Here is a 230,686-nt window from a genome sequence, read left to right as displayed (position 1 = left end):
TTTCATTTCCAGCCTCATTCTTGCTTTTTTGGTTGCACATTGCAAACAAAAAGACAAAAACAATCAAGACTATTGCCTTACTATATTTCAACATACTTATTCGTCCTTAGAATTAATTAATCTCAAAAATCGTATCCCTGAGTAAACAATCAGCAGAATGCCGAAAGCATATCTGTATTTTGGCTCCATGTTTAAAGGAAGCTTTTCCCAAAACATAATCATTAAACCGAGTACAAGATAAATCAAAAAAAAGAGTATTCCTAAAACAAGAAGAAATCGCTCTTTGAGCGATTTCTTCTGAATATTATTAAGCATATCTTTTAACATTATTCTGCAGATTGAATAGTAATAGGTAGAGAGTAAAGAACCCTAACTTTTTTACCATTTTGCTCGCCGGGAGTCCATTTTGGACATTTTTTAAGAACACGAATTGCTTCTGCTCCTGTACCGTAACCGATATCCCTTAAAACTTTAATGTCGGTTAATGAACCGTCTTTTTCAACTACAAACGTAACGTAAACTTTACCTTTTAAACCTTCTTCTTCTGGAGTTTTATAGTTATTCCCTACGAACTTGTAGAATTTTTCAATCCCTCCAGGGAAATCTGGTTTTACTTCGATACCAGCTGTGTTATAAACTTGGTTATCTTCTTCTACCACTTGAGAAACTGGCCCTGTACCTACTGGTTCATCTACAGTTAAAACTGCATCCGGGTCTCCTTTGATAGTTTGATCACCAACTTTTTTGTCTTTTAAATCCACAATTTTTGGTGGATCTTCAGTTACTTCCTCAGCCTTCGCAACCACAGGTTTTACGAATTTCACCTGATCCACTTTTGGTGGCGGTGGTGGCGGTGGTGGTTGGTTTGGTTTAACTTCCTCTTTTTTAGGAGGTAATTTTACCGTTGCAATCTTAATATCTTTATTTTCTTCTACTTCAGTAGATTCTGGTAAAAGACTTGCAATAAGAGGAGCTGCAATAGCGAAGCTGAAGATAATCGAACCGATAACTAATGCTTTCACAGTAGTTTTTCCGTTTGATTTTCTCAGTTCATATGCACCATATATCTTATTACGTCCTTCGAATACGATATCAAGCCACTGATTTTTTATAATATCTAATTTCATATCTCTTGATTTTTAAGTTGACAAATTAAGATTACTCTTAGTTTTTCTCTGCCAATTTTGTTTCCTCTGGTGTAAATTCAGGAACGATAGCATAAGTATCAACTTTAGTAATCGCCATTTCATCCAAAATATCAACCAAATTGCGGTAATTTGATTTTTTTGTTGGCTTGATGATTACAATTATACCTTTTCCTGGGTTGCCTTTAGCAGCAGAATAAGCCAAAACACTTTGTTTTTGTTTTAACAATTCTTTACGGATACCATCTTTACCATATGCAATATCTTTAGGCCCTACTTTCGGAGCTTCCAACAATCCCATATAATATGTCATCTTATTGTCAGCTTTAAGCATTACTGTCATGGTACGATTCTCATCTACCTTCGTTTCATCTTTTTTTGTCTCGTCAGGATTTTTATCTGGCAAAGACAAATCCATCGATTGAGGTTTTGACAACGAAGTAGTCAACATAAAGAACGTAATCAATAAGAAAGCCAAATCCACCATCGCCGTTAAATCGACTTTCGAGCTTTGCTTTTTACTTCTTACCTTACCACCTTTGCCACCACCACCGTCGCCGGTATTTAATTCAGCCATTTTAGTGTATTTTTTTTAGTTAAAAGTCTTTTCCTCTCATACCTGTAACTAAGTTAAAGGAATTGATTTTTTGATCTTGCAAAATATCCATAATTTTTTTAATTTTTGGATATTCCTCTTTAGCATCTCCTTTAATTGCAATCTGCAATTCTTTAGTTCCTCCGCTAAGGTCAATTGTCGCTCTTCTCGCTACCAAAAGCCAATCTTTTAATTGGTTATCTGTAGAATCGATTGGAACTCCACCTTGCTGTGCTTTGCTTCTGTCCGCTGCTTTCATTTCAATGATTGACTTTAGACCTGTAATTGGCACACCAAAATCATCCATCAATGCAAATTTGTCTTTTTCGTCCTCAGTAAAAGTCAGACCGTATTTAGCGCCCATTCCTTCAAGAGTCTTTTTACGAGTCTCTCTACCTTTGATGTCAAAAAACACTTTTCCTTTACCTACTGTAATAATTGCCAAATCAGAATCTGGTAATTTACTTTGTACAGTAGATGATGGCGTGTCTACAGGAAGTGCCTCAGGCACTTTAGCAGTAGCGGTCAAAATAAAGAACGTTAGCAAAAGGAATGCAACATCACACATCGCAGTCATATCTGTCGATGTCGACTTTTTTTTCATTTTTATTTTAGCCATTATCTTTTATTTTATTTTGATATAAAAATTGAATATCAAAAATTAATTATTGTCTTAAACTTCCTCTGAATTTTCTGTAAGTATTAACGATAGTTGTACCAGCCTCATCGATAGAGTAAGTTAAATCGTCAATTTTAGCAGTAAAGAAGTTGTAAGAGATAATTGCTAATACAGAAGTAGAGATACCTGTTGCAGTGTTGATAAGTGCCTCAGAGATACCTGTTGCAAGAGCAGCTTGGTCTGGAGTACCAGCAGAAGCTAACGCACCAAACGCTTTAATCATACCTGATACAGTTCCTAATAATCCTCCTAATGTACCTAAAGATACTAAAGTAGAGATAATAGTCATGTTTTTCTCTAACATTGGCATTTCTAATGAAGTTGCCTCTTCGATTTCTTTGTGGATTACTTCAGAAGCTTCTTCACTGTTGAATCCTTCTTTTTTAACATCCTGATATTTAATTAAAGCAGATTTAATTGCATTTGCAACAGAACCTTGTTGTTTGTCGCAAGAAGCGATAGCAGCTTCGATGTTTCCTTCTTTAATGCTTCCTTGAACATTTTTCATGAATGTATCTAAATTTGCTTTTCCAGCAGCTTTAGAGATAACGATAAATCTTTCAATAGAAAAAACAACAACCATTAAAAACATACCTAATAATGCTGGTACAATGAAACCTCCTTTATATACCATCCCTAAAGTATTGATTGGGTGACCTGTTTCAGGATTCCCACCTTCAAAGTTAGCAGGAGAACCCATCACGAATTTCCAAATTAAAAACCCAACTAAGATACACGCTACAATAATGATCCCTGTAATCATTCCTCCCCCATTTGAAGTGCTCTCTTTTTTAACTTTAACGTTTGCCATTTTTTTTAAATTTTAATAGTTTTAAATAATTTTTATTTTTTAGTTATATTTAACTTGTAGAGGAGCAAATTTATACGTTTAGTTTAAATAAAAAAACTTTTTTTAATTTAATTGACCGAAATTTAACTTCAATTTAAAAAATATCTCATTAAATTGCCGACATCATTTTTTAGATAAAACAAAAAACAGGACGATAATTAGAAAAATTACAACGTTTTAGTAAATATTCAAAGATTCCATTGATATCTTCTTAAAAAGCTGAGAATTTTTTTTTTATTAATTTTTCAATCAAAAAAGGCTTTTTCTTACTAAAAAAAACCACATAAAAACACCACTAAAATCAAGCAATAATCTTATAATCATCTAAATTACAAATAAAAAAATGAATAAAAAAGATAATTTTATCGAGCACATTAACAACGGATATACAGCTAAAGGCGACACTATAACCCTAGGCGGTGCGATTTTAGATGGTGAAGCCGTTGCTGAAGCTGCTGTAAGGATTCCGCTTAAAACACTAAACCGCCATGGCCTTATTGCCGGAGCAACCGGAACGGGAAAAACAAAAACAATTCAGGTTTTTTCTGAGCAATTGTCTAATGCTGGAATTCCGGTATTGATGATGGATATTAAAGGAGATTTCAGCGGTATTGCAAAAGAAGGAAAAGAAGAAGGTTTTATTACCGAGCGCCATGCTAAAATAAACATACCTTATAATGTATCTTCTTTTCCTGTCGAGCTCATGTCTCTGTCAAAACAGAGTGGCGTGCGCCTCCGTGCGACTGTTTCAGAATTTGGTCCTGTTTTATTTTCAAGAATCTTAGACCTTAATGATACACAGGCAGGCGTTGTTGCGGTTATCTTTAAATATTGTGATGATAAACAAATGCCTCTACTGGATTTGAAAGACATCAAAAAGGTTATCAATTATATTACCGAAGAAGGCAAAGAAGAAATCACTGCCGATTATGGTAAAATATCGACTTCTACAACGGGAACTATTTTAAGAAAGATTATTGAACTTGAACAACAGGGAGGTGATTTGTTTTTTGGTGAACTTTCTTTTGAAACCGATGACTTAATGCGTATTGATGAAAACGGAAAAGGTTACGTAAATATCATTCGCTTGACGGATATTCAGGACAAGCCTAAATTGTTCTCGACTTTTATGTTAAGCCTTCTTGCTGAGATTTATCAAAAAATGCCCGAGAAGGGCGATGCGGCTCAGCCTGAATTAGTGATTTTTATTGATGAAGCCCATTTGATTTTTAATGAAGCGAGCAAAGCTTTATTAGAACAAATTGAAACAATTGTAAAACTGATCCGCTCGAAAGGTGTTGGTGTTTATTTTGTGACACAAAACCCAATGGATGTTCCGAGTGGTGTTCTGGCTCAATTGGGACTAAAAATCCAACATGCTTTAAGAGCTTTTACTGCAAACGACCGTCAAGCAATTAAGAAAACGGCTGATAACTATCCAACTTCTGAATACTATAAAACGGACGAATTGCTAACCAGTCTCGGAATTGGTGAAGCTCTCGTGACTGCGCTTAATGAAAAAGGTGTACCCACTCCTCTTGTGGCGACCATGATGCGTGCTCCGCAAAGCCGAATGGACATTCTTACTAATTCTGAAATTGACGAAATAAACAATAAATCAAAACTGGTAAAAAAATACAGCGAAGAAATAGACCGCGAAAGTGCCTACGAAATGCTGACCAAAAAAATTGACGAAGCAACTCAAACGGCAGCAGAACAACAAGCACCAAGCAGATCATCTAAAGCTGAACCAAGCACCACAGAAGTAGTAACCAAATCGGTTTTAAAAGTCGTAACAAGTGCTACCTTTATAAGAGGAGTTTTTGGTGTTTTGTCAAAATTCATGAAAAGCAAATAAAAATGAACTATATAAGTTATATAAGCTCATTTAATCCTACCTATATATTTATAAACAAACAAACCCGACAGATTTTGAATCTGTCGGGTTTATTGTATGCGAAGTTTTATATTTACTTATATCACTTATATAGTTTAAAAAATTTTAAGCTTGTTCCAGCAATGCCAGAATTTTGTTTTCAACCTCTGGACCATTCCAGATATTTTCAATATTTTCCATTCTCAGAACTTCTTCCATAATTCCGTTTTGATAATCACCAATTGCTAAAGCTTCTGCGTAAGGTCTGTCGCTGAAAGTAACACGGCTATAAAGCGGAATCCATTTATCTGGATGTTTATCTGAGAAGATTTTTTCAATCTTTTTCTGCAGCAAGAATTTTTCATCTGCCGTTTTGGTACTCATTTCCATAAAATTGCGATACGAAAGTTCTGCAATTGCATCGGCATTTGGTTTGCGTGAAATCTGGTATTCTGTAAAGATTTTTTTCCAGTCGTCTCCGTATTTTTCGATCATTTCGTTTAGAACTGTAATATCTTCAAAGCCGGCATTCATTCCTTGTCCATAAAAAGGCACAATTGCGTGGCAGGCATCTCCAATCAAGGCAATCTTGTTTTCGTAAGTCCAAGGAAAACATTTCATCGTAACAAGCGTACTTGTTGGATTTTTAAAGAAATCATTTGCCAATTCCGGAATAACCTCAATTGAATCTGGAAAATTTTTCTCGAAGAAATTCTCGACCATTTTTCGGTCTGTCAAAGATTCAAAAGAATTTTCTCCTTCAAAAGGCATAAATAAAGTACACGTAAAACTTCCATCAAGATTTGGCAACGCAATAAGCATATATTCGCCTCTTGGCCAAATGTGGAAAGAGTTTTTATCTAATTTATGACTTCCATCTGCATTTGCCGGAATGTTTAATTCTTTGTAACCCATATTTAAAAATTCCTGCGAATAATTAAACATGCTCTGGCGCTGCATTCTGTGGCGAATTCTCGAAAAAGCTCCATCGGCGCCAAAAACCATATCGTATTTTCGTTCTTCCCACTCTCCTCTTTCGGTTTCTCCGATATGCAGTGTCGCATCACTTAGTGTTACATCCCAGATTTTTTGTTCAAAATGGAATTCAGCTCCAGCATTTTCTGCCAAGTCTATCATTTTTCGGTTCAGCTTTCCTCTAGAAATTGAATAAATAGATTCTCCTTCCTGACCGTAATTCTGAAAATTCAGCTTATCAACTAAATGAATAGCGCGTTTGTCCATCGGAATAGCGATTTCGCGAACCGCATCTCCCACTCCAACTCCGTCAAGCGCTTTCCAGCCACGGTTTGACATCGCTAAATTAATAGAGCGTCCCGAAAAATTTATTTTACGAATATCAGGGCTACGATCATAAACATGAACGGTATGGCCTGCTTTTTTAAGATAAATTGCCAAAAGCGATCCAACTAATCCAGAACCGACAACGGCAATTTTTAATGAAGTCTGCATCAACGAAAATATAATAATAAGATTGTAAAAATAAGTAATAAAACCACAAGACCTTAAAAATAAAGGAAATATTTGAATCTTCTCATTAGATTTATCAGGGCATGCCCCCGCTTTCCCGAAGCCTCGGGAGCGGGGTCGGGCTATCCGCTATATCTTTTGTGCCGAACCCCGGCACAAAAGGATACCGCTCCTATCCCTCATGCAGACTCGTTTTCAGTACAAGAATCATTTTTATAAGATTAAATATAACCTCTGAAATCAAAAACATTTTGATTATCGTTTTCACTATATGTTATATGAATATTAATTACTTTAGCTTGTAAATTAACCATCCAAAAATGATTATGAAACTAAGTACAGAAATAAAGTATTTGTCAAACAGAAAAAACATCTTTTTTACCGCCTTCTCACTACTGCTTATTATTTCTTGGATGTTGCTCTGCATAAAGATAGACCGAGAAAATGACCGCGGTTTATTGACATCTTTTGGGTACTGTTGTATTTTTCCGTTTATTCTAGTCCGCTTTTTTTCTAATAACAAGGTTGCTGATTTTTTTACATTATTTATTGCCTTATTTGTTTCCTGTTTTATTGTATTTTTAACTTTTATGCTGGCTATGCTACTTTCTGTTTTTATAGGCTGGTTCGCAATTGTAATTTCGTTGGCAGCAACAGGATTTCTTATATTTAACGCTATCAGGCTGGTAGTTTCTTTTCCCGACAATAAAATAGCTTTTTGGACAATAACTTTAATGTCTTTAATTGCGGCACTAATTTTTGTTGCTCTTTCAAAGCTTCTCGATAAGATAACCCAACATGAATTAGGAATTGGATTTCCTATTTCAATTTATCTTAGCCTACTTATAATAAGCATTGCCGTTCTTTGTAAAGACAATAGCAAAAACAAAGAAATCGAAAACCTGTAGACTTACACATGAGCCTTTATTCAGAATATTATGTTTCTCCAAAATCTGAAAGATTTGTCAGTAAGATATGGTGTCTGGACAACAGCGCGGGCGAAAATCTTATCGAAAACAAACTGGTTTTACCAAACGGCTGTTTTAATCTCGCTATTGTTTGCGGTAATGCGATTGAAGTACACACCAGCAAAAAGAAGTACGAGATGAACGAAGGTTTTTACTTTTGTTCTCAGATGACCAACAAGGTTCTGGTAAATATTCGACCTCAAACAAAAGTCACAATAATTCAGCTTCACGCTTGGACTCTTTCGATTTTTCCTCAATACGATTTAAGCAATTTTACCGATTCAATTATTGAAATTGCTGTTTCTGAATTACCTTTCAAAATCAACTTAAAAGATGCCGTTGAAACGATTTTAGAAAACCTAAACAGCTATTTTGAAAAAACAGTCGACTTAAATCCCGACCAAAATAGCATTGAAAAAGTCTGCGAAATAATCAAGTTAAGCGAGAATGAAATTTCGGTTTCTGAAATCGTAAAAACATTAAATTTTTCTCAGCGCCTAATTCAAATCAAATTTAAATCGGCTACCGGACTTACCATAAAAAAGTACATTCAGATTCTGCAATTCAGAAAATCGGTCGATCAGATGATCGATACAGATATTGAAAAAAGGAGTCTTACCGAAATTGCGCTTTACAATAAATACTTTGACCAGTCGCATTTTATTCGAAAATTCAAAGATGTGACCAAAACTACTCCCAAAACATTCAATCCCGACTCTTATTTTCTTTCAAAAAAAAGATGAAATTTCGTTTTTGTACAATTTTAAAAATGCAACCTACAGTATTTTTGTCGAACGTTTAATTTAGTTTTAACACATAGAAACAAGATTTTTGAAACACTTTTAAATGTGTTCCACCTATTACAAAATTCTATACGGTCGTGTTTAAAAAGAATGTATTTTTATATTCATTTTCACCAAAACACCACTTATGTTTCTATGTGTTAATTAATTACATTTAAAAATTCAATCAATCAATCAATCAATCAATCACAAATGAAATTCATCAATCAAATTTTAAAAATCAAGTTTCTGCTCTTGGCAGTTGTATTCTTTCAAACTCAAAACGGATTTTCGCAGGAAAACAAACAATCCGAATTGTACAAAACTATTATGGCGCAGGACAGTCTGCTGTTTAATATCAGTTTTAACACTTGCAACATCAAACAATTTGAAGACTTGACGTCTGACGATTTTGAGTTCTTTCACGACAAAGACAGTATTTCTGACAAAAAAAGATTTCTTAAAACCTTTAAAAAGGGATTATGTTCTTCGCCTGAAACGTATCAATCGCGAAGAGAACTAGTTGAAGGAAGCACAGAAATTTATCCGCTTTACAAAAACGGCATTTTATACGGCGCTGTACAAACTGGAATTCATCGTTTTTACGAAACTTCAAAAGGAAAACCTGAACGGTTTGCCAGCACCGCCAAATTTACCCATGTCTGGCTTTTAAAAAACAAGATTTGGAAATTATCACGAGTACTTAGTTATGACCACCAAACAGTAAATACGCTGGGAAAACAGAAAGGCGTTTTTGACAATGATGCTGAAACTGAAAAATGGCTTCAAAAAAATAATATTCCCGCGTTGGGAATCGGAATTATTTCTGAAGGAAAGCTTAAGCAAATTAAAGTTTTCGGCGAAATAAAGAAAGGAGTTACGGCACCCTATAATACGATTTGGAATGTAGCTTCGTTAACAAAACCGATTACCGCTTACGTTGCCTTAAAATTAGTCAGTCAGGGAAAATGGGATTTAGACGAACCTTTATATAAATACTGGACTGATCCAGACATCACAAACGATCCAAATCACAAACTATTGACTACAAGAATTGTTTTAAGCCATCAGACGGGATTTCCTAATTGGAGGTATATGAACGAATCTGGAAAACTAGATTTTAAGTTTAAACCCGGAACAAAATACCAATATTCTGGCGAAGGTTTTGAATATCTGCGAAAAGCTATCGAAAAGAAATTCAACAAAAAATTGGAACAACTGGCAGATGAATTGGTTTTTAAGCCTTTAAAAATGAACGATTCACAACTAGTTTGGAATGACAAAATAGATCTTTCGAGGTTTGCGATTGGTTATGATGCCAAAGGAAATGAATATGAACCCACCAAAAATAAAACCGCCAATGCTGCCGATGATTTGACGACGACACTTTCGGATTATGGAAATTTTTTATGCAGTGTAATGAATGGCGATGGCTTAAGTCCGAAAATAGTTCAGGAAATGAATTCGCATCAGATTCAGACAAAAAAAAATAAATATTTCGGTTTAGGTTTTGAAATTTATGATTTCGAAAATGGCGAATATGCTTTATCGCACAGCGGCGCAGACAAAGGTGTACAGACACTGGCTTTCATTCTTCCAAAAACAAAAGAAGGGCTACTTATTTTTACAAATGTCGATGACGGTTATAAAATTTATGAAAAGGTAATTATACATTATTTAGGAGAAAATGGAAAAAAAGTGATTGAGATTGAAACTAAATGATAAATGAGTCGTCTAAGATTTTAAGGAGGCAGAATATTATTCGGTAAAAAACCGTAATTTCGATTTAAATTACTGAATATCTTTTTGTTACACAGTTTCAATCATCAATCAAAAGACGAATCATTTATTAATCCTTAATCACGATTATCAATCATTATGAAAAAATCAATCAAACTCATTGCACTTTCCCTTTTTGTTTTCGTTTCAACCTCACTTGCTACAGCGCAGGATAAAGCGCAGCAAATCGAACAGCTTTTAAGCAAATACAACGAATACGTACAATTTAACGGTTCGGCTTTAGTAGCCGAAAACGGAAAAGTAATCTTTAAAAAAGGTTTTGGATCTGCCAACATGGAATGGAATATTCCAAACCAGCCGGATACTAAATTTAGATTAGGATCAATTTCTAAACAATTTACAGCGTTATTAATTGTAAAATTGGCAGAAGAAGGAAAATTAAAATTGGATGTTCCGATTAGAACTTATCTTCCTGATTATCCAAAAGAAAATGGAGATAAAATTACAATCCATCATTTATTGACTCATACATCTGGAATTCCAAATTACACCAATGCACCAAATTTCTTTAAAGACAAAGCGAGAAATCCATATACACCAGAAGCTTTTGTAAAAACTTTTTCGGCTTTAGCACTTGAGTTTACTCCTGGAGAAAAATTTAATTATAGTAATTCAGGTTATTTTCTTTTGGGTTATATTATTGAAAAAGTTACTGGAAAAACTTACGAGCAAAATTTACAGGAAGTTATATTTACACCTTTAAAAATGGTCAATTCTGGTTATGATCATAGCGATGTAATTCTAAAAAACAGAGCTGCAGGTTATGAAAAACAAGGTAAAAAAATAGTTAATGCAGCTTATATCGACATGAGCATTCCTTATGCTGCAGGATCTTTGTACTCTACAGTTGAAGATTTGTTTTTGTGGGATCAGGCGCTTTATACGAACAAACTGCTTTCTCAAAAATCTACTGAATTATTATTCAAACCTTACATTAAAGCATGGAATGGTTTTTATGGATATGGATGGTCTTCCTATGACACCGAAAACGGAGATAAGAAATTAAGCATAATTGAACATGGAGGCGGTATTAATGGTTTTAATACAATTATTTCCCGCATTCCAGAAAACAAAAATCTTGTCGTTTTATTAAACAATACGGGCGGTACTGTTTTAAGCGAAATGAATACCGCAATTCGCGCAATTTTATACAATCAGCCTTTCAATCAGCCTAAAAAATCATTGGCTTTGGATTTATTGGATATTTATGCCGATAAAGGCGCTCTAGCAGGTACAGAAGCCTATAAAAAATTAAAAAATAATCCAACTTACACTATCAAAGAAGGTGATATGAATCGAGTTGGCTATCAATTATTGCAAGACGGAAAAAAGAAGGAAGCTATAGAAGTTTTCAAAATTAATGTTGAAACTTTCCCAAAATCTGGAAATGTTTATGATAGTCTTGGCGAGGCTTATTTGGCCGATGGCGATAAAAAAATGGCAATCGCCAACTATAAAAAATCGGTTGAACTGGATCCAACAAACGAAGGCGGAAAAAAAATTCTACAAGAAATAATGACCAAATAAGAAACCAAAATATTTTTTAGCTTTTGTAAACAACTCCGATACTTCAAATTAGTAATTTGAAGTATCGGAGTTGTTTTTTTAATTCTTTACTCGACGATTTACTGCAAAAATTACTATTTTAGCGACACCCAAAAAAACAAATTTAACCTATGAAAAATCTAAAAAGACAATCCTTTTGGATCTTGTGCTGTTGTTTTTTATCTGCCTCAATCTGCTTTTCGCAAAATACTTCAAACACGGTAAAAATGCCTTCGCAGCAAAACAAAATCATAATTGACAAAATTATCGAAGCTGCCAATTACAAAAACTATGTAGTCGATTTCTGCATGACGACGATTAGTGAAGCGTCTCAAAAAGAAAAATGGAACGACCAAAAAGCTCTTGCAATTACCGAAAGCATCAATTTTAAGAATTTCAGAGATGCGGTTTACAATATGTTTGCTTATTATAATGAAATCGAACTCGAAGTAATTCTAAAAAAATACGAAAAAGACAAAGCATATCAGGTTGCCAACGTCATGGTCGTAAATGATGCGTTGGGTTACAATCTGGAAATATTTGCAAATGATATCGTAAGAGGAAAATATATCGCTAAGTAATATGCGAGTCTAAGCTTTGTCAAAATCTTTAAACTTTGACAAAGCTCTCTCTTATTTAAGCAGTTTTAGATACACTATTCCTGGATCATCAGTACTTGAAATTTTATAGACAAACTTTTTATTTGAGTTGTCGTTAACAGTAACTTTCAATTCATAATCTTCGAAATTCTTTCCTTTGCCCTGTAAAACTACAAATCCTGCTTCTGAAAACGCCTGCGGAAAAGTATTGTGTTTTTTCCAATCAATTTCTCCTTCTAATGTTTCTACCGAAATTACTTCTGCTGGCGAACCTTCGTTCTGCAATTGTATATGAAGGGATTCAGAATCTGTACTAACAGAAAGCACACTTAAAGCTGGAGAATAGATTTCGTAAACTTTCTCAATAAATTCTCCTCGAAGTTTAGGATTATGCTCCAGACCTTTAAATTCCTCTTTATCATCTCCATAATATTCTGACGTCTGCTTAAAAGATTGCTGAAGCATTTTTTTCAGGTCATTTCTAGAAATCTTTATTCGCTGCAAAGTATCTTTAGATAATTCATAAGCTTTCTCAATACTATAGTTTTTATAAAAGCTTGCCATTTCTAATTTCAAAAGAGAAAATTCGATTGTCGTATTTGAAATATTCTCGACTTTCAAAAACAGCGTTTTAGAAGCATAATCGGCGTGGCATAATTCTAAAACCGAATTCTGATTAAGTCTTTCCAATCCGTTATTTATTGCTTGTTGCTTTTCATCAAATTTTCTTTCTGCAAGTTCATACATCATATTTCTTTGTCGAATTTCATCAAAATATCTCAATCCATATACAGATGCAAAAAATAATGGAATTAGAAGAAAATACCAGCCTCCAGCGATTCCGGTTCTTTTTTCGTTGTAGACTTGTGTGCCAGAATAGTGATCGTGCCAATTTCCTTTGAACAAAAAAGAAGCGACATTAAAAGGAACACTTCTTAATAGACTTCGTTTCAAAATTGAATCACTTTCCAGTTTATCTCCTTCATAATCTACAACCCTTGTTTCTGTAAAAAATTTCGCAGGACTCCCCAAAAACAATCTTTCAAAAGAAAAATAGAACAGCGTCCTGAAAATAAGAGACAAAACAAAAATTATGGTACGTATGCTGTAACTTCCTTCGATTTGCTCAAACAGAGGACGTAAATGAGGTAATCTGGCTAAAAAGTATAATAACTGATAAGCAATAAGAAAATAGATTAAACTATCGAATATCAAATGGAACAAACGAATCCAATTGTTAGCTTCAAAATAAGAGATTTCTGTCGATTCTGTATACACAAATGTTTCGTAATCTAAAGTCTTCAATTTGTTTAAATAAATCATGCTTTGGTAAAAGAAGAACAATAAAAATAGGCGTACAGAAAATGACCAAAAGAAAAACAAATAGTCTTCTATATTTCCAGACGCCAGGATATAAATAAAAAAATAGTACAGATTTACAACTGCAAAAAGCGCACATTGTATAAAAAAGACCGAAAACAAAAAACGCAGAATTCTGGTTTCTTTTTCTTTTGTAAAATAGAATGCCAATGTCCCTATCAGCAGAATTAAGCCTGTAAATATCCCCCATGACTGAGCATTAACTCTTAAAACATCAATTCCTGCTGAGAAATTCATATTAAAAGCAGCGAGAATTCTCAAAAACACAGAACCAAAGCTTGTTGTTAAACCAAAAAACAAGCTGACAAAAGAAAGAAATAAAGAAAAAAAAGTAATTTTTTTATACATAGATTTTGGGGATTTAGGTCTTAATAATATAGAATTAATTCAATAATTGATAATTACTTTTTAGGTTTTAAAATTAGTTTTGTAGACGTTTTTATAATCTCTTTTTTATTCAGTTTCATTTTTCTGAATTTACCCGCATTGTACATTTCGGCCTGATCATCATAATGTTTACTGAACGGATTTCCGGATTGTCCCGTCGGAAGAATGCTCCAACTGTTTTCTATATCTGCAAAATCAACAATCCTTCTTGTAGAAGGACCTCCTTTTACATAATATTTTCCTTCTTCATTAAATCCGAAAAATAGATTATTGATTACCTCGTTGGATCCCGGAGATTCATAAGGTCCAACATTGAATATTCCTCTTAGCGCTGCCACTTTGCCCAGCGGATGCTCATGTTCAACCGTATGCACTTTCCCCCAGTTCCAATCTGCAATTTGGGTTCCTAATTGACTTTCTAATGCCAAAACTGCGTCATGAAAAGATTTTGAAACAATGTCTTTACGGGTTTCCTTTACATTTGTGGTTTTGATATCATCCCACCAAACCGAATTTTCGTTTTTAACCTGATTAGCAACTACTTGTTTACCTACAGAAATTCCTAAAAACAAATTAAAATTATCCTTCCCCATTTCGTCTTCAAATGTATTTTTCAAATACAGATAAATCCATTTATTGTAGATTGTTGGAGCAACGTCTTCTAGATTTGCAGTTCCTTTCCATGCTTTTAGAACCGTTATAACCTCTTTTTCTTCTTTGGAAAGACTTATTTCGTCTAAAATCGAAATCAAATTACGAACAGTCTCAACCGCAACATCAGAAGTATTATCATAAATCATTTTACTGATTGCTTCTTTATCCCAATCAGATTTTGAATCCATTAAAGTAGAAATTCTCTTAGCACGGTCTTCCGGAAGGTAATATCCGGGATATAAGTACCCATCAACCGCTTCTGGCTGATTATTGGCAGAATAAACGTAACCCCATTCTGGATTTTCGGCCGACGGATTTTTATCAAAATCCAAATATTCGATGATATCGTCTTTTCCTTTTGTTCCATCTAAAATCAAATGTGTGTTTACACCTTTATTAAATTTATACAATTTGCCGCTTGCCCACCAAGCTGTATTTCCTAAAGCATCGCCATACATTACATTAAGTCCTGGCGCCGCAATCAATTTTACGGCTTCTCTAAAATCATCTTTATTCTTTGCATGCGAAAGACCATAAGCTGCATCCAGAATACGGATTGGTTCTCTCGTATAAGTCCAAGACATCGCAATTGGTTTATTCTGGTCCAGATACTCTATAAAATCGTTCATAATTGGTCCGTGACGCGTTGCTTTTACTGTCAGTACCACATCTGAAGTATCTTTTACTTTTATCGTTTTTTTCCTAATTTCGTATTTCCCAAAACCTGTCGGCGTTTCGTATTGATTTGGATCCCCTTCTAAAGTTCGCTCTTGATAAAAATCGATATCATCATTTTCAAACATTGTTAATCCATAGGCATAATTTCGATTGTGTGCCAAGAGCGGAAATGGTGTTCCAGCAAGATAACATCCATATAATTCATATTTCGGAGTTACAATATGCGCTTCATACCAAGTACCCGGCTGCGAAAAGCCGATATGTGGATCATTCGCAAAAATAACTTTTCCGGTTTTAGATTTTTTAGGCCCTACAACCCAGCTATTACTCCCTACAAAAGGTGGAATCGGAGACTGATCCAGCATCGCAGCAACCGATTTTGAAATCGCTGTATAAGCTTCGGTTTTTTCTTTTGAAATTTTTATTCTCGTCGTATTAAATTCTCCTTCAATTCCTAAATCTTTCAAATAAGCTGCGCCGTATTTGTTTTTGATATCCGTCAAAAGCGGGTCGGTTTTTTGCGCCATCGCAAAACTGAAAGACATATAGCCAAAAATATTGTAAACGTCTTTGATGGTAAATTTTTGCTTTTTGACACCAACCAAAGTAAATTCTACAGGTGTTGGCCCTTCTTCTAAATACTGATTGATTCCGTCCAAATACGCCTGCGTCAGTTTATAGCTTTCACTGTTTTTGTCTAGTTTGGCAATCGCTTTCGCGGAAGCTTCCTCAATACCAATTCCAGCAAAGAATTTATCGTTCTGCAATGCCACAGTTCCAAAAAGCTCAGACAAACGGCCCGGAGCAATTCTTCGTAGAAGTTCCATTTGCCAGAGTCTTTCCTGCGCATGAACATAGCCTAGCGCAGTCATAGCATCTTTTTCAGAATCGGCATAAATATGCGGAACTCCGAAATCATCAAAATAAACCGTAGTTTCTTTTTCTAAATGTTGCAATCCCAGCTCTCCTTCATACTTGGGTTTTAGGTGAAAAATATAAGCCCACAAACCAATGGCGATTACAATAACAAAAACTAATAAGGCAAAGAAAATCTTTTTTACAATTCTCATATTCAAACAAAAAAATTAAACCGATTATAAGCAGAATGTAACTTAAAAATAAAATCTTATAAGAAACAACTTCCTTAAAAAGCCTAAATTTATGTAATTAAAATTAATAGCCTAAATGTCTGTATATAAAAAAATAGCGATTGTCATAGTTTCGGTCTTCACTTTTTTGATTTTAATCAATTTGGGACTGAATTATTGGATAAAAAAACAATTACCACTCATTATACACGAAAAAAACAATACAGCGTACAACATCAATTATGAAAAAATTGAGGTTTCACTTTTCTCGCAAAACATTTACGCACAAACACTATTGGTACATCCAAAAAATCAGCCCAAAGACAGTAAAAATGGATTATTTGCTAAAATTGAATCTATAACAATCAAGCATTTTAATATCTGGGATTTGGCTTTTCGCGATGTTATTCGCGCAGAAAGTATCATCGTCAACAAGCCTCGTTTGATTTTATATAAAAAAGGTGAAAAACTTCTGAACGACAGCAAAAGCATCAAAACAGAAATTATTGAACCTTTTAGAAAAATAATTGCAGTTTCAAATATCTATCTAAATGAAGGAAGCGTAGATGTGGTTTCTATAGACAGCGAAAAACCTATTCTAAGTGTCAAAAAAATCATTCTAAAACTAGAAGGCATTTTAATTACAGATGCCACCTTAAAAGAAAAAATCCCGATTCGATTTGAAAAATATGCTTTGGTAATGGATAGCTTATTCTATCGTTCGAGTATTTTTTATCATATGAATATTGGAAAAATCAGTACTGGAAATAATTTCCTGACGATTAACAATTTCACTTACTTACCTCAATTTAACAGACGCGAATTTATCCGTCGTTTAGACAAGGAAAAAGACATTTACACCTTAAAATTCGATTCTGCAAGCATTCAGAAAATGGTTTGGGGCTTTAAAAATGAGCGTTTTTTCTTTAAGACTAATTCGATTGTTATGAATCATTTTGACGCCAATATTTATCGAGGTAAAATGCCGAAAGATGATTTAAGCAAAAAATACCTTTACAATCATTTACTGCGCAACATCAAATTCCCGCTTCAGATTGATACACTTCAGGTTCTGAAATCGAAGCTGGTTTACGAAGAAGAAATAGATTTTTCTAAAGGACCTGGCGTTCTTAATTTCGATCAATTCAATTTACAAGCCACAAACCTTAGAAGCGGTTTCGGCCTAAAAAAAACAGCCGATGTAAAAATCAAAGTGAATTGCATTTTCATGAAAACTTCGCCTCTCGATGTCGACTGGAGTTTTAATGTTTTGGATAAAAAGGACAGTTTCCATATTCAGGGAATTATTTCAAATTTTGATGTTAGAGCGATGGAAAGATTCAGCAAACCGTATATGAATGCTTCGTTTACGGGCGTTTTTCACAAATACCGTTTTAACTTTTATGGAAATGACAATATTTCAAAAGGAAATGCTTCTTTGGATTATGATGACCTGAAAGTGAAATTATATAAAAAGAAACAACCTGAAAAAGAAGCCAAAATTAAAAGCGCAATAGCCAATTTATTGGTCAAAAATGATTCGAAAGATAAAACCAAAACCGCAGATGTCGAATTGGAACGCATTCAGGAGAAATCATTTTACAACTTTCTATGGCGAAGCATAGCGGAATCTTTGAAGAAAATTTTGATATGATTTTTTTGCCACAGATTATAAGGATTAAAATGATTTAATCTTATAAAATCAAAAAAAGAAATTAGTGTAAATTAGTACAATTCGTGGCAAACATTTTTATAGATATTGTTTGTCAACATAGCCTGCGGTTTCAACCGCAGGAACGCAACGAATTTCCTCAATACATTTTCGCAATACGTTCCCCACGGTTGAAACCGCGGGCTATGTTTATTTTGATTCGCAGTATTGCTTGAAAATTTTGATTTAATTCATTTGCCACGAATCGCACTAATTTTCACAAATTATGACTTTTTTGCCACAGATTATAAGGATTAAAATGATTTAATCCTTATAAAATCAGAAAAAGAAATTAGTGTAAATTAGTGCAATTCGTGGCAAACATTTTTATAGATATTGTTTGTCAACATAGCCTGCGGTTGAAACCGCAGGAACGCAACGAATTTCCTCAATACATTTTCGCAATACCTTCCCCACGGTTGAAACCGCGGGCTATGTTTATTTTGATTCGCTTAAAAAACAATTTACAAACCTGACAATTATCAGGTTTTAGAAAAATCCTTTTTTCAATATTTGTCTTTATTTTAATCTGAAAACAAATGACAAAACCGCCTTTACACACTTTTCATATTCCCGTTATGGGACTTGCGTACACGATTGACAGTCCGATTCGTGTAGCGCAATACGGGATTTCGTCTGTAATCGCGCTCGCCGATGATGATTTGATTGAGAAGATGCGTAATTTTTATAGCACTAAATTCAATATTCCGTACGAAGAAATCACACAGAAATTTCATGACTACCGCGCTGAAAGAATTACTTCTTATCTAAATCTGGTAGATAAAATCGTGAAAGAAAAATTCGAAAATTTTAAAATTGAATTAGCTGAAAGCAAAACAGCTTTAGAAAGTTTTATGTCGATGCTGCCAAACACTTCTGATATCAAAAAAGGGTTTCAGAATTTATTGGATGACGGAATCGCTTTCAAAGAAAACATTCAACAGTATATCGAGTCACACCTTTTTCCTGGTGAAATTGATGTGAATATCATGACGAAACTGGACAAAGACAATTTCGTTAAAAACGAACAACTTCCAATTGAATTTAATGACGCACATGCCGCTTTGAGAGGTTTTGCCAACAGCAATCTCGAATCTTCAGTTGTACTTTCGGCCGGAATGAATCCAAGATTGTTTGGTTACTTTGAAAATTTTAAAGACTTTTTTCCGAATGAGAAAAATGAACTCAAAAAGAAAATCATACTAAAAGTCAGCGATTTCAGATCGGCAATGATTCAGGGAAATTTCTTAGCCAAAAAAGGACTTTGGGTTTCAGAATACCGAATCGAATCGGGATTAAACTGTGGTGGCCACGCTTTTGCAACCGACGGACTTCTTTTGGGTACTATTTTAGAAGAATTTAAGCAGAAAAAAGAACAATTGGTACAATCTGCCCATGACTTAATGATTAAAGCTTTACAGCTAAAAAATCAAATTTTTCCTGAACAACCTTTAGAGTTAAAAATCACTGTTCAAGGTGGTGTTGGAACTGCCGAAGAACATGAATTTCTATTAGACGAATACAAAGTTGATTCGGTTGGTTGGGGTTCTCCTTTCTTATTGGTTCCAGAGGCAACATCTGTTGACCAGCAAACCCGAAATCTACTGATGAATGCTAAGGAAGATGATTTTTACCTAAGCAACATTTCGCCATTAGGAGTTCCGTTTAATACTTTGAAGGGCACAACTAATGAATTTGTAAAACAAAAAAGAATTCAAGAAAATAAAGCTGGAAGCTCTTGTCCAAAGAAATTTTTGGCTTTGAGCAAAGAATATGACCCACACGGAATCTGTACAGCATCAAAAAAATATCAGGACATAAAACTAGAGGAGCTAGAAAACAAAAAAGATACTTTATCTGTAGAAGAATTTGAAAAAAGCAGAATTAAAATCACTGAAAAATCCTGTCTGTGCGTCGGTCTTGCAAATGCTTCTTATCTTGAAAACAACATCACGATAAAAGGTCAGGAACAAGGCGTTGTAATCTGTCCGGGACCAAACTTGGCTTATTTTGATCAGGAAGTTTCGCTGAAAGAAATGATTCAACATATTTATCAAAGCAAATCTGTTTTAAGAACTGATCGTCCGAATTTATTCGTCAAAGAATTAAAAATGTATGTAGATTATTTCAGAAATGAAATCGAAACAATTTCAGGAGAAATAACAAACAATCAGCTCAAAAAATGGAATTCTTTCAAAGCAAATATTTTAGAAGGAATTGAGTACTATCAAAATTTACTTTTATCATCCACCTACTTTAATACTGAAAAAGAAAAAATCAAAAACCAGTTTGATTATTATCAATCAGAATTAAATGCCATTAAAATTCCAACAATGGAAATGGCTTAAAAACAAAACCCCGATTCGAAATTCCGAATCGGGGTTCTTTTTATAGATAGTGTTATTAATTTTCTACTCTTTTTTATTTTTACTGTCAATAACAGCACCTGTTCCAGTACCCAATGCAGCTCCAGCCAAACCACCAATAATGGCACCCTCACCTTTTTTCTTGCTTACGATTGCTCCTGTTGCAGCCCCGACTCCAGCGCCGATGACAGCACCTTTAGCAGTTGCGCTCCATCCTTTCTTTTTGGTAGTGGTCGTTGTAGTTGTGGCATTTCCATTTGCAGGCTGATGCACTACAACAACTTTTTGAGATTCTACTTTTTGAGATTCAACTTGTTGCTCTTCTTTTATCTTCGCCATTTCAGTCTTCATTGAATCGATAACACGTTGCTTGTTAATTTCAACTTTCATAGAATCAATACTGGCTTGCTTGGCTTTGTTTATATCTTCTTTACTTTGATGCTGACACGAAGTAAAAAATATTGCTGCTAATAAAATATATAAGCCTTTCATGATTGTAGTTTTTAAAATTATACACTACAAATTACTGAATATCTGCTATAATGATTATTACAGAATTTTTTTGAAAATTTATAAGATTAGAAGGTTTTTTGTTTTCGCCACAGATTAAATGGATTAAAACGATTTTTACAAAATGTGCTGATTTTTTTCTCGCAGATTATGCTTTAGATGGGAAAGTCTCGCAAAGTCGCGAAATCGCAAAGTTTTTTTTAAATTGAATAGCGTTCAGCTTTAGATGGATGAAAAAATAAATGCCATTAAAAAGGCTTTATCCAAACCTTTAAAGTTCGGCTAAAGCCTTTGCTTATTTTATAATGATACCTCCAGCTAAAGCTAGAGGCAATTCAAAAATCTTTTTAATCCATTTAATCTGTGGCTAAAAACTTTGCGACTCTGTACCTTTGCGAGATTATTTCTTTTTGAAACTTTACTTCCCTAAAATTCCTTTTTTCAAAATTTGTCCAAAATCGTACATATCTTCATAAGAACAATATAAAGGAACTGGTGCAAGGCGAATTACATTCGGTTCGCGCCAATCTGTAATCACTCCGTTTTTCATTAAATAATCAAAAAGACTTCTTCCTTCTCCGTGTAAAAAAACCGATAATTGCGAAGCTCTTTCTTCTGGGTTCGAAGGCGTGATAACTTCAAAATTTCCCGAAACCTCTTTATCAATTTCATGAAGAATAAATTCCAAATACGAAGTAATATGGTCGCGTTTTTTAATTAAAGCATCCATTCCAACCTCTGCAAACATTTCTACAGAGGCCAAATAAGGCGCCAATGAAAGAACCGGAAGATTACTAATCTGCCAACCGTCTGCTCCATGAACGGGATCAAAGTTGGGTTCCATCTTAAAACGTCGTTCTTTATTGTGTCCCCACCATCCGGCAAATCTTGGTAAATCTGAATTATGATGTCTTTCATGAACAAAGCAGCCTGAAGCATTTCCGGGACCTGAATTCATATATTTATAACTGCACCAAGCGGCAAAATCTACGTTCCAGTCATGCAGTTCCAACTTGATGTTTCCTGCTGCATGCGCTAAATCCCAACCTACTTTTGCTCCCGCTTTTTGCCCAGCAGCAGTAATCGTTTTTATATCGAAGACTTGCCCTGTGTAATAGTTTACACCACCAATTAAAACTAGAGCCAGCTCATCGCCAACTTCTTCAATTTTGGCTAAAACATCTTCCAAGCGAATGTTATGCTCGCCTTCTCTACGTTTAATTTCTACAATGGCATCTTCCGGTTTGTATCCGTGAAAATTCACTTGACTCTGAAACATATATTGGTCTGATGGAAATGCTTTTTCTTCGCAGATAATCTTATAACGTGTTTTAGTTGGCTGATAAAAGGAAACCATCAATAAATGAAGATTTACCGTCAAAGTATTCATAACCGTAACTTCTGACGGAATTGCACCAACAATTTTACTCAGCGGTTCTGAAAATCTTTCTTGATAATCCCACCAAGGCTTTTCCGCATAAAAATGACCTTCAACGGCTAGTTCTGCCCAATCATTCATTACTTCATCTATATAAGCTTTGGTACGTTTGGGTTGCAATCCTAAAGAGTTTCCTGTAAAATAAATTACTCGTTTATCATTTACTTTAGGAAAAATGAATTGTTCCTGATAATGGTTTAACGCATCTTGTGCATCAAGTTGCTTCGCAAATTCGCGTGTATTTTGAAAAGTCATTGTCTTTTTGTTTTGCTTGCTAAAATAACATTTTTTGTTTGTTTTGTTTCAGGTTTAAAGTTTCAAGTTGAAATGCTTTGCTTTTTTTAACCGCAATCCCGATAGCTATCGGGATTGCGGTTAAATTTCGCACTGAGGGCAAAACCTGAAACCTGAAACTTGAAACCTGAAACCTGAAACTTGAAACTTGAAACTTGAAACTTGAAACCATTAAAAACTAAAAAGACCCGACAAGTCTTAAAAACTTGCCGGGTCTTTTTTATAATATAAATTCCAATTAAAGAATTAACATCGCATCTCCGTAAGAATAGAATTTGTATCCTTCTTTGATTGCTTCTTCGTATGCTTTTTTCATTAAATCGTGACCACAGAAAGCAGAAATCATCATTAATAATGTTGATTTTGGTGTGTGGAAATTTGTAATCATACAGTTTGCAATACTGAAATCGTGAGGAGGGAAAATAAATTTATTAGTCCATCCTTCATAAGGATTCAATGTGTTTGCAGAAGAAACAGAACTTTCGATTGCACGCATAGACGTTGTTCCTACAGCACAGATACGTTTTTTCTTTGCTTTCCCTTCGTTTACAATATCACAAGCTTTTTGAGTAATGATTAATTCTTCCGAATCCATTTTGTGTTTAGACAAATCCTCAACCTCAACTGGGTTAAAAGTTCCTAAACCTACGTGTAACGTTACTTCAGCAAAATTCACTCCTTTGATTTCTAATTTTTTCAAAAGGTGTTTTGAGAAGTGTAAACCAGCAGTTGGTGCCGCTACAGCTCCTTCTTCTTTTGCATAAATCGTTTGGTATCTCTCAGCATCTTCTGGAGTAACATCTCTGTTGATGTATTTCGGAATCGGAGTTTCTCCAAGTTCGGTCAATTTGTTTCTAAATTCTTCGTAAGACCCATCGTATAAGAAACGTAAAGTTCTTCCACGAGAAGTTGTATTGTCAATTACCTCAGCAACTAATGAATCGTCATCACCAAAATAAAGCTTGTTACCAATACGGATTTTTCTAGCTGGATCTACTAAAACATCCCAAAGTCTTTGCTCAGAGTTTAATTCTCTCAATAAGAAAACTTCAATTCTCGCTCCTGTTTTTTCTTTATTTCCGTACAAACGGGCAGGAAAAACTTTTGTATTATTAAGAATCAAAACGTCTCCGTCATCAAAATAGTTGATAACGTCTTTAAACATTTTATGTTCGATAGTGTTTTTTTGACGGTCAATTACCATTAAGCGAGATTCGTCTCTGTTTTCTGCCGGAAATTCAGCTAAAAGTTCTTTTGGTAAATTGAAATTGAAGTGTGATAATTTCATATTTGAATTGTAGATTTTTAAATACCTATTTTAGATTTATTTATCCAAAATTTTAAATCGGATGCAAATATACGATTGTGAGGTAGGCGTTGTCAAGTGTTTTGGCGTTTATTTTTAAAACTCCTTGATTTTGTGACGTTTTCAGAACCATTTAAAATGTTTTTTTGAACCATATAAGTTCATATTAACTAGATTTTTTAAAAACTGGATTCTATATATTAAACCCGACAGGTTTTGAAAACCTGTTGGATTTGCCATTTGAAAACACATAAAAAAACCTCTGGTTTCAACCAGAGGCTATTTAATTAAGCTTTATTTTAAATGAACTTATATAACACTTATATGGTTCAAAAAATTTTACAATTCTGAGATTTGGAAATTCAATGTTTTTAAATCGTTCCAGAAATCTGGATATGATTTCGACACGACCTCTGCATCATCAATAATAATCGGCACTTTTAATGCCAAAGGAGCAAAAGCCATTGCCATACGATGATCATTGTATGTAGCAATTCTAATATTATGATTGATGTTTTCTGAAGCTACCAAAGTTAGACTGTCGTTGGTTACTGAAATAGTAGCACCCAATTTTGTCAATTCGATTCTCAAAGCTTCCAAACGATCTGTTTCTTTGATTTTTAAAGTATGAAGCCCTGTTAGGTGACATCCGATTCCGAGACCTAAACAAGTTACCACAATAGTCTGTGCAATGTCTGGAGTATTATTCAATTCAAAATTTACGGTTTCGTAGTTGAAATTCGGTTGTTTTACCAAAGTCATTTTATTGCCTTCGAAAGTCGTTTTTACTCCCAATTTTTCATAAAACGAAATTAATTCTGAATCTCCCTGAAGACTGTTTTCTTTGTAACTGCTCAATGTAACAGAAGCCGAATCTGCTAAAGCCACCAAACTGAAAAAATAAGAAGCAGAACTCCAATCTGACTCTACCACCATTTCTTTGGTTTCGACCGTTTCTTTTGGATACACTTTAATTACATTTCCTTCAAAACTTGTATGAATATCTAGATCTTTCAACAATGCCAAAGTCATTTTGATATAAGGAATCGAAGTAATTTCGCCTTCAAGAGTCAGTTCTAAACCATTATCCAATTTTGAAGCAACCAAAAGCAAAGCCGAAATATACTGACTGCTAACATTGGCTGCCAAAGTTACTTTTGAAGCCGTAACTTTTTTTCCTTTGATTCTGATCGGAGGATAACCTTCTTCTTTTTCATAAGTGATTTCAACTCCCAATTGTCCTAATGCCTCAACCAAAATTTTGATCGGACGTTCCTGCATTCTGCTTGAACCTGTCATTACTACTTCGCGTCCTTCATTAACCGCAAAAAAAGCCGTTAAAAAACGCATTGCTGTTCCTGCGTGGTGAATGTCTACAATTTCGTCATTTCCTGCCAATGCTTTTTGCATCACTTCGCTGTCATCAGAGTTTGATGTATTGGCTAAAGTAATATTCGGAAAAAGTGCTTTTAATAGCAATAAACGATTGGTTTCGCTTTTTGATCCAGTAACGGCAATCTGTCCTTGTAAATTTTTATGAGTAGTTTGAAGTAATAAATTCATTTTAGGAGTGTTGTTTTTTGTGCATTTTGGCAAATTTATTTTAAAAAAAGCATACGCCAAAACTTTGTCGGCACATATCACATTATTTTAATTTCTCGTTGTTTTTATGGCGGTCTTTATCACGTACCGATTTTAGGTCCATCTTCTTGTCAAAAGCGGCCTGCAAATCGATGCCTGTTTGGTTGGCAAGACATAAAACCACGAAAACCACATCGGCTAATTCTTCTCCTAAATCTTTGTTTTTATCACTTTCTTTTTCAGACTGCTCTCCATAACGTCTTGCAATAATTCGGGCTACTTCACCCACTTCTTCGGTAAGCTGCGCCATATTGGTCAATTCGTTAAAGTAACGAACCCCATGTTCTTTAATCCAAGTATCTACGTCTAATTGTGCATTTTTCAAATCCATTTTCTAAGCTTTTTTGAGAACTATTTTTTGATTTTGACTATCGATTATCTTCTGAAAAACATCTTTCAGACCTTGATAACCCTCTGCTGCAAAAATACTATTATTAATTTCCTTTAAGCTGCTAAACTGAATTTTGTTCCCATCACTGGAAACATTTAAAGTAAAAATTACAGACTTGTCTTCTAATGCGATTTTTACACGACCGGGCAACGATTCTATAACATAGCCTTCTGGAATCTCGAGGTTCATGGTAAATTTCTTCAAACTCGGATAGCCCAGATATACAGCCATCTGCCTATTTTCCTGATTAAAAGGATTCTTCGAATTAGCAAAAAACAGCATTGGATTTATAAAAATCTTACCTCCAATAATTTCAGACACATTATTAGATTCAAACGAAAAACCTTCAGAAATAGGTTCTCCCATATTTGTCTTTTTATTTTCGAGTTTGTATTCAGAGATTTTTAAATTACCGAGTTCTTGTTCCAGTTTTTCAAGATAATTCTCCTGATTTCGATCAGCATTACGAACCCTGAAATCATATGCGTCATAGTCTGTGCGCTGTATTCTTATTTTTCCTTTTAGAATTCCTCTTTCATCGATTGCAGCCGCAAGACTTGAAAATTCTTTTGACGGAATTTCGGGAACCAAATTAATTTCTTTTGAAGTTCCGTCCTTTTTTATCAGTCTTCCTTTCCAATTTAAAAGATTTAAAGGAAGAATATTCAACGCAGTATATTTATGAGAAGCATCTAAAAGAATTTGATTTCCGTCTATTTCCGCCGATGCAATTACATAATTAAAACCAATTCTGGTTGGATAAACAGGAACACCGTTTTCTAATGTGCTAACCAATACAGGGTTTGCCTCTATTCCTGCTTTCTGAAGCATTCTGATTAAAATAAGATTGATATCGCTAATATTTCCTGTCTTTTCAGCGTAGGCTTTTGTAACTCCCAAATCGGTCAAATAACCATTTTTTTCATTCCAGTTCATTTTTTCCTGCACAAATCTAAAAATGACCTCCAATCTTTCTTTTGGAGCTTTTACATTAGCCAGCAGTCGATTTATATCATCATCTAGAAAATCTCCTTTGTTTAATTCTTTTCCAAAATGGTCGTCCTTAAAAATGGTCGCGGCCACACCATCCCATGTCATGGTGTAATCTTTTACTGGTTGGTCGGGCATTCTTACACGCTCTAACTCAAACTGAAGCGATCCTTTAAAATTATCAATATTATTGATATAAGGTTCATCGTGCAACGCCGGAATATTTTTTCCGGTAAAAAGATTATTGATTTGCTTGTACCACATAACATTGGTACGTCCGTACGCATTATCAAAACTATTACTCGAGTTTACAATTTTAGAATCTGTTTCTATTGCCTGTTTGCCCGTTACTATATTTTTATAAATATAGAATTCGGGAATCTCAGTTTTACATTCAAAATAATTTACTGGGATTTCGTACTGAAAATCAAAATCAGGAAGTTTGACCAAATTTTCTGTTTTTAAAACATAACTGTATTCTAAGATCGAACCTTCTTTTACGTTTGGAAGCGTTATTGTTTTTTCTTTCCAATATTCATTTACTTTTTTCTTAAAAGTTCCTTGATTGTCTAGTTTAGTTTTTACAATCGATCCGTTCTCCAGATTATAGGTTACTGCATTTTTAAATTCGACTTGTTCCTCACTCAAGTTTTCGTAGCCAATGTAAAAACGCACTTTTTGATTGGCCCATTTAACGCCATCTTTTTTATAGATCTTAATTTTGAATTCATACACATGGTTTGCAGAAAAGCCCGTTTTCTGATTGTATGAGAAAAAAGTCCTTCCTTTTTTAAACAAAATTACTGCTGGAGCTGCAGTATCTGCAGGACAAAATTTCTCCTGCAGTTCTGCGACAGTTACTTTTCCGAGTTCATATTTTTGAGCATATGTTTTTGAAAAATTAAATAGGAAAAAAATAAGAACACGATTGGATGCAATTTCATACTTAAATCTTTTTTAATACTATTTTTTCAGTCTCCTTATCGACAATTCCTTTATAATAATCTTTCAGCATTTCATACTGTTCCGTGGTAATGATTGCTTCATTAATCTGGTTTACGACATTTAATTGAAGTACATTTTCTGTTGCTCCTAGGTGAAATTTAAAACTGCCCACATTGTTTTCCATGTTCATTGCAGAAGAGGCCGGAAGACTTTCTATAGCGTAACCGTCGGGAATTTTGATTGTAATATTAAACTTATCCATGAATGGAAAACCAAAATCAACTGGATATTCTCGTACATCTTGCTTAAAAGGATTTTTTTCGTTGGCAAAAAACAACATCGGATTAATGTATATTTTCCCTCCAATTACATCACACAAATCATTTCCTATAAAAGAATAAGATTCTACAGTAGGAAGCAAAACATCTTTTTCGTTTGTAAGCTTGTATTCGCTGATTTCTATTTTGCGGTTTTTATTTTCTAATTTCTCCAAATAATCTTCTTCTTTCACTCCATCTAAACCCGCTCTTGAACTAAAAGCTCTGTAATCTGTACATTGTTTTCTAATCTTACCGGTAACTTTTCCTTCTGGTGCAATATCATAAGACATAAAAACAATTTCATTTGAATTCTTTTTCGGAATCAAATCGATATCTTCTGAAGTTCCGTCTTTTCTAATCAGTCTTCCATGCCAGTTTAATGTTCTGAATGGAAGAATGTTCGGTGCTGAAAATTTATCAGAAGCATCTAAAAGAATTCTTCCGTTTGGTGTATCGGCAGCTGCTATGACATAATTGAAAGCTGTTCTGTTCGGAAAAATCGAAATTCCATTAGAACGCGTACTTACCAATACGGGATTGGCATTTAATCCTGCATGACGCAACATGGCAGTAAGCATCAAATTGATATCTCCAATATTTCCTGATTTTTCTTTATAGGCTTTCTTTACTCCTTTTTCACAGCCGAATCCCATAAAATCATTCCATTTTACTTTAGATTTCACAAAACTCAAAACCACCAGGATTTTTTCATCATCTGATTTTGCGTTTGCTAACAATGGTTTCAATTCATCCTCAAAATAACCTGATTTGTTTAATTCGGCACCAAAACTATCGTAATCATAAATTGTTTTTGCAACAGACTCCCAATCGTGAGAAAGTACTTTGACTGGAGCATTTGGATATTTTATCACAGATAACTCCTGCTCAAGACTCGATCTGTAGTTATTTATATTATTGACAAAATCTTCTGATTTCAGAGCTGGTATATTCTCTAAAAGATAGGTCGTTTTTGTCTCAACATAATCGACTTTGCTGGTATTGTATGAAGTTTGGATAATACGGCCTTCTGATCTTTCTTTCTCTGTAAATGAAAGGCTTTTATTATTTTTCTCCACCATAGTTTTTGGAAAAATGTACCCTTTCTGTCTTATATTAAAAACATAATATTCAGGAACATATGTTGCAAACTGTGAATAATTTACCGGTATTTCTTCCTGAAATTCCCAATCGGGCATCCAGCCGATATTTTTGGTTCTAACACTATATTTGTATTCTAAGATTGAACCCTCTTTTACATTAGAAAATGCCAGTTTTTTTCTTCCTCGGTATTTGTTTATTACTTCATCAAAAACACCGTCGCTTTTTACTTTTATCTTTTCAACTTTTCCACCTACAATGTTGTACGTGTAAGCGTCTGAGAAACTCACATTTTCTCGTACATTTCCGTCAAGATAATACGGAACAGTCTGATTGGCATATTCGTAGCCGTCATTCTTGTAAATCTTAATTCTGGTTTCTACTTCTGTGTTGATTACAAAACCCTCTAATTCATTGTACTCAATTTTGGAATAACCTCTTTTGTACAGGATTGCCGCCACTGCTGAAGAATCTTTCGGATGCGATTTCTGTTCCAGTTCTGCAATCGATACTTTTCCTAATTTAAATTCCTGAGCATTTACTTTAGAAATTATCAGCACAAGAACTATACAGCTGAATAGTTTAAAGTTTTTCATTTTTGACTTGGTTTGGTTGGTTTATTTTTATTGTTCTTTTTGTCTAAATCTTGGCTAGTATAACTTTTGCGTTGTCATTTCTAGAAATCTGTTCCATAAACAAACGGTATTCATCATATTCTGTATTTGAATATTTTCCTTTGGCAACAAACATCGATCTTTTGTAGGTTATTTTATTATTGGCATTTTTTATGACTTCGGTTTTATATTCTCCGAACTTTCCTTTTAATTCATAATTTGAAGGAAGAAATTCAACCGCATAACCAGCTGGAAGATTTACTTCGATTTCATCGGTATGCCAATATCCTCTTTGAATTTCAAAAGGGTTTTTCCTGTTTCTGATACGTTTTACATTTCCTTTTGTCTGATTAAATGAATTGATCACAAAAATCATCTTATTACCAGAAACTGAACCATAACCCGTAGCGTTCAACTGCAAATCTTCTGTAAAACGAATATTCTCTTTATCATTCGTCAAGCTGATTTTTCCTAATTTCAAGTTGTTGATGTTCTCCCAGTAATTTTTATAATGCTTTTCTTTTTCTGTAGGTTGCAAATGTTCGACTCTCGTTCTGTGGCTATACTGCAACCCTTCTGAAACGATAGAAAGCGAACCAGAAAAATTACCGTTTTCGTCTAGAGTGTATATCCCTTTGTCTTTTTGAACATTCCCTTTGTCTTCATAAATTTTGGTTCTAACAATTTCGCCTCCTTCTGGTTTTACTACCAAAACATCGCGATCATCTGTAAAAGTTCCTTGATAGCCAAAAGGATCGTCCTGACTGGTGCATTCAAGCCATACATAATCATTTCCGTTCGGAACAGCCAAAATCATATGATTTCCTTGCATCGAAACAAAGTCGGATTGTATACTTAATTTGTTATGAGAATCACCGTATAAAATTGTGTTGTACGAAGGCACATCTACAGCCTGCAAGAGCGCTTTAGTGTAATTGCTTAAAGCTTTACAGTCTCCATAACCCAATCGGTCAACATCTGAAGCAAGCATAGGTTTCCAACCTCCGATTCCAACCTGAATACTTACATATCTGGATTTCTTCTGTACAAAATCATAAATAATTTTTGCTTTTTTGATAGGATCTTTTTCATTTCCTACCAACTCTTTTATTTTAGTTTTTGTCTCATCGGGCAAAGTCGTAGTTCCGTTTAAGATTTTATCGCCATACCATTTTCCAAATGCTTCCCATGTTGAAGCATTTCCGTCTACACCTTCAAGATGAAATTTCTCCAATCCCATCATGACCGACGGAAACAAATCAATTGATGACGGGCTGTAATCTTCTCTTTTTTGCGCTACGATATTGGCTGCCGAATAACTGAGTTTTGTGTCCGAATCTTCTGTTTTTTGGATATTAAAGCCCGAAAAATGAAATTCTTTCTTTTTGAATCCTAAATTATTTGGAAAACTTACATTCAAGACACATTTTTCAACGCTTACATAATTACCGCCCAAAAAAGTCCATTGTGGCATAAATGCAGTATTCGACGTTTCTACTTCGCTATTATAAACAATGGTAAAAGGATATGTCGTTGGAGTATAGTTCAGAAAAAGAATTCGATTATCTGAAAAAAGAGTACTGCCACTTACAGCACTTTGGTCTCTAAAATCTTTTCGCTTAATTTTTTTGATTTCGTTACCGAAAGCATCGTAAACAATTGCCTCTATATTTTTAATGGAAGTAGATTTATCGTAATGCTGATAAGCATCTATATGATTTTGTCCGTTTTCGTTTAAAACAGTAACCACTCTCTGAATCTTCAAATTCATGCTTCGTTGAGAAGCAATTGTGATATCCATTTGATCTAAACGAACCACCGCATTCGCATTTTCCTTAAGACTGTCGGCAATGGTTAAAATAGTATAATTATTTTTCTGAGCGCTAGAAAACAGTACAGAAAACAAGAAAATAAGCGTAAAATAAAGGCTTTTCATTAGTAAGTAATTTCGTCAAATATATATTATTTTCAGAAATCCTTAACGGCTGTTTAATTTAATTTTACTCTTTATTTTTGCTGTCAATTAGAATGGTTACAGGACCATCATTTAACAGGCTGACTTTCATATCAGCACCAAAAATTCCGGTTTGTACTTTCTTTTGAAATTCATTTTCCAATGCCCTCACAAAATTTTCATACATGGGAATGGCAAAATCTGGTTTCGCTGCTTTTATGTAAGAAGGACGGTTTCCTTTCTTAGTCGAGGCATGAAGCGTAAACTGGCTTACCACAATTATATCGCCGTCAACATCCTGAACCGAGCAGTTCATGACATCGTTTTCGTCTCCAAAAATCCTCATTTTAATAATCTTTCCGGCAAGCCAATCAATATCTTCCTGAGTATCGGCATCTTCAATTCCAACTAAAACCAATAAGCCTTTTTGAATAGCTGCTGTTTTTTGACCATCAACTGTTACTGATGCTTGGGAAACTCTTTGGATAACTACTCTCATTATTATTTTGATCTAGTATAGTGTAATTTATTGGCCACAGATTACACGGATTAAACAGATTTAACTTCTAGGTTAGATGCACTGCAGTGCATCGCTACAGTATAAATATTCCATTTGTCAATTGGAATTTGGATTTTTTATAGACAACAGTTGAAATTGGAATTTTAACGATTTTATTTCCTTGTTTCATCACTCGCAGCTCGATCTTCGCCATAAGTATCTGTGCGGTAATGTTCTTCGTCACCTTCAAGGATTTTCACGTAACTGTTGTAACGCGACCAAGCTATTTCGTCTTTTTCTAAAGCGGCTTTAACAGCGCAATGTGGTTCTTCTTTGTGTAAGCAATTGTTAAACTTGCATTGATCTTGAAGCCTGAAGAATTCCGGAAAATAATGACTGATTTCTGATGGTTCCATATCGACGATTCCGAAACCTTTTATTCCTGGTGTATCGATAATTCGGGCATCAAATGACAAATCGTACATTTCTGCAAAAGTTGTAGTATGCTGACCTTGCTTGCTCTGTTCTGAAATTACCGAAGTTTTTAAGTGAAGACTTGGCTCTAATGCATTTACCAAAGTCGATTTTCCAACACCAGAGTGTCCAGAAAACATGCTGACTTTACCGATCATCATTTCTTTTAGTTTATCAATTCCTTTATTTTCTGTTGATGAAATACGCAGGCATTTATATCCAATTTCAGAATAAATATGCTGTAAATACAATTGATCGTCTAATGTCTGCTCTGTTAGTGTATCGATTTTATTGAATACAAGAATCGCTTCAATTCCGTACGCTTCGGCGGTAACTAGAAAACGATCTATAAAACTGGTCGTAGTCGGAGGATTATCAATTGTAATCAGTAAAAAAACCTGATCGATATTGGAAGCAATAATATGAATCTGTTTGGATAAATTAACCGATTTACGAACGATGTAGTTTTTTCTTTCGTGAATGTTGTGGATCATTCCGGTCACAATATCTGAATTCTGCTCCAATTCATAATCTACAATATCGCCAACAGCAATAGGATTGGTACTTTTGATACCTTTTATTCTGAATTTTCCCTTCATTCGGCATTCCATAAAATCCCCATTTTCAGATTTTACGGTGTACCAGCTTCCTGTAGATTTATAAACGGTTCCTGTCATTCAAATTCAAATTGTTGATTTTAGTTTTTAGATTGCTCTATAACTAAAAATTTTAAAAGGCAAAATTACGTTTTTTGAATTGAACAACGCAATTTCGCCTTTTAAATTTGAAAACAGAATCCTTAATTTACCGTCTTTACCAATTGATTTCGGCTAAAATTTCATTTTCTTTTATTTTTCCTAACTGAATTGTTTTTAAAGTTCTTGATACTTTTCCTCCTTTCGTGGTATAAATTTCAACCATAACTGTTGCTGGTCCGTTTTCAGTCAATTCGCTTTCGCCAAAATAGTTAGTCTTGATTTTATATTTTCCTTTCTTAGCATTTCTGATTAAATATTGCTCTGGTCCGTAACCACGTGTAAAATCTTTTGAAAATCTCGCGCCTGCATCTGTTGTTTTGTTGCCATAATAACATTCTTCGCCAGTTGGTTCAATCACATGCAAATCTAAATCTACATCCATCAAATTCCAGTTCATGATAATTCTAATATCAACGGGCATTTTTGCAAGATACTTTTTATCGAGCTTAGCTGCTTTTATTTCAGAACGCTCAGTCATTAAACGATTAACATCCATTAGAATAATATCTTCTACTCCTTCATATTGTCCATTCATTTCACCGTAATAATTTACTTCAAGCGATTTTATCAATTGGTCAAATGCTTCCTGATATTTTCCTGCATCTTCAAGTGCCAAAGCATAATCTCTTAAACTCTGTGGTTCATGAGCTCTCCATTTTGCAACTTGTTGCGCCGTAAACACAGCATCGTTATATGATTCCCATTGGCGTAAAGTATAAGTTAATGTTTTATAAAGCTGATGATTCTCTAAACCTAAATCGGCAATATTACTGATTACCTGCAATGCTTTTTTTACATCGCCTTGATTGTAGAAAAAATGTGCAACATCAAAATAAAAACTTGGATTTCTTTCATTTGATTTTCGCAGTTCAAAATACAAATCATACTGTTTTTCTTTTGGTGCTGATGCCAAAGCTTTTAAATACAATCTATCTGGATTCCAGGTTTTGGTTTCGGTTTGAGAAACATTATCATTTATAAAATCCTGAACTACGTTTAAAGTATCAGCCACAGCTTTATCTTTTACTTCGCTATTAACAACAACCTCACTACCTACTGCAAGTCCTGGAACTTGTGAAATAGCTGTGTTTTCTGAAATTTCCTTAGCCGAAATAGATTGAATGCTACCAGTAACAGTTGCTCTTTTAGCAGTTGCAGCATATGCCGTTACCACAACTTCTTCTAGCTTAGAAGACTGTTCCATTTTTCTTGCATCATCTTTTCTTTCTTCTACTGCTCTTGCTCGAGCAACGGGTTCATCAACCGTTAAAACCGCATTTGGATTAGCCCTGCGTGTTCTCGGACTCGAAACAACTACTTCTGCAAGCTGTGCACTCTGTTCTCGTAGTGCCACCCTAATCATATTGTTTCTTCCAACATTTACATGAGCGTTTTCTGCTCCAATATAAGAAATAACAAGTTCTGTATTTTCAGAAGCCTGAATGGTAAATTTTCCATCAAAATCTGTAGTTACTGAATTTCTTTGTCCTCTTATTGTTACGTTGGCTCCAGGCAGAGGAGCTCCGTAAGAATCTTCAACAATTCCTGAAATAAAACCTTCAGCTACGCTTGCGCTTCTTTCTAAAGCTGTTCTCGCAACATTACCAATGCCACTGCTACTACTGCTATTTCGTCTTCTCGAATTCTCTTTCTTAGATTTAACTGGTTTTGGCTTCACATATCTTATATTTTCTTTCCACCATTCATCCAATCCTGTAAAATAACGTTCAATATTTTCCCAGTTGTTTTTTTGTTGTGCAAGTCGGCTGTCTTGTTCCAGTTTTTTAATGCGGTCAAATTCGGCAAGAAGTTCTGCTGGCGGTACAATATCATACGAAATATAATCGCGAATATCTTCTAAAACAATCAAAGAAGTATTTTTGGTTACGATTCCGAATTTCTTTCCTAAAAGTTCAATTTCATCAGCATTTTTAGTGTACTGCAATTCAAGATTAGCTATCTTTTTTTGCGCCCAAAGTTTTTCTACATTAATATCAGTCGTATTTTGAGCAGCTGCATCTAAAGCTATTTTTCTTTCTAAAACTGTCCCGTTTCCGTAACCAAAAAGCAACGTAATTTCATTTTTTGGATTCAAAGAAATTCCAGAAAAACTAAGGTTTCCTGAAACAGGAGTTCCTTCCATCGGAAACAAATCTGTTATCGTAAGATTTTCTTTTATGCCCAAAAACTTCAAACTGACATTGGTCAATTTATCTAAAGCCGTTACAGTATTTATTTGATTTAAGTTGATGAAATTTCCTCCAGTATTTATTGAAGTATAATTCAAAAAAGCAAAATCAGCAGAAACTGAAGACGTAATTGCATAAAGAGGCTTTTTTGTTTTTGGCAGAACACTTTCACTTAAAGAAGATAATCCGTCAGAAAAAAATAAATACTCATCCTGATTTTCAAAGTTTATTTGTGAAAAACGAGTACCTCCATCGTATTTTGTTTTTTCTAAAACCGCTTTTAAGTCAGACCAATTTCCATTAGAAATCACAAATTCTTTTTGTTTTTCGAAAGTATAATTTAAAAAGTACAACGTCACTTTTGTGTTTTTTATCTTTTGAAAATAAGCGTCAAGCAAATTCATTTCTTTTTTTAAATCACGGTTTTTACAACTCAAAGAATTATCCCAAATCAACCCAATTGAGTTTGGTGTTTTTTTGAGCGTCTTTCCCCCGTCAACAAAAGCATTTCCATAGAAATAATATTGTCCACCAACATTCTGTACAACAACACTCGGAATATTTTGCTGCATCGGAATCTTAAAAAGTAATTTTTCTGAAGGCTGATAGTTTTCTTTTTTTATGGATGCTTCAAAAGACTGGTTCCATTTAGAAAAAACAATTTCTTTTTCAGAATCTCCAGTTACAAATGGCTGTGCAGATGCTCCCAAAACCGAAATATTAATTTCAAATTTATCCAACTTTTTAGGATAACGACTCAAAAACTGATACGCCAGATTATCTTTGTCTGAAGCCAAAAGCTCTTCTTCATAACCGATAACTACAATTCGTTCGCCGTTTGGCATTAACGGATAAATTCTCGTCTTAAAATTATTCCCATCAACTTTTTCTAATAAACCTGGATCTACTCGGCGATGTTCGATTGCTTCAAAAACCTGTTTTCCTTTGTTTTTGTTTACCGGAACGGCTTCTCTCAATTTTCCATTAATATCAATTGCATATCTTGAAACCGAAACATTTTCCGGTAGCGGAAAAATAAGCTCGCCTTCCATTTGTCTTGTCCCTGAATTAAAAAAATGCATTTCGGCAGTAGTATAGGCAATGTTCCCTACGACTTTTACATTTACTTTTAACTGACTCATTCGCACTTTTTCTGCTTCTTCCCCTTTAACGGTAAGTTCGGGACTTTGAGCAAAAACCTTCGTTCCTAAAAAGAATATGAAACAAAGAAGAAAATTGAACCTTGTTTGAGAAAACAACGTTATTAGTGAAAGCAATTTTGGTCTCATGGCATAGATATTTAAAGTTGTATAATGATATAGAGCATAAAAAATTTCAAAAGGTTGGGAAGGAGTAAAAAAATTAATCATATAAGTGATATAAGAAAACTTTAGTCCCCTTTGAAAATATAGCCCAAGGTTTCAACCTTGGGAGGCAAATATTAGAATTTAATGCTTGAAAAATTGGATATGGATTGCGTTCCCAAGGATGAAACCTTGGGCTATGTTTAAAAACAAAAATCCCCGCCACTTCTCTCAAAGCGACGGAGATTTTAAAAAAACAATCTATTTTCAATTAATGCTATAAGAAAACTTTAAAATGCAGTTTGCAAAAACTTAAATTACCTTATATCACTTATATGTTTTGAGAAAATTATGCGTTGAAAATTTTCTCTTGGTGACCAATACTTTCTTGGTGAATTGCTTTGAATAATTTCAAAACAAACTCTTCTGTAAGACCTTTTTTCTCACCTTCCAAAATCATTTTTCCTAAGATTTCGTTCCAACGGTTGTTTTGAAGAATCGCAACGTTTGCGTCTTTTTTCACTTGACCAATTTCGTCAGCCACTTTCATACGTTTTCCTAACAACTCTAATAAATTAGCATCCAAAACATCGATATTAGCTCTTAGTTTTGTCATTTTTTGGCTGTATTCATCTGTAGTATCATCCGTTTTTCTGATAGTCAAATCTTTAATGATTTGTTTCAAAGTGTCTGGAGTAACTTGCTGTGCAGCATCAGACCAAGCATTGTCTGGATCGATATGCGTTTCGATAATCATACCATCGTAATTCAAGTCTAAAGCTTCTTGCGTTACTTCGAAAATCATTTTACGATCTCCAGTAATGTGAGAAGGGTCAATGATCAATGGTAAATCAGGGAATTTATTTTGCAATTCGATAGCAATTTGCCACTCTGGAATGTTTCTGTATTTTGTTTTTTCGTAAGTTGAGAAACCTCTGTGGATAACTCCTAATTTCTCGATTCCAGCCATGTGTAAACGCTCAACACCACCTAACCATAAAGCTAAATCTGGGTTTACTGGGTTTTTAACCAAAACAATTTTATCAGTTCCTTTTAAAGTATCAGCAATTTCTTGAACCGCAAAAGGGTTTGCTGTTGTACGAGCTCCAACCCATAAAACGTCGATATCGTATTCTAAAGCTAGTTTACAGTGAGCTGCAGTCGCAACTTCAGTTCCCATTAATAAACCAGTTTCAGCTTTTGCTTTTTGCAACCATTTTAATCCAATTTCTCCAATACCCTCAAATCCTCCTGGACGAGTTCTTGGTTTCCAGATTCCAGCTCTGAAAACGCTTACTTTTGAATCTTTCAATTCGTGAGCGATTTTCAAAACCTGTTCTTCAGTTTCTGCACTACAAGGTCCAGCTATCACAAGTGGGTGATTTAAATTGAAATCTTCTAACCACTTTCTCATTTCTTTCTTATTTTCCATCGTTTTTATAGTTTACTTTTTTATTGTTATTCCGTTTAATATTTCTCTAATTTTATTTACACTTTCCATTTCTTCAAAAATGGCGTTGTAATTGTCGTCTGCCAGCAAATCTCTAAACTGAGTTAAATTTGCAATATAACCTTCTAAGGTTTCCAGAACGTATTCTTTGTTTTGTTTAAAAATTGGTGTCCACATTGCGGGTGAACTTTTCGCTAGACGAACGGTGCTTTCAAATCCGCTACCCGCCATGTCAAAAATGTCCTGTTCGTCTTTTTCTTTTATCATTACTGTTTTTCCGAGCATAAACGAACTAATGTGCGATAAATGCGAAACGTAAGCAATGTGTTTGTCGTGCGAAATTGGATCCATGTATCGGATTCGCATTCCGATCGAGCTGAAAAGATTCAATGCCTTTTCCTGCAGTTTAAATGCCGTTTTTTCGACTTCGCAGATGATGTTTGTTTTTCCTTGAAACAAACCTCTTATTGCTGCCGAAGGTCCCGAAAACTCTGTTCCGGCAATTGGGTGCGTGGCAATAAAGTTTCTTCTTTTCGGATGATTGGCTACTGCTTCACAAATTGGCTTTTTAGTTGATCCTACTTCAAAAACAATTGTTTTATCTCCTACTGCGTCCAAAACTTTAGGTAAAACCGTCAGCGCTACATCTACCGGAACCGAAACCACTACAAAATCGGCTTTTTGTAAATCTTCAAAACTTCCTGCTTCGTCAATAACTCCTAAATCAATTGCCTGCTGCAAATGTTGTTCGTTACTGTCGATTCCTAAAATAGTCGCATCAGGATAACGCCCTTTGATATCTAGCACCATCGAACCGCCTATTAACCCTATTCCTATTACGTATACTTTCATATTTATTTTTATTTGAAGCTATTTCCTGCTATCCATTTCAATCTTTTCCGCCGAACCCCGGCGTAAAAGGATTTTCACTTCTATCAGGGCTAGGGCTTCTCGTTTTTAAGACCTTTTATTTTTTTCCGTCCTTTTTGTCATTTCGACTGAAAGGAGAAATCACACTAGAAATTACGTATGCTATTTCTCCAATCTTTGTCGATAAGCGAGTGTGATTTCTCCTTTCAGTCGAAATGACAAACTGTAGCGAAAAAATCTAAAATCTACATTCTGAAATCTAAAATCGATCTATCGCTTCTTGTACTTTTTCTTCTTTTACACAAAGTGAGAATCTGATATATCCTTCGCCGTTGCTTCCAAAAATGGTTCCCGGTGTAATGAAAATATGTTTCTCATATAATATTTCGTCAATGAACTTTTCCGAAGATTCGATTCCTTCTGGCAATTTTGCCCAAACGAAAAGCCCAACTCCTTCTTTATACACTTTACAGTTTAACTTTTCTGCTAACTTCTCCGTTAATTCTCTACGGCGTCTGTAGATTTTGTTTTGGTCTTCGAACCAAGATTTATCACATTTCAAAGCTGCAATTGCACCTTTCTGGATTCCGTAGAACATGCCGCTGTCCATATTGCTTTTTACTTTCAAAACTGCGTCGATAATTTCAGGATTTCCTAAAACCATCCCAACTCTCCAGCCTGCCATGTTGAATGTTTTACTTAGTGAATTCAATTCTAAAGCCACTTCTTTCGCTCCTTCAACTTGCAATAAACTCATCGGATTATCATTCAAAACAAAACTATACGGATTGTCGTTGATCAATAATATATTGTGTTTTTTAGCAAAAGCAACCAATTTTTCAAATAACGCTAAACTTCCTCTCGCTCCTGTTGGCATGTGCGGATAACCCAGCCACATAATTTTCACTTTCGAAAGGTCTAGCTTTTCTAAAGCTTCAAAATCTGGTTCCCAGCCATTTTCTTCTTTCAAATCGTAATAAACCGGAACTGCCTGAACCAAATTGGTTACCGAAGTATAAGTTGGATAACCTGGATTCGGAATCAAAACGTGGTCGCCTTCATTTAAAAATGCTAACGAAATGTGCATAATTCCTTCTTTTGAACCCATCAGAGGTAAAATCTCATTATTCGGATTCACTTCAACACCAAACTGATCTCGATAAAAATCCGCCATCGCCTGTCTCATTTCTGGTAATCCCTGATAGCTTTGATAACCATGCCCGTTTTCGTCTTGAATTGCCGCAGCGACTGCTTCAATTACTGCTTTTGACGGACTCAAATCAGGGCTTCCAATTCCCATGTTGATGATCGGTTTTCCTTCAGACATCAACTGACGAACTTCTCTTAGTTTTGATGAGAAGTAGTATTCTTCAACTGTGTCTAATCGTTTTGCTGTTGTAATCATTTTTTTTATTGCTTTAGGCTTTCTTTTTTAACTTCTAACTTTTAACTAATAACTCTTAACTTCCTTAAGGTCTAGTATTCTTATATTCTCCCAAAACTTTAAAATACTCTGCCATAATATTTAATAATGCTTTGGCTTTTGCAAAATCTTCGTATTTCTCGAATGTCACGTCTACGAAGAATGAATATTTCCAAGGCGTTTCGATTTTTGGAAGCGACTGGATTTTTGTCAAATTCAGTTTGCAGTCGCTCATTACATTTAAAACCGCCGCCAAACTTCCTCTTTTATGATCTAATTCAAATTTGATTGACGCCCTGTTGATTTCGTTTTCTGGCAAAAATGAATTTTGCTTTTTGATGATTACGAAACGAGTCATATTGTTTTTAATCGTTTGAATCGATGATGCAATAATATCCAGATTGTACATTTCAGAAGCTGTTACACTTGCAATTGCTGCAATTCCTGTTAACTGTTTTTCCTGAATTCTTCTGGCTGTTTCAGCTGTATCTTTATCCTCAATCAATTTGATATTTGGATATTGTTTCAGGAAATCCATACACTGCAAAAGTGCCATTGGATGCGAATGAACCTCTCTTATATCTTCAATTTTCTGACCATTTAAAGCCATTAAATTCTGTTGAATGTTTAAATAATGTTCTCCAATAATGTGCAGATTGTTCTTGTCAATCAAAGCATAATTTGGAATAATCGGACCTGCAATCGAATTTTCAATTGCCATTACGGCCTGATCAGATTTTCCGGCAATAAGGCTGTCGATCAATTCTTCAAAAGACAAACACTCATCAATATCCACATTTTCAGAGAAATACTCTTTCACAACTTGATGATGAAATGATCCTTTTATACCTTGTATTGCAATTTTCGTTGTCATATAGTCAAAAAAAAATCCTGATTTGCATCAGGATTGTATATTAGTTTTATTTGTCTTAATTTTTATCTCAAATAACCATAGCACAATCCTGACTTCTACTAAAGAAGAAATAAAAATTGTTGCTAAAATAAAAACGGTTAGTTGCCATTTTGTTTGTGTTATTTTTTAAATTCTCTGCGAATGTATAAATTATTTTTACCGCACCAAAAAAAATATTGCATTTTATGAAACAAAAAAGGATTTCTTAACAAATTTATGATGTTTTGTATGATAATATAAAAATATCGGCTTAAAATGAGATATTTACAATGGCTTTTTCTCAGTTATAAGATTCTGAGATGCTAAGGTTCTAAGTTTTTTTCGCCACGAATTCACGAATTAGCGCAAATATTTTCGGTTAATTAATTCACATTACACAGATTACTCGGTGTTTTTGTCATTTCGACCGAAGGGAGAAATCACACTCGCTTATCGACAAAGATTGGCGATATACTGTGTGGAATTTCTAGTGTGATTTCTCCCTTCGGTCGAAATGACAAAAATTGCGATTATCCAAATAATCCTGTAACCGGTTTACTAGTAATCCCAATTTTAGCATAATCAAAGTTCATTTTTTCTTTTAATAAAGAGGCATACACACTTCTAAAATCAATTTCATATTTTAAATCACCGTTATCTAAGTCCGCTAAATTTGGATTGCTTCCTAAAATTGTTCCTTTGTTATTCCCTCCAATGATGAACATTGGCGCCGCAGTTCCATGATCGGTTCCGTTTCCGTTGTCTTTTACTCTTCGTCCGAATTCTGAGAAAACTACTATTGTAACATTCTGCAATAATTGGGATTGTTTTAAATCAGAATAAAAACTATATAAAGAATCATTTAAATCGGTTAATTTTCTTTCGTGGATCGAAAGCTGATTGTCGTGTGTATCAAATCCGTTAAGAGACGTATAATATACTTTTGAGTTTAAATTCCCTTTTATTAAACGCGCAATCCATTCTAGGTTTTTAGATAATTCTGTTTTTGAATAATTGATTTCTGTTTTAGATTTTGCCAAAGCTTTTTGGATTTCATCTGAACCTTCTGTTACAGAATTGGCAATTTTTCGAACAAAATCTAAATGCGGATTTTTAGACAATGTCACATTTTCTTCTTTTGATTTAACTTTAAATCGATCCGGATCTTTTACAGTTATAAAATTAGGTTCAACACCTTTTAAAGCCAAATTATCAATCGAATCTAAATTGATTCCCGCTGTCGCCTGATGTCCGTTGCATTGCAAATCGAGAAATCTTCCGAGCCAGCCTTCGTTTATATATTTATTAGAATCGGTTGCCGTTTGCCAGATTTCCTGACTTCTAAAGTGCGAACGAATAGGTTCCGGATAACCAACATTCTGAATTACGGCTAAATCTCCATTTTGCTGCATTTGGGCAAAATCTTTTAACGAAGGATGAAATGCCATTCCTTTGTTCTTTCCAACAACCAAATCTTTATTTAAGGCAATTTTTGTTCGAAAATCATAATACAGCGGATTGTCGTATGGAATAAAAGTATTCAATCCGTCGTTTCCTCCATTCAATTGCACAAAAACAATACACTGCTCTCCAACCACCAAATTATTCTGCGAACCAAAAGCATGTAAAAAATCAGGAAGCACAAGTAATCCGCCTGTAAAAGTTCCTGTCAGTGTTAGAAAATTTCTTCTGTTCATGATTAGTGCTTTTTAGATTAATTGATATTCCGGAAGTTTTGTAATGTAATTAAAAAGTCTGACCACTGCAAAATCAGCATGCGGATCCTTAGGGTCAAAATCATATTTTAAAAGGTTTTCCATGTCTTTTTGAGCCGAATCGCTAACGGTAAATAATAATCGGTCTGACAATTCAGAAATGATGGTTTTGTTATTTCCTTCTGAATCAAAATTGACTTTTACCGCAACTTTTTCATATTCCGATTTTTCTTTTTCTACTCCGTTCATCATCGTTTTCAAAACCTTTCGATTCAGGCTTTTTCCACTGCATAATAAATCAGCTGTATTGTTTCTTTGGAGATAAACTTGTGAGGTCAGCCAGGAATTTCCGCCGTCCCAACCTTTTACATTTACCTGATTGTACAAATCCATTCCCTGCTGTTTTACAAATGCCATAATCGCTGCGTCATCAACATTCCCCATCTGCAGTTCATCACAGAGTTGTAAAATATAAACCAGCGGATTTTTGATTTTATTTCCAGAATTCTCTTTTTTAAATTCTTCCGTAAAGATTTTAGTCAATAAAGGTTCGATTTCAAACTTTTGCTTTCGGAAATAATCTCCATAATACAACACTAAATCTTCTGGCGGGTTGTCATATACAAACCATTTCAAAATTTTCCTTGTAATGAGATACGGAATATTTTTCTGTTCGAAAATAATATCGACCAAATCATCTGCTTTCCAGTTTCCTGTTTTACCGAAATAAGTTTTATTACTGTTGTCTTCGATATTTTTTCTGTAAACAGCACCTTCATCGCCAATATTCAATCCAGCCAAAGCTTTTGCACCGTTTTTAATATCGTCTTCGGTATAATTCCCAATTCCGATTGTGAACAATTCAAGCAATTCACGGCTTAAATTTTCGTTGACTTTCCCCTTTTTATTATCTCCGTTATCCAGATACCGAACCATGGCATTTGATTTCAGAATCTGTTTGGTTAATTCTTTAAAATTCCCAAAGGCATTTTCTCTTAAAATCATATTGTGCTGATAAATCCAGTAATTGATTTTCACTTTTTGCGAAGTAGAAACAAAATGATTGTGCCAGAAACAAACCATATTTTCACGCAATGGAAATTCATCGTTTCGCATTTTAGCAATCCACCATTTTTTGAATTCGGCAGTTGCTTGATTTTCTTTTTTCTGAATTTCCTTTTTGGTTTCGGAATCTGAAGTTTTGATGACTTCCCGAACTTGTTTCAACTCTAAAGTGGTTTTAGGTTGATCTTGCAGAAAGTCCGGAAGTGCTGTATCAAATTTTGAATTATAAGATTGCTTTAGAAATTTTTCTAAGCCGAGTTTTTCAATTTTTGAAGCTTGTTTTCCTGAAAAACCTAATCGTAAAGACCAAAGATTGCTTTTTTTCATCGTTCAGAAATTATTACAATAAGACTCAACTTTCTTTTAAAGGTTTAAAAGAAAAGATTCTGAGTCACTTAGTTACTAAGATGCTAAGTTTTAAAAGTCTTTGGTAATAATTAGAACGGGGAATTTTTGAGGATATTGTTTACAAAATATTTGACAATCATAATCAAATATAGCCCGTGGTTTCAACCACGGGAACACAACGGATTATCCCAATTCGTTTCCCGTGGTTGAAACCACGGGCTATATCCACAAAAGCTCTTAAACCTCCTTAGTACAAAAACTCATCCACGAATTCTTTATTTTCATTTAGATATAGAAAATAATTACCTGACTTTATCTGATTCTTATAAAGTTCTAATTTGATTTCAATACATGGAGTTGGAATAAAATCATGGTCGATTAAAATCGAAATAGATTTTGGAAGAATAGAATCAAACTCGACATCATGATATTGTGCTGGATCCATATTCTGAAAATATTTCAAAGCAAGACTATAAAGCTCTTTTGTATTGTGAATTGTTTTTTCTAATAAATCCATCTGTTTCAATTTATAATAATGAAGCCAAATATTCTAGCCCCGATTGAAGTGGAAATCCTTTTTATTTTTTCTTTAAAAATAAAAAGATTGAAACGAAAAGCGGGAATAGCTCCTAAAAAATAAAAGCAGCTATCAAAACGATAACTGCTTTTCATATATCAAATTAAAAATCTAAAATCTCAGATCTACATTCTAAAATCATTTAAGACCCACACATCTCACAATCTTCAGGATCTGCCGCTTGTGCTTTTAAAAGCATTGCTTTGTAATCCTCAACACTGATTGCTTCAGTTTCCTGAACTAGAGACGGAGCTGTTTCTTCTTTTTTATCGTTGTTTAATGTGAACTTAATCGCATCTACCGCTGCTTTTGTTCTTAGATAATACATTCCTGTTTTTAAACCAGACTGCCAAGCATAAAAGTGCATTGACGTTAGTTTAGAATAGTTGGCATCCTGCATGAACAAGTTCAACGATTGAGACTGGTCAATGAAATATCCTCTTTGGCGAGACATATCGATAATATCTTTCATCGACATTTCCCAAACTGTTTTATACAGCTCTTTTAAGTCTTGCGGAATGATATTGATGTTTTGAACAGAACCATTATGACGCATAATTTCTTGTTTCAAATCTTCGTTCCATAAACCTAGTTTTACTAAGTCTTCCAGTAAATGTTTGTTTACTACGATAAATTCTCCAGACAATACACGACGTGTGTAAATGTTTGATGTATACGGTTCAAAAGCTTCGTTGTTTCCAAGAATTTGAGAAGTCGATGCAGTTGGCATTGGTGCCACTAACAATGAGTTACGAACTCCGTGCTCAACAACTTCTTTTCTTAAGGATGCCCAATCCCAACGGCCTGATAATTCTTCATCTTTCATTCCCCACATATTGTATTGGAATTCTCCTTGTGACATTGGCGAACCTTCAAAAGTTGAGTATGGTCCTTCTTCTTTTGCCATTTCCATAGAAGCGGTTACAGCAGCGAAGTATAAAGTTTCAAAAATCTCCTGGTTTAATTTTTTAGCTTCATCGCTTGTAAACGGCATACGCAACATGATGAAAGCATCTGCTAAACCTTGAACACCTAATCCAACTGGACGGTGACGCATGTTTGAGTTTTCAGCTTCTTGAACTGGATAATAGTTTCTGTCGATTACTTTATTCAGGTTACGAGTTACACGTTTGGTAACATTGTAAAGCGCATGGTGATCGAATTGTCCGTTTTCAATGAACATCGGAAGAGAAATAGAAGCTAAGTTACAAACTGCAATTTCGTCTTTCGATGTAAACTCCATAATCTCTGTACACAAGTTTGACGAACGGATTGTTCCTAAATTCTTGTGGTTCGATTTACGGTTTGCTGCATCTTTGTACAACATATATGGCGTTCCAGTCTCGATTTGAGATTCAAGGATTTTCTCCCATAATTCACGTGCACGGATCGTTTTTCTTCCTTTTCCTCTAAATTCATAATCTGTATATAATGCTTCGAATTCATCTCCGTAAACATCATATAATCCTGGACACTCATTTGGACACATCAAAGTCCAAGTTGAATCTTCCTGAACACGTTTCATGAATAAATCTGAAGTCCACATGGCGAAGAATAAATCTCTAGCACGCATTTCTTCTTTTCCTGTATTTTTCTTTAAATCTAAGAAATCAAAGATATCAGCATGCCAGGTTTCGATGTAAATTGCAAAACTTCCTTTACGTTTTCCACCACCTTGATCTACGTAACGAGCGGTATCATTGAAAACTCTCAACATCGGAACAATTCCGTTTGAAGTTCCGTTTGTACCACGAATATAAGATCCAGTTGCACGAACGTTATGAATAGAAAGTCCGATTCCTCCCGCTGACTGCGAGATTTTTGCTGTTTGTTTTAGGGTGTCGTAAATACCGTCAATACTATCATCTTGCATTGCCAAAAGGAAACAAGAAGACATTTGCGGTTTTGGAGTTCCCGCGTTGAACAACGTTGGCGTTGCATGCGTAAAGAATTTTTTAGACATTAAATCGTAAGTTTCAATTACCGATTTTAAGTCATCTAAGTGAATACCAACAGAAACACGCATCAACATATGTTGTGGTCTTTCTACGATTTTTCCGTTTATTTTAAGAAGATAAGAACGTTCTAAAGTTTTGAAACCAAAGTAATCGTAATTAAAATCTCTTGTATAAATAATGTGAGAATCTAAAAAAGCAGCATTTTCCGTAATCACTTTAAATACGTCATCTGCAATTAACGGGGCATCTTGACCGTTTCTTGGATTCACGTAGTGATACATGTCTTTCATCGTTTCTGAGAAAGATTTTTTTGTATTAGAATGTAAATTTGAGATTGCTATACGAGCTGCCAATTGTGCATAATCCGGATGAGCAATAGTCATAGATGCCGCAGTTTCTGCTGCAAGATTATCCAATTCAGAAGTCGAAACTCCGTCATACAATCCTTCGATAACTCTCATCGCTACCTTTACCGGATCTACAAGCTCATTCAAGCCGTAGCACAATTTTTTGATTCTTTCTGTAATCTTATCAAACATTACGGGCTCTCTGTGGCCATCTCTTTTTACTACATACATAAGCTTACCTTTTATAGTTATTGAAAAAATGAAAGTAACTAGAGAACGAACTCCAGCACTTAAACATTGCGTGTTTTTAAATTAATTTTAGAGAATTACCAAATTCTCAATAGTTACTCGTTTCAAATTCGAAAATCGAATTTAAATGTGTCTAAAATTGTTATTGAACCTGCGACTTGGGGAAAGTGATCCAACCTTAAAATAATGTTCTTTAATCTTTTTTTAACGCCTCTTGAAGAGCAGACGCTAAAAGTATTTTTGTTGTCTAAAAATCTGCATCAAATGAAATTTTCTGAGCATCGCTATCTGTGTTCATCACACCTGATTTTTGATACTCTGCAACACGTTTTTCAAAGAAATTGGTTTTTCCTTGAAGCGAAATCATGTCCATGAAATCGAATGGATTTGCTGAACCGTAAACACGCTCGCATCCTAATTCTACCAAAAGTCTATCGGCAACAAACTCTAAATACTGTGTCATTAAACCAGCATTCATACCAATTAAACTTACTGGAAGAGATTCAGTCACAAACTGTCTTTCGATATCTAAAGCGTCAACAATAATTTCTTTGATTCTGTCTTTTGGCACTTTGTTTACCAAATGGTGATTGTGCAAATGAACCGCAAAATCACAATGTACGCCTTCGTCACGAGAAATCAACTCATTAGAGAATGTTAAACCTGGCATTAATCCACGTTTTTTCAACCAATAAATAGAACAGAAAGCACCAGAGAAAAAGATTCCTTCAACAGCTGCAAAAGCAATAAGTCTCTCAGCAAACGAATCTGACTCGATCCATTTTAAAGCCCATTCTGCTTTTTTGGCAATTGCAGGGAATACTTCCAAAGCGTTAAACAACTCTGCTTTTTCGGCATCATCTTTTACATAAGTATCAATCAATAAAGAATACGTTTCACTGTGAATATTCTCCATCATGATTTGAAATCCATAAAAAAACTTCGCTTCTGGATATTGCACTTCGTTTACAAAATTCTCCGCTAAGTTTTCGTTTACGATTCCGTCTGAAGCAGCAAAAAATGCCAAAATATGTTTGATGAAATACCTTTCATCATCATTCAACTTATTATTCCAGTCTGTCAAATCTTGGTGCAAATCGATTTCTTCTGCAGTCCAAAAACTCGCTTCCATCTTTTTGTACCATTCCCAAATATCATGATGTTTAATCGGAAAAATAACGAAGCGGTTTTTATTTTCTTGTAATATTGGTTCGATTTGTGACATGACAGATTCTGTTAATTTTTTAGTGTTTTTTTACCGTTAAAATAGGCACTACAAAGATTGTCATTTCACGCCAAAAATAAAAGCCAAACTTATTCACAATTGATCGTAGTTTTTAACAAAGCCTAAAAACTGCTGTATTTTTCAGACAACAATTAAATACCTGAAAACAAGTATTTTAAAATCCAAAAAAAAGGTTATGGGGACTGTGAAATATAGAATTTTTAATGTAAAATGCAAGAATTTTTAAATACTTTTAGAAAGTTTTTTTTGAGTCAAAATTTATTTTTTTTGAGTCAAAAAAGGTGTAGAAAAAACATTAATTATCTGCTTCTATTTTTTATGAATTTTTAAGTTCTTGAGCCACTTTTTCAAGTTCTTGATACCAGTCTTCTCCGAAACGGCGAATGAGTGCTTCCTTCACAAATTTATAAACCGGAACTTCCAATTCTTTTCCAAGAGAACAAGCATCGTCGCAAATATCCCAACGATCATAATTTACGGCAGCGAATTCTGTAAAGTCTTTTACACGGATTGGATACAAATGACAAGAAACCGGTTTTTTCCAATCTACTATTCCTTGATTATAGGCTTGCTCGATTCCACAAAGCGCGGTTTGACCATCAAAAATCACATAGGCACAGTCTTTATCGTCAATCAGCGGCGTTTCAAGATCACCGTCGGTTCCTTTTACCCAAGCACCTTGCGCTTCGATTGCTTCAATTCCTTCTTTGCGCAAAAAAGGTTTAACTTTTGGATAGATTTCTTCTAAGATTTTAGTTTCAGCCTCATTCAAAGGCGCACCCGCATCTCCATCAACGCAACAAGCTCCTTTACAAGCAGACAAATTGCACACAAATTCTTTTTCCAGAATATCTTCTGAAATAATAGTTTTACCTAACTGAAACATGACATTATTTTTAGAGTGCAAAGATAGTCAAAGAAAGCAGATAAAAAATGCACGACAAGGATTCACAAAGTCATACACAGAGTTCCTCAAAGATTCCTGCTGAATATTGTCATTTTAAAAAATATTACTTCGCGACTCATTGCAAAAAATCTTTGCGAAACTCTGCGGCAAAAATCATAATTGTTACAAATATCACTTTTTAAAACATCAAAACGTGTTTTTATAACAAAAATGCATTGTATCGGAAAAACACTTAACTTTATTATTTATTTTTGCAGCAGTTTTTAAACCCTAAAAATCAAAGCGATATGTTAGAAATTAGTCTAAAAGAAATCATTACTGTAAGTATGGTGCTTTTTGCCGTAATCGATATTGTTGGTTCTATTCCGATTATTGTGAATTTAAGAGCCAAAGTAGGGCACATCGAATCTGAAAAAGCTTCCATTGTTGCCGGAACCATTATGATCGTCTTTCTTTTTATCGGAGAAGGTTTACTGACCTTAATCGGCATCGATGTACATTCGTTTGCCGTAGCGGGTTCGTTTGTTTTATTCTTTCTTGCTTTAGAAATGATTTTAGGAATCCGAATTTATCGTGACGAAGAACCAGGATCTGCCTCCATCGTGCCTTTAGCCTTTCCTCTGATTGCCGGAGCAGGAACTATGACGACTTTATTGTCTCTTCGTTCTCAATTTCACACCATTAATATTATCATCGCAATTTTGCTCAATATTATACTGGTTTATATCGTTTTAAAATCTTCTAAAAAAATCGAAAATTTACTAGGAGAAAATGGACTTGGAGTGGTTCGCAAGACCTTTGGAGTGATACTTTTAGCGATTGCTGTTAAATTATTTGCCGCTAATGTTAAAGGTTTGTTCGTCTAAAATTAATTTTTATACTTTTACCCCATAAAATTTCTAAAATACAACTCCACGGCATTTTCCCGCAGAGTCTTACTTTATTATTTTAGACAAACAAGAACAATCTTATGAAAATTTTCACTTCAATTTTGGTGCTTCTAGCATTGGCTTTAATTGTTTTCAATGTTACGCAACTAGACTTCAATAGTCCTTTACAAGGAGATAGTGGTGTTGCCCTTATTGGAATTGCAGCTTCTTTTTGTGCCGTTTTGATTCTTTTGATTTTTAGAATTTCGAAAAGAATCGAAGAAAAAATGAACGACAACAGATAATATGTTTGACGTTTTAATTATCGGCGGAGGAGTTTCAGGCATGTCTTGTGCCTTAGTTTTAGGATCTGCAAAAAACAAAGCTTTTGTTGCAGACAAAAAAATCGGAATTTTTACACACCAAAAAAGCTCTTCTTTACAGGAAGCTATTTTTTATAATGCATACGGAATAAGCCCAGGAAAACTGGGTTCTGAACTCCTTACAGAAAGCACTCAGGATTTGGAAACGACTTATCCGCATATTGCTCAGATTCCAAATGAAAAAGTAATCAAAGTAGAAGGTGTTTTTCCATCCTTTACCATAACGACCAACAAGAATACTTATCAGGCAAAAAACATTGTGGTCGGAATTGGTTCTGCCAATACTTTTGACATTGAAGGCTTAACACAATATATCGAACCGCATAAAAAAGCGCTACCAGAAAAACAACGAATTCAGCTTAAAAATGAAGACCATAAAGTCGCTGACGGCATTTATGTTATTGGAACTTTAGCCGGCTGGAGAAGCCAGTTAGCCATTGCCGCCGGAAGTGGAGCTGCTGTCGCAACAGATATTCTTACTTTATGGAATAATGGCGTGCAAACTCATGCCCACGATAGTATTCGATAAAATTTTTAAACCATATAAGTTATATAAGTTCATTTAATCTATGCACAAAGCATACATGAACTTATATAACTTATATGGTTTATTTTTTTTAATCTTTGACTATTTAACTGAAACAATTTCCGTCACTTTGATGTGATTTTCATCATCGGTTTTCCAGATTTCTCCTTTTAACGAAACCTGATCTCCAATTTTTATTTTTTTGTAATGCTCCGGCCCACCCAAATTTACAATACTGATGGTTGCAAAATAGACTTCTTTTGCATCGGTTGTAATTTTTGCGGTGTAACCATCTTTTCCAGACTCAATAGCATCTACTTTTCCGGTAACTGCGTTATTTGTTTTCATATTTGCGCAAGAAAACACAAAAGCCATAATAAATGCAAGAAAACTTATTTTTTTTAGATTTTTCATAGGTATATTTTGATACAAATCTCGCAAGATTTACACTGGTTACGTTACATTTTCTTTTAAAAAATTATTATTATTCCTAATTCAATGGCACACAGCTACCTGCAATAACTTTTAATTGTCCTTCAAATTTCTTCCAGACACGAATATATCTAAAAACTCCACTTATGGGATTAGCATCAAAATTTCCTTTTAATGAAATTGTAACCGCAACTACAGCTGTATCATCGATTATAGCAATCGATTGATCTGCCGCTTCTAAAAAATCGATTTTCATTTTCCCTGATTTGTAGCTTTCTAAATCAAGCTCTTTGGTAATCGTATTTCCGTCGGGAAGATTAAAAAGAAGATTGTCATGAAGCAATCTTTCCAAAACCCGAACATCAGCACTTTTAACAGCGGTAAGAAGCTCGATTTCTGCATTTACGACCACAGTGATATCCATAAATTATTTTTTTTGATTTAGAACCGTTTTAATCATGGTGTCTTCTTTTAGAATAACATCATAATAATACAATTCGCCATACAACTGTCTTGCAAATTCTGCAGTAATATGTCGATTTACCAATTCTTTGGTTTTATCCAATTTCAAATCTAAACCAGTTTGAAGTATATAAGTTTTGAACTTCTTAAAGTACACATCTGAATTTTGCATTTTAACCAAAAACTCCTTAAAAAGCAATCCGTCAAAAGCATGTCTGTTTTTATCCAGCTCTTCAAAAACGAAATGTCCGACAATACCCGTCTGAAGCAGATAAGCGACATTTTCATTTCCGTGCTCCGCTTCTATCGGAACAAAAACATCAGGAACAATACCGCCACCACCATAAACAATCTTGCCTTTTGGCGTTTTAAACTTTAACGAATCAGCCACTTTTATACTGTCTTTCGCATACAATTCGCCCGTTTTTACACGTGCTTCGGATTCTTTAAAATATTCTTCGTTTCCTTTTTTATAAGGTTTCTGAATTGATCTTCCGGTTGGAGTATAATAACGTGCAACTGTTAAACGCACAGCTGAGCCGTCGTTGAAATCCATTTCGCGTTGCACCAAGCCTTTTCCAAAAGAACGGCGTCCGACAATAGTACCGCGGTCATTATCTTGCAAAGCACCAGCTAGAATTTCGCTTGCCGAAGCACTGTTTTCATTAATTAAAACATATACTTTTCCAGTTTCAAAGCTTCCTGCTTTGGTTGCATAGGTTTTTTCGGTAGAGCCATTTTTGTTTTTTGTAAAAACAATCAGCTGTTTATCTTTCAGGAGTTCATCTGCAATTGCTACAGCTTCTTCCATATAACCGCCTCCATTGTCGCGAAGATCAATTACAAGCGACTCAATTCCTTTTTTCTTCAATCGCGCGAGTCCCGTTTTGAATTCGTTAAAAGTGGTTTCCGCAAAACGATTGATTTTAATATAACCCACCTTATCTCCGATTAGAATTGAAGCATCTACGCTTTTTATCGGAATAACATCTCTTCTGATTTTAAACTTCAGTTTCTTTTGTTCCGATTTTCTAAAAACAGTTACTTCAATTTCGCTGCCCTGTTTCCCTTTCAGTTTAGAAAAAAGACTGTCTGACGGAAGTCCTCTTCCAAATAATTTTGTTTTTCCTGCAAATAAAATCCTATCGCCCGATTTCAATCCAGCTTTCGCCGAAGGACCATTTTCAATCGGTTTAATAATGGCAACAGAATCTTTGTACATGTAGAAATTGATTCCGATTCCGACAAAATCGCCTTTCATGCTTTCGGCAACTTCGGCTTGTTCGCTTGGCGGAATATAAACGGAATGTGGATCTAGTTTTGCCAGAATATTATCAACGGTAAGATTTACGATTGAGTCGGTATTGATATCGTCGACATATTCGTTGTTGATAAAATCAATAAGTTTATTGAGTTTGGTTTTCGAATAATTTTTGGCCAAAAGCTGATCGTCTACTGGAGCGTTCATAAGGCTTCCGAGTACAGTTCCGAGAGCAAAAGTTGCCCCGATTACGATTGGTAAATATTTCGAATTAAATTTCATTCTTCTTCTAAAACAGGAATATGTTCTACCTCAACACCCGCTTTTATTAAAAACTGAATTCCAGAATCATCGCGATATCCGTTTTGATATACCACTCTTTTTATTCCGGACTGGTGAATTAATTTACTGCATTCTTTACAAGGCGAAAGCGTAATATACAAAGTTGCTCCTTCACATGATTGCGTAGAGCGCGCCACTTTCAAAATTGCATTTGCCTCGGCATGCAACACATCCCAACGGGTTAATCCGTCTTCATCTTCACAACAATTTTCAAATCCAGATGGAGTTCCGTTGTAACCATCAGAAATGATCATTCTGTCTTTTACGATAATCGCTCCTACTTTCTTGCGCTGACAGTATGAAAGCAAACTCCATTCTTTGGCAATACGCAGATAAGCTTTATCGTATTTATTCAATTTTTTTATTTCCATTTATATTATCTGTTCCAAATTGGGCTTTCTATAATCATCGGAATCACTACCCCAATTACAAAAGCCGACATAACCAGCGCCCAGTCACGTTTAGAAAAACGAAATACGGTCTGAACGATACTTGATATAACCAAAACCACAAAAACCACTATAAGCTGCGCGGCTTCGATTCCTAAAGCAAACTCTCCCAAAGGTAATAATTTTGAAGACGGTGAACCTCCTAAAATTGTTTTGAAATAGTTTGAAAAACCAAGACCATGAATAATTCCAAAGAATAAAGTTATAAAAAATACCAGATTTATACTATCATTCTTAGAAGTCTTTCCTGCAGTAAACAAATGATAAACTGCGGTAATCAAAATCGTAATCGGAATCAGGAATTCTACCAGATTTACCTTTATAGCAACAATTCCATAAACCGACAACAATAAAGCTAAAGTATGCCCAACTGTAAAAACAGAAACCAATATTAAAATTCGTTTCCAATCTTTAAACAAATACGGAACTGTTAGTGCGATTAAAAAAAGAACATGGTCGTAAGCATTAATATCTAAGACGTGTTTTAATCCTATTTGAAAATAAATCCAAAATTGTGACATAGGTATGTTTAAATTAAATAATTAGGGGTTGTAAACTTACAATTAATTTTCAGAATTTAATATTTACACCCATCAAATCGCACAATAAAAATAAGTTAAATTTTATGAGAAAATTAAATTTGTCAAATTAAAATAAGATTTATCTTTGCTCGATAAAAACCGATTAATTATGTCATTTTCAGATTTATTTGATAACGAATTCAAACAAAGAAACAAGGGTCATTTCTCTGCAATTGTACGTGTAGCTTTTGCTGACGGAAGAATAAATGAAGAAGAACAAGCCTTTTTGGATAAACTAGCTTCAAGATTAGAAATTTCAGATGAAGAATATAAAGAGATTTTATCTGATCCATGGAAACACCCGATAAATCCGCCTTACTTGTACGCACAACGTGTAGAGCGTTTGTATGATTTGGCAAGAATGGTACATATTGACCATCATTTAGGTGACCAACAGGAAATAATGTTGAAGCGTATGGCATTGGCATTAGGTTTTACGCCTGGAAATGTTGACTACATTGTTTCTAAAGCTTTATCTCTAGTAGACAAAAAAGTAGATTCAGATACTTTTTCATTCGAAATGGAAAACATGAACAAATAGTATTCAGTGGTCAGTTTTTTTAGTGGTCAGTACAACTTATAATCACTAAATCAACTTACATGATATTTTAAACCCGACAGATTTCAAAATCTGTCGGGTTTATTTTTTAGATTCAGAATCAACTTTTAATAAAATTCAACTTGAAACCTGAAACTTGAAACAAAAAACATGACAACTGACCACTTTTAATCAGCTGCCATAAATTCTTCAGCTTTTTCTACCATATTATAGCTTCCGCAGAAAAACGGAACTCTTTGATGCAGTTCTGTCGGCTGGATTTCCATGATTCTACCGAAACCATCTGTTGCTTTTCCGCCTGCCTGTTCAGCGATAAAAGCCATTGGATTGCATTCGTACAACAAACGCAGTTTCCCTTTCGGCGCTTTTGAACTTGTCGGATAAATGTAGATGCCGCCTTTTATCATGTTTCGATGAAAATCCGAAACCAGACTTCCAATATATCTCGAAGTGTAAGGCCTGTCGCCTTCTTCGCGCTGACAATATTTAATATAATTTTTTACTCCTTGCGGAAAATGAACATAATTCCCTTCGTTTACCGAATAAATATGCCCATCTTTTGGAAATTGCATATTCGGATGTGAAAGATAAAAAGTACCAATCGCCGGATTGAGTGTAAATCCGTTTACGCCATGTCCGGTTGTGTACACCAACATAGTCGAAGTTCCATAAATTACATAACCTGCGGCAACTTGACTTGTACCCGGTTGCAGAAAATCTTCAATCGTTACCGGCGTTCCGATTGGGGTAATTCTTCTAAAAACAGAAAAAACAGTTCCCACCGAAACATTAACATCAATGTTTGAAGATCCGTCAAGCGGATCCATTAAGATCACGTACTTATTATTATGACAGTTGTCGCTCCCCTTAACTGTAATAAAATCGTCGTTTTCTTCTGAAGCAATACCACAGACAATCTCACGGTTTATTAACGTCTGGATAAATACTTCGTTGGCATAGACATCTAACTTTTGCTGATCTTCACCTTGAATGTTTTGTTCTCCGGCTGCTCCGATAATATCGACAAGTCCGGCTTTGTTTACTTTATAGTTGACAACCTTTGCCGCCAAACGTATAGAGTTGATAATTCGCGAGAGCTCTCCCGACGAATACTGAAATGCTTTCTGGTTCTCAATAATAAACTCTCCCAGTGTTTTATTGCGTTCTTCCATTGCTAAATCGTTGTAGTTTTAAATTTAAGTCACAAATATCGTTTTTTTTGTGAGAATGATTTAAAAATTATTTTGTTAGTTTGCTGCTATTGTATATTTGCTAATTAACAGCAAAAAGTACCGCTTAAAAAAATATTTTTTTAGCCTAGAATCGATTAATAATAAGAATATGAAAATTAGAAAAGGAAATCCTGAAGACATGAAATCGGTGTTGGAGCTTATTCAGGAACTGGCAATATTCGAAAAAGAACCTGAAGCGGTAGTAATCACCGAAGAGGATTTGATTCGTGACGGTTTTGGCGAAAAACCGCTGTTTCATGTTTTTGTTGCAGAAATTGAAGAGGAAATAGTGGGCATCGCGTTATACTATTACCGCTATTCTACCTGGAAAGGAAAAACCATACATCTTGAAGATTTAGATTGTGAAAGAAAAAATGCGCGGCACTGGGCTGGGTTCTGCACTTTATACTGAAATCATGAAACAAGGAAAAAGAGACAACGTAAGAAGAGTTGAATGGAATGTTCTGGCATGGAATACGCCGGCTGTCAATTTCTACAAGAACTCAGGCGCTAAAATTCTGGACGATTGGCAGGTCGTTCAGATGGATGAAGCTGGAGTTAATGCGTTCTTAGAAAAATTATAAAAAATTAGTTCGCCACAGATTATTAGGATTAAATTGATTTTATAATCTGTGTCAGTTTTGCCACGACCCGAGCGATAGCGAACAGGCGAAGCAATTTCACGAATTTGCACAAGCTAATTTGTGTTAATTAGTGAAATTCGTGGCAAAAAAAATCTGTGAAAATCATTTTAATCTGTGGCCAATAAAAAAATACTAGATTTCCTCAAATCTAAAATCTAAAATCTAAAAAATCTAAAATTAAAAATGAGAGTATTTAAATTTGGTGGTGCGTCGGTGAAAGATGCAGATGGAATTAAAAACGTATACGACGTTTTACAAAAAGTGGGGTATGAAGATGTGATATTGGTTGTTTCTGCTATGGGAAAAACAACAAATGCTCTTGAAGTTGTTATCAAGAACTACTTTGAAAAATCGACAGAATTAAGTTCTTCTGTACAGGAAATCAAAAAATATCATAATCAAATTTTATTGGATTTATTTGAAGATGAAAATCACGCAGTATTCGCAGCTGTAAAAGCGCAGTTTGACGAATTGGAATATTTCCTAGCACATAACAAATCTCCGAATTACAATTTCGTTTACGATCAGATTGTAAGTTTTGGTGAATTGATTTCTACTAATATCTTAAGCTATTATATGAATTTCAGAGGGATTCAGACACAATGGCTTGATGTTCGTAATTTCATTAAAACAGATGCCAATTACAGAGATGCAGGCGTTGATTGGGAAATTACACAAGAAAACATCAGCAAAAATGTACCTAGAAAAGTGCTGAATATTACTCAAGGATTTTTAGGTGCTGATGAAAATAATTTCACCACTACTTTAGGTCGTGAAGGTTCTGATTATACTGCCGGAATTTTTGCTTATTGCCTAAATGCCGAAAGCGTAACCATCTGGAAAGACGTTCCTGGAGTGATGAATGCCGATCCGCGTTATTTTGAAGATGCGAGTCTGTTAAACCAGATTTCGTATCGTGAAGCTATCGAATTGGCATTTTACGGTGCGACTGTTATTCACCCAAAAACATTGCAACCGTTACAGAAAAAAGAGATTCCGTTATACGTAAAATCATTTATCAATCCGTTATTAAAAGGGACTTGCGTTTCTAAAGGCGTAGATTTGGAACCACAATATCCGTGTTTTATTGTAAAAAGAGAGCAACTTTTAATTTCACTTTCTTCAATTGATTTTTCATTCATTATGGAAGAAAATATCAGTGAGATTTTTGGTTTATTCCACCAATTTAAAATCAAAGTAAACTTGATTCAGAATTCTGCGATCAGTTTCTCTGTTTGCGTAGAAGATAAATTTGGAAATTTCCCAGAATTGAATGCTATTCTTTCGAAAAAATTCAAAGTAGAATACAGCGAAAATGTGACTTTATATACTATTCGCCACTTTACCGAAGAAGCTGCCGAAATTGTTGAGACAAACAAAGCAGTTTTATTGAAACAAGTGAGCCGCGAAACCATGCAGATTGTCACAAAAGAATTAAGATAATATTGCTTTATAAAAGGTAATTATTCAATTCAAATAATAGTAAAAAGGTTTCACTCTTGTGAAGCCTTTTTTTTGTTTTTAGTTTTTTCCTTTATTCAAATGTTTGATTATCGTTTTTAAATCTTTTATTTGAAGTTCGTATTTCCTGATGATTTTTCGGTAGACTCCAAGCATAGTAATGTCAGTTATTCGTTCTGTATTCATTAATTCCCCATAGGTTACATTTCCTAATTCCTTTTTAACTAATTCTTCTGGATTTATTTCAAAGACTTCACAAATCTTATTAAAATGAATTGCCCACGAGGTACTCTCTCCTCTTTCCATTCTAGCATAAGCTGATTGAGAAATATGCAGAAAATCAGCTATTTGCTCTTGTGACATGTTTTTTGATTTTCTTAAGGCCTTTAGATTATCCCCTACAATTTTATTCATAATTACCAATTCAAAAAACAAATATAAACATAAGAATTATTTTACAATTAATCGAAATTAGGTTTTAAAAAACCGTTTTTCGGGTAAGACTTTTTCGTAGTCTACTCTAAATTTGAAAAATATTAACCATAAATCTAAATCATTATGAAAAAACTAGAACTAAATCAAATGGAGAATTTAACTGGAGAAAGCTGTCTATGGTCTGCTGTTGGTTTGGGATTAACATTTGCAGGTGCATTTTTAGTTACTGGACCTATCGGAGCGGGACTTTTTGCGGCATCATTTATTCATGGTAGTATTGGATTAGCTCAAGATTGTAGTGGTGGTGGTCGCCAAGAAGCAGTTGATCGTTAAAACTATAGTCTATAACATTAACCTAAATCTCTCTCACACTGAGAGAGATTAAATATAAATAACTACATGAGTTTTATTAAAAAAAATCGAAAATTAATCTTGATTTTTATACTTTTTTTTGCACTATTCACAATAGGTCAGAAATTATATGAAATCTTGACTTATGGCTTAGATAAATCAAAAAGTACATACGTACAATTATCAGGTCTACTTGCTTCTATTTTACTTTCATTAGGCTGTTTTTGGGAGTTATATTTTTCTAATCAAAATAAAAAATAATTATTATTGTTTTGAGAATGAAAGTTAATTCACTCAATCATTTATATAATTCATTTCAAATTAATACAAATATGAATAGTACTGTTTTTAAGTACTTATTACTTTCTATCTCTACAATATTAATAAATGAATTATTTAAAGAAGCGCTACATTTTGATGAATTATTATATAATTCACTCACTGAACAATTTACCTCAAAACAAATTGAGAAACTTTTTGAATTTCAAAAAAAATGGCAATGGGTAAGTTATACATTTATACCTATTTTATTACTAATCAAAACTTCAATCATTGCAACAATCTTATATGTTGGTTTGTTTTTTTATAGTAAAGATTTAAATTTTAAAAGTCTATTTAACGTTGCTCTAAAAGCCGAATTTATTTTCTTGTTGGTTCCTATTTGTAAAATTATATGGTTTTGCTTTTTTCAAACTCACTTTTCTTTGGAAGACATTCAATATTTTTATCCACTATCTGCTTTAAACATTGTTGGTTATAAAGGTTTAGAAACTTGGTTTATATATCCGTTTCAAGTACTCAATCTGTTTGAACTGTTTTATATAATTTATTTAGGAGTTCAGATAGGCAAACTGACAAATACAAATACTGATTATGGATTGACTATCATAAGTTATAGTTATTTGCCAAGCTTACTTATATGGATTAGCGCAGTAATGTTTTTCACTCTTAATTTTTCGTAATTTTTTTAAAATGAAAAAATATTACTCGTTGCAGCTATTATTTTACTTATTACCCATATTGTTAGATATTTCTTTTACAATGAAGATATTATCTCATCTATCACTGGAATCATTGCAATGATTTTTGTTATTATTTCACAGATTATCAAGAAAAATCCTAAAACATGAAAAAATATCTAAAAATCATCTTTCTTGTATTAATAATTGGCTCTCTAGTTTTTCTTATCACTGAGATTATTACTAAAATAAACTATAAAAAAGAAATAGCAGAAAAAATAAATACTATTCCTATATTTTGTTATCAGGATATAAATGGTAAGAATTTCACAAATGATAATTTAAGCAAATCAACTCCCGTCATTTTTATTTACTTCAATACTGAATGTGAATATTGCAATGAAGAAGCTCAAATGATAAGTGAAAACATCAATAAATTTAAAAACTTTCAGATAGTTTTTATTTCAATTGAAGAAATAGAACTAATTAAAAAATTTGTTTTATTCCATAAACTTAACAATTATGATAACCTTTATTTTTTACGTGACAGCAAAGTCTCTTTTGCTTCTACATTTGATGTAAATACGTTGCCTTGTATTGTTCTCTACAATAAAAACCGAAAACTGATTGAAAAAATTAAAGGACAAACAAAACCTGAATTATTGTTTAAAAAATTAAAAATCGAATAAGTGTCTATATTAGATTTAAAACATATTTCAAAATCGCATACCTTACAGTTAGATCAATCAGATTGTGGTCCTTCTTGTTTATTATCTATTATAAAATTATATAAAGGAAATAGCTCCCTAGAAAAAATCAGAGAATTGAGCGGCACTACGAAACAAGGCACTACTATGCTTGGGCTATATCAAGCAGCAAATCAATTAGGATTTAATACAGATGGATGCGAAGCTGATATTCAATCTTTAATTGATCACAAAGAACCTGTTATCTTACATACATTGAATGAAAATAAATTAGAACATTATATAGTGTGTTATAGATACGATGAAAAAGAAGGTTTTTTAATTGGCGATCCTGCAAAAGGAATTTACAGTTTATCAAAAAACAACTTAGAGAAATTATGGATTTCAAAAACATGTCTCACGCTTAAACCAAACGAAAATTTCATAACTAAAAAAAAGGAACAAAATAAACAAAGAAAATGGTTTATAAATTTGTTAAAGGATGATTATAAATTAATTTGGATTTCTATTTTGTTGGGCATTTTTGTTGCTGGGTTAGGGTTGGCGATGGCACTTTTTTCTCAAAAATTAATTGATAACATCTTACCTTCAAACAATATCAATAAATTAATTTCTGGAATTATCCTGTTAACTATTTTACTTTTTGCACGTGTTGGAATCTCTGTACTTAGACAATATTTTCTACTTAGACAATCAAAAGATTTTAATAATAGAATAAATCTTTTTTTCTTTTCTTCTCTGTTACACCTACCTAAATCTTTTTTTGACAATAGAAAAACAGGAGAACTTGTTTCTCGATTAAATGACACGCAACGCATACAAAATGTTATTAAACTACTCACAAGTTCATTAATAATTGACGTCTTGACAAGTATTATATCAACAATTTTCTTATTTACATATTCTTGGAAACTGGGATTAATTTGTCTCATAAGTATTCCTTTCTATTTTTTTTTAATTTATAGGAACAATAAAAAAATCTTGTGTTCACAAAAAGAAATTATGCAAAGCTCTGCATTGAACGAAAGTAACTTCATCAATACCATTCAGGGAATTTCTACAATTAAAATTGATAATAAACAACCTCTCTTCAGTAAACTAAACCAACATACTTTTGCCAATTATCAAGAAAAGATATTTAATCTAGGAAAAATCAATATTAGTTTGTCTTGGCAATCTGGATTAGCAAACGTAGTATTTGTCATTGGTATTTTAATTTACACTTCTATTCTGGTTTTTGAAAAAGAAATCAAAATTGGAGAGCTAATGGCAATTTTAGCAGTCGTTGGCTCATTACTACCATCAATCGCAAATCTGGCTTTAATTACAATTCCAATAAACGAAGCTAAAATTGCATTTAACAGAATGTACGAATTTGCCTCTATCGAAAAGGAAAATGAACAAGGAGTTGAAATTTTTGAAATTAATTCAATTTCTATTCAAAATCTATCCTTTAGATTTGCTGGGAAAAGTGAACTTTTTCATAATGTAAATGTTAAAATCAAAAAAGAAAAATTAACCGCCATTGTTGGTGAAAGCGGGAATGGAAAAAGTACCTTAGGACAAATTCTACAGCGTTTTTACGATTATGAAAATGGAAACATTATTATCAATAATCAATACGATTTAAGAGAAATTCAACTTGAAAGTTATAGAAATATATTAGCGGTCATTCCTCAAGAAATTACAATATTTAACGGAACTGTAATTGACAATATTCTTGTTGGAACTGAAAGTAAACCTGAAGAAATATTAAATTTTGTTCGTGAATATGGTTTTGAATTCTATTTTAATCAATTACCTCAAGGTTTAACAACTATTGTCGGTGAAGAGGGAATAAATCTAAGCGGCGGACAAAAACAAATCATTGCATTGGCAAGAGCTTTATATAAAAAACCACAATTTTTAATTCTTGATGAAGCAACTTCTGCTATGGATCGAAATACTGAAAATTTCACTATACACTTACTTCAAAAAGTAAAATCAGAGTGCGCTGTTTTATTCATTTCTCATCGTTTAAATAAATTAAAAAACATTGCAGACATTATTTATATACTAGAAAACAAAACTATAGCAAAATCTGGAAATCACGAAGAGTTAATGTTAACAAACAATTTTTATAGTAACTACTGGGAAGAAACAATTAGAGGGAAATGAAACTAAGTAATGAAGTTTTTTAATATAAATTTATAAGCAAAATATTGTAAAAAAAATATTTTTTACTCAGATGTCTGGATAATCTGTTGTCGCATTCTCTCTCTTTTCACTTCATAGATTTTAATCTAGATATTTCCCACAATTTTGTTTATAATTTGTTATTTTTACAAATACAATTGAAAAAAGTACGTTTCTAAAATCAATCTATTATGTATAAAAGTGTAAAAATCATGATAGGCATTGTTGTCGCATTTATGATGCTTAATGCGAGTCAACATTTTCTCTCAGACAAAATGTTTGCCAATATGATGCTTTTATTATTAGTCGCCATGATTGTCAATATAGTCGGTCTAGCTTTTAAAAAAGACTAGCTTAAAAAATGAGAACTTACCGTACCTACAGTCGTTTCTATTTTTTAAATTATAAACTCAAACTTAATCAATTTAAAAACCATGAATAATGTTTCTATAACAATGTCTCTGCTTGTAATTATAATTGCATTAGGTTATAGATATTCTAGAAACCAAAAGTAAGTTCAATGAGCTACAAAAGCGAACCTTCAGAAGAAGAAAAAAACAATTGGCATAACAATCCTGAAAACTGGGTTTGGGGCATCTTTTATTACAATCCAAAAGATGAAAGAATGTTTCCTCCAAAGAAAATAAAAGAATTTGGATGGACTATAAATTTTGCTAATCCTAATTCGGTTTTTCTTTGCATTATTATGATTTTGATTTTAATGATTTTATCAGAAAGTGTCAAATAATTACCTCGCTCTAGTATTCTCCGATTGCTCAACCTCCGATTTTTTATAAGTTGTCTTCGAATTTCCAAAATTATAAGTCGCAATCAATTTGAAATAATTTGAAGTGTATGTTCTATGGTAATAAATCTGGGTTTGTCCGACATTATAAGCTCCAGAAACCATAAACTTATGAAAGATGTCATTTGCCGAAAAATTAATTTTCAGCGCTTCTTTAAAAAAATTCTTTTCAATTCCCAACGTTACGGTTGAGCGACTATTGTCGGTTCCCAATCCGTAACTTCTGTCTCCTAAATACCACGCCAAAAGTTGCAGCTTAAAAAGCTTCTGGATGGTAAACGTGTTATTCGAATAAAAATAAAACTGTGGTTTTACAGGACTAAACACATACGAATAATTATAATCTACCTGTTTGGTTAAGTTCATACTGACGGTATTGGTCGAGTTCCACCATTTGACAGTAAAAGATCTGGAAAGTGAACTAAAAAAAACATGTCCTTCTTCAAGATTTATAGCTTTTAAAACATAACTGTTTGGTGTATCGCCTCGTAACGCGGCGCCCGAAATGGGATCAATTTTATAAGTATAACCTATTTTAAAATCGAACTTTTTGTACATCATTCCGATTTCGAAAGCATGTGTTTTTTCAGGAACTAAATTCGGATTTCCTTCAATCGTCGTAAACGGATCCTGATAAATGACATACGGATTTAAAGCTTGATATCTTGGCCTAGTAATTCTCGAAACATACGAAAAATGTCCTTTCCAATTTTCTGAAAAGTTAAAATTCAAAAGCAGATTTGGAAAAAAATTACTGTAGCTTTTATCAAATTTCTGAATTGCGTTTGCGTTGGTGTACAAATCATATTTTGTTTTTTCTGCTCGTGTTCCAATCGAAAAATTGATTTTTTCGTTTAATGAACTTCCGTAATTAAAATAGGCGGCGATAATTTTTTCATTGTATTCAAAATCACTCGAGCGCTGTTCGTCTAAATCATAATTTCCATATTCCTCATCAGAAGTTAAGAAATGGGTACCCGATTTTATCGTTGCAGAACTGTACTTTGCTCCGATTTCCAGTTTTGTTTTTTCGCTTATTTTTTTCGAATAATCGGTCTGAATCGCCATAATATTGATTTGGCTTCCTAAATTGTTTTTTAGATATCTTTCAGAAGCCATTTCGTCAATCTGGCTATTTTCTTCAATAAAATCTCCTATTGTCTGATTGTAATTAGAAAACTGCGATCCAATAAACAATGTTGATCCTTTTGCGGTTGTCAAATTGTAATTCAGATTGATAAACTGATTCAGCAAAACATCATTCCTATCTACATTTGTGGCATAAAAACTGTTTCCAGAATTGTTTGCAATAGCGTTTCTGCTTTCTGTCATTCCGCCTAAATCATTCACATTTCCACTATAAGCCAATGAGATATAATCTTTTGGAGACAGATTGTATTGAAGTCCGAAACCAAAATTCGAATAATTATTAAATCTTCTTTTCCAGTCTGTTGCCAATTCAGATTTCAAATATTCATCAGGATTTGGACGCGTTCTTGTGGTGTATAATAATTCGCGGTTTCTTCCCAACTGCAAACCATAGTTAGTTATAAACGAAAATTTTCCTTTAGAATAACTGAAATCAATAAGCGAATTATAACTTGTTCCTCCAAATTTTGAAACAGTTGTATGCTGATTTGCAGTTCCCATTATCCCGCTTTCTATATTTTGTTTGGTTATGATGTTGATTACGGCTTTTCCTTCGGCATCATATCTTGAAGACGGATTGGCAATTACCTCGATTTTTTGGATTTGCGAAACCGGAATCGAGGCAAAACGGTCATAATTAATCAAGACGCCGTTTAAATAAATGATGGCTTCGCCTTTTCCCAAAACACTGATTTCTCCTTCGGTAATCACAACATTCGGAACTCTTCCTAACAATTCGTTTACCGAGCTGCTTGATGCCAAAACAGTTCCGTTGACGTTAACAACACTATTTCCGTTTGGTCCATATTTTATTAATGAAGCTTGACTTTTAACAACAACTTCATTTAACTCATTGTCTTTTTTCTCTTTAGTAATTATAGTATCTTGAGCAGGCTTTAATACCTTTCCGAACAGTACATCATCACTATAAAAACTTTTATCTGTAACTTTTTTTATACGTTGCGCTTTTATTTCTATTGATGAAAAAATCAGAAAAAAAACATAAAGGATAACCAATTTTAGAAATCTCATAAACTTTAATCATTAACCGTTTGACTTTTATTTGAAACAAAAGTCATCCGAAAATCAATAAATGAGATTGCAAAAAGAGAAATCAGGAGTACGGTTTTATAAATCGATACTCTTTTTTAAGACTGCAAAGCCTGAATTTGATAGTTTAAAGGCGTAGTTCCGGTATGTTTTTTAAACGCCGCAAAAAATGTTGATTTGGAATTAAAACCGACATCATAACCAACCGATTCTAAAGTAAGCTTATCATTTGAAGTAATGATTTTACAAGCTTCGTTTATTCTAAATTCATTCACAAAACTGGTAAAATTCTTTCCGAGATTATTGTTTAAAAACTGTGATAATTGATGGCTTGAAATGTTGATTTCCTGTGATAGATCCTGAAGTGTCAAATTTGGATTTTTATACAACTCTTTTTCATTCATTGTATTTTCGAGTTTTTCAGAAATAATGCCCGCTTCTGCAACATCGATTTTTTTTACAGAATTCTTTTGACCATTCAATAAAAACAAATCTTCTGTTTTTTTTCTGTATAAAAGAATAGAAATCACCAGATACAAAATGAAAGAAAAAACAACCGCACCACTTATGTAAGTCGCTCCTGGAGCTCCCATAATCGCTAAAAAGTAAAATAAAAAGAGTAAAAAAATACCGAGGTAAAGCATTCCGAACCACATTTCGGACGGACTAGTTTTTTCTTTTCTGTTGAAGATTTTTTTCAAAACCCTGTGAATTGTAATTCCAGAAAACACAATATACACAAACCATTGAAAGTAAATTATCCTTATAAAATAAAAGCTCCAGAGTTTTGGATATTCTTGGTATGGATACAAAATTCCTGCGGTTACAATTAACGTTCCCCAAAATGCCAGTATGAGTTTCCATGAATTGGGCATTACATTTATTTCTTCAACTGCCGACTTAAGAAAATAATAGAGACACGGACCGATAAAAAAACAAGCCGTGAGTCCAAATTGAAGATATAACTTTGGCAGTTCGGGATGAAAATAAACAAAGACCGATTTAGCAATTCGGATACTCAACGCAAATAAAAGAGCGCCTAAAAAATAATTCGTGAGATACTTTTTCTTTGTAAAAAAGAAAAAATACACACCCAGAATAAGTCCGTTAAAAGCTCCCAAAGCACTAAAGAAGAATAAAAGTTCTTTGCCTGTGTCCATAATTTAAGTTCGCTATATCTAAACAAAGCTAAAAAGATTATTTTAAATGGAAATCAATTAACTTTATAATAACCAAATAAATGTACAGTGATCATGAAAAGATTAAATGAACCGACTGAAGAAACAAAGAATGAATGGGAAAATGATCCGAATAATTGGATTTGGGGAATGTTTTATTACAATCCGAAAGATAAAAGATCCTATTTTCCAAAAAGAATAAAAGAATTCGGCTGGCATGCTAATTATGCAAATCCTATTTTTATTATAATTATCGCATTTTTTGTTTTGATTGTTTTAGCTGCAATCAGAAACGGAAAATAACACATGATACTGCTTTATTACTTATCAGCAAAACTAAAAGTCCGCCGATACATTTCCCAATTTTAAATACTACTTTTGGCTTTTTAGAGTTAAAGTCTTTATGTTGAAAAAATTGCTGTTTTTGGCGTTGCTGATTTGGTGTTCCGGGCTTAAAGCTCAGGAAACTCAATCGCTGTACAAAACAAAAAAAATAACAGCATCAAAAGATACGATTCGACTTGAGGAAGTGAGTATCAATCCGGGATTTTTTCAAATTTTAAACACCCGAAATCAACCCATCGATTCTTCCTTTTACAAAATCAATTTCAAAAAAGGTTTTCTTGTTTTAAACGAAAAAATTGCAATAGATACTTTAGTCGTAAATTATTTAAAATATCCCGATTTCTTGACCAAAGAATACAGCCTTTACAAACCAGATCAGGTTGTAAGCAGTGATTTGGGTGCTGAAAAATTATACCGCATAGAGAATTCGAACGCAAAAAAAGCAACGCCTTTTGATGGACTGAATACTTCCGGAAGCATCACGCGTGGCGTTACAGTAGGAAACAATCAAAATACGGTCTTAAACTCCAACCTGGATCTGCAGATTACCGGAAAAATTTCAGACAAAGTTAGTCTGCGTGCATCGCTTCAGGACAATAATATTCCGCTTCAAGATGGCGGTTATTCGCAGAAATTGGATCAGTTTGATAATATTTTTATGGAACTTTTCAGCGATGACTGGAACATTCGGGCGGGAGACGTTTTTCTTGAAAACAGGAAAACCCAATTTCTTAATTTCAACAAAAAAGTACAGGGACTTGCCGCCAGTTTTGATTTTGGCGATGAAGAAAGCAAAACCAATATTTTTGCTTCGGTTTCTTTTGTCAAAGGCCAATATGCACGAAGTACTTTTACTGGTCAAGAAGGAAATCAGGGTCCTTATAAATTAAAAGGCCAAAATGGCGAATTGTATGTTTTGGTTATTTCGGGCTCAGAACGTGTGTACGTAAATGGTGTTCTGCTCAAAAGAGGTGAAAATAACGATTATGTAATTGACTATAATGCTGGAGAAATTGTTTTTACATCACTTTTTCCCATTACTTCTGAAATGCGAATCAATGTTGAATACCAATATTCTGAACGAAATTACAATCGAATGGTTACTTACGCTGGAGCGATGCACGAAAACAAGAAATGGAGCTTTGGAGGTTATTTGTATTCTGAAAATGATTTAAAAAATCAGCCTTTACAGCAAAATCTTTCGACAGAACAAGTTCAGATTCTGAGTGAATCGGGCGATGACACCAATTTAATGAAAGCGCCTTCTGCTTACCAAGACACTTATTCTGATAATAAAATCCTGTACAAAAAAACAATAGTAAACACTGTTGAAGTTTATGAATATTCTAATAATCCTGATGACGTTTTGTACAATGTGAGATTCAGTCAAGTTGGTGCAAATGGGGGAAATTATACTATTCAGAACAACAATTCGGTTGAACGAATTTACCAATATGCGCCTCCGATAAATGGAGTTCTTCAGGGAAATTACGAGCCAATTGTACAACTTGTTGCGCCAATGAAACTACAAGTCGCGACTTTTTTAGGAAAATACAATCCGAATGAGAAAACTTTGGTCGATTTTGAATTGGCTGTAAGCAATAATGATCAAAACTTATTTTCAGGAATTGATGATAATGACAATAAAGGAATTGCATTTAAGACCAATCTTAAAAAACGTCTTTTCTCAAGAAGCTGGACTTTGGATGCTTTTGCCAATTATCAATATGTGCAGCAGGATTTTAAATCGGTTGAGCGTTTGTATAACATTGAATTTAATCGTGACTGGAACTTGACTGGAACACTTTTAGGAAACCAAAGCCTTTTGGTTACAGGTCTGAATTTTGATTTATTCAAAGAAAAGAAAACCACAAACTTGGGGTTGTTTACCTATCAATTTGAAAAATTAGATTTCAGCGAAAGCTATTCAGGAGTTCGACATACGACTTTGGCATTATTCAAATTAAAAAACTGGACTATCGAAAATAATGGAAGTTTCCTAAATTCGGATGCGACGACTTCGACCTCAAAATTCATTCGAAACCAAACCCGAACAAAATATCATTTTGGTAAAAACTGGGCTGGAGGAAGTTTGCAGATTGAAGATAATCAGGAAAAAGACAAAACAACAAATCAGTTTTCGGCTTTAAGCCAAAGATTCTCAGAATACGGAATTTTTACCGGTCGTGGCGACAGCACCAAGGTTTTTGTCGAAATAGGATTTTTGAGAAGACGAAACGACAGTTTGCAAAACGGATTATTACAACACGTTAACAATTCGCAGACGTATTATTTAAAATCAAAACTGATTCAGAATAAAACAACAGATTTGGCCGTTTATGCCAGTTACCGAAATTTGGATTTCATTGATGAGACCCGAAAAAACGAGCCATCGTTAAATTCGAGAATTATTTACAACGACCGTTTTTTTAATCAATTAATGCAAATCGGGACGACTTATGAAAACAGTTCGGGAACAATTGCACAACAAGAATTTACTTATGTCGAAGTGCCGACAGGACAAGGAGTTTATACCTGGAACGATTATAACGGAAACGGAATTCAGGAATTAGAAGAGTTTGAAATTGCCGCTTTTCCGGATCAGGCGCGCTATGTGAGAATCTTTCTGCCCAATCAGGTTTACATCAAAACCAATCAGAATAAGTTTTCGCAGTCTTTAATTTTAAATCCGCTGCAATGGCAGAACGAAAAAGGTTTTAAAAAACTGCTTTCCTATTTTTACAATCAGACTTCTTTTTTAATGGATCGAAAAATAAAAAGCGAGGGAGAAAAACTTGAACTCAATCCGTTTGATTCGTCTGAAGAAAACATTCTAGGACTCAACTCCAGTTTCAGAAACAGTTTATTTTATAACCGTGGAAGACAAAATCATTCTGTAACCTATTCTTATTTGGTCAACAAAGGAAAAAGTTTGCTATCTGTAGGCTCGCAAAATGTTCGTACCACTTCGCATCAATTGCAGTACACGCATTTGTACCAAAAAAGCTGGCTGTTTAATTTCTTTAGCAAAACCATCAAAAACGATTTGGTTTCTGAAGATTTTATCGAAAAAAACTATGACATTAACGGCTGGCAACTAGCGCCAAAAATCAGTTATCTATTTTCTAAAAACACCAAACTGGACTTCTTTTACGAACTGCAACACAAAAAAAATCAGATTGGAAATTTTGAAACTTTAGAACAAAGCAGACTTGGAACTTCGTTTTCTTTCGCCGGAGAAAAAAAAGTAACCATGAATGGAGAGTTTTCATTTTATGAAAATAAATTTGACGGAAATGAATTTTCTTCGGTAGGATTTCAAATGCTTGAAGGACTGCAGGCAGGATCAAATCTGGTTTGGAAACTGCTTCTGCAAAAAAACATCACCTCTTTTCTTGACGTCAATGTAAACTATCAAGGACGCAAAAGCGAGAGCGGACCTGCAATTCATACGGGAAATATTCAGCTGCGTGCATATTTTTAATAGGCTCCGAAAAAGATGAGAATAAATTGTTTACTTTTAATAGAAATTTAAACACCTAACCTTATGAAAAAATTTGTATTAATCTGTTTATTAGTAGCTTTCTCTACTAATTTCTATGCTCAGGAAACCACTGCAAAAGCTACAAAAACCAAAACAGAAGCTTCTGCAAAAAAAGCAAAATCAAGTGCAGATAAGGCTTCGGCAGATGCCAAAAAAGAAACAGCAAAATCAAAAAAAGCAGCCGACAAGGCAAGCGATGCTGCAACGAAAGCTAAAAAAGAAAGCACTGAAACAGCAAAAAAAACAGCTGATAAAGATGCGGCAAAAGCCAAAAGCGAAGCGAAAAAAGCTACGGCAGCAAAAGATGACGCAAAAAAAGCGGCAGACAAAGCTGATGCAGCAGCCAAAACCGCTAAAAAAGATGCAGCAACCGCTAAAAAATCATCTACAAAAACGTTGAAGGAAACCAATGAAAAAGCGCCAAAAGTTGCCGATAAAGTAACGGGAGAATACAACGGAAAGAAAGTGTATACTGGTCCAAAAGGAGGAAAATATTACATTAATAAAAATGGAAATAAAACCTATATTCAGGACTAAAAAAGATTCTGAGATTCTAAGTCGCTAAGATTCTGAGATTTCTAAGCGTTCTTAGAAAAACAATTAAAAGGAGCTGTCTGGAAAAGTCAGTTCCTTTTTTTATAGATTGCAATTAAACTCATAAATTCCCTTATTAAAATCATTCAGAAAAATAGAAAATTACTTAACATAGAGATAATCTTATTTAGTAAAATGTAATTATTTTTTAAATATCTCTTCAAATTCCTAGTGTTTTTAAAAATATAGAGTTAATAATTTAGTAATACGTCCGAAATAAGCTCCAAAACATATTTCTTTATCTTCGTTTTTTTAAAGCGTTACACTATGAGCATTGATTATTCTGCGAATAAAACTATATTGGTAGCTCCGTTAAACTGGGGGCTTGGCCACGCCACAAGATGTATCCCTATTATAAAAGCGCTTCAGGAAAACAATTACATTCCGATAATAGCTTCAGATGGTGTTGCGCTTGCCCTTCTTCGAAAAGAATTTCCTTATATACAAACATTGGAACTTCCGTCTTATCATATTGAATATGCTAAGAATGGCAAAAATTTCAAATGGAAACTGATTAAAAATCTTCCGAAAATGATAACGGCCATTTTGGATGAAAAGAAAATGGTCAACAGCTGGATTAAAAAGCATGGTATTGACGGAATCATTTCAGACAACCGACTGGGTGTTTTCAGCAGAAGAGTGCCCTCTGTTTTTATGACGCATCAGTTGAATGTAATGACCGGAAACACAACTTGGTTTACCAGTAAATGTCATCAGTATTTTATAAAAAAATATAAGGAATGCTGGGTTCCCGATACTAATGGAGAAGTAAACCTTACGGGAGATTTAGGACATTTGAAGACGGACGAACTTAACCTGAAATACATTGGTCCGCTCAGCCGTATGCGCAAAAAAGAAACTCCAAAATTGTACGACCTTATGGTTATACTTTCTGGACCTGAGCCTCAGCGTACTTTTCTAGACGAAAAACTTCAAAAAGAAACGGCTAAATATCCTGGAAAAGTAGTTTTTGTACAGGGAATTGTAGAAAAAATGCAATCAAAATGGCAGGCAGGAAATGTTACCTATTACAATTTCATGAATTCGAAACAGTTGGAACAGACTTTTAACGAAAGTGAATTTGTTCTTTGTCGTTCGGGTTATACAACGGTTATGGATTTGGCGAAATTAGGCAAAAAAGCCTTTTTTATTCCAACTCCTGGACAATATGAACAAGAATATCTTGCGATAAAACTTCAGGACGAAAATTTGGTGCCTTATGCCATGCAGGATGATTTTATGATAGAAGATCTTTCTAAAGTACAAACTTTTAAAGGCTTATCTCAGTTTGAAAATACGATAGACTGGGATTCTCTATTTACTGTTTTTGAAGATAAAACCGCTTAAATTGCACGCTGATTAAACTGATTTGTTAAAAAAAAACGCAGAAAAAGCGGATTTTTTTTAATTAAACTTGTGCGTTTTTTGTTTTAGAAAAATCCGTTTTTATCTGCGTTTTCGCGTAAGCGAATCTGTTTATCTGTGTGCATTTTTTTAGAAGTTAAACTGCGCTTGAAGCCTTAAAACATTTCCTTGTTGTCTGTTTATCGGAAGTGCGCTGTCTTCAAAAGTTCTGTCAGCAATTACATATTGCGCCGTTAACTCAAAAGCTTTGATTGGCTGCCATTCGATACCAAATTCAAAATCTCTTACTACATAACTTTTGGCGTCTTTTTCATATTTCTTTCCTCCGTCGTAATATTGAAATTTGGCGAAAGGATAAATACGCTGTTTTTTAATATCCCATTTATAGTTTATTAAAACGTACCCCCCGTTTAGATCTGTTTCGTCTACTGTCTTAGTTGCCGTGTTGTAACGAGGTCCTTTTCCGATATTATATTCTGTTTGAATTCCGAAAGGCCTTGGATACAAAACGAATGTTGCTCCTACTCTCTGATCCTTGATGTACTGCGGATCATTTACCGTAACACCCGATGAAATTTCTCCTGTAAAAGCCCATTTGCCAGTGTAAGCCTGAATTCCTGGTTCGATAATCTGGCTTCCGATTACAAATGGATATGTTACTCTTGTTACCACATTCAAATCTCTGTTTCCGTCCATTTTATTAGCAATTTGTCCGTTGTAAACTCCAAGAGCAAACACTCCAAAATCGCCAGAACCTTTAAATCCATCCCTAACCAACATCTCAAAACGCTTTCTAATTTCGGCAGGAGCCCAATAAAAAAAGATTCCTAAATCGCGCTCATTTGCTATGGAACTGTTTATACCATCGGCACGGTCTAAACTAAGTCGTTGTGAACTGGATTGCATATTTTCGAAACCATATGGAATTTTACTTTGCCCGACACGAACTCTGTATTCTTTTAACTTATCGAAAGAAAGATCAAAATACAAGTCACGAATCTGTACGAAGTTCTGAATTCCAGTACTTGGCGAACTAGCAAAGTCAGGCTGGAAATAGAAAAAAACATTTGGATGAACTTGCCCTGAAAACACTAAACGTGCACGGCGAATAAAAAGTCCGTTGTTTGCTTTTGCATCTGGAGCCGTAGAAGTTGTTCCCCAAGATTTATCGCATTGGTCGCAAGAAACTTTATCATTTGTAGAAAGCAGACCATTGTATCTAATTTGAGCATAACCTCTCAAAGAGATTCTGTCGTACCAATGCTCTTCAATTCCACCTCCAGATTTAGTATCGGGAAGTTTTGCTTTGTTGATAGAATCTAAAATACGCATTACTTCGTTTTTTACATCCTGTTTGTTTAATTCTTGCTTATTTGTTTCTTGCGCATTAGATGCCCAAGTCAGCAGTAATAAAACTGCTAGTAATTTTCTTTTTATCATTAGTTCTCTAAATCCCTTAAATTCAGGATGCAAAGATGGAGCACCTATGTTAAGAAATCATTAACCAGATGTTACTATAATAAAAATTTAATGTTACGCCCCGAAACCAAATGTTTATTTACTGTTAAACACCTTTGTTTTAGGGCTTTTAGCAAAAAATGCGTTACAATTTTTTAACGTCGTTTTTTTGTGATTTGAATGCTTTTTCGAGCGTAAAAGAGAATTCCGAACCAATTCCGAACTCGCTTTCCACATAAACTTTCTCTTTATGCGCTTCAATAATATGCTTTACAATCGCCAAACCTAAACCAGAACCTCCTTCAGAACGCGTTCCGCTTTTGTCAACACGATAGAAACGTTCAAAAAGTCTTGGAATGTTTTGTTTTTCAACGCCTTCTCCGTTATCGCTGATACGAATAAGCACTTTTTTCTTCGTTAAGTTTACCACACCAACTTCTGTTAAACCGCCTTCTTTTCCATATTTAATTGAGTTTACAATCAAATTCTCTAAAACCTGTTGGATTCGGTCCTGATCGCCGCGAATAATAACCGACTGAACATTCTTGCTTTCAAAAGCCAATTTGATTTTCTTTTTGTCTGCTTTCATTTCCAGCAGTTCAAAGACATTCTGAATCAGTTCGACTATATCAAAATCGGTCATATTCAAATCTAAATCGCCCGATTCTAATTTGGTAATCATGTCGAGATCCTCGACAATATAAATAAGGCGCTCTACTCCTTTTTCAGCACGCTTTAAATATTTTTTTCTGATATTTTTGTCGTCCATCGCTCCGTCAAGCAAAGTCGAAACATAACCTTGAACGGTAAACAAAGGTGTTTTTAATTCGTGCGAAACGTTTCCTAAAAACTCTCTTCGGTATTGTTCACGAATTTCGAGCATTTCGATTTCGAGTTTTTTATCAGTGGCAAACTTTTTCACTTCACGTGAAAGCGTTTCCATATCTGTATTAATCGGCTGATTAATAAGTGTAGTTGATTCTAAAAGCGAAACCTCATCGTAAATCTTCTTTACTCTTCGATAAATAAATCGCTCTACACGATATTGCAAAACCAGAAACGAGAATATATAGATGATGATGATGAAAACGATTCCAAAAGCGACTTGATGTTTTAATTCTTGATTTTTGTAAAATAAAGACAGGAGCATCAGCACAAATCCTGTTGCAAAGAGACTTATATACAACGCCGATTTAATAGCAAATTTGTATGTTTTTTTAAAATTGATTTTCATTGAAATATTTAAAATAATAAACCATTAAAACTTTTTCTCACCATATAAGTGATGTAAGTTCATTTAAAAGTAACTTTTTTTAGGAACAAATAATAATTTTCAAAAGCCCATCTTTATCAAAGTTAAAACTTTGACAAAAATGAGCTTTTCTATTTTAAAAGTAAACTACATTAAATGAACTTACATCACTTATATGGTTTAAATTTTTAGAGGGTGTTAGACTTCAAATTTGTAGCCAACTCCTTTTATGGTTTTAAAAAGGTCTTCGCCTATTTTTTCACGCAGTTTTCTAATATGAACATCGATTGTTCTTCCTCCAACTACTACTTCATTGCCCCAAACTTTATCCAAGATTTCGTCTCTTTTAAAAACCTTTCCTGGTTTAGAAGCCAACAAATAAAACAATTCGAATTCTTTTCTTGGCAACGCAATTTCCACATTGCCTTTTATTATTTTGTATTCTTCGCGGTTAATCTCGATTCCGCCAACATTTAAAGTATCTGTCGTAACTTCTTGTTCTTTTAATCTTCTTAACAAAGCCTTTACTTTAGAAACCAATAATTTTGGTTTAATTGGCTTTGTAATATAATCATCAGCACCAGCATCAAAACCAGCTACTTGCGAATAATCTTCACTTCTTGCTGTAAGGAATGTTATGATAACATTATTTAGTTCAGGAATTTTTCTAATGTGCTCGCATGCCTCCATTCCATCCATTTCTGCCATCATCACGTCCATAATAATTAATTCCGGCAATTCTTTCTGAGCTTTAGCTATAGCATCTTTTCCGTTAGAAGCAGTAACAATCTGGTAGCCTTCTTGAGCAAGGTTATAGCCAACGATTTCTAAGATATCTGGTTCGTCGTCAACTAATAAAATCTTAGTTTGTGTTTTTTTCATAAATAGCAAAAATTGAGATTTTTACATCAAATCTTTTTAATTATTTATCCGATGTTTTTTATTTCACGGGGTAAATATAGTAACAAAAGAACCTTAAAAAATTGGTGTTAACGGTAATTTAATCTGGTAACAATTTGATAATCTTAAGCACACAAAAACATAACAAGTTGGTAACATCGACTTCACGGTGCAGTTCTTTCTTTGCAGCGAAATAAACTAAACACAACACTGAAAATGAAATTCAATTTAAAATTTCTATTAATTGCATTATTTATCTGTACGATTTCGATCGCGCAAAACAAAGGTACAATTTCGGGAGTTCTTACCGACAAAGAAATGAACAATGAAGTTTTACCTTTTGCTAATGTTTTAATTAAAGGTACGAATATTAGCGTAAATACCGACGTCGACGGAAAATATTCGTTGAACGTAAATCCAGGAAGTTATACACTTATTTTTAGCTTTTTAGGATATGAATCTAAAGAAGCTCCAGTTACTGTAAAAGCAAATGAAACTGTAGTGGTTAATCAAGCACTTTCTTCTGGAAGTTTTACTCTTAAAGATGTAGTGGTAAAAGGTGCGACTGCAAGCAAACAAAAAGAAACTGCTTTGCTTTTAGAACAAAAAAACGCTGTAGATATCAAACAATCTATCGGCGCGCAAGAACTTTCTAGAAAAGGTGTGGGAGACGTGGCTGCTGCTGTTGTAAAAACATCAGGAGTTTCCAAACAAGAAGGAAGTAACAACATTTATGTAAGAGGTTTAGGAGACCGTTACAATACTACTTCTATGAACGGATTACCAATTCCATCTAATGACCCACAAAAAAAGAACATTGCTCTTGATCTTTTTTCAACTGATATTGTAGAATACATTTCAATTGACAAATCGTATGGCGCAAAAATGTATGGTGATTTTGGTGGAGGAAATGTAGATATCGTATCTAAAGATTACCGTGGAAAAGGAATGTTTGAAATTTCTTTAGGATCTAAAGTTAACACTAACGCAGTACAAAAATCAAGTGACTTTTTACTTCAGCAAGGACCTGCGAAAACTGGTTTTGTTTCATACGGAGTTCCTAACAACCCTTTAACTAGTTATAGTTTCGAAAATAGTTTAAACCCTAAAAGAGAAGCTCCTTTTGGAGGAAACTTTAACCTAAAAGCAGGTAAAACATTCAGCATTGGTGAAGAAGGAAAATTAAGTCTTTTTGCTACTGCAGGTTTTGGAAACGGTTACGAATTTAGAGAAGGAATTACTCGAGCTTTGAATACTCAAGGTGCTTCATTAAAATCTTTCGAACAAGAAAAATTCACTTATAACACTAACACAACTGGAATGTTCAACGCTAACTATCGCTTGAACAAAAACCATAAAATTGGATATAATTTTTTATTTGTTAATACATCTGAACAAACAAGGGACACTTATTATGGAAGTGATCGTGATTTTGATAATGAAAATGCTAATCTTTACACTGTAAGAGGAACTTTTACACAAAACACAGTGTATATCAATCAGCTTTTAGGGAATGACAAACTAACAGATAAGATTGATTTAGATTGGGGCGTTTCATACAATACCGTAAAAGGTAATATGCCAGACAGAACTCAAAACAAGATGTTCCATAACCCTACTACTAACGAGTACATTCCTGCGCAAAGAACTCCTTCTGATAACCAAAGATATTTTCAAGATCTTACGGAAAATGAAACAGCAGCTAACCTTGCTTTCTCATACAAGTTAGGCGATAACGAAAATGGCGACTCAAAAGGAAAAATTACAGCAGGTTATAACGGAAGATTCAAAAGTCGTGAATTCGAGGCTATTCAATTTAACTTCAGCATCAGTCAAACTGGTCAAAACACAACCATAGACCCTAATAACTTAGATGCATTCTTCAATCAGACAAACTTTAACAACGGTTTATTCTCTACTAGTGCTTTTGCAGGAATGACTCCTCAAACTTATGAAGGCAAGCAGGACATCCATGCTGGATTTGGTAATATCGAATACAGATTTCCTAATAAATTAAGCTTAGTTGCAGGTATCAGATATGAAAGAATTTCTCAAACAGTTAACTGGAGAACACAATATGATGCAGCCGGAGGAACAAATACCTTTGAAAGAAATGAGTTTTTACCAAGTATTATCTTAAAATATGAGTTAAATGAAAAACAAAACCTTCGTTTAGCTGCAAGTAAAACTTACACATTACCACAATTTAAAGAACGTGCTTTGTTTATTTACGAAGATGTAATGGAATCTGAAATTGGTAATCCAAACTTATATCCTTCACAAAATTACAATTTAGACTTAAAATGGGAAATGTTCCCGAAAAGTGATGAGTTATTCTCTGTGACTGCTTTTGGAAAATACATTCTGGACCCTATTAACAAAATCATTATTGCTTCTGCCACAAATGACATCTCTTTTGTTAACATTGGAGATAGTGGTTACGCTTATGGAGTGGAATTGGAAGCAAGAAAAAATATTTTCGAAATTGAAGGAGAATATACGAACAAATTATCTTTCGGATTTAATGCTTCTTTAATGAAAACACATCAGGATTTTGATCGTGACAAAGTGAGCAGGGAAACAGATGGACAATTATCTATTAACACTACAGATAAAAGTTCAGGTTTTACTGGAGCTTCTGATTTGATTCTGAATGCCGACTTATCGTATACTAAAAATTTCATAAACGATTCTGGAATTACGGCAACATTAGCTTACAACCATTATTCTGACAAACTTTATGCTATCGGAAACGAAGGAAAAGGAAATTTAGTTGATAAAGCTATGGGATCTTTAGATTTTATTTTAAAAACAAAATTGACCAAAAACTTTGGAATTGATTTTGGCGCAAGAAACTTATTGAATCCAGAATTTAAAAGAGTTCAGGAAAATGCAAGTGGAGATGTTCTAGTATTCAATTACAAAAAAGGGTTAACATTTGGACTTGGAATGAATTACCAATTCTAGTAACACAAAACAAATACTGTGTTAGCAATTAATTAACATTACAGTAAAAAACACATAACAAACAGTTGACAACGGCTTAACGTTGATTAATACTTAAGTTTTAATCTTTGCATAAACACAAACTAATTAAAAAAGTAATGAAAAAAGCAATTTCAACAATTTTCGGCTTAGCAGCTTTATCGCTAGTAACACTAACAACGTCTTGCTCAAGCGACGACAACAAAAAGGACGAGCCAAAATCAGATTTCGTAGTAGTTAGAAACAATTTACAAGGAGAAATCAACAGTGGAGAGGTTATATTAGAATCTGGAACTTACAAACTTACAGGAAAATTAGTAGTTAAAAACACTGCAAAACTTACAATTAAACCTGGAGTTATCATTGAAGCTACAGCATTAGGAGCAAATCAATTTGAGGCTGTAAGATATATTGCAGTTGCACAAGGAGGAAAAATCGACGTTCAAGGAACTGCCACTAGTCCAGTTGTTATGACTTGTGAAACAAAAATACCAGGTGCTTGGGGAGGATTAGTACTTTGTGGAAAAGCACCAATCAACAAAAACATAGGTAGTACTGCTACTGCTGAAGTTTCTGAGTTAGCATATGGAGGAACTGATGCTGCTGACAACTCAGGTTCAATCAAATATTTAAGAATTGAATACCCAGGTTATACATACAGCAGTGATAAAGAATTCAATGGAGTTTCTTTCTTCGGAGTTGGAAATGGAACTGTTGTAGATTACGTTCAAGTTTTCGAAAGCTCTGATGACGGATTCGAGTGGTTTGGTGGAACTGTAAGCGCAAAACACTTAGTAGTTTCTAACAAACACGCAGAAAAAGTTGGTGATGATTTATTCGACTGGACTGAAGGATGGGTTGGAAATGGTGAAAACTGGTACGGAATCAGAACTAACGCTGGTAACAGAGGTATCGAAGCTGATAACAATGGTAACAACAACTTAGCTGCACCAATTGCGTTCCCAAATATCAAAGGTTTAACTTTAATCGGCGCTGGAGTTAATGATACAAGCGGAGAATCACAAGCTTTCAAATTAAGATTTGGTACTAAAGGTAAATTTGACAACGTCGTAATAAAAGGTTGGAAAACTGGATTTGATGTTCAACACGACGAAAGCGTTGGATATGCTGGAACTGATTTATTAGCTACTAATGTTAAATTCGAAGATGTAACGCTTAAATCTAAAGGTACAACTACTGCTGGAGCAGCTGCTGATGTAGCGAAAGTTTTCACAGAATCTACAACTGCAACTGGAGCAGGAAACGGATCAGGAGTTCCTACTTGGACTGCTGGATGGACATTAGGTCTATAATCTCGTAAGACAAACAATATTCAAAAACACCCTATTTATTAGGGTGTTTTTTTTTGAAGACAGCACTTATCTGTAACTATACAAAGCTAATAACTTCGAATACAAAATGTTAAAAACATCCTAAATTATTAGGATGTTTTTTTTTGGCGCACTTTTTGTCATTTTTTTTGTATATTTACTTATCCAAAAAAATGCGATGGCAAAAAACTACTTTTATATTACATTCTTATTGGCTTTTTTCTTTACTGTAAACGTTTCGGCGCAGGACAGTAAACAATTACCAAAACCTCAAGACGCCGCAGTCATTGAGGGACTGAGCTTGTATCCTAACCCAGTGACAAACGGAAAAGTTTACATCTCTTCAAAAAATGATTTGGAAAAAGAAATCATCGTTTTTGATATCCTCGGAAAAAAAGTACTTCAGGCACATCTCACAACAAGAGAATTAAATGTATCAGAACTACCTCCAGGTGTTTATATCATCAAGATAAGCGAACAAAATGCCTCGGCCACACGAAAACTGATCATCAGATAATATTAAAAAGCTTCTTTGGGAGCTTTTTTTATTTTTAGGCAAAACCTGAAAAAACTGGACACTTAAAACCCAGCACTGAACACTAAAATCAATTATCTTTGCAAAAAAAAGTTTTGATTACAGCCAGCGATATATTTACCATTTCGAGTCAGAAACAATTTGAAAAAACAGCACTAAAAGTGTTTCGTTTTCAGCACGAAAACAATAAAGTTTACCGCGATTTCTGTGATTTTCTAAATATCAATCCACAACAGGTAAAAACCATCCAGCAAATACCGTTTCTGCCTATTCAGTTCTTCAAAAGCCATGAGGTGGTATCAAATACAAATCCCGTTCAGGTTACTTTTACCAGCAGTGGCACAACTGGCGCAATTACCAGCAGGCATCTAGTAACTGATGTTTCCTTATACGAAGAAAGTTACCAGAAAGGGTTTTCTCAATTCTACGGTAACATCGAAGATTATGTTGTTTTGGCACTTTTGCCGTCTTATTTAGAAAGAGAAGGCTCTTCGCTTATTTATATGGTAGAAGATTTAATAAAACGCTCCAATCAGTCGGAAAGCGGGTTCTATCTACACAATCACGACGACCTGATAAAGAAATTGACAGAATTAGACGAATCTGGTCAAAACGTAATCTTAATCGGAGTAACCTATGCGTTATTGGATTTAATCGAAAAACATCAGTTCAACCTTCAAAACACCATCATTATGGAAACTGGAGGAATGAAAGGAAAACGCAAGGAAATGATTCGCGAAGAATTGCACGAAATACTTTGCAAAGGTTTCGGCGTTTCTTCTATCCATTCAGAATATGGCATGACTGAACTTTTAGCTCAAGCTTATTCTTTAGGCGAAGGTGTATTTGAATGCCCTTCTTGGATGAATATTTTAGTCCGCGATCCTGAAGATGCCCTCACTTACGTGAAAGATGGAAAAACTGGTGGCATCAACGTTATTGATTTGGCCAACATCAACTCCTGCTCTTTTATTGCAACACAAGATTTAGGAAAAAAAAATCCCAACAACTCTTTCGAAGTATTGGGACGTTTTGATAATTCTGATATTCGTGGGTGTAATTTGATGGTATTGTAAAATTTGATTTCGATTAAAAATCAGTCAAGCCATTAAACAACACGAATCACAAAATAATTCTTTTTACCGCTTTGAAGCAGAACAAACTGATTATTAATCAAATCATTTGCTGTCAAAACAAAATCTTCTTTGATTTTTTCTCTATTTACCGAAATAGAATTGGCAGTCAATGCTCTTCTAGCTTCTCCGTTTGATTTAAAGAAACCCGTTTTTTCGTTTAAAACTGTAATAATATCCAGTCCGTTTTCTAAATCTGTTTTTGCGATTTCTGCTTGAGGAACTCCATCGAAAACTTCTAAGAAAGTTTTTTCATCCAATTTCTTTAAATCTTCGGCTGTAGAATTTCCAAACAAAATGTTCGAAGCCTGAATCGCTTTTTCTAATTCCTCACGACTATGCACAAAAACTGTAATTTCTTCTGCTAGTTTCTTTTGCAAAACCCTTAAATGCGGTGCTGTTTGATGTTCTTCAATTAAGGTATCAATTGTTTCTTTATCTAAGAAAGTAAAGATTTTTACATACTTTTCAGCATCCACATCTGTAGCATTAACCCAAAACTGATAAAATTTGTAAACCGAAGTCTTATCAGCATCTAGCCAAACATTTCCACCTTCCGATTTTCCGAATTTAGATCCGTCTGCTTTTGTAATCAATGGTGTTGTCAATGCAAAAGCTTTTGCATTTTCTCCACCCATTCTGCGTACTAATTCTGTACCAGTAGTAATATTTCCCCACTGATCTGAACCTCCCATTTGCAAAAGGCAGTTGTTGTTTTTATATAAATGATAAAAATCGTATCCCTGAATTAACTGGTATGTAAATTCTGTGAAAGACATTCCTTCTCCTTCTCCGTTAATTCTCTTTTTAACAGAATCCTTTGCCATCATGTAGTTTACCGTGATACGTTTTCCAACTTCACGTGCAAAATCGATAAACGAAAACTCTTTCATCCAATCATAGTTATTTACCATAATTGGTGCATTTGGTTCTTTCGAATTAAAATCTAAGAAGCGCGACAAAACACTTTTTATTCCGGCAACGTTTTTAGCTAGCGTTTCTTCGTTCAACAGATTTCTTTCATCTGATTTTCCTGACGGATCCCCAATCATTCCGGTTGCTCCTCCTACAAGTGCAATTGGCTGGTGACCGAAATTCTTTAAATGAACCAGTAAAATAATCTGAACCATACTGCCAATATGCAGTGAATCAGCCGTTGGATCAAAACCAATATAGGCCGATGTTACCTCTTTTAGCAATTGTTCTTCCGTTCCTGGCATGCTATCATGGTATAAACCGCGCCACTTTAATTCTTCAACTAGATTCTTCATTTTTAAAAATATTTTGCGCAAATATAATCAATGGCAATCGCAATGTCAAAAAAGTTGCCACGAAGACTCTAAGCCACAAAGTTTTTTTATTTCTATGTGATTTTCATTTAGTGATAAAAATGAAGGCTTTGCATATTAGCGCCTTTGTTAAAAGAAATCAAAAAACCTAAACAACTATCTACCAAAACATTGCAAAACAGCTCTGAAAAAAAATCATAAATTCTGTAAAACCGTAAGAAAGAGACCTACTTTTTTTCTAGTTTCGCCGCAATCAAAACCATCAACTATGAAAAAATTTTTACTCTTAACTTTTTTATTTTGTTATTCACTCATGAATGCTCAAATTTCTTTTGAAAAAGGCTATTTCATTTCTAATGATAACAAAAAAACAGAATGTTATATAAAGAATGTAGATTGGAATTACAATCCAATCGAATTTAAATACAAAATCAACATTGAAGATAGTAACGTAAAAACTGAGACTATTGCGAATGTTAAGGAATTTGGAATCAACGACAACAACACTTATCAAAGAGCAAAAGTTAATATTGACATTTCGAGCAGTGAATTGGAAAGACTATCAGTTAATAAAAATCCGGATTGGAAAGAAGATCTCATTTTTTTAAAAGTTTTAGTTAAGGGAGATACGTCTTTATACCAATATGTCAATCCAGAAATGACCCGATTTTTTTATGAAACCAAAAACAGCCAACTAGAACAATTGGTTTATAAAGAATACTTTGACCAAGAAAGTACTCCTAGAACTGCAATAGAAAACAATTACTATAGACAGCAATTACTTAATAATGTCAAATCCGAAAACATAACCGACAATGACATCAAAAGAGTAATCTATAAAAGAGAGTCATTAATGAAATATTTTCTAAAATATAACAATGTTTCAACAAAAGAAATAGAAAACACAATTACATCAGCGAATAAGAGTATTTATCTTTTAAAAGTGACTGCAGGAGTTGGCTTCTCTTCTATTTCAATTGATGCAACAGGAGGATATAGTGACGTGCAATACGACAAAAAGACCATATTGAGAATGGGCCTTGAAGGAGAACTTATATTGCCTTTCAACAAAAACAAATGGAGTCTTTTTGTAAATCCAACCTACGAGCAGTATGAGGACCAACAGGATTTTGGGTTAGCAAATAACCGAAACAATGGAGGAAAAACAGACTATTCTTCAGAAGTGAAATATTCAAGCATAGTAGTTCCAGTTGGAGCGCGGTATTATTTTTTCTTAAACAATACTTCTAAAATCTTTATCAATGCAGGATATACATTAAACATTGGGGGGAAATTCAAATACACGGCTGTATTGTTAAATTTTGACAGCAATCCAACCGGAAGTTTCTTTACTGGACTTGGTTACAATTTTAAAAACAAACTAAGTGCAGAAGTAAGAGCAAATGTCAGAAAAGATTTAATTAACGGACACTCTAGCTTTGTTGGAAATTACAAATCATTAGATGTAGTACTTGCCTATACTATTTTTTAAACAAAAACCGTTTAAAAATACCAAGAGTCAAGGCGCAACGTTTTAAGGTTACAAAATCCACAGAAACTTTGCGCTTTGACCATTTTGTGTCAAAATCAAAAAAAACCTTTGCAACTTTGTCCCTCTGTGACTTTGCACCTTAAAAGCAAAAACTTACCTTTACAGAATGGTATTAATAACTGGAGGAACAGGTTTAGTCGGCGCACATTTATTGCTTCATTTGATTGAAAATGGAGAAAATGTACGAGCAATTTACCGCAACCAAAATAACATCCTAAAAACAAAACAGCTTTTTCTGCTTTATAAAAAAGCTACTTTATTCGAAAAGATAGAATGGATTGAAGCTGATATTTTAGACATCCCGTCACTTGAGGAAGCGTTTATTGGTATCGAATATGTTTATCATTGTGCTGCACTGATTTCTTTTGACCCAAAAGACGAGGAAAAACTCCGAAAAACCAATATTGAAGGTACTGCTAATATCGTCAATTTCTGCATTGCCAAAGAAATCAAAAAATTCTGCTTTGTAAGCTCAATTGCCGCCTTGGGCGATTTAGCATCTCATGAAACTCATATTACAGAAGAAACCGAATGGAATCCTGAAAAACCGCATAGCGATTATGCTATTTCTAAATACGGAGCCGAAATGGAGGTTTGGCGCGCACAACAGGAAGGTCTGGATGTAATTATACTAAATCCGGGCGTAATTCTGGGACCTATTGCGGCTAAAGAAATTTTTAAACAAGGAAGCGGCGAAATTTACCAAAAAATTGCAAACGGACTTCCGTTTTATACACTTGGAAACACTGGATTTGTCGCCATAGACGATGTAACAAGAATCGCTTTTGAATTGATGAGAGGCAGCATTAAAAACGAACGCTTTACACTAATTGCAGAAAATATCGTTTTTCGCGATTTAATCAATACCATTGCAGATGTTCTAAAAGTAAAAAGACCTTCAATACACGCCACTCCTTTTTTGATGAACATGCTCTGGATGGCCGACAGTCTTTTTTCTACTTTATTTTTCAGAAAAAGAACTATTACCAAACCCTCTGCAAAAGCATCTTATTCTAAAAATTTATATGCTAATGAAAAAATAAAAACCGCTCTAGGAACGGTTTTTTTAGATATTCATCAATATATTAAAGACACTTCAAAAAGCTTAAATTAATTATTGATCCATGGGTTGGTCATTGCTGTTTATTTCTGGTTTCTTTACAGAATCTTTAGGCGTTTCTTTTGACTTACCTTTGTTTTTCAATGCTTTTTTTTCTTCAATCTTTACAAGAGAATCGGTTATTTTCTGATTTTGAGCCAATCTTTTATTGACCTCGTCAAACATATCTTTGTAAGTTTCGTAATCTGTTGCATAGTAGATATTGTTCTGCGCAAACTGAAGACTGTCAATTTTGTATTTCTTCAAAATAAATTTTGTTGTACTGCTTTCTAGAGAATCCAAAGATAAAGGTCTTTGGTACCTTATCGCATCCAAAATCGACAAATCGTACATAATATCAATCATTTTTTCTCTTTCAATAAGTTTTGCAGGCTCTTTTACGAGCTCTTTTTTACAACTTACAGAAAGAAACAAAACCAGCAGTATTAGCAAATAATTTTTCATTACAGCAATTTATCTATCAAACAATAATCGTTTTCCGGCGCGACTGTCTTTTACTTTAAAATTATTGTAAACCAATTCGCCATTTACAAAAGTATGCGTAATTCTCGATTTAAAAGCCATATTTTCAAAAGGAGACCAACCACATTTGTATAAAATGTTATCGGCATTTACACTCCATGGAAGGCTTGGATTTACAATAACCAAATCGGCAAAATAACCTTCTTTGATAAAGCCTCTTTTCTCTATTTTGAAAATTTTGGCCGGATTGTGGCACATTTTCTCGACGATTTTCTCTACACTGATTTTTCCTTGGTGATGCGCTTCAAACATTGCCACAACTGCGTGCTGTACAAGCGGCCCTCCAGAAGGAGCATTCAGGTAAGATTGCATTTTTTCTTCTTTGGTATGAGGTGCGTGGTCTGTTGCAATTACATCAATTCGGCCGTCGTTTAAAGCTTCCCAAAGTGCTTTTCTGTCTGTAGCTGTTTTGACAGCAGGATTCCATTTAATGAAATTCCCTTTTGTTTTGTAATCTTCATCGGTAAACCAAAGATGGTGAACACACACTTCTGCCGTAATTTTTTTATCTTCTAACGGAATTTTATTCGTAAACAACTCCATTTCCTTTGCTGTCGAAAGATGAAAAATATGAAGTCTTGCACCCGTTCTTTTTGCAAGCGCTACTGCTTTTGAAGACGAAATATAGCAAGCCTCAGCACTTCTGATTAAATTGTGTGCCGTTACAGGAACATCATCTCCGTATTTTTCTTTAAACTCTGCAAGATTATTTCTAATAGTAGTTTCATCTTCGCAATGCACTGCAATCAACATTGGAGTACTCGAAAAAATCTTTTCTAAAACAGCCTCATTGTCAACCAACATATTTCCTGTTGAAGAACCTAAGAATATCTTGATTCCAGCAACATTTTTTGGATTCGTCTTTAAAACTTCTTCCAAGTTATCATTGGTTGCCCCCATCATAAACGAATAATTCGCAAATGATTTTTGAGAAGCAATCTGGTATTTTTCTTCTAAAATTTCTTGAGTTACTGCATTCGGAACTGTGTTAGGTTGTTCGATAAAAGAGGTAATTCCTCCCGCAACAGCCGCTCTAGACTCCGATTCAATATCACCTTTATGCGTCAGACCCGGTTCTCTAAAGTGAACTTGATCGTCTATCGCACCAGGAATCAGATAATTCCCTTCTGCATCAACCACAACACAGTCAGAAGTTTTCAAACTGATACTATCTGCAACTTCTGCAATGATATCATTTTCAATTAATACATCTCCTTCAAAAATTCTCCCTTCGTTTACAATTTTGGCATTTTTTATTAAAATCCTATTCATTGTTTTTTTGTTTTATAATGAATTGACTAATTTTCTTAATCGCAGTGAAATTACACCTAATATAGCTTCCTTAATAATCGCATTACTCATTTTAGACACTCCTTTTGTACGGTCAGTAAAAATAATCGGCACTTCTTTAATCTCAAAACCAGCGCAATAGGTTCTGTATTTCATTTCGATTTGAAACGCATAACCCACAAATTTTATTTTGTTAAGATTGATTTTCTCTAAAACCTCTCTTTTGTAACAAACAAAGCCAGCTGTAGCGTCATGAATTTTCATTCCAGTAATAAACTTAACATATACAGATGCAAAGTAAGACATTAAAACACGACTCAAAGGCCAGTTTACTACATTTACACCTGTTACATAACGGGAACCAATTGCTAGATCGGCTCCTCCAAAATGACAAGCATCATATAATTTTTCAAGATCGTTTGGATTATGCGAAAAATCAGCATCCATTTCGAAAATAAAACTATAATTACGTTCCAGAGCCCATTTAAAACCGTGAACATAAGCAGTTCCCAAACCTGATTTTTTGGTTCTCTGTTCTAAAAAAAGCTTTCCGGGAAATTCTTCCTGCAAGGCAATAACTTTTTTTGCTGTATGGTCTGGAGAATTATCATCGATAATCAGAAGATCAAAAGTTTTATGTTGCGAAAGTACTGCTCTTACTATACTTTCTATATTCTCAATCTCGTTATAAGTGGGAATTATGACAATACTATCATTCATTTTTTCTGGGTAATTTCACCGCAAAAGTAAACTTTTTATAGCATTTGATTCATAATAAATATATAATAAAAGCATTGCATTAAAAAATTACTAATTTTGTATTATTATGATTGAACAACTTCATCCTCGAATTATAGAAAACAAAGACTGGGCGACACTTTTATTTGTAGTAGCCTTTGCCGTTGTAGCGATGACAAAATCTGCTTACGAAACCCGATTCAGCGAATTCAGCAGACTTATTTTTTCTGACAAATACGCAAAAATATACCGCGACAACAACCACCTTAAAAGCAGTTTTACGGTAGGTTTGTTTTTTGTTCAGATTGTTTCGTTTGCTTTTTTTATTCTATTGACGATGAATATCTACGATGAAAAAATCCTAAAAACCGACTGGGTTTTGTTTATTCGGATTGCAACCTTTCTATTGTATTTCATCCTCGGAAAATATTTAATAGAAAAAATTGTAGGAGCCGCCTTTAATATTGACGAATTTGTAGAGCTTTTTAACCTTCAGAAAGTAACTTACAGAACTTATATCGGTGTTTTTATCCTTCCTATCAACGCTGTTTTGTTCTATTACAACAATATTCCAGAAGCAATACCGCTTGCAATTATAGTCATTTCGCTCTGTATCAGCCTATACTCGTACTTTATTTCAATTAAAACATATCAAAATGCAATAATCGGCAAGTTATTTTATTTTATTTTATATCTTTGCGCTCTTGAAATAGCCCCTTATTATTTTATGTATTATTGGATACTAAAAGGGAGTGCTTAGAAAATGTTTATAATATGAAAGTGAAAACAATTTTGGTGTCACAGCCTGAACCTAAAGTGGAGAATTCTCCTTACTTTGAGCTCCAACAAAAACACAAAATAAAAATTGATTTCAGACCATTTATTCATGTGGAAGGGGTTAGCGCAAAAGAGATTCGATTACAAAAAATCGATCTTAATCATTACACTGCGATCATTTTAACAAGTCGAAATGCTGTAGATCATTTTTTTAGAGTGGCCGATGAAATGCGTTACAAAGTTCCTGAAGGATTGAAATATTTTTGTCAATCTGAAGCTGTAGCTTTTTATCTTCAAAAGTATGTTGTTTACAGAAAACGTAAAATTTACGTTGGAGCAAAAGATTTCGCAGATTTATCTCCTCTTATCAAAAAGTACAAAGACGAGAAATTCTTACTGCCTGCATCGGATCAATTAAATGCAGATGCTCCTGTTACATTAAACGGTCTTAAAGTAGATTGGGCTCAAGCAATTTTTTACAGAACTGTAATGAGCGACCTATCTGATCTTGCAGATGTTTATTATGACGTTCTTGCTTTTTTCAGTCCGACTGGAATTAAATCTTTGTTTAAAAACTTCCCTGATTTTAAACAAAACGACACCAGAATCGCTGTATTTGGAAGCACAACTCAAAAAGAAGCTCTTGACCACGGTTTAAGAATAGACATTCTTGCTCCGACTCCTGAAACGCCTTCTATGACAATGGCTTTAGAAAAATATATCGCCGAAGCAAACAAAGCTAAATAAACCGTTCAAACCGAAAAATATTTAAATTCCAAATTCCAACTTAATCACTTGGGATTTGGAATTTTTCTTTTTAACCAATTCTTGATCTGTTTGGCTCCCGTGGTTAAAACTACAGACTATATGTAGAACATTCGTGAAAGAAAACATAACCTGCGGTTTCAACCGCAGGAACGCAATGAACATCTGCAACTATTACACATCTTGCAATTGAATCTGAAATACCCAATGATACATTTCCCATTGGTAGAAACCACAAGCTATGTTCATTTGGAATTTGGGATTTAAAAATTGTAATTTTATTTTTCCTTCATTTTAACTACATTTGATTTCTATTCAAAACCCAAATCACAAGAAATAGTTTCAAATTTTAAGTTATGAAAATTAATTCCCTTTTAATTGAAATTGACGGAATCGACAAAGAAATCCTTCGATACTTAATGGACGATGCCAGAAAACCGATCTTACAAATTGCCAACAAAATAGGAATTTCTGGAGCAGCCATTCATCAGCGATTAAAAAAACTCGAACAATCCGGTGTCATTTCGGGTTCTAAGTTTACTGTAAATCCAAAAGTATTAGGTTATAACACTATGGCATTTATTGGAGTTTATCTCGACAAAGCTTCTAGAAACTCGGAAGCCGTAAAGGAACTGCGAAAAATACCCGAAGTTTTAGAATGTCATTATACAACCGGAAACTGGTCTGTATTAATCAAAATCATCTGTCGCGACAACGAACATTTGATGCAACTCTTAAATACCAAAATTCAGGCAATTGAAGGCGTTTCTAGAACCGAAACCTTTATTTCGCTTGACCAGCAGATTGATAGGCAGATTCAGCTTTAGAATTAGAATTAGAAAATTTGTCAATTTGATAATTTGATAATTAGATAATTTCATGCAAAATCTAAATGAAAAACATTAGACCTGAACTAAAAACTTTATTCTTTTTTATTTCATATTTCACGGTAGCTTTCATCTGCAATAAAATTGATCATGGAGGACCGTGCGTACCAGGCTTAGGAGGCTTTTTATTTATAATGTCTATCCCAATAAGCTTGATATATTCCTTTATTCTTACCATCAAGATATACAGATATAAAAACAAAAGACACTTAAACTGTCTTTATATAATAATCGGAATATGGATTTTGTTTTATTTCCTAACAAAATACAAAATCGTATAAAACAAAACCCGACAGATTTTGAAATGTGTCGGGTTTACTATAATTATCTAATTGACTAATTATCTCAATTATCAAATTAGTTTCTCCTGCTTCCAGAATAAATCGAAATATAATACAGTAAAGTCGCAATAGAACCAATTGCAGCTACCAGATAAGTTCTCGCCGCCCATTTTAAGGCATCTTTTGCTCCCGCTTGCTCCTGCTGTGTGAGCATACGTTTGTTTTCAAGCCATGCGAGTGCACGATTGCTGGCATCATATTCAACAGGAAGTGTGATTACCGAAAATAAAGTTGTTGCAGCAAAAATGACAATTCCGATTAACAATAACTGCGGAAAAACTCTGATCATCAAAATTCCAGCAATCAAAATCCATTGTACATAATTTGAAGCAATACTTACAATAGGTACCAATTTAGATCGCATTGTCAGCCATTCGTAGCCAATTGCATGCTGAACAGCGTGACCGCATTCGTGTGCTGCAACCGCCGCTGCCGCCGCATTTCGGTGATTGTAAACTGCTTCGCTCAAATTTACCGTTTTATCAGACGGATTATAATGATCTGTTAACTGACCATCAGTCGAAATTACACGAACATCTGTAATTCCGTTATCTGCGAGCATTTTTTCGGCGATTTCACGGCCGCTCATTCCGTTTTGAAGCTGTAATTTAGAGTATAATTCGAATTTGCTTTTTAATTTAGAACTCACTAGCCAGCTTACAAGCATAATGGCTCCAGCAAGAATAATATATGGACCTCCCATGTTTTTAATTATTTAGTTTGAATTTAAAGTTACAAAACAAACAGCAAAATGCGAACCATTTTAACAAAATGCCATTTTGACATTTTTCAAGTCATTTTTTCTTAATTCAAAAGATTATTTTTTAAAAGAAAAGCGATTAATTCGGCTACGTTTTTCATTTTGTATTTCTGAAGAATGTTGCGTCGGTGGGTTTGTACCGTTAAAAAACTCAGAAACAAATCGTCTGCAATTTCCTGAGTCGATTTTCCCTGCGAAAGCAGCAAAGCAATATCACGCTCTCTTCGGCTTAGGCTCGGAATTCTTTCTAAATCTTCGGACAAAGGCTGGCTGATTATCATTTTTACTTCTTCGCTAAAAACGATTTCACCGTCTATTGCTCTGTTGATGCATTCTTTAAATTCACCAAAAGAAGCATTTTTAAGAACATAACCATTCCCACCGTTCTGAATGAACTGCATCACTAAACTCCTTTCGGACTGGCTGCTCATACCGATAATTATCAGTTTTGGATATTTCTGCTTGATGGTTTTACACAAATCAACACCATTAATAACGGGAAGGAAAATATCCATCAAAATTAAGTCGACAGTATTTTCTTCAATATAATTTAGAAGCGCAACACCCGATTCAAATTTTTCTACAATTTCAATGTTATCCAAATCAGACAGCAAGCCTGCTATTCCTGAAATTACAATCGGATGGTCGTCTACAATTACGGTTTTATATCTCATTTTAAACTAGTTTTGTACTTTTAACTCAACATAAGTCGAGGTTCCTTTATTAATTTCAGAATCGATTTCGATTTTTCCGTTTAAAAAAGCCACACGGTTTCTAATGTTTTTAAGGCCCATTCCCTCTTTAGATTCAGTCTCTCGGATATCAAAACCTTTTCCGTTATCTTCTACCGTAATAAAAAACACGTCTTTGTTTTGCGAACAGGAAACCAGAATCTCTGAAGCCGCGGCATATTTTAAAGCATTGTTTAGAAGCTCTTGAACAATCCTGTAAATCACAACTTCAAAATGCGGATCTAAACTTGATTTTTTCTTGACGAGGTACTGAAATTCTATTTGGGTTTCTGAACTGGAGTTTGCTGCACACAAATCTTTCAAAGCATGCTCAAGTCCTAATTTTGACAAGCTTTCGGGCATCAAATTCTGAGAGATATTCCGCAGCTCTTTAATGGAGTCGTTGAGCATTGAATTAATATTTGAAGTAGAAACCGCACCTTCTTTATCTGCAAGATTCAAATGGATTTTCAAACCCGAAAGCATACTTCCGAGTCCGTCGTGCAAATCTCTTGCAATTCTTTTCCTTTCAATTTCTTCTCCCTCAATTAATGCATTTGAAACCGATAGTTTTTGTTCATTTTCTAATGCTTCGACTTCCTGTCTATGGTTTAGTTCTTTTTGAAAACCCAATTTCTTTTGATTGTTATTCCAAATCCAGAGAAACAAAACTGTGAGGAAAAGCAGAAACGAAAGCACCGCAAAAAGCATAGAATTTAGGCGGTTATTATTGGCCTGCAAAACGGTCTTTTCGTTCTCTGACTGAAGCAATGAAATCTTCTTCTCACTTTCGGCTTTTCGATATTTGGCTTCAAGTTCTACAATTTCATTTCTTAAAGAAACATCATTTATACTATCGTTGGTTACATTGTATTTATTCGAATAAAAATAAGCTTTTGAATAATCTTTTGTTGCATTGTAAAGCTTAGACAATTCTTTATAATAATTCTTTTTGTCAATTATAAACGGCGTATTTTCAATCAAATATTCAAGATTGCTTTTACATTTTTCAAAATCTTTAAGTTTAAAAAGTACTTCGTATTCTGCAAATTTTAATCGGTTTAAGGCGATAGCATTTTTATGCTTTTCTGAAGAAATGATTCCTTTATTATAACTCACCAACGCTTCCTTATGTTTATTCTGTTTGGCAAAATAGAGTCCTTCCGAATAAAAATAAGAATCGTTTAGGTTTGAATCAGGGTAATTTTTTAAAGTCGAATAGGCTTTTTCGAGTACTTTTTCGGCATCATAAAAATGTTTAAGTTCTATCAGATTTTCAGCATTCATAATATAAGTCTCCATCTTTGACTCTGCCAGCGTTGGAGATTTCATATTGGCATTTTCAATATATTTTTGTGCCTGATCCAGATATTCTGCGGCTTTTTCGCGCTCGTTATTATTCATAAAAATAATAGCAACGGCCTTACTCAATCCGCTAATCAACTCATAATCGCCACTTTTTTTGGCAATCGGAATCGCTTCGTTTACCAATAATCTCATATAAGCGTTTTCGTTGTTTTTGCGTTGCAGCATTATACCGTAGTTTTGAAGTATAATGGCACGCAAACGATATGCTTCTTTAGTGTAATATTTCTTAAGTTTTGAATTGGCATCCAATAATGCCTTTTCGAAGCCTTCAAAATCTCCTTTTTCTATAAAATCATAAGCATTGTAAAAAACAGCAGCATCTCTAAGAAAAGGATAATTGGCTTTTAATTTATTGCCTTGAGCGAGATATTTTTTGGAGTTCTGAATATCCTGAACCATCAAAAACATTTTTGATAGCTTAAAACTATAAAGACTTCGCACACTATCAGATTGTGTGTTTTTTGTAATCTTGACGATGCTGTCAATATAAACCGAATCATCGTCAAGCGAAAGGATAACTTGTGAGTGAGAAAGGGCAGAAAAAAATAAAAATAGTAAAAAGGCGTATAGTTTCTTCATAAGCGGTATTTCTTCAAAGTTATTAAAACTAAATTCCTTACAAAATAAATCGGTCCTTTTTTACCTGAAATCAGGTAAAAGAAAATACACTTTATCAGGTATTGTACTCACTTTATTAAGGCTCTACTTTTGTTGAGTAGAATATTTAAATGTATAACAGATAAAAACAATGCACATGAGAACATATTTTAAACAAATCATGCTGGTTTTGACACTTGCATTCACATTTGCTTCATGCAGCAGTGATAACGACGATAACAACAGCTCATCATCAAGAGACGTCAAATATGAAGTAACAGGAAATTTTACTGGAAAAATGGATGTTTCTTATATGGAAAAAAGTGGCGCCCCACTTATTGAAGACATCAATGTACTGCCTTGGACAAAAGAGTTCACAGCTAATGCAGACAGTGACGGCGCATTATTACACACAAGCGGTTACGGAGGACTTGCAGGACAAACCCTTACGGCTAAAATTTATGTTGGCGGAAAAGTGGTTTCAGAGTTAACTGGCACAGCAAACAATGAAGGAATTATTGTAGTTCACACAAAAACTTACATATTTCCTAGATAGTATAAAATTAGAATTTAATTTTTGTTTTTGGTAAAAGAGAGCTTCGTAGATTTTTACGAAGCTTCTTTTTTTTATCATTATTCCAACTGATTGCAGACATCCTCAAACTTTTCGATCAGACTGTTTATTTTATGCTGTTGTTTTCTAATTTGTTTTGGACGAAGGTAAAACCAGTTGAACAAAATCCAGATTAGCGTTATTCCGTAAGTAAGACTGCTCGCAAAAAAACTCATTCGGCTTGCATATTCATACATATAAAGGCCAATTCCAAGTGTCAGTACGATAAAATAAAAGCTCATCATTTTGGTCTGCAGGAATTGTTGCTTTTTTTTGATTAGAATCAGTTTTTGAAGATATTCCTGATTGGTCTGCGTCGAATCTATTATTTTATACTCCGCCAATAATTTATTGTGTACAAACATATAAACCACCATGGCTAAAATGGTCAAAATAATTCCGATTTTAGTCGAAATAAACTGTGGTTGATAGTAAACCCAGACAAAAATGATAAATGCCGAAGTTGCAAAAAGTGAAATATTCATAATCCATAAACTTCTCAAAGCCAATTTTTTGAACTGTTTCAGCCTGTTTTTTAAATCTTCTATATCGGGTTGATTTACGGTTTGCATTTTCCATAAATCTTTGAAATCTATATTATCCATTTTGTTTGAATTTTTGAGTCAGTTTTTCTTTTATCCTGTGAATTTTCACTCTTACATTGGCCTCAGAAAGACCGACGATTTTAGCTATTTCGGCTTGTTTTATTTCTTCCAGCTCAAGCGAAATAATGATACGATCTGTTTCTGGAAGTTCGGCAATGCACTTATACAAAAACTGAATCTGAGGTTCGAGAGATTTTTGTTTTTCTTCGCTTAAATGCATCGGAAGTTCTGATTTTGGAAAACGTTTTTCTTTTTCAATCTGCCTCAAGCAATTATTTGATGCAATTTTAAAAATCCAAGTTCCAATACTTGATTCGTTTCTAAATGTGCCCAATTTCTGCCAGACAATAATAAAAGTTTCCTGAGCCAAATCTTGTGCTGCACTGTGATTGTTGACAAAACCCATACAGAGCCTGAAAATTCTGTCCCAGTATGTGCTGTAAATTTCTTCGAATTCCATTTTACGATTTTATGAAATTAGTTAACTGAGCCATAAACCAAGACGGGTCATCGTACATAATAAAATGCATTCCTTTGCTAGCATATTCAAACTGTGCTGTCTTTAAATTTTGATACTGCGATTCGATTGCGGGTTTTAAATTTATGAAATAGGATTCTAATAAGATTAACGAAGGACATTTTACAGCTGCAATTTTGGCTCTCAAGTCAGTATTATAAAAATCACAATATAGCTGCCCGAAGGTTTTTCGGTCTGATTTGACACTCCAATCTACCACCATTTCAAGTTTTGACTCATTTTCGAGAAGTCTTGGCATGGATTTTTTCTGCATTTCATAAAATTCTTCATTCGACATAGCAAGCATCTGATTGGTCATAGCCGTACAATCATTATTTACTTTGGATTTAAAAGACGGATCTGTGAGTGCCGCCAGACAAGGCAACGCATCTACCACAACAATACTTCCGATCAAATCTGGATAATCTGTAGCAAGAGCAAGAGCCAAACCGCCGCCCATACTGTGCCCGACAATTATCGGTTTTTCTATTTTTTGATTTTTGATGAAAGTAGCAATGCTGTTCTTCCAATTGTCAAAAGAAGCGTCTCCAGATGGTTTTGTACCTGCGAATCCAGACATCGTTAAAGTATAACAACTGAAATCTTTTTCGAAAACAGCTCTGGTTTCTTTCCAAACATCTCCAGACGAGGCAAATCCTGGAATAAAAATAATCGATTTTTTCCCGTTTCCAGTTTTCAAAACTTCAAATGAATACGATTTTTGTGCAAAAACATTGAAACACAATGCAGAAAATAAGAATGCAATAACTACTGTACTATATTTTTTCATTTTAATTGATTTAAGTTTTTAAATAATCGGATCCAGTGTTTGGATACGGCAATTATTAAAATGTTACAAAACCATTTAAATTTTCAATGAAAAAAACCAAAATCCCAATGTTGATGCGGAATTACAAGTCTAAAAAAATCATTTTCATGAATAGAAAAAACAAAAAATCCAAATCCCAATCAGTAAAAATTGGAATTTGGATTTTAAAAATTGAGATTTAAACTATTTATGGTTTCAAAATCAAAACCGAAGGTGTATTATTCAACCAGATACTTTGAGATTCGATAAGTTTTTTCCAGCTGTCTAAACTTATAATCATTAGATTCTGATTTTCTAAAAATTCTTTTTTAATCGTTCTGTCGTTCATAATCATAATGTGATTTGGGGCAATCTGCTCAATAGAACGAATATTTTCTTGAATTTCTCTGGTGTTTTTTATTTCTGCGCCAGCATTCAGAACCGTAATCTGAGAACCATTATTATTAATTAGTTTTTTCGCATAATCAATCAAGAAAGCATCTTCTTTATCAAAAATAGGCATGAAAATCTGGTTGACGTCTTTGAAATCTTTATCAATAAAAATTCCGACCGGCATTTTGCTTTTTGCGATAATATGGCGTGTTCTTTCGTCAAAAGGATTATTCTCGAATAAACCTTCTTTTCCCGTAAACTTATCAATCAAACGATCAGGGTTGACGATTCGAGTTGTAAAACCAAGGATTTTTCCAAGAAGCGTTCCATCAAAAATCGATTGTCCTAAACCGATCAACAACAAATCATAATCTCCATTATTTGCAGAATCGATAATATCGGTATCAATATCGTTAGAAACTTTAAAAAGACTAACAATATTCTGATTCAAACGATTCGATTCTTCTATAACTGGAACCAGCATCTTCTTTTCATGATCTTTCACATCAAAAGAGTGAATTTCTGTGCTTAACGACAAATGCATCGCCGTTACAATCGAATTGTCTGGCTGTTTTTTGACCAAACTATTTGCTATTTTGAGTAATTTTTTACCTCTTTCAGGAGTCGCAAACGAAAGCAATATTTTGTATTTGCTTTTATTTCCTATTTCTTCTGGCACAGCTGTTTCTTTATCTTTAAAAATAAATCCGATAAAATCTAAAGCCGGACCTGTCATAAAAGTCGTAACCAAAGCCATAATTACCATCATGGTAAAAATTTCTGTAGAAAGAACACCAAGATCATAACCAATATTCAATACTACAAGTTCCATCAAACCGCGTGTGTTCATCAAAGCTCCAATAGACAAACTATCTTTCCAATTCTGTCCGACAAATTTCGCTGCCAAAGCGCTTCCGAAGAATTTACCTACTACGGCAACTGCGATAATTAATCCTGTAATTTTCCATAATCCAGGATCGTTCAACAATCCGATTTGTGTACGCAAACCTGTAAACACGAAGAATAATGGCAATAAAACGATAATGGCAACATCTTCTACTTTTTCAATAAATATGTTTCTGAATTTATTGTTTTCTGGCATAATTGCTCCCGCTAAGAAAGCTCCGAATAAAGCGTGAATTCCAATTAATTCAGCTGCATAAGCAGAAATCAAAAGCGTAATAAAGAAAATAGCTACAACTGGTTTATTTAAACTTTCGCGAGTTGCATTTAAATCTCCGACACGTTTCAAGAACGGACGAACGATTTTCAACATAATGATTACATACAAAATCGCTAAACCAATTACGTATAACGAACTTGTAAATGAACCTGCTTTTACAATCGCAATTACAACTGCCAGAATACACCAAGCTGTAATATCATCGGCTGCGGCGCAAGTAATTGCAATGGTACCGAGTTTTGTTTTCTGCATGCCACGTTCCTGAACTATCCTTGCTAAAACGGGGAAGGCCGTAATACTCATGGCGATTCCCATAAACAATCCGAAAGAAGAAAACTCAACACCAATTGGGGCAAAAGTGTGGTATATAAAATACGCTAGAGTTAATCCTAAAGCAAACGGAATTACAATACTCGCGTGACTGATTACAACCGCATCGTGGGCTTTGTTTTTTAGCACTTTCAAGTCCAATTCCATTCCGATTACAAACATGAAAAGAATTAAACCGATCTGGCTTAAAAACTGTAGATTTCCTAAAGATTCTTTTGGAAACAAAGCGGCCGAAAATTCAGGAAAATACATTCCGACCAAAGATGGCCCGAGCACAATTCCTGCAATCATTTCTCCGATTACAGACGGCTGGCCAATTTTTCTGAAAAACCATCCGAACAAACGTGCTACTAAAATAATAGTCACAATCTGAGCCAGTAAAATAGCTAGTGGATGTTGTAAATTATGAACCATAGAATCTAGGAAATCATTCCAATGGTTGCTTTCGATTTGTTTTTTTACGATGTTGCGCCCCACTTCTAATGCGGCACCTTTTGAAATTACCCAATAAATCAGCGCCGTAAAACCGCCAATAATTGTAATGTAAAATACAGAGTTTTTAATGTTATTCATAACTCGTTCTTTAGATTTATTGCCGCAAATATCAGAACTGAGTTTTAAGCGAAAAAGCAAATTACAAGCTAATTTTCAATGTATGTAACAAGTCGGAAAAACTTTGTAATAAGTTATATTTTTACCTTTTTCAAAAAATCAGAACGATACGTTTCACTTAAAATTAAGGCCGTATTTTTATTGTTTTCTTCTAAATGATGCAATACAATTTCGTTGTGATTGAAGAACTTTATCGCTTTTACAGCCACAATTTCTTTTTTGTTAATTCTACAAAAATCGGCATCAGGCAATTCATTTAAAAGGGTGTCGAATTTTACGTTTTTCAGATTCAGAAAACTTCCATCTGCCAACAAAACTGTTTTATCGCGACTGTCACTTGCAGCTGTTGTGATGTATTGAATTTTATTAAAATACAAAAGTGTTTTCCCTTTATCAGTATTCAGTTGCATGAACTTTCTGGAATTATCCGATTTCTCAAAACGTTCAAAAGCTTTTGTAATGGCTTTTTGAAGACGTTCCAGTTTTACCGGTTTTGTGATATAATCTACTGCATCGATATTAAAAGCATCGGCTGCGTAATCTTTATAAGCTGTACAGAAAATCACCAATTTATTTTCGAGCATTTCGGCCAGATGCAAGCCATCCATTCCCGGCATTTCGATATCAGAAATCAAGAGATCAAAATCCAGATCTGGAATATCAGACAAAAGTTTCTCAGGATTATTAAATGTTTTGACTATTTCCAGTTCCGGAATTTGTTCGCAAAGCATTTTCAAATAAGTCAATCCCGGAAGCTCATCGTCCAGAAGCAAGCATTTCAGTTTTGTATTCAAGTAAATCTATTTTTAGATGAGCAATATAAATGTCGTTTTCTATAAACTTATCGAGTTTGAAATTATTCTTGTAAATAATTCGAAGGCGATGTTCTAAAGTCGCATGTCCAAAACCGCTTCGCTCCTTTTTCAGCACTTTTTTGTCGGAGATTTTATTGGAAACCGTCATAAAAAAAGCATTGTCTTTAAATTCAAAAACAACCGAAATAAAAGCATCGGCACTTTGAAGATCGGCGTGTTTAAATGCATTTTCGATTAAATCAATAGAAATCAAAGGCGCCAACAACGGCTGATCGTACAATTTATCGTCTTCGTTGATATTCGTTTTAATCTTCAATTCGAAAAGCGGACTGATTTTAATTTTATTGATTTCGATTAGATTCAGTGCAAAATTGATTTCTTCTTTTGCCGTCACGAATTTCTTTTTGCTTTCGTATAAAATATAATCCAAAACATTGGCTAATTTGTCTAAAGCGAAATAAGTCTGATAAGCATGCGACTGAATCGAATTTAAAATATTCTTAAACAAATGCGGATTCAGTTTGGACTCCAAATTTTCTAATTGTAGATCATTTACTTTTACTTCAAGCGCATAAAAACTTTTTTCGGCATCTTCTTTTGCTTTTTTGGCCTGCATCAATTGGTAAATCATAAAACAAATGATGACAATCAGCAAAAAAAGAATCGCTAAAAAAATAAACGTTGTGGTATTGTTGTTCTCCATATTTTTAAGATTGTAAACTTCCCTTTACTGTCATTTTATAATGAATTAAAATTCCAATTGTCAAAATTAAAATACTAGAAATCCAAAGATAATATCCTAACTCAAAAGAAATAATTTTAGCCATTGCTCCGCTTTCGGCTCCTAAAATTTCACTCCAAAAAGAAAAAGAAACTGCCAAAGCTGATGCTAATAAACTCAGAGAAATAGCTCTTGGGTCATTTTTCCAGAAATATATAATTGCACATAAACACAATGGATTTGCAAGCCAAATAATTTCTTCAAACAATCCACCGCCCATAAAAGCGATTGCTCCCATAAAAAAATAGTCAAACGACGCACCTGTTTTTGTTTCTCCTCCGTAATTTACAATTAATGCATTTTGAGTTAATGAAAATAAAAGCAACAATAAACTCAAGACAATCGTTACAAACTTAATCTGTTTGGAATACATCATTTTTAATTCTCTTGTATTAATAAATTAATTGCAAATATGAGAAAACCTTGCGAGTAAAATATAAAAAGCACACATTTTCTCTTTTTTAAACATTATGCTTTTTTGTGTTAACGTTAAGTAAAATACAATGGTTTATTTATGATTTCTAGCACTTTTCACTACATTTGCATCCATTTTTAAAGATTTTATGAAAAACACAGTTCAAGTTGGATTTTGGGAAAAATTGGCCCGAATCATACTTAAAAACAGAATAACAATTCTAGTTATCCTTTCCGCTTTAACTATTTTCTTTGGTTATCAATGGAAAAACCTTTCTATGACCTATACTGAAGCAAACCTGCTTCCGAAAGATCATATTGCGAATAAGGATTATCAAAAATTCTTAGATAAATTTGGGGAAGAAGGAAATCTTATCGTAATCGGATTTCAGGATAAAAACTTTTTTACGCCGAAAAATTATGCTGCCTGGACAGAATTAATGAACGGCTTGAAAAAAGCTAAAGAAGTAGATTTGGTTATTTCTTTAAATGACTTAAAGAAACTGGAAAAAGATACTGTAAACCAAAAATTTGTTTTAGCACCATTTATTGAACAAAGCAAAGCGCTTGATCCGGCTTACTTAAAAACGGTTCAGTACGATTTGTTTCACAATTTGCCTTTTTACGAAGGTTTATTGTTTAATAAAGAAAGTGGTAGCGTTCGTTCTGCGATTTATATGAACAAAGCGTTGGTAAATACAGCTGAGAGAAAGACTTTTATCTTAAATGATTTAGTTCCAAAAATCGATAAATTCGAAAAAACAACAGGAATCGATCTTAAAGTTTCGGGAATGCCGTACATCCGTACGATTAATGCGGACAATATGAAAGGCGAAATCGGACTTTTCATTGGAGCGTCTTTATTGACGGTTTCGTTGATTTTCTTTTTCTTTTTCCGTTCGTTCAGAGCTACTTTTATTTCGATCTGTATTTTAATTGTCGGCGTAACCTGGTCGTTTGGAACACTTGGGTTATTTGGTTATAAAATCACGATTTTAACGGCTATTATTCCACCGCTGATTATTGTAATCGGAATTACCAACTGCATTTTCCTGATTAATAAATACCAGCAGGAAATTAAGTTGCACAACAATCAGGCAAAAGCATTACAGCGTGTGATTTCAAAAATTGGTTCTTCGACTTTGATGACCAATTTAACAGCTGCGATTGGTTTTGCAACCTTGATGATTACAGGAAACGAATTGCTTTTTGAATTTGGTTTGGTTACGTCAATCAACGTCCTTTCTGTTTATACTTTGACACTTTTTATCGTGCCAATTATCTACAGTTTTATGCCATTGCCAAAAGCAAAACACTTATACCATTTAGATAAAACGTACATTTCGACTTTGTTGAATACTGTTGCCACTATTGTGAAAGGTAAAAAAACAATCGTTTACATTATTTACGCAGTACTTTTTGTAATCAGTTTGAATGGAGTGAGACAAATGAAAGTGTCGGGAAGTTTGATTGGCGAAATGCCGAAAAGTGCTTCTTTTTTTAAAGATATTTTATTTTACGAAAAAGAATTCAATGGTGTAATGCCACTGGAAATCATGATTGACACCAAAAAGAAAAAAGGTGTTATGAAGCCGGCTACTATTCGTAAAATGGATGAATTACAGAATACTATTTCTGAAATTCCAGAATTGGCAAAACCGGTTTCGGTTGTCAATTTGGTCAAATATGCCAAACAGGCTTTCTACAACGGAAACCCTGAATATTACCAATTGCCAACTTCACAGGAACAGACTTTTATTTTGGGTTATGCTAAAAATGCAACCAAAAACAGCAAAGAAAACTTAATGAAAGCCTATGTTGATTCAACTGGACAATATGCCCGAATCACGACTTTCATGAAAGATATCGGAACGGATGAAATGGCGAAAGTAGAAGGGAAATTGCGTAAAAAAATTAACGAAATTTTCCCTAACGACCGTTACGAAGTTACGATTACTGGAAAAGCATTGGTTTTCCAAAAAGGAACAACCTACCTAGCGCACAACTTAATCGAATCTTTGCTTTTTGCGATTGCAACTATAGCAATTTTGATGCTGTATTTATTCCGTTCGTTCAAAATGGTAATGGCTTCTTTGATCACGAATATATTACCGCTTTGCATTACTTCCGGACTAATGGGTTATTTCGGGATTCCGTTAAAACCTTCAACGATTCTGGTATTCAGTATCGCTTTCGGAATCTCGGTGGATAATGCGATTCAGTTTATGGCAAAATACAAACACGACTTAATTCAAAATAAAGGAAAAGTGAAGAAATCGGTTTTCAGTGCCTTGAGAGAAACGGGAGTGAGTACGTTCTATACTTCTGTAGTTCTGATTTTAGGTTTTGCTACTTTTACACTTTCAAGTTTTAGCGGCACAATCGCTTTAGGAGGATTAATTTCTTGTACTTTGGTTTTTGCAATGTTTGCTAACTTGGTTGTTTTACCTTCGCTGGTTTTGACTTTCGAGAAGAAGAAAACGAAGAAAGAGGAATTGGAGAGTTTGGAGAAATAAGGTTTTGTTTGCTACAAATTTCACGAATTGACACGAATTAAAATGCCAAAAAAAAGAATTACAGCAATTGCATTACTCTTTTTATATAGTAGCAATTGTTTAGCCGAAGGACAATATGGATTAGCGCGATTTTTAACGCTTATCCATATTCTATTCCTTTGTTTGTCTATTTTGACTTATACAATTATTGGAGGAGCTATACTAAAATTCATTTTACTAAAATCCAATCTTTTGGTAAAAAATCAAACCCGTAAAGCATTTATTATTTCATTTTCAATAACAATTTTAGCAGTGATTTTTTTTGAAGATGATTTTATATATTACTTATGGCATAACATGTAATGGCCGAACAGTCTGTTATTTCGACGAAGGAGACCCAGGCAAAGCAAATAAAACTCGAAATCTGACAAAAATTGGCGACTTTCTTTGCCAAATTACTAGTATGATTCCTCGTTCCTCGGAATGACAAAAACAAGAGAAATTGCTTCTTTTGAAACCGATTGCCCTAGCCCTGATAGAAGCGGTATCCTTTTTCTTGCTCCTTTAGCAAGAAAAAGATATAGCGGATTGCTTCGCCAATTCGCACATTTGTGCTCGGGTGCAGAAAAACAGCTTCAAAAATTAATTAATATCGATTATATTTGCAGTTGTTCAAAATGAATATTACTTAATATCAATTATATATAAAAATGAAACACACAAAGGTTAGAGACTTATTAAACAGTACGACGACGTTACAGGAAGTGAATGCAAAAGGATGGGTGAGAACTTTTAGAAATAATCAGTTCATCGCTTTAAATGACGGTTCTACCATTAATAATATTCAATGTGTTGTTGATTTTGAAAATACTCCAGAAGAAACTTTAAAAAGAATCACGACTGGAGCTGCAGTTTCTGTAATTGGAACTTTGGTTGAAAGTAAAGGTGCTGGTCAGAAATATGAAATTCAGGTTACAAAATTGGAAATTCTTGGAGATTCTGATCCTGAAAAATTCCCAATGCAACCTAAAAAACATACTTTAGAGTTTTTACGTACAAATGCACATTTACGTGTACGTACTAATGCTTTTGGAGCGATTATGCGTGTGCGTTCGGTATTGTCATTTGCGGTTCACAAATATTTTCAGGAAAAAGGATTTGTGTATGTAAACACGCCAATTATTACTGGAGCTGACGCTGAAGGTGCTGGTGAGATGTTTCAAGTGACTTCTTTGCCTTTGGATAATCTTCCAAAAACTGAAGAAGGAAACATCGATTTCAAACAAGATTTCTTTGGAAAACATACAAACTTAACCGTTTCTGGGCAGTTAGAAGGGGAAACTTTTGCAATGGCTTTGGGCCAGATTTATACGTTTGGACCAACGTTTAGAGCGGAGAATTCAAACACTTCTCGCCACTTGGCAGAATTCTGGATGATCGAGCCAGAAGTTGCTTTCAACAATCTTGATGACAACATGGACTTGGCTGAAGATTTTATTCAGTACGTTATTAAATATGCTTTAGACAATTGTGGAGATGATTTGAAATTCTTGGAAGGAAGGCTTTTAGAAGAAGAAAAATCAAAACCACAAGCTGAAAGAAGCGAAATGAGTTTGTTAGAGAAATTGAATTTCGTTTTGGAGAACAACTTCAAACGTGTTTCTTATACAGAAGCAATTGACATTTTAAGAGATTCAACTCCAAATAAAAAGAAGAAATTCCAATATATCATCAACGAATGGGGAGCTGATTTACAATCAGAACACGAACGTTATTTAGTAGAAAAACACTTTAAATGTCCGGTAATTTTATTCGATTACCCAGCAAACATCAAAGCGTTTTACATGCGTTTGAACGACAATACAGAACCAGGAAGAGAAACTGTTCGTGCAATGGACATCCTTTTCCCTGGAATCGGAGAAATCGTTGGTGGTTCTGAAAGAGAAGAGCGTTACGATGTTTTGGTTGAAAAAATGAAAGCCTTAGAAATCGACGAAGAAGAATTATACTGGTATTTAGACACCAGAAGATTTGGTTCTGCAACTCACGCAGGTTTCGGCTTAGGATTTGAGCGTTTGGTATTGTTTGTAACTGGAATGACAAACATTAGAGACGTAATTCCTTTCCCAAGAACTCCGGGTAGCGCGGAATTCTAGGAAGTTTTGCCACGAAGGCACAAAGACGCTAAGTTTATTTTTAAACTAACTGAGTTAAAGACTCAAAAAAATTAAAATAATACCACGAAGACACAAATTCACAAGTATTATTTTAATTTTTTAGTGAAGATTTAAAAACTTAAAAAAACTTTGTGCCTTAGCGTCTTCGTGGCAAAAAAAACACAAAATGCTCTCAGAAAGAACGGAAGAAATTGGAAAAATAATTGTAAACTCAGCCTTTAAGGTTCACAAACAACTTGGACCTGGACTATTAGAAAGAGTTTATGAAGTTTGTTTAGCTCATGAAATCGCTAAAGCTGGTCTTGAAGTAAAACGCCAAGTTGATATTCCCATCTTTTATGACGGAATTGAATTCAGCGAAGGATTAAGATTAGATTTACTGATTGAAGATTCTATAATTATAGAAATAAAAGCCGTTGAACAAATAAATCCGGTTTGGGAAGCACAAATTATAAGTCAGCTAAAATTACTGAATAAAGATTTAGGCTTTTTAATTAATTTCAACGTTCCGTTAATAAAGAGTGGCATCAAAAGATTTATAAATACAAAAAGAGTATTTTAAAAACTTTAAAAACAAGCCTTTTAAGGCAAATAAAAAATAAAAAAACTTTGCGCCTTTGTGTCTTAGTGGCAGAAATAGCGCCTTAGTGGCAAAAAAATAGCGCCTTAACTATGCTAAAGCAATTTTTAAATTTAAAATTATCCCAAAAATTATCTCCACAGCAAATCCAGCTGATGAAGTTAATTCAATTGCCTACGCAAGCTTTTGAACAGCGTTTATTAGAAGAAATGAACGAAAATCCGGCTTTGGAAGCTGGTAAAGAAGACGAATACGAAGCTGACGAATATGCTAACGACGAATACGACGATTATGATGATGGAGAATCAGATAGAATCGAAGCAGACGACATTAACATTGACGAATATCTAAGCGACGACGACACACCTGATTACAAAACTCAGGTTAATAATTATAGTGAAGACGAAGAACGTGAAACGCCTTTTGCCTCCCCAATTAGTTTTCATCAGGATTTAATCAATCAGTTGAATACTTTTATTCTGAACGATGAAGAGCGAGAAATCGCTGAATTCCTTGTTGGAAGTATTGACGATATGGGTTACATCCGTAGAAGCATTCCGGATATTGTAGACGATATGGCTTTTACTCAGGGAATTTATACTGATGAAGCAATGGTCGAAAAAATGCTGCATGTCATTCATGAATTGGAACCTTCGGGAGTTGGTGCACGCGATTTGCAGGAATGTTTATTGTTGCAATTAAAACACAAAACACCAACCGAATATGTTGATTTAGCCATTGACATTATCGAAAACCAGTTTGATGCTTTTACGAAGAAACATTACGACAAACTTTTACAAAAATACAGCGTTTCTAATGAACAGCTTAAAAAAGCAATTCACGAAATTGAAAGATTAAACCCGAAACCGGGAGGGTCTTTTGCAGGAAACAATAAAGTTACAGAAAATGTAGTTCCAGATTTTGCTATCCGAATTGTTGATGGTGAATTGGAATTGACTTTAAATGGACGAAATGCTCCTTCGCTGCACGTTTCTAAAGATTATCAGGAAATGATGCAAACGTATAAAGAATCTAAAGATAAATCGACGGCACAGAAAGATGCGGTTCAGTTTATCAAACAAAAATTAGATTCGGCTAAATGGTTTATCGATGCGATTAGACAGCGTCAGGAAACGCTTTTTGTAACGATGAATGCGATTATGCATTATCAAGAAGAATATTTCTTAGATGGCGACGAAACCAAGCTAAAACCAATGATCTTAAAAGATATTGCAGATATGGTTGGTTTGGATATTTCGACGATTTCGCGTGTAGCCAACAGTAAATATGTTGAAACGCCATATGGAACAAAGCTTATTAAAGAATTCTTCTCTGAAGCCATGAAAAATGATCAAGGAGAAGATGTTTCGACTTTAGAAATTAAAAAAATCCTTCAAAACACAATTGAAGATGAAGATAAAAGAAAACCGCTTCCAGACGATCAATTGGCTGAAATCTTAAAAGAAAAAGGGTATCCGATTGCAAGAAGAACGATTGCTAAATATAGAGAACAACTGGATATTCCGGTAGCGAGAATGAGAAAGAAGATTTAATTCTTCTCAAACTATATAAGAAATATAAATCCATTAAAAAACCGACAGATTTCAAGTATTTGTCGGTTTTTTTTATCGATGCCTTATTTTTATTTGTATTGATCTGGAAGCACTTTCACATCAAACAAAAAAGCTTTCTTTTTATCACGGTACTGATAAATTAGCGTAAAATCATTCTCACGAAAAACTTCAAGTCCCGAATTTGCTTTGGCAGTATTTATTATGCTTTCTCCAATTTCTTTACCTATCAAGTCTAATTCTGCTGTTTCTTTTTCGACATTTATTAATGTCAAATTATAACGAACAACTTGTTTTTCGGGCAGACTCACACTATCCAAACGAATTCCTGGCTGAATCGTCAATGGACAATTTTTATTATATTTTGAAACAAGTTGTGTTATTTCAGTATTTACTTCATCGGCATTCTCAGAAAGATAAAACTGAAAAAAAACGGCCAGTGCCGCTGCAATTCCGATTACGGTAAAGAGTATTATATTCTGCTTTTTTCTGCTCTGCTTTTCTGTCATTGTTTGTTAAAACTTTAGATTTATTTTTCCTGACTTTTCTTCATTGCCTTAAAATAGGCAGCACGGCTAAGCGGCTCATATTCTTCGGTTTCACCCAGCATTACCAATTTATCGTTATCCGTTTTTCTGAAACTGTAATTGGCCAAATTTCCTGTTCGTGTACACACCGCATGTACTTTGGTAACATATTCTGCTGTTGCCATAAGCCCCGGCATAGGTCCAAACGGATTTCCTTTAAAATCCATGTCAAGTCCAGCTACTACTACACGAATTCCTTGATTGGCAAGATCGTTGCAAACCGTGACAATTTCATCATCAAAAAACTGCGCTTCATCAATTCCGATTACGTCACATCCTTGTGCTAAAATTAGAATATTAGCAGCTGCGGGAACGGGTGTCGAACGGATTTCATTGGCATCGTGTGACACCACCATTTCATCATGATAACGGGTGTCAATAGCTGGTTTGAAGATTTCGACTCTTTGTTTGGCAAACTGCGCGCGCTTTAATCTGCGAATCAGTTCTTCGGTTTTACCCGAAAACATTGATCCACAAATAACTTCAATCCACCCAAATTGTTCTTTGTGATTTACTGTATTTTCGAGAAACATTTTGTATTTTTCTGCCTTTAAAAATGAATAGTTTTTATTACTTTGTACTGGTAATAAATCTGTGTAAAATTTTACTGTTTTTACACTTTTTCAAAAGTAGAAAATTTTTATCAAATCGAAGATTCGTCGACGTCTTATTAACAGAAATAAAAAATAAGATTTAGAATTCAACGACGAATAAAGAAAATCATTTAGAGAATATACTAAAAATACCCTATTTACTATAATTTCAATAGTCATGAAAAAAAAATTGGAAGCCGATTTAATCAGCATTGCACATCGAATTTTAAAACTTAAGAACAAATCCGATATCAATCAATTGTATCTGGAAACGCAGAAATTATATGAGAAATTAGCGGTATTAAAATTTATAGATGAGAACTTTGAAGGTGTGAAACCTACAATTGGACAAAGCGAAATTGAATCGCAGATTGAGACTATTTTCGAAAAAGAAGAAATAATTCCAGTTGCGATTGAAACTGAAACTCCTGAGCCAGCTAAAGAAATTGTTCCCGAAATCGTTTCGGAACCAGAAATTACAGCAACAGAAATTGAAGAAATTACGGTTGAAAAAACCGAAACTGAAGATACCGCTGAAGAAGAAGTTTCTGAAATTGAAGCCGAAAGCAAAGAAGAACCGATTATTCATGTTTTAGAAGATGAATCTTTAGACGAAGAAGCTGAAGAAACTGAAATCGACCTAAAAGAAGAAGTCGTTAAAGAAGACGAAAATTCATTTAGGACTTTCAGTGATTTAAAACCGATTCCGGATTTCAAACCTGCATTTGAACTCACAGAAGAGCCAAAACAGGTAGAAGAAGAAAAAAAGGAATCAGAATCTAAGGCCACACCAATCCCGATTATGTTTGAGGATTTAGGAGTAAATTATGCTGATGCTCAATTTGTAAAAGTTGAAAATGTGCAAAATGTTCCGCCTATCCCAACCATTGCCGAGTGGAAAGAACAAAAAGCTGCAGAAACTGCGGCCGCTAAAATCCAGACCGAATCAAAACCGGCTACTTTAAACGAAAAATTATCGCGAGGTTTTCATATCGATTTGAACGACAGAATCGCTTTTACCAAAAATCTTTTCGGAAACAGCACCGAAGATTACAGCCGAGTTTTAAATCAGTTACTGACATTTGATTCGTTCGCAGAAGTAAAAGATTTTATCGAAAATATGGTAAAACCCGATTACAACAATTGGGTAGGAAAAGATGATTACGCAGAGCGTTTTATGGGAATTATCGAGAAAAAATTCCTTTAATTCGGTTCAACTTACCTTTTACATTTCACAAAAATTATGTCAAAATTATATATCGTTCCCACGCCAATCGGCAATCTTGAAGACATGACTTTTAGAGCCATTCGGGTTTTAAAAGAAGTCGATTTGATTTTGGCTGAGGACACCCGCACCAGCGGAAAATTGTTGAAGCATTTTGAAATCGGCACGCACATGCACAGCCATCATATGCACAATGAACATAAAACGACCGAAAATCTGATTGCAAGATTAAAAGCTGGAGAAACGATCGCTTTAATTTCGGATGCAGGAACCCCAGCAATTTCGGATCCAGGTTTTTTATTGACTCGTGCCTGCGTTGAAAATAAAATCGAAGTAGAATGCCTTCCAGGTGCTACTGCCTTTGTTCCGGCCTTAGTAAACAGCGGACTTCCAAATGACAAATTTGTTTTTGAAGGTTTTCTTCCTGACAAAAAAGGACGTCAGACCCGTTTTTTGGCTTTGGCCGAAGAAACCAGAACTATGATTTTATACGTTTCCCCACATAAGCTCGTTAAAACTTTAAGCGAGTTTGTTCAGTATTTTGGAGAAGACCGACAAGTCTGCGTTTCGAGAGAATTATCAAAATTACATGAAGAAAATGTACGCGGAACCGCCAAAGAAGTTTTAGCGCATTTCGAAAAAACAGCGCCGCGTGGCGAAATCGTCGTAGTTGTTGCTGGAAAAACAATAACAAAAGAACCTAAGAAAAGTAAGTTTTCTAAGGATGAAGAAGAATAAATAATCATTTCAGCCACAGATTAAAATGAATATCCCGATTTAAAAAAAATGAACCACAAATTTCACAAATTTCCACAAATTGAATTAGCGGGAATTTGTGACTCGAGCGATAGCGAACAGGCGAAGCAAATTTGCGGTTAAAAAAATCATTTTAATCCTTTTAATCTGTGTCAAAAAACTAAACCATAATCATGAGCGTACAAGCCTTTTTAGAAAAAGTAAAACAAACTCCAACACAAATCACATTTCCTGAAACTATTGCCGTAATCGAAGAAAATTACAACTTTACTCCAACTGCTTTTCAAAACGGAACACAGCACAATGCTGCTGGAGAAAATTCAGGTTCTTGTAAATTATTCTCTTTCGCAAAACTGCAAAACTTAAGCAAAGACGAAACTTTAGCTTGTTTTGGTGCTTTTTATTTTGAAGAAGTTTTAGGCGATCCAAACGGAACCAATCACCAAAATATTAGAAATTTCATCAACTTAGGCTGGGACGGAATTCAGTTTGAAGGAAATGCTTTAGAAGCAAAGTAATATATTTTAGAATTCAGATTGTAGATTTTAGATTTTACTAGGCCTGCAATCTAACGCTTAAAAACTTTGTCAAAGTTTAAAACGAATATTCTGCCACAGATTAAAAAGATTAACACAGATTAACATAAAAGTTGCCACGACCCGAGCGAAATCGAACAGGCGAAGCAATTCCACCAATTAGCACGAATTAAATTCGTGTAATTCGTGGCAAAAAAATAATCTTTTAAATCCTTTTAATCTGTGGCTAAAAATTGCCAACCAGATTAAACGATTTCCACAATCTGAAATCTAAGATCTAAAATCTACAATTAAAAAATGCGCTGGACCTTAAAACAAAAACCTTCTGAAGATAAAATCAAACATTTGGCGCAAGCCCTTAATGTAGAAGATTTTGTAGCCTCACTTTTGATTCAGCGTGGTATTGAAACCTTTGAAGATGCCAGGAATTTCTTTCGTCCGTCTTTAGATCATCTTCATGATCCATATTTGATGAAAGATATGGACAAAGCCGTTGCAAGAATCGAATCGGCAATTGAAAATCAGGAAAACATTTTGGTTTTTGGTGATTATGACGTCGACGGTACGACAGCCGTTTCTCTGGTTTCATCTTATCTAAAATCATACTATCCAAACGTCGCCACCTACATTCCAGATCGTTATGACGAAGGTTACGGAATTTCGTATAAAGGAATCGATTATGCAGATGATAACGGAATTGCCTTAATCATCGCTTTGGACTGTGGCATTAAATCAATCGATCATATCGCCTACGCGAAAGCGAAAAACATCGATTTTATCATCTGCGACCACCACAGACCTGGAGAAAAACTTCCTGATGCGGTTGCTGTTTTAGACCCGAAAAGAGAAGATTGTTCTTATCCTTATGATGAATTGTGCGGTTGCGGTGTTGGTTTTAAACTGATTCAGGCTTTAGCACAAAATAAAAACGAAACCGTAGAAGATTTAGTTCCGTATCTGGATTTGGTCGCTACGGCGATTGCGGCCGATATTGTACCGATTACAGGAGAAAATCGCGTTCTGGCCTACTTCGGATTAAAAGTAATCAATACCGAACCACGCCCGGGAATCAAGGCTCTTGTACATCAGGTAAAAAAGAAAGTTTTAGACATTACCGATGTTGTTTTTATTATTTCGCCAAGAATCAATGCGGCCGGAAGAATCAAACACGGTAATCATGCAGTCGAATTGCTGAGCGAATTTGATTTTGAGCAAGCGCAACAATTTGCTTCAGAAATTGAACAGTACAACGCTGACCGAAAAGATCTGGACAAAAAAATTACCAAAGAAGCTTTTCAGCAGATTCTCGATAATAACGAACATGATCGTTTTAGTACCGTGGTTTTTCAGGAAGACTGGCACAAAGGCGTAATCGGAATTGTAGCTTCGAGATTAATAGAAACCTATTACCGCCCGACTTTGGTTTTTACCAAAAGCGGCGATAAATATGCAGCGTCTGCCCGATCCGTAAAAGGATTTGATGTTTACAATGCCCTTGATGCTTGTTCTCAACATTTAGAACAATTTGGAGGACATATGTATGCTGCCGGAATGACATTAAAAGCCGAAAATTATGAAGCTTTTAAAGATGCTTTCGAAAAATGCGTGGAAAGCACCATTCTGCCCGAAATGCGAATACCAGAAATCGAAATTGATGCCGAAATTGATTTTACGGACATCTCTCCAAAACTTATTCGGATTCTGAAACAATTTGAGCCTTTTGGCCCACAGAACATGACACCTGTTTTTATGACTTCAAATGTAAAAGATACTGGTTACGCCAAAACACTAGGTTCAGAAGACGAACACTTAAGACTCTTTGTGAAACAAAACAATTCAGAAGGAATTTCTTCGATTGGTTTTGGTCTCGGAAAAAAATTAGGTTTAGCACAAAATCAAAATTCGTTTCAAATTGCTTATTGCATTTCTGAAAATGAATGGAATGGAAATATTACAACACAGCTTATGCTGAAAGACATTAGAACAAATGACAACTAAATCCAACAAACCGGATCCCTATCAGGCACTCCGCTATCGAGAGTTCAACGTTTTTTTATTATTGCGTTTTGCAATGGTTTTTGCCTGGTCCATGCAGTTTATTGTAATTGAATGGGAAGTCTACAGCTTAACAAAAGACCCTCTTTCTTTAGGTTTTATTGGTTTGATGGAAGTAATCCCGGCAATTCTAATGGCTCTTTTCGCAGGCCACATTGTAGACCAGAGAGAGAAAAAAGGAATGTTGGTAAAATGTATTCTTGGGTTTTCAGTAATCAGTCTTGGATTGTTTTTATTGACCTGGCCGAAATTTTCTGGGGGACTTTCTAAATCAGGCGTATTGGGCTTGATTTATTTTCTTGTTTTTCTTGGCGGTATTGTAAGAGCCTTTTTAGGTCCTACTATTTTCTCGCTTTTATCTTTAATCATTCCTAAAAAAGTATATCCAAATGCGGCGACCTGGAGCAGTTCTGTTTGGCAGATTGGCGCTGTAATGGGACCTGCTTTGGCTGGTTTTTCTATCAACTGGATTGGTGTTCACTGGTCAATGTGCCTTGTTTTCGGATGTTCCATTCTTTCTTTAATTGCCTTATCGCAGATCAGTAAAAAACCCATCTTAAACCCTAAAATAGGCGAATCAATATCTGACAGTCTTACCGAAGGTTTGACTTTTGTATTTAAAAACAAAACGGTATTAGGCGCTTTAACATTAGATATGGTTGCAGTTCTTTTTGGAGGAGCAGTGGCACTGCTTCCGGTTTTTGCGCAAGACATTTTAAAAGTCGGTTCCGAAGGTTTTGGTATTTTAAGAGCTGCTCCTGCTGTGGGCGCTTTTATTACAATGTTTGTTTCTGCTTATGTCCCATTATATAAAAATGCAGGAAAGAAGCTTTTGGTAGCCATCTTTATTTTTGGTTTATCAATTATTTTATTTGGACTTTCGATTTCTTTCTGGCTTTCTGTTTTTGCATTATTCCTAAGCGGATTGGCGGATGGAATTTCTGTTGTAATCCGTCAGACGATTTTGCAGCTTAAAACTCCTGATCATATGCGCGGACGTGTTGGTGCCGTAAATTCGATTTTTGTTGGATCCTCAAATGAATTAGGTGCTTTCGAAAGCGGTTTAACAGCCCGTTTGATGGGAGCAGTAGTTTCGGTCGTTTTTGGAGGAAGTGTTACGTTGTTTACCGTGATTGTAACGGCATTAAAATCACCAACCTTTAGAAATCTTGACCTTCAAAGAGATATGGACGACCATCATAAACTGGAATAGATGAAATCATTTTTTCTTTCAATATGCTGCATCTTTTCTCTTTTCGTAAAGGCGCAAGATCTCTACATCAAAACTTATGGAAATGCAAAAAACAAAGCTATCATTTTCATCCATGGCGGTCCAAGCGGTAATGCTACATTGTTTGAAGGAACTACGGCACAAAATCTAGCATCTCTAGGATTTCATGTAATTGCTTACGATCGTCGAGGCGAAGGAAGATCGGCTGATCCTAACGCCACTTTCACTTACGAAGAAGCTTTTCGGGATTTAAATCTTATCTATTCAAAATATCATTTAAAAAAAGCTGTTTTACTTAGTCATAGTTTCGGCGGTTTGGTTGCCACACTTTATGCTCATAAATATCCACAAAATGTAAGTGCTTTGGTTTTGGCTGGCGCTTTGTTTTCACAACAGGAAACATATGACCATATTTTAAATTCCATTAAAAAAATACACGACGGCGATTCTAAAACGCTTAATAAAATAGCTTACATAGAAAAACTGGATAAAAACTCTGCAGGATATAGAAAACATTGTTTTGATTTGGCAAGTGATGAAAATTACTTTAAAATGCCAAATCCAACAACTGAATCTAAAAAATTATATGCCGCTTACGAATCTGGAGAATTTTATAAAACCAATATCCGAAACAAAAATGCTCCCCTTCTTTTCTATCAAAATGAAAAGCAAAACAATATTGACAGCAGACCTTTTTTAAAGGAAATTAAAGCCTCAAAAGTTCCAATTTTTGCCATTTACGGAAAACAAGACGGTATTTTTTCATCAAAACAAATAAAATCAATTAGAGAATTAACTGGCGCTAACAATTTTGCTCTTCTAGATAACTGTTCACACTATTTGTTTGTGGACCAGCAGAATAAATTTCTTCTGAATTTAAAAAAATGGCTTAAATAGCTTTTTTATCGCTTTAATGATATAAGTTAGTTTTACCAAAAAATTCCGTCAAGCTTTAATTAACTTATATCACTCATATGATTTTATTTTTTCACATTTTAAGATTTTTTTATTTAGAATTAATATAAATAATATTTATATTTGTTGCAATAAAAGTATTTACGATGAGAGAAATTGAGCAGATATATCATAATAACTTTGGAATCGCCTTTTACTGGAAACAAAACAGTCAGCCGATTTTAGATAAAATTCAGTTGGTTTTTAAAGAAACAGGATTTTATTTCACGGTATCAGAATTAAATCAGTTTTGTGATTTAATTGAAGACAGTATGATTGAAAATACTTGTTGTGAAGCTTGTGAAATGAAATATTCTTGTCATAAATTCTTACTGAAAACGCCATGCAATTCAATAGATTTAGCCGTTTCGATGACCGAATTAAAATCGATTAAGGATTTGGTTGAAGGTTCTTTGTTTAAAATCGAATTGGGAGAATATATTTATGGTGTTGGAATGAATTAATACCGACTATGCCAAAGCGCATCGGAATAAAACATAATTTGGTTAGCACAAGAAACATTCTAACATTTTAACAACATTTTTTCATTATTGAAATATATTTTGATTCAAATCAAAAAAAAGTATATTTACAACAATGAAAAAATTTGCATCTCTACTTGTTTCTCTGTTTGCAGTTTTTATTTCAAGCTGCAATTCCAAATCAGAAGAATATATTGATCCGCGTGGCACCGATTATGCGGGTTCAGAAAGTTGCATTCAATGTCATAAAACACAATATGACATGGCAATCAAAAGTTCCCATTTTAAAGCAACAGCTCCTGCCGTTTTAGGAAATGTTTCCGGCAATTTTGATTCTGGCGACCATACCTTTATCTACGACAAAAACACCAAACTGGTCATGGAAAAAGACGGTGACAGCTTGTATCAGGTTTTATACCAAAACGGCAAAGAAACTTCGAGATATAAATTTGACATTGTTTTTGGCATCAAACACGCCCAAACTTCTGTTTATTGGAAAAACAATAACACTTACGAACTTCCCGTTTCTTTTTATCATTCTATAAACAATTGGGGCACAAGTCCGGGATTTCCGGCAGACAAACCTTATTTTGACCGAATGGTTGTAAAAGATTGTTATACCTGTCACAGTTCAAACGCAAGCAGCAGAATCGTAAACCAAAATTCTGCAGAGAAAAATTTCATGGCAATGGATGTCGAAGATATAATTGACAAAAAAACCATTGTTTACGGAATTGATTGTGAGCGTTGCCATGGTCCAGCAAAACAACATACTGAATTTCATCTAAAAAATCCAAATGTAAAAATAGCCAACAGCATTACAAGCTTTAAAACATTAAACCGCCAGCAAAAACTAGATGCCTGCGCGTTGTGCCATGCAGGAAATGACGGAATGAAACTCAAATCGCGCTTTGATTTTAAACCCGGAAATAATCTATCTGATTTTTACCGCGAAACCAGAAGTATAAACGATACGGCACAATTTGATGTTCATGGAAATCAATTTCGTTTAATGGCACAGAGCAAATGTTTTATAAGCAGTGAAAAAATGGATTGCATTACATGTCATAATCCACACGATAATGCTTCAAAAAATATGACTTCGTATTCGAAAATCTGCATGAGCTGTCATCAGACAATGAAACATTCTGACAAAACACTCAAATCTATGCCTAGAAATTTATTGACCGATAACTGCGTAGAATGCCATATGCCGAAAAAAGCCTCAAATGCAATAAATTTTCAGCTTTCAAACAACAAAAAGTTATCAAATTATATTCTGAGAACACATAAAATCGGAATTTATGCGAATACTAAAAAGTAATTATTTTTCGAATTTTTTAAGTTCAAATTTCTCCCCATCAAAAACACCATAGGTAAAATATCCAATCCAGTCGCCCAGATTTACGTATTCTGAATTTTCACCTACAGGGTGAATCATCGGAAGATGACGATGTCCGAAAACAAAATAATTGTAATGTTTGGTTTCTAGCTTTCGCTTGGCATACAGAATAAGCCATTCGTTTTCTTCACCTAAAAACGTAACGTCTTCTGCTCCCGAAATTAATTTGTTTTTAACCGACAAATACTGTGCAAGACTCACACCCACATCGGGATGAAGCCAACGGAAAAGCCATTTTGAAAACGGATTTGTAAAAACCTTTTTCATTCTTTTGTATCCCTTGTCACCGGGACCTTTTCCGTCTCCGTGACCGATTAAAAAGGTTTTTCCGTTAAAAGTAAATTCTTTGTTGTCGTGATAAACTGGAATATTCAATTCGGTTTCAAAATAATCGCTCATCCATAAATCATGGTTTCCGACGAAGAAGTAAATCGGAATTCCGCTGTCGCGAATTTCAGCCAGTTTGCCCAAAATACGTACAAAACCTTTCGGCACGACCTTTTTATACTCAAACCAAAAATCAAACAAATCTCCCAAAAGAAAAATAGCTTCTGCATCTTCTTTTACCTCATCCAGCCAAGCAACGAATTTTTTTTCTCGCGGAAGACTTAATTCCGGAGTCGGCGCACCAAAATGCTGATCGGAAGCAAAATATATTTTTTTCATTGAGGGAAGTTGGAAGTTATAAGTTAAGGGTTATGTGTTAGGCTTTCGAAGTTATATGAATTTCATTTCGACTTTAACGTCTCACTTATAAAATTTAACTTCTAACTTTTTTATAAATTATCCGATGCATACCATTCTGCAAATGAAGATTCTGTTTCCTGAAGTTTCAATGAGAAAAGAGAGATTCCTTCTGGCAGGCGCGCAACGATTCTGCTAGCAAAATCAATCACCATATTTTCGCTTGTCGGCTGATAATCTACCAAAATAACATGATGTCCGCGATTTTTCAATTCATTTGCCAATTCGACATGCGGCGTTGTTTCATTAAAAACTGTTGCATGATCAAATTGATCAACGATTTCCTCTTTTACAATTTTCTTTAAATCAGAAAAATCGATTACCATACCGAATTTTACATTCGACCGGTCAGTGATCGGCGAACCAATAACGGTTACTGATAATTTGTAACTGTGTCCGTGAACGTTTTTACATTTTCCGTCGTAACCATACAAAGCATGACCGGTTTCGAAGTTAAATTGTTTTGTAATTCTGATTTTACTCATCGATTTTTAATTTTAAGGTTGCAAAATTACAAATTAATTGCCGTTTTTAGCTCTTTTTTTAGCTCTAAGATACATCAATAAAGCAATACCGCCCAAAACCAGAAACGGAATGAAAGATCCAATGACTACACCAATTTGATAACCACTATCTGGAGCATCTTTAATTTTTTCTGCAATATCTACTTTTTGAAATAAGGAAATAATTGTCATGTTCAATAATTTATTTAAGTGAAAAATGATTTTAAAACATTTTTCAAAACTATGTCACTATTTGTCTAAAATCAATGACTTATATCATACCTATTTCTTAAACTGAAGCAAAGCATTTCGACTAAAATCTGACAATACAAGTTTTCCCGTAATTGCAGCGCGTTCAAACAAAATCGATTCCCATTGTTCTGTTCCTTCCCAGATAATTTTCTTCATTTGAAACAAAGCCTCTGGGTTGTATGAACTTAATCGTTTGGCGAAATTTTCTACTGCTTCATCCAATTTATCACTGCTGTGAATTTCAGAATACAATTTATGCTGCAACGCCCATTCTGCCGATTTCCATTCGTGTGCTGAAAGCGTCATTTCTGTCATAGCCGCTTTTCCTATTTTTCTCGAAACCGCTGGCTCAATCACAAATGGACCAATTCCGATTGCTAATTCTGAAAGTTTCACAGCACTTTCTGGTGTCGCAAAAACATAATCACAGGCAGAAATAATTCCGACCCCTCCACCAACAGCCCTGCCCTGCACTCTTCCGATAATCAATTTATTGCAATTGCGCATAGCGTTGATTAGATGTGCAAATCCTGAAAAAAACTCCGTCCCCTGTTCTTCATCCTGAACTTGCAAAAGTTCATCAAATGAAGCACCTGAACAAAATGTTCTTTCGCCTTGACTTTTTAAGATAATAACCGAAATATTCTCGTTTCTGCTGAGCGAATTAATTTCTGTCGTCAGCTGATCGAGCAGTGTACGAGGAAAAGAATTACTTGCTGGGTGTCCAAATTCAACAACCGCAATTGTATTTTGAAAAGAAGTTTCTAAGCTTCCGTTTGATTTTTCTGAACTCATAAAAATAGTTTTAAACGTAAAGTTACGCTTTTGAAAAATAATTCGGCTTAAGCTATTTGAAATTTGTTTTTTGAAAAATATTTGACTTTATTTGCTAACACATTTGGGGGATTAGCTCATTTGGCTAGAGCGCTACGCTGGCAGCGTAGAGGTGATCGGTTCGAATCCGATATTCTCCACTAATAATTCAAAAAAATACCCAAACAAATTCAATTTCTGTTTGGGTATTTTTTTTTAGCATCCTACCTTATGTTTTACATTTATATCATATTTTCTAAAACACTCAATAAATACTATGTTGGCTCTTGTCAAGATATTGAAAAACGCTTGCTAGATCATTTAAACAGCAGAAGCACTTTTACAAAATCGGTCAAAGACTGGGAACTTAAGTATTTTGAAACTTTTTCTACAAGAAGCGAAGCTTGCAAAAGAGAATTGCAAATCAAGAAAATGAAAAGCCGAAAATATATTGAAGACCTTATTAAAACAAAAGCCTAGAGTATCCCGATGCATCGGGAAGGTGATCGGTTCGAATCCGATATTCTCCACAAAAATTAAAACCCTTGTAAATTCCGTTTCACAAGGGTTATTTTTTTCCTATGGTTTCGCAATTTTGTCATTTCGAGGAACGAGAAATCACACTCGGGATTCGACAAAGATTGGCGATTTACTTTGTAGAATTTCTAGTGTGATTTCTCGTTCCTCGAAATGACAAATCTATCGTTACTTTTCATTAGCCGAATCATCAGCATCAACATCGACTTTTTCTGCTTTTTTGAAATCGTTATTCAGCAGATTTTCCAATTTCTTTTTCTCTTTGAGATTTTTTCTCACGGTCAGAACAACTAAAATAATGACCAGTACAACAACTATTGCTATTACATTCCAATTGACATCCATAACTTAAATTTTAAATAAAAGTAAAAATTTAAACTACTTATCATATTATCAAAAGGTTAAGAATAAAATTTCGGAAAGGTTCTTTAGAATTATACAATTTGAAAGATATTTCTCTAAAAAGGTTTCTTATTTTTGTTAAAGCACTAATCATTCTAAAACCAAAGTATTTAATGATATCGCATGCGGAGATTAAATTATAAACTCATATCTATGAAAAAAGAAATATTAGATCGCATCCAGCAACTGGGTGGAAATATCGATAAAGTAAAAGGAAATTCATTACAAGAAGACTTACAGTCAATTGAATTCAGTCACCCTTTATATACAGATTATTATGAAGATGAGTTATACGGAATTGATGAATTTTATGCCAATAACCGTGAATTGTATCTGGATAATAAAAAGGAATTTTATGACCGATTATTAAATCATTTTTTCTCTGATCATGAACTACCTTACGGACAGGATTTTTATAGAAATTTTCTTTTCACCCCTTTTAAAGAAGGTACAAAAGATTTTGAAGAACTTGACGGTTTAGTAGAAGAAAGTGAAATAAGAGAAGTTGTCAAAGGCGGAGATTTAGATTTTATCTGTATTTGTTATTCATACGGATATCCTGATCACTTCTTTATATGTCTAACAGATCCAAATCCTGAAAATCCGACAGTTTACTCTACCGATCACGAAGTATTTTTTAGTGAGATTGAAAATGAAGGAACTTTTGAAGAATATCTTAAACGTTATTTAACCAAAGAGGAATTTTTAGAGATTGTTAAAAATTATATCGAGAATGAAAAAACGGATAAATAATTTTTTTTATAAAAAATCATGAATGAGAGAATTTCAAAAATAAAAAATGATGTACAAGACAGAAACTCCGAAGCATGGATTAAGTTGTGTCAATACATTGATCAAGTTTACGATGAAAACATCGAAGAATTTTCTCCACTTGAAGCACTAGGATATGAGCTTTATTCTCAAATACATACCTTACCAGAAAGTATTGCGAAACTTAAAAAAGTAAAAAAAATATGGCTGTACGGAAGCAAATTGAAACGCATTCCGCCTGAAATTGGAGAAATGGAATCGCTCGAATATTTTGATCCTTATACTTCATATGACTTGTTTTGGTTTCCATATGAAATAATAAATTGTAAAAACCTAAAAGACAGCAGGGTGAGCACAAGAGTTTTATATGGAAACTACAAAAACAGAAAAGGATTTCCGTTACTTGACCATAATCCTGTACGATATGAAGGGAATTCATTAAAATGCAGTATCTGCAAGAAAGAAATCAGCTATGAAGAAACAAATCAGTTATGGATTACGCTGCGAATCGGGACAGATAATTTACCATTACTTGCCAATTTATGCTCAGAAGAATGCAAAGAAAAACTTCCTGAACCTCCAAAAGGATATGTAGATCATGCTCATAAAGGAGGTGCAAATCTAAAACAACCATCCTATGAAGAATGGGAAAAAGCACATGTCACTAAAATATCGTGGGATGAAATAAAAAAACAAGTTGCAGAAACAAAAGAAGAAGAATCACCAAAACTATTAAAACTAGTACGTAAAATATGGGAACAATAGATTTCTTCAGTTGTAAATCTCTTCGATTTTTATCGCTTTCTCTATATTAGCACGTACTAAAACAGAACTTAGTCTAAATGCCAAAATTAAACAAATACACAATCTGCAGTATAATCTTTGCTCTTATAACTTGGCTTTTTGTCGGGCTTTTCCGCGATGACGAATTTTACGAGCCTAATCTCTTTGTAAAATACCGCCCTACTTTCAAAGTCAATTTTTATTCCCCAATTGGCATGCAGGATTTATCCTTAAATGAATTATCTCCAGAGCGCAGAGAAGAAGAAATTGCATTTCAGAATTTTATAATCAATCAACAAAATCGAAACAACCACAATCTAGAACTTGGTGATCTTCCTTACATTTTGATACAACTTACTTTGACGTTTTTTTGTTTTGGTATTTTAAAAACAAAAAAAGGTCTCATTTATAAAAAATGGCAGTGGATTATTCATTTCGGACTTGGTTTCTTACTTACTGGATTCGCAATTATAATGATGATGCTTATTGACATTTGGTTTACATTGATTGCCGGAAGCCTTCTAATAGTTGCCGTTAATTACTTTTTACTACTGCTGCTGACCTTGAAAAACCGAAAAGTCCCTGTTTCTGGAAACCATAACTTCGTCTAAAAATATTTCATCATTTTAATTACGTTCCAAATTCTGACAAAAAAAAGCTATTTTTATCACACAAAAGAAAAAACACCTTTGTAGAAAAAAAAATTAAACGCCATAATTACAAAGTAAAATCCCAAATCTATGAACTTAAAAATTCAAACTTTTTTCGTTGTCGCAACATTGCTCTTAATTTCCTGCGGCGATAAAAAATCAGAAAACAACAATACTGTCAGCCCAGTTCAAAATGCTTCGGTTGAAACCGATACTATACAAACCACAGAAGAAGACGGACCTCGAAAAGAAAGCATTAACTTGTTCAATCTTACATACAGAGACAGTAGCAGTGTTTCTTTTGTTTCTCTTTCAGACATTTATCCGCTGGACGGAACCGATTCTGATTCGCTTGTTTTACCAGACCCGAAGAAAATAGAAAAAAAGGCTTCGCAATATTTTACATTCGATAAATCTTACCGCGAAAGATTTTTATCAAAAACAGGAATTTCAGAAAGCGATTCGATTTTTATCTATGATTATGCTAAAAACAAACTGATTGCTTTGCCTATAAAAAACCTCAAAACAGCCGCTTGGATAAATGGTTATGCCTCCGAAGAAGATTGGCCGTACAACCGCTATGATTACATGATTGGATTTGAAATCAGCAACAAATATTTAAGTGGCTTAAGCGACTATTATACAGATGTTCTCGTATATGCTGGCAAAGAAAATCCATTTGTTCGCGGACAGCTAAAACCAATACAATGGAAAAAAACAACTGCAAATTCTTTTCCGTCAAAAACAATGACCAAAAAAGGCAAAGAATATGTCAAAGACTTAAAAACAGGAGAAACTCACTCCTATACCGCAAATGGTTATGACTATTTCCTCCAAGATTATCTAGACGAAAGAAAATTTGTAGCCGCAAGACGATTGCTGGTTATCGATTCTAAAACCAAGGAAGCCTATATCGAAAAGTTTTATGGAAGAGGCGAAGGAACATCGGTTTCACCTTTAAATCATGAAGCCGAGAATGGAGTCATTCAATGGACAGGAATACTCTTTAAAAACAAACCGCTGGTAGTATTTGGTTTTCAATACGAATCATTTGGCTGTCCTGGCATTTCGTTTATAGACAAATCAAACGAAGACGTTTACCTCCAATGCGACAATAGGCATTAATTTTTTTTTTCCGAAGCAGTACGTTTGGTTTTCAAAACGCGTCTTGTCCCGCTGTCCGCTTTATCTTTTATGGCGAACCCCGCCATAAAAGGATACCGCTTCCATCGGGGCTAAAAAAGAACGGTTGCTTTTTACAAAAACGCAAAAACTGTTTCATAAATAATTATTCCAATCATAAAAGCCACTTACTTTTTATTTCACAACATGGAACAAATAAAAACACTTATAGCAGAATGCGAACTTGAATTCGACGAAATCCAAGAATTAGTACCAGCATCAGACGAAACAATACAAACTTTATCCTCATTTTTTTCGCAGCCGCTTCCACAAGAATTGATCACTTTTTACAAAACTATCGGCGGTATCCAATCAGAAGAAATATTCGCTATTCTGCCTCCCGAAAAACTTCTAGAAAAGCTTTCTGATGATTCTTCTTTCCGATATAAATCGACCGGAATTATCGATATGATTATTGCTTTTTGGGGCAATGACAGACCCGAATTGCAGCAAAACGAACTGCTGACTGAAGAAGAAATCGAAAAAATCAACAAAACATTCCCTTGCATCGGATGGATTACGTCTGAAGAAGACAATTATGAGAGCGGCGAATATATCATTTTCGATAAAAACGGAAATTTCATGAATTTGTACTGCCATCAAGATAATCTCCTAAAAACTAGAAATCAATTACTTAAACTTTTAGAATCTGGCCTTTCTAAAAGATCTCTTGAAAATGTTCTCGAAGAACTTTTTGAAAGAGCCGAAGGAAACTTAAGTCGTTGGGATTAAAATGATATAAAAAAAACATCATCAAAATTATTTCTGAAATAAAAATAACAACCAACAAAGCCTCAAATCATGTCCGAATTAAGCTCCTTATACTGCAAAGTCAAAATCACAAAACCACAACTCAAAAAATTTCTAAGCACTCCACTCGAAGAACCAGAATTAAACAAAAACTGGCTCGATTTCTGGGAAAGTCGAAAGATGTATTCTAAATCTGTTTTGACACAAGAACTGCTTCGCACTTACAACGACGACACCAATCAAGAAGTTATTGACGGTTGGATTGATTACCCCGAAGCAATGGCTTTTTCTGATTACAATGAAACGACAGATGAATGGCATTGGGGAATGATGTTTTTCAGCGAAAACTACGTCGAGATGATTCCGATGTTTGCATTTATCGCCAGTTTAGAAAAATACGTAACCGAAAGTCCAGAAAATCAAGCGATAATTTTTCCTTTCTTTTGGGGCGATAATGGTGTCAATGCTTATGTTTATTTTGAAAATGGCAAAGCGGTTTTAAGTCCGAAAGTTCAAACATTAGAAGATGTAGCATCTAATTTTGTAGAAGAAACCAAAGATTTTCTAGACAAAAAATGGGACCAACTGTCCAAAGAAATGGATTTAGATTAAAAACTCGATTATGAATATTATCCATTCTTTTACCGATTCTGCTTTTAAACAATATGTTCTAGAGAATTTCTCTCAGGATAAAAAAACAATCCAAACAAGTGATATCGAAAAGATTCTTTCACTGGATTTAAGTGCAAAAAAGTTAAAAAATCTAAACGGATTGAAATATTTCACCTCCTTAAGAAGTTTGAACTGTTCTTATAATAAACTTCAATCTATTGATGTCAGCCATAATTTGCAGTTGGAAGAATTAATTTGTAATGAGAATGAGATACTTTCACTTGATTTATCTAACAATACAAAATTAAAACATCTAAATTGTGGTTTCAATCGGTTAAAAAAATTAAAACTAAAAAACAATACACTCTTAAAAGAGCTTATTTGTCATTGGAACTTATTGACTGATCTTTCCACAGAAAGCAATCCACTTTTAGAAGAACTCGACTTTTCTTACAATCATATTTTCGGAATAGAATTGAATAAAAAACCTTATCTGAAACATTTAGAATGCAGTCAAAATGGTTTATTGGATCTCGATTTGAGTGGATGTATTTCATTACAAACATTACGATGTAGTAATAACGTACTCAAGCAACTTGATCTTCAAAACAACAAACAACTCGAAGATTTACGTTGTTTTTATAATCATATTTCAGTTTTAGATATCCATCAAAATAGGCTGCTCAAAAAGCTGTACTGCTCAGACAATAAAATAGCAATATTAGACACCAGCAATAATCCTAAATTAGAATCTTTAGATTACGCTAATAATCTCATAAAAGAAGAAGATCATATCATTGATGGAATTGCGGTTTTTAAATATGATATCTCGTCCTCTATTTATGCAGCTTCTTTTGTTTTTGAAGATTCAGAACTTTACGTTTCAACAGAAGCCAGAACCAAAAAGGAAATCGAAAAATTAAGTTCAATCATTACAAAACTGTGTAAAAATTTTGTTCAGCTTAACCAGAAAGCTTTGGCATTTATTCAGCAAAAACACCCAGATGAAAACATTAAAGTTCTAAAACCTTCGGATATTATTTTTGATGATGAAGAATCATTCAGAATAGGTTACGATGCTGGCGATTCTCCTGCTGGAAGGTTATTTATATATATTTCTTTTGATGCAAAACTCAAAATGAATGATGATATAATTTATGAGACGTATTGATTTTCTTTTATTACAAGACAAACAAAGCCACTTCTGATTGAAGTGGCTTTGTTTTTTTAGTTGCTTACTATTAGCGTATTATAATACAATTATAACTTTTGCTAGCTCACTTTTAATAATTCCGTTTTTAGTTTTGTTTTTTGCGACTTATGGTGAACACATACATGAGAATAGGCTTTCGCCCTTTCAGGGCTTGATTGACTCTACTCTTCAGTTCAATAGTGCGGTGCACTATTTTAGTGGTTATGCTCTTTCAGAACTGTTTTACCTGATGGCGCAAAGGATAAAGAACAATTCATAAATAAAATAGGCTGAAAGCCTAATAGACCTCAACATAGTGCAACGCACTATGGAATAACAAACCAAAATAGGCTGAAAGCCTAATAGACCTCAACATAGCACAACGCACTATGGAATAACAAACCAAAATAGGCTGAAAGCCTAATAGAACTCAACATAGTGCAACGCACTATGGAATAACAAACCAAAATAGGCTGAAAGCCTAACAGACATCAGCGTAGCGCAACACGCTATCAACAAAAAGAAAATTATGCCACAATCATTATACAAAGTATACGTACATCTAGTATTCAGTACAAAAAAGCGTTATCCATATATTGATGATGCTATAAAAGAAAAATTATGGGCATATCTTGGAGGAATCTGCAAGGGGCTAGAATGCAATCCTATTCAAGTAGGAGGATACAATGACCATGTTCATATACTATGTCTATTATCCAAAAAAATTACACAAATGAAATTGGTTGAAGAAGTAAAAAAACAATCATCAAAATGGATAAAAACGGTAGACAGACGTTATGCAAATTTTTACTGGCAGGATGGTTATGGTGTTTTTTCTGTTAATCCTTCGCAATTAGAGATAGTGGTTAAATACATCAAAAATCAAGAAGAACATCATAAAAAAAAGACTTTTAAAAAAGAGCTCTTAGCCTTTTTAAATAAATATAATGTTGACTATGACGAACGATACCTTTGGGATTAATTATTATTACGGCATATTAAACTCCATCCTTTATATACTTTTTATAATAATTCAAAAAATACAAAGGAAAAAATGCTCCAGCGATAGGTAGATAAATTGTAACCCAAGCATGAGAATAATCAATTGTTTGTTTTTCTATGATTATTAATACCAGATAAACAAGAATGGGAAATATATAGTAAGCTCTTTTTTCGTTTTCTTTATCAAAATAAATGAATAAAGACGAAATAAACAAAGGGATGTAAGAAATGAGATTAAACAGAACGAGCAGCGTTTCTTCTTTACCGTTTTCATTACCTTTAAAATTAATACTGGTAAAAACTAGTAATAGGACAAAACCACATATTAAATCTGAAATCACAAACGATCCCCATTTGTAAGTGCTGTAAACAAAAAAGACTAAAAAAACAATCAAGAAAAAATATCCCCACATATTTATCGTAAACTTTATACCTTAAAAATTTGAATTCAGTAAATAAACCAAAACCTTCCGCCCGAAAGGATTCTAATGGGATTTTTATTTTTAGAATTGTTTTTACTTATAAATCTTATAAATCTGAGCTACTCTATTTCATTCTAAATAATACACAGCATATCCACTAAACTTTCTACCATTTACAAAATATGATTTTGTAATGAAATGTTTTGTTTCCCCGTTTTTTATCGAATCGTAATCGATTTTCTGAATAAAATATTCATGCTTTTTATTTTTAATATTAAATATCAACTTATAATCATGCTTCTGAATAAAATTTTCTTTTAACTGAAAATTAAATTTAGCTAGTTTAAAGACTGTATAAGCAGTATCAGCTTTAATTTTATATCTAAATCCAACCCTTTTCGAATATTTTTTTTCATTTTTATAATAATCTTCAAGGACTATACTGTCAGTATCTGATAAATCCAACCTCGTAATGAAATGTGGGGTGAATTCAATCAAACTATTCTTTTCTGATTCAAGATTTGAAATTTTATTTTCTATTTTTTTTTGATCTTTATTACAAGAAATAAAAAACAACACTAAGCAAACATATCTACAAATTGTTTTCATTTGTTTAATTTTTAAGAAGCATCCCTTGTACATAGCTAAAATGAACCATTTTACATTCATTCTTCAGAAATACCATATTGTTGCTATAAATATTAAAGCATGAATACTTGTTTTGATTTATGATTAAATCTTCTAAAAAAACTTTTCGCCTTAGTGCTTAGTGGCAAAAACCTTAACGAAGCAAGAACCCCATTCGTATCGAACCATAAAAATAGCCTGAATTCGTATCGATTCCCGGATCGTTTAATTCTCTACCTCGATAAATAAAAGAATACGAAATATTAAAGTTATTGCGGCGGTATTTTAAACCGGCTTCGGCATTAAAGCGAAGCGGTTCTAATTCGAAAGTAATCGGACTTGTATCGTTAAACATGCTTCCTTCAATAGTGGCGTCATAAAACTGATAATTAACACTCGACATTGCATAGAAATAAAACTCCCGAATATCTGGTTGCGCATTTACACTCACTGAAGCATCATGAAGATTAGAATCGTAAATAGGAAGCAATTTCTTAAACCCAAATCTCGCCATAAAACCTGTTGAAAGTCCTGTAAAAATTGTCCCCAAATTGGCCTCTGACTGAAAATGAAAATCTATAAAATCATTGTGTTTTGACGGAAACATTTTTTTAGAATACAGAACATGAGCTTGTAATCCAAATGCATTATGAATCTGGTTTTCCCAGCCAAAAACTTTTTTGTAACCTATAATTTCATGAAATCCTTCCTGAAGTTCTTTCCCCATTGCATTCGGTCCCACAAAACCAACCTGAACATCTGTTTTTAAAACCGATTGGCTTTGGTAAAAAAAACTTTTGCCCATTTCTGCAAAAAGATAAGCCGCAAAAGGACGATCGTTTATTTCAACCGCAGCTTCATTAATAAATCTCGGATTATAGAGATATTGCCCAATTCTAAATTCCGTAATTTCTTTATTGATTTTCTCGTTTTTGTTTTTGCTCAAAAACCGGTAAAAAATTTCGAGACCGTTGGTATAATACATATCATTTTTGGATGAAGTGTATAAATCATTATCAGTTATAAAACCGATTTCTGTTGTTTTTCCTTGTCCAAAAGTCAACGTTGCGGTCAAGATCAGAAAAGCAAAAAGCGCTTTTTTACTTTTCCTTACCATTATAATTGACTTTTTTTCCAATGTAACGCATTTCGCGTACGATTCGTTCTTTTCTTCTGTTAATGTAGCTTGAAGAACCTGTCGCTTTAAATTTTCTCGGATTTGGCAGAATAGCTGCAATTCCGGCCGCCTGCATTGGAGTCAAACTCGAAGCATCACGTCGGTACCAATGTTCTGTCGCAGCATAAGCTCCGTAAACACCGTCACCCATTTCGATGCTGTTCAGATACACTTCCATGATACGTTCTTTGCCCCAGATAATTTCGATGAGAACGGTGAAATACGCTTCAAGACCTTTACGGAAATAACTTTTCCCCTGCCATAAAAAGACATTTTTTGCAGTTTGTTGCGAAATCGTGCTTCCGCCTCTAATACGGCGTCCGCGTTCGTTGCTTTTATAAGCTTTTTGAAGTGCTTTAAAATCGAAACCGTTGTGAGTCAAAAAAGTTGCGTCTTCGCTGGCAATAACCGCTTTTTGCAAATTCATTGATATTTTATCAAGCGGTTCCCAATCGTGATCAAAATAGACTTCTTTTCCTGCCCATTTATTTTCGATGGCACGAATAACCATCAAAGGCGTAAACGGAACCGGAACATATTTGAAGAAAATTACCGAAGCAATTGAAACTCCAAAAAACCACAAAGCTGCTTTTATAAAAAACCATTTTATTTTTTCGCCCCAAGATCGATTTCCTTTCTTTGATGCCGTTTTTGGTTTAGGTTTACTTGCGGTTGTTGTTTTTTTTATCGGTCTTTTGGTTACTCCCATTATATTAAATCTGCTAATTCGGTTCCTATTAAACTGCCTATTGCGACTCCCATTCCGCCTAAACGCACTCCGCAGAACACGTTTTCAGAAAGTTGCGTCACAACAGAATTCTTACTATTTCCGACTCCCATTATCCCGCTCCATCGGTGCGCAATCTGAAAATCCTGATTTGGTAAAATTACATTTTTCAGTAAATCTTCCAATTTATTTTGAATAATTTTCGTCTGCCCAAATTCAGTTGTCGTTTCGCCTTCAAAATCAAGGTTTCTGCCACCACCCAACAAAATACGATCATTAATATTTCTGAAATAATAATAACCGCAATCTAAATGAAACGTTCCTTTAATGTCTAAATTCCGAATAGGCTCTGTAATAAGCACTTGTGCTCTTGCTGGTTTTACGGCGCCCTTTGTTAATTCGCCAGCAAAACCGTTTGTAGCAAAAAGCAGTTTTTGGGTTTTAAAGCTAAAATCATTCAAAACAACTTCGACATGATTTCCAGCATCTGCATAAGAAGTTACTATTTGCTGATTGAGAATTAAAATGTTTTCAGAAACTGCTTGTCTTAGCAATTCCTGCATCATATTTCCAGTATCAATTTGTGCTTCAAACGGATTAAAAATTAAATAATCCTGAACATTTCCAAATCCGAATCGGTCGGTTTCTTTGGCGAAAACCTCTGCTTTAAAAAGTGGTTTCAGGATTTCGTTGACAAAAGGCATTCTCGAAATACCTTCATTAAACCCGAATTCATCTTCTTTCAAAAACAATTCATAGCCACCGTGAGGTTTAAAATCTATTGCAGAATCTCCAAGTTTTTTTCGAAGCAACTGCAAACCTTTCCAACGTTTTTCAATCAGAGCCACCACATCATCTTCCGAATGTGTTTTTAAATCTTCCAAAATTTCAGAAAGACTTCCGAAACAAGCAAAACCGGCATTTTTGGTACTCGCACCTTGCGGTAACATACCTCTTTCTAAAACCAGAATTTTAGCAGCCGGAAATCTTTCGCGTAAGCGTAAAGCAGTATGCAGACCAACAATGCCACTTCCTACGATGGTGTAATCTACATTCGTGAACCAGTTTTTTAATTCCCAATAACTTAATTCCATAACTTTATTAAATTCCAAATTTTAAAAATCCAAATTCCAATCTTGGGTTAAATTACAAAACTAAATGGAATTACAAATTCCAAAAACTAAATTACAAATTCCAAAACTTCATAAATTAGAAAACTTATATTGTCTGGCTGAGCGAAGTCGAAGCCTCTTACGTTGAGCCCTTCGACTTCGCTCAGGGCAACAATTGGAATTTGGAATTTTTCCACATTGGAATTTTAACAATTTATTGGAATATAAATGTTGTATTTTTAGCGCCACAAAAAATAGAATAATTGATTATGAAAAAAGTAGTATTAACAACCTTAATAATGATGAGTTTAAACGCTATCGGACAGAATGTGATGTCGCCGGAATTGTTATGGAAATTAGGAAGAGTAACGCCTCTTGGCATTTCTAAAGATGCAAAAAATGTGGTTTTTAAAGTTTCTACACCTTCTGTAGAAGAAAATAAATCGTCTTCAAAATTGTATACGATTCCTGTAACTGGAGGGAATGCAACAGAAATTAAAGACACCAAAGATATTTTAGCAGACAAAAACATTTCTCCTGATGGAAAATATGTTGTTTATAACGAAGAAGTAAAAATCGATAAAGTTTTAGGTAAAGATTTTTATCCAAACCTGACAAAATCGGATGCGCAAATCTACGACGGATTAGATTACCGTCATTGGGATACTTGGAACGAAGGGAAATTCAATCATGTTTTTTATAAAGAAAACAAAGACGGCGCAAAAGGAATCGATATCTTAAAAGGTGAAACTTTTGATTCTCCACAAAAACCTTTCGGCGGTGACGAAGATTATATCTGGTCGCCAGACAGCAAAAGCATTTTATACGTTTGCAAGAAAAAAGCAGGAACGGCTTATGCAATTTCTACCAATACCGATATTTATGAGTACAATCTGGAAACTCAAAAAACGGTTAATAAAACAGATGGTAATTTAGGTTACGATACAGCGCCACAATTTTCTCCAACAGGAAATTTAACTTGGTTGCAAATGAAACGTGACGGTTATGAGTCTGATAAAAATGATATTATTGTTGAGTTTAAAGGAATGAAACAAAACTTAACAGCAAACTGGGACGGAACTGTAGATAATTTTATCTGGAGTAAAGACGGAAAAACAGTGTTTTTTGTAGCGCCAATTGATGGTACAAAACAAATTTTCTCTGTTAATTTTCCTGGCTTGACAAAAATCGCTATTAACGTTCGTCAATTGACAAAAGGAGATTTTGACGTAAATGATTTAGTTGGATTTGCTGGTGATGATATTATTGTGACAAGAACCGACATGAATCATGCTGGCGAAATCTTTTCTTTCAATTTGAAGAAAAACACTTGGAAACAACTTTCTAATGTAAATACAGAAACTTATAAATCATTAACGTTAAGCAAAACCGAAAGACGTTATGTTACAACAACCGACGGTAAAAAAATGTTGGTTTGGGTAATTCTTCCTCCAAATTTTGATGCTTCAAAAAAATATCCAACTTTATTATACTGCCAAGGCGGACCACAGAGCGCTTTGACACAATCGTATTCTTTCCGTTGGAATTTCTCATTAATGGCTGCTAAAGGTTATGTAGTGGTTGCGCCAAATCGCCGCGGAATGCCTGGACATGGCGTTGAATGGAACGAACAAATCAGTAAAGATTGGGGCGGACAAGTTATGGACGATTACCTTTCTGCAATTGATGATGTTGCTAAAGAAAGTTATGTTGACAAAAGCCGTTTAGGATGTGTTGGTGCTAGTTATGGTGGCTACTCTGTATTCTATTTAGCTGGAATTCATAAAAACCGTTTCAAAACTTTCATTGCTCATGATGGAGTTTTCAATACCGTTTCGATGTTAGGAACAACTGAAGAGGTTTTCTTTAACAATTGGGATTTTGGAGGCGCATATTGGGAAAAAGATAATGCTGTTGCTCAAAAGGCATACACTACTTTTAACCCTGCAACTTTGGTTCAAAACTGGAACCGACCAATTTTGATTTTCCAAGGTGGAAAAGATTTCCGTGTACCAATCGGACAAGGACAAGAAGCTTTTCAGGCTGCGCAGTTAAGAGGAATCAAAAGCCGATTTGTATATTTCCCAGAAGAAAATCACTGGGTTCTAAAACCTCAAAATGCTCAGGTTTGGCAAGGAGAGTTTTTCAAATGGTTAAGCGAAACTTTATAGTCGCTACTATATAATTTAGCAAAGCAAATAAAGACGCGGATAAAACAGATTTACTTCGTAAAAACACGGATTAAAACGGATTTAGCATTTAATTTTCAGACACCGTTTAATAAAAATCCGTTTTAATCTGCGTCTTCGCGTTAGCGAATCTGTATGATCCGTGTGCTATTTTTAAAATTAACACGAGTAAAATCCAGTCACAAAACCATAAATAATAGCCGTAGATTTTACATAATCTACGGCTGTTTTATTTTGTTAACATAGCAATTATATAACATATTGATAGTGCATTCTGTTTATAAAACAGAATTTTTTAAATAAATTGCAGATGAATTTTAAGAACAAATACCTCGTCAACCCCAGATAAATATTATGGAGAGCAAAAAAAGTTATACCGCACTCAAAGTGTTATTCAGTTATGTTGCGTTACTCGCTCTCGTAGTTACGGTTGGATGGTTTTTATATTCTGAAAATGTAGTTTACAACAATCTTGAAGATAAAATTGCCTTTGAAAAAACCAAAATACTTCGCGTTAGTAAATTATTCTCCAATGTTTATAAAACCGAAGGTTTAGCCAGACAAACCATTCAGACCAATTCTGAAAAAGATTTCAAGAATTATTTGATTGAAAGTGACTCGCTTCGTCTTCGTATCGATACTTTAAGACAAATTGTTAGAACAGAATATCAGAAAACGTTGCTCGACAGTGTTACGTATCTTTTATCTGAAAAAATAAAAAACATCCGACAACTCAGGGAAATTAAAAATAAAGCAGACGACGAAACCTCTGTAAACAATGCGATAGACGAAATCACGAAAATGGAGTTCAACCTTAGAAAACTAGAACTTCAGGATTTTAGCAAAAACCCAAATCAGCTGGGAAGTTATCAGCGAAGTGTTTTACAGAAATATGTCGATTACTTGAATCAGAATATTCCAGATGACAGTACCAATACATTAAGTAAAAAAGCATCCGATTCTATTTTAGCCAATTCTAAAAAGCTGTTGAGTTCGGTTAAAATGAAAGCCGAAAAAAAGAAAGAATCCTTAAATTTTGAAGAAAACAAACTGCTTCAGAATGAAATTGCTATTTCGGACCAACTGCGAAAAGTGCTTCGAATTATCGAAAGAGAAATCATTATCAACTCCATCAAAAACAATTCATTAAAAGAAAAATCATTAAAGAGAGTCAACGAGATTGTAACAGCTTCGGCGGTGATCGGTTTATTGCTGACGATTTTCTTTTCTATATTGATTGTCAGCGATTATTCGAAATCACAACTTTATAAAAAACAGCTTGAAATTGCTAATTTCAAAACCAAAAACCTTCTCAAAAGCCGTGAACAGCTTATTTCGACCGTAAGCCATGATTTAAAAACACCTTTGAGTACGATTGTGGGTTATTCTGAACTTTTAGGAAATTCAGATGTCAATACCAAGCAATCGTATTTCATCAAAAACATTAAAAATTCGAGCGAATATATCACACAGCTTGTTCAGGACTTATTAGACTTTTCACAGATTGAAGCCGGAAAAATCACAATAGAAAAAGTTCCGTTTTTTCTGCCAGAAATCATAGACGATGTTGCCAAAAACATACAGACAGTTTACAAGCAGAAAAATATCGACCTCATTATCAATGTTGACGAAAAACTGCATAAACGCATTGTAGGCGATTCATTCCGCTTAAAACAAATCCTGACCAATATTGTCGGAAACGCCTATAAATTTACAGAAGAAGGATATATCAAAATTGCCGCTTACGCGAATAACAATCAGTCCTTCACCATTACGATTGAAGATACCGGAATCGGAATTGAAAAAGAAAATCAGAAACTTGTTTTTGAAGAATTTGCACAAGCCGATGAAAACATCGAAAAAAAATATGGTGGCACTGGTTTAGGATTATCAATCTGCCAAAAGATAATTTCTATTTTAGGAGGCAAATTAAGTCTGGAAAGTACTTTCGGAAAAGGAAGCACATTTACCATAGAGCTCCCATTATTGTTCGACAACAGCGCGAATCAAATTGATGAAGTTAAAAGACCGACATTTACAAACAATAAAAAACAGATTTTTGTTGTCGTTGACGACGATATAAATCTTCTGAATTTGACAAGCGGTGTTTTGAAACAAGAAAAACACGAAGTCCTGTCGTTCAACAGTGCATCAAAAGCGCTGGAAAGTATTCAGAACAAATCTTTTGATTTTGTCATAACCGATATTCAGATGCCAGAAACAGATGGATTCATGTTTTTAGAAAAATTAAAAAACACTCCTGATATTGATTTTCGCAATCAGCCCGTAATCGCACTTACGGGAAGAACAGACCTTGACCTTTCTGTTTATATTGAAGCCGGTTTTACGACTGTGGTAAAAAAACCGTATTCGCCAAAAATACTTTTGGAAACCATTCAGCATATTTTGGATAACAAAGAAATTCCGAATACCGAAAATGCAGAAATTCAACAGAACAACAATACGCAATTTTACACTCTTGAAACCTTAAAAGACTTTTTAGGGCAAGACGAAAATGCTTTAAAAGAAGTAATTCGATCTTTTATAGAAAGCAGTGTCGAAAATCTAGAATTATTGGAAACTGCCATTAAGGAGAAAAACACCGAAGAGATTAAATCTATCGCGCATCGTATCGCGCCGATGTTCAAACAAATTCAAGCTAATGAAATAGGCGAAATCTTGAAACATATCGAAAAAGACGAGTTTAAAACCGATGTCTTTAAAAACAGTTATAAGGATTTAATAACCAAAACCGCCGTTTTATTTGAATCGTTAAAACAAGAATTATTATAAAGCAGTAAATTACTGCTCTATATTATATTGCTTCAATTTGTTGTAAAGTGTTTTTCTGGTGATTTTTAGAAGTTTTGCCGCTTCCGATTTGTTATTCTGCGCTTTAGACAAAGCATGAATAATCGCTTCTTTTTCGTTTTCTGATAATGAAAAAACAGTATTCGACGGCTGTTTCTGAATCTGAAAAAATTCTGCTGGCAATACTTCGCTTTCTATAAAATCACCTCTCGTTAAAAGAGCGGCACGTTTTACACAGTTCTGCAATTCACGTAAATTTCCTGGCCAGTTGTAATTCTGAAAAATAGAAACCACTTCTGGCGAAAAACCGATAACTTCTTTATGCAATTGCTGATTGGCTTTTTCTAAAAAATAATCGGCAAAAACCATCAAATCTTCCCCTCTGTCTTTTAATGATGGAGACTGAATTGAAAACTCGTTGATTCTATGGTATAAATCTTCTCTAAAATCGCCGTTTTTTACTGCCTCGCGTAAATCTTCATTTGTGGCCGTAACAATGCGGATATCGACGTTTATTTCTTTATTGCTTCCAACGGGTTTGATTTTTCTTTCCTGAAGCGCTCTCAATAGCTGAATTTGATTTTCGTATGAAAGATTTCCAATCTCATCTAAAAAAAGTGTACCGCCATTTGCAGCTTCAAAATAACCTTTTTTATCGTTGATGGCTCCAGTAAATGACCCTTTTAAGTGCCCAAAAAATTCGCTGGCCGCCAACTCTTTCGGAATTGCACCGCAGTCAACTGCAATAAAGTTATTGTCTTTTCTTCTGCTTTGCTGATGAATGCTTTTGGCAATAATTTCTTTTCCTGTTCCGCTTTCACCGATAATTAAAACAGACATATCCGTCGGACTAACCAGTTGTATGTGGTCGAGCAGTTTTTTTGAAGCTGGAGAAATTCCTTTTACAAAATCATTTTCCGCAGAAGATTGTTTTTTAGGCTTCTTTTCCTTTGCCGGAGCTGCTTCTTTTAATTCGGGAACTTGCAAGGCGTTTGTAATCACCAAAAGAACCTCATCTGGATTGAAAGGTTTAGAAATATAATCTGCTGCGCCATTTTTGATGGCTTTTACAGCAGTATTTACATCAGAGTAACCTGTCATGAGAATAACAGGAATATGAGGGTATTCGTTTTTAAATTCAGACATAAGTCCGATTCCGTCAGAATCAGGCAGACGAAGGTCGGTCAAAATCAAATCAAAAGATTCTTTTTTGACTGCTGTTCGTGCTTCTGCAGCAGAGAATGCAACGGTTACATCGTATGCTTTTTTAACTAGGAATTTTTCGAGTAATTTACAAAAAGCGATGTCATCTTCTATCAGTAAAATCTTTTGCATTTGCTTGGAGGGACTTTTTTGCTAAAATAATACTAATAAAATTGTCTTTTCATAAAATTTTGCAAAAAAAAGAGATTGCGTTGTCGCAATCTCTTTTTCACCAAAAACATAAATCTAAATTCACCTAATTATATCTTCAACCAGTTACCATTGACATCTGAGTACACAGTAGCCTTTTGGTCTTTTACTGATATTTCTAGTTTGTATTCTTTTTTATCGTTTACAAATGCTTTGTCCAGTTTTGCCCCCGGATAAGCGGTCTGCAAAGCTGTTTTTACAGCTGCAGGTACAGCATCTGCAGTAACTTCAGTATATTCTGCTTGAACAGAAATAACTGTTTTAATATCTTGAGAAACTGTCAATGCATGAGCTGACATTGTTCCTATTAAAATTGCTGCTGATAAGATTAGTTTTTTCATAATGCTGTATTTAATTATTTTTTGATGATATTACCTGAAGCATCTGTAAAAACAGTGTACTTTTTGTCACCACTTGAAATCTCCAGTTTATACTGGTTTTTCTCATTTTTATACGCTTTTTCAAGCTTTGTGTTCGGAAAAGATTTTTCAAGAGTAGATTTTACGGCTGCAGGAACAGCGTCTGCTCCAATTTCAGTAAATTCATCCTGAATAAGTACCGATTGAGTAGTCGAAACCATTGGGTTTATTACTGCGGCATTAGCCGATAAACCACCTAAAACAATCGCTGCTGATAACATTAACTTCTTCATAATAACAGTATATTTAAATTAATATTACTTTTTAAGAATTTTACCAGTAGCGTCTGTGTACACGATTGACTTTTCGCCTCGCACCGTTACTTCGATTTTATATTCTTTTTGTTCATTTACCCATGCTTTTTCAAGCACTACACCAGGATAAGCATCATCTAAAGATTTTTTAACTGCTGCTGGAACACCGTCTACTTCTTTGTATCCATCCTGATCATTTACTGTAATTATTGCTTGATTAGCATTTACAGTGGTTTCTGCATGCATCGACAAACTGCCTAAAACAATTGCTGCCGATAAGATCAACTTTTTCATAGTAATAGTTTTTAAGGGTTAGTGTTGATTTATTGTTTAATCCAAGTACCGTCTGCATTTGCAAACAGATTTCCTGTTTTGTCGCCTACAGTAACTTCAAGTTTATACTCTGATTTTGCATTTTTAAATGCTTTAGTAAGTACTGCGTCTGGATATGCTTTTTTAAGAGCATCTGTTACGGCAACAGGAACTTCAGCAATTTTAACTTCAGTGTAGTCATCCTGAATAGAAATTGTTTTTACGATTGTATTTGAAATTGGAGAAGTTGAAGCAAATGATGTTAAACCTCCCAAAACGATTGCGGCTGATAGAAATAAATTTTTCATGATAGCTATATTTTAATATTGTTAATTTTATCTTAGTATTCTTAATCTGGATTTTCACCGGAACAGATTATTTTTGAATCCAAGTTCCGTCTGCATTAGCAAAAAGGTTTCCTACCTTGTCGCCAACAGTAACGTCTAATTTGTATTCTGATTTTTCGTTTTTGTATGCTTTAGTAATTACTGCACTTGGATATGCTTTTTTCAAAGACTCAGAAATCGCTGCTGGTAATTCTTCTAATTTGATTTCTGTGTACTCATCTGCAACAGTAATCGTTTTTACGATTGTGTTTGATACTGGTGAAGTTGAAGCGAATGAAGTTAAACTTCCTAAAACAATTGCGGCTGATAAAAATAAATTTTTCATAGTGTATATATTTAAATTATTAATAGTTGTTTACGCTTTAGATAATGAAATTATTATGCCGAAACAAAATACAGCTATGCCAAACTTGCTTAACCCTTGTTTTTAAAGGAGTTTAGATAAAATATGCCAAAATGAACAAAATGTAAAAAGTGTGTAACCTAAAGAAAAAGTGTGTAATAAGTAAACACTTACGGTGTTACCTTGAGGATAAATTCCAAATTTTGAAATTCCAAATTCCAGCATTGAAGTATAAAATTCCAGATTTGGGATTTGGAATTTTTATGAATTGGAATTTTCTTTAGTGCTTATAAACGAAAAAAGGCTGTCAAAATATTGACAGCCTTTACTAATTATTCTGGAGTATTCATTTTAAATGTATCCATAAATGCAGTTGTATAATCTCCTGCAATATATTTTGGATCATCCATTAATTGTCTGTGGAAAGGTATTGTAGTTTTCACGCCTTCGATTACGAATTCATCCAAAGCTCTTCGCATTTTGCTGATAGCTTCTTCACGAGATTGTGCTGTTGTAATTAACTTAGCAATCATAGAATCGTAGTTTGGCGGAATGCTGTAACCAGAATATACGTGAGTATCTAAACGTACTCCGTGACCTCCTGGCATGTGAAGCGTAGTAATTTTTCCTGGAGAAGGACGAAAATCATTATAAGGATCTTCAGCATTAATACGACATTCGATAGCATGTAATTCTGGAAGGTAGTTTTTACCTGAAATCGGAATCCCGGCAGCCACCATAATTTGCTCACGGATCAAATCATAATCAATAACTTGTTCTGTAATTGGGTGCTCAACTTGAATACGAGTATTCATTTCCATGAAATAGAAATTTCTGTGTTTGTCAACCAAAAACTCTACAGTTCCAGCTCCTTCATATTTAATGAACTCAGCAGCTTTTACAGCAGCCTCACCCATTCTAGCACGAAGTTCGTCTGTCATAAACGGAGAAGGAGTTTCTTCCGTTAATTTTTGGTGACGACGTTGTACCGAACAATCTCTTTCAGAAAGGTGACAAGCTTTACCATAAGCATCACCAACAACTTGAATTTCGATGTGACGTGGTTCTTCAATAAGTTTCTCCATGTACATACCGTCATTTCCAAATGCTGCAGCAGCTTCTTGGCGCGCGCTTTCCCAAGCTTTTAAAAGCTCTTCTTCTTTCCAGATAGCACGCATTCCTTTTCCACCACCACCAGCGGTAGCTTTCATCATAACTGGATAGCCAATTTCTTTAGCTGTTTTTTGTGCATGTTCGTAAGATTCTAACAATCCGTCTGAACCTGGCACACAAGGAACTCCTGCCGCTTTCATTGTAGCTTTTGCAGAAGCTTTATCTCCCATACGGTCGATCATTTCAGGAGCCGCACCAATAAATTTGATTCCGTGCTCTTGACAAATTTTTGAGAATTTAGCGTTCTCAGAAAGAAATCCATAACCTGGATGAATTGCATCTGCGTTTGTAATTTCTGCAGCTGCAATGATATTTGACATTTTCAAATACGATAAGTTACTCGGAGGAGGGCCAATACAAACCGCTTCGTCAGCAAATTTAACGTGTAAACTTTCTGCATCGGCTGTAGAGTAAACTGCAACAGTTTTGATTCCCATTTCCTTACATGTACGAATTACACGAAGTGCAATTTCCCCTCTATTCGCAATTAATATTTTTTTAAACATCTTATTTTAATTAGATAATTAGACAATTTGATAATTAGATAATTTTAGATGTCTGTATTAATTCTGTCAGATCAATCTAAAATCTAAAATCTAAAATCTAAATTTATTTATGATGGATCAACTAAGAATAAAGGTTGGTCAAATTCTACAGGAGACATATCGTCAACAAGAATTTTTACAATTTTACCAGAAATTTCAGATTCGATTTCGTTGAATAATTTCATTGCTTCAATTACACAAAGAACATCTCCTTTAGACACAGTGCTTCCCACTTCTGTGAAAACTGGTTTGTCTGGAGACGGTTTTCTATAGAATGTTCCAATGATTGGAGATTTTATAGTAACATATTTAGAATCGTTAGCAGCTGGCGCTTCTGGAGTTACATTTACAACTGTTGGAGCTGTAACTTGTGGAACTGTCGCTTGTGGCAAAGCAGCCTGTGCTGGTAATTGCTGTACATAAGTTGCCTCAGTTACATTTGTTTCTAAAGTTGTTCTGATTGTGATTTTTACATCATCCATTTCTAACTTCACTTCTGCAACTCCCGAATTTGCAACAAATTTGATTAGGTTTTGAATTTCTTTTAAATCCATAATGATTCGTTTTTAGTTTTAATTTATTTCTTATCGTAAGCCCATTTCAGGTAAATAGATCCCCAAGTGAATCCACCACCAAAAGCGGCAAAAATAACATTATCTCCCTTTTTTAACTTATCTTCAAAGTCAGCCAATACCAACGGAAGAGTTCCCGAAGTTGTATTACCATATCTTTCGATATTTACCAATACTTTAGACTCTTCAAGTTCTAATCTTCCTGCAGTAGCATCAATGATACGTTTGTTGGCCTGATGAGGCACTAACCAATCTACATCCTGATTTGTTAAATTATTTCTTTGCAAAATCAACTCGCTTGCATCGGCCATATTTGTCACAGCATATTTGAAAACAGTTTTACCGTCCTGCATAATATTGTGCTGTCTGTTTCTAACGGTTTCTTCGGTTGGCGGAATCAAAGATCCACCAGCAGGAATTTTAAGGAAGTCTCTTCCTACTCCGTCACTTCTTAAATATTCATCCTGCAATCCTAAACCTTCGTAATTTGGTTCAAAAAGAACTGCTCCAGCTCCATCACCAAAAATAATACAAGTTGCTCTGTCTTTATAATCTACGATAGAAGACATTTTATCTGCTCCAATCAAAAGTACTTTTTTGTAACGTCCTGACTGTACATAAGCCGCAGCGGTTGACATACCATATAAGAAACTTGAACAGGCTGCTTGCAAATCGTATGCAAATGCATTTACCGCTCCAATTTCTGTTGCAACATATACTCCTGTAGAAGCCACCATCATATCTGGTGTTGCAGTTGCCATTATCACCATATCAATCTCAAGAGGATCAATATTAGCTTTTTGGATTAAATCCTGTGCTGCTTTTATAGCAAGGTACGATGTTCCTTTATCAGCATCTTTAAGAATTCTTCTTTCTTTAATACCTGTACGAGTGGTAATCCACTCATCGTTGGTATCGACCATTGTTTCTAAAACTTTGTTGGAAAGAACAAAGTCCGGAACGTAACCTCCGACAGCGGTAATTGCGGCTGTGATTGTATTCATTATATTCTATTATTTCCTTCCAAATTATGATTAATTTGAAAAATTTTTAAAAGACTTGAAAATTACAAAAAAAAACGAAGCGAATTTGCCTGTATTTTCTTAAAAAACAAAAATTATAACCAACAAAAAAAACTCTCACGAAGTGAGAGTTCTAGTATAATTTAGAAAAACGTATTAAGCAACCGCTTCAGATTTATCGATCACAACTTGCCCTCTGTAGTACATTTTACCTTCATGCCAGTAAGCTCTGTGGTATAAATGTGCCTCACCAGTAATAGGACATGTAGCAATCTGAGCTACAGTAGCCTTATAGTGTGTTCTTCTCTTGTCTCTTCTTGTTTTCGAGGTCTTTCTCTTAGGATGTGCCATTTTACTATATTATTTATCCGTTAATAGTTTCTTTAATTTTTCCCAACGCGGGTCAATATCTTCTTCTTTATTCTCAACTTTTTCTTCTTTGACTTTTAGTTCATTCAGTTTATTTAAAGCTTCTGTCTGAAGACTTCCGTCTTTAACTCCTGGATGAACTCTTTTTAGCGGCACAGAGAGAACAATCATTTCGTAAATGTATTGTGCAACATCTACTTCAAATTCTCCGTGTGGTAAAATCAGCAATTCTTCGTTGTCGTTATTGAATTCTTCTCCAAAACGAACAATCAGCTTCATTTTGCCCTTAATTGGAAGGTCAAAATCTTCGCCGGTCAAATCACAAGGCACATTTACGGTTCCTTTATGCTTAAAATCCAGCTCCAGCATATTGCTTTTCTTATCTAACACTAAATTTACTTTGATATCTGAATTTTGAAATTCTTCATACTCAAAGTTCTCAAAGAACGCATTATTTATCTGATACTCAAAATGGTGTTTTCCTAGTTTTAATCCTACGAAAGGAATTAAAAATTCTTTTGTTTTGCTCATTTCAACATCAATTTGAACAATTCAATTCTAAAAATAGATATCTGAATTGGGGTGCAAAGATATAAAATAATTGTAAATCTAATAATCTTATGCACCTTTTTTTGTTTATAACTGTTTTTCTTTTATTTTAAGAGGTTTTTGGCTAATCTCCTCATACTGATTACGCGAGCGAAAAATATCAATCGCAAGATATACTGCTTCTTTAAATGAATTGTAATCTGCCATATCTTTTCCAGCAATATCATAGGCTGTTCCATGATCTGGAGAAGTTCTTACCTTATTTAATCCCGCTGTATAGTTTACTCCTTTTCCAAATGATAAGGTTTTAAACGGAATCAGTCCTTGATCGTGATACATTGCTACGATAGCGTCATATTTTTCATATTGACCGCTTCCAAAAAAGCCGTCTGCAGGAAACGGACCGAATGCCATTGTTCCCGAATCAAATATTTTTTTAAGAACTGGTCTTAAAAGAGCATCATCTTCTTTTCCAATCACGCCACCATCACCAGCATGCGGATTCAATCCTAAAACTGCGATTTTAGGTTTTACTATACTAAAGTCTTCCACCAAAGATTTTCTGATTGTTTCGATTTTCTTTACGATTAGCTCTTCTGTCAAATGAGCAGAAACCTCACTTAACGGAACGTGATCTGTAATCAAACCTACACGCAGATTATCCTGCACCATCATCATTAACGCATTTCCTTCAAGTTCCTGATTTAAGTAATCGGTATGCCCCGGAAATTTAAAATCCTCCGACTGAATGTTGTATTTATTGATTGGAGCTGTTACCAGAACGTCTATATCTCCTTCTTTTAACGCTTTAGTGGCCGCAGCAAATGATTTTATTGCGTACGTGCCTATCTTTTCGTCATTTTTTCCAAAATTAATGTCTACTCCTTCTCTCCAAAGATTATAAACATTTACTTTCCCAGGCAAAACCTGATCAAGCTTATCTACTCCATGAAACTGAACTGTCGACGTAAAGCTTTTTCTAACAAATGAAAGTATTTTAGCATTTGCGAAAATAACAGGCGTACACAATTCTAACATTCGGCTGTCTTCAAATGTTTTTAATATTACTTCGCTTCCAATACCGTTTAAATCTCCTACTGAAATTCCAACAATTATATTTTCTGCTTTTTTATTCATGAGCTCAGCTTATTTATTAGTAATTTTGATCTGCAAATTTAGTAAAATAAAACCACAATGTTTACAGGAATTATAGAAACCCTCGGAAGGATTCACGAAATACAAAAAGAAAAAAACAATCTTCATCTTACAATTGAAGCTTCTATTACAAACGAATTAAAAATCGATCAAAGCGTTTCGCACAACGGAATCTGCCTTACCGTTGTCGCCATAAAGGATTCTTTCTACACCGTTACCGCAATTGACGAAACTATTCTAAAAACCAATATTGGAGATTGGCAGGTTAATGACATTGTAAATTTGGAAAGAGGAATGAAACTTGGCGACCGTCTTGACGGACACATTGTACAAGGCCATGTTGACCAAACCGGAACCTGCGTCAAAATTGAAGAAGCAAACGGAAGTTGGAATTATACGTTTGAATATGACAAGAACTTAAACAATATTACAATCGAAAAAGGCTCTATAACGGTTAATGGAGTAAGCTTGACAGTCGTAAATTCGAAAACCAACGAATTCAACGTTTCAATTATCCCTTACACTTTTGAGAACACCAACTTCAAGAACTTTAAAGTCGGCACAAAAATCAATTTAGAGTTTGATGTAGTCGGAAAATACATCTCGAGACTTTACGCAATAAACAAATAACTGCAGACTGATAATCACAAAAAAAGCTTCAATTAAACTGAAGCTTTTTTTATTTTATTCTTATAGTGAAACCAACCTCCTAATGCAAGACCGCTGGCCATTAGGGCAACAATATTTTGATCAATAGGCGTACCATCTGGTGGCGGCGTATTCATAGCTCTGGCCGTCTGTGGCGCCGGCGGATGTGTTTCATCAGCTAATGCTGTCGAAATGCTCAAAACTATTAATGCAATAGATAATAAAGGGGCTTTTATTGTTTTCATAAATTCAGGCAGTTAATAACATGCTATATTATTAATAATTTTCCTCAATAGAAATTTCTCACAAAACCAAGTTCCAAAGAAAAAATCTTTGACAAAAGTATAAGATTTTTGCACAATTACAACTTTTAAATCAAAAAAGCTTGTCTAAATTAGCCAGTAAAAACCACACAGTCTACCGTTTTGCTTTAAGAAAACGATATAGTTGACCAAAAAGCAAATTGATTGCTTTTTTTATCGCATCAGAATTTACTGATTTTAAAGTTTATAGATTAAAAAATTGCGTCAAACGTCTAATTTCTTCGCCTCTGGCCAGCTTTCATTTAAATTAGACACTATTACCATTTTAAAACAAGCATTTCTTACAACTGTCTTATTGAATTAATATATTTGCATTGCACAACCGCCACTTAAAAGCCGAAACCTATAACCCCAAAAACAGTATCGAAACAGAAAAATGAAAAATAATTTTACAGTAGGAAGTTTATATGCGGGTGTCGGCGGAATATGTTTAGGTTTTGAAAATGCTGGCTTTAAACTCGAATGGGCAAATGAATTTGACAAAAATGCCTGTATCACCTACAAAAAAAACTTCAAACATACTTTAATCGAAGGCGATGTAATGCAGCTCAATGCAAAGGATCTCAAAAAAATTGACATTCTCACGGCAGGTTTTCCATGTCAGCCGTTTTCTGTTGCGGGCTATCGAAAAGGATTTGAGGACAGCCGAGGCAATCATTTTTTTAAAATTCTAGATTTCATAGACGAAATGCGCCCTAAAGTTGTCTTTTTGGAAAATGTAAAAAACCTAAAAGGTCACGATAACGGAAATACCATGAAAGTGATTGAAAATGAAATCAAAAAGAGAAATTACACTTTTGACCATGCCGTTTTAAACACCAAAAATTTCGGAAATATTCCGCACAACAGGGAACGTATTTTTATCATTGCCTTTGATAAAGATTTTATTCAGAACAACGACTTCGAATTTATTTTTCCTGAAAAGGAGACTTTATCTAAAACCATTAATGATTTAATTTTAAAGGAAAAAGTCGAAGATAAATTCTACTACAGCGAAGACAAATATATGTTTGGAATGCTCAAAGAATCCGTAACAAACAAAGACAGAATTTATCAGTTTAGAAGACAATATGTTCGTGAAAACAAATCAAATGTTTGCCCGACACTTACTGCCAACATGGGTACGGGAGGTCATAACGTACCTATTATTACAACCAAATTTGGATTCAGGAAACTAACTCCCAGAGAATGTTTTAGATTTCAGGGTTTTCCCGATGATTACAAACTTCCAAAAATTTCAAATTCACATTTATACAAACAGGCTGGAAATTCGGTAAGCATGCCTGTTATCCAAAGACTGGCTTCAGAAATATTGAAGAATCTGGAAACTGCCGCCTCTCAAAAGATGAAAAAGGAAAAGTCTATATAATCAAATGTTCCAAATTCAAAAAACAATACAGGCAGTATGACAAAAAAAAGACTCTCAAATAGTTTAACTCTACCATTTTGTTCTCTCCTTTTATGCTTAGCTTCTAGCTGCAATCAAACCGTTGAAGAAAACAAATACAACGGAAAATGGGTTTTGCAAGAACAAAATTACAATGAAGACCTTATTTTAAAGGACGGAAATTACACTAAAAAATACAGCAGTGACGACCTAAGAGTCAACTCAAGTGGAAAATTCTATTTCAATAGGAATAAAAACAGAACTGGAATTACATTATCATTAATTCCCAACAAAATAATCAGCGAGAAGGATACTATTTTTCAAGAATGCGAAAACTTAGATGTTATTGAAATTAATGACAGCACTCTGATTATTCAAAAAGCAACTCAATGGATTGAAGAGACAAATGATAAATTTGCTAGAGTGAATGAAATTCTTGTTTACAAAAAACAGTAAAATAAGATATGAACGAAAACATCTTGGAAACATTAAACAGAATAATTAATGATATTGAGCTAAAGCCTAAAATGTTTTTTGCAAATCCTGATTACGCTCAATTACCTTCTTATTTATTTGGTTATTTGACCTGCATCGATGACATTCATGCAACTTCTCTTAATCGTTCTTTTTCCGAATGGCTAAATAACAGAGGCAAAAAAACTTCATTATTTTGGACAGAATATATTTTAAAAATAAGCTCAAACAACGATCAAGTTGCTGCAAATAAAATAGTAATCAAAGAATTTAAATTATTCCTATCCGATATAGCTCTTGAAAAAAAATCAGAAAATAGCACATCAAATGAATAAATTGAAAATAGCACTTTTATACACCTTACTTACTTTGTCTTCAAAAGTGTTTTCTCAGAACTACACAGATGCAAAATATTATGCCGACGAATCAAAAAAGTTACTGATAGAAAAAGAACACACAAAGTCTATCGAAATGATTGACAAAGCTATCAAGATTGATTCATTAAATGAGGACTACTATATTCAAAAGGCAGAAATCTATTATGAAGATTCTAAATGCGAAAAAGGATTAGAAGTATTACTTAAACATATTGACATCACAGGCGGTATTAGCGAAAAAGGAATGGTGTACATTTCAGAACTGGTTGAATGCTCCTTCTCCAAAGAGAAATCTCTAAAAACCCTAATTACAGCCGCTAATAGCAATTATGGCGATTCAAAATTAATTTTAACACAAATTATTTCAAAATCCCTAGACTTAAAGGACTATGACAATGCTATTCTTTACTATAACAAATACATCAATCTGACTCCTAACGATGTTGATAGCATAAACAGCTTATATACTCTTCTTTATGGCTTAAATAAATTTGACGAGGCAGAAAAACTGCTTTTGTCTGGCTTGAACAATAATCCCGACAACCCAATTCTTTTGTCAAATTTGACTGGTTTCTATTTTGCTCGAAACGATTACGCATCATGCATTTCTATTATCAACAAAATTCTTAAGCAAAATTATACAATAGAGAATATTAAATATAGAGCTATCGTTTATGAGAAGAATAACCAAATGGAGTTAGCCTATAATGATTATAAAAAAATCATTGAAATTGACAATTGCAATGAGGAGGCTTACAGAAAGATATTGCAATATGAGTATGACAACAGGAATTATGAAAACGTAATAAGCAATAGCCTAAATTTTATAAATTGCAATGCAAAAGCTGAAAATGATTTAATTGATGGATTATACACCTCAATGTTCTTTTTAAATGAAAACAAAAAAGGAGTTAAATTATTAGATAAAAGATTATCTCAAAAACCAGACGTTTTTTTACCCTATTACACAAAGGCTATAATTTTAATCAAGCAAAAAGAATACGAAAAAGCATTACAATATATAGAACTAGCCTTAAAGAGCAACAACATAGACAAATCTGATTACTTAACCATTAATCTTTTGAAATTGGGAATCTACTTAGTTCTTGAAGATTATAAAAGTTTGTCTTCTTTTGCAACAGTATACGACCTTACAAAAGTTATTTCCGAAAATAATGCTAGCATTTCAAGAAGTAAAGAAGCAAAAAAAGTCGAATTAAATGTTTCTTTTGACAAACAAAAAGGAATAATAAACAATACTCTTGTCATTCCTTCTAAAACAATGAACCTTTTGATTGATAAGTATGGCGTTTCATTTTAAAAAATTTCACAAGATGGCTCAGCTATCTCTTCCCAGCTGTAGCTATTGACAGCAAGTATTATTTCTTAATTCATATTTTACAGAATCTGCAACAAAAAAATATCCTTTTTGTCCAGACTTTTTTAATTCTCCTTTAAAATAAAAATCATAGCAAATGACGCATTGACTTGTTTCTTTTAGCAATTTTTGATAGATTTCTTCATTTTTAAATTCGATTAATAAATCTGTATTTACTATTTTTTCAGTTTCTGCACTTTTACCCATTACTATTTTTTGCACGTGATATTGCGGGTAACAATCTCCACACGCATATGCCATGTAATTACATTTTATTTCTATTGTTTGGTCAGAAATGTTCTGCGGGATAAAATAATAAGCCAAGCTAATAAAAAACGAAATTGCACCTATAGAATACCTTTTTCTCATTTTACTTCTTTTTATGATTTTGATTAAACAGGTTTCCCCAGTTCTGTCAACTATTTACTCAAGACTAATGTTTATGATAAGAAAAACAAAAAAGCCTCTACATTTCTGTAAAGGCTTTCAATTCTTAAAGTGTGGTCCCACCTGGGCTCGAACCAGGGACCACCTGATTATGAGTCAGGTGCTCTAACCAGCTGAGCTATAGGACCGGTTAAGAGGATGCAATATTACTACTATTTTCCGTCCACTCCAAATATTTTAAGACATGATTTGTATTTAATTTCAAAAAAACTTTGTCAATCTAAAAATGAAATTGATTTTCAACATCTTATTTAAATAAAAAAACAATATTTTTTTATCGTATTTCTTGGCAAAGCTCCACCAAAACGCCATTTGTGTTCTTCGGATGCAGAAAAACAACCAATTTATTGTCGGCTCCTTTCTTCGGAACTTCATTAATCAAAACAAAACCTTCGTTTTTTAGACGAGAAATCTCCGCTTCGATATCATCAACATCGAAAGCAATGTGATGGATTCCCTCTCCTTTTTTCTCCAAAAATTTGGCAATCGGACTTTCAGGATTGGTTGCGACCAAAAGTTCAATCTTATTATTTCCCGTTTGAAAAAAAGAAGTCAGCACACCTTCGCTTTCTACAGCTTCCATTTTATAGGAAGGAACACCAAGCATTTTTTCGAACAACACATTTGCATCGTCCATATTTTTAACCGCAATTCCGATATGTTCTATCTTGTTTACCATTTTTCAAATTTATTGATTCACATAAGTGTTAAAATAGCCACATTCTGCAATTACGTCTTGATAATATTTCGTATCCGAATAGTCTTTTCGCAAAGCTTTGAACGAGTTCCAAGCAATAAAATTAATTTTATCGTCCTGAATTTCCCAATAGCTGTTTATACCGTTGTATTTTTTATTGTAATAATCGTTTCGTTCGCATTTCGAAATCAGATACAAACATTTTGCTTTTTGTTCTTTGTTTGATGCTGCCTCAAACGCTTTTTGGTAATACATTTTAGAAACCGAATTATTGGTAATCATTTCTTTCATCGGATTTCTAAATGAATACGGACTCGATCCATAACCTACAATACTAATTTCGTAGAACGTTCTTCCGTTTCCGAAATGAGAAATATTATAAAAAGCATTTCCTAACAAAAGACTATTATTGTAAACATCTTCTTTCTGCGCCAATTTATCCTGCATCTCTTTTATCGTCGTCAGGAAATCCATAAAAGTGTACTTTCTTTTTTGGTACGCCACATGATCACAATCGTGACAATCTTTTATACTTCCGTTAAACGGATTTCCTAAAAACTTATAGTACTGAACCGAATCGGCTTGTTTCATAAATTCGATTGCCTCTGGAATCTTATTTTTGAATGTCGCCTGAACTGCCTGGAAATTATTAATGTCTTTTAATTTCAAACTATAAATTCCAGCACCAATTTTTTCGATTTCTGTTTTATTCGTTTTTTCCAAAAATGTTTTAATCCCTAGCAAATTTTTCTCATTATCGTAAAAAGCATTTCCTTCGTTCCAATAACTGTAACGCGATTCGCCAAAAATTTCGGTCATTACCGAGTTTCCTTTTTCTCTGTAAAGAGTCGACAAATAACTTCTACTCCATGAAGAAGCATTCTGATAACGAAACTCCTGTCCTCTATACGTTTTTGGCAATTCAAAATACAGCCAGTTCAAATCGGCTAGAATTGTTTTTTCATTCTTGTCCGTAAGTTTATCTATTTTGCTCAAGTTATTTATAAAACGCAATAAACGAAGTTGCATTCCTGCCAATTCAGTTTTAGGTAGCGTTTTTATTGCTTTATCAAAACTCTTATCGGCATTGGCATAATCTCCTTTTAAAGTCTGCAGATATCCCAGAGACAAATCCCATAAATAAGGGCGATCTGTATTTCCTGCCGCAGCAATTTTAGCAATTAAATCCAACGCGCTTTTATCAACAAAAACTTGGTTCTGTGTTTTGTTTTCTGCAACCGTAAGCTGTTTTCTCGGTTGATTTGCTCCTCCGCTCTGCTGAAAAGAATTATTGATTTTTTGTTCTAATGAATTTACCAATCGAGTCGCCAGATAATTCAAATGTTCACTTTTCGGGTCCAGTTCATAAACCTTTTCAATTGCTTGTTTTTCATCTTTATAATAACCGTGAATTGCCCAAAGTGCCGCTTTTTCTTTATTGCTTTTTGCCATTGCCAAAGCTTTGGTCCAATCCGCATCGTTTTTCGGACGGAAACTATAAGCCGTAACTACACGCAATTCTGGACATTTATCAAAAACCTGAGCATACTGATAATTCGAAATCGCATACTTTTTCTGCTTAAAATTGATTCCCGCAACATAACCCAAAGCGCGGTAGTACAAAGTATTTTTGGCCACAGCACTTTCTGTTTTATTAAAAAAATCAATTGCTTTTTGTTTATCATTACTGTAAAAACGGGCTTTCATGGTTAAGAACCAATACCTGTTTTTTAAGAAAGGATCCGACAAAGTATTATATACATTTTCGATTGACTGAATCATTTTAGCATCGTCAAACGTTTTTGCCACAACTGGATCATAACTCCAATAATCTTCGCCAACAGAAACTGTTTCTATTTTTTGAGCCAAATACAAGAACTCGACAAAATTTTTAATTTTATCGTCTTTCAGACTGATCTTTTTTCCCCATTTCTGTGAACTCTTATTTTCTTTTTTGGTTTTATAAAAAACATGAAGGTCTTCTATTTCTTCTTTGTTTTTGATAGCATTTTTATCATCAGAATAATAACTTGGACGTTCGTCACCAATCAAAAAATAATTTACCGTCGTTGTGTCTGCCTTTCCTTTAAGATAATCTGCCCAATCTGATTTTATGTTTTTGTTAAAACGCGAATTGTGTTGGGTATCAAAACCAATTCCGTAAAAGACTCCGCCCGACAAAAAAAGAGGCGAGTACGATTTGTCTGCAAAAGTTTCTGGCGTAAAATTAGAATTGTAGCCAAAGAAATCCCAATCGTCTCCTCCGGCGCAGGCATAAATGATTCCGTATATCGAAAGTAAGGCAAGGCTAAAACTCAGAAATAACTTGTTCAAAAATATTCTTTTCATAATGGTTTAAATTGAATTCGTCTAAATCGTAAAATATAATTTCGTTTGGTTTTTGAGGCAGATTTTCATCCAAATCTTCTGCCATTTCTTTTAAATCTTTTGGGCTAATTTCTTCTATTTTCAAAAGATCGTTTTCTTCATAGAAAACGCCGTTTTTATAATTAGATTTTCTAACCCTAAAAAAAATTGGACTTGTTTTTTCAAAATTCGAATCTTTCTCCAATTCGCTGCTGTCTATTTTAGATCGAAGTCCGATTACTTTATTGTTTCTGATATGAATTCCCCAAGAATAAATCGGCAAAGCCAAGTCGAGACGCAACGGATATTTTTTTAGACTGCTCAGATATTTGGAAGCGATTTTTCGACCATAAATAGAATTTAGAGAATCCGGCGCAATCGACCCCATATTGTAATACATTAAAACGCCAGAATCTGCATTTGGAATTTTAGTCTTTTTAAAATACTTAACCTGATGAAGCCTTATGGTAACCGACAATTTTTGCTTTGAAAGTTTTTTAAAAATTTCGATAAACTTCAGATAATTGTCTTTGCTTTTTAAGGACCAATCACAGTCAATCTGGATTTCGCTGCAGCTGATTTTGTTTTTGCTGTTTATTTCAGAAATCAAATGAAATGTTTTTGTTGCCAGATCTTCAAGATCAAGATTGGTCTGTAGCATTACTTTGTTTTGGACAAAAACTACAGGCACAACCTGAAAAGACTGCATATTTTCCTGAAAGTGAATAGGGCTTATCGGAATCGGATTTTGGGTTTCTGGATGAAGTCCGATATCAAAATAACGAATGTAAAGTTTTTTAATTTCGTTATATTGTAAAACCTCTTTTTCTGTTTTTGAAAATTTCACATTCGTTTTCCAAAAATAAAATGCCATTGAAGGCTGTTCTTTTTTACTGCAAGAAACGAGCAATAAAAGCATCAAAACCAATAAAAATCTCTTAAACAAAACGCGGCAAATTATATTGAATATCAAAAGTAAGAAATTATACCGCAGCAAAGCTTTAAAAAAAGTAAAAACTATAGCAGAACGAAGAGCATGAAATCCTAATAAATGGCCAAAAAATTTCAATTAAAGCAAATATAATTGTTATTTTGTGCAATCAAATTTAAAAACCGCTATGTTCAAAAGCAAACTTAAATATATTCCATTTTTATTAGCATTATTAATGATGAGCTGCGCCAAAAGAGGCAGCATCACAGGCGGACTAAAAGACACGCTTGCTCCAGTTCTGGTTTCAAGCAGTCCAAAAAATTTCACTACCGATTTTAAAGGGAATGAAATCACTTTGACTTTTGATGAATACATAAAACTTAAAAACACCAATAAGCAACTTATTATTTCGCCTCCGCTGAAATACGAACCGCTTATTACGCCTTCGACTGTAAGTAAGTTTATCAAAATTCAGATTCGCGATACCTTACAGCCAAACACGACTTATAGCATGAACTTTGGCCAAAGTATTACCGACAACAATGAAGGTAATGCCTTAAACCAGTTCAAATATATTTTTTCGACTGGATCACATATTGATTCCCTTACCTTAAATGGAAAAATTAAAGATGCCTACGAAAAACATGTCGACAATTTTGTTTCGGTAATGCTTTATGAAATAAACGACAAATACAACGATTCTGTTATTTACAAAGAATTTCCTCGTTACATCACCAATACTTTAGACAGTATGCGTACTTTTAAATTTGAGAATTTAAAGGCGGGCAAATATCTATTGTTGGCATTAAAAGATAAAGGAAGCAATAACAAATTTAATCCGAAAGATGATAAAATCGGATTTTTGAAAAGTTACGTGACAGTTCCATCGGATTCTGTGTACGAATTAGAATTATTTAAAGAAAAGCTGCCAGTAAAAGTCTTTAAACCAATTCAGGCCTCTGGAAATCGTTTGTTGCTGCCATATGACGGAAAACAAAACTTCAAAACCAATGCCCCAAAAATTGTCTTAAAAAACAATAATGAAGTTCTCGAAACCATAATTACACAGTTTCCTAAAAAGGATTCACTGCAGATTTGGCACAAACCGTTAAAAACGGATTCTTTATCAATTGAAATCGAAAAAGAAAAATATAAAAAACAGTTTACTTTTAAGTTTAAAGACCAGAAAAAAGACACACTTAATATTACAGCTGTGCAAAACGGAGTCATCAATTTCAGAGAACGATTTACGTTAGAAAGCGCTACTCCATTGGTTAAGTTTGACAAAAGCAAAATCAGACTTGTCAACAAAGACTCTTCTGCAGTAGATTTTACGACAGAATACGATGTTTTTGACCAAAAGCTATATGTCGATTTCAAAAAAGAACCGCAAGAAAAATACAACTTTACATTTCTCCCAGGTGCTCTGACCGATTTTTTTGAAAAATCAAATGATACTTTATCGTATAAATTAACCACTAAGGAATTATCAGATTACGGAAATTTGATTTTGAATTTAAGGAATGTCAAACGCTATCCGATAATTGTCGAAATCACCAATAAAAAAGGCGATGTTGTCTTGGCAAGCGCTTATTCTGAATCTAGTCCTACGGTTGAATTCAATCTCGTTCAGCCAGATGTTTTTACTGTTCGCGTCATTTACGACGACAATAAAAACAAAATGTACGACACCGGAAGTTTCTTAGAACATCGCTATTCTGAAGAAGTCTTTTACAATCAGGAAGAATTTGATGTGCGTGCCAATTGGGACCGAAACGAAACCATAGACCTCAGCATTCCGTTCAATCCTGAAGTTGAAAAGAAAACGGACGAAAAAAAGAAAAAAGATGCCGAAAGGAAACGAAAAGCCTTTTAAGTTTTCAAACCAAAAGTAATGGATAACGATTTAATACTTAAAAAAAGTTGGCTAAAAAAGAACTGGATCTGGGTAGTTTTCAGCCTTTTTTCGACTATGCTTCTTTTCTGTATTTTATTAAACTCCAATTCAAAAAATGGAGTAACGGATACTTTTACAGCACTTAATGAAAATTCTCTTTATGAAAAAGCAATAGAGAGCGCCAATATAAATTCGGCTGTTTTAAAAACGTTTGGAAAAATTGATCCAATTGATAAATTGGCAATTTTAGAAGGAAATACTTCGTACAGCAACAACAATAATTCTGTCGTTTTATCAGTTAGAATTAAAGGCCTCAAAAACCAGGGAAAATTAGAAGTTCATGCTAATAAAACAGACTCAGAATGGATTTATAAAAAAATATACGTCCATACAAAAAATCCAAAAGGAAAAATTATTGTTTTAGATCAACCTTGAGATTTTAGGAAAGCTTAACCTCAAACAGATCTCTATCACTTAAAAAATCGAGTTTCTTTCTAGTTTCGAGCATTTGGTTCTTATCCAATTCAACTATAAAAACATTTTCGATTTCCTGAGGCTCCAAGATGTAATTTCCTAAAAAGTCTACAACCTGCGAATGTCCGCTATGTTCGTAATTGTGGGCATCAAAACCAATACGGTTTACACCAACCGTATAACTCAAGTTTTCAATTGCCCGCGCCTTTAGCAAAGCATCCCAAGCGTTGGTGCGTACTTTTGGCCAATTTGCGACATAAAGCAGTAAATCATAATTTTCGACATTTCTGACAAAAACTGGAAATCTCAAATCGTAACAAACCTGAAGACAGATTTTCCAATCCAAATACTCCACAATAACTTTTTTGTTTCCTGCTTTATAGAATTTGTCTTCTCCTGCCAGCGAAAACAAATGTCTTTTATCGTAAAACTGAATTTCTCCTGACGGAAAAACAAACAGCATTCGGTTATAAAACTGATTATTCTCTGTAATAATGAGACTTCCTGCGACGGCTGCATTTTGTTGTTTTGCTTTTGATTTTAACCATGCAACTGTTTCTCCGTTCATCGTTTCGGCAACTGCGGCAGGATTCATGGTAAAACCAGTTGAAAACATTTCTGGAAGCACAATTAAATCGACTTCTTCCTTAATAGAATCCATTTTTAAATCAAAGTTCTCACGGTTTTTTTGTGGGGCTTCCCAAAAAAGATCAGATTGTATTAAGGCGATTTTCATACTCAAAACATTATTTCATCTTTTAGCTTAAAAAAGATATTTGAAATTAAATAAGCACCAAATGAGAAGCCGATGCTTTATAAGGCTCTAATTTATCATTTTCAGGCTCTAACTCGGTAATTATATAATCGATTTCAGAAAGGCCCGCAATTTTCATTTTAAGCACTGTATTCAACTTTTCTGAGATAGTTAAAACTGCTGTTTTTTTTGCAGCCTGAACCATTGCTTTTTTAACCTGAACTGTTTCCCAGTCAGAATCTGAATATCCTCCGATTACGTCAAGCGCATTCGTACCAAAAACCAAAAGATCGGCTTTGATATTGGCCAACTGCTGAAAAACTTCTCCGCTCACACACATCTGACTGTACGACGAGATGCTGCCTCCAATCATTATGGTTTTAATATTCGGCTTATCCAAAAGCTGTACTGCCGAAAAAGCTGTAATGGTAAAAACGGTAAGATTAAGATCGTTCGGAATCAAACGGATAAATTCTCTTATTGTAGTTCCTCCATCGACAATCAGAACCATACCATCGTGCAGTAAACTCACCGCCTTCTGCGCAATGACCTGTTTTGATTCGACTGCATAAGTTTGATTGGAAGAAGAATAATGATATCCTTTTGTCATTGCCCCGCCTTTTACTTTAATCAAAAGTGAATCGGCATCAAGCTCGTTAATATCACGACGAACGGTATCTTCTGAAACACCCAGCTTAGCAGATAAGGTTTCAAAACTCACACGTGAGTGAAGATTAATTTCTTTTAAAATATGGTTTTTTCGTTCTTCTTTAGAGTAGTTTAAAACTTCATTGTCATTATTCATGCGAATTCATTTTAGTCTAAACAAAGGTAATCAATTCAGACAGATTATAATATTTAACGTATTAAACACTTTTAAAAAACAAACTCTGATAAAATCATTTACAAAAAAAGCATCCGCTGTAAAGGGATGCTTTTTTCTATATCAGTTTGGATTTTATTTATCCTTTTAAACTTGCTGCTAAATACTCACGGTTCATACGTGCGATATTTTCAAGAGAAATTCCTTTTGGACATTCTACTTCACAAGCTCCAGTATTGGTACAGTTTCCAAAACCTTCCAAATCCATTTGGTGAACCATGTTCAATACACGATCCGTTGCTTCAACTCTACCTTGTGGCAATAATGCATATTGAGAAACTTTTGCAGAAACGAATAACATTGCTGAAGAGTTTTTACAAGTTGCAACACAAGCTCCACAACCAATACAAGCTGCAGCATCAAATGATTTATCTGCATCGTCTTTTGGAACTGGAATAGTATTCGCGTCGATTGTATTTCCTGAAGTATTTACAGAGATAAATCCTCCTGCGTGTTGGATTCTGTCAAAAGAACTTCTGTCAACAACTAAATCTTTAATTACTGGGAACGCTTTTGCTCTAAATGGCTCGATGAAAATCGTATCACCATCTTTAAACATACGCATGTGCAACTGACAAGTTGTAACGCCTCTGTCTGGTCCGTGCGCTTCACCGTTGATGAATAAAGAACACATTCCGCAGATTCCCTCACGACAATCGTGGTCAAATGCTACAGGCTCTTCTCCTTTGTTGATTAGATCTTCGTTAAGAACGTCTAACATTTCAAGGAAAGACATGTCTGGTTCGATTCCATCGATAGGATATTCTACAATCCCTCCTTTATCTTGAGCGTTTTTCTGACGCCATATTTTTAATGTAAGTTTCATATTTATGTTATGTGTTATAAGTTAAGAGTTAAACGTCATAGGGCTACTACTCCATTTTCGTCTTAGCTAAATAATTTATGTATCCATTTAATATTGCTTTGGTTCTTTCGAACCTTTCTCTAAATTGTTGCAACAAATCTTCTTCAATATAATCCTCATCTAAAGCAGTTATTACTTGATTTAAAGCTTCCGTTAAAGAACCTCTCGCAATTCTGCAGAATTGAATATTTTCTTGATAATGATATCTGCCAAACCCTTCGGCAATATTATCACTAACAGATCTAGAAGATCGTTTTAGCTGACTTGTCAAGGCATATTTTTCGTCAATTGGAAATTTCGGAAGAATATTTCTAGAGACAAAGATTCTCAATTCTCTTGCTGCTTTCCAGCACTCCAAATCTTCGAACGACTTTAAACTCATAACCCTTAACTCTTAACTAGTTTTATTTATAACTACGCTGTACTAATTTAATGTTTTCGTAATTAAGAGGTTCTTTGTGTAATACCGCATCACTTGGTTTTCCTTTGTATTCCCAAGCTGCAACGTATGCAAAATTATCATCATCACGAAGTGCTTCTCCTTCTTCTGTTTGGTATTCCTCACGGAAGTGACCTCCACAAGATTCGTTACGGTGTAAAGCATCTTTTGCGAACAATTCTCCTAATTCTAAGAAATCGGCAACACGAGTCGCTTTTTCTAATTCCTGATTAAATTCGTTAGCGCTTCCAGGAACTTTTACATCTTTATAAAACTCTTCACGTAAAGCAGCAATTTCTTCGATAGCTTCAGTTAAACCTTTAGCGTTACGAGCCATACCTACTTTATTCCACATAATTTTTCCTAATTTTTTGTGGAAATAATCTACAGAATGTTTACCGTTGTTATTGATGAATTTATTAATTTGATCTACAACTGCTTTTTCAGCTTCAATGAATTCTGGTAAATCTGTAGAAATTTCACCCATTTTAATATCTGGAGCTAAATAATCTCCGATAGTATATGGCAATACGAAATATCCATCAGCTAAACCTTGCATTAGAGCAGAAGCTCCAAGTCTATTTGCTCCGTGATCAGAGAAGTTAGATTCTCCAATTGAGAAACATCCAGGAATTGTAGTCATTAAGTTATAATCAACCCAAGTTCCACCCATTGTGTAGTGAACCGCTGGGTAAATCATCATTGGTGTTGTATAAGGATCTTCATCGACGATTTTGTAATACATCTGGAATAAGTTTCCGTATTTACTTTTCACGATTGCAGCTCCTAATTTAGTTACCAAAGCAGCATCTTTATCATCTAATCCTTTTACATAAGCATCTTCAGTTCCGTAACGTTTAATTGCCGCTGCGAAATCCAAGTAAACTGCCTCACCCGTTTTGTTAACTCCAAAACCAGCATCACATCTTTCTTTAGCCGCACGAGACGCAACGTCACGAGGAACCAAGTTACCAAATGCAGGGTATCTTCTTTCTAAGAAATAATCTCTTTCTTCTTCAGATAAATCTGTCGCTTTTTTTCTTCCTTCACGAATTGCCTGAGCATCTTCTAATTTTGCAGGAACCCAAATACGACCGTCATTACGCAATGACTCAGACATCAACGTCAGTTTAGACTGGTGATCTCCTGAAACCGGAATACATGTTGGGTGAATTTGCGTGTAACAAGGATTTGCGAAAAACGCTCCTTTTTTATGAATTTTCCAAGCTGCTGTTGCGTTACTTCCCATAGCATTTGTAGAAAGGAAAAACACGTTTCCGTATCCTCCAGAACCAATTACTACCGCGTGAGCAGAATGTCTTTCGATTTCTCCAGTGATTAAGTTACGAGCGATAATACCTCTCGCTTTTCCGTTTACGATTACTAAGTCTAGCATTTCGTGACGGTTGTACATTTTGATTTTTCCACGACCAATCTGACGGTTCATTGCAGAATAAGCTCCTAACAATAATTGCTGTCCTGTTTGTCCTTGTGCGTAGAATGTACGAGAAACCAAAGTTCCTCCAAATGAACGGTTATCTAAAAGTCCGCCATATTCACGAGCCAATGGCACCCCTTGAGCCACACATTGGTCAATAATATTTGCAGAAACTTCAGCCAAACGGTGAACGTTTGCCTCACGTGCACGGTAGTCACCTCCTTTTACAGTATCGTAGAACAATCTGTAAACTGAGTCACCGTCACCTTTATAGTTTTTTGCTGCGTTGATACCTCCTTGTGCTGCAATAGAGTGCGCACGACGTGGAGAATCTTGGAAGCAGAATGCTTTTACGTTATATCCTAACTCAGCAAGAGTAGCCGCAGCCGAACCTCCAGCTAAACCTGTACCAACAACGATAATATCTAAATTACGTTTGTTTGCAGGGTTTACTAAATTAATATGATCTTTATAATTTGTCCATTTGTCCGCTATAGGACCATTTGGAATTTTTGAATCTAATGCCATTATAATTGATATTAATTATTGGTTGAAATGATGAAATAAAGCGATAATTACAAAAGCTGCCGGAACAACAACTGCGAACCAGTAACCTACTTTTGCCAAAAATCTTGAGTATTTGTTGTGCATCCCTACAGATTGAAGAGAAGATGCAAACCCATGCCATAAGTGGAATCCTAAAAGGATGAAAGAAATACAGTATAATCCTGTACGAACAGGGCTGTGAAATTTGTGAACTAACTCACCATAATATCTTGTAGCATCTGGCGCCGTTCCTGCTATATATTTGTAGCTAACTTCAGGAAACCAGAAATCATAAAAGTGCAATCCTAGGAAAGCCAAAATAACCAATCCAGAAATAATCATATTTCTAGAACTCCAAGAAGCGTTTGCAGCTCCGTTGTATTTAGCGTATGCAATTGGTCGTGCCGCGCTGTTTTGTGCCGTAAGTACAAATCCCATTACGAAATGGAAAATTACCCCGAATGCCAAAACTGGCTGCATTACATACTGAATCAGCGGATTGTATCCCATAAAGTGAGAAGCTTCGTTGAAAACGTCTTCACTTAAAATAGAAATGAAATTTAAGGAAACATGCAGCGCTAAAAACGTGATTAAGAATATTCCCGAAAGAGCCATAGCCACTTTCTTTAAGATGGAAGCATTCAATAGTGCAGATTGTGCCATAAGTGTTTAAGTAGTTTGTTTTAAAAAATTAGACAAAAATAACTCAATTACAAAAGAACTACAACCATTTCGCTGTTATTTATAATGATTTTAAAATAGCCTTTGTCTACGTATTTTTACGTACACAACAGCAGATGCTAAGGAATAATTCATTATAGAAAAATCCAAAAAGCTACATTCTAGGCTTTAAAGCAAAATTGCGTTCTAAGTAGATTCCAGAAAAATTTATGATATTATTATTTTATTTTAAGTTTTGATTTATTTTCTTCAAAAGTGCCGCGCTGCTTCAATTTTATCAAACTAAAAAATTGTCATTCCACAACATAGTTTTACCTTTAGCGGCTTAAAATTTAATAATGAAAACAGGAATTGACGCTATCTCTTTTGATGTAGCCAACATACATTTACCCATAAAAACTTTGGCAATTGCCAGAAATATTGAACCAGAAAAATTAGAAAAAGGTCTTGGATTACTAAAAATGACCTTTCCAGACGCTCACCAAGACGCTGTAGTTTTTGGAGCAAACGCCCTGACAAAACTTATCCTTGACAACAAAATAAACCTAAACGAAATAAGCCGAATCTATGTGGGTACCGAAAGCGGTGTCGACAGTTCGAAACCAATTGCTTCTTATTTAATTAATTTAATGGAGCAGAAATTTGGAGAAGATTCTCTTGCCGAATGCGATGTTGTTGACTTTACTTTTGCTTGTATTGGCGGTGTTGATGCGATGCAGAACTGCCTTGATTTTGTAAAACTGAACCCTACTAAAAAAGCAATCGTAGTTACTTCTGATTTTGCAAAATACGATTTGAATTCTGGCGGAGAATACACTCAAGGCGCCGGAGCTGTTGCGATGTTAATCTCAGCAAACCCAAAAATCATTGCTTTTGATGATAATTGGGCAACGAGCACAAAAGGTGTTTTCGATTTCTTCAAACCATACAGAACGATTTCTAAAGAAGAAATCACTCAAAATACCAACAACGATTCCTGGTTTGATAATTTAGAAGCCGAAATCGAAATCCACAAAGACCAGCCGGTTTTTGACGGACAATATTCCAACCAATGTTATATGGATCGTACGCGGAATGCTTACTTTTCATTTAAAAAATTAAAAAACACTACTGAAACTCTATACAATACTTGGCACAGTATCGTAATGCATTTACCCTATTCTTTCCAAGGGCGACGAATGTTATCTGAAATCTACGCTTTAGACAGTGCCGAAAAAATTATCGCCGATGATATTGCACCTGCAGATTATCAAACAAAAATTAAAGAAGTAGCAAAATCGGAAAATTACAGAAGTTTTGTAACTGAGAAATTACAACCTGCAGAATTGGCTTCTTCATTAATTGGAAATCTTTATACTGGTTCCATTTTCATGGGATTGTTATCGACTTTGGCTCATTTTTATGATACGAACAAAGACGTTGCTGGAACTAAATTCGGTTTCTTAGCTTACGGAAGCGGATCGAAATCAAAAGTTTTTGAAGGAACTATTCAACCGGAATGGAAATCGGCTTTAGCAAATGTGAAACTTTTCGAAAATTTAGCAGAAAGCGTAGAAATTGATTTCGACACTTACGAAAGCCTTCATAAAAAAGAACAAAAACAAAGCGTAAGAGCTCCAAAAAACGAATGGGTTTTAGACAGAATCGAAAAAGAAATTCCTGTTTTGATCGGAGCGCGTTATTATAAATGGGTGGATTAAATTCCAATAAAGAAATACCAAATTCCAATAAAAAAACCGAAGCAAATTAAATTGCTTCGGTTTTTTATTATCCACTGCTAGCGCGAGCGTCCCGCTCGTGCACGCAATATGTATTTTTTTTTCAGGACGAGAAAAATTCTCCTATTTTATTTATCAACCAATATAAACAAGCCATATTTGGCTTTTTGTCCATAGAGAGCGACAGCAACTTTTGAAGAAAAATGGTAATAATCTTTATTTTCCAGATTGCAACTGTTCTTTTTGTCTTTTTGTGCTTTGAGAAAGTCTTCAAAATCAATTTCTATTCCTTCACTAACTACAATTGGATTTCCATCGGTCTTACTAATTTCGCTACCAATTTCACCAAGGTATACGATAGTAGGCAGAGCTTTTATTTTATAAACAGAATTCATTTCATCTTTGCTTAAAATATAATCTGCTGTTTCAAATCCAAAAGAATTATATCGTGTTTTTTCATTTTTAATTTCGGTGTATGAAACTCTTATCACATTATCATCATCTATTATTTCTGTAGGAACTTCTATGGAAAATGTTCCATCAGCCTTAGTATTTACTACAATTATTTTTTGAATAGAAACAAAAGTTACTCTTGCGTTTTCAATAGGCACTTCTTCTTGATCTTTAATAATTCCTTTTAGAGTAGTAAAGTCATTCGGCTTTGAAAGATTTGGTTTTACAGCCTCATTATTTTTGTCAACCTGAGAAACAGTGTCTTTTTTCGATACTATTTCGGTTTGCAATCCCAAATTCTGCGATTGCAAGGGCTGGACAACGCCTAATGTTGTCACAATCATTAAACCCGAAACAACATTGGAATAGGGTAATTTATAATTTTTATGCCTTTCAAAATCTATTAATGGCAAATCAAGCTGCTTTTTTGTAACTCTGCCGCAAATGCTTCCATTTGATTTTTGCAGTTTTTGGGCAAGTTCAAATTGATTTAACTTAGTAAAATCTAGTACCTTTTTTGAACATATTTCACAAAAACCACCTTCACTATTAGGCTTCATATTCTCCCAATTCTCGTTACAAGGTTTATTTATTTTCAAAAATTTGTTTGTCATGGTTGATTGGTATAAAAACTTGAATTCTAATTATTTTTTAACTAGCCCTAAAAACAATATTGGGTTGATAATTCTAAAAATGCCTTAGTAATTATGTCAAAATAAGTCCCCTTATTTATTTTACCATTAAGGCATTAAGCTCATAAAGCTTGGCTTAATTTTCTTAATAGCTTAATGGTAAAAGAAAATTAAGTTTTAATTTTAAAAAATCATTTTAATCATAATGGTTTTTTATTTTAAGCAAAATTTCATACACAACATCAACATTACCTTCCTTATGTCTTCTAGCCCAAAAACTATAAACCCGCAAAGCTAAGTAAAAGTAAGAAAAAGCAACAGTTAATCATTTTAAAATAAGTATAACAAAACAACATCTAAATCATTTTCTAAGCCCTATCGCGCGGATTATTGCGGTAGCGGGGATGTTCAATTAAAAAAAGTTAAATTAAAAACCAATTGAAGGATAAACTACTTCTGTTTTATTTAGCAGTTTTCCTTTGTTGGAGTATTGATAGATATAATCATTGCCCTTGGCAGAAGGAACAAGAACCTCATAACTACCGTCTTTTTTTATTGTTTTTACTTTCCCGTTTTCGTATTTTATTACTTTGGATTCTAATATTCCTTTTTTATCAAATTCTTCTTCTGTTGATACTATTCCCGGTTGAAGTCCTTTAAACGTTGATCTGCTTTGAATGATGTTTGAATCGCCATAATAAAATTCGCGTGTACCTTTTATATCATCCTGAATGTCCCAACCTGAAAGGTTCATGTTTTTAGAATAAATCCTTTCTCCATTTCGGTATCTTTGTTCGCTTTCATATTGGGTATTTTCAGAGTCCTTGTTATAAAAAATGTTGCCTTTCAAATAAGCAGATGCCAGAATCACTCCAGATCGTATTTTTTTATATTCTACAAGTGTATCGTTTCTAAAAGTCATTTTTATCTCCATAGAAGGTTTTAAACCTGAAAAAGATATTTGTCCGTCAATTTTTCCCATCTTGTTTACATAAAGAGAGGCTTTATTGTCTCCACGCATTTCCAAAATGTAATTGCCTTCTTTTAGAGGTGTACCATCTTTATAGGTCATATTTGCAGGCTTTGCTTTTTCCATATTGTCCCAAAACTCCCAGTTGTTTAATTCATCTGTTTTCAGGATTGTTTGTGCATGAGCTGTGTTAATTAATAGCGACAGAAAAATAATAAGCCTTGTTAAAAGAATGTTTCTTTTCATGAGTTTGTTTTTATCTAGTTTTAGTTTCTCATTTATGTGTGACATTAAATGTCTTCGATCTGCAAAGTCTCTTGACTTGAGTTAGAACATGTTTTTGATATTTGAACGGATACGAAATCGGAGACTTCGCACAGCAATAGCTTAATGGCAAAAGAAAATTAAGTTTAATTTTAAAAAATCAGGCATGTTATTATGTCAAAATAGGTCCCCTTATTTATTTTATCATTAAGCCATTAAGCTCATAAAGCTTGGCTTAATTTTCTTAATAGCTTAATGGTAAAAGAAAATTAAGTTTTAATTTTAAAAAATCATTTTAATCATAATGCTTTTTTATTTTAAGCAAAATTTCATACACAACATCAATATTACCTTCCTTATATCTTCTAGCCCAAAAACTGTAAAACCACACCACATCTGACTTGTACTTGCAAAAACCTTTATCATCGCTCAGTTTTTTTAATGTATTAGAAGAGCAATATTTTTGAATATCAGGAAGATACACGCTAATATTTCCGTCCACTTCTTGAGGACTAGCTCCATAACGCATTATTTCATAAATATTGTTTAGCTTTTCCCTATCTGTGCCTACATCATCATATGCCAACAACAGTTTGTCTACTACTTCATCAAAATGATTATTACGATACGTTTCTGTTGATACTGTAGCGAACAAAACCGATTTATAGCTGTAGAGCGCCTCTTTTAACTGTTCAGAATGCTCTTTTAAATCGTCAATATTAACAAGTACGCGATATACGTCATCAAATAACTGCCCGTCAAAAACAGAGCTCACATATTGTCTAAGACCCAAAAAATCAACTGACAAGCCTCTCTTTTTCACATAAAAATCGTTCATAAATGAATTCCATGCACCAGTAATCATTGGCTTACTTAATGGCGAAGACTCTTCTTCACTTTCTTCTGAGTTTACCTGATAATCGCTTTCCTTGCTTTCTGTTACTGCGTCGCTTTCCGTAGGACTTGATACTACTGCTGCTCCTGAATCTTCTACAGTTCCTTGTTCACTCAACAATCTATGAAAGAATCCTTCTATACCAGTTCCATCCCCCGACCTAAACGTTAAAGCATTTTTCGTTGCTACAAAAAAAGAGAAAACGAAAATAATAGATGCTATCAAAATCATTAAAAAGCCCATTAGTTTAGCTATTTCGCTAACCGCCTCTTTTACGCGTAATAACAAACCTATTACCAGACTGGATATAATTATAATGGCAAATGAAAATGAAAGCCGATCTATAAAATCGTGACTAGGAAATGCGATATCGCTATTATCTACGACTACAATTACAGCAAATACAAAAGTCAAAACACCATAAATAAGAATAACCCGAAACGAATTTTTCCAAAATTTATCATGTGCTGTATTCCCCGTTTTTTCTTCATTTGTTGAATCAGAATTAATAATGGAAACTATTATTTTCTGAATAATGATTGAAATCGCAATCGAAATTAGAACCAATCCACCTACTAAAAGCACAAGAGCTGGCTCAAGTGACCCCCATTCATAACCGTCTTCTAGCACTCGAAAAGCAAAACTACTGATGATTACTAGTATTATTTGAACTATCGTAACAATTTTGTAAGATTTTATCATTCTTCAGAGCTTTGATTGTAATGCTGTTTTATTTCGTTTAAGATTTTGGCAACTTCTTCTTTATTTCCTTCATGATTTCTTCTGGCCCAAAAACTGTAGAACCAAATAAAATCAGACTCCGCACTATACTCATTGTTTGTAATGTTCAATTTATTAAATTTTGCTATCGTTGTCGAAGAAAAATAGTCTACAAATTTTGAGAAATACTCGCTTAGAACCTGTGTATTCTTGTCCTCCGCTTTCATTACCCTATAGATTTCAATCAACTTATCGTTTTCATTGCCAATATCATCATAAACTAATAATAATCCATCTATGATTTCATCAAAATTAGCCGTCTTATACGTTTCTTTAGAGACAGCGCTGAAGAGTACCGGCTTATATACTTCAAATTCTGAATAAAGTTCATTTGGATTATTCCTTAATTTATCAATGAACTGAACAAGATAATAGTGGTCATTTTCTATAATATGGTCATCCAAACTACTACCTACCAACTTTCTTATTTCATAAAAATCAGACTTACCGTCAAGAAATCCCCAATCTTTAATCAAAGAATTCCAAGATTCGTACAACAAAGTTGCTACATCTCTTGCTCCATCATCTCCTTCACTTTCTTCGTAGTCTCCGTAATCTTCTGCTACTTGTTCTACGCTAGCTTGATTTTGTTTTTCGGCTTTAGTCAGGATATATCGCTGTGAATTTTCTATAAATAAAACTAGAAAAATAAACTCAAAAACTACCGAGACTCCGAGGATTAAAAAACTAAAAATTAAGACAAATGAAGCCAGTGATTTGTTTAATTTCCAATAAATTCCGACTGCCAGCAAAAAGGAAGCAACAATCAAACTTATTACCACAACAAGCAGCGATCTGAAAAATATTATTGCATAGAAACTAACGGGCTGATCTATAACCAATGGATCTTTGTTAAGAATAAATGCTGAAAAAGCTCCAATAATTACCAACAAAAAAACATTGCAGAAGAAGGCAAACTTCCAGAAATTTTGTTTACGTTTTAGTTTTGTAATTTCTACTTCGTCTTCCGGAGCGTCTTTTGGGTTTGGAAACAAAGTAAAAAGAGAAACAACACAGCAGACAACAAAGAAAAACAAAGGCAAAAAATAACCATACTGAAATTCGTAAGGATGCAGATCTCTGATTCTAAGCACCTTTTGCTCTCTGTAATTTGACAAAATTAAAATACCAACTAAAATAATAGGGATAAACTGTAGCAGTAAGGCGTTTTTAAAAAATCTGAATTTTCTATCCATTTAGGCTTAATCATTAATTACAAGAAAATTCTCAAAAATATAAAACTTTCAAAATAACCTACTAACTATTTAAAGATATTTTACTACAAAAAAAATGAGTTAAAAATCAAAGACTTACACAATCGAAAAGACAAGATTGTGCTAAAAAAAACCGAAACAAAAGTTTCGGTCTTTCTGCTCAGCACAGATTGCTACTAAAAATCTACGCAAAAGCCTTATTGTCTTGCACTATCGTTATTCTACTTCAACCTTTTAAGAGAAACAAAACCTGTTGGGCTATTACCCTCACTGGTAGCGCTGACTGCTTCTAAGGTCATACCATTCCCACTTGGAGCCACCCTAAAAGAATAGATTTTAGAGGCATACATTGGAATAGCAGTAATAAGTGTTAATGTTGTTTTACTAACAGTTTCAAAATTGTTGATACGGGCTACCCATTTATTGTCTGTATCGCACCAAATACCAATGGTGACAGCATATGCATTTAGGATAGCAAAATTCATATGAACCAGGTAAACACCATCTGTAGTTACTTTAACTGAATTAGCCGTACTACTGCTGGTAAAATTATTGGTATTATCTATTAAGACATTGGATAAATTGCCAATTTTCACAGCTGTACCTGAAGTACTAAGAAAAAAATTTGTTGCCAGCTTTGCCGTAATTTCCTGGGCTACTTCTAACTTGCCATTAATTGCCATTACAGTTCCTCGGTTTGAGGGTGTAATATTAATAAGCGGAAAACTACCTTTTTTCAAAATACCATCTGCATCTACAACAATAGGACTATCACTGGTATTAGCGCTAACCTGCAGACCACTTAAACCAAGTGTGTTATTTTCGCTAGTAATAACAGCGGTAGGTTTACTAAGATTACCGTCCAGCCCCATAAATCCAGCACTGGCAGTTATGCCGTTATCTGTATAAGGTATTAAAGGGATTTTTTCACCATTTGGACTTATTCCGACAGGACTTTGCGCCATACTAATCGCGCTCAGAAAAAGAAACCACAGGCGCAAAAGTTTTTTTACTTTCATAGATATAAATTTTAATGCTTTTGAATTTTATTTTTAAAATCAACTCTTGTACCTATTTTACCCTTTTGACTGAAAAGTAAGTAACAGGACCGTTACCAGTACCCCCTGAATTAAGAGCCATAATTGTTGCTGTTGTATTGGTAGAATAACCCGCTCTAAACGAATAAGTTTTGGAGGAAGACTTTGGAACTGAGTTAAGTAATGTAAGATTGATCTTAGAATCGTTTCCAGTTTGGTTATTTATTTTGCACAGCCACTGGTTATCAGTATTACACCATATCCCTATCGAAGGATTTCCGCCTTGTACAGTATTTGTATTAACAACTTGTGTATTAATAGTTACCGCATAAAGACCATCTGCAGTTACAGTAAACGAATTGCCGGTACCGTCACTTGCAAAAGTGCCTTTATTATCTATCAAGACATTGGTTATATTAGGAATTACTTTTACAGCAGGACTACTGGTGCCAATAGGAAAATTTGTTGTCAGAAGAGCAGAGATTTCCTGTGCTACTTCGAGTTTGCCGTTTAGTGTAATCACCGTACCTATATCGGTAGGCAAAATATTGATAACAGGAAAAGCAGTCTTTTTTATAATGCCGTCTGCTGTTACTGCAATAGGCTTATCGTTGCTGTCGGTACTGTCGGTAAGGCCGTTTAATTTCAGCGTATTTACTGCGGTTGTCGCAATAGATGTAGGTTTTATTAATTCACCATTCAGTTCCAGAGTGCCATTGTTATTAGTAAGTCCGTTATTGGCACTGGTATTAACCGTAATTTTTTCACCATAAGGAGATACTGCGGTTTTGGTTTGGGCGTTTATTACTCCAATCTGAAGTAACAAAATCAGATATACTATTTTTTTCATTTTACTTTGTTTTAATTCGATACTTAAAAGAAGTACGCTATCTTTTTTGGTTATAATCTTTTAATGGAATAATAAGTGAATTCTGCCCTTAAAGCACCTGTTGCATAACCACAGGACGCCCTAAACGAATAGGTTTTGCCTGCAGACATAGTTATGGTAGTAATCAAGGTCGTGTTCATGTTTACATCACTTAAAGCATAGGTGTTACGTGCTACCCAAACATTGTCGGTATTACACCATACTCCTATAGCCGGATTACCTCCCGCGGTACCACTTGTATTATAAAACATAGTATTTATGTAAACCGTATACAAACCAGTTGTAGTTACAGTAAAGGAATTGCTGGTATCGCTGGTTACAAAGGTGTTATCGGTATCGGTTACAGCAGTAAGTTTGCCTACTACCCTGTTTGAGTTGTCAGTAGAGCCAATAGGATAATCTTCTCTAAGCTTTACCGTAATTTCTTGTGCTGTTTCGAGCTTGCCATCTACAGCAATTACAGTTCCCATATCCGTAGGAACTATATCAATTGGTGGGAAAGCTCCTTTTTTAAGAGTGCCATCTGCCGCAACTACTATAGGGGCATCACTGGCATCGGTACTGGCTGTAAGATTTTTAATTGCAAGAGTATTTGTAGCACTGGTGGTTATAGTTGTAGGTTTAACTAAAGTACCGCCCAGTTGTATGACGCCATCAGTAGCAGTAAGACCATTGTTTACATTGGGATGAATCGTGATTTTTTGCCCAGTAGGAGCTAGTATAGTCTTTTGCGCCATCATAATCCCGCTTTGAATTACCAATAGCAAGAGTGTAATTTTCTTCATTTTACATGAATTTAAAAATTAATAATTGTACTAGTGTGGTATTTGTTTGGGTGTAAATTTGTTTTTGGGAAGAAATTTGTTTTTGGAAGGAAAGTAATTTTGGTAATGAAGAACGAGTTTAAAGAAATGCCCGTTTATCTAACTATAGTTTTTGTGCCTCGATGTTTATAACTTGTACAACTTTGTCATTCAGCCTTTCGTATTCTTCTCTTATCAGAATTGAAATACTCCCAACGCGATCGCCACGAATAGATTTTCTTATGTAATCGGGAGTACATCTGTACTTGTTTTGTATCATCTTTATAATATCTCGATTATAACTCGATTTTGCTTTTCTGCTTTTATTCATCGCGCTTTTTGTTTTACGATTTTGTACTAATCCATTGTCTTTCTCACAAGATTTAGAACGGTTTCCTTGTTTGCCTTCTCCATTGTTACGTAATCCCTTTTGATATTGTCGGGTTTTACCCCCTGTACTGTTCCGTTTATACATTGGCGGATGTAATATTTTGAAACCTTATATTTTAAAAACAAGGCTTCTAGCACAGTAGAATCATAGGATTTGTAATTTTTTGTTTTACTTTTGTCCATTGCTTTTTTTGTTTTAAAATTTGAAACAAATGTATGATAATTTTCAAAACTAGCAAATTATTTATGATAATTATCCTACAAAATGAACAATATATTGAAAAATTTCAAATACATAGCAGATAACGAAGGTATAACTATTTCAAAGCTGGAGCTGATAATAGGCGCCAGCAAAGGAGTTTTATCAAGAGCTATTGCGAATAACAGTGATATTCAATCAAAATGGATTTCTAAAATTGTTGAAATTTATCCCAAATACAATTGTGAATGGTTGATAAAAAACGAAGGTCCAATGATTAAAAATGAAAATAGTCATTTATCTGAACCACAAATTACAGAGACATCTATAAATTATAAAGAATTAGCAGAATCTAGAAAAGAAACCATTGAAAGCATGAAAAAACAGATTTTATATCTGGAAGAAAAAATTGCCAATATCTAGCACATAACAAAAAGCCGAAGCAAAATGCTTCGGCTTTTTTTCGAACAGTTTGTCATTTCGACTGAAAGGAGAAATCACAGTAGAAACTCTACAAAGATCGACAATCTAGCATGCAGAGTCTCTAAGGTTTAGCAAGCAACTACACACAACAGTTTGTCATTCTGAGGAACGAAGACACGAGCGATAGCGAACTGGCGAAGCAATCACACTCGGAATTCGATAAAGATTATTGATTTTGCACGCAGAGTTTCTTGTATGATTCTTCGTTCCTCAGAATGACAAGATTAGGTAAAACCTTTGTCAAAGGCATTCCTCGAAATTAAAAAAAGAAGCAAATCTACATTATACTTTTTCAACGAAGCTTTTAGGCTTTATCATGAAGTGTTTCGGTTGCATGACCAAACATCTAGGTAAAATAATCAAAATTTTAGGCTCTAGAACTAAACGATTTGCTATTCAACCTAAAATTTTACATCAGAATGGATATTTTTTTAGCGTATGAATCTAAAGGGTTAACTAAATAACCCAAACACATCACAAAAGGACCGAAACAGAGAAGCTTATACGTATTAAGAAAAAAGAACTCTTGAAAGTACCATCAGAGTTTCTTTTTAAGATTGTTTTTATAGAACTAGATCTTCTTTTGTTTTAGCTGAATTAGTTCGCAGAAAAAACTGCGACAGCTGTTTTCTCTTACTTTAAAACCCGCACTTTGCAAAAAAAGCTACAAACTCGAAGTTTTGTAGCTTTTTTTCCTCCTGACTTATCACTGTAGGAACGTATTACAAATCCGTGCTATTTGGTTTGTTAAATTATTCCATCATATTGTGATCATTTCTATAAAATCTAAAATCTTTTTTACTTTACAGCAATGGCGTATATATAATTTTCTCCATTATTTGCTATTGAACCTATTTCTGTTCCTCCAAAAGCACCGACAGATCCCATATTCCACAAATACAATCTCAGTACCCCTCCACTGGTGTTCCTAACCCTAAAACTACCTGCTGCAAACATTACATATGAAGGTGTTGCTGAACCTGTACTTATTGTATTTAATGATGCATTACTTCCTATATAAGTAAATCCTGTAGTCACTATATCCGTATTACTGCTAGAAAAAGTTAACCTTGCTGCATAATTAGAATTTATTACCGGTTTAGATACACCTGTTTTAGGGTTAATTAAAAAACCAGTATTTATAAGCCAATCCCCTACAGGCAAATCGATAGAACCGCTAAGAAGATTATTACCACTAGAAGCAAAATCAATTCTTCCTATGGGTCTAACTCCATCAACAATAGCAACTCTACTTGTCTGCCACGTAGATAATCCGTTTGCATCACTAGTCAATACTTTTCCATCTCCTTGTGTACCATCTTTAATTTGTAATGCACCAGCAGTTGTACCATTATTAATCTGCACTTTGGCAGTTGCTCCTCCTGCCAGTGGAGCAGTTGTGTTAACAAGTAATTGTCCATCAGAAGTAACACGTATTCTTTCTGCTCCATTAGTTTCAATAGGCAAATCAAAATTATCATTAGTCCCTACAGATTTTAAAGCTCCATTAGTATTCCCATCTAATAGCCAGCCGTTTGACAGATCATTTTTTTTGATTAATTTTAGAATACCATCTGCATCTGTTACCAAAATATTGTCTGTAGACAAACCTGTCTGCAATCCTTTTATAGCAAGTGTATAATCTGAGGTGGTTGTTAAAGTTGAGGGCTTTGTCAAGGCACCTCCCAATTGAATAAAGCCATCAGTAGCCGTTAATCCGTCATTTGCATTAGGATGTATAGTTACTCGTTCGCCATATTGGGTTACGACTGTTTTGGTTTGTGCCATCATAATTCCACTTTGAATTACTACTAGCATGATTATATATTTTTTCATTTAGAAGATTTTAAAAACTATTAATTATATTATCGATTGTTAATTGTTCCAGATTTTAATTATTGAAAGCAAATCGTAATTACTTTTGGCTTCATCATTTAGCATATTACATTCTATTTTAATTGTAATTAGAAATATCATATAAATAATCCCAAAGAATTGATTTACTTATACAGCCAAAAAAAATCAACACTCATTTTGCATCGTCTTTAATACAATCTGATTGCTATTTTCCTTGCTCTTCATTTTTCAGGCAAAAGTAAACTTGTCTAATTAGTCTCTTAGTCTCAAGAAGTTTTGTTTGTAATAAAATAGGCTATAATACACTGCAAAGACCACAGGACATAAAAATAATTTTCTAATTACTTCATTGACTAATTTTCTAATTAAAAAATCAATCTTTTTTATCCTGTTGTTCTGTTTGCACAAAACTTCCATTAACTGAACGATCTTCGGCATTCATTCCGTTTGCCATTCCGAGCATAAAGGCTGTTATTATAATTACAATTTTTCTTTTTATTATATGAAGAAGTGGTCGCTTGGATGGCTCCAAACGAGAATTTTTATTTTGTTTATACATTTTGAAAATGATAAATGATTAGACATTATTGTATCATCTGTGCTTAGAAATAAATTTTCTTAAGCGTTGTATAAACTTTTACCGAAGTGTTGTGAAGTGATTATTTCATTTATAAAAACAGATTGATTTATAAATGACGTTAGTTTTTGATGAAGCAGATTTTGCAGTTTCAGCAGTTTTTTAATTTGAAAAGTAAAAACCTTTTCGGTTTTAAGAAAATTCAAAACAATTGAAAATCCTGTTTTACCAAAAGAAGAAATTTGTCCAAATTTGTATAAACGAGAACTTTTAAAATTTAATTCTCTTTTTGAAACTACAAACGAACACTGATAATATTCCGCCGATTTAGATTGAGAATACAACGTACCATCGCCCGCAATCACGACAAAAGTCAGAAAGAGTGTAATTAGGTATTTTATATGTTTTTTCAATCTTTACGTTTTGGATTATGGAGCGAAAATACAACTTTTATTCTTCTCATGTTTTCTTTGCTTCTTTTTACAGGGCCAGTAAATCTTCTTTGTAGTTCTTAGAAACCGGAAGTTCGATTTGAGTCAGAATAATGGTATTTGGATTTCTCCACGATTTAAAATGCAACGGATTGATTAAATGTGAACGATGAATCTGTACCAAAAATTCAAAATCATCCTGAACTTTTTTAAGCGTAGAACGAATTAGTTTTGAGCGTAATTTTTCGTTTTCGAGATAAAAAATCTCAACATAATTCTGGGCATTCGAAATACAAACCAAATCGGCTTTATTGATTTTTAGAATATCTAATTTGTTTTCTCCTTTAAACAGTAAATTATCGTCTTTTATTGGAATCAATTTTATGAGATAAGTTCTGGCAAGAATAATTAAGGGAGTTAAAATCAACGCAACTTTGACAAATATTATGGAGAAAAATTCTGAAAAACTATAACCGCCGTTTAAGATTGGACTTTTATAAAAGGCAAAAACACCAATTAAATACAATAAATAAAAAAGAAAAAAACTTGCTATTTCTAAGGCCAGGTTCCATTTTCCTTTTCTTTTGTAAAAGCTTTTTTGGACGATTGCCAAAAGACTATAACACAAAAACGCCATCAAACTAAATCCAAAACTGATAAAAAACCAGTCTCTGAAATTTATAGTTCCGTCGTCAAAAGGTTTTATGATAAAAGCAAAAACAAAAAGCCATAAGCCGATGAGAACAGCTATAATTACATGATGTTTTATTGATGTATTTAGTTTCCACATTTCAATTGTTTTTCTGCCCATAAAACGCAAAATTCTGAAGTTTTTTCAACTGCAAAATATAGAATTTCAAAAGATTTTATGTTACAATTTAAAATACATTGCCATGTAGATTTATTTTTTCTCAGACGACATGAATTTTCGTCCCATTTGTTCTGCTGTTTTTTTAAGATCTTCTTCAGCAGCATTATTAGATTCGTCCATTAAATGGAGTATTTCGTTTCTATAGTTTAAATCATCTAATAATTTTATGACCTTTAGTTTTGTTTCTTTTGAAGTCACAAAATCATTAGACAAAATGTATTCTAATAGTTTTATGGTACGAGAATTAACATCTTCTTTTTTACTAATAGTCTGTTTACTTTTATAATCTGACTTAATAGTTCCGAGTACAAAAAGATCCGTAAAAACTGTTGCTAAAACAGCAGATACTTCTTTTACATCTTTAAAATTTGATTTCTCTTTATATTCTTTTACTAAATCCATATCAAACTTCTTCTAGCGTTATTCTTATTTTTCCCGCTTCATCTTCAATTTCCAGCACCTTAAATTTTGAACCGGACATGAAAAGGACTTCTTTTTCATTTTTGAGCCCCAACTCTTCCAAATTTACTAATTTTTTCTACGTCTTTGCCTCTTTTAGATATTATTATGAAAAGCGGACTCGCGCTAAACGTCAACGCTATCAGCTTGGACTTACTGCAGGGCCAAAAACTTTTTTCAACAATAACTGAATCATCTGCAAATGCATCATAATATTTTCGCAAATCTAATCTGTTGCATATTATCGCTCTGTAACAAAGAAGTTTATAACTTGGTAATTTATTAAGAGAATAGTTTAAATATCTTCCAAATTCTGGCATTTTATAGCCATTAATTAATTTTTCATTTAAGGAATCATTACCATAATCGGTATAATGATAGATGATTGTTTTTTCAAATTCATTTAACTGGGTAATAGGATGATGATGATTTGAGTTGATTATTTTATGCAACTCGACGGTCAATTTTTCCTCAACATACTTTTGCAATTTATCATCCATAGATTTATACATACAAATTATTGTTTGTCTCTAAAAATAAATTAAGATGGATGCATTTTATGCTAACTAACATCCGTCAGCTTAATAATCTTACCACCTGAAAACTCAAAAACCGATTTTCCTTTTAAGTTCAATTCCTGCCCAGCTTTTAATCCGTTTGGGAAATCTATTGCTAGAATTGCCAGATAATCAATTTCGATTGTTGTTGTAGTCGCATCGTGACTGAATCCTGTAATAGTTTGTTTTCTTGCCGAAAAATATTCTTTGGCTTTTTCGGCTTGAGAAACAAACTCTTTTATTCCGTTTAAAGTCATGTTGATTTCTCCATTTTGAACATTTTCAAAAATAATTGCTTCATCAAAATCAGCAATCATTTTATCAATATCAAATTGATTATACCCTTCAACATAATTTCCAATTATTTTTTCTCTTTTTGTCATAACAATTATTTATAAATTACCATAAACCACAATACAATCAGCGTAAGCCAACTTATCATTGAGCCAGTTTTTTACTTCTTCTAGAAAAGTTTTCACATTTTCATCATCCGTTTTTATCAGATTTATCTTTTTCACAATTTCCTCGCAGATTTTATTGTCAAAAAAGTTATGTCCAATTTTGTCAAATTTATCTTCAATGTTATTATTAAAAGGATTTTTTATTGGAAAAACCGATTCGAAAGCTTTTAAAACAAGCTCAAAATCTTCTGTCGAAATAAAAACATCGTTTCTTTTTTCTGTTTTATAAAATTCTCCTTTTGTATTTTCTGGCCATAAAATAAAACCGATTTTCGAAACAGGATTATTTCCTGTTGCTATAACAACTGGCTTTTGATTGATTCTTTCAATCGCTTTTGTCACATCGTAATTGCAAATTTGGTACTCTTTTTTTGCAGTTTCTTTATCGCATTCTGTTTTTTCAGCAATCTCACAAATGTTTTCATTATGAAAATCTTGCTCCGAAAGTAAAACATCACCATTATTTTTCTTTAAAAGACGAATTGCTTCGCTTAAAGGAAGTGAGATTTTGCTTCTTAGTATTTGAATACTTTCCTTCATTCTTCGTTAACAATATTCATTCAAACCAAAACGCTCAAATTTCAGTTTGTATTTTTGAGCCCCGCTAGCGCGAGCGTCCCGCTCGTGCACGTATAGTTGTGTTCACGAGCGGGACGCTCGCGCTAGCGAGGTGAATACTTTCCTTCATTCTTCGTTAACAATATTCATTCAAACCAAAACGCTCAAATTTCAGTTTGTATTTTTGAACATATTGATTCCATTCTTTTTGATTTTTTGAACATCAAGATTACACAATTCTAAACTCAAAACCAATGGAACAGTGAGAAAAATTGTATTTTAATTATAAAAAACCGAAGCTTTTGAAATTTCAAAAGCTTCGGTTTTTTTATATGTTTTTTTATACTTTATTTAAAAATGTATCGATACGCTTTTTCGTCATGTGCTCTCGACCAGAAATCTTCTCCCAAGACTTCTCCGATCATATTCCAGATTACTTCAGAGGTATCGTCTTCGTTTTCTTCGGCTTTGAGTGGTTCGCCGTCATCGGTCACTCTATCGTCTTCTACTTCCATAATTTCACGTTTTTCTTCTCCGTTTTCGCTGTAGCCAAGATAAAAAGCCATCGAAGTTTCTGAAAGCGCAAAAGTAAAAACAGCCGCGTCTTCTAGATAATGGAGATTTGTACAGCGATCCATGCTTACAAAAAGCAAAGTAGCATTTTCATCAAAACTAACATCACAGATTCCTTCGTCTTTCCAATTTGCAGATGCGGTTTCAAAATCAATTTCTTCTGTCTTTTCTAAAGTCCATCCCAGTTTTTCCTGAAGTTCTTCGAAGTTATCCTTGTAATTTTTATTAATTGCAATTCCTGAAAAATTAAATCCCATTTGGTTGTTATTTATTTGGTGAGGTTTTAAAGATAGGAAAATTGTTACTGAAATGAATTGAAAATTTACGCTATTAAGTGTATTGAACAAAATAACAAGCGACCTTAGATATTGGTTCAAAAAAAACATAAAGATCTGCTCCACAAAAATTTAATTCATCAAAATAATTTTTATTCCAATCGCCTTCAGGAACTATATTAGAACTTTTCATTTTTGGGCCATTGTGCAATTGACATAAAAATTTCATTTTTCTTCCAGATTTTGGACATGTAGGAATATATTGTCCCTGCATCCAATTTGGCATCCCTGAATCTATAATACCTGAATACTCAACACTTTTTTTGAAATCAAATCTTTGCTCTTCAAAAATTATCACAGAATCTTTTTTAACTTCATTGAAAGATGTGTCACAAATTTCAACATCTTCTAAATTTAAAATAACCGGAGATGAATCATCTGAATAATCAAGAAAAATTTGTTCAAAATTCAAATAAATAGGACAGGTTAAATGCAATTTAAACGGTAACCATTTAAAATTTTCATCTTCATTATTAATAAAACCTAAATATTGAAAAGGGACACAACAATTATTAATTGGAACCTTGAATTCATTCGAAAAATTACCTCCTAGTTGATGAAATCCATTTGGGTTTTCCTCAAATTTCAAAATATAATTAATCTTAAAAGCTGGTAATTTATATTGTTTTTCATCAGGTTGTAACTCTCGTTCTTTAATTCGCGAATAAACAGTCAATCTTTGCATTTCTTCATAATATTGATACGCTTTTAAGGGTTTTCCGTTTTCGAAAACCAATTCAACTCCTCTACCTAATCCTATTAACGTTTCCTTGTTAGTAATTTGTGTCTCAATTATATCTTCATAATATTTCTCTCCATTAAAACGAATTTGTGTTTCTGCAATGTAAATTGACTTTTGTTTATTTAGAACTCTATTTATTATTTTTTGAATCATTAATGTAAGTTTTACTAGTTTTTCTCAAAACAACAACATACAAATTAATACAATTTAAAACTCATTTCCTAAACGAAACTTCTTATGAAACCGAGTTTGCGTGAGGGATAAAGGCGGTATCCTTTTGTGAAGCGGAGCGGAATAAAAGATATAGCCGAAAGCCCGACCCGGAGGGACACGCCATTATTTTAAAAATTTTAAGTTGCTAAGTTTTTTCTCAATCTTTGTCGAGTCACTTGTGGAGATTTCTCCTTCGTCGAAATGACAATATTGGGTAAAAACACTTTGGGCTTTAGCGACTTTACAAGATTATTCCATTATGATTTAAAGAAAAAACGTAGTGCCTTAGCGCCTTCGTGGCAAAACAAAAAAACAAATAAGAAAACTTTAATAAATCAATTTCATGCTGTTTCCGTAAAAAACGTAATTTTGAAATTCAAAGTTCAAAAACGAAACAATTATGAAATATCATCAAATAAACAGCGCTCTTTTTATAAAAAACCGCAAAAAATTCATGGCAGAAATGAAACCTAATTCGGTTGCCGTGTTCAATTCCAATGACATTTACCCAATTAGTGCCGACAGTACTTTGCCGTTTGCACAACACAGAGATATTTTTTATCTAAGCGGTGTCGATCAGGAAGAAAGCGTTTTGCTTTTGTTCCCAGATGCGCCTTATGAAAGCCAAAGAGAAATTCTTTTTTTAAGAGAAACCAACGACCATATTGCAGTTTGGGAAGGCGAAAAACTGACTAAAGAACGTGCTTTTCAGGTTTCGGGAATTAGAACCGTTTATTGGTTGCAGGATTTTCATAAAGTTTTGAACGAAATGATGACGTACGCCGATACGATGTACATCAACACCAACGAACATTATCGTGCAACTGTTGAAACAGAAACCCGTGAAGCTCGTTTTGTAAAATGGTGGAAAGAGCGTTATCCAGCGCACAATGTTGCAAAAAGCAACCCAATTTTACAAAGACTTCGTTCTGTAAAAGAAAGCGAAGAAATCGATTTGATTCAGCATGCTTGCGATATTACAGAAAAAGGTTTCCGCAGATTATTAGGATTCGTAAAACCAAATGTTACCGAATATGAAGTTGAAGCTGAATTAGCGCACGAATTTATTCGTAACCGTTCTAAAGGTTTTGCTTATACACCAATTATCGCTTCTGGAAACAATGCAAATGTTTTGCATTACATCGAAAACAATCAGCAATGTAAAGACGGGGATTTATTGTTGTTAGACGTTGCTGCCGAATATGCCAACTATTCAAGCGACATGACCAGAACAATTCCGGTTTCAGGACGTTTTACAGAGCGTCAGAAGGCGGTTTACAATGCGGTTTTAAAAGTTAAAAACGAAGCTACAAAAATGCTTACTCCAGGAACACTTTGGAAACAATATCATATTGAAGTGGGTAAAATCATGACTTCTGAATTGCTAGGTTTAGGTTTATTAGACAAAGCTGATGTTCAGAACGAAAATCCAGAATGGCCGGCTTACAAGAAATATTTCATGCACGGAACGTCTCACCACATGGGACTAGACACGCACGATTACGGACTGCTTCACGAACCAATGAAAGCGAATATGGTTTTTACAGTTGAGCCAGGAATTTATATTCCAGCAGAAAAATTCGGAATCCGTTTAGAAGATAACGTTGTGGTTCAGGAAAAAGGAGAACCTTTCAATTTGATGAGAAACATTCCTGTTGAAGCTGACGAGATTGAAAGCTTGATGAATGAGTAAATAAACCAAAGGCTGTCCAAAATTAGTGGACAGCCTTTTTTTATATTGATATTTCTTGAAAATCCGCCTAATCAGACGCAGATTGTACGGATTCGCTAACGCGAAGACGCGGATTAAAACGGATTATCTATATAGATTTTTAGTTAGATTATTAAAAAATCCGTTTTAATCCGCGTTTTTACGACGCAAATCTGCTTTATCCGCATTACCAATCGACTTATTGCATTATCCTATTAAGAATATAAAAAACTACATGTCGCTGCTCCGGAGCTTTTATCGTTTATAATAAATAAATTTCTATAAATATCTGGCTTCTCCGAAGCCTAACCTGATTAAAAACTGATGAATGAATAGACATAAAAAAAGCCCTTAATAAAAATATTAAGGGCTTTTTTAATTTTATAAATCGGTTATTATCCGATTTTTGAGATTTGTACGTCCAATTGGAATTTACCAGCAGCTTCATTTTCATCGATTAAATCAAAAAGTTCTAAAGCTCTTCTTGCATTTTTCTCTTCTTCTCTCTGCTCAGCAACATACCACATCATAAAATCTTCTGTAGCATAATCGTTTTCAGCTCTACATTTTGCGATTACTTTATTCACAGCCTGTGTAACTGCGATTTCGTTTTGTAAAGCAATTTCGAATACTTCTCTCAAAGAAGCAAATTCCTGCTGCACTTCTGGAATAGATGGCGTAACGGCAATCCCTCCCATGTCTGTAATATATTTGAAAACTTTTAGAAAGTGCTCTCTTTCTTCTTCGGCTTGCTTGTACAAATAAGATGCTGTATTCGCATAACCATTTCTATCCAACCATGCAGCCATAGCTAAATATTTGTTAGAAGCGTCGCTTTCTAATTTTGCCTGTAAGTTCAATATATTTTCTACACCTTCAACTAATGAAGTACGTGTTCTTAGTAAATCTTTCATAATCTTTAATTTTTAGATGTGTAAAATTACACAAATTAAAGAAGACCACCCTAAATGCCTGAAAATTTGGATTTAATCTAAGTAAGAATCTAAATAAGCTCGACGTTTGCAATACTGCAAAGCATAGAATGTAAGTTGAGTGTAAATTTTGTTCCGTTTAACAAATCTCTCAATTGCACTATTTCGCAAATGGTAAGATTTCTGGAAAAATTTCTCTTGGTAGTTTCAATCAATTGTGCATCTGACTGATCAGACAAGTCATATAACATGTTAAGAATGTCAACGCTATTGACCTTTCTTTGAAAAATCAAAAAATCATGAATCTTGTAACTTGACATTGTATCAACAAAATTGATAACTATACTATTGGTCAAATCACATTGATAACTGTATCCTTTTTCGGTTTCAAATAATACTTTGGTGGTCAAATCACTAACTAATGCCATTCTGATAAAATATATAACGGTGCAAAAATATAGAATTTAAAACAATTAAACACATAATTAAGACTAATTTAAAATAACAAAATGATTTTGCTTTTTATAGGACTGATAAAATAGCGTATTTTTGCTATAAAATCTCCATTTTGAATCAGACTCTTTACAAAAACACAAAAATATCCTATTCCGATACCGGAAATGGAAAAGCAATAGTTTTACTTCACGGTTTTCTTGAAAACAAAAAAATGTGGACAGAATATGTCAATCTGTTTTCAGAAAAATATCGAGTTGTAACAATCGATTTATTAGGTCATGGCGAATCTGAATGTTTGGGATATGTTCATGAAATGGAAGACAATGCCAATGCCGTAAATCAAGTCCTAGAACATCTAAAAATCGAGAAAGCAACTATTCTTGGGCATTCTATGGGCGGTTACGTTGGTTTGGCCTTTGCCGAATTGTATCCGGAAAAAATTCAAAAATTAGTTTTATTAAATTCAACTGCTAAAGAAGACAGCGAAGAGAAAAAACTGAACCGCACCAGAGCGATAAAAACAGTAAAACAGAATTATACCGGTTTTGTAAGTCTCGCTGTAGCGAATCTATTCAGCGAAAAAAACAGGGCACGTTTGGCGACAGAAATCGAAAAAGCAAAATCAGAAGCTCTTAAAACCCCGCTCCAAGGAATTATTGCCTCATTGGAAGGAATGAAAATAAGAAAAGACAGAGAAGAACTGGTTCGCAAAAACTTGTTTCCAATTCTGCTGATTTTAGGAAAAAAAGACCCCGTCTTAAACTATGAAGAAAGCATTGAACAGATTGAAGACACCACTGCCGAATTGGCTTCTTTTGACGACGGTCATATGAGTCATATCGAAAATAAAGAAGAGCTCAAATCAGTCTTATCAAAGTTCTTTGAATAAATGAAAATATCAAAATCGAAAAAGGCCATTTCAAATAATCTTGAAACAGCCTTTTTCTCATTCTTGGGGGCAAATATCTTTATAACTTCGAAGTAATATCTTTTTTGTATTTAGACAAAATAGCTCTTGTCAATCCTAAATTTGCTTTTGTAGCATCTACAGCTAAGTAGATAAAATATCTTCCATCCTCAGACACATCAATAATGTGCAACTGATCGCTTAATGAAATTAAAATATCATTGATTTTTTGATCCAATCCTAAAGCTTTAATAGCATTCATTTTAGCTTTTACAACTTCTAAATTGTAAGCAGATGCTAATTCCGGGTCAAAATCCGGATTAACAGTCAAAGAGCAATAAGCCATACCTGTTTCAACTTCTGTTACCGAAACAGCAATAAATCCTTTAATATTTTCTTTTAGATCGTTTTGAAAGTTTTGTAAAAAATCTGACATGTAAAAATTTGGTTTAAATTAATTATTGAAAACAGTATCCATTTTGCGAAGCAAAAGACCCATTTTACTAATATCTTTAGAAAGTAGTGCAATACAGTTATCCTCATTGTCTTTATTTGCCACTACAATTCCGTCATTATTTTTAATCATAACTTGTCTAAGATCTCCGTTGTTTACATCTTCAGACATTTCAAGACACATCTTTAAAATCATCCCAATCATAGCCGCCACATTTCCGTCGTACTCCAAATTGACAGAATCAAGTAAAATTCCATCAATATTAAAACTTAATCCAGATTCAGCACCCGTCTCCTCTACCAGCGTATTTAAATCAATCATAACGTTCATTAACATTTTTAAGTTGGGTCAAAGTTATTTTAATAAAAACAATTGTCCGATAAACACTTGTTAAAAAAAAGACACAATGCAATCACTTGACATACTTTTGTTTAGAGCACAAATAAAGTTGTTCTTTAAAATAAAATATGCAAAAAAAATTAACAGAAAAAACAAATATTATCAAAATCATAACAAATTGCTTCATAAAATTCAATTTTTAAATTAACATTTAAAGTTGGTTTCATTTCACGAAAGTTTTTCTTTAATTTTGCAAAAAAATTTCCAAATGAAAACAGTAGATGAATTGCGCTTTGACTTAAATGTCAAGCTGATGAAGTTTAGAAGATTTAGAATCGAGAACGGAATTATAAATAATTCTAATTCTGAAGAAGCTCCGAAAAAGGGTTTTTTCAAAAAAATATTCAGCTAAAGCGAAGCATAAAAAAAGCCGATATCCACAAAAGAATATCGGCTTTTTTATTGATTATCAACACCTTAAAACAAACCTCCCAAAACTAGATTACCTAAAATTTTACTAAAAGACTCAACATCCGAATACTGCGGTCAGTTTAAAAGTATTTTCTTTTTTTGTTTAACTTATTTTAGATTGTTGCTCTGTTCTTTTTCGGTTAGAATAATTTCAGTTTTTGATCATCGATTTGCCAAATGAATTTTCTTTTATCAAAACATCAGATAATTCTTAAAATGAAAAATTACCCACTCAATTTTGACATATTTTCAATAAAACGACTTTTGTAAATAAAATCTGCATTTTGTTTATCGAGCGTTTTAAAAAACGTCTTGAAATTGAAAAACGGAACGAAATTGATTGATTCTTAAACAAATACACTTTCAATCCCAACAAACAATGTGTTATTTCTACATAAAAAACCGCTTAACTAAATATTTGGTTTTGTTTAAATTTTTTCCTCGAAAGGAATAGCGATGTCGAAAATTTCACTTAACAGATTCGCAATTTCCTCTAAATAAAAATCCAGCATTTCTGAAGTCACAACCATATTCAGCTCTTTTTCAGGTTTAAAACCAAAAGGAAGAAAACCTGACTTCAGATTCTTAAAAGATATAATTCCGACCTCGATCGGCAAACTTCCAGCTTCTTTTTCATACATAAAAGCATAAGCCAAAACCTGTATTATTTTATCATTTTTAAGCTCTTGAGTCAATCCGCTCCACGATTTCAGCACAACGTTTGCTTTCTCAACTTTTCCCGTCTTATAATCGATAATCCTAATTTTTCCGTTACGTTCTTCAATACGATCGACATTTCCTTTAATCAAAACGGGAAAAGGCAATTTTGGATGATTAAACCAACGTTCAAAAGTTTGTTCTAGTGCAATGATTTTTATTGCTTCATCATTTTTCAAAGACTCCATTTCCATTTTGAGAAAATTAGAAACGTTTCTTTTTGCAACTTCAAAAGCCAAAAGATTTCGCCCTTTTTTGATTTCACCTTCCTTATAAACAAGTTTGAATTGCTTTAAAACTTCATTGTCCAAAAGTTTAAAACAATTCGCGAGATCTTCTTCCGAAATAAACTTTCCAATGAAAGGCGTGTAAAGCTCTTTTAATGTTTCATGAATTATAGTCCCTAAAGTGTTTAACGCTATGTTTTCTTCCACTTCTTCCACTTCACGAATCCGCAATATTTTCTGAAAATAAAACTCAATCGGGTTGCGAATATAACTTGTCAAAGCAGATGGAGAAAATCCAACAGTGGCAATTTCTTTCAAGCGCTCAATAACCAAATCAGACTTCGGAACAACCATCGGAAGATAGGCATCTGCAGGCACCACAGGATTATAAATATCAAAAGTAAGATTGTGTTTCCGCTGTTTTTCAACTTCAAGCTGCGTAATAAAACGACTGCGTTCACCGGCATCCAATCCTTCATTTTCAGTATTATAAATCAAATAAACATTCTTTGCGCGTTGCAGCAGATGATAAAAATGATAAGTGTAAATAGCGTCTTTTTCTTTATAAGTCGGCAATTCAAGTTCTTTTTTAACATCATAAGGAATAAAAGAATTCTGCGATTTTCCGGCAGGAAACTTTCCTTCGTTAACAGAAGTCACAATTACCGTTTCAAAATCCAACACACGGCTTTCTAAAACCCCCATAATCTGAAGTCCTCGCAACGGCTCTCCTTCAAAAGAAACTTCTGCTAAATCGATTATCTGCTTGTAAACCGCATGAAGCGTACTGATGTTGTCTATATGATGATGTTTCGAATAATAGTTTATAAGTTTATTTACGACTTTATAAACACCGTAAACAAACGTTTTTGCGATTTTCTCTTCTTCATTATCATTGCTGAAATTCTCTTTGATTTTGATCAGAAGTGCCGAAATTCCTTCCAAAACAGTAATTGCCCCGCTATCCCACTTTTTAAATAACAAATTAAATAAAACAGAATGATTGTGGTTCAATTCCAAAACTTTATTATGAGTAATAAAAGTGTAATTATTCTCTTTAATAATGCGTACCAAGCCCGCTGTTCCGCAATAAGGCTCAACAAGAGGATGTGTCAATACATCTAAAATATCTTTATAATAAAAAACATAACTATCGCCTTTTCTCGAAAGCGCATTGGTATGCATTTTAAAAAGCTTTGCAACAAGAATCTGAGACGGATTGTTTTTTCCGGAATAACCCATAGTAATATTGAGTGGCCCGACCGAAGCAGGAAGCGAATACAAAATGGGAACCAACAAGTTTTCTTCCCCTAAAACAATGGCGACTTTATCAAGTGACGCATTCGGATTTTCCTTAATGATCTCTTCGATTATGCTGCCGGCGATTTTAGCCTGACCAATTGTTTTTGGCGTCCCGATGACATTGATGTTTTTTTCCTGCGAAAAGTCATCAACAATCCACTCAAAAGGATTTGCCTTATAATGTTTCCAAGATGCCTTAAAACGTCTTAAGAAAAGACCCGCATCATGATACGGATCATTTAAAAATGTTTGGTCTGAATCCCAATAAATTTTAGCTTGATCAATTGAAATCAAATGCTGCACAATTTTTTCCTCAGCAGCGTTTAAGGCATTAAACCCTGCAAAAACAAAATGCCGATTAGTGATTGCATTCGAAAAATGATTCAAATTATTGACTGCCTCACGATAAATTAGTCCTTGATATCCAATGGATTTATGCAATAAATGATTGTAAAGAGAATCATAGTACAACGGAACTATTTTCCAAAAATCAATATAATTATCTACAAGTTTGGTTTTCTCTTCTGGTTCAAGATTCCACCTCTTGAGCACTTCGATGGCATCAAGATAGGAGAACACATGTGTAGAATCTAAAAGATAACGATCAATTTCATTAAAATCCTGCAATAGAGTTTTGGCCCAATTAGCAAACAGCTCAAAAGATTGCTGCTGTTGTTTATCTGTAACCGACAAATAAACTTCGTAAAATTCAAATAAAAGTTCGATAGGATCGATAGCACGTATTCCAGCCACATCTTGCACAAAGTCTTCGATGCTGATAATTTCGGGAGAAAGAATTGTTTTATCGGTTTCATTTTTCAAAGCTTCAATCAAAAAAACCTTAGCTCTTTTGTTGGGCAGAATTATAGTCGTTTCAGTTAATTTATCTGCATAATCCTGAATTACAACAGCTGCAATTTTTTCTATGAAAGAAGTATTTACCATAGGATAAAAATAAAAAAAGCCATTCAATTAAGAATGGCTTTTAGTATTTATTTAGAAAGTAAATTAGATTTTACCTTGGTATTTAGAACCAATGTGTCTAATTTCTGTTCTTCTGTTTTGTGCTTTACCTGCAGCAGTTTTGTTGCTAGCAACTGGTTGAGAAGATCCAAATCCTTTAGACTCTAAGTTTTCTGGATTAACACCTCTTTCAATTAAAGCGTTCATTACAGCAGCAGCTCTATCTTCAGAAAGTTTTTGGTTTACTTTAGCAGAACCAGTACTATCTGTGTGTCCTTCGATAGAGAATTTCGCGTTTGGATAGTTTTTAAGGATTTCTTTAATAGCATCTAATCTAGCTGGAGTTTCTTTGTCACCAGTTTTGAAAGTAGCTTTTCCTGAGTTAAAGTAAACCGCTCTAGCTTGAACTTTAAGATCTTCTAATGCTTCAGCAGTTACTTCAGGACAACCTCTGTTGCTTGCAGGACCATAAACTGTAGGACAGTCATCATCTTTATCAGCAACACCATCTTTATCAGCGTCTAATACTGGACATCCACCATTTTCTTTAGGACCAGCAACTGTAGGACATTTGTCATCTTTGTCAGCGATTCCGTCACCGTCAGTATCAGGACAACCTTTTAAAGCAGCTAAACCAGCAACATCTGGACAAGCATCATCTTTATCAGCAATTCCGTCTCCGTCAGTATCAGGACATCCGTTTAATGCAGCTAAACCAAATACATCTGGACAAGCGTCAGAAGAATCAACGATTCCGTCACCGTCAGTATCAGGACATCCGTTGAATTGTTTCAAACCAGCAACATCTGGACAAGCATCATCTTTGTCATAGATTCCGTCTCCGTCAGTATCTTTACCTCCGAATTTGAAAACTAAACCTGCAGTGTGTTGGAAAACTGATCTGTCAAGAGGTTTATCCTCATTAGCAGCTACAGCCCATTTGTATTTTGTAGCTAACTCAAAACCGATAGCATCTGTAAACCAGAAAGTGATACCAGCACCTGGGTTAACAGTTCCAAAACTGTTATCTCCGAAGAAAGTGTAACCACCACCAACAGATAACGAAGGATCAATCACTTTAGATTTGATTAATTCTTGGAAGCTGTATTTGATAGTAGCATCAATTCCGTAGTACATTAAGTCACCAGGATTAGTAACAACGTTACCTCTTGAATCGTGACCTGCAGCAGTTGGAGCAAAAGTAACCAATTTATCTATTTTGTTCACAGATCCTTGTAAACCAACAGAGAAACCGCTACCAACATATTTAGACACTCCAATGTAAGATAAAGAAGGAAGAATATTCCAGTTGTCTTTCACAGAGAATGGCTGAGAAAAATGTTGATCAAAGAATCCGCTTCCTGAACCAGAACTGGTTCTAGTATCCACGGCATTAACTCCAAAAGAGATAGCCCATGGATTGTTACTGTCTTGCGCGTGAGAGCTTAAACCCATCGCCATCATTACAGCAACTAAAAGTTTGTTAAGATGTTTCATACTTAATTTTTTTAATTACAATTTAGTTAATTACAAGCAAAAGTAACACCAAATTTTTTAAATACAAAATGAAATGTTAAAAAAAACCTACAAAAATTTGACCAAAGTGGTAATTATATAACTTTTAACATTTTACCGACAACTGTAAAAGCATCTATTGCCTTGTCCAGCTGTTCTTTGGTATGAGCGGCAGACAACTGCACTCTTATACGTGCTTTTTCCTTCGGCACAACTGGAAAGAAGAATCCGATTACATAAATCCCTTTTTTCAAAAGCTCATCTGCCATAACCTGTGATAGCTTGGCATCATACAGCATAACTGGCACTATTGCGGAGTCTCCGTCAATGATATCAAATCCTGCTTTTTTCATACCTTGCTTAAAATAGTTTGTATTCCATTCTAATGTATCACGCAGCGAAGTATCTTTTTCCAGCAATTCAAAAACTTTAATTGAAGCCCCAACGATTGCTGGCGCTAATGAGTTCGAAAACAAATAAGGTCGTGAACGCTGGCGCAAAATCTCTATGATTTCTTTTTTTGCAGTAGTGTAACCTCCCATTGCACCGCCCAAAGCTTTACCAAGGGTTCCAGTAATAATATCAACACGCCCCATAACATTCTTCGCCTCCAAAGTTCCTTTGCCTGCTGCTCCAATAAAACCAGCCGCATGACATTCGTCAACCATAACCATGGCATCGTATTTATCTGCAAGATCACAAATTTTATCAAGAGGAGCTACAAGTCCGTCCATCGAGAAAACGCCATCGGTTACGATTAACTTAAAGCGAGTTCCGGCTTCGTTTGCTTTTATAAGTTGCTGCTCCAAGTCTTCCATATTGCTATTTTCATAACGATAACGAGCCGCTTTACACAAACGAACTCCGTCGATAATTGAAGCATGGTTTAAGCTGTCTGAAATTATTGCATCATTCTCACCAAGCAATGGTTCAAAAACACCACCATTAGCATCAAAAGCTGCTGCGTACAAAATAGTATCTTCTGTACCATAAAAATCGGCAATCTTTTTTTCTAATGTTTTGTGGATATCCTGTGTTCCGCAGATAAAACGAACAGACGACATTCCGAAACCGTGAGAATCCAAAGCGTCTTTTGCTGCCTGAATCACTTCAGGATGTGAAGACAGTCCTAAATAATTATTAGCACAAAAATTCAATACCGTTTCACCAGTTGAAATTGTTATTTCTGCACCTTGTGGCGAAGTAATAATTCGTTCTTTTTTAAAAATTCCATTTTCTTCTATAGCCTGCAGCTCGCTTTGCAGATGCTCTTTAATTTTTCCGTACATTTTTATCCATTTAAAACGTTAAATATTAACAACTTAATCATAAAAAAGCTTCGTTATTCCTTTAACTTCTGATTAATTTTTTCACAAATTTACCACATCAATATCGGTACCTATATACACCAAAGCTCTTTTTAACACTTTATATCCTAAATCTTCAATAGCATCTTGATATTCCTGAATTTGCTGTTTGTATTTTGGATTTACAGCACCAGTTTTATAATCTATCAAAAAAGCTTCCTTATTCGAATTCAAAACAATTCGGTCAGGTTTTAAAACCTTACCCGCTTTCTGCACTATAGTCTGTTCATTCAAAACTTTAAGATTTCCATTAAAACAATCTTCCAATTCTGGGTGATTTACAATTTCAAGAAGCGTTTGATTTACTTTTTCAACTTGGTCAAAAGTAATCAGACCGTTTTCGATTGCTTTGGAAATTGCCAAATTGACATCCGATTTATCTTTGACAAAAGCCAAAATTTCATGCACAATGTTTCCATAAGAAATAGCTTCTTGCTGATGAGTGCCCCACATTAAAGCCTCGCGCTGTGCAATTTTAATATTCTTCGGATCCAAGATTTCTCCAACAGCTTCAATAGCTTTTATTGTATCGATAACTTTTTCTGGTTGCGAAAGCCTAGCATTACTTCCAAATTCATATTCTAATTTTTCAGCATCAAAAAAACCTTCGTGAATTAAGTATTTAATAAAAAATGACGCCATATTATTTGGCAGCTCGCCATCTTTTCGTTCTTTCATTGCCTGCGAAATCACATACAATTGCTCTTCTGCCCGCGTAAGTGCAACATACAGAACGTTGATATTATCCAGCAGTTCTTCTTGTTTTTTAAGATTGAAAACTGCCGAAGCACTTTCTCCAAAATTCTCAACGGCACTGCTATTGTCTATTAAGGCTTTTGGAATTCCCAAAGATTCTTCTTCGGCGTCAAGCCATAATTTATCTTTTGGCTTTCTAGAATAATCTTCTTCTGCAAACGGCATAATTACGACTGGAAATTCCAATCCTTTCGACTTATGAATGGTCATAATCTGAACCGCATTGTTGCCTTCTGGAGAAGGAATACTGAATTTATGTGCATTCTTTTCCCAGTAATTTAGAAAATCAGCAATTCCGGCTTGATTTTTTATATCGCGCTCCAGGACAATATCCATAAAAAACTGCACGTAGGCATTTCTTTCCGACACACTCAAAAATTTAGAAATAATCAGCTCTACTGCTTCGTACAATGATTTTTTTCGAACATCTGAAAAAGAGAAAGAAACATCACAACTTAAAAGCCATTGCTCAAAATCGGTTTCGCTTTTATAGGCCATTCCGTGCGCAATAAAATCATGAACCGGCATTTCAACTTCTTTATTAAAAGCGAGAAAATGAAGAAAATAGGCCTTTGATTCCAAATCTGAATTGTTATTCAAATACCGAAGCAGGTAGATAATCAAACGAACTTCGGCAGCATTTTGAATCATTAAAGTTTCTGAAGATATAATCGGAATGTTTTGTTCTGTTAAATAGTTTGCCACCAAGACTCCCTGATCTCTTTTACGAGTAAGAATCACAATGTCTTTATATTCAAAACCTTGCTTTACAACTTTCTGAATAGTGTTTAAAACCGCCAAAACATACAAATCTGATTTTTCAATTGCATCTTCCTCCTCCGCACTATCGTCTTTTTCTATTATTGGAAGAAAACTCAAATTAACATATCCTCCTTTTTTTGAATTTGAATTCTGAAAACTATGATTTTCATACAAATCTTTATAATCCAGATTGTCAAATTCACACGAAATCAATTTGAAGAAAGCATTATTAAAATCAATAACCTGACTGTAACTGCGATAGTTTGTATCTAGATGCTTAAGTTCTTTTTCATGATGAAAAAATTTAAAATCTTCTTTCCCTAATTCTATAAACTGCTCTGCTTTTCCGCCACGCCATCTGTAAATAGATTGTTTCGGATCGCCCACAATCATCAACGTCCCTTTGTTTCCTGCATCATCCTGACCCGAAAGCGAATTATGAATCAGCGGAATCAAATTATTCCACTGCATTTCAGAAGTATCCTGAAATTCATCAATAAAAAAATGGCGGTAACGTTCTCCAAGACGTTCATAAATAAAAGGCGCAGGCTGTTCCTGAATTTCACGATGAATGATTGCGTTAAATTCCGAAATCGAAAGAATGTTCTGTTCCGATTGAATTTTGGCCAGCTCATTGCTTACGGTATTGAGAAGCGAAAGTGGTGTTATGTTTTTAAGGAAGGCTTTATAAAAATCGCGTTTTTCAAAATTCTTATAAACGCTTTCAAGTATTTTTAGCAAACCGGGAATAATGTTCTCAATTAATGCACGATCTTTTGCCGTTTTATTGATTGCAATATCTTCAAACTCATGAAAAGTTTTATTTCTTGGATTGAATTTACCATCTCTAATACTTTCCAGATGATTCGGAAAAGTTCCTCTCGAGAACGATTTTAAATCAATGCCGTTTTTTTCAATCAAAGAAAGCGCTTCACTGGCGGATTGGCTACTTTGAGACTCCAATTCTTTACAGAGTTCCAGCATTTTTGCTTTTATCTCGATAAACTCCGAAATACTTTTATCTTGAAAATGCAAAATTTCATTTCGATTGTTCTCATTCAAAACCAGTCTTCCAGTTTCGAGAATTTCACGAGAGACATCCCAACTTTTGTCGTCATCGGTTTTTTCCATGGTAAAATCGATGAGCAGTTTGGTCAAAGTTTCATCTTCACCAGCTTGTGCAATAATCGCATCAACAGCTTCAATAAGTAAATTTTCCGTATCGAGTGTGACCTCAAAAGTCATCGGAAGATTGAGGTCATGCGCAAAAGCACGAATAACCCTATGCGTAAATTTATCAATGGTAGAAATATCAAAAGCCGCATAATTATGAATTAAATGCTTTATGATTTCCTGCGATTTCGTTTTTAATTGAATTAAGGAAAGGCTTGTCTCTCTCGCAAGATCCTCCATTAACTGAACCGCTTTGGGCGATGGATTATCTTTAGCAAACTCAGAAAGATTACCAACGATACGGCTTTTCATTTCATGAACCGCTTTATTGGTAAAGGTAATGGCTAAGATATTTCGGTAAGCATCTTTTTGTTTAGAAGAAAGAATAATCCTGAGATATTCTTTAACCAAAGTGTACGTCTTTCCTGAACCGGCAGAGGCATCATAAATAGAAAAAGACGGACTTTGCATAATACTGATTTTTTGTATGGTAAAAATAAAACAATAATATCAAACCCTCATAATGAAAAAATCCAAATTCCAATACCTAGGCGCAATGAACGCCAATAAATATTGGAATTTGGAATTTTATTATTTAGAATTAATTATTCGTGTTTCGGAAAAGCTTTTTTATTAAAAACCAACAATATTCCAACCCCTGTAGAAATCGCTACGTCTGCAACATTAAAGATAGCGTTGAAAAACCTAAAATCGTTTCCTCCAAAAAACGGAAGCCATTCTGGAAGCTTACCACTCCAAATCGGGAAGTAAAACATGTCTACTACCAAACCATGAAACCAGGTTCCGTAGGGTTCTGGCGAAAAAATAGTTGCTAGATTATGCTCTGTACTTGCATCAAAAATAACTCCGTAGAAAACAGAATCTATAATATTTCCTGCTGCTCCAGCAAAAATTAATGCAATAGCGGTAATCAAATAATTAGATTGTCTTTTCTTAACTGCATCAGCAAGCCACCACCCGATTCCGAATACAGCAAAAATCCTGAAAACAGTCAAAATCAATTTTCCATACTCACCAGGAATTTTAGTTCCCCATGCCATCCCTTCGTTTTCGATAAAATGAATTCGAAACCATTCAAAGACTTTAACTTCTCCATGATCTCCCAAAACAAAATTGGTTTTCACATAAATCTTTGAAAGCTGGTCGACAATTAAAACTAGAAATATAAGGAGGTACGCTTTTCGTAATGACATTTTATCTTTTTTTGATGGGCAAAAATAATAATTAAATCAAAAAAAACGCTCCCAAAGGAGCGTTAATTGTTTCTAAGCAAAACTAAACAAATTAATCTGTTTAGCTCTAGACTGCCAAATTATTTTTTTACTGCTGCATTTGCAGGCGCTTTTGGACTGTCGGAGAAAAAATCAGAAATGGATTTAAAAATCCCTTTGCTTTCTTTTCCGGCTGCCGCCTTTTTGGCTTCACCTTTCTTAACATCAGCATTAAATTTAACTCGCAGTTTTTCGAATTCTTTCATTCTTTTTTCTACATCAGAATTTACATCCTTGAATTTCAATACTTTAGCCATAGTGTAAGTTTTTTATAGTAAATAATTCAAATTATTAATGATTTGGCGTTACAATGATACATAATTTAATTTATATTTGTTAATAAAAATTAACACTTGTTTAGATCGAATAGCAATAATTTTTAAAATACCATACCAAAATGAATTAATTCTAACAACACTTCCAAAATCCTACAAATCATGAATGAAATCACAACTACCTTAAACAATTTTTTAGTCGACACAAAAGCAACCGCCGCTTTAATACTAAACGGAAAAGGGAAACTCATCACTTCTCTTCATCTTGATTACGGCGACAGCATTGCAGCCATGAGCGCAGCAATCTTATCCATGAGCGAAAAGTTCTTAATTGACCTGGAAAAAGGCTCCCTAAAACAACTTTATCTTAAAAGCTCTGAAGGCGTCGTGGTTGGCAACAAAATAAGCGGTTCTAATTTTATAGTCGCTTTTTCTAGAGAAGGAAGCAACTTGGCTTTATTAATGCGTTCTACCGAAGAAGTTTCCGCCGAATTAAGTAAAAATTCCCTACTGAAATAATAACATATCTATTAACAAACAAACCAAGAAACTATGAGCAATGATTTTTTAAACGTGTTTTTAAATGAAATGAAAACCAATGTAAACGGCTTTATTGCTGTCGCTGTAACAGAGATAGAATCTGGATTAAGCTTTGGAAACTTGACAGTTGACCCGTCTTTTGATCCAGAACTTGCCGCTGCTTATAATCTGGAAGTGGTTAAAGCAAAACTAAATGCCGTAAAAGCTTTAGGCCTAAAACAGGATATCGAAGATATTTTGATTACGCTTTCTAATCAAATTCACATTATCGATATTTCTCCAAATAAAAAATTCATGATTTACCTAGCAGCTGATTCTTCTAAAGCAAATTTAGGAATGACCAGAGCAATTTTAAGAAAGCACAAAGCTGACGTTGAAAAAAATCTAGCGTAAAATAACTTTACTTCTAAAAAACCGCCAATAATCTAGGCGGTTTTTTTGTGTTTCGACATAAAAAGGCTTAAGTAATTTTACCTGCTTTATTCTTACAAAAAATATTCTTTACAACATTCTCTTATTTTGATTAATTATAAATAATTTCTTTCAATAAGCAGTCAAGTCGATAAAAATGGTAACATAAAAGATTAAACAAAAAAAGCGCTCCTAAAATCAGGAGCGCTTTTTGCTTTTAGATGTTATTTTAAATTATCTCTGCAAGTTTTTAGCTTCGATACTCATTGTAGCATGAGGAACGATTTTTAGCCTTTCTTTGCCGATTAATTTACCTGTTACTTTGCAAATACCGTATGTTTTATTTTCAACACGGAATAAGGCATTTTTTAAGTCACGAATGAATTTCTCTTGTCTGATAGCCAACTGAGAGTTTGCTTCTTTTGACATGGTCTCACTTCCTTCTTCAAAAGCTTTAAAAGTTGGAGAAGTATCGTCAGTTCCGTTATTCAAATCGTTCATATAGGCACTTTTGATCAAATCAAGATCTTCTTGTGCTTTTTTAATTTTTGCCTGAATTATTTCTTTGAACTCCGCTAAGTCAGCGTCAGAGTATCTTGTAATTTCATCTATCATGGTATTATACTTTATTTTGAAATTAATATCATTGTTCTAATATCATCAAACTCAATTTCTGTGCCGTTTTCTAAAGCATCCACAAAAACCAGCTTGTCTGTTAATGTTTCAGACTTTATATAGTCTTCATTCTTTGAAACTGCATCTTCTAAAATACCGTTTCTTTTTATTTGTACATTAATTTTATCCGTAACCTCAAATCCTGAATCTTTACGAATGTTTTGTATTCTGTTTACTAATTCTCTCGCGATACCTTCATTTTTTAATTCTTCGGAGATTGTAATATCAAGCGCAACTGTTATTCCGTTTGAATTTGCAACCAACCATCCTTCGATATCTTGCGATGTTATTTCGACGTCTTCTAATGATAAAGTTACACTATTTCCGCCAATAACAATATCTAGCGTTCCCTGCTTGTCCAGCTGATTGATTTGCTCTGCAGAAAAACCTTGTATCTCCTTAGAAATCAACCCCATATCCTTACCAAAACGTGGACCTAACGCTTTAAAATTAGGTTTAATTTGTTTGACCAAAATACCTGAAGCATCGTCTAAAAGCTCGATTTCTTTCACGTTTACTTCCGCTTTTACAAGATCAGAAACAGCTTCGATTTCAGCTCGCTGATTCTCGTCAAGTACCGGAATCATTACCTTTTGCAGAGGTTGACGAACTTTAATCATCTCTTTTTTTCGCAATGATAAAACCAAAGAAGAGATTGTTTGCGCCTTCTGCATTTTGCTTTCCAACGTTTTATTAACAAAGTTTTCGACAAATTTTGGGAATTCTGCCAAGTGAACACTAGCAAAATCCTCGGTTCCCGTTGAAGTTGTTAAATCGCGATACAATTTATCCATAAAAAATGGAGCAACTGGAGCGCTTAGTTTACTAATTGCAAGTAAACAAGTATAAAGCGTTTGGTAAGCTGCAATTTTATCTTTTGCATATTCCCCTTTCCAGAAACGACGACGGCATAAACGAACGTACCAGTTACTTAAATTCTCCTGAACGAAGTCAGAAATCGCTCTTGTTGCTTTTGTAGGCTCGTAATCTTCGTAGCATTCGTCAACAAATTTGATTAACGTGTGCAACTCAGAAATAATCCATTGATCGATTTCCGGTCTTTCGTTTAACGGAATTTCAGCTTCAGCATATTTAAATCCGTCGATGTTTGCATATAACGAGAAGAATGAATAGGTATTGTAAAGCGTTCCGAAGAATTTACGTTTTACCTCAGCAATTCCTTCAAGGTCAAATTTCAAGTTATCCCACGGATTTGCATTCATAATCATATACCAACGTGTAGCATCTGGACCGTTTTCTGCAATGGTTTTAAATGGGTCTATCGTATTTCCTTTACTCTTAGACATTTTAATTCCATTTTTATCTAAAACTAAACCGTTTGAAACAACGTTTTTATACGCTACTTTATCAAAAACCAAAGTTCCGATTGCGTGTAAAGTATAAAACCATCCACGAGTTTGATCTACTCCTTCTGCGATGAAATTCGCAGGAAAATCCTTGTTCCCATCGATTTTATCCTGATTTTCAAAAGGATAATGCCATTGTGCATAAGGCATTGCTCCAGAATCGAACCAAACGTCAATCAAATCGCTTTCGCGTTTCATTGGCTGGCCAGAAGCCGAAACCAATGTAATTTGATCCACAACATTTTTGTGCAAATCAATTAAATCATAATTTGATTCAGACATGTTTCCGATTTCGAAACCTTTAAACGGATTTTCTTTTTGAAAACCAGCTTCGATAGATTTCTCGATCGCATTGTATAATTCTTCAACAGAACCAATAAGAACTTCTTCTTTTTTGTCTTCAGTTCTCCAAATTGGCAACGGAATTCCCCAATATCTAGAACGAGATAAGTTCCAGTCGTTGGCATTTTTAAGCCAGTTTCCAAAACGTCCTTCACCAGTAGATTTAGGTTTCCAATTGATAGTTTCGTTCAGGTCGAACATTCTATCTTTTACATCGGTTACTTTGATGAACCATGAATCTAGGGGATAATATAATAACGGCTCGTCTGTTCTCCAGCTGTGTGGATAACTGTGCACGTATTTTTCAACTTTAAATGCTTTATTTTCTTCTTTAAGACGAATAGCGATTTCAACATCTACCGATTTCTCTGGCGCTTGTCCTGCATCGTAATATTCGTTTTTAACATATTTACCAGCAAGTTCACCTAAATGAGAAGTGAATTTTCCTTGTAAATCAACTAACGGAACTGCATTTCCTTCTTCATCCAAAACCAACATTGGCGGTACTTCTGGTTTTGCTTCTTTTGCTACTTTAGCATCATCTGCACCAAAAGTCGGCGCTGTATGTACAATTCCTGTTCCGTCTTCCGTTGTAACGAAATCTCCGGCAATTACTCTAAATGCATTTTCAGCATTTTGATATGGCAATACGTAAGGCAATAATTGTTCGTAGCGAATTTCTACTAAATCAACTCCTTTCGCTTCGGTTAAGATTTTGTATGGTATAGTTTTATTAGTATGATTAACTTTATTTTTCACTAAAAGATCAATATCTTCTTCATCCAAAATATTTTTGAAATCAACCTCTAAAACCTCTGTTAAATTTCCAACTCTTTTATTCGCTCCAACAATATTAATTAACAAGCCAAATTGTTCATCGGTCAAATCTTTACCAAGAATCAATTCAACTCTTCTTTTTCGACCAATTTCCTTTAGAATTTCGTCATTATCAAAATTGCTATTACAATCATTAACATAAAAATCATCGATTTGACCTAAATCAACAGAATCATCCACTTTGAAAAACCCTTTCCCGAATTGTTTTCCAACTAAGTTTTTAGCCAAAATCACATTGATTGGCTCAAACGTATATTGATTGAATGTTTTTACTAAAACATAATCAATTTTTGGCCCGACTGTCAAAGCTGTATTTGACGGCAATGTCCAAGGCGTTGTCGTCCAAGCTAAAATGTGAATATCACCAAAACCTTGTAAAAAGCTTGGAAGCGTTTCCGGTAAAGTTTTGAATTGCGCTACAATTGTAGTATCCGTAACATCTCTATAAGCTCCAGGCTGATTTACTTCGTGAGAAGACAATCCAGTTCCTGCTTTTGGAGAATAAGGCTGAATCGTGTACCCTTTGTACAACAAACCTTTATCGTAGATTTGCTTTAAAAGCCACCAAACCGATTCCATGTATTTTGGTTTATACGTCACATATGGATCTTCCATATCAACCCAATATCCCATTTTTTCGGTCAAATCATTCCATACGTCCGTATAACGCATAACGGTTTTTTTACACGCTTCGTTATATTCTTCGATCGAAATTGTTTTACCAATATCTTCTTTTGTAATTCCAAGTTCTTTCTCAGTACCCAATTCCACAGGTAAACCGTGCGTATCCCATCCGGCTTTTCTTTTTACCTGAAAACCTTTTTGAGTTTTATATCTGCAAAAAATATCTTTAATCGCACGCGCCATCACGTGGTGAATTCCTGGTAATCCGTTTGCTGAAGGCGGACCTTCAAAAAACACGAAAGGCTCAGCACCTTCGCGAGTAGTTACACTCTTTTCAAATATATTTTCTTTCTTCCAAAAATCAAGAACTTCAGACGCTACCGTTGGCAAGTCAAGTCCTTTGTATTCAGTAAATTTTGTGCTCATTTTATCCTTTTCTTAAACGAGGTGCGAAAGTAAGGAATTTTAAGGAAAATAGATAAAAGATGACGGAAAAAAGACCGATTTCGGGAAATTCCGAATAGATTCTGCAACAAATATTGTGCTTTTGGTCTATTTAAGAGAAAACTTCTTTTAAAATCTCTAAAGATTTAGGTTTTTTGAATCCTTCTAGATGAAGGCTGTAATAATCAATTATAACTTTCAGAAGAACTTGCCTTTCTACAACATGAAAGACTTTTTGATTGTTATCGAATTTTAATTCCAATAGCTTTTTAAACAAATTGGTTTCGTGTTCAGACAATACATTTCCATTCTGAAAAAGCGTAAAAACGCCTTCATTCATTTCAAAAAAAGGAAGATCAACATTTGATACCTCTGGATAAAAACCAAGATATTTTGTAATTTCTATAAGCAGGATTAAATGAAAATTTGAAATTTCATCATGATGATCCAACCAAGTCAACGCTGTTTCTAAAAACAGAAAAAGCTGCTCGTTCTTCTCTTCTTCTTGAATAGAATAATGAAGCATTTCTGAAAGAAACATCACCATCGTACTTTTCACAACATCGGTATGAATAGTCTGAAACGGAACGGCCGTTTTTATTTCCTTAAAATTCTCTAAAGTGCCTTTGTTTTTATGAATGGCTTCGATTTCTAAAATTGAGAACGGCTGAAAATAAGCAATCTTCTGACTTGCTTTTCGGCTCGAAAAAGCATCGCGTACAAAGTAAGATTTCAGTCCGCTTGAAAGCGTAAAGCACTTTACAATCAGGCTTTTTTCCTGAAATTTTAAGGACGAAATTACTATTGCTTTTGTTTTGACTTGCAAAAGATTTTTGTTTTTTTTGTTTGAAATTTCAGGTTTCAAGTTTTCAAACTGAACACTGAATACTGAATACTAAATTACTAACGAATAATCATTACTTTTTTGACTTTTGTTTCGCCACCATCTTGCGCGGAAATAAAAATCATGTAAACTCCTGAAGAAACTTTATATCTTCCAAAAGCAGTTGTATCCCATTCTATTGTTCCGCCTTCTGATGTTGTTTCGTAAACCAGATTCCCTTCAATATCTGTAATTTTAATATTAGCCTTATCAATCAAGCCAGCCACTTTAACAGTACCCGTATAAGTTGGCCTTACTGGATTTGGATACACATAAACATTGCTTAAGTCGTCATTGGCGCTTGTTGCAATTCCTCCAAAAGAAATCATTCCTTTACTGGTTGCAATAAATACTTCGCCAGTTTTGCTGTTTATTTTAATATCATTAATAACATTGCTTGGAAGAGGAGAATTATTGATCGTAAAATGATATTTGGTTTCTTGACCATTTGGCGAAACCATAAAAACACCAGAATCTGCCGTTCCAATCCATTTGTTATTGGCACCATCAACTACTATCGAAGTGATAAACTGCTCATACAACAATTCCTGAGCTAGATTATCCTCCATTATAATAATCGAATTTGCTTTGAGCTGCGCATCGTTCTGAAAACTTCCAATATTCGACAAAACCCTTAAACCTTTTCCAGTTCCTATCCACAATTGGTCTTTTGCATCAATTGCGACAGCTCTGACATTATCTGTCGGAAGATTACCGGTATCGGTTCCCGAAGTTATCTTTTTGAATGTATTGCCGCTTTCATTAAAGGCAATCACACCATTATTACTAGTCGCAATCCATTTTGTGTTATTTTTATCAATTACGATATTACCATAATTCGTAGACTCTGGACTGTTTAAAATCGTGCTAATGGCGTAACTCTGCCATTGTCCGTTGGTCCTGAGAAGTTTTAGGCCATTTTTGACTCTGCTGTTGGTTACCCAGAGATTTCCTGTTTTATCAAAAACAGTTCCGTTGATACGAACGTCAATATAATTTGGATCTGTTGTTGTGAGACTTTCTAAGCCACTGTTCTTTTCATTGTACAAAAAATTCGGAACATCATTTTCAATCCTCAATAAACCCGAAAAAAAAGAACTTGCGTAAACCTGATTTTCATTAGACGGATTAACAAGAATCTTACCAATTGACTGCGCATCATAAACTTCACTATAAGGAATATTAAGCCAACCCGAAGTATTGTATTTACTCACTCCATAACTATCTAAAGGATACGGATTGTAAAAAGTATCGTAATCACCGTAAACTGCCCAAAGCACATTTGAGGTAACATCTAACGAAAAAATATTATTCCGCGCTGGTCCGCTTGGTGTATTGTTTTCAAAAACCGCATTTCCCGTAAGAGCAGAAGAAAAAAGCCCTTTTTCTTTGGTTCCAATGAAAATCTGACTTCCGACGCTGGCTGCACAGGTAAAATTCAGATTATTATCCAAAATCTGAAGATTTGCAATCTGACGACTCTGAATCATTTGATTATTATACACATAAACCACACTTGGTGTTGTGACAAACAAATTATGATTTACAGCACGTAAATCTACAGCAGCTTGAGGCAATTGCAAAAAACCTACAAATGTATTTGAATTGTACCGATGAATATAACCCGAAGTATTTACTGCGATAAGTTCTGTATCCAAATTTTCTATTCCTGACCAATTTCCTGAGTTGACCAAAATCCATCTATTAAAATCAATCAAATTCGGATTCGTACTGTCTGCTCGTTTGATACCGTTCGAAGTTGCTGCATATATGAATCCATTAAAATAAGCCGTTTGCCTTACGTTGACTTCTGCACCGTTATCTCCAATAAAATATGTATCTCCAAACTGTAGCGTATTCAAATTAAATTGCACAATTCCGAAATCGCATGAAACATAAACAAATCCGTTATATTCCATAAAATGATTAATTTTCTTCACATCAGCAGGAAGCTGCTTATTAATAATATCTACTTTTTTAAGAATGCTTCCATCCTCTTCATTAATCACAATCATTAATCCGTTTTCGTAACCGATAATTGTTTTTTTAAAGGCTTCGCTGTAATAAACCGCGGCGATGGTCTGTCCCGAAAGTCCATCTATGGTTGTAATTGCTTTTTGGACATTAGAAGCTATATTTTTTGAAAACAGTGCATTTTCTGAAGCAGCAAAAACCGTGTTCGATGACTGCGAAATGTCTTTGATTTCATTAAATGAAAAATAGCCTTGCCATGACAATTTATTTTGTGCCCAGCAAAACTGAAACAGAATTGAAAACAAAACACAGAAAATTTTTCTCTTCATCATTTATTATATTCGGATAGACAAATATACTACAAACGGCATTATTTAATTTTTGTTCTGCCGTAAATAAAAAAATGCCTTCGAATTATCTTATTGATAATTGAAGGCATTTCATCATTGCAATTAAATTTTAAACTACACCCTGAGCAAGCATAGCATCGGCCACTTTTACGAATCCGGCAATGTTTGCGCCTTTTACGTAATTTACATATCCATCTTCTTCTGCACCGTATTTTTTACATTGATTATGAATTCCGACCATAATCTCTTTTAATCTTAAATCTACTTCCTCACTTGTCCAGTTAAGACGAATAGAGTTTTGTGTCATTTCTAATCCAGAAGCCGCAACACCACCTGCGTTGGCTGCTTTACCTGGAGCAAACAATACTTTATTATCTAAGAAAAGTTTAATAGCATCTAATGTAGAAGGCATATTCGCTGCCTCTGTTACACACAAAACGCCATTATCGATTAATTTCTTAGCATCTTCTCCATTCAACTCATTTTGAGTAGCGCAAGGAATCGCGATATCTACTTTTACTTCCCATGGACTTTTTCCTTTATGGAAAACGGCATTAGGATATTTTTCTAAATATCTTTCGGCTCTGTTATCACCGCTGGCTCTCATTTCGAGCATGTGCTCAATTTTATCTCCAGAAATTCCTTCTTCATCATATATATATCCGTCTGGTCCAGAAATGGTAACAACTTTTCCGCCAAGTTCATTTACTTTTAGCGCCACTCCCCAAGCAACATTTCCAAATCCTGAAATAGCAACTGTCTTACCTTTTATATCTTGCCCGATAGTACGTAGCATCTGGTCTGTAAAATACACTACTCCGTATCCTGTAGCTTCTGGTCTAATAAGCGAACCTCCATACGCAAGTCCTTTTCCCGTTAGAACTCCAGTAAACTCATTTCTAATTCTTTTGTATTGTCCGAACAAATAACCGATTTCTCTTGCACCAACTCCGATATCTCCAGCAGGAACGTCTAGATCTGGTCCGATATGACGACACAATTCAGTCATGAAAGACTGGCAGAAACGCATGATTTCTCCATCAGATTTTCCTTCTGGATCAAAATCAGAACCACCTTTTCCACCGCCCATTGGAAGTGTTGTCAAACTGTTTTTGAAAACTTGCTCAAAAGCAAGGAATTTTAAAACCGATAAATTTACGGTATGATGAAATCTGATTCCACCTTTATAAGGTCCGATTGCAGAATTCATCTGAATTCTAAAACCTCTGTTTACGATAATTTCTCCTTTATCATCAACCCATGGAACTCTAAAGATTATAGACCTCTCTGGTTCGGCAATTCTCAAAAGAAGATTTTTACCATCGTATTTTTTTCGCTCCGCAATAAATGGAATTACAGTTTCTGCAAATTCTCTTACGGCTTGAAGAAATTCCGGTTCATTTGGATTTTTTGACTCAACAAGAGCCATAAATTCATTTATTTTTTGTTCCATTGTGAAATAAATTATTCGACTGATTTAGTTTAAATTTTTACTCAAATTAAATAAAAACCTCAATTAAGAAAACGTTTTCGTTTTAACGTACAAAGATAGCGCAAAATACAATTAGTTGTTATATTTTTCCGTTTTTACTGTCGATTTGTGTAATTTTCAAACATTCAGAAAAAATGCATTTTGCATGTAGGTCTTTACACGCAAAAATCAGCGTTAAAATTAGTAAATTAAGTATTTTGATACTTATTTTCTAATAGAGTGATTTAATATTTTGATTCGAATATGTTTTTTATATATTTGCCAAGATTTGTAAGCCCTAAAAAATGCCTAAGCACCTATTTATCACATTATTTGCCTTATTTGGTATATCGACCGCGGCAACTGCCCAATCTGACCTAGCCTATGAGATAGGAATATATGCAGGACCAGTAACCCTTCAATCTGATTTTGGTCAACGACACAATGTTGACACCAATATTGGAAACTCTGGTTTTGGGGTTGGAATTATGCACTTCATTAACTTTTCGGCGGCCAATAACCGCGAAAGTTTTTTTACAGAACATTTTAAAGTAAGATCTGATCTTTCTTTCAGCAGAACAAACCTCAAACATTATGGAGACTGGGTTGAGAAAAAGCCAGATGGCTTATTTGCACAGCAGTTAAAAGCAGTAAGAGCAAACTCTACAGTTTTAGGACTTGGAGCACAGTTAGAATTTTCTCCTTTCATGAAAATTCATGATTTTGAAAACACAATTGGTGGTTTTAGCCCTTATTTTGCAATAGGTTTTCAGGCAAACTATTATTCAGCAAAAATTTCTTCAAACTTAGGAGATTTAGCTCTTCCTACTGTAACTCCAGGAAAATATCTAACACCGTCTGATGGGCGTGCACATGGATTTTCTTCTGAAAATGGTTTTGCTTTATCTGCAACGGGAGCTGTTGGTATTCATTACAAAATTACAACAATGAGTGATTTAATGTTTGAAACACGTTTTCAGATGTTCAACTCAGACTGGATTGACGGATTAAATCCTAACAAAGATATTTACAAAGAAAACAAATCAAATGACTGGCAAGTTTGGTTTAACTTCGGATACATTTACTACTTAGAATTCTAAAAGTATTTTAAATACCAATATAAAAAATCCCAAATTCCAAAATAAGTAAAACTGGAATTTGGGATTTTTTGCATTTTCCCTTTATTATTAGAAAAAACACATTTACTAAAATTCTAATGCTGAAGAATTAAAAAGAATAAATCCCAAACTCCAAAATATTTAAGATTGGAATTTGGGATTTTAGTTTTACTGGAATTTCTTTCTTAAAAAAGAGCTTGTTCTAAATCGGCAATTAGATCTTCTGCATCTTCAATACCGACACTTAAGCGAACCAAATCATCGGTAATACCAACTTCGGCTCTTTTATCGGCGGGAATAGAAGCATGCGTCATTAAAGCAGGATGATTTGCAAGAGATTCTACTCCTCCAAGAGATTCTGCCAATGTAAATACCTTCAGTTTCTCTAAAAACGCAATCGAATCTTCTTTTTTCCCTGATTTAAAATCAAAAGAAACCATTCCGCCAAAAGCTTTCATTTGTTTTTTCGCAATTTCGTGAAATGGATGGCTTTCTAATCCCGGATAATAAACCGTTTTTATTTTAGGATGCTTACTTAGGTATTCAACCACTTTTTCTCCGTTTTCACAATGTCTCTGCACTCGTAAAGCCAACGTTTTGATTCCTCTTAAAACCAAAAAGCTATCCATTGGCCCGAGTGTTGCTCCAGTTGCAAATTGTTGAAAATGCAATTGATCGCCTAATGCCGAATCTTTTACGATTAAAGCTCCAGCAATCACATCAGAATGACCTCCTAAATATTTAGTTGCAGAATGCATAACAATATCTGCGCCCAAATCGAGTGGTTTCTGCAAATATGGAGTCGCAAAAGTATTATCAACCGCCAAAAGAATATTTTTCTCTTTGGTAATTTTAGCAACTTCTTCAATATCTGCCAATTTCATCAATGGGTTTGTAGGTGTTTCTACCCAGATCAATTTGGTGTTTTCATTAATTAAATCCTTCAATTTTGCGATATCAGTCATATCTACAAAATGAAATTTGATTCCTGAATCTTTATAAATTCTCGAAAACATTCTGTATGTACCGCCGTATAGATCATCCATTGCAATGATTTCGTCACCTGCCTTAAACGACCTTAAAACGCAATCTGTTGCAGCAAGACCAGAAGAAAAAGCCAATCCGCGAGTACCGTTTTCTATACTTGCCAGTGCATCTTCTAAAGCAGTTCGAGTCGGATTTGAAGCACGGCTGTACTCATAATCTGCCAAAGGTTTTCCGGGGCTTGTTTGTACAAATGTAGACGTTTGATAAACAGGTGGCATAACTGCCCCCGTTGATGGATCGTGATGCTGCCCTCCGTGTATCACTTTTGTATTGAATTTCATATAAATAAAATTTATTTTTTAAAGTTTTGTTTTCAGCAAATTTGTAGATATTCGCAGTTTTTTTGATTTATGTTTTAAAAATCGTAATTTTAAAATACAAATTTACCTTTTAATTTAATTTGTTTTAGCTCCTCTTCTTTATCTTTTTATATAATTAACATTTCGTGACATGAAACAATATCCATTTTTTATCTTTTTGCTGCTGCTGTTTACAGGCTGCGAGAAAGAACTTTCATTTGAAAACGAGGCATTTGAAGAGAAGTCAACTATTCCGTGTGATAAAGACTGTCCAACAATATCAATGGAAATTCCGATTGCAAAAAACAAAAAAACCATTTCGGACAGCATCAACAAAAAAGTATTTAATGTAATAAAAGAGATTGTTTACTTTGAAGAAGATTCTATCAAAGCAAACAATTATAAGATTCTTGCGGTTTCTTTTATAAAATCTTATGAAGAAATGCATAAAAAATTTCCAACTGAAACTTTCGGTTGGGAAGCAAAAATAAAAGGCAATATAGAATTTGAATCTGAGCAGATTTTAAATATACGTTTAGATCATTATACTTTTACTGGAGGCGCCCACGGTTATCAAGGATATCGCTCTTTGCTATTTAATCCTAAAACCGGAAAAGCCATTTCTAATGATCAGCTTTTTAAAAACGAAAAAGAATTTAAGGCTTTCGCCGAAAAAGCTTTCCGAGCAAAATATCAAATTCCGGAAAAAGCCAACATCAACGCAACAGGCTTAATGTTTGAAAATGATAAATTTCAGCTTCCGCAAAACATTTTTTATACCAGCGAAGGCCTTCTTTTATATTACAACTCGTATGAAGCCGCTTCCTACGCCGACGGCCCTAAAGATGTTTTATTTTCTTATGATACTGTGGGTAAATATTTGAAATTCAAATAGAAATGAAGTTTAAAAAAATTCTATTTAAATAAAAAATATTAAAATTCTTACAATAATGTTTTTTTGCTAATTTTGATTTTGTTTAAATCAATTTGTAAATGCTAACATTTAATAATTCAGGCCTTTTAGTTCCTAATCATAAAATTGCATCAACAGTTCAAGAGTTTAAAAATGAATTTGTAACAAAGATACCTACAATTCAAAGAAAAGAGATATTTGAAGCTTATGTTAAATATAATCAAGATTTCAAAAAAGTATGTAATTTAGACATTTTACATCAATGGATAAATGGATCATTTGTCACTAAAAAGACAAATCCTGGAGACATTGATTTAGTAACATTTTTGGATTACAATATTGTTTTAGAATTAGGGTCAAAATTAAATGACTTCATATTTCCAAATTCAGAAAAAATTTACGGTGTCGATGCGTATATAATTGAAGTCTATCCAGAAAATCACAATAATAATTTCAGATATATAAGTGATAAAGCATATTGGCTTGATCGATTTACAAAAACCAGACGAATTAGGGGAAACAGATTATCTAAAGGTTTTTTAGAAATTAAATTTTAATTCATATCGCAATGAAAGACAACAAATTATATCACATACTAGATTTAATTGAAGAAATTGATAAGGTTGATAAAATGATCTCTTTACATGAAAATTCAGATTCGAGTTTAATGTCAAATCAATATCAGAATCAAAAATTAAAACTTAGTAATTATTTGGTAAAAGAGCTTTTAACAAATAGTGATAACAGAACTGAAGTCATGTACATCATAAAGCTATTTATTGAAAAGTTTTATGTTAATGAAATTAATCATTTAAAGTTCGGTGAAAATGATAATCTGAAAAAAATTGAGAATGTTTTCATTGAAAATTACAGTTAGACACTTGAAAAAAAACTCAGCACAGAACCTCTCCTCACTGGATATCATACTTCATTTTTCTCAAAACTCGTAATGCTTCCTTAAAAGAAGAATAAACATGAGAATAAGGTTTAAGCAGCAATTTGGCGTCAATCAGTTTCTGTCTTGCATCTTCGAAACCGTTCAGATAACAGATCATAAAAGTCGACGGAAGATTTTCTAAATCTTTCATTTCACGTTCTGACAATGCAATTTCTTTTTGCAGTTTGTTGAGAAGCGCCATATTGGAGTTATAAATATGATACAACATTTTTCGGTTGAATTCTGGAGGCTGAAAAAACATTTGACGGTCAATTTTATAATAACCATTATCAAAAAAATGAATCGTTTGCTCTTCTAACGGATAATAACTCGTTTTGTCATTTAAACCCAAAGGGACATATTCTGTAATGGTAAAAGTATCATCATTATATTCGATAGTAACCACATCTTGAGCAGAATAAAAAAGCTTAATCTGCTCATTTATCAACTCAATGTCAACTCTGGAAAGAAAAGTTTTATCGCGCATTTTTTTAGGAACGCCAGCCCAGCAGATTACAAACAATTCTTTAAAAACTCGATATTTAGGAGCCATATCTTTATGTCTGAAATTCATAAAATCTATAACGCCATCTAAAGTGTACTGAATGCTGTTTCGGGAATTATTTTCAATTCCGATTACTGTTTCTGTGTTTTGATTGTTTTTTTCAATTACTTCGTGTTCTTCTAGCGGAATAGAATTACTACCTCGTCTTATAAAAACACTATTTGCTAAAATGGTATGAATTCCTTTTTTAAAGTAAGAGATTTTACTTTTAGGCTTTATAGTAACCAAACCGATTACTTTGTCTTTTGGAAGATTTGGAAAAGGGACGTTTTCGTATTGAATTTTTGGAGGATTTTCTAAAAAAGCATTGACTAGATTCTGAATTCGGCTGTCATCGAAGAAATCGTCCCCGACAATTTCATTATCCTGATCTTCTACCCCAACCACGATATAAGAATTATTGTTTGGATTAGAATTCGAAAGCGCACAGATATGTTTTAAGAATTTTCCTTTTCCTTCTCTCGAATGCAGATTCAATTGCCTTTTTTTATCATAAAAACTACTTTCGTCGTTATGAGCTAGAAGATTTTTAATTAAAAGGCGTTTATTAATCATGTCGATTTTATTTTGCTGCGAATTGCACTAATTCGCACTAATTTAATTTATTAAAACTTAAAATTAAAAAAAAGACGCACTACTGTGCGTCTCTACATTCAATTTTTATTTAAATATTTTTCTTGACGATTGTCGAAGAAGCCTGAGCCGTACTCATAACAACCAAATCGGCAATGTTTACATGATAGGGTCTTGAAATCACAAAGTGAATAATATCTGCAATATCTTCTGCTTTTAATGGATCAAATCCTTTGTAAACATTTGCAGCTCTTTCTGCATCACCTTTAAAACGGACTTCGCTGAATTCTGTAGCGACCATTCCTGGATGAATTCCACCTACTCTAATTCCATACGGATTCAAGTCAATTCGCATTCCTGCTGTAATAGCGTCAACGGCATGTTTAGAACCGCAATACACATTTCCGTTCGGATAAACTTCTTTCGCAGCAGTTGAACCAATATTGATAATATGTCCCGATTGTCTTTCAACCATTTGCGGAATTATCGCTTTTGAAACATACAAAAGTCCTTTTACATTAATATCAATCATCGCATCCCAATCGTCTAAATCTCCATTTTGAATTGGATCTAAACCGTGGGCATTTCCTGCGTTATTGATTAAAACATCGATTCTCGCAAAATCGTTTGGTAAAGAACCTATTTTTTGCAGAACATCTTCTTTATCGCGAACATCAAATGCCAATGCATGCACTTCTGTAAAAACAGAAAGTTCTTTTTGAAGTTCTTCTAAACGATCTTTACGTCTTCCGCAAAGAATCACTTTATAATTGTTTTCTGCCAAAATCTGCGCAGTTGCTTTTCCAATTCCACTTGTGGCACCAGTAATTAAAACTGTTTTTTTCATTGTCTTTTCATTTTTGCCACAGATTAAGAGATTCTCACAGATTAAAAAATCCTTTTAATTCTTTTAATCTGTGGCTAATATTTTTTTATGTTTTTAGCTGAACACTAAAAAACTGTAAACTGAACACCAAAAATTAAGGCACATCGTCGCCCATACTTTCTGTCCAGATTGCAAACCAGTCTTCTGTGTCCATATCTAATTCAATTGCTTTTGACAGAGATTGAATTCTAGCAATATTTACAGTTCCAGCGATTGGAATTACTTTTGCAGGATGTTTTAAAATCCATGATAATAAAAGTGTATCGGCACCTAAGTGATATTTCTCCAATAAAGTTGAAAACAGTTTTTTCAAACGGCGAGTCTGTTTTGTATCTTCTCTAAAAACAGTTCCTAGCGGGTTCCAAGATAAAGGACGAATTCCGTTAGTCTGCATATAATCCAAACTTCCGTCAGTCATTGCTTCGTAATGTGTTGCGGAAAACTGCACTTGATTGTAACTGACTTCTGTTTTCTGGCGAATTAGTTCCGTTTGAGAACTTGTAAAGTTTGAAAGTCCGAAATCAATAATTTTACCTTCTCCTTTCAGCTTCTCAACAGCTTCTGCGATTTCGTCGGCCTGCATTAACGGACTTGGTCTGTGAAGCAAAAAGACATCCACATAATCTGTTTTTAAATTTTTTAAAGAACTCTCAACAGACTTAATAATGTAATCCTTAGAATAATCATAATGTTTGATTTTGTTCTGAGGACGTTTTTCGGCAATCATCTGAATACCGCATTTGGTAATTAACTGTAATTTTTCACGATCAATTTTACTAGCGTGAAAAGCTTTTCCGAAATCAGCTTCGGTGGTATAAGATCCGTAAATATCGGCGTGGTCAAAAGTTGTGATTTTGTTTTCGATACTTACCTGTATCATATTCTCCATTTCTTTGGTTGTAAGGTTTTTATCCCAAACTCCCCAATTCATTGTGCCCGAAATTATAGGCGATAAGACTGTTTTGCTCATAATAGTTATGCGTTATTTTTGGTAATAATTATGCTGTGATAAAACATAATCATCAAAGTTCTTAAAAATATAAAAATAGATTCACAATTAGTCCTTAAAATTAGGTCATTGGTCGAAGTTTTAACCATTCTTTAACATCTTACTTATCAAAAAATAGTCAATTTGCACTCTCAAAAATTAGGCGTTAAAATCAAGGTTTTAAAAATATTTATATGGAAGAAAATACAACGACTTTAGACATTAGAGCGATAAATGAAAAAATTGAAAGAGAAAGTGCTTTTATAGACCTTCTTACAATGGAAATGAACAAAGTTATTGTGGGTCAGAAACATATGGTCGAGCGTCTATTAATCGGATTACTTGGACAAGGGCATATTTTACTGGAAGGAGTTCCTGGTTTGGCAAAAACTTTAGCCATCAATACGCTTTCTCAAGCAGTTCAGGGTTCTTTCAGCCGTATCCAGTTTACTCCGGATTTATTACCTGCCGATGTTATCGGAACCATGATTTACAACATTAAAGCAAACGAATTCTCAATTAAAAAAGGACCAATTTTCGCCAATTTCGTACTTGCCGATGAGATTAACCGTGCTCCAGCAAAAGTGCAGTCAGCATTATTGGAGGCGATGCAGGAAAAACAAGTTACAATTGGTGACACTACTTTCAAGTTAGATCGCCCATTTTTAGTATTAGCAACTCAAAACCCTGTGGAGCAAGAAGGTACTTATCAATTACCAGAAGCACAGGTTGACCGTTTCATGCTAAAAACGGTAATTGATTATCCAAAAATTGATGAAGAGCGTTTTGTAATTCGTCAGAACTTAAAAGGAACTTACGAAAAAGTAAATCCTGTAGTTTCTGTAGATCAGATTTTACGTGCGCAGGAAGCGGTTCGTGAAGTTTATATGGATGAAAAAATCGAGAAATATATCTTGGATATCATTTTTGCTACTCGTTATCCAGAAAAATACAAATTAGCCGATTTAAAACCGCTTATCAGTTTTGGAGCTTCTCCTCGTGGAAGTATCAACTTGGCTAATGCTGCAAAATGTTATGCTTTCATCAAACGTCGTGGTTATGTAATTCCAGAAGACGTTCGTGCCGTTGTTCACGATGTTTTACGTCACAGAGTTGGAATCACTTACGAAGCAGAAGCAGAAAACATTACTTCTGTAGACATTATCAACAAAATCGTTAACGAGATTGAGGTACCTTAAAAATTTGTTTCAGGTTTCAGGTTTCAAGTTGTTGCAAGGCAAACTTGAAACTTTTAAACTTTAAACTTTAAACAAATAGAATGGATACAAAAGAGCTTTTAAAAAAAGTACGGAAAATAGAAATCAAAACCAAAAGACTGAGCAATCATATCTTTTCGGGAGAATACCACTCTTCATTTAAAGGACGAGGAATGACGTTTAGCGAGGTACGTCAATACCAATACGGAGATGATATTCGTAATATCGATTGGAATGTAACCGCACGCTACAACGAAGCTCACGTTAAAGTATTTGAAGAAGAACGCGAATTGACCATGGTTTTAATGGTCGATATTTCGGGTTCGGAATCTTTTGGTTCTAAAAATCAATTCAAGAAAGACATCGTAACCGAAATTGCGGCAACGATGGCTTTTTCGGCTACACAGAATAATGACAAAATTGGATTGATCTTATTTTCTGATACAGTAGAATTATATATTCCGCCCAAAAAAGGACGTTCGCATGTGCTTCGCATCATTCGTGAATTAATCGAATTTGAGCCAAAAAGTCATAAAACTGATATTGCACAAGCTCTGAAGTTTTTGTCGGGAACCCAGAAAAAGAAAGCGATCATTTTTATGATTTCCGATTTTATGGCTGATGCTTACGAGCATACTTTAAAAATCGCTTCAAAAAAACATGATATTACGGGAGTTCGCGTGTACGATATCCGTGAAGAAAGAATTCCAAATCTAGGAATGGTACCGATGATGGATGCCGAAACAGGGAATATTCAATTGGTTGATACAGGTTCAAAAGCAGTTCGTATGAATTATGAGAAGCATTATCAGGAAAAATTGAACTACTTTAAAGATACTTTCCGTAAATCTGGAGCAGGAATTGTCAACACTAGAGTTGATGAGAATTACGTTACTAAACTATTAGGTTATTTTAAATCAAGATAAAACAATTGCAGATTTTAGACTTTAGATTATTTCAAATTAAAAAGATAAATTCTGCAAAAATTAAAAAATACAAATTCGCTTAAATCTGCTTCATTACAATCTTTTTTAAGCTTTCATTTTAGACTAAAATCTGAAATCCAAATCAAATGAAATTTAAACTTTATATATTTTTATTTCTCTTTTCTACTCTAATTTTTGCACAGCAGAAACCAGTAGAAACAAGCATTGATACCACAAAAAACAAAATTGGTGCAGAGTTTAAACTAACACTAAAAACGGTTGTGACTTCAACATCAAAAGTTGAATTTCCCAAGCTAAAAAATATCGGTGCTTTAGAAGTAATTCAATCTTATCCGATTGACACCGTTAAGAAAGATGCGACTAATTACGAGCTTATCAAAAAATACGGTTTAACTCAGTTTGATTCTGGAAAATACGTAATTCCGAGTATAAAGATTTTGATTGACAAAAAACCTTTCTTTTCTGATTCTATCAAAGTTGAAGTTGCCAATGTAAAAGTGGATACTTTACAGCAAAAAATGTATGACATCAAAGACATTGCCTCAGTTGACCAAGGAATGGGAACTTGGTGGATTTATGTTTTGATTACTGTAGTTATTATCGGAATTGGCGTTTTTGTTTATTGGTATGTTAAAAAACGTCAGCTCAAAAAGATTGAAGAAGAAGTTTATAAAACACCTATCGAAAAAGCGACCAGTTTATTAAATAACTTGGAGAAAAAAGAATTGGTCCAAAAAGGTGAAATCAAAGAATACTATAGTGAATTAACGGATATTGCTCGAAACTATATTGAAGAAGCTATTCAGATTCCAGCAATGGAAAGCACGACTTCAGAATTAATTGAAGGAATCAGAACAGCTTCGACCAAGAAAAAAATGGTGCTGACACCAGAAACGGTCGAAAATCTGGAACGAGTGTTGCGTCAGGCCGATTTAGTAAAATTTGCGAAATCGAAACCGCTTGATTTTGAAATTACTGAAGACAGAAACAAAATTCAGAAAGTAATTTTAACGTTGGACAATGCGATTCCAACAGAAGCTCCTGAAGATATTGAAGATCAATTATTGAATGAAGCGCAGAGACAAAAACAAATTAAGGCACAGCTTCTCAAAAAACGAAATGCACGAATTGGGTATTCTGTTGCTGCCGTAATTTTATTGTTGTTTGTAACTACCACTTATTTTGTAGTTACCAAAGGCTTTAATTATGTAAAAGATAATCTTATTGGCCATCCTTCTAAGGAATTATTAGAAGGAGAATGGGTAAAAAGCGAATACGGAAATCCAGGTATTCTGATTGAAACTCCAAAAGTTTTAAAAAGAATGGATACCGAAAAAGTGCTTCCAAAAGAAGCTATGGCACTTATCAAAGAAATGCAGCTTTTTACCTACGGAAGTTTGATTGACAATTTCTACGTGGCAGTTTCGACTAGTAAGTTCAAAACACCAACAGAGATTGATTTGTCTAAAGCATTAGAAGGTTCTCTAAAAATAATAGAAGTTCAAGGCGCACAGAATATTATTGTAAAACAAGAAGATTTTCAGACCAACGAAGGCATTCAGGGAATAAAAGGATATGGAACGATGTCAATCCTGAATCCAACGACCAAAACCAGCATGAAAGCGTATTATGAAATCCTTCTTTTTAAACAAGAACAAGGATTACAGCAGATTATAATTTTGCATGAAGAAGGTGATAAATATGCAAACGACATTACAACCAGAATTCTAAATTCTGTAGAACTTAAAAAAGCGACTAACTAATGGATAAACTAACTTTTTTAAATCCAGAATTCTTTTGGTTGTTTCTTTTGATTCCAATTGTAGGAGGATGGTTTTTCTGGAAAAGAAACCAACAATCGGCAACGTTGAAAATGAGTTCTACGGCAGGATTTTCAAACAGTCCGTCTTTGCTCGCTAAGCTAAAACCTGCTTTATATGTTTTTAGGGTTCTCGCATTAAGTTCATTAATTATAGCACTGACAAGACCAAGAACCGTAGACATCAGTAATCAGACTAAAACAACGAAAGGAATTGATATTGTAATGGCAATTGACGTTTCGGGAAGTATGCTGGCAAGAGATTTAAAGCCAAACCGAATGGAGGCTCTAAAAAGAGTAGCCGCAGACTTTGTTGGAGAAAGACCAAATGACCGAATCGGACTTGTTTTGTATGCTTCTGAAGCTTATACAAAAACTCCGGTTACCAGCGACAAACCCATACTTCTTGAAGCGATTAAAGAAATTAAATACGACAACGTGCTGCAGGACGGAACCGGAATCGGAATGGGACTTGCAACGGCCGTAAATCGCTTAAAAGACAGTAAAGCAAAAAGCCGCGTTATTATATTATTGACAGATGGTGTAAACAATGCAGGATTTATAGAGCCTGAAACCGCTGCAGATATTGCAAAACAATACGGAATAAAAGTATATACAATTGGTCTAGGAACAAACGGTATGGCATCATCTCCATACGCCTACGCACCAAACGGAACCTTAATGTTTAAAATGCAAAAGGTAGAAATTGACGAAAAGTTAATGAAAAGCATTGCCCGTAAAACCGATGGAACTTATTTTAGAGCAACAAGCAACGATAAATTAGCCGAAATCTATAACGCAATCAACAAACTTGAAACAACCGAAATCCAAGAATTAAAATTCTACGATTACGATGAGAAATTCAGAATTTTTGTAGTCTTTGCACTGTTTTTAATAGTGCTTGAAGTTGGTTTAAGAAATACCGTTTACAGAAGCTTCATTTAATTTTGAAAAAATAAAAAATTCCAATCATAAGTTCCAAATAACAAATTGGAATTTGGAATTTTTAAAATTGGAATTTAAAACATTTATGGAATTAGACGAAAAAAAATATTTATATCTATTAATACTTATCCCAATCGTGGTGTGTATTTTTCTTTTTAATATGTATTGGAAAAGAAAAAAACAGCGCGAATTTGGTGATTTGGAAATGGTGAAAAGGCTAAGTCCAGAAAAATCAGTTTTCAAACCGGTTTTAAAAATAACTGTTCTTCTTCTTGCAATTCTATGTCTGATAATCGGACTCGTAAATCCGAAGATTGGAACCAAAATGGAAACCGTAAAAAGAGAAGGTATTGATATCGTTTTTGCAGTCGATGTTTCAAAAAGTATGCTAGCCGAAGATGTGGCGCCGAGCCGTCTTCAGAAAAGTAAACAATTGGTTTCGCAAATCATCAATAATCTTGGAAGCGACCGTATTGGTATTGTAGCATATGCAGGAAGCGCTTTTCCGGTATTGCCGATTACATCAGATTACGGTGTTGCCAAAATGTATTTACAGAACATGAGTCCAGATATGGTTTCGTCTCAGGGGACTTCACTTGACGAAGCGATTCGTTTATCGGCAAAATATTTTGATGAAAAGAGCAAAACCAGCAAATTATTAATTCTAATTTCTGACGGAGAAGACCATTCTGAAGGAGCCGTAGCAGCAGCCGAAGAAGCCAACAAACTAGGAATGAGAATTATTACAATTGGTGTTGGTACAGAAAAAGGAGGCACGATTCCGTTGCGAGAAAACGGCGTTATCAGAAGCTATCAAAAAGACCAAAACGGAGAAACCGTAACAACCAAACTTAATCAAGAAGGATTAAAAACAATTGCAAAAGGAGATTACGTTTATGGCGGCAGTACAAAAGAAGTTTTGGAATACATCAAAAATGCTTTAAATAAAATTCAGAAAACTGAATTCGAAGCTACGCAGATGGCAGAATTTCAATCGCAGTTTCAATGGTTTATAGGATTTGCTTTTTTATTATTGTTTGCAGATGTTTTCCTTTTAGAAAGAAAAACAAATTGGATAAAAGAGTTGAATTTATTTAACGAAAAAAAATAAAAGTTACCGCTAATTACACGAATTTGCACGAAAGAAAACATTAAGTGTTTTGGCTTGTGAGATAAAAATATGAAAGCAATCTAATTAGTGATAATTGGTGCCATTCGTGGCAAATAAAAAAACAAAAAACAGAATGAAAAATTTACTTCTTTATATTTTACTCCTATTTTCTTTTGCTGTTACGGCTCAGAAAAAAGATAAATCACTGCCTGCGGCAAATGAAGAATATAAGCAGAATAAATTTGTTGATGCCGAAGCCAACTATAGAATTTCGGAATCACAATTTCCTAGCCGTTCTACAGCTCCGTATAATTTAGGAAATACAATCTACAGACAAAATCAGATTTCTGAAGCCAAATACGCTTACGCGAAAGCGATAAAAAATGCCAAAACAAGACCAGAAAAACACAAAGCTTTCCATAATCTTGGAAATGTCTTGATGAAAGAGAAAAATTATACTCAGGCCGTTGAAGCTTATAAAGAAGCATTGCGCAACGACCCAACCGACGATGAAACGCGTTACAACTATGCTTACGCAAAACAGAAACTAAAAGAAAATCCTCCGAAAAACGACCAAAATAAGGACAAAAACAAAGACAAGGATAAGGATCAAAATAAAGATAAAGACAAAAACAAGGATAAAAATAAAGATCAGGACAAAGACAAAAAGGACGACCAAGGAGACAAAGACAAGGATAAAAAAGACGGTAAAAACGACCCTAAAAAAGATGACAAGTCTGATAACAAAGGAGAGCCAAAACCACAGCCTGGCGGAATCTCAAAAGAACGTGTTCAGAATTTACTAGATGCAGTAAATAATGAAGAAAAGAAAATTCAAGACAAGGTAAACGCTCAGAAAGTAAAAGGCAGTCCGAAGAAAGCAGAAAAAGACTGGTAAAATAATAAGTCCCTTTTAAACGTTAAATTATTATTTTAGCGCTCTTTTTGAAACTAAATCACATTATAAAAACAGTTAACAATACTGCATAAAACAAGTAATGAAAAGATACTTAATTCTATTACTATTCACTTTTCAGGGACTCATGGCTCAAGTACAATTTGAAGCCAGAGTCAGCAAAAATACGCTTGGTGTAAACGAAAGACTTCGAATCGATTTTATCATGAACGTTGACGGAGATAACTTCGACCAGCCAAATTTTGAAGGATTTCACGTTGTTGCAGGTCCAAGCCAGCAAATCAGCCAGTCGTGGATAAACGGAAGAAGTTCGTTTCAAAAAATATATTCTTATATTTTACAACCAGACAAAAAAGGCTCTCTTACAATCAAACAGGCTGCAATAGAATACAGTGGACAGATCTACAAAACTGCTCCGATAAAAGTGACCGTTACTAATGCCGTTGCGCAAGAAAGAGATCCAAATGATAGACCTCAGGGTGGCAATGGAAGCGAATTGTTGCAATTGGTTGCAGAAACTTCTAAAACAAATCCGTATGTAAATGAGCCAATGACAGTAGTTTACAAATTGTATTTTAACGGAATTAATGTTACGGGTTTTAAAGAACTCGCAAAACCTAAGTACAATGATTTTTGGAATCAGAATATCGACATCAAACAATTATCGCTTGAAGAAGGAAGTTATCAAGGGCAAAGATGTTATTATGTAGTCCTTAAAAAAACCATACTGTATCCACAGAAATCGGGCAAATTGACACTAGAACCGCTTTCACTCGATATTGGTGTTCAAATGCCAACAAATCGTCGCGATATGTTTGGCCAGATGATTCTTTCCGAAGACAACAGAGTCGTTTCGGCAGGGGCAAAAACCATAAATGTAAGACCGCTTCCTGAAAGCGGCAAACCAGAAGGTTTTACTGGCGCAGTTGGTAAATTCAACTTTGTGGTGACTCCATCTAAGACTACTCTAAAAAATGGAGAAAGTCTGGATTTAATTGTAAGCGCACAGGGAACTGGAAATATGAAATTGTTTACACTTCCAAAACCTGTTGTTCCAAATGCATTGGAAATGTATGATCCTGTACACGATGAGCAGGTTACTACTTCGCTTGCTGGAATGGCTGGAAGAATTTCAGACAAATACACCATAATTCCGCAATACAAAGGGAAATATGCGATTAAGCCAATGCAGTTTTCATACTTTGATTTAAGTTCTGGTTCTTATAAAACCATTACTTCTAAAGAAATTATGATTGATGTTCTTGACGGACCAACGTTGGCAGAAGCTAATCCATCGACAGCATCTAAAAATGTGATTACAAAAACGGATCAGTTTAAATACATCAAAACCAAAACTACTTTGGTAAGTATTGCTAAGAATGATTTTTACGGTTCAGATTTGTATTTAGGTTTAATATTCGCTCCTTTTATAATCATTCCGTTGATTATTCTGGCTAAGAAGAAAAAAGAAGCTCTTGACAGTGATGTAACCGGAAACAGAATTAGAATGAACAATAAACTGGCGAAAAAATACTTGTCTCAGGCCAAAAAACATCTGAACAACAAAGAGCCATTTTATATCGCGCTGGAAAAAGCAATGCATAATTTCTTAAAAGCAAAACTGCATATCGAAACTTCTGAAATGAGTAAAGATAATATCAGAGAATTGCTGTTATCAAGAAATGCCACTCCAGAAACGGTTCAGAATTTTATCAATTTAACAGAAAACTGCGAATTTGCGAGATACGCACCAGCATCGAGTGCGTCGATTCAGCAAGATTACGACAAAGCTGTTTTGATTATTTCTGAACTTGAAAAGCAGATTGTTTAGTTTTTTTAACCGCAATCCTGATAGCTATTGGGAGTCCAAAAAATTGATTTAGATTATGTCGAATTTAAGTCCGCAAAGTTGAAGATCTTATTACAATATTTTAGAAAAATGAAAAATATACTTTATCTCTTTTTATTAATCTCTCAGGTTTTCTTTGCGCAAGGGCGTTTTGAATCGGCTAATGCATTATACCAAAAGGGAAAATATGAGGAAGCTGTTCAGGTATATGAAAATATCATCAAGGAAGACAAACTAGAATCGGCTGAATTGTATTTTAATCTTGCAAACAGTTATTATAAACTCAATAAAGTCGCTCCTTCAATTTACAATTACGAAAAGGCTTTGGTCTTAAAGCCAAACGATTCAGAGACTTTAAACAATCTGAAATTTGCCAAAAAGCTCACAATAGACGAAATTAAGGAAGTTCCAAAAGTGGGATTTGCAAAACTCATTCAGAACTTTACTTCTATTTATGATTATAATACTTGGGCAAAGATTTCAGTCGGAATCGCTTTTGTTTTTTTATTGGCTTTTATTGGTTATTATTTTTCACAGTTGACACTTCTAAAAAGGATTTATTTTATCGGAATGTTTATACTTCTGATTGCCTTAGTTCTAACTGTTTCTGCTGGAATGTCTGAAAAAAGTCATTTTGATAACGATCGCCCTGCAATTGTGTTTTCTGAAATGAGCGAAGTAAGAAGCGAACCGCAAAAAGCGGGATCTGCGGTAATATTACTTCATGAAGGAGCAAAAGTTTATGTTTTAGAAACAGTAGGAAGCTGGAAAAAAATCGAACTAACAGACGGAACCGAAGGATGGATTGATTCTTCAACTATCAAAGAAGTAAAATAAATTTTAAAATACTCACAATTTAAAAATCCCAAATTCCAATCTCTACTTTGGAATTTGGGATTTTAAATTGTTTGAAATTTGCTTTTTAATTTACTGCATCAACCAATCGTACAAACTCTGCTCTGTAACCTTCATCATCATTTTGCAAACCGGATTTTGCCAGTTTTTTAATCTCTGAACTTGAAGTATTGGCAATGTATTTTGAGTCACGTAATTTTAATCCGAACCAGGAAACAGCAGTTGCAAATTTGAAATCTGGAGAGCTGTTTTCCAGACTCATTTTCCTATCTGCTATTACATTTACTATTTCAATACTTTTATCGCCATCAGGTTTTTTATATCTAAATTTCACTGTAGCCAATTCATCACTATGATTTTCAGACACTTTCTGTATTTTGGTATATTTTAAGTCAGACGGAACGTAATCACTCTCAACACCTGCTGGAATAATTTCATATAAGGCGGTAACCGAATGTCCGCTTCCTAATTCTCCCGCATCAATTTTATCATTTTTAAAATCTTCTGCATTTAGTTTTCGGTTTTCATAACCAATCAATCGATACGCCTGAACATGATTCGGATTAAACTCGATTTGAATTTTTACATCTTTCGCTATAGCGAACATCGACCCTTTAAATTCTTTTCCAAGAAAACGATTTGCCTCCTGAATATTGTCGATATACGCATAATTTCCGTTTCCTTTATCGGCTAGAATTTCCATTTTAGAATCTTTATAATTTCCCATTCCGAATCCTAAAACGGTTAAGAAAACACCCGATTCTCTTTTTTGTTCAATCAATTTCAGCATATCATCATCGGTAGAAGCGCCAACATTAAAATCACCATCAGTAGCTATCACGACTCTGTTATTTCCTCCTTTAATGAAATTTTCCTGTGCCAATTTATAAGCCAGTTCAATTCCTTCTCCCCCCGCTGTGCTTCCACCTGCGTGTAGCTCATCAAAGGCGTCCATGATTTCGTCTTTGTTTTCTCCAGACGTTGGTTCCAAAACGACGCCAGCCGAACCTGCATAAACCACAATCGAAACTCTGTCGGTACTGCGAAGTTCTTTCACTAAGATTTTCATCGATTCTTTTAACAATGGCAATTTGTTTGGTTCATCCATAGAACCCGAAACGTCTACTAAAAAAACCAGATTAGTAGTTGGCAAATTTTCCATCGGAACATCTTTTCCTTGAAGACCAATTTTTAGCAGTCGGCTGTTTTTATTCCAAGGACAATCACTGTATTCTGTGTGAATTGCAAATGGATGCTGACCGTCTGGCTGTGGATATTTGTATTTGAAAAAATTGATCATTTCTTCAACACGAACAGCATCTTTTGGCACTTTTTGTCCTTCGTTAATAAATCGGCGAATATTGGTGTAAGATGCATTATCAACATCTATAGAAAAAGTTGAAAGTGGTGTTTTAAGCGGCGATTCAAACGGATTTTCTTCTAGTCCTGCATAGCTTTCTGTGTTGGGTTCGGGAATATATTCTTCGCCTAAAACTGAATCAGTTGTTGCTACTGCAATTTCACTTGCATCTGCGTTATCTTCTGCAGCATAATCAACTTTCTTACAGCTGAAAATAGTAAGTACGAGGAATGCCATCATAAAGAAATTAAAATTTCTCATAAAGTAATTTTTTAAAGATTAGTAAATAAATTTTGGTTTCAAATAAGGACTAGCATTCCGGATGTACTAGAGACGATTATTTGCAATTTTCGAGTATGCAAAATCGTGCCAAAAAATTTAAAATTATTTTTCTTACGAGAAAATAATTTTAGAAACCTTGATTTTTAAGGGAATTATGCGCGATTTTTTTGCCACAGAGTAAAAGAAAGTGGTTAAACTTTGGCAAAAAGTTGCTAAAAAAGAGCGAGATGGAATTATTGCAAAATTTCAATTTTAGTTTTTTCACAAAATGCTAAAAATATAGCCCGTGGTTTCAACCACGGGAAACGTTACAAATAATCTTAATCATACATTGTGTTCCCGTGGTTGAAACCACGGGCTATATTTGAATATTAGGATAGGATTTTTATTAGACTTTGAAAAGAGTTAGATAAAATTAAAATGGAATAATCTTTTAAAATCCTTTAATCTGTGGCAAAAAATATTTTGTAAAATTAAAACTGATAAATTTTCTCAGGTGTAACACAAAAATTCAGTTTGATATCCGATTCAAAAACATCTTCAATCTGGTTTACGGGTTCAAAAAATGAAAGTCCGATTTTGATGGTTTCCGGTTTGCATTCGGCAAGGAATTTATCGTAAAAACCTTTTCCGTAGCCAATTCGGTTTCCAGAATCATCATAAGCCAAAAGCGGTACAAAAACAACTTCAATTTTAGAAGAAGGCACTTCGATTCCGTCAACAGGTTCAGGAATATTGTATTCGTTCTTTTTAATTTTAGTATTATCCGTTAAGAGAAAATGAGTCATTTTTCTGGATTCGAAATCACTTTTAGAAATCAGAATTTCTTTGTCTTTTCCAGAAAGCAAGTGCAGGACAAATTCGGTATTTATTTCTTTATGTTCTTCAATTGGGAGAAAAACATGGTAATAATTTTTATCCCAAATTGGCATTTGGATCAATTGGTTTGCAATAGCCAAACTTTTTTCTTCTATTTCATCAAAAGAAAGTGCTTTACGTAAATTTTTATATTGGATTCGAAGTTCTTTTTTATTCGTCGACATCGTCTGGATTTTTAGATAAATGATAAATGGCATCGCCTTCATACACAATCGGAGAATGATTGGCGTTGATTACATAACCGTCATGAGGCGCTTTTATTTTTTGCTCAAACTTTCCAAAAGGATCGGTTATAATTGCCAAGATAGTTCCTTTGGTTACAAATTTCCCAATCAGATTAAAATCGTGTAGCAAACCCGAACATTTCGCACGAAGCCAAACCGAATGTTTGATATAGATTGACGGAGTAAGCGCACGTTCGACAATTTGATTTGAATCAAGCATTTCTAAATAATGAAGCAAACGTTTGGTTCCTAAGATACCTTGATTTGCAATTTCGTTGTTGATATCCAACGATTTTCCGCCTTCAAAAAGAAGCATTTTGACGTTTGCATTTTCAGACGTTTTTCTAAAAGAGCCGTTTATATTTTTAGAATACAAAGTAAAAGGCGCATTAAAAACATCTGCCAGAACTTTCAGATCAGGATTGTTTTCAGTGATTCTAATTTGCGGCGCATTGAAACGACTCGCTCCGCCCGCATGAAAATCGACTGCATAATCTAAAATCGGCAGAATCTCTTCGACTATATGATAGGCAAATCGGCTAGCCAACGAACCTTTTTTGCTTCCTGGAAAAACGCGGTTTAAGTCTCGACCATCAGGAAACTCACGAGATTTATTCACAAAACCATACATATTGATGACGGGAATACAGATGATTGTGCCACGTGCAGGCCTATTAATTTTTTTACTGATAATCTGACGAACAATTTCGACGCCATTTATTTCATCTCCGTGAATTCCGGCCGAAAATAAAACTGTTGGGCCTTCATGTTTAGAACGACGCACAATTACAGGAATATTGAGTTTGGTCGTAGTATGCAGACGGGCAATTTCGACATTGATGGTTCTATGTTCTCCTGGCAGAATCGACTCTCCAAAAATAACAAGGGGGCTACTATTTTTCATCTGGAATTATAAAATCTAAATATAGAAATTATTCTTTTGATTTTGTAAATTTGAAACTAAATCAACGTTAAGCTTTATTTCAAAATCGGAATGGTTTTTGAAACAAGCTTTCAGATCACTCCAGAAACTAAACAGAATGCAAAAACCGGCCTTAGATCTTCAAATTTTAACCTTGCCAGACAATCCAGGGGTTTATCAATATTATGATAAAGACGGAAAAATCTTGTATGTTGGCAAAGCAAAAAATTTAAAAAAAAGGGTCTCCTCCTATTTCAATAAAATTCACGATACAGCCAAGACCAATGTTCTGGTCAAAAAAATCGTAACCATAAAACACATCGTTGTTCCAACCGAAACCGATGCGCTCTTACTAGAAAACAACCTAATCAAAACTTTACAGCCGCGATACAATGTCTTGTTGCGCGATGACAAAACCTATCCGTGGATCTGTATTAAAAAAGAACCTTTTTCGAGAATCTTCTTAACCCGAAGAATGGTAAAAGACGGCTCTGAATATTTTGGCCCGTACACCAATTTCAAAATGGTGCATACTATTTTAGATTTGATCAAAGAATTGTATCCGCTTAGAACTTGCAATTACGATTTGAGTCAATCCAATATTAATTCAGGAAAATTTAAAGTTTGTCTGGAATATCATATTGGCAATTGCAAAGGCCCGTGCGAAGGTCTGGAACCTTTAGAAGAATACCAAAGACAGGTCAACGCCATCCGCGAAATCCTAAAAGGGAATTTTAAAGAAAGTTTAAAGGATTTCAGAAAACTGATGAATACTTATGCGCAGAATCTTCAGTTTGAAGAAGCTCAGAAAATCAAAGAAAAAATTGATATTCTGGAGAATTATCAGTCCAAATCGACCATCATCAATCCAAAAATAACTAATATTGACGTTTTCTCGATTGTTTCTGACGAAAGCGCCGCGTATGTTAACTTTCTGCAGATTTCTCACGGTTCAATTATTCGTTCTCATACTTTAGACATGAAGAAAAAACTGGACGAATCTGACGAAGAATTACTGGAACTCGCTATTATTGAACTTCGTGAACGTTTTCAATTATTATCCAAAGAAATCATCGTTCCGTTTGAGATAGATTTAGGAGAAAATATCAAAACCACTGTTCCCCAGCTTGGT

Annotated in this window: 215 protein-coding genes, 2 tRNA genes and 1 pseudogene (2 of these 218 only partly in view); 85 read left to right on the top strand and 133 right to left on the bottom strand. The window is 34.1% G+C overall.

Annotation, left to right across the window (positions count from 1 at the left end; all coding sequences use genetic code 11):
- The 6 genes in view from ACFFLS_RS01545 to ACFFLS_RS01520 are tightly spaced (at most 46 nt apart) and all read right to left on the bottom strand, a layout consistent with a single transcriptional unit that may run on beyond the window.
- Positions 1–94, bottom strand: partial view of a PstS family phosphate ABC transporter substrate-binding protein gene (locus ACFFLS_RS01545; RefSeq protein WP_379683629.1) — the start only. It extends 830 nt beyond the left edge of the window; only the first 94 of its 924 coding nucleotides appear in the window; its start codon is at positions 92–94; the stop codon falls past the left edge of the window.
- A 2-nt stretch (positions 95–96) separates the two neighbouring features.
- Complete coding sequence (locus ACFFLS_RS01540; protein WP_379683630.1) at positions 97–327, bottom strand: hypothetical protein; 231 nt, start codon at positions 325–327, stop codon at positions 97–99.
- Entirely contained in the window at positions 327–1,127 is an 801-nt protein-coding gene (locus tag ACFFLS_RS01535) for an energy transducer TonB (protein ID WP_379683631.1), read from the bottom strand. Before ACFFLS_RS01535 ends, ACFFLS_RS01540 begins: the two co-directional genes overlap by 1 nt.
- Positions 1,128–1,164: 37 nt before the next feature.
- The gene (locus ACFFLS_RS01530; protein WP_379683632.1) at positions 1,165–1,722 is read right to left on the bottom strand and encodes an ExbD/TolR family protein; all 558 of its coding nucleotides are present in this window, start codon (positions 1,720–1,722) and stop codon (positions 1,165–1,167) included.
- Positions 1,723–1,741: 19 nt separating this feature from the next.
- Positions 1,742–2,359 (bottom strand): ExbD/TolR family protein, encoded by a 618-nt coding sequence (locus ACFFLS_RS01525; protein ID WP_379683633.1) that lies wholly within the window; start codon positions 2,357–2,359, stop codon positions 1,742–1,744.
- A 46-nt stretch (positions 2,360–2,405) separates the two neighbouring features.
- Positions 2,406–3,230, bottom strand: a complete 825-nt coding sequence (locus tag ACFFLS_RS01520) for a MotA/TolQ/ExbB proton channel family protein (protein WP_229355801.1) — start codon at positions 3,228–3,230, stop codon at positions 2,406–2,408.
- Positions 3,231–3,612: 382 nt separating this feature from the next.
- Between ACFFLS_RS01520 and ACFFLS_RS01515 the strand changes: the two genes are divergently transcribed.
- Entirely contained in the window at positions 3,613–5,127 is a 1,515-nt protein-coding gene (locus tag ACFFLS_RS01515; protein ID WP_379683634.1) for a helicase HerA-like domain-containing protein, read from the top strand.
- 144 nt (positions 5,128–5,271) lie between these two features.
- On the opposite strand, the gene ACFFLS_RS01510 is transcribed toward ACFFLS_RS01515, so the two are convergent.
- Positions 5,272–6,615 carry an FAD-dependent oxidoreductase gene (locus ACFFLS_RS01510; protein WP_379683635.1) on the bottom strand — a complete coding sequence of 448 codons (1,344 nt, stop codon included), beginning with the start codon at positions 6,613–6,615 and terminating at the stop codon, positions 5,272–5,274.
- Positions 6,616–6,922: 307 nt separating this feature from the next.
- Positions 6,923–7,339: a hypothetical protein gene (locus ACFFLS_RS01505; protein WP_379683636.1), complete on the bottom strand. Its 417-nt coding sequence runs from the start codon at positions 7,337–7,339 to the stop codon at positions 6,923–6,925.
- A gap of 210 nt (positions 7,340–7,549) precedes the next feature.
- Between ACFFLS_RS01505 and ACFFLS_RS01500 the strand changes: the two genes are divergently transcribed.
- The 4 genes from ACFFLS_RS01500 (at position 7,550) to ACFFLS_RS01485 (ending at position 12,309) form a co-directional block, all read left to right on the top strand.
- Complete coding sequence (locus ACFFLS_RS01500; protein WP_379683637.1) at positions 7,550–8,344, top strand: helix-turn-helix domain-containing protein; 795 nt, start codon at positions 7,550–7,552, stop codon at positions 8,342–8,344.
- A gap of 252 nt (positions 8,345–8,596) precedes the next feature.
- Entirely contained in the window at positions 8,597–10,105 is a 1,509-nt protein-coding gene (locus ACFFLS_RS01495; protein ID WP_379683638.1) for a serine hydrolase domain-containing protein, read from the top strand.
- Between the two features lie 156 nt (positions 10,106–10,261).
- Positions 10,262–11,710: a serine hydrolase gene (locus tag ACFFLS_RS01490; protein WP_379683639.1), complete on the top strand. Its 1,449-nt coding sequence runs from the start codon at positions 10,262–10,264 to the stop codon at positions 11,708–11,710.
- Positions 11,711–11,955: 245 nt separating this feature from the next.
- Positions 11,956–12,309 carry a hypothetical protein gene (locus ACFFLS_RS01485; protein ID WP_379683640.1) on the top strand — a complete coding sequence of 118 codons (354 nt, stop codon included), beginning with the start codon at positions 11,956–11,958 and terminating at the stop codon, positions 12,307–12,309.
- A 51-nt stretch (positions 12,310–12,360) separates the two neighbouring features.
- Here ACFFLS_RS01485 and ACFFLS_RS01480 read toward each other — a convergent pair whose 3' ends face one another.
- Both ACFFLS_RS01480 and ACFFLS_RS01475 read right to left on the bottom strand, forming a co-directional pair.
- Positions 12,361–14,055 carry an RDD family protein gene (locus ACFFLS_RS01480; protein ID WP_379683641.1) on the bottom strand — a complete coding sequence of 565 codons (1,695 nt, stop codon included), beginning with the start codon at positions 14,053–14,055 and terminating at the stop codon, positions 12,361–12,363.
- 53 nt (positions 14,056–14,108) lie between these two features.
- Positions 14,109–16,496 carry a penicillin acylase family protein gene (locus ACFFLS_RS01475; protein ID WP_379683642.1) on the bottom strand — a complete coding sequence of 796 codons (2,388 nt, stop codon included), beginning with the start codon at positions 16,494–16,496 and terminating at the stop codon, positions 14,109–14,111.
- Positions 16,497–16,611: 115 nt separating this feature from the next.
- On the opposite strand from ACFFLS_RS01475, the gene ACFFLS_RS01470 reads away from it, so the two are divergent.
- A complete protein-coding gene (locus tag ACFFLS_RS01470; protein WP_379683643.1) occupies positions 16,612–18,168 on the top strand; it encodes a hypothetical protein in 1,557 nt (518 codons plus the stop codon).
- Positions 18,169–18,764: 596 nt separating this feature from the next.
- The gene (locus tag ACFFLS_RS01465) at positions 18,765–20,573 is read left to right on the top strand and encodes a hypothetical protein (RefSeq protein WP_379683644.1); all 1,809 of its coding nucleotides are present in this window, start codon (positions 18,765–18,767) and stop codon (positions 20,571–20,573) included.
- A gap of 63 nt (positions 20,574–20,636) precedes the next feature.
- Here ACFFLS_RS01465 and ACFFLS_RS01460 read toward each other — a convergent pair whose 3' ends face one another.
- The 21 genes from ACFFLS_RS01460 to ACFFLS_RS01360 all read right to left on the bottom strand — a co-directional run bounded on the left by ACFFLS_RS01460 (position 20,637) and on the right by ACFFLS_RS01360 (position 50,342).
- Positions 20,637–21,083, bottom strand: coding sequence for a YMGG-like glycine zipper-containing protein (locus ACFFLS_RS01460; RefSeq protein ID WP_379683645.1), 447 nt, complete (start codon positions 21,081–21,083; stop codon positions 20,637–20,639).
- A 436-nt stretch (positions 21,084–21,519) separates the two neighbouring features.
- The gene (gene kynU, locus ACFFLS_RS01455; RefSeq protein ID WP_379683646.1) at positions 21,520–22,794 is read right to left on the bottom strand and encodes a kynureninase; all 1,275 of its coding nucleotides are present in this window, start codon (positions 22,792–22,794) and stop codon (positions 21,520–21,522) included.
- Positions 22,795–23,071: 277 nt separating this feature from the next.
- Positions 23,072–24,121 carry a tRNA preQ1(34) S-adenosylmethionine ribosyltransferase-isomerase QueA gene (gene queA, locus ACFFLS_RS01450; protein WP_379683647.1) on the bottom strand — a complete coding sequence of 350 codons (1,050 nt, stop codon included), beginning with the start codon at positions 24,119–24,121 and terminating at the stop codon, positions 23,072–23,074.
- A gap of 357 nt (positions 24,122–24,478) precedes the next feature.
- Positions 24,479–25,702, bottom strand: a complete 1,224-nt coding sequence (locus ACFFLS_RS01445; protein WP_379683648.1) for a 3-phosphoshikimate 1-carboxyvinyltransferase — start codon at positions 25,700–25,702, stop codon at positions 24,479–24,481.
- Positions 25,703–25,784: 82 nt separating this feature from the next.
- Positions 25,785–26,111, bottom strand: coding sequence for a nucleotide pyrophosphohydrolase (locus ACFFLS_RS01440; RefSeq protein WP_179001729.1), 327 nt, complete (start codon positions 26,109–26,111; stop codon positions 25,785–25,787).
- 3 nt (positions 26,112–26,114) lie between these two features.
- Positions 26,115–27,896 (bottom strand): DUF3858 domain-containing protein, encoded by a 1,782-nt coding sequence (locus tag ACFFLS_RS01435; RefSeq protein ID WP_379683649.1) that lies wholly within the window; start codon positions 27,894–27,896, stop codon positions 26,115–26,117.
- Positions 27,897–28,107: 211 nt separating this feature from the next.
- On the bottom strand, positions 28,108–30,120 hold the full coding sequence (locus ACFFLS_RS01430; RefSeq protein WP_379683650.1) for a DUF3858 domain-containing protein: 2,013 nt from the start codon (positions 30,118–30,120) through the stop codon (positions 28,108–28,110).
- A 43-nt stretch (positions 30,121–30,163) separates the two neighbouring features.
- The gene (locus ACFFLS_RS01425) at positions 30,164–32,074 is read right to left on the bottom strand and encodes a DUF3858 domain-containing protein (protein WP_379683652.1); all 1,911 of its coding nucleotides are present in this window, start codon (positions 32,072–32,074) and stop codon (positions 30,164–30,166) included.
- A 64-nt stretch (positions 32,075–32,138) separates the two neighbouring features.
- Positions 32,139–32,591 carry a D-aminoacyl-tRNA deacylase gene (dtd, locus tag ACFFLS_RS01420; protein WP_379683653.1) on the bottom strand — a complete coding sequence of 151 codons (453 nt, stop codon included), beginning with the start codon at positions 32,589–32,591 and terminating at the stop codon, positions 32,139–32,141.
- A gap of 173 nt (positions 32,592–32,764) precedes the next feature.
- Complete coding sequence (gene rsgA, locus ACFFLS_RS01415; RefSeq protein WP_379683654.1) at positions 32,765–33,742, bottom strand: ribosome small subunit-dependent GTPase A; 978 nt, start codon at positions 33,740–33,742, stop codon at positions 32,765–32,767.
- A 136-nt stretch (positions 33,743–33,878) separates the two neighbouring features.
- A complete protein-coding gene (locus tag ACFFLS_RS01410; protein ID WP_379683655.1) occupies positions 33,879–37,301 on the bottom strand; it encodes a DUF2135 domain-containing protein in 3,423 nt (1,140 codons plus the stop codon).
- A gap of 364 nt (positions 37,302–37,665) precedes the next feature.
- Positions 37,666–38,748: a chorismate mutase gene (locus ACFFLS_RS01405; protein WP_379683656.1), complete on the bottom strand. Its 1,083-nt coding sequence runs from the start codon at positions 38,746–38,748 to the stop codon at positions 37,666–37,668.
- Positions 38,749–38,760: 12 nt separating this feature from the next.
- A complete protein-coding gene (locus ACFFLS_RS01400; RefSeq protein ID WP_379683657.1) occupies positions 38,761–39,618 on the bottom strand; it encodes a prephenate dehydrogenase in 858 nt (285 codons plus the stop codon).
- A gap of 277 nt (positions 39,619–39,895) precedes the next feature.
- Positions 39,896–41,041 (bottom strand): pyridoxal phosphate-dependent aminotransferase, encoded by a 1,146-nt coding sequence (locus ACFFLS_RS01395; protein WP_379683658.1) that lies wholly within the window; start codon positions 41,039–41,041, stop codon positions 39,896–39,898.
- 64 nt (positions 41,042–41,105) lie between these two features.
- Positions 41,106–41,933, bottom strand: coding sequence for a prephenate dehydratase (locus tag ACFFLS_RS01390; protein ID WP_379683659.1), 828 nt, complete (start codon positions 41,931–41,933; stop codon positions 41,106–41,108).
- A 548-nt stretch (positions 41,934–42,481) separates the two neighbouring features.
- A complete protein-coding gene (locus ACFFLS_RS01385; RefSeq protein WP_379683660.1) occupies positions 42,482–43,648 on the bottom strand; it encodes a DUF1501 domain-containing protein in 1,167 nt (388 codons plus the stop codon).
- 12 nt (positions 43,649–43,660) lie between these two features.
- Entirely contained in the window at positions 43,661–45,058 is a 1,398-nt protein-coding gene (locus tag ACFFLS_RS01380; protein WP_379683661.1) for a DUF1800 domain-containing protein, read from the bottom strand.
- Positions 45,059–45,326: 268 nt separating this feature from the next.
- Positions 45,327–45,596 carry a hypothetical protein gene (locus tag ACFFLS_RS01375; RefSeq protein WP_379683662.1) on the bottom strand — a complete coding sequence of 90 codons (270 nt, stop codon included), beginning with the start codon at positions 45,594–45,596 and terminating at the stop codon, positions 45,327–45,329.
- Between the two features lie 202 nt (positions 45,597–45,798).
- The gene (locus tag ACFFLS_RS01370) at positions 45,799–48,192 is read right to left on the bottom strand and encodes a ribonucleoside-diphosphate reductase subunit alpha (RefSeq protein ID WP_379683663.1); all 2,394 of its coding nucleotides are present in this window, start codon (positions 48,190–48,192) and stop codon (positions 45,799–45,801) included.
- Positions 48,193–48,457: 265 nt separating this feature from the next.
- Complete coding sequence (locus ACFFLS_RS01365) at positions 48,458–49,435, bottom strand: ribonucleotide-diphosphate reductase subunit beta (protein WP_379683664.1); 978 nt, start codon at positions 49,433–49,435, stop codon at positions 48,458–48,460.
- Between the two features lie 337 nt (positions 49,436–49,772).
- Complete coding sequence (locus tag ACFFLS_RS01360; RefSeq protein ID WP_379683665.1) at positions 49,773–50,342, bottom strand: DUF3109 family protein; 570 nt, start codon at positions 50,340–50,342, stop codon at positions 49,773–49,775.
- Between the two features lie 308 nt (positions 50,343–50,650).
- On the opposite strand from ACFFLS_RS01360, the gene ACFFLS_RS01355 reads away from it, so the two are divergent.
- The 3 genes from ACFFLS_RS01355 (at position 50,651) to ACFFLS_RS01345 (ending at position 52,144) form a co-directional block, all read left to right on the top strand.
- On the top strand, positions 50,651–51,229 hold the full coding sequence (locus ACFFLS_RS01355) for a MarC family protein (RefSeq protein ID WP_379683666.1): 579 nt from the start codon (positions 50,651–50,653) through the stop codon (positions 51,227–51,229).
- Between the two features lie 104 nt (positions 51,230–51,333).
- Positions 51,334–51,537 carry a hypothetical protein gene (locus tag ACFFLS_RS01350; RefSeq protein WP_379683667.1) on the top strand — a complete coding sequence of 68 codons (204 nt, stop codon included), beginning with the start codon at positions 51,334–51,336 and terminating at the stop codon, positions 51,535–51,537.
- A 1-nt stretch (position 51,538) separates the two neighbouring features.
- Positions 51,539–52,144 (top strand): FAD-dependent oxidoreductase, encoded by a 606-nt coding sequence (locus tag ACFFLS_RS01345; RefSeq protein ID WP_379683668.1) that lies wholly within the window; start codon positions 51,539–51,541, stop codon positions 52,142–52,144.
- 99 nt (positions 52,145–52,243) lie between these two features.
- Here ACFFLS_RS01345 and ACFFLS_RS01340 read toward each other — a convergent pair whose 3' ends face one another.
- The 5 genes from ACFFLS_RS01340 to ACFFLS_RS01320 form a co-directional block, all read right to left on the bottom strand.
- A complete protein-coding gene (locus ACFFLS_RS01340; protein WP_379683669.1) occupies positions 52,244–52,555 on the bottom strand; it encodes a hypothetical protein in 312 nt (103 codons plus the stop codon).
- 76 nt (positions 52,556–52,631) lie between these two features.
- A complete protein-coding gene (locus ACFFLS_RS01335) occupies positions 52,632–52,997 on the bottom strand; it encodes a nuclear transport factor 2 family protein (protein ID WP_379683670.1) in 366 nt (121 codons plus the stop codon).
- A 3-nt stretch (positions 52,998–53,000) separates the two neighbouring features.
- Complete coding sequence (locus ACFFLS_RS01330) at positions 53,001–54,578, bottom strand: S41 family peptidase (protein WP_379683671.1); 1,578 nt, start codon at positions 54,576–54,578, stop codon at positions 53,001–53,003.
- The gene (locus ACFFLS_RS01325) at positions 54,575–55,009 is read right to left on the bottom strand and encodes a deoxycytidylate deaminase (protein WP_379683672.1); all 435 of its coding nucleotides are present in this window, start codon (positions 55,007–55,009) and stop codon (positions 54,575–54,577) included. The genes ACFFLS_RS01330 and ACFFLS_RS01325 overlap by 4 nt, the downstream gene beginning before the upstream one ends.
- Positions 55,010–55,014: 5 nt before the next feature.
- A complete protein-coding gene (locus tag ACFFLS_RS01320; RefSeq protein WP_379689095.1) occupies positions 55,015–55,608 on the bottom strand; it encodes a HupE/UreJ family protein in 594 nt (197 codons plus the stop codon).
- Between the two features lie 169 nt (positions 55,609–55,777).
- Here ACFFLS_RS01320 and ACFFLS_RS01315 point away from each other — a divergent pair, with 169 nt between their 5' ends.
- Positions 55,778–56,209, top strand: coding sequence for a TerB family tellurite resistance protein (locus ACFFLS_RS01315; RefSeq protein WP_379689092.1), 432 nt, complete (start codon positions 55,778–55,780; stop codon positions 56,207–56,209).
- A gap of 185 nt (positions 56,210–56,394) precedes the next feature.
- Here the strand turns inward: ACFFLS_RS01315 and fbp are convergent, their stop codons facing one another.
- Positions 56,395–57,399, bottom strand: coding sequence for a class 1 fructose-bisphosphatase (fbp, locus tag ACFFLS_RS01310; protein WP_379689090.1), 1,005 nt, complete (start codon positions 57,397–57,399; stop codon positions 56,395–56,397).
- A 169-nt stretch (positions 57,400–57,568) separates the two neighbouring features.
- Between fbp and ACFFLS_RS01305 the strand changes: the two are divergent.
- Both ACFFLS_RS01305 and ACFFLS_RS01300 read left to right on the top strand, forming a co-directional pair.
- Positions 57,569–58,043 (top strand): annotated as a pseudogene (locus ACFFLS_RS01305) (GNAT family N-acetyltransferase).
- Between the two features lie 243 nt (positions 58,044–58,286).
- A complete protein-coding gene (locus ACFFLS_RS01300) occupies positions 58,287–59,546 on the top strand; it encodes an aspartate kinase (RefSeq protein WP_379683674.1) in 1,260 nt (419 codons plus the stop codon).
- Between the two features lie 78 nt (positions 59,547–59,624).
- Here ACFFLS_RS01300 and ACFFLS_RS01295 read toward each other — a convergent pair whose 3' ends face one another.
- On the bottom strand, positions 59,625–59,927 hold the full coding sequence (locus ACFFLS_RS01295; RefSeq protein ID WP_379683675.1) for a helix-turn-helix domain-containing protein: 303 nt from the start codon (positions 59,925–59,927) through the stop codon (positions 59,625–59,627).
- Positions 59,928–60,122: 195 nt separating this feature from the next.
- Between ACFFLS_RS01295 and ACFFLS_RS01290 the strand changes: the two genes are divergently transcribed.
- The 6 genes from ACFFLS_RS01290 (at position 60,123) to ACFFLS_RS01265 (ending at position 64,939) form a co-directional block, all read left to right on the top strand.
- Complete coding sequence (locus tag ACFFLS_RS01290; RefSeq protein WP_379683676.1) at positions 60,123–60,332, top strand: hypothetical protein; 210 nt, start codon at positions 60,123–60,125, stop codon at positions 60,330–60,332.
- 350 nt (positions 60,333–60,682) lie between these two features.
- A complete protein-coding gene (locus ACFFLS_RS01285; protein WP_379683677.1) occupies positions 60,683–61,312 on the top strand; it encodes a hypothetical protein in 630 nt (209 codons plus the stop codon).
- 164 nt (positions 61,313–61,476) lie between these two features.
- Positions 61,477–61,998, top strand: a complete 522-nt coding sequence (locus ACFFLS_RS01280) for a peroxiredoxin family protein (protein ID WP_379683678.1) — start codon at positions 61,477–61,479, stop codon at positions 61,996–61,998.
- Positions 61,999–64,173, top strand: a complete 2,175-nt coding sequence (locus tag ACFFLS_RS01275) for a peptidase domain-containing ABC transporter (protein WP_379683679.1) — start codon at positions 61,999–62,001, stop codon at positions 64,171–64,173.
- Positions 64,174–64,382: 209 nt separating this feature from the next.
- Positions 64,383–64,544: a hypothetical protein gene (locus ACFFLS_RS01270; RefSeq protein WP_379683680.1), complete on the top strand. Its 162-nt coding sequence runs from the start codon at positions 64,383–64,385 to the stop codon at positions 64,542–64,544.
- Positions 64,545–64,711: 167 nt separating this feature from the next.
- Positions 64,712–64,939 (top strand): hypothetical protein, encoded by a 228-nt coding sequence (locus tag ACFFLS_RS01265; protein ID WP_379683681.1) that lies wholly within the window; start codon positions 64,712–64,714, stop codon positions 64,937–64,939.
- Here the strand turns inward: ACFFLS_RS01265 and ACFFLS_RS01260 are convergent, their stop codons facing one another.
- Positions 64,940–67,177 (bottom strand): TonB-dependent receptor domain-containing protein, encoded by a 2,238-nt coding sequence (locus ACFFLS_RS01260; protein ID WP_379689088.1) that lies wholly within the window; start codon positions 67,175–67,177, stop codon positions 64,940–64,942.
- A gap of 116 nt (positions 67,178–67,293) precedes the next feature.
- Positions 67,294–68,355: a helix-turn-helix domain-containing protein gene (locus ACFFLS_RS01255; protein WP_379683685.1), complete on the bottom strand. Its 1,062-nt coding sequence runs from the start codon at positions 68,353–68,355 to the stop codon at positions 67,294–67,296.
- A gap of 93 nt (positions 68,356–68,448) precedes the next feature.
- Here ACFFLS_RS01255 and ACFFLS_RS01250 point away from each other — a divergent pair, with 93 nt between their 5' ends.
- From ACFFLS_RS01250 to ACFFLS_RS01235, 4 genes are all read left to right on the top strand, one after another.
- Complete coding sequence (locus ACFFLS_RS01250; protein ID WP_379683686.1) at positions 68,449–68,676, top strand: hypothetical protein; 228 nt, start codon at positions 68,449–68,451, stop codon at positions 68,674–68,676.
- A gap of 100 nt (positions 68,677–68,776) precedes the next feature.
- Complete coding sequence (locus ACFFLS_RS01245; RefSeq protein WP_379683687.1) at positions 68,777–72,202, top strand: DUF8818 domain-containing protein; 3,426 nt, start codon at positions 68,777–68,779, stop codon at positions 72,200–72,202.
- A 63-nt stretch (positions 72,203–72,265) separates the two neighbouring features.
- On the top strand, positions 72,266–72,799 hold the full coding sequence (locus tag ACFFLS_RS01240; RefSeq protein ID WP_379683688.1) for a hypothetical protein: 534 nt from the start codon (positions 72,266–72,268) through the stop codon (positions 72,797–72,799).
- A 324-nt stretch (positions 72,800–73,123) separates the two neighbouring features.
- Entirely contained in the window at positions 73,124–74,203 is a 1,080-nt protein-coding gene (locus ACFFLS_RS01235) for a glycosyltransferase (protein ID WP_379683689.1), read from the top strand.
- A gap of 147 nt (positions 74,204–74,350) precedes the next feature.
- Here ACFFLS_RS01235 and ACFFLS_RS01230 read toward each other — a convergent pair whose 3' ends face one another.
- From ACFFLS_RS01230 to ACFFLS_RS01220, 3 genes are all read right to left on the bottom strand, one after another.
- A complete protein-coding gene (locus ACFFLS_RS01230; RefSeq protein ID WP_379683690.1) occupies positions 74,351–75,661 on the bottom strand; it encodes a porin in 1,311 nt (436 codons plus the stop codon).
- 163 nt (positions 75,662–75,824) lie between these two features.
- On the bottom strand, positions 75,825–76,913 hold the full coding sequence (locus ACFFLS_RS01225; RefSeq protein WP_379683691.1) for a sensor histidine kinase: 1,089 nt from the start codon (positions 76,911–76,913) through the stop codon (positions 75,825–75,827).
- Between the two features lie 216 nt (positions 76,914–77,129).
- Positions 77,130–77,813, bottom strand: coding sequence for a response regulator transcription factor (locus ACFFLS_RS01220; RefSeq protein ID WP_091494752.1), 684 nt, complete (start codon positions 77,811–77,813; stop codon positions 77,130–77,132).
- Positions 77,814–78,047: 234 nt separating this feature from the next.
- Here ACFFLS_RS01220 and ACFFLS_RS01215 point away from each other — a divergent pair, with 234 nt between their 5' ends.
- The 4 genes from ACFFLS_RS01215 (at position 78,048) to ACFFLS_RS01200 (ending at position 83,758) form a co-directional block, all read left to right on the top strand.
- Positions 78,048–80,798 (top strand): TonB-dependent receptor, encoded by a 2,751-nt coding sequence (locus ACFFLS_RS01215; RefSeq protein ID WP_379683692.1) that lies wholly within the window; start codon positions 78,048–78,050, stop codon positions 80,796–80,798.
- A 137-nt stretch (positions 80,799–80,935) separates the two neighbouring features.
- A complete protein-coding gene (locus ACFFLS_RS01210) occupies positions 80,936–82,129 on the top strand; it encodes a beta-helix domain-containing protein (protein WP_379683693.1) in 1,194 nt (397 codons plus the stop codon).
- A gap of 196 nt (positions 82,130–82,325) precedes the next feature.
- Entirely contained in the window at positions 82,326–82,664 is a 339-nt protein-coding gene (locus ACFFLS_RS01205) for a T9SS type A sorting domain-containing protein (RefSeq protein WP_379683694.1), read from the top strand.
- Positions 82,665–82,777: 113 nt separating this feature from the next.
- A complete protein-coding gene (locus ACFFLS_RS01200) occupies positions 82,778–83,758 on the top strand; it encodes a LuxE/PaaK family acyltransferase (protein ID WP_379686333.1) in 981 nt (326 codons plus the stop codon).
- 32 nt (positions 83,759–83,790) lie between these two features.
- Here ACFFLS_RS01200 and tyrS read toward each other — a convergent pair whose 3' ends face one another.
- Positions 83,791–85,086 carry a tyrosine--tRNA ligase gene (tyrS, locus tag ACFFLS_RS01195; protein ID WP_379683695.1) on the bottom strand — a complete coding sequence of 432 codons (1,296 nt, stop codon included), beginning with the start codon at positions 85,084–85,086 and terminating at the stop codon, positions 83,791–83,793.
- 286 nt (positions 85,087–85,372) lie between these two features.
- On the opposite strand from tyrS, the gene ACFFLS_RS01190 reads away from it, so the two are divergent.
- Positions 85,373–86,596 (top strand): porin family protein, encoded by a 1,224-nt coding sequence (locus ACFFLS_RS01190; RefSeq protein WP_379683696.1) that lies wholly within the window; start codon positions 85,373–85,375, stop codon positions 86,594–86,596.
- Between the two features lie 166 nt (positions 86,597–86,762).
- On the top strand, positions 86,763–87,770 hold the full coding sequence (locus tag ACFFLS_RS01185; RefSeq protein WP_379683697.1) for an NAD-dependent epimerase/dehydratase family protein: 1,008 nt from the start codon (positions 86,763–86,765) through the stop codon (positions 87,768–87,770).
- Here ACFFLS_RS01185 and ACFFLS_RS01180 read toward each other — a convergent pair whose 3' ends face one another.
- The 3 genes from ACFFLS_RS01180 to ACFFLS_RS01170 are packed head-to-tail and all read right to left on the bottom strand — an operon-like array spanning position 87,771 to position 90,308.
- On the bottom strand, positions 87,771–88,220 hold the full coding sequence (locus tag ACFFLS_RS01180) for a DUF4296 domain-containing protein (protein WP_379683698.1): 450 nt from the start codon (positions 88,218–88,220) through the stop codon (positions 87,771–87,773).
- 9 nt (positions 88,221–88,229) lie between these two features.
- Positions 88,230–89,570 carry a dihydroorotase gene (locus ACFFLS_RS01175; RefSeq protein ID WP_379683699.1) on the bottom strand — a complete coding sequence of 447 codons (1,341 nt, stop codon included), beginning with the start codon at positions 89,568–89,570 and terminating at the stop codon, positions 88,230–88,232.
- 12 nt (positions 89,571–89,582) lie between these two features.
- Positions 89,583–90,308, bottom strand: a complete 726-nt coding sequence (locus ACFFLS_RS01170; RefSeq protein ID WP_379683700.1) for a polyprenol monophosphomannose synthase — start codon at positions 90,306–90,308, stop codon at positions 89,583–89,585.
- Positions 90,309–90,414: 106 nt separating this feature from the next.
- On the opposite strand from ACFFLS_RS01170, the gene ACFFLS_RS01165 reads away from it, so the two are divergent.
- The 3 genes from ACFFLS_RS01165 to ACFFLS_RS01155 all read left to right on the top strand — a co-directional run bounded on the left by ACFFLS_RS01165 (position 90,415) and on the right by ACFFLS_RS01155 (position 92,695).
- Positions 90,415–91,086 carry a DUF4271 domain-containing protein gene (locus ACFFLS_RS01165; protein WP_379683701.1) on the top strand — a complete coding sequence of 224 codons (672 nt, stop codon included), beginning with the start codon at positions 90,415–90,417 and terminating at the stop codon, positions 91,084–91,086.
- Between the two features lie 14 nt (positions 91,087–91,100).
- Entirely contained in the window at positions 91,101–91,850 is a 750-nt protein-coding gene (locus tag ACFFLS_RS01160) for a uroporphyrinogen-III synthase (RefSeq protein ID WP_343110271.1), read from the top strand.
- Between the two features lie 374 nt (positions 91,851–92,224).
- Positions 92,225–92,695 (top strand): Lrp/AsnC family transcriptional regulator, encoded by a 471-nt coding sequence (locus ACFFLS_RS01155; RefSeq protein WP_012022648.1) that lies wholly within the window; start codon positions 92,225–92,227, stop codon positions 92,693–92,695.
- 417 nt (positions 92,696–93,112) lie between these two features.
- On the opposite strand, the gene ACFFLS_RS01150 is transcribed toward ACFFLS_RS01155, so the two are convergent.
- The 3 genes from ACFFLS_RS01150 to ACFFLS_RS01140 form a co-directional block, all read right to left on the bottom strand.
- Positions 93,113–93,799 carry a zinc metallopeptidase gene (locus ACFFLS_RS01150; protein WP_379683702.1) on the bottom strand — a complete coding sequence of 229 codons (687 nt, stop codon included), beginning with the start codon at positions 93,797–93,799 and terminating at the stop codon, positions 93,113–93,115.
- 101 nt (positions 93,800–93,900) lie between these two features.
- Complete coding sequence (locus ACFFLS_RS01145) at positions 93,901–94,530, bottom strand: response regulator (protein WP_379683703.1); 630 nt, start codon at positions 94,528–94,530, stop codon at positions 93,901–93,903.
- Positions 94,531–94,536: 6 nt separating this feature from the next.
- A complete protein-coding gene (locus ACFFLS_RS01140) occupies positions 94,537–96,534 on the bottom strand; it encodes an ATP-binding protein (protein WP_379683704.1) in 1,998 nt (665 codons plus the stop codon).
- Positions 96,535–96,709: 175 nt separating this feature from the next.
- Here ACFFLS_RS01140 and ACFFLS_RS01135 point away from each other — a divergent pair, with 175 nt between their 5' ends.
- On the top strand, positions 96,710–97,108 hold the full coding sequence (locus ACFFLS_RS01135; protein WP_379683705.1) for an MmpS family transport accessory protein: 399 nt from the start codon (positions 96,710–96,712) through the stop codon (positions 97,106–97,108).
- A gap of 77 nt (positions 97,109–97,185) precedes the next feature.
- Here the strand turns inward: ACFFLS_RS01135 and ACFFLS_RS01130 are convergent, their stop codons facing one another.
- The 7 genes from ACFFLS_RS01130 to ACFFLS_RS01100 all read right to left on the bottom strand — a co-directional run bounded on the left by ACFFLS_RS01130 (position 97,186) and on the right by ACFFLS_RS01100 (position 103,585).
- A complete protein-coding gene (locus tag ACFFLS_RS01130) occupies positions 97,186–97,770 on the bottom strand; it encodes a hypothetical protein (protein ID WP_379683706.1) in 585 nt (194 codons plus the stop codon).
- Positions 97,763–98,230: an RNA polymerase sigma factor gene (locus ACFFLS_RS01125; RefSeq protein ID WP_379683707.1), complete on the bottom strand. Its 468-nt coding sequence runs from the start codon at positions 98,228–98,230 to the stop codon at positions 97,763–97,765. The genes ACFFLS_RS01130 and ACFFLS_RS01125 overlap by 8 nt, the downstream gene beginning before the upstream one ends.
- Before the next feature lies 1 nt (position 98,231).
- Positions 98,232–99,077, bottom strand: a complete 846-nt coding sequence (locus tag ACFFLS_RS01120; protein WP_379683708.1) for an alpha/beta fold hydrolase — start codon at positions 99,075–99,077, stop codon at positions 98,232–98,234.
- 226 nt (positions 99,078–99,303) lie between these two features.
- On the bottom strand, positions 99,304–101,574 hold the full coding sequence (locus ACFFLS_RS01115; protein WP_379683709.1) for a cation:proton antiporter: 2,271 nt from the start codon (positions 101,572–101,574) through the stop codon (positions 99,304–99,306).
- Between the two features lie 113 nt (positions 101,575–101,687).
- Entirely contained in the window at positions 101,688–102,407 is a 720-nt protein-coding gene (locus tag ACFFLS_RS01110) for a LytR/AlgR family response regulator transcription factor (RefSeq protein WP_379683710.1), read from the bottom strand.
- Positions 102,370–103,131 (bottom strand): sensor histidine kinase, encoded by a 762-nt coding sequence (locus tag ACFFLS_RS01105; protein ID WP_289663472.1) that lies wholly within the window; start codon positions 103,129–103,131, stop codon positions 102,370–102,372. Before ACFFLS_RS01105 ends, ACFFLS_RS01110 begins: the two co-directional genes overlap by 38 nt.
- A gap of 4 nt (positions 103,132–103,135) precedes the next feature.
- Complete coding sequence (locus tag ACFFLS_RS01100; RefSeq protein ID WP_379683711.1) at positions 103,136–103,585, bottom strand: hypothetical protein; 450 nt, start codon at positions 103,583–103,585, stop codon at positions 103,136–103,138.
- A 187-nt stretch (positions 103,586–103,772) separates the two neighbouring features.
- On the opposite strand from ACFFLS_RS01100, the gene ACFFLS_RS01095 reads away from it, so the two are divergent.
- The 5 genes from ACFFLS_RS01095 to rpoN all read left to right on the top strand — a co-directional run bounded on the left by ACFFLS_RS01095 (position 103,773) and on the right by rpoN (position 110,428).
- Complete coding sequence (locus ACFFLS_RS01095; protein ID WP_379683712.1) at positions 103,773–106,139, top strand: efflux RND transporter permease subunit; 2,367 nt, start codon at positions 103,773–103,775, stop codon at positions 106,137–106,139.
- Between the two features lie 42 nt (positions 106,140–106,181).
- Positions 106,182–106,481 (top strand): hypothetical protein, encoded by a 300-nt coding sequence (locus ACFFLS_RS01090; RefSeq protein WP_379689086.1) that lies wholly within the window; start codon positions 106,182–106,184, stop codon positions 106,479–106,481.
- A 347-nt stretch (positions 106,482–106,828) separates the two neighbouring features.
- On the top strand, positions 106,829–108,274 hold the full coding sequence (asnS, locus tag ACFFLS_RS01085) for an asparagine--tRNA ligase (RefSeq protein ID WP_379683714.1): 1,446 nt from the start codon (positions 106,829–106,831) through the stop codon (positions 108,272–108,274).
- A gap of 187 nt (positions 108,275–108,461) precedes the next feature.
- The gene (locus tag ACFFLS_RS01080; protein WP_379683715.1) at positions 108,462–108,857 is read left to right on the top strand and encodes a GxxExxY protein; all 396 of its coding nucleotides are present in this window, start codon (positions 108,462–108,464) and stop codon (positions 108,855–108,857) included.
- 110 nt (positions 108,858–108,967) lie between these two features.
- Positions 108,968–110,428 carry an RNA polymerase factor sigma-54 gene (gene rpoN, locus ACFFLS_RS01075; RefSeq protein WP_379683716.1) on the top strand — a complete coding sequence of 487 codons (1,461 nt, stop codon included), beginning with the start codon at positions 108,968–108,970 and terminating at the stop codon, positions 110,426–110,428.
- Positions 110,429–110,517: 89 nt separating this feature from the next.
- Here the strand turns inward: rpoN and ACFFLS_RS01070 are convergent, their stop codons facing one another.
- Together ACFFLS_RS01070 and ACFFLS_RS01065 are read right to left on the bottom strand one after the other, a co-directional pair.
- The gene (locus tag ACFFLS_RS01070) at positions 110,518–110,955 is read right to left on the bottom strand and encodes a DUF8479 domain-containing protein (protein ID WP_379683717.1); all 438 of its coding nucleotides are present in this window, start codon (positions 110,953–110,955) and stop codon (positions 110,518–110,520) included.
- A gap of 20 nt (positions 110,956–110,975) precedes the next feature.
- Positions 110,976–111,566 (bottom strand): thymidine kinase, encoded by a 591-nt coding sequence (locus ACFFLS_RS01065; protein ID WP_379683718.1) that lies wholly within the window; start codon positions 111,564–111,566, stop codon positions 110,976–110,978.
- A gap of 238 nt (positions 111,567–111,804) precedes the next feature.
- On the opposite strand from ACFFLS_RS01065, the gene ACFFLS_RS01060 reads away from it, so the two are divergent.
- The 8 genes from ACFFLS_RS01060 (at position 111,805) to ACFFLS_RS01025 (ending at position 120,189) form a co-directional block, all read left to right on the top strand.
- Positions 111,805–112,833: a DUF8457 domain-containing protein gene (locus tag ACFFLS_RS01060; protein ID WP_379683719.1), complete on the top strand. Its 1,029-nt coding sequence runs from the start codon at positions 111,805–111,807 to the stop codon at positions 112,831–112,833.
- Between the two features lie 36 nt (positions 112,834–112,869).
- Positions 112,870–113,589: a 16S rRNA (cytidine(1402)-2'-O)-methyltransferase gene (gene rsmI / locus ACFFLS_RS01055; RefSeq protein ID WP_379683720.1), complete on the top strand. Its 720-nt coding sequence runs from the start codon at positions 112,870–112,872 to the stop codon at positions 113,587–113,589.
- Positions 113,590–113,780: 191 nt separating this feature from the next.
- Positions 113,781–114,125 carry a HopJ type III effector protein gene (locus ACFFLS_RS01050; protein ID WP_379683721.1) on the top strand — a complete coding sequence of 115 codons (345 nt, stop codon included), beginning with the start codon at positions 113,781–113,783 and terminating at the stop codon, positions 114,123–114,125.
- A 315-nt stretch (positions 114,126–114,440) separates the two neighbouring features.
- On the top strand, positions 114,441–116,141 hold the full coding sequence (gene recJ, locus ACFFLS_RS01045; RefSeq protein WP_379683722.1) for a single-stranded-DNA-specific exonuclease RecJ: 1,701 nt from the start codon (positions 114,441–114,443) through the stop codon (positions 116,139–116,141).
- Positions 116,131–117,411: an MFS transporter gene (locus ACFFLS_RS01040; protein WP_379683723.1), complete on the top strand. Its 1,281-nt coding sequence runs from the start codon at positions 116,131–116,133 to the stop codon at positions 117,409–117,411. The genes recJ and ACFFLS_RS01040 overlap by 11 nt, the downstream gene beginning before the upstream one ends.
- A complete protein-coding gene (locus ACFFLS_RS01035; protein WP_379683724.1) occupies positions 117,412–118,326 on the top strand; it encodes an alpha/beta fold hydrolase in 915 nt (304 codons plus the stop codon).
- A 164-nt stretch (positions 118,327–118,490) separates the two neighbouring features.
- Positions 118,491–118,847, top strand: a complete 357-nt coding sequence (locus tag ACFFLS_RS01030) for a hypothetical protein (RefSeq protein ID WP_379683725.1) — start codon at positions 118,491–118,493, stop codon at positions 118,845–118,847.
- A 133-nt stretch (positions 118,848–118,980) separates the two neighbouring features.
- Complete coding sequence (locus ACFFLS_RS01025) at positions 118,981–120,189, top strand: cytochrome c3 family protein (protein ID WP_379683726.1); 1,209 nt, start codon at positions 118,981–118,983, stop codon at positions 120,187–120,189.
- Here ACFFLS_RS01025 and ACFFLS_RS01020 read toward each other — a convergent pair whose 3' ends face one another.
- The 4 genes from ACFFLS_RS01020 to ACFFLS_RS01005 all read right to left on the bottom strand — a co-directional run bounded on the left by ACFFLS_RS01020 (position 120,190) and on the right by ACFFLS_RS01005 (position 122,561).
- Entirely contained in the window at positions 120,190–120,933 is a 744-nt protein-coding gene (locus ACFFLS_RS01020) for a UDP-2,3-diacylglucosamine diphosphatase (RefSeq protein WP_379683727.1), read from the bottom strand.
- Between the two features lie 110 nt (positions 120,934–121,043).
- Complete coding sequence (locus ACFFLS_RS01015) at positions 121,044–121,496, bottom strand: 6-pyruvoyl trahydropterin synthase family protein (protein WP_379683728.1); 453 nt, start codon at positions 121,494–121,496, stop codon at positions 121,044–121,046.
- Between the two features lie 33 nt (positions 121,497–121,529).
- On the bottom strand, positions 121,530–121,706 hold the full coding sequence (locus ACFFLS_RS01010; RefSeq protein ID WP_379683729.1) for a hypothetical protein: 177 nt from the start codon (positions 121,704–121,706) through the stop codon (positions 121,530–121,532).
- A gap of 90 nt (positions 121,707–121,796) precedes the next feature.
- Positions 121,797–122,561, bottom strand: a complete 765-nt coding sequence (locus ACFFLS_RS01005; RefSeq protein WP_379683730.1) for an enoyl-CoA hydratase/isomerase family protein — start codon at positions 122,559–122,561, stop codon at positions 121,797–121,799.
- Between the two features lie 105 nt (positions 122,562–122,666).
- Between ACFFLS_RS01005 and ACFFLS_RS01000 the strand changes: the two genes are divergently transcribed.
- Together ACFFLS_RS01000 and ACFFLS_RS00995 are read left to right on the top strand one after the other, a co-directional pair.
- Positions 122,667–122,740, top strand: a tRNA-Ala gene (locus ACFFLS_RS01000).
- A gap of 70 nt (positions 122,741–122,810) precedes the next feature.
- On the top strand, positions 122,811–123,059 hold the full coding sequence (locus ACFFLS_RS00995) for a GIY-YIG nuclease family protein (RefSeq protein WP_379683731.1): 249 nt from the start codon (positions 122,811–122,813) through the stop codon (positions 123,057–123,059).
- 225 nt (positions 123,060–123,284) lie between these two features.
- Here the strand turns inward: ACFFLS_RS00995 and ACFFLS_RS00990 are convergent, their stop codons facing one another.
- Entirely contained in the window at positions 123,285–123,461 is a 177-nt protein-coding gene (locus ACFFLS_RS00990) for a hypothetical protein (protein WP_379683732.1), read from the bottom strand.
- Between the two features lie 210 nt (positions 123,462–123,671).
- Here ACFFLS_RS00990 and ACFFLS_RS00985 point away from each other — a divergent pair, with 210 nt between their 5' ends.
- The 8 genes from ACFFLS_RS00985 (at position 123,672) to tnpA (ending at position 130,440) form a co-directional block, all read left to right on the top strand.
- Positions 123,672–124,271: a hypothetical protein gene (locus ACFFLS_RS00985; RefSeq protein ID WP_379683733.1), complete on the top strand. Its 600-nt coding sequence runs from the start codon at positions 123,672–123,674 to the stop codon at positions 124,269–124,271.
- 18 nt (positions 124,272–124,289) lie between these two features.
- The gene (locus ACFFLS_RS00980) at positions 124,290–125,054 is read left to right on the top strand and encodes a hypothetical protein (protein WP_379683734.1); all 765 of its coding nucleotides are present in this window, start codon (positions 124,290–124,292) and stop codon (positions 125,052–125,054) included.
- A 77-nt stretch (positions 125,055–125,131) separates the two neighbouring features.
- A complete protein-coding gene (locus tag ACFFLS_RS00975; RefSeq protein WP_379683735.1) occupies positions 125,132–125,683 on the top strand; it encodes a hypothetical protein in 552 nt (183 codons plus the stop codon).
- Positions 125,684–125,812: 129 nt separating this feature from the next.
- Positions 125,813–126,847 (top strand): oxidoreductase, encoded by a 1,035-nt coding sequence (locus tag ACFFLS_RS00970; RefSeq protein ID WP_379683737.1) that lies wholly within the window; start codon positions 125,813–125,815, stop codon positions 126,845–126,847.
- Positions 126,848–127,051: 204 nt separating this feature from the next.
- Positions 127,052–127,636: an SMI1/KNR4 family protein gene (locus tag ACFFLS_RS00965; RefSeq protein ID WP_379683739.1), complete on the top strand. Its 585-nt coding sequence runs from the start codon at positions 127,052–127,054 to the stop codon at positions 127,634–127,636.
- A 69-nt stretch (positions 127,637–127,705) separates the two neighbouring features.
- Positions 127,706–128,266, top strand: coding sequence for a hypothetical protein (locus tag ACFFLS_RS00960; protein ID WP_379683741.1), 561 nt, complete (start codon positions 127,706–127,708; stop codon positions 128,264–128,266).
- 10 nt (positions 128,267–128,276) lie between these two features.
- Positions 128,277–129,437, top strand: a complete 1,161-nt coding sequence (locus ACFFLS_RS00955) for a leucine-rich repeat domain-containing protein (RefSeq protein ID WP_379683742.1) — start codon at positions 128,277–128,279, stop codon at positions 129,435–129,437.
- 550 nt (positions 129,438–129,987) lie between these two features.
- Positions 129,988–130,440 (top strand): IS200/IS605 family transposase, encoded by a 453-nt coding sequence (gene tnpA, locus ACFFLS_RS00950; protein ID WP_379683743.1) that lies wholly within the window; start codon positions 129,988–129,990, stop codon positions 130,438–130,440.
- A gap of 16 nt (positions 130,441–130,456) precedes the next feature.
- On the opposite strand, the gene ACFFLS_RS00945 is transcribed toward tnpA, so the two are convergent.
- The 5 genes from ACFFLS_RS00945 to ACFFLS_RS00925 form a co-directional block, all read right to left on the bottom strand.
- Positions 130,457–130,873: a hypothetical protein gene (locus ACFFLS_RS00945; RefSeq protein ID WP_379683744.1), complete on the bottom strand. Its 417-nt coding sequence runs from the start codon at positions 130,871–130,873 to the stop codon at positions 130,457–130,459.
- 138 nt (positions 130,874–131,011) lie between these two features.
- A complete protein-coding gene (locus ACFFLS_RS00940; RefSeq protein WP_379683745.1) occupies positions 131,012–131,491 on the bottom strand; it encodes a hypothetical protein in 480 nt (159 codons plus the stop codon).
- Positions 131,492–131,663: 172 nt separating this feature from the next.
- Positions 131,664–132,626, bottom strand: a complete 963-nt coding sequence (locus ACFFLS_RS00935) for a lipid A deacylase LpxR family protein (protein WP_379683746.1) — start codon at positions 132,624–132,626, stop codon at positions 131,664–131,666.
- On the bottom strand, positions 132,610–133,395 hold the full coding sequence (gene mtgA / locus ACFFLS_RS00930) for a monofunctional biosynthetic peptidoglycan transglycosylase (protein WP_379683747.1): 786 nt from the start codon (positions 133,393–133,395) through the stop codon (positions 132,610–132,612). The genes ACFFLS_RS00935 and mtgA overlap by 17 nt, the downstream gene beginning before the upstream one ends.
- The gene (locus ACFFLS_RS00925) at positions 133,395–134,507 is read right to left on the bottom strand and encodes an NAD(P)/FAD-dependent oxidoreductase (RefSeq protein ID WP_379686334.1); all 1,113 of its coding nucleotides are present in this window, start codon (positions 134,505–134,507) and stop codon (positions 133,395–133,397) included. Before ACFFLS_RS00925 ends, mtgA begins: the two co-directional genes overlap by 1 nt.
- A 287-nt stretch (positions 134,508–134,794) precedes the next feature.
- Between ACFFLS_RS00925 and ACFFLS_RS00920 the strand changes: the two genes are divergently transcribed.
- Together ACFFLS_RS00920 and ACFFLS_RS00915 are read left to right on the top strand one after the other, a co-directional pair.
- The gene (locus ACFFLS_RS00920) at positions 134,795–136,696 is read left to right on the top strand and encodes a S9 family peptidase (RefSeq protein WP_379683748.1); all 1,902 of its coding nucleotides are present in this window, start codon (positions 134,795–134,797) and stop codon (positions 136,694–136,696) included.
- Positions 136,697–137,068: 372 nt separating this feature from the next.
- Positions 137,069–139,507, top strand: coding sequence for an ATP-binding response regulator (locus tag ACFFLS_RS00915; RefSeq protein ID WP_379683749.1), 2,439 nt, complete (start codon positions 137,069–137,071; stop codon positions 139,505–139,507).
- 9 nt (positions 139,508–139,516) lie between these two features.
- Here ACFFLS_RS00915 and ACFFLS_RS00910 read toward each other — a convergent pair whose 3' ends face one another.
- From ACFFLS_RS00910 to pdxA, 12 genes are all read right to left on the bottom strand, one after another.
- A complete protein-coding gene (locus tag ACFFLS_RS00910; protein ID WP_379683750.1) occupies positions 139,517–140,860 on the bottom strand; it encodes a sigma-54-dependent transcriptional regulator in 1,344 nt (447 codons plus the stop codon).
- 128 nt (positions 140,861–140,988) lie between these two features.
- A complete protein-coding gene (locus ACFFLS_RS00905; RefSeq protein ID WP_379683751.1) occupies positions 140,989–141,279 on the bottom strand; it encodes a PepSY-like domain-containing protein in 291 nt (96 codons plus the stop codon).
- 14 nt (positions 141,280–141,293) lie between these two features.
- A complete protein-coding gene (locus tag ACFFLS_RS00900; protein ID WP_379683752.1) occupies positions 141,294–141,590 on the bottom strand; it encodes a hypothetical protein in 297 nt (98 codons plus the stop codon).
- 24 nt (positions 141,591–141,614) lie between these two features.
- Entirely contained in the window at positions 141,615–141,905 is a 291-nt protein-coding gene (locus tag ACFFLS_RS00895) for a hypothetical protein (protein WP_379683753.1), read from the bottom strand.
- Positions 141,906–141,934: 29 nt separating this feature from the next.
- Positions 141,935–142,231: a hypothetical protein gene (locus tag ACFFLS_RS00890; RefSeq protein WP_379683754.1), complete on the bottom strand. Its 297-nt coding sequence runs from the start codon at positions 142,229–142,231 to the stop codon at positions 141,935–141,937.
- 67 nt (positions 142,232–142,298) lie between these two features.
- On the bottom strand, positions 142,299–142,595 hold the full coding sequence (locus tag ACFFLS_RS00885) for a hypothetical protein (RefSeq protein ID WP_379683755.1): 297 nt from the start codon (positions 142,593–142,595) through the stop codon (positions 142,299–142,301).
- A 350-nt stretch (positions 142,596–142,945) separates the two neighbouring features.
- On the bottom strand, positions 142,946–144,292 hold the full coding sequence (gene accC, locus ACFFLS_RS00880; protein WP_379683756.1) for an acetyl-CoA carboxylase biotin carboxylase subunit: 1,347 nt from the start codon (positions 144,290–144,292) through the stop codon (positions 142,946–142,948).
- 107 nt (positions 144,293–144,399) lie between these two features.
- Positions 144,400–144,885, bottom strand: coding sequence for an acetyl-CoA carboxylase biotin carboxyl carrier protein (accB, locus tag ACFFLS_RS00875; protein ID WP_379683757.1), 486 nt, complete (start codon positions 144,883–144,885; stop codon positions 144,400–144,402).
- Positions 144,886–144,908: 23 nt separating this feature from the next.
- Entirely contained in the window at positions 144,909–145,907 is a 999-nt protein-coding gene (locus ACFFLS_RS00870) for a beta-ketoacyl-ACP synthase III (protein ID WP_379683758.1), read from the bottom strand.
- A gap of 174 nt (positions 145,908–146,081) precedes the next feature.
- Positions 146,082–146,276, bottom strand: a complete 195-nt coding sequence (rpmF, locus tag ACFFLS_RS00865) for a 50S ribosomal protein L32 (RefSeq protein ID WP_008465217.1) — start codon at positions 146,274–146,276, stop codon at positions 146,082–146,084.
- A 9-nt stretch (positions 146,277–146,285) separates the two neighbouring features.
- Positions 146,286–146,825 (bottom strand): YceD family protein, encoded by a 540-nt coding sequence (locus ACFFLS_RS00860; protein ID WP_379683759.1) that lies wholly within the window; start codon positions 146,823–146,825, stop codon positions 146,286–146,288.
- A gap of 105 nt (positions 146,826–146,930) precedes the next feature.
- Positions 146,931–147,980, bottom strand: a complete 1,050-nt coding sequence (gene pdxA / locus ACFFLS_RS00855) for a 4-hydroxythreonine-4-phosphate dehydrogenase PdxA (protein WP_379683760.1) — start codon at positions 147,978–147,980, stop codon at positions 146,931–146,933.
- 57 nt (positions 147,981–148,037) lie between these two features.
- Here pdxA and ACFFLS_RS00850 point away from each other — a divergent pair, with 57 nt between their 5' ends.
- Positions 148,038–148,628, top strand: a complete 591-nt coding sequence (locus ACFFLS_RS00850; RefSeq protein WP_379683761.1) for a riboflavin synthase — start codon at positions 148,038–148,040, stop codon at positions 148,626–148,628.
- A gap of 32 nt (positions 148,629–148,660) precedes the next feature.
- Here the strand turns inward: ACFFLS_RS00850 and ACFFLS_RS00845 are convergent, their stop codons facing one another.
- Positions 148,661–148,891, bottom strand: a complete 231-nt coding sequence (locus ACFFLS_RS00845; protein ID WP_379683762.1) for an Fjoh_0651 family PID-CTERM protein — start codon at positions 148,889–148,891, stop codon at positions 148,661–148,663.
- A 454-nt stretch (positions 148,892–149,345) separates the two neighbouring features.
- Between ACFFLS_RS00845 and dcm the strand changes: the two genes are divergently transcribed.
- Genes dcm through ACFFLS_RS00825 form a run of 4 tightly spaced genes read left to right on the top strand, consistent with a single transcriptional unit; the run spans position 149,346 to position 152,528 of the window.
- Positions 149,346–150,338, top strand: coding sequence for a DNA (cytosine-5-)-methyltransferase (dcm, locus tag ACFFLS_RS00840; RefSeq protein ID WP_379683763.1), 993 nt, complete (start codon positions 149,346–149,348; stop codon positions 150,336–150,338).
- Between the two features lie 36 nt (positions 150,339–150,374).
- Entirely contained in the window at positions 150,375–150,812 is a 438-nt protein-coding gene (locus ACFFLS_RS00835; protein WP_379683764.1) for a hypothetical protein, read from the top strand.
- Positions 150,813–150,835: 23 nt separating this feature from the next.
- The gene (locus ACFFLS_RS00830) at positions 150,836–151,165 is read left to right on the top strand and encodes a hypothetical protein (protein ID WP_379689084.1); all 330 of its coding nucleotides are present in this window, start codon (positions 150,836–150,838) and stop codon (positions 151,163–151,165) included.
- Positions 151,158–152,528 carry a tetratricopeptide repeat protein gene (locus ACFFLS_RS00825; protein WP_379683766.1) on the top strand — a complete coding sequence of 457 codons (1,371 nt, stop codon included), beginning with the start codon at positions 151,158–151,160 and terminating at the stop codon, positions 152,526–152,528. Before ACFFLS_RS00830 ends, ACFFLS_RS00825 begins: the two co-directional genes overlap by 8 nt.
- A gap of 42 nt (positions 152,529–152,570) precedes the next feature.
- On the opposite strand, the gene ACFFLS_RS00820 is transcribed toward ACFFLS_RS00825, so the two are convergent.
- The 5 genes from ACFFLS_RS00820 to ACFFLS_RS00800 form a co-directional block, all read right to left on the bottom strand.
- Positions 152,571–152,954: a hypothetical protein gene (locus ACFFLS_RS00820; RefSeq protein ID WP_379683767.1), complete on the bottom strand. Its 384-nt coding sequence runs from the start codon at positions 152,952–152,954 to the stop codon at positions 152,571–152,573.
- A 132-nt stretch (positions 152,955–153,086) separates the two neighbouring features.
- Positions 153,087–153,160 (bottom strand) — tRNA-Ile (locus ACFFLS_RS00815).
- Between the two features lie 146 nt (positions 153,161–153,306).
- Positions 153,307–153,711, bottom strand: coding sequence for a methylmalonyl-CoA epimerase (gene mce, locus ACFFLS_RS00810; protein ID WP_379683768.1), 405 nt, complete (start codon positions 153,709–153,711; stop codon positions 153,307–153,309).
- A gap of 9 nt (positions 153,712–153,720) precedes the next feature.
- Positions 153,721–156,078 carry a hypothetical protein gene (locus ACFFLS_RS00805; protein WP_379689082.1) on the bottom strand — a complete coding sequence of 786 codons (2,358 nt, stop codon included), beginning with the start codon at positions 156,076–156,078 and terminating at the stop codon, positions 153,721–153,723.
- Positions 156,038–156,970 (bottom strand): hypothetical protein, encoded by a 933-nt coding sequence (locus tag ACFFLS_RS00800; RefSeq protein WP_379689081.1) that lies wholly within the window; start codon positions 156,968–156,970, stop codon positions 156,038–156,040. The genes ACFFLS_RS00805 and ACFFLS_RS00800 overlap by 41 nt, the downstream gene beginning before the upstream one ends.
- Positions 156,971–157,214: 244 nt before the next feature.
- On the opposite strand from ACFFLS_RS00800, the gene ACFFLS_RS00795 reads away from it, so the two are divergent.
- The gene (locus tag ACFFLS_RS00795) at positions 157,215–158,903 is read left to right on the top strand and encodes an Ig-like domain-containing domain (RefSeq protein ID WP_379689078.1); all 1,689 of its coding nucleotides are present in this window, start codon (positions 157,215–157,217) and stop codon (positions 158,901–158,903) included.
- Positions 158,904–158,921: 18 nt separating this feature from the next.
- The gene (locus ACFFLS_RS00790; RefSeq protein ID WP_379683774.1) at positions 158,922–159,359 is read left to right on the top strand and encodes a cytochrome c oxidase assembly factor Coa1 family protein; all 438 of its coding nucleotides are present in this window, start codon (positions 158,922–158,924) and stop codon (positions 159,357–159,359) included.
- Between the two features lie 4 nt (positions 159,360–159,363).
- Here ACFFLS_RS00790 and ACFFLS_RS00785 read toward each other — a convergent pair whose 3' ends face one another.
- The 6 genes from ACFFLS_RS00785 to ACFFLS_RS00760 form a co-directional block, all read right to left on the bottom strand.
- Positions 159,364–160,134: an amidohydrolase gene (locus ACFFLS_RS00785; protein ID WP_379683775.1), complete on the bottom strand. Its 771-nt coding sequence runs from the start codon at positions 160,132–160,134 to the stop codon at positions 159,364–159,366.
- 46 nt (positions 160,135–160,180) lie between these two features.
- On the bottom strand, positions 160,181–160,957 hold the full coding sequence (locus tag ACFFLS_RS00780) for a DeoR/GlpR family DNA-binding transcription regulator (protein WP_379683776.1): 777 nt from the start codon (positions 160,955–160,957) through the stop codon (positions 160,181–160,183).
- Between the two features lie 157 nt (positions 160,958–161,114).
- Positions 161,115–161,861, bottom strand: coding sequence for a succinate dehydrogenase/fumarate reductase iron-sulfur subunit (locus ACFFLS_RS00775; protein ID WP_379683777.1), 747 nt, complete (start codon positions 161,859–161,861; stop codon positions 161,115–161,117).
- A gap of 46 nt (positions 161,862–161,907) precedes the next feature.
- The gene (locus tag ACFFLS_RS00770) at positions 161,908–162,282 is read right to left on the bottom strand and encodes a four helix bundle protein (protein ID WP_379683778.1); all 375 of its coding nucleotides are present in this window, start codon (positions 162,280–162,282) and stop codon (positions 161,908–161,910) included.
- 22 nt (positions 162,283–162,304) lie between these two features.
- Positions 162,305–164,305 (bottom strand): fumarate reductase/succinate dehydrogenase flavoprotein subunit, encoded by a 2,001-nt coding sequence (locus ACFFLS_RS00765; protein WP_379683779.1) that lies wholly within the window; start codon positions 164,303–164,305, stop codon positions 162,305–162,307.
- A gap of 15 nt (positions 164,306–164,320) precedes the next feature.
- The gene (locus tag ACFFLS_RS00760; protein ID WP_379683780.1) at positions 164,321–164,986 is read right to left on the bottom strand and encodes a succinate dehydrogenase cytochrome b subunit; all 666 of its coding nucleotides are present in this window, start codon (positions 164,984–164,986) and stop codon (positions 164,321–164,323) included.
- Positions 164,987–165,342: 356 nt separating this feature from the next.
- Here ACFFLS_RS00760 and ACFFLS_RS00755 point away from each other — a divergent pair, with 356 nt between their 5' ends.
- The gene (locus ACFFLS_RS00755) at positions 165,343–166,704 is read left to right on the top strand and encodes a hydroxymethylglutaryl-CoA synthase family protein (RefSeq protein ID WP_379683781.1); all 1,362 of its coding nucleotides are present in this window, start codon (positions 165,343–165,345) and stop codon (positions 166,702–166,704) included.
- A gap of 146 nt (positions 166,705–166,850) precedes the next feature.
- Here ACFFLS_RS00755 and ACFFLS_RS00750 read toward each other — a convergent pair whose 3' ends face one another.
- The 8 genes from ACFFLS_RS00750 to ACFFLS_RS00715 form a co-directional block, all read right to left on the bottom strand.
- The gene (locus tag ACFFLS_RS00750; RefSeq protein WP_379683782.1) at positions 166,851–167,789 is read right to left on the bottom strand and encodes a hypothetical protein; all 939 of its coding nucleotides are present in this window, start codon (positions 167,787–167,789) and stop codon (positions 166,851–166,853) included.
- A 445-nt stretch (positions 167,790–168,234) separates the two neighbouring features.
- On the bottom strand, positions 168,235–169,023 hold the full coding sequence (locus tag ACFFLS_RS00745) for a hypothetical protein (protein WP_379683783.1): 789 nt from the start codon (positions 169,021–169,023) through the stop codon (positions 168,235–168,237).
- Positions 169,024–169,336: 313 nt separating this feature from the next.
- Complete coding sequence (locus ACFFLS_RS00740) at positions 169,337–170,638, bottom strand: hypothetical protein (RefSeq protein WP_379683784.1); 1,302 nt, start codon at positions 170,636–170,638, stop codon at positions 169,337–169,339.
- A complete protein-coding gene (locus ACFFLS_RS00735; RefSeq protein ID WP_379683785.1) occupies positions 170,635–171,912 on the bottom strand; it encodes an MFS transporter in 1,278 nt (425 codons plus the stop codon). The genes ACFFLS_RS00740 and ACFFLS_RS00735 overlap by 4 nt, the downstream gene beginning before the upstream one ends.
- 239 nt (positions 171,913–172,151) lie before the next feature.
- Positions 172,152–172,949, bottom strand: coding sequence for a hypothetical protein (locus ACFFLS_RS00730; protein WP_379683786.1), 798 nt, complete (start codon positions 172,947–172,949; stop codon positions 172,152–172,154).
- A 52-nt stretch (positions 172,950–173,001) separates the two neighbouring features.
- The gene (locus tag ACFFLS_RS00725; protein ID WP_379683787.1) at positions 173,002–173,817 is read right to left on the bottom strand and encodes a hypothetical protein; all 816 of its coding nucleotides are present in this window, start codon (positions 173,815–173,817) and stop codon (positions 173,002–173,004) included.
- A 50-nt stretch (positions 173,818–173,867) separates the two neighbouring features.
- Positions 173,868–174,641 carry a hypothetical protein gene (locus ACFFLS_RS00720; protein ID WP_379683788.1) on the bottom strand — a complete coding sequence of 258 codons (774 nt, stop codon included), beginning with the start codon at positions 174,639–174,641 and terminating at the stop codon, positions 173,868–173,870.
- 142 nt (positions 174,642–174,783) lie between these two features.
- Positions 174,784–175,134, bottom strand: coding sequence for a hypothetical protein (locus tag ACFFLS_RS00715; protein ID WP_379683789.1), 351 nt, complete (start codon positions 175,132–175,134; stop codon positions 174,784–174,786).
- A 180-nt stretch (positions 175,135–175,314) separates the two neighbouring features.
- Here ACFFLS_RS00715 and ACFFLS_RS00710 point away from each other — a divergent pair, with 180 nt between their 5' ends.
- The gene (locus tag ACFFLS_RS00710; RefSeq protein ID WP_379683790.1) at positions 175,315–175,671 is read left to right on the top strand and encodes a hypothetical protein; all 357 of its coding nucleotides are present in this window, start codon (positions 175,315–175,317) and stop codon (positions 175,669–175,671) included.
- An 858-nt stretch (positions 175,672–176,529) separates the two neighbouring features.
- Here ACFFLS_RS00710 and ACFFLS_RS00705 read toward each other — a convergent pair.
- The 10 genes from ACFFLS_RS00705 to ACFFLS_RS00660 all read right to left on the bottom strand — a co-directional run bounded on the left by ACFFLS_RS00705 (position 176,530) and on the right by ACFFLS_RS00660 (position 183,305).
- A complete protein-coding gene (locus tag ACFFLS_RS00705; RefSeq protein WP_379683791.1) occupies positions 176,530–177,549 on the bottom strand; it encodes a hypothetical protein in 1,020 nt (339 codons plus the stop codon).
- A gap of 412 nt (positions 177,550–177,961) precedes the next feature.
- Positions 177,962–178,147, bottom strand: coding sequence for a hypothetical protein (locus tag ACFFLS_RS00700; protein ID WP_379683792.1), 186 nt, complete (start codon positions 178,145–178,147; stop codon positions 177,962–177,964).
- Between the two features lie 59 nt (positions 178,148–178,206).
- Positions 178,207–178,578: a hypothetical protein gene (locus ACFFLS_RS00695; protein WP_379683794.1), complete on the bottom strand. Its 372-nt coding sequence runs from the start codon at positions 178,576–178,578 to the stop codon at positions 178,207–178,209.
- A gap of 67 nt (positions 178,579–178,645) precedes the next feature.
- Positions 178,646–179,407, bottom strand: coding sequence for a LytTR family transcriptional regulator DNA-binding domain-containing protein (locus ACFFLS_RS00690; protein ID WP_379683795.1), 762 nt, complete (start codon positions 179,405–179,407; stop codon positions 178,646–178,648).
- A gap of 90 nt (positions 179,408–179,497) precedes the next feature.
- On the bottom strand, positions 179,498–179,869 hold the full coding sequence (locus ACFFLS_RS00685) for a hypothetical protein (protein WP_379683796.1): 372 nt from the start codon (positions 179,867–179,869) through the stop codon (positions 179,498–179,500).
- 95 nt (positions 179,870–179,964) lie between these two features.
- Entirely contained in the window at positions 179,965–180,438 is a 474-nt protein-coding gene (locus ACFFLS_RS00680; protein ID WP_379683797.1) for a hypothetical protein, read from the bottom strand.
- 50 nt (positions 180,439–180,488) lie between these two features.
- Positions 180,489–180,866 carry a nuclear transport factor 2 family protein gene (locus ACFFLS_RS00675; RefSeq protein ID WP_379683798.1) on the bottom strand — a complete coding sequence of 126 codons (378 nt, stop codon included), beginning with the start codon at positions 180,864–180,866 and terminating at the stop codon, positions 180,489–180,491.
- 9 nt (positions 180,867–180,875) lie between these two features.
- Positions 180,876–181,484, bottom strand: coding sequence for a hypothetical protein (locus ACFFLS_RS00670; RefSeq protein WP_379683799.1), 609 nt, complete (start codon positions 181,482–181,484; stop codon positions 180,876–180,878).
- A 365-nt stretch (positions 181,485–181,849) separates the two neighbouring features.
- Positions 181,850–182,332 carry a hypothetical protein gene (locus ACFFLS_RS00665; protein WP_379683800.1) on the bottom strand — a complete coding sequence of 161 codons (483 nt, stop codon included), beginning with the start codon at positions 182,330–182,332 and terminating at the stop codon, positions 181,850–181,852.
- A gap of 73 nt (positions 182,333–182,405) precedes the next feature.
- On the bottom strand, positions 182,406–183,305 hold the full coding sequence (locus tag ACFFLS_RS00660; RefSeq protein WP_379683801.1) for a hypothetical protein: 900 nt from the start codon (positions 183,303–183,305) through the stop codon (positions 182,406–182,408).
- A 460-nt stretch (positions 183,306–183,765) separates the two neighbouring features.
- On the opposite strand from ACFFLS_RS00660, the gene ACFFLS_RS00655 reads away from it, so the two are divergent.
- Complete coding sequence (locus ACFFLS_RS00655) at positions 183,766–185,058, top strand: aminopeptidase P family protein (RefSeq protein ID WP_379683802.1); 1,293 nt, start codon at positions 183,766–183,768, stop codon at positions 185,056–185,058.
- 413 nt (positions 185,059–185,471) lie between these two features.
- On the opposite strand, the gene ACFFLS_RS00650 is transcribed toward ACFFLS_RS00655, so the two are convergent.
- Both ACFFLS_RS00650 and ACFFLS_RS00645 read right to left on the bottom strand, forming a co-directional pair.
- The gene (locus tag ACFFLS_RS00650) at positions 185,472–185,990 is read right to left on the bottom strand and encodes a ferritin (protein ID WP_184159361.1); all 519 of its coding nucleotides are present in this window, start codon (positions 185,988–185,990) and stop codon (positions 185,472–185,474) included.
- Positions 185,991–186,079: 89 nt separating this feature from the next.
- The gene (locus ACFFLS_RS00645) at positions 186,080–186,436 is read right to left on the bottom strand and encodes a hypothetical protein (RefSeq protein WP_379683803.1); all 357 of its coding nucleotides are present in this window, start codon (positions 186,434–186,436) and stop codon (positions 186,080–186,082) included.
- Positions 186,437–186,576: 140 nt separating this feature from the next.
- On the opposite strand from ACFFLS_RS00645, the gene ACFFLS_RS00640 reads away from it, so the two are divergent.
- Positions 186,577–187,353 carry an alpha/beta fold hydrolase gene (locus ACFFLS_RS00640; RefSeq protein WP_379683804.1) on the top strand — a complete coding sequence of 259 codons (777 nt, stop codon included), beginning with the start codon at positions 186,577–186,579 and terminating at the stop codon, positions 187,351–187,353.
- A 79-nt stretch (positions 187,354–187,432) separates the two neighbouring features.
- Here ACFFLS_RS00640 and ACFFLS_RS00635 read toward each other — a convergent pair whose 3' ends face one another.
- Positions 187,433–187,807, bottom strand: a complete 375-nt coding sequence (locus ACFFLS_RS00635; RefSeq protein WP_379683805.1) for a hypothetical protein — start codon at positions 187,805–187,807, stop codon at positions 187,433–187,435.
- An 18-nt stretch (positions 187,808–187,825) separates the two neighbouring features.
- On the bottom strand, positions 187,826–188,155 hold the full coding sequence (locus ACFFLS_RS00630) for a roadblock/LC7 domain-containing protein (RefSeq protein WP_379689075.1): 330 nt from the start codon (positions 188,153–188,155) through the stop codon (positions 187,826–187,828).
- 277 nt (positions 188,156–188,432) lie between these two features.
- Between ACFFLS_RS00630 and ACFFLS_RS00625 the strand changes: the two genes are divergently transcribed.
- Entirely contained in the window at positions 188,433–188,576 is a 144-nt protein-coding gene (locus ACFFLS_RS00625) for a hypothetical protein (RefSeq protein ID WP_379683807.1), read from the top strand.
- Between the two features lie 487 nt (positions 188,577–189,063).
- On the opposite strand, the gene ACFFLS_RS00620 is transcribed toward ACFFLS_RS00625, so the two are convergent.
- The 6 genes from ACFFLS_RS00620 to ACFFLS_RS00595 all read right to left on the bottom strand — a co-directional run bounded on the left by ACFFLS_RS00620 (position 189,064) and on the right by ACFFLS_RS00595 (position 198,966).
- Positions 189,064–191,826 carry a PD-(D/E)XK nuclease family protein gene (locus tag ACFFLS_RS00620; RefSeq protein ID WP_379683808.1) on the bottom strand — a complete coding sequence of 921 codons (2,763 nt, stop codon included), beginning with the start codon at positions 191,824–191,826 and terminating at the stop codon, positions 189,064–189,066.
- 63 nt (positions 191,827–191,889) lie between these two features.
- A complete protein-coding gene (locus ACFFLS_RS00615) occupies positions 191,890–193,341 on the bottom strand; it encodes an OmpA family protein (RefSeq protein ID WP_379683809.1) in 1,452 nt (483 codons plus the stop codon).
- Positions 193,342–193,454: 113 nt separating this feature from the next.
- A complete protein-coding gene (gene kbl / locus ACFFLS_RS00610; protein WP_379683810.1) occupies positions 193,455–194,648 on the bottom strand; it encodes a glycine C-acetyltransferase in 1,194 nt (397 codons plus the stop codon).
- 81 nt (positions 194,649–194,729) lie between these two features.
- Positions 194,730–197,888: a UvrD-helicase domain-containing protein gene (locus ACFFLS_RS00605; protein WP_379683811.1), complete on the bottom strand. Its 3,159-nt coding sequence runs from the start codon at positions 197,886–197,888 to the stop codon at positions 194,730–194,732.
- Positions 197,889–198,022: 134 nt separating this feature from the next.
- Positions 198,023–198,631: a lipoprotein signal peptidase gene (locus tag ACFFLS_RS00600; protein ID WP_379683812.1), complete on the bottom strand. Its 609-nt coding sequence runs from the start codon at positions 198,629–198,631 to the stop codon at positions 198,023–198,025.
- Between the two features lie 119 nt (positions 198,632–198,750).
- Positions 198,751–198,966, bottom strand: a complete 216-nt coding sequence (locus tag ACFFLS_RS00595; RefSeq protein WP_379683813.1) for a hypothetical protein — start codon at positions 198,964–198,966, stop codon at positions 198,751–198,753.
- A gap of 180 nt (positions 198,967–199,146) precedes the next feature.
- Between ACFFLS_RS00595 and ACFFLS_RS00590 the strand changes: the two genes are divergently transcribed.
- Both ACFFLS_RS00590 and ACFFLS_RS00585 read left to right on the top strand, forming a co-directional pair.
- The gene (locus tag ACFFLS_RS00590) at positions 199,147–199,503 is read left to right on the top strand and encodes a roadblock/LC7 domain-containing protein (protein ID WP_379683814.1); all 357 of its coding nucleotides are present in this window, start codon (positions 199,147–199,149) and stop codon (positions 199,501–199,503) included.
- Positions 199,504–199,536: 33 nt separating this feature from the next.
- A complete protein-coding gene (locus ACFFLS_RS00585) occupies positions 199,537–199,917 on the top strand; it encodes a hypothetical protein (RefSeq protein WP_379683815.1) in 381 nt (126 codons plus the stop codon).
- Positions 199,918–200,169: 252 nt separating this feature from the next.
- On the opposite strand, the gene ACFFLS_RS00580 is transcribed toward ACFFLS_RS00585, so the two are convergent.
- From ACFFLS_RS00580 to gdhA, 5 genes are all read right to left on the bottom strand, one after another.
- Entirely contained in the window at positions 200,170–200,550 is a 381-nt protein-coding gene (locus ACFFLS_RS00580; protein WP_110307084.1) for a TraR/DksA family transcriptional regulator, read from the bottom strand.
- 11 nt (positions 200,551–200,561) lie between these two features.
- Complete coding sequence (ileS, locus tag ACFFLS_RS00575; RefSeq protein WP_379689073.1) at positions 200,562–204,206, bottom strand: isoleucine--tRNA ligase; 3,645 nt, start codon at positions 204,204–204,206, stop codon at positions 200,562–200,564.
- Positions 204,207–204,336: 130 nt separating this feature from the next.
- Positions 204,337–205,050 (bottom strand): DNA repair protein RecO, encoded by a 714-nt coding sequence (recO, locus tag ACFFLS_RS00570; RefSeq protein WP_379683816.1) that lies wholly within the window; start codon positions 205,048–205,050, stop codon positions 204,337–204,339.
- A 77-nt stretch (positions 205,051–205,127) separates the two neighbouring features.
- Positions 205,128–207,410, bottom strand: coding sequence for a type IX secretion system anionic LPS delivery protein PorZ (gene porZ / locus ACFFLS_RS00565; RefSeq protein ID WP_379689098.1), 2,283 nt, complete (start codon positions 207,408–207,410; stop codon positions 205,128–205,130).
- A gap of 130 nt (positions 207,411–207,540) precedes the next feature.
- The gene (gene gdhA / locus ACFFLS_RS00560; protein WP_379683822.1) at positions 207,541–208,884 is read right to left on the bottom strand and encodes an NADP-specific glutamate dehydrogenase; all 1,344 of its coding nucleotides are present in this window, start codon (positions 208,882–208,884) and stop codon (positions 207,541–207,543) included.
- A 323-nt stretch (positions 208,885–209,207) separates the two neighbouring features.
- Between gdhA and ACFFLS_RS00555 the strand changes: the two genes are divergently transcribed.
- On the top strand, positions 209,208–210,002 hold the full coding sequence (locus ACFFLS_RS00555; RefSeq protein WP_379683823.1) for a THC0290_0291 family protein: 795 nt from the start codon (positions 209,208–209,210) through the stop codon (positions 210,000–210,002).
- 203 nt (positions 210,003–210,205) lie between these two features.
- Here the strand turns inward: ACFFLS_RS00555 and ACFFLS_RS00550 are convergent, their stop codons facing one another.
- Complete coding sequence (locus ACFFLS_RS00550) at positions 210,206–211,348, bottom strand: cystathionine gamma-synthase (protein ID WP_379683824.1); 1,143 nt, start codon at positions 211,346–211,348, stop codon at positions 210,206–210,208.
- Positions 211,349–211,517: 169 nt separating this feature from the next.
- Here ACFFLS_RS00550 and ACFFLS_RS00545 point away from each other — a divergent pair, with 169 nt between their 5' ends.
- The 3 genes from ACFFLS_RS00545 (at position 211,518) to ACFFLS_RS00535 (ending at position 213,156) form a co-directional block, all read left to right on the top strand.
- Positions 211,518–212,261: a PdaC/RsiV family protein gene (locus tag ACFFLS_RS00545; RefSeq protein WP_379683825.1), complete on the top strand. Its 744-nt coding sequence runs from the start codon at positions 211,518–211,520 to the stop codon at positions 212,259–212,261.
- A 98-nt stretch (positions 212,262–212,359) separates the two neighbouring features.
- A complete protein-coding gene (locus tag ACFFLS_RS00540; RefSeq protein ID WP_379683827.1) occupies positions 212,360–212,836 on the top strand; it encodes a DUF6932 family protein in 477 nt (158 codons plus the stop codon).
- Between the two features lie 11 nt (positions 212,837–212,847).
- Positions 212,848–213,156, top strand: a complete 309-nt coding sequence (locus tag ACFFLS_RS00535; RefSeq protein WP_379683828.1) for a hypothetical protein — start codon at positions 212,848–212,850, stop codon at positions 213,154–213,156.
- 34 nt (positions 213,157–213,190) lie between these two features.
- On the opposite strand, the gene ACFFLS_RS00530 is transcribed toward ACFFLS_RS00535, so the two are convergent.
- The 3 genes from ACFFLS_RS00530 to ACFFLS_RS00520 all read right to left on the bottom strand — a co-directional run bounded on the left by ACFFLS_RS00530 (position 213,191) and on the right by ACFFLS_RS00520 (position 216,210).
- On the bottom strand, positions 213,191–214,336 hold the full coding sequence (locus tag ACFFLS_RS00530; protein WP_379683829.1) for an ATP-binding protein: 1,146 nt from the start codon (positions 214,334–214,336) through the stop codon (positions 213,191–213,193).
- Positions 214,337–214,445: 109 nt separating this feature from the next.
- Positions 214,446–215,201 carry an SDR family NAD(P)-dependent oxidoreductase gene (locus ACFFLS_RS00525; protein WP_379683830.1) on the bottom strand — a complete coding sequence of 252 codons (756 nt, stop codon included), beginning with the start codon at positions 215,199–215,201 and terminating at the stop codon, positions 214,446–214,448.
- A 133-nt stretch (positions 215,202–215,334) separates the two neighbouring features.
- Complete coding sequence (locus ACFFLS_RS00520) at positions 215,335–216,210, bottom strand: aldo/keto reductase (protein WP_379683831.1); 876 nt, start codon at positions 216,208–216,210, stop codon at positions 215,335–215,337.
- A 212-nt stretch (positions 216,211–216,422) separates the two neighbouring features.
- Between ACFFLS_RS00520 and ACFFLS_RS00515 the strand changes: the two genes are divergently transcribed.
- The 8 genes from ACFFLS_RS00515 to ACFFLS_RS00480 all read left to right on the top strand — a co-directional run bounded on the left by ACFFLS_RS00515 (position 216,423) and on the right by ACFFLS_RS00480 (position 225,869).
- The gene (locus ACFFLS_RS00515) at positions 216,423–217,427 is read left to right on the top strand and encodes an AAA family ATPase (protein WP_026728274.1); all 1,005 of its coding nucleotides are present in this window, start codon (positions 216,423–216,425) and stop codon (positions 217,425–217,427) included.
- A gap of 80 nt (positions 217,428–217,507) precedes the next feature.
- Positions 217,508–218,371, top strand: coding sequence for a DUF58 domain-containing protein (locus ACFFLS_RS00510; protein WP_379683832.1), 864 nt, complete (start codon positions 217,508–217,510; stop codon positions 218,369–218,371).
- 146 nt (positions 218,372–218,517) lie between these two features.
- Positions 218,518–220,155, top strand: coding sequence for a hypothetical protein (locus ACFFLS_RS00505; protein WP_379683833.1), 1,638 nt, complete (start codon positions 218,518–218,520; stop codon positions 220,153–220,155).
- Positions 220,155–221,156 (top strand): vWA domain-containing protein, encoded by a 1,002-nt coding sequence (locus ACFFLS_RS00500; RefSeq protein ID WP_379683834.1) that lies wholly within the window; start codon positions 220,155–220,157, stop codon positions 221,154–221,156. The genes ACFFLS_RS00505 and ACFFLS_RS00500 overlap by 1 nt, the downstream gene beginning before the upstream one ends.
- Positions 221,157–221,241: 85 nt before the next feature.
- Positions 221,242–222,267: a VWA domain-containing protein gene (locus tag ACFFLS_RS00495; protein WP_379683835.1), complete on the top strand. Its 1,026-nt coding sequence runs from the start codon at positions 221,242–221,244 to the stop codon at positions 222,265–222,267.
- A 133-nt stretch (positions 222,268–222,400) separates the two neighbouring features.
- Positions 222,401–223,165, top strand: a complete 765-nt coding sequence (locus tag ACFFLS_RS00490) for a tetratricopeptide repeat protein (RefSeq protein WP_379683836.1) — start codon at positions 222,401–222,403, stop codon at positions 223,163–223,165.
- Positions 223,166–223,265: 100 nt separating this feature from the next.
- On the top strand, positions 223,266–225,014 hold the full coding sequence (locus tag ACFFLS_RS00485; protein ID WP_379683837.1) for a BatD family protein: 1,749 nt from the start codon (positions 223,266–223,268) through the stop codon (positions 225,012–225,014).
- 108 nt (positions 225,015–225,122) lie between these two features.
- Complete coding sequence (locus ACFFLS_RS00480) at positions 225,123–225,869, top strand: tetratricopeptide repeat protein (protein ID WP_379683838.1); 747 nt, start codon at positions 225,123–225,125, stop codon at positions 225,867–225,869.
- A gap of 85 nt (positions 225,870–225,954) precedes the next feature.
- Here the strand turns inward: ACFFLS_RS00480 and ACFFLS_RS00475 are convergent, their stop codons facing one another.
- The 3 genes from ACFFLS_RS00475 to ACFFLS_RS00465 form a co-directional block, all read right to left on the bottom strand.
- The gene (locus ACFFLS_RS00475; protein ID WP_379683840.1) at positions 225,955–227,508 is read right to left on the bottom strand and encodes a vWA domain-containing protein; all 1,554 of its coding nucleotides are present in this window, start codon (positions 227,506–227,508) and stop codon (positions 225,955–225,957) included.
- Between the two features lie 494 nt (positions 227,509–228,002).
- Positions 228,003–228,572 carry a 5-formyltetrahydrofolate cyclo-ligase gene (locus tag ACFFLS_RS00470; protein WP_379683841.1) on the bottom strand — a complete coding sequence of 190 codons (570 nt, stop codon included), beginning with the start codon at positions 228,570–228,572 and terminating at the stop codon, positions 228,003–228,005.
- Entirely contained in the window at positions 228,559–229,536 is a 978-nt protein-coding gene (locus ACFFLS_RS00465; RefSeq protein ID WP_379683842.1) for a succinylglutamate desuccinylase/aspartoacylase family protein, read from the bottom strand. The genes ACFFLS_RS00470 and ACFFLS_RS00465 overlap by 14 nt, the downstream gene beginning before the upstream one ends.
- 136 nt (positions 229,537–229,672) lie before the next feature.
- Here ACFFLS_RS00465 and uvrC point away from each other — a divergent pair, with 136 nt between their 5' ends.
- Positions 229,673–230,686, top strand: the 5' portion of a protein-coding gene (uvrC, locus tag ACFFLS_RS00460) for an excinuclease ABC subunit UvrC (protein WP_379683843.1). 792 nt of this gene lie beyond the right edge of the window; the window shows 1,014 of its 1,806 coding nt (coding positions 1–1,014); it begins with the start codon at positions 229,673–229,675; its stop codon lies beyond the right edge, outside the window.

The sequence above is a fragment of the Flavobacterium procerum genome (assembly GCF_042431625.1).
Lineage (GTDB): Bacteria > Bacteroidota > Bacteroidia > Flavobacteriales > Flavobacteriaceae > Flavobacterium > Flavobacterium procerum.
Note: the sequence above shows the minus strand (reverse complement) of the source record. Positions and strands in the feature narration are given on the sequence as shown.

Coding starts and splice junctions, on each gene's coding strand:
- ACFFLS_RS01540 (WP_379683630.1), bottom strand. CDS start 327: ATGTTAAAAGATATGCTTAATAATATTCAGAAGAAATCGCTCAAAGAG.
- ACFFLS_RS01535 (WP_379683631.1), bottom strand. CDS start 1,127: ATGAAATTAGATATTATAAAAAATCAGTGGCTTGATATCGTATTCGAA.
- ACFFLS_RS01530 (WP_379683632.1), bottom strand. CDS start 1,722: ATGGCTGAATTAAATACCGGCGACGGTGGTGGTGGCAAAGGTGGTAAG.
- ACFFLS_RS01525 (WP_379683633.1), bottom strand. CDS start 2,359: ATGGCTAAAATAAAAATGAAAAAAAAGTCGACATCGACAGATATGACT.
- ACFFLS_RS01520 (WP_229355801.1), bottom strand. CDS start 3,230: ATGGCAAACGTTAAAGTTAAAAAAGAGAGCACTTCAAATGGGGGAGGA.
- ACFFLS_RS01515 (WP_379683634.1), top strand. CDS start 3,613: ATGAATAAAAAAGATAATTTTATCGAGCACATTAACAACGGATATACA.
- ACFFLS_RS01510 (WP_379683635.1), bottom strand. CDS start 6,615: ATGCAGACTTCATTAAAAATTGCCGTTGTCGGTTCTGGATTAGTTGGA.
- ACFFLS_RS01500 (WP_379683637.1), top strand. CDS start 7,550: ATGAGCCTTTATTCAGAATATTATGTTTCTCCAAAATCTGAAAGATTT.
- ACFFLS_RS01495 (WP_379683638.1), top strand. CDS start 8,597: ATGAAATTCATCAATCAAATTTTAAAAATCAAGTTTCTGCTCTTGGCA.
- ACFFLS_RS01490 (WP_379683639.1), top strand. CDS start 10,262: ATGAAAAAATCAATCAAACTCATTGCACTTTCCCTTTTTGTTTTCGTT.
- ACFFLS_RS01485 (WP_379683640.1), top strand. CDS start 11,956: ATGCCTTCGCAGCAAAACAAAATCATAATTGACAAAATTATCGAAGCT.
- ACFFLS_RS01480 (WP_379683641.1), bottom strand. CDS start 14,055: ATGTATAAAAAAATTACTTTTTTTTCTTTATTTCTTTCTTTTGTCAGC.
- ACFFLS_RS01475 (WP_379683642.1), bottom strand. CDS start 16,496: ATGAGAATTGTAAAAAAGATTTTCTTTGCCTTATTAGTTTTTGTTATT.
- ACFFLS_RS01470 (WP_379683643.1), top strand. CDS start 16,612: ATGTCTGTATATAAAAAAATAGCGATTGTCATAGTTTCGGTCTTCACT.
- ACFFLS_RS01465 (WP_379683644.1), top strand. CDS start 18,765: ATGACAAAACCGCCTTTACACACTTTTCATATTCCCGTTATGGGACTT.
- ACFFLS_RS01460 (WP_379683645.1), bottom strand. CDS start 21,083: ATGAAAGGCTTATATATTTTATTAGCAGCAATATTTTTTACTTCGTGT.
- kynU (WP_379683646.1), bottom strand. CDS start 22,794: ATGACTTTTCAAAATACACGCGAATTTGCGAAGCAACTTGATGCACAA.
- queA (WP_379683647.1), bottom strand. CDS start 24,121: ATGAAATTATCACACTTCAATTTCAATTTACCAAAAGAACTTTTAGCT.
- ACFFLS_RS01445 (WP_379683648.1), bottom strand. CDS start 25,702: ATGAATTTATTACTTCAAACTACTCATAAAAATTTACAAGGACAGATT.
- ACFFLS_RS01440 (WP_179001729.1), bottom strand. CDS start 26,111: ATGGATTTGAAAAATGCACAATTAGACGTAGATACTTGGATTAAAGAA.
- ACFFLS_RS01430 (WP_379683650.1), bottom strand. CDS start 30,120: ATGAAAAACTTTAAACTATTCAGCTGTATAGTTCTTGTGCTGATAATT.
- ACFFLS_RS01425 (WP_379683652.1), bottom strand. CDS start 32,074: ATGAAAAGCCTTTATTTTACGCTTATTTTCTTGTTTTCTGTACTGTTT.
- dtd (WP_379683653.1), bottom strand. CDS start 32,591: ATGAGAGTAGTTATCCAAAGAGTTTCCCAAGCATCAGTAACAGTTGAT.
- rsgA (WP_379683654.1), bottom strand. CDS start 33,742: ATGACAGGAACCGTTTATAAATCTACAGGAAGCTGGTACACCGTAAAA.
- ACFFLS_RS01410 (WP_379683655.1), bottom strand. CDS start 37,301: ATGAGACCAAAATTGCTTTCACTAATAACGTTGTTTTCTCAAACAAGG.
- ACFFLS_RS01405 (WP_379683656.1), bottom strand. CDS start 38,748: ATGGAAAATAAGAAAGAAATGAGAAAGTGGTTAGAAGATTTCAATTTA.
- ACFFLS_RS01400 (WP_379683657.1), bottom strand. CDS start 39,618: ATGAAAGTATACGTAATAGGAATAGGGTTAATAGGCGGTTCGATGGTG.
- ACFFLS_RS01395 (WP_379683658.1), bottom strand. CDS start 41,041: ATGATTACAACAGCAAAACGATTAGACACAGTTGAAGAATACTACTTC.
- ACFFLS_RS01390 (WP_379683659.1), bottom strand. CDS start 41,933: ATGACAACGAAAATTGCAATACAAGGTATAAAAGGATCATTTCATCAT.
- ACFFLS_RS01385 (WP_379683660.1), bottom strand. CDS start 43,648: ATGAACAGAAGAAATTTTCTAACACTGACAGGAACTTTTACAGGCGGA.
- ACFFLS_RS01380 (WP_379683661.1), bottom strand. CDS start 45,058: ATGAAAAAAAGCAATCTTTGGTCTTTACGATTAGGTTTTTCAGGAAAA.
- ACFFLS_RS01375 (WP_379683662.1), bottom strand. CDS start 45,596: ATGGATTTATTAGAAAAAACAATTCACAATACAAAAGAGCTTTATAGT.
- ACFFLS_RS01370 (WP_379683663.1), bottom strand. CDS start 48,192: ATGTATGTAGTAAAAAGAGATGGCCACAGAGAGCCCGTAATGTTTGAT.
- ACFFLS_RS01365 (WP_379683664.1), bottom strand. CDS start 49,435: ATGTCACAAATCGAACCAATATTACAAGAAAATAAAAACCGCTTCGTT.
- ACFFLS_RS01360 (WP_379683665.1), bottom strand. CDS start 50,342: ATGTTTCAGTTAGGTAAAACTATTATTTCAGAAGATATTCTGGAAAAA.
- ACFFLS_RS01355 (WP_379683666.1), top strand. CDS start 50,651: ATGTTAGAAATTAGTCTAAAAGAAATCATTACTGTAAGTATGGTGCTT.
- ACFFLS_RS01350 (WP_379683667.1), top strand. CDS start 51,334: ATGAAAATTTTCACTTCAATTTTGGTGCTTCTAGCATTGGCTTTAATT.
- ACFFLS_RS01345 (WP_379683668.1), top strand. CDS start 51,539: ATGTTTGACGTTTTAATTATCGGCGGAGGAGTTTCAGGCATGTCTTGT.
- ACFFLS_RS01340 (WP_379683669.1), bottom strand. CDS start 52,555: ATGAAAAATCTAAAAAAAATAAGTTTTCTTGCATTTATTATGGCTTTT.
- ACFFLS_RS01335 (WP_379683670.1), bottom strand. CDS start 52,997: ATGGATATCACTGTGGTCGTAAATGCAGAAATCGAGCTTCTTACCGCT.
- ACFFLS_RS01330 (WP_379683671.1), bottom strand. CDS start 54,578: ATGAAATTTAATTCGAAATATTTACCAATCGTAATCGGGGCAACTTTT.
- ACFFLS_RS01325 (WP_379683672.1), bottom strand. CDS start 55,009: ATGGAAATAAAAAAATTGAATAAATACGATAAAGCTTATCTGCGTATT.
- ACFFLS_RS01320 (WP_379689095.1), bottom strand. CDS start 55,608: ATGTCACAATTTTGGATTTATTTTCAAATAGGATTAAAACACGTCTTA.
- ACFFLS_RS01315 (WP_379689092.1), top strand. CDS start 55,778: ATGTCATTTTCAGATTTATTTGATAACGAATTCAAACAAAGAAACAAG.
- fbp (WP_379689090.1), bottom strand. CDS start 57,399: ATGGAAGAACGCAATAAAACACTGGGAGAGTTTATTATTGAGAACCAG.
- ACFFLS_RS01300 (WP_379683674.1), top strand. CDS start 58,287: ATGAGAGTATTTAAATTTGGTGGTGCGTCGGTGAAAGATGCAGATGGA.
- ACFFLS_RS01295 (WP_379683675.1), bottom strand. CDS start 59,927: ATGTCACAAGAGCAAATAGCTGATTTTCTGCATATTTCTCAATCAGCT.
- ACFFLS_RS01290 (WP_379683676.1), top strand. CDS start 60,123: ATGAAAAAACTAGAACTAAATCAAATGGAGAATTTAACTGGAGAAAGC.
- ACFFLS_RS01285 (WP_379683677.1), top strand. CDS start 60,683: ATGAATAGTACTGTTTTTAAGTACTTATTACTTTCTATCTCTACAATA.
- ACFFLS_RS01280 (WP_379683678.1), top strand. CDS start 61,477: ATGAAAAAATATCTAAAAATCATCTTTCTTGTATTAATAATTGGCTCT.
- ACFFLS_RS01270 (WP_379683680.1), top strand. CDS start 64,383: ATGTATAAAAGTGTAAAAATCATGATAGGCATTGTTGTCGCATTTATG.
- ACFFLS_RS01265 (WP_379683681.1), top strand. CDS start 64,712: ATGAGCTACAAAAGCGAACCTTCAGAAGAAGAAAAAAACAATTGGCAT.
- ACFFLS_RS01260 (WP_379689088.1), bottom strand. CDS start 67,177: ATGAGATTTCTAAAATTGGTTATCCTTTATGTTTTTTTTCTGATTTTT.
- ACFFLS_RS01255 (WP_379683685.1), bottom strand. CDS start 68,355: ATGGACACAGGCAAAGAACTTTTATTCTTCTTTAGTGCTTTGGGAGCT.
- ACFFLS_RS01250 (WP_379683686.1), top strand. CDS start 68,449: ATGAAAAGATTAAATGAACCGACTGAAGAAACAAAGAATGAATGGGAA.
- ACFFLS_RS01245 (WP_379683687.1), top strand. CDS start 68,777: ATGTTGAAAAAATTGCTGTTTTTGGCGTTGCTGATTTGGTGTTCCGGG.
- ACFFLS_RS01240 (WP_379683688.1), top strand. CDS start 72,266: ATGAAAAAATTTGTATTAATCTGTTTATTAGTAGCTTTCTCTACTAAT.
- ACFFLS_RS01235 (WP_379683689.1), top strand. CDS start 73,124: ATGAGCATTGATTATTCTGCGAATAAAACTATATTGGTAGCTCCGTTA.
- ACFFLS_RS01230 (WP_379683690.1), bottom strand. CDS start 75,661: ATGATAAAAAGAAAATTACTAGCAGTTTTATTACTGCTGACTTGGGCA.
- ACFFLS_RS01225 (WP_379683691.1), bottom strand. CDS start 76,913: ATGAAAATCAATTTTAAAAAAACATACAAATTTGCTATTAAATCGGCG.
- ACFFLS_RS01220 (WP_091494752.1), bottom strand. CDS start 77,813: ATGAAAAAAACACAAACTAAGATTTTATTAGTTGACGACGAACCAGAT.
- ACFFLS_RS01215 (WP_379683692.1), top strand. CDS start 78,048: ATGAAATTCAATTTAAAATTTCTATTAATTGCATTATTTATCTGTACG.
- ACFFLS_RS01210 (WP_379683693.1), top strand. CDS start 80,936: ATGAAAAAAGCAATTTCAACAATTTTCGGCTTAGCAGCTTTATCGCTA.
- ACFFLS_RS01205 (WP_379683694.1), top strand. CDS start 82,326: ATGGCAAAAAACTACTTTTATATTACATTCTTATTGGCTTTTTTCTTT.
- tyrS (WP_379683695.1), bottom strand. CDS start 85,086: ATGAAGAATCTAGTTGAAGAATTAAAGTGGCGCGGTTTATACCATGAT.
- ACFFLS_RS01190 (WP_379683696.1), top strand. CDS start 85,373: ATGAAAAAATTTTTACTCTTAACTTTTTTATTTTGTTATTCACTCATG.
- ACFFLS_RS01185 (WP_379683697.1), top strand. CDS start 86,763: ATGGTATTAATAACTGGAGGAACAGGTTTAGTCGGCGCACATTTATTG.
- ACFFLS_RS01180 (WP_379683698.1), bottom strand. CDS start 88,220: ATGAAAAATTATTTGCTAATACTGCTGGTTTTGTTTCTTTCTGTAAGT.
- ACFFLS_RS01175 (WP_379683699.1), bottom strand. CDS start 89,570: ATGAATAGGATTTTAATAAAAAATGCCAAAATTGTAAACGAAGGGAGA.
- ACFFLS_RS01170 (WP_379683700.1), bottom strand. CDS start 90,308: ATGAATGATAGTATTGTCATAATTCCCACTTATAACGAGATTGAGAAT.
- ACFFLS_RS01165 (WP_379683701.1), top strand. CDS start 90,415: ATGATTGAACAACTTCATCCTCGAATTATAGAAAACAAAGACTGGGCG.
- ACFFLS_RS01160 (WP_343110271.1), top strand. CDS start 91,101: ATGAAAGTGAAAACAATTTTGGTGTCACAGCCTGAACCTAAAGTGGAG.
- ACFFLS_RS01155 (WP_012022648.1), top strand. CDS start 92,225: ATGAAAATTAATTCCCTTTTAATTGAAATTGACGGAATCGACAAAGAA.
- ACFFLS_RS01150 (WP_379683702.1), bottom strand. CDS start 93,799: ATGGGAGGTCCATATATTATTCTTGCTGGAGCCATTATGCTTGTAAGC.
- ACFFLS_RS01145 (WP_379683703.1), bottom strand. CDS start 94,530: ATGAGATATAAAACCGTAATTGTAGACGACCATCCGATTGTAATTTCA.
- ACFFLS_RS01140 (WP_379683704.1), bottom strand. CDS start 96,534: ATGAAGAAACTATACGCCTTTTTACTATTTTTATTTTTTTCTGCCCTT.
- ACFFLS_RS01135 (WP_379683705.1), top strand. CDS start 96,710: ATGAGAACATATTTTAAACAAATCATGCTGGTTTTGACACTTGCATTC.
- ACFFLS_RS01130 (WP_379683706.1), bottom strand. CDS start 97,770: ATGGATAATATAGATTTCAAAGATTTATGGAAAATGCAAACCGTAAAT.
- ACFFLS_RS01125 (WP_379683707.1), bottom strand. CDS start 98,230: ATGGAATTCGAAGAAATTTACAGCACATACTGGGACAGAATTTTCAGG.
- ACFFLS_RS01120 (WP_379683708.1), bottom strand. CDS start 99,077: ATGAAAAAATATAGTACAGTAGTTATTGCATTCTTATTTTCTGCATTG.
- ACFFLS_RS01115 (WP_379683709.1), bottom strand. CDS start 101,574: ATGAATAACATTAAAAACTCTGTATTTTACATTACAATTATTGGCGGT.
- ACFFLS_RS01105 (WP_289663472.1), bottom strand. CDS start 103,131: ATGGAGAACAACAATACCACAACGTTTATTTTTTTAGCGATTCTTTTT.
- ACFFLS_RS01100 (WP_379683711.1), bottom strand. CDS start 103,585: ATGATGTATTCCAAACAGATTAAGTTTGTAACGATTGTCTTGAGTTTA.
- ACFFLS_RS01095 (WP_379683712.1), top strand. CDS start 103,773: ATGAAAAACACAGTTCAAGTTGGATTTTGGGAAAAATTGGCCCGAATC.
- ACFFLS_RS01090 (WP_379689086.1), top strand. CDS start 106,182: ATGCCAAAAAAAAGAATTACAGCAATTGCATTACTCTTTTTATATAGT.
- asnS (WP_379683714.1), top strand. CDS start 106,829: ATGAAACACACAAAGGTTAGAGACTTATTAAACAGTACGACGACGTTA.
- ACFFLS_RS01080 (WP_379683715.1), top strand. CDS start 108,462: ATGCTCTCAGAAAGAACGGAAGAAATTGGAAAAATAATTGTAAACTCA.
- rpoN (WP_379683716.1), top strand. CDS start 108,968: ATGCTAAAGCAATTTTTAAATTTAAAATTATCCCAAAAATTATCTCCA.
- ACFFLS_RS01070 (WP_379683717.1), bottom strand. CDS start 110,955: ATGACAGAAAAGCAGAGCAGAAAAAAGCAGAATATAATACTCTTTACC.
- ACFFLS_RS01065 (WP_379683718.1), bottom strand. CDS start 111,566: ATGTTTCTCGAAAATACAGTAAATCACAAAGAACAATTTGGGTGGATT.
- ACFFLS_RS01060 (WP_379683719.1), top strand. CDS start 111,805: ATGAAAAAAAAATTGGAAGCCGATTTAATCAGCATTGCACATCGAATT.
- rsmI (WP_379683720.1), top strand. CDS start 112,870: ATGTCAAAATTATATATCGTTCCCACGCCAATCGGCAATCTTGAAGAC.
- ACFFLS_RS01050 (WP_379683721.1), top strand. CDS start 113,781: ATGAGCGTACAAGCCTTTTTAGAAAAAGTAAAACAAACTCCAACACAA.
- recJ (WP_379683722.1), top strand. CDS start 114,441: ATGCGCTGGACCTTAAAACAAAAACCTTCTGAAGATAAAATCAAACAT.
- ACFFLS_RS01040 (WP_379683723.1), top strand. CDS start 116,131: ATGACAACTAAATCCAACAAACCGGATCCCTATCAGGCACTCCGCTAT.
- ACFFLS_RS01035 (WP_379683724.1), top strand. CDS start 117,412: ATGAAATCATTTTTTCTTTCAATATGCTGCATCTTTTCTCTTTTCGTA.
- ACFFLS_RS01030 (WP_379683725.1), top strand. CDS start 118,491: ATGAGAGAAATTGAGCAGATATATCATAATAACTTTGGAATCGCCTTT.
- ACFFLS_RS01025 (WP_379683726.1), top strand. CDS start 118,981: ATGAAAAAATTTGCATCTCTACTTGTTTCTCTGTTTGCAGTTTTTATT.
- ACFFLS_RS01020 (WP_379683727.1), bottom strand. CDS start 120,933: ATGAAAAAAATATATTTTGCTTCCGATCAGCATTTTGGTGCGCCGACT.
- ACFFLS_RS01015 (WP_379683728.1), bottom strand. CDS start 121,496: ATGAGTAAAATCAGAATTACAAAACAATTTAACTTCGAAACCGGTCAT.
- ACFFLS_RS01010 (WP_379683729.1), bottom strand. CDS start 121,706: ATGACAATTATTTCCTTATTTCAAAAAGTAGATATTGCAGAAAAAATT.
- ACFFLS_RS01005 (WP_379683730.1), bottom strand. CDS start 122,561: ATGAGTTCAGAAAAATCAAACGGAAGCTTAGAAACTTCTTTTCAAAAT.
- ACFFLS_RS00995 (WP_379683731.1), top strand. CDS start 122,811: ATGTTTTACATTTATATCATATTTTCTAAAACACTCAATAAATACTAT.
- ACFFLS_RS00990 (WP_379683732.1), bottom strand. CDS start 123,461: ATGGATGTCAATTGGAATGTAATAGCAATAGTTGTTGTACTGGTCATT.
- ACFFLS_RS00985 (WP_379683733.1), top strand. CDS start 123,672: ATGAAAAAAGAAATATTAGATCGCATCCAGCAACTGGGTGGAAATATC.
- ACFFLS_RS00980 (WP_379683734.1), top strand. CDS start 124,290: ATGAATGAGAGAATTTCAAAAATAAAAAATGATGTACAAGACAGAAAC.
- ACFFLS_RS00975 (WP_379683735.1), top strand. CDS start 125,132: ATGCCAAAATTAAACAAATACACAATCTGCAGTATAATCTTTGCTCTT.
- ACFFLS_RS00970 (WP_379683737.1), top strand. CDS start 125,813: ATGAACTTAAAAATTCAAACTTTTTTCGTTGTCGCAACATTGCTCTTA.
- ACFFLS_RS00965 (WP_379683739.1), top strand. CDS start 127,052: ATGGAACAAATAAAAACACTTATAGCAGAATGCGAACTTGAATTCGAC.
- ACFFLS_RS00960 (WP_379683741.1), top strand. CDS start 127,706: ATGTCCGAATTAAGCTCCTTATACTGCAAAGTCAAAATCACAAAACCA.
- ACFFLS_RS00955 (WP_379683742.1), top strand. CDS start 128,277: ATGAATATTATCCATTCTTTTACCGATTCTGCTTTTAAACAATATGTT.
- tnpA (WP_379683743.1), top strand. CDS start 129,988: ATGCCACAATCATTATACAAAGTATACGTACATCTAGTATTCAGTACA.
- ACFFLS_RS00945 (WP_379683744.1), bottom strand. CDS start 130,873: ATGTGGGGATATTTTTTCTTGATTGTTTTTTTAGTCTTTTTTGTTTAC.
- ACFFLS_RS00940 (WP_379683745.1), bottom strand. CDS start 131,491: ATGAAAACAATTTGTAGATATGTTTGCTTAGTGTTGTTTTTTATTTCT.
- ACFFLS_RS00935 (WP_379683746.1), bottom strand. CDS start 132,626: ATGGTAAGGAAAAGTAAAAAAGCGCTTTTTGCTTTTCTGATCTTGACC.
- mtgA (WP_379683747.1), bottom strand. CDS start 133,395: ATGGGAGTAACCAAAAGACCGATAAAAAAAACAACAACCGCAAGTAAA.
- ACFFLS_RS00925 (WP_379686334.1), bottom strand. CDS start 134,507: ATGGAATTAAGTTATTGGGAATTAAAAAACTGGTTCACGAATGTAGAT.
- ACFFLS_RS00920 (WP_379683748.1), top strand. CDS start 134,795: ATGAAAAAAGTAGTATTAACAACCTTAATAATGATGAGTTTAAACGCT.
- ACFFLS_RS00915 (WP_379683749.1), top strand. CDS start 137,069: ATGGAGAGCAAAAAAAGTTATACCGCACTCAAAGTGTTATTCAGTTAT.
- ACFFLS_RS00910 (WP_379683750.1), bottom strand. CDS start 140,860: ATGCAAAAGATTTTACTGATAGAAGATGACATCGCTTTTTGTAAATTA.
- ACFFLS_RS00905 (WP_379683751.1), bottom strand. CDS start 141,279: ATGAAAAAACTAATCTTATCAGCAGCAATTTTAATAGGAACAATGTCA.
- ACFFLS_RS00900 (WP_379683752.1), bottom strand. CDS start 141,590: ATGAAGAAGTTAATGTTATCAGCAGCGATTGTTTTAGGTGGTTTATCG.
- ACFFLS_RS00895 (WP_379683753.1), bottom strand. CDS start 141,905: ATGAAAAAGTTGATCTTATCGGCAGCAATTGTTTTAGGCAGTTTGTCG.
- ACFFLS_RS00890 (WP_379683754.1), bottom strand. CDS start 142,231: ATGAAAAATTTATTTCTATCAGCCGCAATCGTTTTGGGAGGTTTAACA.
- ACFFLS_RS00885 (WP_379683755.1), bottom strand. CDS start 142,595: ATGAAAAATTTATTTTTATCAGCCGCAATTGTTTTAGGAAGTTTAACT.
- accC (WP_379683756.1), bottom strand. CDS start 144,292: ATGTTTAAAAAAATATTAATTGCGAATAGAGGGGAAATTGCACTTCGT.
- accB (WP_379683757.1), bottom strand. CDS start 144,885: ATGGATTTAAAAGAAATTCAAAACCTAATCAAATTTGTTGCAAATTCG.
- ACFFLS_RS00870 (WP_379683758.1), bottom strand. CDS start 145,907: ATGAATACAATCACAGCCGCAATTACCGCTGTCGGAGGTTACGTTCCG.
- rpmF (WP_008465217.1), bottom strand. CDS start 146,276: ATGGCACATCCTAAGAGAAAGACCTCGAAAACAAGAAGAGACAAGAGA.
- ACFFLS_RS00860 (WP_379683759.1), bottom strand. CDS start 146,825: ATGAGCAAAACAAAAGAATTTTTAATTCCTTTCGTAGGATTAAAACTA.
- pdxA (WP_379683760.1), bottom strand. CDS start 147,980: ATGAATAAAAAAGCAGAAAATATAATTGTTGGAATTTCAGTAGGAGAT.
- ACFFLS_RS00850 (WP_379683761.1), top strand. CDS start 148,038: ATGTTTACAGGAATTATAGAAACCCTCGGAAGGATTCACGAAATACAA.
- ACFFLS_RS00845 (WP_379683762.1), bottom strand. CDS start 148,891: ATGAAAACAATAAAAGCCCCTTTATTATCTATTGCATTAATAGTTTTG.
- dcm (WP_379683763.1), top strand. CDS start 149,346: ATGAAAAATAATTTTACAGTAGGAAGTTTATATGCGGGTGTCGGCGGA.
- ACFFLS_RS00835 (WP_379683764.1), top strand. CDS start 150,375: ATGACAAAAAAAAGACTCTCAAATAGTTTAACTCTACCATTTTGTTCT.
- ACFFLS_RS00825 (WP_379683766.1), top strand. CDS start 151,158: ATGAATAAATTGAAAATAGCACTTTTATACACCTTACTTACTTTGTCT.
- ACFFLS_RS00820 (WP_379683767.1), bottom strand. CDS start 152,954: ATGAGAAAAAGGTATTCTATAGGTGCAATTTCGTTTTTTATTAGCTTG.
- mce (WP_379683768.1), bottom strand. CDS start 153,711: ATGGTAAACAAGATAGAACATATCGGAATTGCGGTTAAAAATATGGAC.
- ACFFLS_RS00805 (WP_379689082.1), bottom strand. CDS start 156,078: ATGAAAAGAATATTTTTGAACAAGTTATTTCTGAGTTTTAGCCTTGCC.
- ACFFLS_RS00800 (WP_379689081.1), bottom strand. CDS start 156,970: ATGGCATTTTATTTTTGGAAAACGAATGTGAAATTTTCAAAAACAGAA.
- ACFFLS_RS00795 (WP_379689078.1), top strand. CDS start 157,215: ATGTTCAAAAGCAAACTTAAATATATTCCATTTTTATTAGCATTATTA.
- ACFFLS_RS00790 (WP_379683774.1), top strand. CDS start 158,922: ATGGATAACGATTTAATACTTAAAAAAAGTTGGCTAAAAAAGAACTGG.
- ACFFLS_RS00785 (WP_379683775.1), bottom strand. CDS start 160,134: ATGAAAATCGCCTTAATACAATCTGATCTTTTTTGGGAAGCCCCACAA.
- ACFFLS_RS00780 (WP_379683776.1), bottom strand. CDS start 160,957: ATGAATAATGACAATGAAGTTTTAAACTACTCTAAAGAAGAACGAAAA.
- ACFFLS_RS00775 (WP_379683777.1), bottom strand. CDS start 161,861: ATGAAACTTACATTAAAAATATGGCGTCAGAAAAACGCTCAAGATAAA.
- ACFFLS_RS00770 (WP_379683778.1), bottom strand. CDS start 162,282: ATGAGTTTAAAGTCGTTCGAAGATTTGGAGTGCTGGAAAGCAGCAAGA.
- ACFFLS_RS00765 (WP_379683779.1), bottom strand. CDS start 164,305: ATGGCATTAGATTCAAAAATTCCAAATGGTCCTATAGCGGACAAATGG.
- ACFFLS_RS00760 (WP_379683780.1), bottom strand. CDS start 164,986: ATGGCACAATCTGCACTATTGAATGCTTCCATCTTAAAGAAAGTGGCT.
- ACFFLS_RS00755 (WP_379683781.1), top strand. CDS start 165,343: ATGAAAACAGGAATTGACGCTATCTCTTTTGATGTAGCCAACATACAT.
- ACFFLS_RS00750 (WP_379683782.1), bottom strand. CDS start 167,789: ATGACAAACAAATTTTTGAAAATAAATAAACCTTGTAACGAGAATTGG.
- ACFFLS_RS00745 (WP_379683783.1), bottom strand. CDS start 169,023: ATGAAAAGAAACATTCTTTTAACAAGGCTTATTATTTTTCTGTCGCTA.
- ACFFLS_RS00740 (WP_379683784.1), bottom strand. CDS start 170,638: ATGATAAAATCTTACAAAATTGTTACGATAGTTCAAATAATACTAGTA.
- ACFFLS_RS00735 (WP_379683785.1), bottom strand. CDS start 171,912: ATGGATAGAAAATTCAGATTTTTTAAAAACGCCTTACTGCTACAGTTT.
- ACFFLS_RS00730 (WP_379683786.1), bottom strand. CDS start 172,949: ATGAAAGTAAAAAAACTTTTGCGCCTGTGGTTTCTTTTTCTGAGCGCG.
- ACFFLS_RS00725 (WP_379683787.1), bottom strand. CDS start 173,817: ATGAAAAAAATAGTATATCTGATTTTGTTACTTCAGATTGGAGTAATA.
- ACFFLS_RS00720 (WP_379683788.1), bottom strand. CDS start 174,641: ATGAAGAAAATTACACTCTTGCTATTGGTAATTCAAAGCGGGATTATG.
- ACFFLS_RS00715 (WP_379683789.1), bottom strand. CDS start 175,134: ATGTATAAACGGAACAGTACAGGGGGTAAAACCCGACAATATCAAAAG.
- ACFFLS_RS00710 (WP_379683790.1), top strand. CDS start 175,315: ATGAACAATATATTGAAAAATTTCAAATACATAGCAGATAACGAAGGT.
- ACFFLS_RS00705 (WP_379683791.1), bottom strand. CDS start 177,549: ATGCTAGTAGTAATTCAAAGTGGAATTATGATGGCACAAACCAAAACA.
- ACFFLS_RS00700 (WP_379683792.1), bottom strand. CDS start 178,147: ATGTATAAACAAAATAAAAATTCTCGTTTGGAGCCATCCAAGCGACCA.
- ACFFLS_RS00690 (WP_379683795.1), bottom strand. CDS start 179,407: ATGGGCAGAAAAACAATTGAAATGTGGAAACTAAATACATCAATAAAA.
- ACFFLS_RS00685 (WP_379683796.1), bottom strand. CDS start 179,869: ATGGATTTAGTAAAAGAATATAAAGAGAAATCAAATTTTAAAGATGTA.
- ACFFLS_RS00680 (WP_379683797.1), bottom strand. CDS start 180,438: ATGTATAAATCTATGGATGATAAATTGCAAAAGTATGTTGAGGAAAAA.
- ACFFLS_RS00675 (WP_379683798.1), bottom strand. CDS start 180,866: ATGACAAAAAGAGAAAAAATAATTGGAAATTATGTTGAAGGGTATAAT.
- ACFFLS_RS00670 (WP_379683799.1), bottom strand. CDS start 181,484: ATGAAGGAAAGTATTCAAATACTAAGAAGCAAAATCTCACTTCCTTTA.
- ACFFLS_RS00665 (WP_379683800.1), bottom strand. CDS start 182,332: ATGGGATTTAATTTTTCAGGAATTGCAATTAATAAAAATTACAAGGAT.
- ACFFLS_RS00660 (WP_379683801.1), bottom strand. CDS start 183,305: ATGATTCAAAAAATAATAAATAGAGTTCTAAATAAACAAAAGTCAATT.
- ACFFLS_RS00655 (WP_379683802.1), top strand. CDS start 183,766: ATGAAATATCATCAAATAAACAGCGCTCTTTTTATAAAAAACCGCAAA.
- ACFFLS_RS00650 (WP_184159361.1), bottom strand. CDS start 185,990: ATGAAAGATTTACTAAGAACACGTACTTCATTAGTTGAAGGTGTAGAA.
- ACFFLS_RS00645 (WP_379683803.1), bottom strand. CDS start 186,436: ATGGCATTAGTTAGTGATTTGACCACCAAAGTATTATTTGAAACCGAA.
- ACFFLS_RS00635 (WP_379683805.1), bottom strand. CDS start 187,807: ATGTCAGATTTTTTACAAAACTTTCAAAACGATCTAAAAGAAAATATT.
- ACFFLS_RS00630 (WP_379689075.1), bottom strand. CDS start 188,155: ATGAACGTTATGATTGATTTAAATACGCTGGTAGAGGAGACGGGTGCT.
- ACFFLS_RS00625 (WP_379683807.1), top strand. CDS start 188,433: ATGAAAACAGTAGATGAATTGCGCTTTGACTTAAATGTCAAGCTGATG.
- ACFFLS_RS00620 (WP_379683808.1), bottom strand. CDS start 191,826: ATGGTAAATACTTCTTTCATAGAAAAAATTGCAGCTGTTGTAATTCAG.
- ACFFLS_RS00615 (WP_379683809.1), bottom strand. CDS start 193,341: ATGAAACATCTTAACAAACTTTTAGTTGCTGTAATGATGGCGATGGGT.
- kbl (WP_379683810.1), bottom strand. CDS start 194,648: ATGTACGGAAAAATTAAAGAGCATCTGCAAAGCGAGCTGCAGGCTATA.
- ACFFLS_RS00605 (WP_379683811.1), bottom strand. CDS start 197,888: ATGCAAAGTCCGTCTTTTTCTATTTATGATGCCTCTGCCGGTTCAGGA.
- ACFFLS_RS00600 (WP_379683812.1), bottom strand. CDS start 198,631: ATGTCATTACGAAAAGCGTACCTCCTTATATTTCTAGTTTTAATTGTC.
- ACFFLS_RS00595 (WP_379683813.1), bottom strand. CDS start 198,966: ATGGCTAAAGTATTGAAATTCAAGGATGTAAATTCTGATGTAGAAAAA.
- ACFFLS_RS00590 (WP_379683814.1), top strand. CDS start 199,147: ATGAATGAAATCACAACTACCTTAAACAATTTTTTAGTCGACACAAAA.
- ACFFLS_RS00585 (WP_379683815.1), top strand. CDS start 199,537: ATGAGCAATGATTTTTTAAACGTGTTTTTAAATGAAATGAAAACCAAT.
- ACFFLS_RS00580 (WP_110307084.1), bottom strand. CDS start 200,550: ATGATAGATGAAATTACAAGATACTCTGACGCTGACTTAGCGGAGTTC.
- ileS (WP_379689073.1), bottom strand. CDS start 204,206: ATGAGCACAAAATTTACTGAATACAAAGGACTTGACTTGCCAACGGTA.
- porZ (WP_379689098.1), bottom strand. CDS start 207,410: ATGAAGAGAAAAATTTTCTGTGTTTTGTTTTCAATTCTGTTTCAGTTT.
- gdhA (WP_379683822.1), bottom strand. CDS start 208,884: ATGGAACAAAAAATAAATGAATTTATGGCTCTTGTTGAGTCAAAAAAT.
- ACFFLS_RS00555 (WP_379683823.1), top strand. CDS start 209,208: ATGCCTAAGCACCTATTTATCACATTATTTGCCTTATTTGGTATATCG.
- ACFFLS_RS00550 (WP_379683824.1), bottom strand. CDS start 211,348: ATGAAATTCAATACAAAAGTGATACACGGAGGGCAGCATCACGATCCA.
- ACFFLS_RS00545 (WP_379683825.1), top strand. CDS start 211,518: ATGAAACAATATCCATTTTTTATCTTTTTGCTGCTGCTGTTTACAGGC.
- ACFFLS_RS00540 (WP_379683827.1), top strand. CDS start 212,360: ATGCTAACATTTAATAATTCAGGCCTTTTAGTTCCTAATCATAAAATT.
- ACFFLS_RS00535 (WP_379683828.1), top strand. CDS start 212,848: ATGAAAGACAACAAATTATATCACATACTAGATTTAATTGAAGAAATT.
- ACFFLS_RS00530 (WP_379683829.1), bottom strand. CDS start 214,336: ATGATTAATAAACGCCTTTTAATTAAAAATCTTCTAGCTCATAACGAC.
- ACFFLS_RS00525 (WP_379683830.1), bottom strand. CDS start 215,201: ATGAAAAAAACAGTTTTAATTACTGGTGCCACAAGTGGAATTGGAAAA.
- ACFFLS_RS00520 (WP_379683831.1), bottom strand. CDS start 216,210: ATGAGCAAAACAGTCTTATCGCCTATAATTTCGGGCACAATGAATTGG.
- ACFFLS_RS00515 (WP_026728274.1), top strand. CDS start 216,423: ATGGAAGAAAATACAACGACTTTAGACATTAGAGCGATAAATGAAAAA.
- ACFFLS_RS00510 (WP_379683832.1), top strand. CDS start 217,508: ATGGATACAAAAGAGCTTTTAAAAAAAGTACGGAAAATAGAAATCAAA.
- ACFFLS_RS00505 (WP_379683833.1), top strand. CDS start 218,518: ATGAAATTTAAACTTTATATATTTTTATTTCTCTTTTCTACTCTAATT.
- ACFFLS_RS00500 (WP_379683834.1), top strand. CDS start 220,155: ATGGATAAACTAACTTTTTTAAATCCAGAATTCTTTTGGTTGTTTCTT.
- ACFFLS_RS00495 (WP_379683835.1), top strand. CDS start 221,242: ATGGAATTAGACGAAAAAAAATATTTATATCTATTAATACTTATCCCA.
- ACFFLS_RS00490 (WP_379683836.1), top strand. CDS start 222,401: ATGAAAAATTTACTTCTTTATATTTTACTCCTATTTTCTTTTGCTGTT.
- ACFFLS_RS00485 (WP_379683837.1), top strand. CDS start 223,266: ATGAAAAGATACTTAATTCTATTACTATTCACTTTTCAGGGACTCATG.
- ACFFLS_RS00480 (WP_379683838.1), top strand. CDS start 225,123: ATGAAAAATATACTTTATCTCTTTTTATTAATCTCTCAGGTTTTCTTT.
- ACFFLS_RS00475 (WP_379683840.1), bottom strand. CDS start 227,508: ATGAGAAATTTTAATTTCTTTATGATGGCATTCCTCGTACTTACTATT.
- ACFFLS_RS00470 (WP_379683841.1), bottom strand. CDS start 228,572: ATGTCGACGAATAAAAAAGAACTTCGAATCCAATATAAAAATTTACGT.
- ACFFLS_RS00465 (WP_379683842.1), bottom strand. CDS start 229,536: ATGAAAAATAGTAGCCCCCTTGTTATTTTTGGAGAGTCGATTCTGCCA.